Raw genomic sequence first — 230,686 nt, 5'->3', positions numbered from 1 at the left:
ATTTTGTTTCTATGGAAGAAGAAATCGCCTTTATTAAAAAATATATCGAATATTATACGTTTAGAAACGAAAGACTTGCTGTAAAACAAAACATTGAAGGTCTGCACGATCAAATCGAGATTCCGCCTTTGTTTTTTCTGCCTTTGGTTGAAAACGCTGTCAAGTTTTCTGCCGAAACAGTAGAACCGTTTATTAATCTGGATTTGAAAGTACAATGCCGAGGCGTTATTTTTACATTAAAAAACAATTATCTCGATTCGGGTTCGCGACTTTCGAGCACAGGAATCGGAATTGAAAATCTAAAAAGACGTTTGGAAGTTTATGGCTTAAAACACAATTTGAGCTGTAAAAAAGATAAAAATATATTTACCGTAAAATTGACCATATGGCACTTACCTACCGCTGTCTGATAATTGATGACGAATCGCCGGCACATAAGGCACTGATTTCGCACATCTCAAAATTTGACGAACTGGAACATTCTGGAAGCGCTTTTAATGGTATGGAAGCCATAAAACTGCTAAACGAAAACCAATACGATATTATTTTTCTCGACATTAATATGCCTGTAATTTCGGGTGTAGAATTAATGGAACTGCAGCCAAAGCGCCCAATTACGATTGTAACAACGGCTTATTCTGATTTTGCGCTTTCGGCTTACCAAAACGATGCGATAGATTATTTAATGAAACCCATTTCGTTCGATAAATTCTCAAAAGCAATAGAAAAAGCCAAAACGTATCATTCTGGAAATAACCTTAAAAAAGAAAACAGCACCGACGAAAAAGTGCTTTCTTACCGCTCGAACGGACAAGTAATTGAAACGCCTCTTTCTGATATTTTATACATAGAAAGTCTAGGCAATTACATGAAATTGTACAACTGCAAATTAAAATCTCCGATTGTCATTTACGGTTCGCTTGCGAGTATAAGTGCCGAAATTGATTGTGCGCACTTCGTACAAGTTCACAGATCTTATATTGTAAATACAACAAAAATTTCTGCTGTTACAACCAAAAATCTTACGATGTCTAACGGTGATATTATTCCTGTGGGAAGGAAGTATCAGATTCTGCTCAATAATTTGTCAATGAGATAATCTTTTTTTAATGAGCTAATTTGTCAATTTGGATAATGAGATAATTTTTGAAAAGCTCAACTTTTTTAGGTTGGGCTTTTTTGCTTTTTATGGGTTTACCAAAATGCGTAAAAGTACTTGGTGGTGAGTTTTATTTTTTTGATATAATTGTTTGAAAATAAATTTGTTTGATTATGGATTTCCGTAAAAAAGATAAATACTTATTAAAGAAATTTGTTTTAAACTATTTTCTGACTACTTAACAATAGACCTTTATGAAAAATAAATCTACATTAAAGCATATAAAATTAGACGATTTAGAACTTGATCTAAACAATCCAAGATTTGCAGAGCTATATAGCGGAAGTCAAAATGAAGATGACTTAATTGAATATCTATTGTATAGCGAAGCTGCTGACGACGTAGCTAAAGCTATTGTTTCTGCAGGAGAATTTTATCCTGATCGACCATTATGGGTAATAAAAAATAATGGCAAATTTCTAGTAAAAGATGGAAATAGAAGATGCTCTGCTGTCAAGGCTTTACAAATGCCAGGAAAATTTAAACTTAATTTACCTAAAACAAACTTAAATGAAATACCTGCACTCGTTTATGACAATGCACAAGATATAGATATTAGGATTGTACAAGAACATGCAGGAAACTTATTTAGAAGATGGGAAAGAATCGCAAAAGCTTTAGAAGTTTATAAACTTTTCAATCTAGGAACATCTGTTGACTCTATGAAAGAATTAGATTCTCAGCCTGCTGATCTAATAAAACTTGCAAGTTTCTATTTCCAAGCTGTTAAAATTGGCCATGATGATTTAAAACAACTACTCAGAAGAGGTAGAGGGAAAAATTCAGGAAGAACTATCATTTTTGAAAGACTATTTAAACAAGCTGAAGACTGTGGATATCGTTTTAAACGAAAACCACAATATATTATAGAAGTTTTTGACAAATTAAAATTTGAAGCATACATCAAAGCAGTCGTAAATTGCTTATTAGATGATGTTAAAGGAGAGATTACTACTGATACTATAGATAAAAAGTTAACCTCTTTTTTTGAAGAATTAAAAAGTTATGGTTTTGATAGAAAAAAAAATTATAATATAACACCAGCAACTAATAATACAGCTTCTAATACAAATAATAACAACTCTTCAAATACAAATAACACATCTACTGCTGACTCTAATGTATCTGGAGGCACATCAGCAACAAATACACCCTCACCAAATTCTCAATCAAGCTCAAGTCAAGCTTCAACTGTTCCAAACACAGGTAACACAGGTAACACTAGTAATAATTCAGGACGAGGAAGTGTAAAAAAAGCTCCACTAATTAAAAGAAAACAATTTCCACCGGGTTTAAAATCAAGAATTGATGAATATTTTCAAATTGATAGCTCTACCTTTCCTAATGCCAAAATAGCGATGGCTCGTGTAACATATGAGTGTGTTTTAAAATATGTTATTGAAAATACAAAATCAGGCAATGTAGTATTTAAAAACAGTGGGCATTTTGGTTCAGCGTATTCTAGAAAACCTTATACAAATTTTGAAGAATTGAATAAAAAATTTATAGAATTAATTACTGAAACTGGTATTGCTCAAGCTTTCCGTAATTTTGAATTTGAAAAAATGCACCAAATAATTCATAATTATCATGTAGTATCTAGAACTATTGATGCAGATCAAATTAAAAACAATTTAATTATACTAATAGAATTTATGCTTCAAGATGAGGCTGATTTGTTAACTTCGTTAGATATTTCAAAAATAAGATAATCATGTTCTACTCACCATTAAGATATCCTGGCGGAAAGAACAAACTTTCTGCTTTTTTAGCAAAAATTTGCATTGACAACAGCATTCATAATCACTATGTTGAACCATATGCTGGTGGAGCATCAGTCGCTTTATTTCTTTTATTAGAAGGTTATGTCAGTAAAATTACTATCAATGATAAAGATCGTTCTATTTTTGCTTTTTGGTATTCTGTCAAAAATAATTGTGAAGAACTATGCAATCTGATTGACAAAACAGAAACCACAATTGAAAACTGGCATAAGCAGAAAGAAATTCAAAGACAAAAAGAAGTTACTGATTTATTAACTCTTGGTTTTTCTACATTATTCCTAAATAGGACAAATAGGTCAGGAATTATAAAAGGCGGAGTTATTGGAGGCATCAATCAAGAAGGAAATTATAAAATTGATTGTCGATATAATAAAGAAGATATTAAACGAAGAATAAGATTAATATCTAAATATGGATCAGATATCGAAATATACAATGACGATGCAATTGACTTAATAGATAAAATTCAATTAACAGCTACAAACAAAGGAACTATTTTTTATTTTGATCCGCCATATTATCTGAAAGCGGATCAATTATACATGAATCACTATATGGATGAACATCATAAAGGTGTTAGTGATAAAATAAAATCCATTAACAATGTGCATTGGATTGTTTCTTATGATGACAACATAAATATCGAAAAACTTTACTCAGATCTTCCCACAAAAAAATATTCATTTAATCATTCAGCTGGAATATCAAAGTCTGGTAAGGAAATTATGTTTTTTAGTCATAATTTAAAACAACCAGATGTAGCAAATTATAATCCGGTAAATTTCAAAATTAATGTAATAAAAAACAGGAAAGAAATTATATATAAAGAGTAGCATAATAATCAAAATCTTTCCTATAGCACGTCTCTCTTACACTAACAATCTAATCAAAAACATAAAAAAAGAGACTTTCTCACAAAAGTCTCTTTTCCTATTTTTATATTATTCTATAAAATATTATTTCTCCTTCAACAACTTCTCCAAATACTCCACTTTCTCCTTCTCTGCCTGAACCAAACGCTCATAAAGTTTTTTATTTTCATCATAAGACTCAATCAACTTATCGATTGGATTAAAAGTTGGGTGAAATTGAAATAAAGCAGAATTATCATGATTAGTAACTGTGTTGCCAATAATATTAAAAACAGCTTCATCACTAAAATTCTTAATAGTTTCCGCAGAAACGCCCAAAACTTCTGCAATTGCATTTAGTTTTTCGTCGTCTATAGTTTCGCTTCCTTCAATATTAGAAACCGTTTGCTGGCTAAGACCAATGGCAATAGCAAGTGCTTCTTGTTTCATTCCTCTAAGCTCTCTAATTCGGCTAATATTTCTGCCAATATGTTTTGGTTTTGTTGCTGTGCTCATAATTCAAAGATATTTAAAATTCTTTAAAGTTTTTTAATTTCAAGAAATCTCTTACTTTAAAAAAACCTAAATATTTTTCTCCCTATCTCTTATTGCTAAACAACGCAGCAAGTGCCCCAGTTGACCATAAAGCCAGAAAAATTAAAACGGGTTGAAAAAACAATCGTATTAAACGCGCCTGATCTGTGTCGAGTCCAAAGGCAGAAGTTCCGTTTAGGTATTGTGCTATATTTCCTGGGAAAACTAACACGTAAAATATAGCCAGCGTTATTCCAACTTTCACTTTGTATTGGGTTAAAAATACCATTGCCAAGCCTAAAACAATTTCGACAATTCCAGAAAGTATAACTACCAAATCTTTGTCCAAAGGAACCCAATTGGGAACCTGTGCCTGAAAATCTGTTCTCTGAAAAGTAAAATGTCCGATAGCAGCTGTTATCATAAACAATCCCAAAAATATTCGAATAAAATTTTGAAGCTTTGAAGTTTTTATATGTTCCATAGGTAGTTATTATTTTTTTAATGAACTTTCTATCAAATTTACAAGAAATAAAGTGAGATTTTTTCTATATTTTTAATGTCTTTTTTGTTTAATATCCATATCCTCTTATTTTAATTGAAAATAAAAAATGATTTCTTTCGTTTTTGTCATCGCCTAATATTGTTACCGAAACTATTTTTTTTCTACTTCTAATCAGCTCTCAAAATATACAAATTTGCAATTTTGTTAATTTTTTTCTTAAAAAAAGTATAGATTAAAGTAACTTTTCCTACTTAATTCTTTAAATTCGCCGCAAACCAACCCCTAAGCTATTTAATAACCAATGTCCATTTTTAATCTTTTTAAAAGATCTACTGTAAAATGTCCAAGATGCCTTGGAAAAAGATTTGTTGATTGGGATGATATCCGCCGTTTAAACCGACAATTGAAATGGGTTCCTGCACCATGCGCCTATTGCGATGCTACAGGAAGAGTCCCAAAAGAAATGCTTTCAAAAGTTTCTGTCGATTGTATGTATCTCACAATCGATTTACCAGAATCTGTAATCGAAAAAATAAAAGAAGGCGATCCTGAAACAGTCGAAAAAGGAAAACTACGCGAACTTTTTGTAGATCATCTTATACAATATTCAGAACATCATTATCTTACAGAAAATCTCGATGCCGAAAGCATTGCCAATTTGTATTTAAAATTCGAGGCAGAAAAAGCTCCTTTTGCTGTAACCAAAGAAGAATTAATAAAATACATTCAAGGCGTAATCGAACTAAAGAAAACGGTGTTACAATAATATTTGCGGCTCAGCTACTCAAAATCTACAACCGTTTACAAAAACAGGTAAAAACACCTATAGCCACCATTTTATTTAGTGGTAATATTGCGGTAAATAATTTTTAGTTTCTAAAAAAGCTTCTAGAGAGCTTCTTAATTTTTTGTCACTTTTTTTTTGGAACAGAAAGTGGAATTTCAAATCGCTGGTACCGATTGGAAATTTCACTTTTTTTTTGTTTATGATCCTCTTAAACACACAAAACACACGCCCTACTTTGTCATCCTGAGGAACGAAGGATCACACTCGGGGATCAACAAAGTTTGTCGACTCTCTTTACGGAGCTACTTGTGTGATCCTTCCTTACGTCAGGATGACAAAACTATGAGGAAATTGCTATCTGATTATCTTTATGGAGTTACTTGTGTGATCCTTCGTTCCTCAGGATGACAAACTGAATGTTCTCGGTCTCTTTGCCACTTTGTACCTCTGCCCCTTTGCCTCTTTGCACCTAAAAAAAAAGCACTATTTTTGCGTTCTGTAAATGCCACGAAATTAAAGTCCAAATGACTAGAGAACATTATATTCCATTCAACAAAGAATTCTTACTGGAACAGCAAATCGCAGCTTTTGCCGAAAATCCAGAAAAGGTTAGCGATTTTAAGAAATTGTTCGAAATCATCGAACATTATTATCATTACGAATCTTTTAATCTTAATCGAAATCTAAAACAGCATTACGCCCTTTACGATCCCGATTTAAGCGAAAAAGAACGTGAGCAATTTATCAATAAAAGCAATTTTCCTGTTTTTAAAGAAACACTTCTTAAAGTTTTAGAGCGTGGCAATTACTACAGAATCAATCAGAATGCATTAGACGAAGCCTTTAATGAATCTGATTTGGTGGGTCTGAATCTTGCCATCGATTTTAATGCTTTTAAAGATTTTGAACTCTACGCGCGTGGGCATCATAAAGCAAAAGAAAAAGTCAAAAAATATTTTTTCTGGACCAAAGAAGTAGAGATCGAATATTACGATCGTGTTCTCATTTACCTCAATTACAGCGATGCAGATTACCTCAAAGAAAAGAAAGTCAAATTGGGCAAAATGCCAATCGATCCAGGTTCTATTGCATTAAAGATCTTTAAACGTGTTCCTAAGAATGATCTCGAAACGGTTTTTCCAAATGCCATTCCGAAAATGTCTCTGAAGGATAAATTATTGCTTTGGGTTCCGGGTGTTTTTGGTGGACTTTCTCTATTAAGTGCCAAAGTGATTCCTGCTTTGATTAATATGTACGAAGCTTATCAAACGGGCGAAGCAATTGATCTCTTAAACAGTAAAACGTCCTTAAATCAAGGCTTAATTGCGCTAGGAATTTTAGGAGCGTATTGTTTCCGTCAATACAATAACTTTATAAACAAAAAAATCCGATATTCTAAAACACTTTCAGACAGTTTGTATTTTAAGAATGTTGGTAACAATAGCGGCGCATTTTATTCTTTATTAAATTCTTCTGAAGAAGAAGCTTTGAAAGAAACGATTCTTGCTTATACTTTTCTGCACGAAAGCGAAAAATCTTTAACTGCCGAAGAGCTAGACGATCAAATAGAATCTTGGTTTAAAACCAAACTAAATACCGATTTGGATTTTGATGTAAACGATGCTTTAGCAAAACTAAAAAGCATTGGTTTAGGAATAGAAACTAACGGAAAATGGAATGTCATTCGACTCAATGAAGCACTTGTTGCCATTGACGAATTATGGGATAATGTTTTTCAGTATAACCAGAAAGTTGATTCTTTAAAAAATTAAAAATGTATACCTACACATGTTCTTGTTGCGGAGAGGTTTTCGATGAAATGCCTTTGTGTTTTGGAAATGAATTTCCTGCTTATTATTTTTCCATTCCGCCCGAAGAAAGAGAACAAAGAATTGAATTCGGAGGAAGCTGGTGTTATATCGATGAAGAACATTTTTTTCATCGTGGCAGATTAACCATTCCTATTCTAGATTATCATGAAGATTTGGTTTTTAATGTATGGACTACAATAAGTGAAGATAATTTTTGTTTGCGAATGGATTTATGGGAAGATCCCAATCGAGTAAATCAAGAACCTTATTTTGGCTGGATGCAGACCAATGTGCCTACTTATGGCAAAACTTTATCTTTAAAATCAATCGCCATTGAGCAAGGATTAGGACTAATTCCAGAAATAAAAATGATCGAAGAAAATCATCCTTTGACGCTAGACCAAGAGAACGGAATTACATTAGAAAAAGCCATTTCTATTGTCGATGAAATAATGAAAATAGAGCACGGTAAAACCTAAAAGAAATTTCATTAGATTTACGCATCTAACCTTAAAACCACAAAAAATGAGAACATTAGATCAATGGTTTGCAGAATATGCCGTAAGTCATCAGAACCCAAAAAACAAAGCGATACATTATATTTGTGTCCCAGCTATTTACTTTTCGATCGTTGGTTTACTTATGAGTATTCCGAGTACGATAATCTCCAATAACTTACAATTAAATGCTCCTATTATTGAAAATTGGGCATTTCTGGTTTTGCTTTTTGTTCTCGTTTTTTACGTGAGATTATCGATTGCAATGGCGGCTAAAATTGCCATTTTTTCTATGCTTTGCCTAGTTGTCAATTATTACATCTCGCAATTGGTTCCGTTATGGATCTTCTCGATTGGTGTCTTTGCTTTGGCATGGATTGGACAATTTTATGGGCATAATATCGAAGGTAAAAAACCTTCATTCCTTAAAGATCTTCAGTTTTTATTGATTGGTCCAGCTTGGGTGGTAGAGAATTTATTTTCGAAGAAATAAAAGCAGAATGAAAGCTGCAAAAACAAGTAGAACGGCACAATATATGGCCTTCTTTAGAGCGTTGGAAACTAAACGCAATGCGAACGAAAGATTGTTTTCTGATCCTTATGCCATACATTTTATAGACTTTAAACTGAGACTGGCTGTACGTCTGTCTCAATTTCCTTTTTTTAGAAAATATATTAATGGCATCATAAACAAAAAGATTCCAGGAGCTCTTTCTTCAGGAATTGCAAGAACAAAATATATTGATAGTTTACTGGAAAATTCGATCTCCGAAGGCGTAAAACAAGTCATTATTTTAGGTGCCGGATTTGACACCAGAGCAGTTCGTCTTGATTCTTTAAAATCGATTCCCGTAATAGAAATCGATCATCCGAATACTTCAAATTTTAAGGCTGAAATCTATAAGAAACGTATCGGTAAGATTCCAGAAAATGTGACTTTTCTTCAGATTGATTTTAATAAAGAAGATCTAAATCAGCTGGCATTAAAACACAATCTTGACTTTTCAAAACCTACCACGATAATCTGGGAAGGTGTTACCAATTATTTAACCGAAGAAGCGGTAAAAAGTACTTTTTCGTTTATTTCAAAATTTGCCAACAAGAGTCAAATTATTTTTACTTACGTACATAAAGACATCCTTCAAAATCCTGATGCTTTTTTAGGAGGGGAAAAATTGTTAGAAGATCTTAAAAGCATAGAAGAACACTGGACTTTTGGTTTACTTCCTGACGAAGTGCCTAGCTTTTTAAATCTGTTTGGAATTAAACTTTTGGAAGATTTCGGAGCCGATGAATACCGCAATAGATTTCTCCCCGATCGCTCTGAAAAAGGTTACGAATTTTATCGGGCTGCAATTGGAATAAAAGAAACCCATTTTTCTTCTACGATCTAACTTCTTTTTGATTGTTCTGAAATTATTATATGTTTTTTATGCTAATATTTTCTTAATAAAAATCGCACAAAGACAACATTGTATAATTTAGCATTCGTTAAAATTTAAGAAATCATCAATCAAAAAACCAAAAACAAATGAAAAAAAATATTCTTTTACTCCTCTTTGCAATCTTCAACACCGCTTTTTCTCAAAGTGGAAAAATCTATTTAAAAAACAATAAATTCAATGTAGGCAAACCCAATACCTATATTTACGAACCACCACAAGGTCTTGTTATAGAAGACAATGCTAAAGCAAATGTTTTGTACGCTATTTCAGATGATTTTTCTAATGATTTAGTTTCTTTAAAAAAGGATGGAAAACGTTATGAATTCACCACAAAAGTTTCCGATTCTGCTAGAGTGCTTATGGTAACTATAAATGATCTGCACAAAATCGCTGACAGCAACAAAGACCAAGGTTATTCGATATTGCTGAAAACACAAAATGATATTGAATTAGGAAAATCTCTGATGAATCAAATTTTCATGAGAAATTATGGGAATCATTTTTTAAACCTAAAATTAGATACCAAAAAAGAAAATGTTATTGCCGCTTATGACGCTTTATTTGCAAAATATCCAAAACTAAGAGAAGACAAAGATGCTGTAAATTATTTGTATTTAAAGAAGTCTCTTAATGCCGAACAAGGCCAAAAAGATCTGACTGCTTTCATATCAAAATGCATTGAAAAAAACACAGAAGAGTATTTAACTCTTGCTTACAATATTTCTCAAGGCAGCAGTAAACCTGAAGAAACTGAAAAACTCGGAAAAGAAATTTCGGCTAGGTATCCTACAGGTAAACTTGAAAAAATGTTTTTTATGCGAAGCTTCTACGATCAGCCTAATAAAACGGAGGCTTCAATTATGGAAAGCATGAAGACTTACAACGCCAAGTTTAAAGGTATTTCAGCAGAATATTCGAGAACTTTTTATCGCGCTTTACTAACGGTATATTTGGAGAATGGACAATATGAAAAAGCAATTGCATTAGAACCATATTTAAAAAACGCTAGTGATTTGTACAACGACTTTGCTTGGGGGAAATCGGGAGGAGACCTTACTACGCCAGTAAAAGATCTTGATTTTGTTGTAAAAGTATCTGAGAGAGCAATGTATTTGCTTGAACAGAGAAATAAAGAAAGCTTTTATCCTGCGTATAAAGAGTCGTTTAATATGTTTGCAGACACTTATGCGCTTTTGCTTTATAAACAAGGCAAATATGAAGAGGCGTTTAAATATCAAAGTGCCGTAAAAGAGAATAACGGTTTGGATTCTGGAGGAAAAGATCGCTATTTGACAATGATGGATAAGGTGAAAAGCAAAGACGAAGTAAAAGCTTATATTGACGACGAAATTAGTAAAGGCAATACATCATCAGTATTTCTAGCTAAACTAAAAGAGATTTATATCGAGAAGAAATTGCCTCTTGCAGAATTTAATGCAATTGAGCAAAAAACAGATGTATTAGCAAAAGAAAACAAAAGCAAAGATCTAATTGAAAGATTTGGAAGTACAAATGCAATTGATTTTACCTTAAAAAATCTAGACGGAAAAGAAACAAAACTTTCTGATTATAAAGGCAAAGTGGTCGTTCTTGATTTTTGGGCAACTTGGTGTGGACCATGCAAAGCTTCTTTTCCGAAGATGCAGAATTTAGTGACTAAATACAAAGGAAAAGATGTTGCCTTTTTGTTTGTAAACACTTGGGAAAATGGCAAAGAAGAAGATATATTTAAAAAAGTTTCTGCTTATATCACTGATAAAAAATTTGACTTCAACGTTGTTTTTGATTCAAAAACAGAAGTAGTTACCAGTTACAAAGTAAACGGCATCCCGACTCGCGTTGTAATTGACAAAAATGGAACTATTCTGGCTTACGATTATTCAAATACCGATATCGCAGCAATTATTGATGAACAATTAAAATAAATAATAGATTTTTAAAAGCCCTGATTTTTAGTAATTAGGGCTTTTGTAATTTTGTTAGAACAAAGAATATAAATAATGAATTTCAACCAATTAAAATTCGGAGTGCCAGGTATAGATGTTATTCTAAATTTATGTGCCACTATAATTTATTTTTTTTCTTTTTCAATTGTTATTTCAGTAATAATAATTTTCATAGCGAAAAAATGGAATTCAATTAGTTTTTCAAAAGTTCTAAAATTAAATTCATTCCTATACCTAACGCTTATTGCCGTTTATCTTTTAAGTTTTAAACTAGGACTTTACTGTTTAAGTTTTAGCAGAAAAAATGATTGGATCGAAAAAGTTCTATATGTATTCTTTTTCCTTATTTTATTTTTGTGTCAAGCTTTTTTTCTTTTCTACAAAAAAACTCCAACTCCATTTACAAAAAAATATAAGACACTAATTTTATTCATTTATCTGATATCTTTGGTTTATATCTTAAATCTTTTTTTTCCAATTGATTCCTATGATAAATATCTAACACATTCTAAAACATATATCTACCTTCCTACAAAAGAGACAATCAAGCTAAAAGATAATTCTACTCTAAAAATAGACTCGGCAATTTCTGTTATGAGATATTATAGTAACGAGAAAAATTTAGAAGAGGATTTAATGTTTAAAATTTATTTTAATTCCCCACATATGAATCTTCCTTTTTCATTTAAGGCCTTAGATTCTACAAACGAATTTGGTGGTTCAAGCAGCCAACCGAAATATAAAGAGCTGTTTCTAAAAAAACTAAATGATTCGATAAAAATTGTAATACATAATTACTCTGAAAAAAATATTGACACCATTTTATTTGTAAAAAGAAAGATTAGAAACACTCAGTATCATTAAATAACCATAAAAGCACAAATGATATTTTTTGTAATATTGTTATGATTAAAAATACATTCTAAATATTTTGCATTAGCAGAATAAACCTAACCTATAAAATGAAAAAATTCATTATCGCTATTACTTCTTTAATTTTACTTTCTTCTTGCAAACAAACAGCTAATAAAAGCGTTTCTGGCAAAGCAGAAATAAAAAAAGACAGTGCTAAAGTTGAAGATGGTGCAAAAACAGCACAATCAGATTCTAACTTATTAGAACAGTTTTCTAAAAACAAAAATGAAGTGGTTCTCCAATTAAAATCATTACCCAATAGAGAAGCTGCCAATGCATTGTATGAAAAATATTTTGAAGCAAATGGCACTTTATTGCAAGAGATCGCCGCAAAAGAATCTGGAGTATTGGATAAGTTTTATAATGAAGACGAAGCCGACAAAAAAGCGGTTAAACTTTTAGGTAAAAGACTTTCCAAACATGAATTAGAATTTTCTGAAATTGGAGAAGGATATGTTGAAATAGATCCGCTTCATGATTTCTATTATAAGATCTTTAAAGATTATGTAACGAATGACTATAAAGATTATTTGTACTTAAAGAGTGAAGAAAATAAGTCGCTTTATTCTGCAGATGCAGGACTTATAATCTCTTTTAAAGATTTGGGCGACCGAATCGTTTCGTGGGAAAATTTTATGGTCAAATACCCGAATTCAAAATTAATTCCATCTGTAAAAGAGCAATACAAAAATTATCAAATGGATTATCTGGTGGGTCAAGACAATACGCCAACAGCCGAAAGGTCTTCAGACGAAAAATATATTTATCCAGAAAACATTCAGGAGTTTAATCGTTTCTTGAAAAAATATCCAAAAAGCCCAACGGTTCCTCTAATCAATTTGTTTCTAGAAAACTTTAAGAGTGAGACTATTTTTGATATTTTAAGTGCTGAACAAAGTAAACTGTAAAGAAAAAAATTATAATGGGAGATTGGAATACCTTACATTTTTTTAGTGACAAACACTTTTATGAAAAAATAGTTCCTGATCTAACAGGCGAAGGAACTTTGCTTAAAAAATACTTTGATTCAAAATTAGGCAACTATCTTTTGTTTCATAATTCTGATAATGACAAAAGAATTAATGCTGTCTTGGAATATTGTCAATTTTTTGGCGAAGATTTCAAAACCCATAAACTTCTTTATGAGATCGAAACTCGGAAGAAAAAACCAGACGAGCAATATCAAACATTCATGCAGAAGATGCTACAAGATACAGACGAATTCTACAAACAAAATGGAACCGCAGCTGATGATCTTGCTACGGCACTAACATTAATAATGTTTTCTGAATGTGCTGCATTTAATCCGCATCTCATTTTAGGACGTAGAATTTTTTCTGGAAATGTTGGTGCAAAACCAAAATCTGTTGCTGAAGCAATTATTTCGCAAATAGACAATTCACCATCCGGATCTACGCACTCTTATGGTTCAGGAATCATGAACTGGATTACAAACGAAGACTTAAAATTATTGTGGCTAGACCGCGCTAATTTAGTTCCAACTAATTCCAAAGAATATTTCAATGACTTTTTGAAGTTTATAGAAATTGCCATTGAAAATGATTTTGGAGTCGTTTCTGGAACTAATATGCGAGAATCAATCTTAAAACTGGCAGAAAATCCCAATATAAATATCGAAGTAGATTTAGAAAAACTCGGACTTCAAAGTGTTATCATATACGATGGCAACTAATCGAATTAAAATTAACTTTAAACTTAGAACCATGGAAAATAAAAACCAACCTATTACATTTGTTTTTTGGATTATTGCGATCATTTTAGGCGTAACTTTATACAAGCAATTTGATTTTAAAAGTCTAAAATTTGAGAATCCTGCAATGGCAGTTATATATATTGTAGTTTTTGCGTTTTCGGTTTATTATATTATTAGAAATTCTAAGAAAAAATAATACAACAAACCTAAGTTGAAACATAGCCAAATCAAATTGAAGTAATTAATTTTAGCTATTATGAGAAAGATAATTGTTTTATCGATGATTTCATTAGACGGCGTAATGCAAGCTCCAGGCGGGCCAAAAGAAGATACATCTGAAGGTTTTAAATTTGGAGGTTGGACAGTTCCATACGGTGACGAAGCTTACAATAAAGCGGTTCAAAACGAACTGCAACCGGCAGATTATCTTTTGGGTAGGAAAACATTCGAAATTTGGGAAAATTATTGGCCCGACCATTCCGAATTTTGGCCAGGAATTAATAATGGAAATAAATATGTTTTGTCTAAAACCAGACAAAAATCGGATTGGAAAAATTCCATTTTTATTGAAAGTCTTGATGCTATCAAAAAACTCAAAAATTCTGAAGGAAAAGACATTCAAGTTTGGGGCAGCAGCGAACTGATTCATTTATTATTGCAAAATGATCTGGTTGATGAACTTCGATTAAAAATTCATCCCTTATTACTCGGAAAAGGAAAAAAGCTTTTTGATGATAATGCAAATCCATCGGGATTTTCCTTAATAGAAAGTACGGTAACTACAACAGGAGTAATTTTAGCCAATTATATCCGAAATGGGGAAGTAAAAACTGGGAATGCGATTGTTTAAATTTATCCAAAAACAATTTTAAATCTTTCAAAGCAATTAATTTAAAATCCCAACAACATCAATGAAAGAAAATTGGCTATTTATAAAAACTCCAGATCATTACGGAATACCCGAAATAATTCAGTTTGATAAATAATGAAATTAATTATTTTATTGTTGAAAAGGATAAAGAAAATTCTTCATTAAAAATAAAAGTTGAAAATCGAAGTAAAAATTTAACCGAAATAGAACATCAATTTATAAATCAAAATAGGATTCGTTTTTTTGAAAAAGGAAAAACATCTTACTTTTTAAGTGATGAAGAATTAATTACAGAAGATTCTATTTTCGAAAATAATTATCAAAAACTAAATCCCACAGAAACAAAACTAACAGAAATTGAAATTCAGAGTTTAAAATTCGAGGTAAATTGGAACGGCGAAAAAAACATTATACGCTTTAATGAAAATTTAGATCCTCCTTATATGCAAGAAATAAATAAACGTATGAATAGAGAAGGACGAAAAATTCTATTAGAAAGGCTAAATGAGACATTGTTTGTTTCACTTTATGAAAATGCCATTTTAGACAAACTAATTCCAATAAAATATGTAGACAATCAAAGAATTATTTTATACGGTTTTCCTAAAGAACCTTATGAAATAGATTGTCAAATAACAGAGTAAAGCTATTTTTTACTTTTACCGACCTTAACGGTACAGAATTAGAACCATTTGTTAGAAGATTTGAAGGTTTTAAATGATACATACTTTTATCGTTTGATCCTAATAACATGTTATAAATAAGCAGCAAAACCAACTAAATCTGTACTTGTATTAGCACGAAAGTACTCAATAAATAAAAGTCCCTTTGATGCTTTATGAAATAAAAATCCTATTTTTGAAAACAAAAAAATTGCTTTTTATTAAACATAACACCTAAGCTATAAGGAAAATAACAGAGCATCATAAAATTAAACCAGAGCCCATTAATATAGAAACAACTTTAAAACTAAAACATGAAACTTGATTTAATTGAAAATTTAAAATCAGAAACTCTAAATTTAGAAAATCTCTTACTTAACCCTAACAATCCAAGGCTAATGGGTAAAAGTCGCAAAACAGATTTAGCAGATGAAAGAATTTCAGAAGATATAATTCAAAGCGCTATTTTACGAGACATAAAATTAGAAGGAATCAATGATTTATATGAAAAAATTAAAAAACTTGGATTTTTATCAATTGATAGAATTGTTGTAAGAAAAATTTTAGATTCCGATAAGTATGTAGTTTTAGAAGGAAATAGAAGAATTTCCACAGCTAAAACACTTTTAAACCAACATCAAGAAGGCTTAATAACCTTAGATGACAGTGTTTTAAATTCACTTAATGCTATTGAAGTGTTGGTCTATTCTGGTACAGATAAAAATGTAATTTGGCTTTTGCAGGGTATGAGGCACATAAATGGAATAAAAGAGTGGGGAGCTTTACAGCAAGCTCGTTTTCTTTTTGAAATGCAAAAAGAAGAATCTCTTACTCCAACTGAATTGGATAAAATGACTGGTTTCGGAAGAAACACTATTGCAAAAAAAATTCGTTCATTTAAAGCTTTTGAATTTAGTCAAGATATATACCACGGAGAATTAGATGAAAGTAATTTCAGTTTATTTCAAGAAGCAATTTTTACAAAACCACAGATTAAAGATTGGTTAAACTGGAATGATGATGAAGGCATATTTGAGAATCTAGAGAATTTGGAAAATCTTTTAAATTGGTATATTGGAGATGAAGAAGGAAATAAGAGAATTGAAAGAGTATTAGACGTAAGGGATCATTTCAGTAAATTATTAATTCCAGAGAATAAAAGCATATTAATAAAGTTTGTAGAAGAAAGTGAGTATTCTATCAATGAAGCAATTCAAGATATTAGAAATAAGGATGCTGAAAAAAGTGCTCAAAGACATCAATTAGATTTAGAAGAAAGAATTACCAAACTTAATGATTTATATACTGAATTATCCACTTTACCAATGGTAAACATAATGAAATCAAATGAAAAAGAAAGATTTAGAGAAATCATTGAAAAAATAAACGAATCTGCTTCTTTCCAGTTAGCTTCTTTAATTTAAACAAATATGAAAATTAGAGAAATCGATCTATTTATTGATCATCTAAAATTTATATATAAAAATCGTTTCTATATTTCAGAAGAGTTTGTCAATTGGTATAGTAATTTCAGTAATAAATCGCCGAATGATACGGTAGAAGTTTTTTGTTCTTTTGAAAAAAGAATTCAAAAAAAGATTAAAGATTATATTAATTATTGTGAATCTAGATATATATTGCCTGAATTTGTTTGTGACGAATTTGATGATGATGCGTTAATTAACTCTAAATATTCGGTTAATAAAAAAGATCAGGTTGATATAGAATATAAATTAAGGTGGAGAAATAGATTTAGTGAATTGCTAAAAGAAATTGATTGGAGAGAATTTGAGCTTTTAGGAAAACTAATTTTAGACGAAAATCATATTGAAAATATAAAAATTACAAAATCGCAAAAAGATCAAGGTATTGATTTTTATGGGTATTTCGAATTAAAGTCAGAACATCGATTGCCTAGAATCTACAACTATTTCAAGTTTAGAGTTATAGGACAGGTTAAACATAGTGAAAAAGTTAAAGGAGTGGATCATCAAAAAGTTGCTTCTTTTGGAACTGAAATAAACAAATTAAGAAAAGCTAAAGACAATTCCTATTTTAAGAATATGGAAGATGATTTTATAAGCTCAAATTGGCCAATTTTAGGGATTTTCATAACAAATAGCTATTATCCAACTAAAGCTATTGATTTCGCAAATGAATATGGTATAATTTATTGGGACGGAGAGCAAATCTCCCAAGATTTAGCATCGAAAAAAAATGTTGAAAAACTGATAAATGAAGTTACGCAAGAGCTCACGCTTGAAAAATTAAAAGAATTAATAAAAGAAATATCAAAATAACTCAGCCCATAACTACTAAATGAAATTATCTAGTTAGCTTAATCAAAAAAATGTTGAATGATTTGCAAATCCAGAGAATGGATCTGGTCTAGTTCATAAACTCTCTCAAACACGTGCAAAAATGGAAAAGTTAAAAACTAGCTGTACTAATTTAAAGTTCAAATTGAAAGCCAAGACTTAAAAAAAACATGATTAGGGATTGAAGCTCAAAAAAGCCTGATAATCAACACCCTCAGCCTTTCATGTTTTTTTTTGTGACCTTGACGGTACAGAATTCGAACCAGTTAATGGAAGATTTAAAGATTTTAAACGAGGTATAACCGTTTGAATTTATGTTAGTCAAATAGTGGTCAGCTATCGCGTTACTATTCATCCTGTACGAGAAGTATGCAACAAATTTTTAAAAAAAACTTCAATCATTTTTAAGCTTATTATTATATATTTGATAATAAATAAGCGCTGACGTTCATCAGACATATCTACCTAATTTTGGGCTGAAAATATGTCTAATGTTTTAAGTAGTATATGATAGTTAGCAGTCATTCTTAAGACCTAACTATTTAAAGACAACTTATGAAAAGCTTAATATTGTTTATTTTGTGTTTTAAAAGTGTGCTTCTATTTAGCCAAAACTATATGTCAACAACTTTGCGAAAAATTACGCTTGACAGTATTGATATAAAATTCAATTACAATGAAAAATTTGGTGGAATTGAAGCAGAAAGCTACTTTAAAAATAGCAAAAGTAAATTACGTACAATATATTATCTAGAAGAGGACAGGAAAACTTTTCATCTCATTGTAGTTCAAGAGAAAAGTAAAAATTCTGAAGATACTTGGCGTACAAATGTATTCCAATTTAATGATGAGAAAATATTTTATCAAAAGGAAAGTTATCATTCAAAAATTAATGGAATTGCTATAGAACACCAAAAAGATAATAATGAAATATATCACAAAGCTTTTAATACCGAATTTTTAAAGAAATATATTTTTGAATTATTTGAAAAGATAAAAAACTACCGCTAACAGCTACTACAACGGATTTGGGCAATTTAATACCGTTATCGTAATGAAAGAAAATTCGATTTTAAAAAAAATATTTCAGCTAGCTATTATGCTGATGATTTCTTTTACCTATTCTCAAAACAATATAAAAGATACATTGATTACCAAGCGAATTAAAATAAAGTTTGGAGAGCTTATCGTAACCAAAAGTGTTAGTCAAGATTGGAAGTCTTCACAAATCAGAAGTTCTATTTGGTTAGCGGACGAATGTTTTGTAGAAAATGAAACGGTATATGTCAATTTCACCATTGATTCAAATTGCTTAATTTCAAATTACAAGATCGATGCGAAAGGAAAAAGTAAATGTGCCGTCGTGGGAGTTGAAGATTTCTGTAAAGAATTAATGGCAGTCATAAGGCAAAAGAACGAAGTAAACATTTTTGATAAATGCAATACGCAATATAGGCTTCCATTTCACATCAAAACATTAGAATAAAAACTGTCCATAACAAGATTTAGCGAGAAGGGTCTAAGTGGAATTATGGTTATTAATGATAAGCATGTGAGATAATATCGAAACTTAAGAGATCGATGATGGGGTTCGAACCAAAATTTGCCGTAAATACTGATATTGCAAAAAAATAAAATTTTAGATAATAATTTTCGAAACAAAAAAAGCCTGCAAAATTACACTTTGCAGGCTTTTATTTTCTGTAGTGACCGCGGAGGGGTTCGAACCCCCAACCCTCAGAGCCGAAATCTGATATTCTATCCAGTTGAACTACGCGGTCAGTTTATTTATGATTTTAGATTTTAGATTGCTGATTGGAATCTAAAATCTACAGTCTAAAATCTAAAATTATTATTTACGAAAGTAATTTCTTTACAATTGTAGAGATGGTTTTTCCTTCAGCAGTTCCTCCTAATTGAGCAGATGCTAATCCCATTACTTTACCCATTGAAGCGATTCCAGAAGCTCCTGTTTCAGCAATAATTTTTGCTATTACAGCTTCTACTTCTTCTTCGCTTAATTGAGCTGGTAAAAACTTCTCGATTACAGCAACTTGAGCCAATTCTGGTTCTGCTAAATCTGGACGGTTTTGCTCTGTAAAGATTCTTGCGCTTTCTTTACGAGTTTTAACCAATCTCTGAAGTAATTTAATTTCTTCATCTTCTGATAAATCTTCTTTAGATCCAGAAGCTGTCGAAGCTAATAACAATTCCGATTTAATTGCTCTTAAAGATTCTAATGCTACTGTATCTTTTGCTTTCATGGCCGTTTTGATTTCGTCCATGATTTGTGTTTGTAAACTCATGTTTATGTTTTATTTAAAATAAGCCGAAGCTTATTAATTGATATATTAATTTGGCCCTTCGACTTCGCTCAGGGTAACCATAAGATTCACTTTAAAAACCTATTTAGGAAGTCAAATTTTGAAATTCTGTGCGAAGATAAAAAAAATAACCCGAAAATTAAATCCAATTTTCGGGTTACCCAATATTATGATTCTAAAATTAATCTACGTTATCGTGCAAAAATGAATTGTTTGAACGTAATTGCAAATCGTTGTTACTATCTGTTCCAACAGAAATTCTAGAATTTGTATTGTTAGATTGTGAGTTAGACAAATCTATTCCTAATCTTTTATAAGCTGGCTCTTTTTCCAACTCATCAATTCTAGAAACATTGTTATGGAATTTATAGTTAAATTCTTTTAGTTTCTTTCTTCTTTCTTCAGCTCTTAAACGCAATGTTTCTTCAATAGTTAATTCTAAAGGAGAAACTTCAGAAGTTGTAGCCAAATCAGGTTGGCTAGCAAAATCTGGTCTTGGTTTCAACGTGATGTTTAATTCCTCTGGAATGGTTTCTTCAACTACTTTTTCAACTGGTTTAGAAGCCAACAAATCGTTTTCAACTTCCATATATTCTTCTAGAGAATACTTAATGATTCCATTGTCTGAAACTTCAGTTACTGGAACAAATTGTACTGGATCGTTTACTTTAATATCACGAGTTTCATTTGTCAATTCAAACAAAACTCTATTATCTTCAACAACTGGTTCTCTTTTTATAGGCTCTTGCTTGAACAAAGGAAGATCAAAAGAAAAAGTAGTTTGCTCTTCTCTTTCAAATACTCTTTGCTGTTGCACTGGCTGCTGCTGTACTGGTGGCTGTTGCACTTCTCTTGCTGCTGGCGTTTCAGGAGCAGAGATTGTAAAGTCGATATCGGTAATTGGCGAAACAATTTCGAAAGTTACATCAAGATTTTTGATAAACTCAGACATAACCACTAACTCTTCCTGATTAATAGCTGGAGCAACAGCTTGAACTGGAGTCGGAGTAAAAGTTTCGTCATCATCAATTAAATCAAAAACTACTTTATCCTCAACTTTTGCTGTTGGTGTATCCACAGTTAAATCAAAAGATGCAAGCGGCTTATTCGTTAGATTATGAACACTTCTTTGCTCATCTTCTAACGTATGAATGATTTTCTTTGGTTCTGTATTTACAATTTCATTTTGTTGTTCTACATCAAAACCTGTCGCAATAATAGTTACTGCAATAGCTTCGCCAAGACTTTCGTCTTCACCAACTCCCATGATAATGTTTGCGTTGTAACCAGCTTCATCTTGGATATGATCGTTGATTTCTCCAATTTCGTCCAGAGTAATCTCATTAGTTCCAGAAACGATAAGCAACAATACGTTTTTGGCACCTGTAATTTTATTATCATTCAACAATGGAGAATCCAAAGCCGAAACGATAGCATCTTTAGCTCTGTTTTCGCCTTCAGCTACAGAAGACCCCATTATAGCAGTCCCACTGTTGGCCAAAACAGTTTTCGCGTCACGTAAATCGATATTCTGAGTATAGTGGTGCGTAATTACTTCGGCAATACCTCTAGAGGCTGTTGCCAAAACTTCATCCGCTTTCGAGAATCCAGCTTTAAAACCTAGATTTCCGTATACTTCTCTTAATTTATTATTGTTGATTACAATTAAAGAATCGACTTGCTTACGCAATTTCTCAATTCCAATAATAGCTTGCTCCTGACGCACTTTCCCTTCAAACTGAAACGGAATGGTCACGATACCAACTGTCAATATTTCTCTTTCTTTTGCTAATTGCGCAATTACCGGAGCTGCACCAGTTCCAGTTCCTCCACCCATACCAGCAGTAATAAATACCATCTTAGTACCGCGATCCAACATCTTTTCAATATCAGAAATACTTTCAATTGCAGACTGCTGTCCAACATCTGGATTTGCTCCAGCTCCTAGCCCTTCAGTTAAATTAACTCCTAACTGAATTTTATTGGGTACTGAACTATTTTGAAGCGCTTGCGAATCGGTATTACAAACGATAAAATCTACGCCTTTAATACCTTGTTTGAACATGTGGTTAATTGCGTTACTTCCGCCTCCACCTACACCTATTACTTTGATTACATTTGATTGATTTTTTGGTAAATCAAATGAAATACTTCCAAATTCTGAGTTGCTCATCATCTTTTTGGTTTTTTGAAATTCTTATTAAGTACATTTTTTACTTCTTGACTTGGGGCAAGAAATAATCCTTCTCTTTTATTATTCTGCGTTGTCTAAAAATTCTTTGATTTTGTCGACATATCGATCAAAAAATGATCTTCTTATTTTGGTTTCAGTAGATTCATTTTTAGGCACCTTCTGACTTACAACTTCTTCAGGATCATCAATGGTTTCTACTCTTTCAACGTAGTTTTCTTCTACTTCGTATCGCTGTACTGGCGGAGCGGTTCTATAAACAATTTTTGGTTGCTCTTTTACCATTTCCATTCTAACAGCGCTTTGCGAACTGTTTTCGATACTGTTCATTACTAATCCTACTGCAGTTGCATATAACGGGCTAGAGATTTCTTCTCCAGAGTTTCCTGCCAAATGCTCGTTCGGATAACCAATTCTCGTATCCATTCCTGTAATGTATTCTACCAGCTGCTTAATGTGCTTTAATTGTGCACCACCACCTGTTAATACAATTCCAGCGATTAGCTTTTTACGAGGATCTTCGTGTCCGTACGCTTTAATTTCTGCAAAAACTTGCTCTACAATTTCCACCACTCTTGCGTGGATAATTTTAGATAAATTTTTAAGCGAAATCTCTTTTGGTTCTCTTCCTCTCAAACCTGGAATAGAAACAATCTCGTTATCTTTATTTTCGCCTGGCCAAGCAGATCCGAATTTTATTTTTAAAAGTTCAGCTTGTTTTTCGATGATCGAACAGCCTTCTTTGATATCGTCTGTAATTACATTTCCTCCAAAAGGAATTACAGCCGTATGACGAATGATACCGTCTTTGAAAATAGCTAAATCTGTTGTTCCTCCACCAATATCGATAAGTGCAACGCCAGCTTCTTTTTCTTCCTGACTCAAAACAGCATCTGCCGAAGCTAATGGCTCTAATGTCAATCCAGACAATTCTATTCCTGAACTCTGAATACATCTACCAACATTTCTGATTGAAGATGCCTGACCAACAACAACGTGAAAACTAGATTCTAATCTTCCGCCATACATTCCGATTGGCTCTTTAATTTCAGACTGTCCGTCAATTTTGAACTCTTGTGGCAAAACGTGAATAATTTCTTCTCCCGGTAACATCGCCAGTTTGTTTACCTGATCGATTAGAAGCTGAATATCTTTTTCGCCAATTACTTCTTCTGGATTATTTCTGCTGATGTAATCTGTATGCTGAATACTTCTGATGTGCTGTCCGGCAATACCCACAACCACATCTTTAATTTTGTATCCTGAATTATTTTCTGCTTCGACTATCGCCTGCTGTATCGATTGAATCGTCTGCGTAATGTTGTTTACTACTCCTCTGGCAACACCCAAACTTTTGGATTTACCAATGCCCAAAATCTCCAACTTACCATATTCATTTTTTTTGCCAATCATGGCAACGATTTTGGTTGTTCCAATATCTAGACCTACTGCAATATTATCTTTTTCCATTTTCTATTATTTAGTGCAAACTACTTGTTCCGTAAACCTAAGGTCAATTTTTTTGTATTTGTATAACGAACTATCTAAAACTGCTTTTTGAAAAAAGGCTTTATAGTTTCTAAATTTCTTATCAACATTCATCGTTCTTCCAAAATCTATGAAGTAATCATAGTTACGATTAAACATTTTTAAGCTTCCATTCGGCATAATCTCTACAGCAATGATGTTTTTTTTCAAAAACGCATCGTCATAAATTGTGCGAAATAAAGCTGCTAAATCTTCGTTATTTTTTTCATTTATTGCCCCTGAAACAAGAGGAACTCGCGCAGTGAAATTGTCCGATAAGGGCATTTTATTTCCCTCATAGTCAATATAAAAAGAAGCAGCGCCGTCATAAACTCTTGCTATGGGCGTCTTCTGTTTTACTACTGCTTTTAGAACTCCATCAATACTTACAAAAACGTTTGACTTCTCAATCATCTCTTGCGTATCGAGGGTTTTCTCTATCTTATTCAAATCTAGTTCATCTTTTCTAATACTGGAAGCGTCTCTTCTATTTTCTATCAACAATTTATTAACCGTCTCTGGCTTCACAAAAAGCGTATTTTCTCCTACAAAAACGACTACTGATTTTTTCAATTTTCGATCGCCATTTCGGTGCTTAGCGAAAGAATATAGAAACAAAACCAGTCCGAAAATAAGTACTAATCTAATATTTGCCCAATTAAATATTTTCATTTAAAACCTTTTTAATTGACGGAACCATCTCTCCCAGATCACCAGCTCCAATTGTTACAATAATAGGTGCATCACTGGCTTTAATTTCACCTAATAAATCTTCTTTTGTAACAATCTTTTTGTTCGAATTTGTCATTTTACCCAAAAGCCACTCAGAAGTTACTCCTTCCATCGGAAGCTCTCTAGCAGGGTAAATATCCATCAAAAACACTTCATCAAACTGCGATAAACTTGCTGCAAATCCGTCGACAAAGTCTCTTGTTCTGCTAAACAAATGCGGCTGGAAAATTGCCAAAACTTTACGTCCTGGATACAACTCTCTAACTGCTTGATGAACAGCATTTATTTCTGTTGGATGATGTGCATAATCATCAATATATACTAAATTTTCACTCTTAATTTGATATGAAAAACGTCTTCTAATTCCGTTGAATGAAGCAATGGCTTTTGCAATAGAATCGGTCGGGGTGCCGAAAGTCTTAGCCATCGCAATAGCCATCAATCCATTCATTAAATTGTGTCTTCCAGGCAATCCAAAACGCAAATCTTTCATAATTTCTGATGGCGTCTGCACATCAAAAACATAAGCCCCATCTTCAATGCGAACATTAAAAGCCTTATAAACAGCATCTTCATTTACAGCACATTGAACTCCCTCTAAAGGCAACTCTTTTGTAATGAAGAGATTATTTTTATCTTCTACTTTTGAAGCAAACTCTCTAAAAGAAGCCTCAATTGCATCACTAGTTCCATAAATATCCAAGTGATCCGCATCCATAGAAGTCACACAAGCGATGTCTGGACGCAAATGCAAAAATGATCTGTCAAATTCATCTGCTTCTACCACCGTTACCGTTTTTCCGCTTCCGATTAAATTTGAATTATAATTCTCTACAATTCCACCAATGAAAGCAGTTACATCAGCACCGCTTTGAAACAAAATATGCCCCAAAATACTAGAAGTCGTTGTTTTTCCATGCGTTCCTGCAACTGCAAAACAAAAAGTATCTTTACTTATGATTCCAAGAACTTCAGCTCTTTTTTTAACCTGGTAATGTCTTTCAATAAAATAATTCCATTCTGAATGTGTTTTTGGAACCGCTGGCGTATATATCACCAACGTATTCTCCAAATAATAATCTTTTGGAATTAAGCTTATATCATCTTCAAAATGAATATCAATACCACTCTCAATCAATTCATTAGTTAGCATAGAAGGCGTTTTGTCGTAACCTGAAACTTGTTTTCCAATAAACTTGAAATAACGAGCCAGAGCACTCATTCCGATTCCTCCGATACCAATAAAATAAACGTTTTGTATTTGATTTAAATTCATTTTTTTTTTGCTTTATGCCGTAAGCTTTAGGCTGTAAGCCTATAACTTTTGTCTTTATTTTCTAATCCTCTTTTATCCTTTTAATCTATATTACGTTTTAGATAGCATTCTCAAGCTTAAAGCTGATTGCCTATAGCTTACAGCTTATCTAATTAACTTGACAATTTCAGCCACAATATCTTGTGTAGCTCTTGGTTTTGCCAATTTTTTAATGTTATCACTTAATTGTTTTTGTTTTCCAGAATCTTTCAGCAGCGCTTCAAAAACAATGCTAAACTGACTGTCAAGCTCAGATTCTTTCAACAAAATCGCACCTTTAGCATCAACAATCGCTTGTGCATTTTTAGTCTGATGATCCTCAGCTACATTAGGTGACGGAATAAAAATCACTGGTTTCCCTACAATGCACAATTCTGACACTGATGAAGCACCTGCACGTGAAATTATGACATCCGATGCTGCGTAAACAAAATCCATTCTTTCAATAAAATCGACCACTTTTACATTTGGCTGATTGTATTTTTTATAATCTTCAAAATATAATTTTCCACATTGCCAGATTACCTGAACATCTTGCGAAAGGAAATTTTGCAATTCTTTTTCAATTAACTGATTGATTCTTCTTGCTCCTAAACTTCCTCCTAAAACCAGTAATGTTTTCTTATTCGGATCTAAGCCATAAAAAGCAATTGCTTCTTCACGTTTGCTTTCAATGTCAATTAAATCCTGACGAACTGGATTCCCTGTTAAAACAATTTTTTCTTTTGGAAAAAAGCGCTCTAAATTTTCATAAGCCACACAAATTGCATTGGCTTTCTTGCTCAACAATTTGTTTGTAATTCCTGGATAAGAATTCTGCTCCTGAACCACTGTTGGAATTCCTGCCGAACCTGCCGCTTGCAATAAAGGTCCGCTGGCAAAACCACCCGTACCGATTACCACATTGGGCTTAAACTTTTTAATTATTCTTTTTGATTCCAATAAACTGCTTGCCAGTTTAAGAGGAAACATTAAATTTTGTAATGTCAATTTTCGCTGTAAACCAGCAATCCAAAGACCTTTTATTTCATAACCTGCCTGAGGCACTTTCTGCATTTCCATTTTATCTCTAGCACCTACAAAAAGAAATTCTGCATCAGGAAATTGTAATTTTAATTCATTTGCAATTGCAATCGCAGGATAGATATGTCCTCCTGTTCCTCCTCCGCTAAGTATGAATTTATACTTTGTCATCTGTCTAAAAATTACAACTTTTTAAAAAATTTTTATATTTTAATCTTATTTGTTTAAAACCGCATTCATCGGATTTCTTGAATTGTCTTCTATCGAATACATTGCCTCTTCTTCATATATTTCATCTGCTGGCAAATCCTCTTCTGCCATTTCTTTATCTATCAATCGCTGTAAGGCTTCTTTTCGTTTTTCTCTCTCCAATTTATCCTCAGCAATTTCTTCTTCTTTTCTCGTTACGCTAATGATAATTCCGAGTCCAAGACAGGTCATCCAAATCGAACTTCCCCCGCTACTTATCAACGGAAGCGTCTGCCCTGTAACTGGCAATAATTCTACCGCAACCGCCATATTGATCATTGCTTGAAATATCATCGGAAACCCAACACCAACGACAACTAATTTTCCAAACACCGTAGGCGCTTTATGCGAAGCAATTACAAATCGGAACAATAATAACAAATACAGAATAACAATTGAAACTCCTCCAACCAAACCGTATTCTTCTACAATAATGGCATAAATAAAATCGGAAGAAGATTGTGGCAAAAAGTTCTTCTGAACACTTTTTCCTGGACCTAATCCTCCTAATTTTCCAGATGCAATTGCAATTTTCGCTTTCTCAATCTGATAGTCATCTTCGTCTGGTTTGTCTGTTGTAAAATTTGTAATACGACTTTCCCAAGTTGAAACCCTGCTAAAGAATCTTGAATCTGGAAAAGCTTTTGCCACTAAAAGGAAAAATGCTAACATCGCAACTCCTGAACCAATGATAAAAGCAATATATTTTAATGGATATTTACCAATAAATGTTAGCATCAAAACCATTGCAAAAATTAACGCCGTAGTCGAAAAGTTTGCTGGAAGAATTAATACTAATGTAATAAATACTGGAACCCAAAGCTGAATCAATGAGGTCTGAAATGGCTCATTTTCTTCTTTAGTCTTCGACAAATAGCGCGCTACATAAATAAACAATACAATAGATGCCAATGTTGATGTCTGAAACGTAATTCCGATAAAGGGAACCTGAATCCAACGGCTAGCGTTTGCACCAGCAATAACAGTTCCTTTTAAAAGCGTATAAAGCAGTAAAATCCAAACCACTGGGAGCGCAATCTTCGAAATTGCTCTAAAATAGTGATACGGCACTCTATGCACCCAGTAAATAATCAAGAATCCAATACAGATATGCGCCAGATGTTTTACTAAATAGCCTAATGTATTTCCTGTTCCGTGCCCAATATAAGCCAAATTACTACTTGCACTAAAAACAGGCATAAACGAAAACAACGCCAATAAGGCCACAAATGACCATATTACCCTATCTCCTTTTAGTTTGTTTACTAGCTCCTTCATAATCTTTTTGTTTCAGGTTTTGTTTTGTTTCATGTTTCAAGTTTCGTTCAACTTGAAACATGAAACTCTTTCTTTTCTACAAGTTGTGTACTGCTTGCTTAAATTGCTTTCCTCTGTCTTCGTAGTTTTCGAATAAATCGAAACTTGCGCAGGCTGGAGATAATAAAACAACGTCTCCTTTTTCTGTTAATCTTTGAGCAGTTTTTACTGCATCATTCATGTTATTTACTTCAACCATAATATCAACAACGTTTCCAAAAGCATCAATAATTTTACGGTTATCGATTCCAAGACAGATAATTGCTTTTACTTTTTCGCGTACTAACGACATTAATTCGTTATAATCGTTCCCTTTATCAACACCTCCAACAATCCATACTGTTGGCGAATTCATACTATCCAAAGCAAAGAAAGTAGCGTTTACATTTGTTGCTTTTGAATCGTTGATATATTGAACGTTCTGTATTTTTAATACTTTTTCTAAACGGTGTTCAACACCTTGGAAATTAGATAGACTTTCACGAATCGTTGCATTTCTAATTTGCATCAATTTAGCTACAGAGCTTGCTGCCATGGCGTTTTTCATATTATGTTTTCCTTCTAACGCAATGTGTTCTGTATCCATTGTAAACTCTTCTTGGTTGATCTTTATTTCCATTTTGTTGTTATTTATAGAAGCCCCTTCATCAAATTTTTTCGTCAATGAAAAAGGAATTAGTTTTGCTTTTGTTTTGTTCTTTTTTAACCATTCTGTACTTGCTTCATCATCTGCATCGTAAATCAGATAATCATTTTCAGTCTGGTTCATCGTTATTCGGAACTTCGAATTGATATAATTTTCATATTTATATTCGTATCGATCTAAATGGTCTGGACTTATATTGGTTATTATTGCAATATCGGGTCTGTAATTTATTATTCCGTCTAACTGAAAACTGCTTAATTCAAGAACGTAGGCATCAAATTTATTCTCAGCCACCTGCCAGGCGAAGCTCTTTCCAATATTCCCTCCTAATCCGACATTTAATCCTGCATATTTCAACAGATGATGAGTCAGCATTGTTGTGGTTGTTTTACCATTACTTCCTGTAATCCCGATGGTCATTGCTTCTGTGTAAGGAATCGCAAATTCAATTTCCGAAATCACCTTTACTCCTGCCGCAACAAGCTTTTTTACTATCGGAGACTTGTCAGGAATTCCTGGGCTTTTCATTACCACATCTGCATTTAGAATTAAATCCTCTGTATGCTGCTCTTCTTCCCAGGCAATTTTATTAATGATAAGAACTTCTTTGTAACTCTCTTTTATTTTTCCAAAATCGGATACAAAAACATCATATCCCTGTTTCTTACCGAGGATTGCGGTTCCTACACCGCTTTCTCCTCCTCCTAAAACTACTAGCCTCATTTATCTCAGTTTTAAAGTGATGATTGATAAAATGGCTAACATTACAGCAACAATCCAGAAACGGGTTACGATTTTACTTTCGTGATATCCTTTTTTCTGATAATGATGATGCAAAGGTGACATCAGGAAAATTCTTCGTCCTTCTCCGAAACGCTTCTTCGTATATTTAAAATAAGTTACCTGAATAATTACTGAAGCACTTTCTGCTAAGAAAATTCCACAGAATAAAACAATCAATATTTCTTTACGAACTGCAATGGCTAAAACTGCGATAATCCCTCCAATGGTCAAACTTCCCGTATCTCCCATAAATACAGAAGCTGGATAAGAATTGTACCAAAGAAAACCAATAAGCGCACCCACAAAAGCTGAAATAAAGACCGTCATTTCTCCCGAATTGGGGATGTACATAATATTCAGATAATTTGAAAAAATGATATTACCAGAAACGAACGTAAAAATCCCGAGTGCGAGGACGGATATTGCAGAGGTTCCTGCGGCCAGTCCGTCGATCCCATCTGTTAAATTAGCCCCATTTGAAACCGCTGTAATAATAAAAATCACTACTGGAATAAAAATCAACCAAGCCCATTTCTCATATCCATCTCCCATAAAAGACAATACTTCAGCATAATCAAATTCATTATTTTTTACAAAAGGAATTGTCGTTGCTGTAGATTTTTCTTCAATAGGCGCTGGCAATACAACTGTTGTGTTTCCCGCTGTTTTAAAAATATCTGTACGTCCAGTATCTGTTCTTACCGTAACAGCAGGATTAAAATAAAGAACCGCTCCTACTATAATTCCAAGACCAACTTGACCAATTACTTTAAAAATACCTTTTAAGCCTTGTTTGTCTTTTTTGAATATCTTGATATAATCATCAACAAAACCAATTGTTCCCATCCACAATGTTGTTACAATCAGCAAAACGATATAAATGTTATGCAATCTTGCAAATAACAAAACCGGAACTAAGGTTGCAAAAATGATAATTAAACCACCCATTGTTGGCGTACCAGCTTTTTCATTCTGACCTGCAAGACCAAGCTCACGTACGGTTTCTCCAACTTGCTGACGGCGTAAAAAGTTAATTACTCTTTTACCATAAATAGTCGACAGAAGCAACGAAAGCATAAATGCCAAAGCTGATCTAAATGTGATGTACTGGAAAACCCCTGTTCCAGGAACGTCCAATGTTTTATCAAAATATTCAAATAAATAGTACAGCATATTTTCTTATTTTTTTAAATTCCAATCTCGAATTAAATTCCAATTTTTTAAAACCCAAAATCCAAATTTTATTGGGATTTGGAATTTGAAATTTCCTTTTTGTTATTTATTTAGTTGTTCTAAAATCTCTTTTACCGTTTCCATATCATCAAAATGATGGCGAACACCATTTATTTCTTGATAAGTTTCATGCCCTTTTCCTGCAATTAAAATGATATCTTTAGGCTGAGCCAATTGACAAGCCGTTTTAATTGCCTGTTTTCTATCTGTAATTCGCAGCATTTTTTTATAGTTGTGAGGCTCAACTCCCTGCTCCATTTCATCCAAAATAACTTCTGGATCTTCATTTCTTGGATTATCTGAAGTCAAAACTGCTTTATCACTCATATCTGAAGCAATCTTTGCCATTATTGGACGTTTTGTTTTATCACGATTTCCTCCACAGCCTACTACAGTAATTAGCTGTTCGTTTTTAGTGCGAATATCATTTATCGTTTTCAAAACATTCTCCAAGGCATCTGGCGTATGTGCGTAATCTACAACAGCAGTAATTCCGCCATCTGATACGATATACTGAAAACGTCCTGAAACACTTTCTAAATCTGACAGTAAACGCAACGCTTCAAGACTATCAATTCCTAGTTCTACAGCAGTTCCATAAATCGCTAAAACATTGTATGCGTTGAAAGTACCAATCAGTTTTACCCAAACTTCATTATCGTTAACTTTCAACAATAATCCAGACAATTGGCTTTCTAAAATCTGCGCTCTATAATCTGCATAAGATTTTAAAGCGTAAGTCAATTTTTTAGCCACTGTATTTTGCAGCATCACCGATCCATTTTTGTCATCAATATTCGATATAACAAAAGCTGATTTTGGAAGAGAGTCAAAAAATGACTTTTTAACATCTCTATATTCAGCAAATGTTGGGTGATAATCTAAGTGATCGTGAGAAAGATTCGTGAAAATTCCGCCCACAAAATGCAAAGCTTCTGTACGTTTCTGGTGAATTCCATGCGAACTTACCTCCATAAAACAGTGCGTAACTCCCGCTTCAACCATTTCATTCAAATAATGATTAATAGTTAAAGAATCTGGTGTTGTATGCGTTGCTGGATATTCTGTTTGATCTACTACAATTTTTACCGTTGACAATAAACCAACCTTAAACCCTGCTTTTTGAAACAACTGAAATAATAAGGACGCAATAGTTGTTTTTCCATTTGTTCCTGTTACACCCACTAATTTTAACTTTGCAGATGGATCTTCAAAATAATTAGCGGCCATAAAAGCTAAAGCCGTATTGGTATCTTTTACTTGAATATAAGTTACTTCATTAGCTGTATTTTCAGGAAGCGTATCACAAATAATCGCTTTAGCTCCAAGCTGAATTGCTTTTTCGATATAATCGTGTCCATCTGAAAGTGAACCGCGAATTGCCACGAAAATATCATTTGCTTCTACTTTACGAGAATCAAATTCGATTTTCTGAATAGCAATATCTGTTGAACCTTTTACAGATTCAATAGCTACTTTATATAATATGTCTTTTAATACTTTCACGATAATTCTAATACAATTGTTGTGTTTTTACTTATACTGGTTCCCGCTTGAATCGATTGATTTTTTACTTTCCCCATTCCATTTACTTTTACTTTCAAACCTAAATTTTCTAGTAAAGCAATCGCGTCCATTCCTGGCATTCCTTTTAAATTCGGAATCTGGTTAAGCTTTTTATTAGCTTCAGCCGTATATTTATCATAACTAGCATCCTGCTTCGGAATTCTAGAATCTAATTTTTTGATTTTATTTGTCGAAGGCGCATCGGTAAAAATCTTTTGCGCAATTCTCTTAAAAACCGGTCCGGCAACATCTGCTCCATAGTAATTATTTCTAGACGTATTAGGTTTATGAACTACTACAATACAAGAATACTTTGGATGATCAGCTGGAAAATAGCCCGCAAAAGAAGATGCATAATACATTCCTTCTCTTCCTGCGTTGCCATAATTCACCATAGCTGTTCCCGTTTTTCCTGCCATTGAAAAATCTTTCGAATACAACTTAGAACCTGTTCCTTTTTTCACCACATTCGCCAAAACTGCTTTTACTTTTTTAAGTGTCTCTGGTGAACAAACCTTTGGATTCATTACTTCTGTATCAAACTTTTTAATGGTTTTGTTCCATTCTTTAATTTCTGATACAAATTGCGGTTTTACCATTACCCCATTGTTTGCAACCGCATTATACAAAGTTAAAGTCTGCATTGGCGTAACCGAAACGTTATATCCAAAAGCCATCCAAGGAAGCGTAGTTCCCGACCAATGTTTGTCTCCAGGCTGCGGAATATAAGGCCTTCCTTCTCCTTTAAAATGCAATCCCAATGGTTTATTTAAGCCTAAATTATTGATATGATTTACAAATTTAGAAGGGTTGCTTTTGTAATTTTCGTAGACTGCCTGAACCATTACGGTATTGGACGAAAGCTCAAATCCGCGTGCCAAAGTAACTTTCCCGTAACCACCTCTATGCGAATCACGAACAGCTCTTCCATAATATCTAATTTCTCCGCCATGACTATCGTAAACTGTACTTGTATCAGCCACCTTATCTTCTAAAATCGCCATTAAATCAACTAATTTAAAAGTCGATCCAGGTTCGTGAGATTCAGCAACTGCATAATTGGTTGTTTCGTAATAAGAACCATCTTCTGCTCTTCCTAAATTTGAAATCGCTTTTATGTATCCTGTTTCCGTCTCCATTACTACCACACAACCGTGATCTGCTTCGTAATCTTCCAATTGTTTCAACAAAGCGTGGTGTGCGATATCTTGAATGAAAACATCTATAGTCGAAATCACATCGTAACCGTCAATTGGATCCACTTCGTTTACATCACGAATTGGTTTCCATTGTCCTTTTGCAATTTTTTGCTTTAGAATTTTACCATCTTTTCCGTTCAAATAGCTTTTAAAAGCCCATTCAATTCCTTTTCCTACTTCTATTCCAGTTGCTGGATCAATACGGTCGTAGCCAATTGTTCTTTCTGCAATTTTACCTATTGGATGTTTTCTAACAGTTTCTTGCTCAACAATAATTCCACCTTTGAAAGCACCTAAATTGAATAATGGAAACCCTTTAATTTTTACATATTCCGTATAACTCAAATTGCGGGCAATCAAATAATAACGGTTTTTATTCTCTCGTGCTTTTCTTAATTCTTTTTGAAAATAGCCACTTGGCTTATCTAAAACAGTTGCTAGAGAATCTGACAATTGTTTTACATACTTTTCGAATGTTTCTTTTTTTGGCGCTTTTGCATCAAAACGAATTTCATAATTCGGGATAGATGTTGCCAATAAACTTCCATCAGCAGAATAAATATTTCCTTTATTGGCAGGAATTACAAAATTTCTAACGGTACGCTGTTTCGCCAGTTTTCTGTAATAATCTCCATCAACCCACTGAATATTGGTTAATTTAACGACAATAGCAATTGCCATCAAAAAGATGAAAACTGCTACGAGATAAATTCTGTAGGATATATGTTTATCGTCTACTGCCATATTCTTTTAAAGAAACTTTTTTCTTCTTCTTTTTTAACTTCTATTTTCACTGGAGGAACCGTCGACGGAAAAATTTGTTTTTCTAACATTTTATCCGAGATAGTTGACTCCATTTTTAACTTCATCAATTCTGAACGGCGATCTACAAATTCAGATCTTAGTTCTTTTACTTCATTATTTAATTTCGCGATTTCAAAAACCTTTTGTTCGTATCGCTGTGTATTGGCAATCATCAAAATGGCCAGCAGAATTATAAAAACGATAAATCGCCAATTTTTTACTGCATCTTCATGAATCAGGAATCTTGCTTTTAATATGCTAAATACACCACTTTTCATTATTTCCTACCTTAATATATATTATAGCTTTTCTGCGACTCTTAATTTGGCACTTCTTGCTCTATTATTAATTTTGATTTCTTCGTTGTCTGGAACAATCAGTTTTCCGATAGTTTTGAATGGAACTGAAAAATTTCCGTAAAAATCTCTTTCTGGCTCTCCTTCAAACATTCCGTTTTTAATAAACCTCTTTACCAAACGATCTTCTAAAGAATGATACGAGATTACCGAAAATCTTCCTCCTGGTTTTAAAACTTCCAACGACTGCTCAATAAATTCTTTTAGAACATCCATTTCCTGATTTACCTCGATTCGAATTGCCTGGTATATCTGAGCCAAAACTTTGTTTCGAACTTTCTCTGGCAAAAACTTTTTCAGAACATCTTTCAATTCTTCAGTCGTTTTGATTGGGTAATCTTTTCTTGCCTCAACAATTGTTCTAGCCAAAACCGGTGCATTTTTCAACTCCCCATAATCAAAAAAAACACGACGTAAATCCTGTTCTTCATATTCGTTAACCACTCGATAAGCATTCAAATCATTCTTTTGACTCATCCGCATATCTAGTTCGGCATCAAATCGGGTAGAAAAACCTCTTTCTGGAACATCAAACTGATGTGATGAAACTCCCAAATCTGCCAAGATTCCATCTACTGCTTTTACTCCGTGAAAACGTAAAAACCTTTTTATGAACCTAAAATTTTCGTTTATCAAAGTGAACCTTTCGTCTGGCAGTGCATTGGCAAGCGCATCTTCGTCTTGGTCAAATGCAAACAGCCTTCCGTTTGGCCCTAATCTTTTTAAAATCTCTTTTGAATGACCACCGCCTCCAAACGTAACATCTACATACACACCATCAGGTTTAATATTTAAACCATCTACTGTTGGATGAAGCAAAACCGGATTATGATATTCCATCTTCGTCGTCATTAATATTTCCCATTACTTCTTCGGCTAGATCTGCAAAATCCATATCTTCGCCACTAATTGATTTCTCGTATAAATCTTTGTCCCAAATCTCAACAATATTAACCGCAGATGAAAAAACCACATCTTTAGAAATACTTGCAAACGTTACCAAATCTTTTGGAACAAGCAATCTTCCTAATGCATCAACCTCAACCACTTTAACACCAGCAGTAAACCTTCTAATGAAATCGTTGTTCTTTTTTACAAAGCGATTAAGCTTGTTGATTTTTTTCATCATCGCATCCCATTCTACCATAGGATACAATTCTAAACACGGCTGAAAAACAGAACGCTTCAAAACGAATCCGTCTTGAAGAGAAGCCGTCAACTGCTTTTTTAAAGGTGCAGGCATCATTAGCCTCCCTTTAGCATCGACTTTACATTCATATGTTCCAACAATTGTATTCAAAAAAAACTAGTTAACATGTTATACAGCAAAAATATAAAAAATATTACCACATATTACCACTTTATACCACTTTGTTAATAAGTTTAACCACTTTGCTACCACTTTCCATAACCTGCATTTAATCAATACTTTAACTATTAATTAACAGATTCTTAAATACGTTATTCATTCAAAAAAATAATGCGCTAATTTTCTTAAAAAATTGATTATAATGCACATTTCTTAACATTTACGTATTTTAACAAATATCATCTTAATTACTGATTTTTAACATTTTACATATTCTACTGAAATTATCTAGTTAAAAAATGGCATCAAAAATTCATTTTTGTTGAATTAACCCTATATTTGTCGAAATTGAAATTGGCATTAGATTAGATGGACAAACACTATAAAAAAGAAGGCAAATACAGCTATTTCGAAGCTGGAGAAGGAACTCCGATCGTTATTCTGCATGGTTTAATGGGAGGTCTAAGTAACTTTGATGGTGTAGCACAATATTTCCCAACGAAAGGATATAAAGTTGTTATCCCAGATTTGCCAATATACACCCAAAGCATTTTAAAAACGAACGTAAAAAGTTTTGCGAAATACGTAAAAGACTTTATCACTTACAAAGGGTTTGACAAAGTTATTCTTCTAGGAAATTCTCTTGGAGGGCATATTGCTTTGTACCATACAAAACTTTATCCTGAGAAAGTTGCCGGACTTGTAATTACTGGAAGTTCTGGACTTTACGAAAGCGCAATGGGAGATAGCTATCCAAGAAGAGGCGATTACGAATACATCAAAACAAAAGCTGAAGCTGTATTTTATGACCCAAAAATTGCAACTCCCGATTTGATTGATGAAGTTTACGCTACAGCTAATGACCGCATCAAATTAATCAAAACTTTAACCATTGCAAAGAGTGCCATTCGCCATAATATGGCTAAAGATTTGCCAAAAATGGACGTTGAAACTTGTATTATTTGGGGTCGAAATGACTCTGTAACTCCTCCAAATGTAGCTGAAGAATTTGATAAATTGTTACCAAATTCAACTTTATACTGGATTGACAAATGCGGACACGCAGCGATGATGGAACACCCTCAGGAATTTAATGAAATTCTTGAAAAATGGCTTACTGAAAAGAATTTTTAGCCGTCAAAATTTATTTTTTTTAGGAGGTTTTAAAACGAAAGAACATGAAAATTAACACCGCCGAATTTATTGTCAGCAATTCTGATGCATCAAAATGTCCAAAGGATTTTTTGCCAGAATATGCTTTTATAGGAAGATCAAACGTAGGTAAGTCATCTTTGATTAATATGCTTACCAACAATAAAAACTTAGCCAAAACATCTGGAAAACCAGGAAAAACACAATTAATAAATCATTTCAAAATCAATAACAATTGGTTTTTGGTCGATTTGCCGGGTTATGGTTACGCTAAAGTTTCTAAGAAAACAAAATCAGTTTTTCAGCAATTTATTACTGATTATTTTGAAAACAGAGAACAACTGGTTTGTGCTTTTGTTTTAATTGACATTCGCCACGAAGCTCAAAAAATAGATATCGAATTTATGTCTTATATGGGCGAAAGCGAAATTCCGTTCTGCATTATTTTTACTAAAGCAGATAAAATTAGCAAAACAAAAATAGATTCGCATATTGCAGCTTACAAAAAACAGATGTTTGCCAACAACTGGGCCGAAATGCCTCAATATTTTGTAACCTCATCTACAGAATCTACCGGAAAAGAAGAACTATTATCTTATATAGATGAAGTGAATCAGGAAGTTTTTAAAAACAACTCGGAGTTTTAAAATTTAAACTCCAATTTTTTGAAATTCCAAATTCCAAACTTTACAAACTCACAATATTAAAATCCCAAATTCCAATTGTAATCCTGGAATTTGGGATTTTTATTTTTGAAAGTAAAACCTTAAAAATAAATCGTTTTTTATAGTCTAAAAACTATCTTTTAAACTACATTTGACACAACCAAAAATAGTTTATGAAGAACCCAAAACCATTCTTTTTTATTTTCTTGACCCTGATCCTGGCATCTTGCAAAACACCAACTTATATGTTTACATCTGGACCAAGATCCGGTGTTAATTTTACCTCAGGAAGATGGTTGATGAATGAATTAGATTGCCCTAAAAAATCCAAAGACAAATTAACTGAAGAATCTTTAGCGTTTTTTAAAAAGAATTTGGGAGACCGTTTGTTTTATATAAATGATGTTAACGGACTACTAATTAGTCGAAAGATTCATTTAAATCCTAATAAAACAAAATTAAAAGAATTAAAAGACGGAACCGGTTTTGATTTTTTTATCAATATCTCAACTACAAAACGCAAAAGTGATTTCTCATATATTGAACTCTATCAATCCGATGACGAAGTAGGAAAAAACGAAGCCGCCGTACTTGTTGAAATTTACGATCTAAACTCTCAAGAAATCATCTATTCTCAAAATGTGGTCGGCATTTCTCAAAAAACAAAAACCGAACCGATGTGGTCTACCGAAAAATCAAACAAGTTTATTGATAATGTAGAGTTCTATAAAACATCAGATAAATTAATGAAAGGAGCTTTAAAAAAGATATTCAAAGATTTAGACAAAAGATCTGTCAAATAAAAAGAAACAACAATCCCGAATCTCAATTGCAAACTTGGAATTTGGGATTTTTTTATTGGAATTTTTTCTTTGCTGTTCTTCTAAAGTTTAAAGCTTTCCATTCTTTATAAATCAAAAATTGATAGAGGATATAAAAGAGCGAATTGAAAAACCAGAAATCAAGCACAAACGGTTCTGTAAAAATTATCGATTCAGTATTTCCTGATAGAAAAATACCCGCACTACTTGTTAGGTAGATAATTAATCCATTACAGAAATAGAAATAATTATGCTTGTGGTTTTTTAAATTTGAAACAATAAAATAAACCGCATAACACAACAGCGGAATAGACGTTAGGGCTATTTCTACTAAATTAAACTCCCAATAAAGCGAAGGCTTGCTATAATATTGATATCCTAAAAAAAGCAGCACCGAAACGAATACCATTATCATAACCTGCTTTAATTTCTGGTTTGAAAAACTTTTATAGAAAAAGAGATTAAGTGTGATAAACTGGAAATTAAAATAATAGTGCGAAAGGAAGAAATTAGAATTCGGATAAAGGAATCCGATGATATTGCAAAGCAATTCTACACAAAACAGCAGAATCAAATAAGTGGTTATAATACGATACAATACATCTCTGTTTTTGCATGTCATGTAAAACCGTATCGCATTGGCAAGTAAAAAAAACAATCCGACAAGACTTACAAGAAAAGGAAATAGCATAGAATTTGTTTTACTCAGACAATTTACAATAAAAAGCAAAAAATCCCAAACCCAATCTTTGAAATTGGAATTTGGGATTTTTTATATTGGAATTTCTATTACTTTGTAAGCTCCAGTTTTTCTGCAAAGTAGTCACAGAAATCTTTCATAGTGTCAGACATTTTTTCATCATCTGTTGCACGTTTAAAAGTATCAGCCATTGCAACTAAAGTCTGGTGGAAGAAAATCTTCATTTCATCTACCGGCATATCTTTTGTCCACAAATCAATACGCATTGTTTCTTTTACCTTACTATCCCAAATAGACAGCATGATTGCTTTTGCTTCTTCAGCTTGAACTCCACCATCTTGTGCACTCCATGTTAATTTTTCAGGAACACGGTTTTCGTCCAATTCTATATTAAATTTAATCTCTGAGTTTATATTTGCCATTATTTCTTAGGTTTATATTTTGATTTTTCGAAGATTTCTTTTGGCTCAAGCTTGAATAATTCAGCCAAAGTTACATCACTATTGTTTTTCATGTAAGAACGTACCATCTGCCAGCCAATCCAAGCTCCCACTCGTCCTGGAGAATCGTTATCTATTTCTAAAAAGAATTTAGAAAAAGGCGCTGGAGCTATAAATCGTGCTCTCAGCTTTGGATCTTCGTTGTAAAGCATTTCATTTTCTATGAAATAACGCCACATATAGGCTTCGTTTTCTTCACACCATTTTATCTGCTCTGGAGTATATCCCATTTTTTCTGCATCTGTATATTCAGGAATCAGCAAATCTTTTGCGTAAAGCTGTTTCCCTTCAAAAACCATTTGAGCAACCAAACTCTTATCTATAGAATTTGGAATATTTCGATACGAAAAACTAGAGACCACGTCTGGCATAATTTGTCTTTCTTCAAAGTTCTCTTTTAAGTAATTTGGAAACTCATAAAACTTATGGTTTTTACCTAAATACAATTCTAAAGCTACCACTACAAGACTGTCTGCGTAAATAGATTTTGCATTATAATCCATTTCTCCAATTACCGTAATTACCTTCGGAATTTTAGTTTTAGGAAAATAGTATTTTACATGCTGAAAAAGTGCATTAAACTCTTTGCGAACCGGCTCAAAATTACTGTACTTTTTCTGAACTTCTTTATAAACTTCTCTCCAGATTGGATCGTTCATTTTCTGAACCCAAACGTTATCATCATTACCAGGAAAGAAAAACGGATATTGTTTTTTTACTTTCGCAAGATCTTGCGGTTTAGTTTCAAAAAACACCTTATCAAATCGTTCTACTTTAATATCAACAGGAATTTCTTCTACTTCTTTTTCAACCTTACTTTTTTGATTGCAAGACAAAAAAAACAGGCATAGAACCACTGCAAAGCGATATATTTTCATTTTATTTTAATTAGATTTGTGTTATCAGAATTTTAAGTAGTTGCATACTCAAAATAATTCTGCAAATATACATCCCTGCATCTTAAAACTTAAACTATTATGGCTAAAAAAAGCACAATTCAGACAGAAAAAGTAAATACGCACATTGTAGAGTGGTTAAAAAATTACGCTGCTAATGCAAAAGTAAATGGTTTTGTAATTGGAATCTCAGGAGGTGTAGATTCTGCAGTAACTTCTACTTTATGCGCACAGACAGGACTGAATGTTTTATGTGTAGAAATGCCTATTCATCAGGCAGAAAGTCAAGTTTCAAGAGGAAGAGAGCATATTGAACAGCTCAAAAAACGCTTCCCGAATGTTTCTGACGTTAAGACCGATTTGACCCAAACTTTTGAATCTTTTAAAAGCGCAGTGCCTTCAACTGAAGATACAGCAAAAGTTAATTTAGCTTTAGCAAACACACGTGCACGCATTAGAATGACTTCTTTGTATTATTTAGCAGGAATTCATGGTTTACTTGTAGCCGGAACAGGAAACAAAGTAGAAGATTTTGGGGTAGGCTTTTACACCAAATACGGAGATGGCGGCGTAGATTTAAGTCCGATTGCCGATTTAATGAAATCTGATGTATATGCTTTAGGAGAATTTTTGCAAATTCCACAATCTATTTTAACAGCCGCACCTACAGATGGATTATTTGGAGACAATCGTACAGATGAAGATCAATTAGGTGCAAGTTATGACGAATTAGAATGGGCGATGTTAGCCGCGGAGTCAGGAAAAACGGCATCTGACTTCGAAGGGAGAGAAAAATCTGTCTTTGAAATCTATAAACGATTAAACACCAGCAACAAGCATAAAATGGATCCAATTCCTGTTTGTTTAATCCCAAAAACGTTAAAATAATACATTTTAACATTCTCTGCGAGTTATTACAGAATTTATTTATTAATTTTACCATTCCAAAAACATGAACAATTCTAAAAAAGGTAAAAATTATGATTAAAGTATGTCTAGCAGACAATCATCCTGTGACGCACTTTGGCGTTAAGTCTTATTTTAAAGACCACGATCAAATTTCAATTGTTGCCAACGTAGGCAATTTTTCAATGGTTAGAGATATTCTTCAAACGAAGGAGATCGACATTTTAATTCTAGATTTAGAGTTAGAAGGTCTTTCAAGCATCTTTGAAATTAAATCTATCTTAAAAAATTTCCCAAAAACAAAAATTGTTATTTTCAGTGATCTTGCTGAGCAAATGTACGCTCCAAACGCAATTAAAGCAGGAGTTTCTGGGTATGTACACAAAACAGAAAAACTTGAAACATTAGGTCATTCTATTATTAAAGTACACGAAGGAAAAATTATCATCAACGAAACAGTACGTAAAAACATGGCACTTATTGCTAAACAAAGCAAAAGTGAGCGTCTGTACAGAAAACTTTCTAACCGCGAAATCGAGGTTTTACGTTACTTAAGTGATGGTAAGAAAAACAATGAAATCTCTAAAATCTTAAATCTGAACGAAAAAACAATCAGTACTTACAAACTGAGATTATTAACAAAATTAAATGTTACTAATCTTGTTGACTTAGTGAACAAAGCTAAGACTTTAGAAATTATTTAATCAAGTCGAAAATCTTAGCCTTTTAAGAGAATCGAAAAATTATAAAACTCTATCTATTTTGAATTATCAAATTAGATAGAGTTTTTTCTTTTAGTGATAAGGCACTACTACTCGACCTAATTTTTTCGAAAAGTTATTCAGCAATTTAGAATAATCGATCACCATACTCAAAACTTCTGAATTATCTTCCTGCGGATCGGTTAAAAGAGAATTCTTTAATTCTGCTATAATTCCAGACACCAAATACCATCTCATAGAAAATATCGTATCTGAAACATTCTGCTCAATGGTTTCACTTTTATGTTTTGGGTAAATATTCTGCCCTTCCCAATTATGAATGGTTAATCTTTCATCTTCCATCAAAATATTGGTTACTTCCTGAGCAAAATCAGGCTCTAAATGCATCAAATATTTATCTAGACTAAATGTTTCATTCTGATTATAAAAATCAATGATGTTCGTGTAAATATTCTGAAACAAAATATTAGACAACTGCACCTCATCTTCTTGAAGACTTAGATATATTTTTTCGAATACCTTATATTGTCTTTTTTCTGAAACTTCTTTTACATTTCCTTCTTCATCTGCCCTTAAAAAAACATCTTCAAAATTTTCTACTACACTTCCGTACAATAGCAAAATCTCAATGACTTTTCTTTCGAAACCATATAAAATATCTACTTTTTGATTTTGTTCTTGCGGAAAATATCCTGGATCTCCCGGATAATCGTAACCTTCGGGAGGGCCAGTTCTTGGATCTTCTGGATCTCCTCCTGAAAATGAACCTGCCTGCGGAGGCTGATTTCTAACTACCTCAAAAGGTTTTTGTTCTTGTTTCTGCTTTTTATTAGCGTCAGCTATATCTTTCTGAATCAGCTGTGCCAAAGTACTCGTCAAGACCTGCTCCGAAATATCCATGATTCGAGCACATTCCTGAATATAAACTTCACGCTGAATACGGTCTGGAATTTTAGAAATACTCGTAACCATATCGCGAATCAGATCTGCCTTTTTTATTGGGTCATTCTTAGCTTCGCCCATTAAAATCGAAGCCTTAAATTGTATAAAATCTTTACTGTTGTTTTCTAGATAAGCGACTAAATCGTCATGAGAATTTTTACGCGCAAAACTGTCCGGATCTTCTCCCTGAGGAAAAGAACAAACACGAACATTCATACCTTCTTCCAAAATCAAATCAATCCCTCGAATGGCCGCTCGTAAACCAGCCGCATCTCCATCAAAAAGAACGGTGATATTTCGCGTCAGACGATTTATCAAACGAATCTGATCTGGTGTTAAAGCTGTTCCAGATGAAGCCACAACATTTTCTATACCTGCTTGGCTAAACTGAATCACATCGGTATAACCTTCAACCAAGTAACAGTTATTTTGTTTGGCGATAGATTGTTTTGCATGATAAATTCCATAAAGGACTTTACTTTTATGGTAAATATCACTTTCAGGCGAATTGAGGTATTTTGCAGCTTTTTTATCATTCGTTAAAATACGTCCTCCAAAACCTAAGACACGACCCGACATACTTTGAATCGGGAACATTACACGCCCTTTAAATCGGTCAAATGGTCGATCTTCTCTCGGAATTGTCAAACCTGTACTTTCTAGAAATTCTAATTTATATCCTTTCCCTAAGGCTTCTTTCGTCAAAGCATCCCAAGTTTCTGGAGAATATCCTAAATTGAATTTTTTAATGGTTTCATTCGTAAATCCTCTTTCTTTAAAATACGATAAACCAATTGCTTTTCCTTCTTCAGAATTAACCAAAACATCCTGAAAATACTTAGCAGCAAATTCAGAAACCAAATACATACTTTCACGAAGATCTGTATTGGCTTTTTCTGCTTCAGTCTGCTCCGTTTCTTCAATTTCGATATTGTATTTTTTAGCTAAATAGCGAATGGCTTCTGGATAGGTAAATTGTGAATGTTCCATTAAGAATTTAACAGAGTTTCCGCCTTTTCCGGTACTAAAATCTTTCCAGATTCCTTTTGCCGGAGAAACCATGAACGAAGGAGAGCGCTCGTCTGAGAACGGACTCAGCCCTTTAAAATTACTTCCTGCACGCTTCAAATTCACAAAATCGCCAATAACCTCCTCTACTCGAGCAGTTTCAAAAACAGAATCAATGGTGGTTTGTGAAATCAAAGTGTATTAAATTTTAGAAGTTGAGAGCTTGCAAAAATACGTAAATCTTGTTGGAATTTTAATCATTTTTAAAGCAAAAAAAGCATCCCTCACGAGATGCCCTTTTACTAACTAAACTTAATTTTCTTCTTAGTTGAAATCGAATCGAATACCTAACGAAATATTATTCTCATCGACAGCATTATTTTTAAATATTGGATTTAAATCATATTTCAAATACAAGCTTATTTCTTTGTAACCTATATAAGAACTCAATCCGTAAATGAAATTATTTACATTGTAATCGCCTTTTGTTTTTTGCGTTGTTTTATAGTCGTTATCTTCAAATTTTAATATCTGTTTCGATTTTACATTGATTCCTGCATAACCTCCAAATCCCATTCGGAATCCTTTATGTGTTCTAAAATAGGATTTCCCGTCGTGGTTTCCGTCTTTCGAAAAATCAAATTCTAAATGAACTGGCGCCACTAAATACACATTTCTAAAACGAGATTCTTTTAAATGTATCGGATTTGTCACTAAATCTGTCTGGTCGCCATTTACAACAAAACTGCGATTGTCTGTTGGTCTAAGATTATTATACATTAATGAAAGTCCGTATTTGGCGTGCAGCAAATTGTTGTCATTCAAAATTCTGGAATTAAGAGTTAAACCCCATTCGTAAAAATGGGATCCGATAAAATCATAATTGGAATCCTGCAGTTTACCGTCAGCCATTGTACTGTTTAAACCCATTGCAAACACAAATTGAGAAGTTGTTCTTTTAGATTCTCTCTTCACTTTATCATCTTGACCGTTGTACACCTTCATTGCAGGAATCTTTATTTCGGTTTCATGCTGTCTAATCGAATCGCTGCCTGTACCAATTAACAAAACCGTTCCTCCTTTTTCTTTATTATAACTCACTTTGCCATCGACTTTTTCCTGAACCAAATCTTGCAATTTCTCCTGTTCTACAGCTACTCTATTCTCTATATTGCGCGCTCTTTTTTCTGCAAACTCTTTTTTCTTTTTTTCTGCTTCTTCTTTAGAAATTGTTCCTTCTACCAATTGATTGTTAACCTCATCGACTTCTTTCTTTAATGCCGCTTTTTCTTCATTGGTTATATTTTCGATATTAACTGCAATTGTTTTTGCTTTGTTTTCAAAAGTTTCTTGCCCTACCATTTTAGTAACAAACAGGAATACTAAGAGAAATAGATAAATTGTAAAATTTTTCATGATTACTTTTTTTGATTGATTGATTTGATTGATGATTTAATTTTTAACGTTTCGATTTTCAACAGCAACTTTAACGGTCTGGTAGCTTTTATTGATTTTTGCAATCATTTTTTCTCTAAAAGAAAGCTCCAGTTCGCCGTCAACTTGATCTAATAAATCGTTAGAATTAATTTTGATTTTTGATTTTGATTTAACTGCATTTTCTGCTAAAATTTTAGTTTCAGCTTTTTCCAATAATTGATCGACATTATCTTGTTTAGACGTTTCGGCAATTAAAGTTGGATTGTTTGTTGATTGTTTTTCTTGATTGTTTTTGATGATTGAAGACTCCGTTATTTGATTGGATTCATTTTGAGTGTTTTTATTTGAAATTGGCTCCGAAGTTTCGGAATTGCTTTTTTTGTTTTTGTTTCCTGTTTCTCCCGAAGTTTTTTCGGCAATTGCAGTTTCCGTTTTTACTGAATCAACAGTGTTTAAAACAGGTTCTGTTACCGATTCTTTTTCGGCTTCGGTTTGTTTTTCTTTTTCAACAACTATCGTTTCTGGCGTTTTAACTGCATTTTTATTTTGATTGAAAAACAGCGTTCCAACCAATAGAAACCCGACGAAACTTGCTGCGATATACAGCCATTTCCTTTTCGATTTTTTTGAATTAAGCTTAACTGGTTCTTTTTCTTCTGCTACAGCCAGCATCGCATCCAATCGATCCCAGGCTTTGTTGCTTGGCTCAATTTCGCGTTGATTTAGTTTTTCACGGAAATCCTTTTCAAAATTATTCGGTTCCATTATCTTGTTTTTTTAAAATAGTAATTTGTGTTTGCAGCATTTTTCTAGCGTGCGATAATTGCGATTTCGATGTTCCTTCATTAATTCCTAACATCTTGGCAATTTCATTGTGTTTGTAACCTTCAATCGCATATAAATTGAAAACCATTTTATAGCCGTCGGGCAAAGCATCAATTAAATACTGAATCTGTTCTACGGTAAATTGGCTGTCGATTTCATTGAAGCTTTCTTCTACAAAAAATTCATCTTCGGCAAATTTTACCTTTTTCTGAACTCTTAAATACGAAATGCATTCGTTAACCATAATTCGGCGGATCCAGCCTTCAAAACTTCCTTTGTGTTCAAACTTGCTTAAATTGGTAAACACTTTCATAAAAGCTGTTATCATTACATCTTCTGCCAATTGCATGTCTTTTATATATTGACGACACACACTTAACATTTTAGAAGAAAACTTAGTGTAAATCTGCTGCTGTGCCTGACGATTGTTCTCGGCAGCCAGCTTTATGATTTTGGTTTCTTCTTGATGTAACTGGATAATTTTCATTAATAAGCTTTTCGGTTTTGGTTTTAGAAACAGACTTCTATTAGCATAGACGATTGTCGATTTGAAATGGTTGCATGGGCTTAAAAAAAAATCAAATTTTTAAATTCCAAATTCCAACATACAGCAATACACAACTGATTTACAACAAAGTAAATCAATTATCTAATTGACACATTTTCTGATTATCTAATTTAAAAAGATTATTTTTTTCTCTCAATAACGTAGTTGACCATCAAAGTCAAAGCGTCTTTATACTCAGAATCTTCGAAGTTTTGAAGTAATGCAAGTGCTTCTTGCTGGAATTCGACCATTTTGTTTTCGGCGTAAGCCAAACCATTATTATTTTTTACAAAGGCAATAACTTCTTTTACTCGTTTTTTGTCTTTGTTGTGGTTTTTGATGGAGTTTATCAGCCACTTTTTTTCTTGCGGAGTACAAGTATTTAAAACGTGAATTAAAGGCAAAGTCATTTTTTGCTCTTTAATATCTATTCCGGTTGGTTTTCCGATGGCTTCTTCGCTATAATCAAATAAATCATCTTTAATCTGGAAAGCCATTCCGATCAATTCACCGAATTTGCGCATGTTTTCTACCTGAGCATCATCTTCTATTACAGCTTTCGCGCCAAGCGCACAACATGCTGCAATAAGCGTTGCTGTTTTTTTTCTGATGATTTCGTAATAAACATCTTCAGTAATATCAAGTCTTCTTGCTTTTTCAATTTGAAGCAATTCTCCTTCGCTCATTTCGCGAACAGCTACAGAAATAATTCTCAATAAATCGAAATCGCCATTATCTATTGAAAGCAATAAACCTTTAGATAATAAATAATCTCCAACTAAAACGGCAATTTTATTTTTCCAAAGCGCATTGATTGAGAAAAACCCACGACGGCGGTTACTGTCGTCTACCACATCATCGTGTACCAAAGTTGCAGTATGAATAAGCTCAATTACCGAAGCTCCGCGATAGGTTCTTTCGTTTACAGTACCTCCAGAAACCATTTTTGCAGTAAGAAAAACAAACATCGGACGCATTTGTTTTCCTTTGCGGTTTACGATATAATAAGTGATTCGGTTAAGCAACGCAACCTTCGAAGTCATCGATTCATGGAACTTTTTCTCGAAAAGTTCCATCTCGGTAAAAATAGGCTGCTTTATTTGAGACGTAATATTCATTTAGATTCCAAATATACTATTTTAAATAAAAATACGTTGTTTATTTTAGGTTAGGATTTAAATATTTTATGTTTTAACCTGAAAAAAAACGCCAAAAATAGCTCTAACTAATACTGATTTGAATTCATTAAGTTAAAAGAAGAACCTAAAACCATTTTTTTTATGAAAACAAAACTTTTATTAATTAGTACTTTTATTACTATGTCTTTTTTCATCAGCTGTAATTCTGATGAAAAAACAAATGACGGATCGGGAGCTGCGATTAGCAACGAGGAGATTGTAACCAACGCTAAAATCGATGCTTCTGTTGAGGATGTTACGGATATTGCTGAAGATCAATTTAGCTCTCAATTGAATGTAAATGCCAAACCAAACGGACCTATAAAAAAATATCTTCCTAGCTGTGCTACAATCACTACAGTTTTAACCAATAACACTTGGACAAAAACAGTAGATTTTGGTGTGGAAGGCTGCACTCTTAATAACGGAAATACAGTAAAAGGTAAAATGGTTGTTTCTTTTTCAAACGATTTTACTTCTTCTACACAAACCATTAGCTACACTTTTGAGGGATTTTATCATAATGGTAAAAAAATTCAAGGAAGTAAAAGTATTGTGAGAACTATTAAAGAGACCAATTTATTGGTGACAGCACATCCTGTTTCTACAGCTTCTATAGATTTAACCATTACGTTTGATGATGGAAAAGTGTATACTAGAAAAGGAACGCTAACAAAAGAAATGACTTCTGGCTATGACACATGGTTTGATTGGGATGATAATGTGTTTGTGGTTACCGGAAGCGGTTCTACAACTTTCCCAAACGGAGATACTTTTTCGGCAGAAATTACAACTCCTCTAGAGTTTAATGCATCTTGCAGAAAATCTATTGCAGTAAAAGGAATTGTTTCTATAACTAAAAATGGCGCTACAGCAACTCTTGATTATGGTAGCGGAGAATGCGATACGCTTGTAAAAGTAACAAAAGACGGCGTTACTGAAGAAGTAGATTTGAAAAAATAAGCATCCTTTTTGTCCAGAAAAAAAGCATTAAAAACGAGAAATAATTCTTGTTTTTAATGCTTTTTAATTAACCAATCAAATGTCCCGATGGGACATATTCATCATTGTCAATATTTTTTTCTACCGACCAGATACTCTTACGGAGTATTTTTTTATGCTTCTTTATTGGCTAGTTGTCCGCAGGCTGCGTCGATATCTTTACCTCGGCTTCTTCTCACTTTTACCACTACTCCAATATTTTCTAACGCTTTTATGTAAGCCATAATCGATTCTTCTGAAGCTTGCTGGAATTCGCCATCATCAATTGGATTGTATTCAATCAAATTGACTTTACAAGGCACATATTTACAGAATTTAACCAATGCATCAACCGAAGCTTTATCATCGTTAATTCCTTTCCAAACTACATATTCGTACGAAATTTTACTTTTGGTTTTTCTATACCAATATTCTAAAGCTTCTCGTAAATCTTTTAAAGGGAAGTTTTTACTGAAAGGCATAATGCGAGCACGAGTTTCATCTATAGCAGAGTGCAGAGAAACTGCCAGCTTAAACTTCACATCATCATCGGCCATTTTTTTGATCATCTTCGGAATTCCTGAAGTCGAAACCATAATTCGTTTTGGAGACATTCCTAAACCTTCCTCTGAAGTAATCATGTCTATTGCTTTAATGACATTATTGTAATTCATTAAAGGTTCTCCCATTCCCATGAAAACAATATTAGAAAGCGGATGATTGTAATACAAACGGCTCTCTCTATCAATAGCTAGAACTTGATCATAAATTTCGCCAGGTTCTAGATTTCGCATTCTTTTTAATCGTGCTGTTGCACAGAAATTACAGTCTAAACTACAGCCCACTTGACTAGAAACACAAGCAGTAGTTCTAGTTTCTGTAGGAATTAAAACAGACTCTACTACAAGTCCGTCATGAAGCCTAACAGCATTTTTTACTGTTCCGTCACTACTTCTTTGCATTGTATCAACCTTAATATGATTAATAACAAAGCTATTTTCAAGCATAGACCTTGTAGCTTTTGCCACATTTGTCATGTCTTCAAAACTGTGAGCCCCTTTGCTCCATAACCATTCGTAAACCTGATTTCCGCGGAAAGCTTTATCTCCATTTTCAACAAAAAAATCGCGAAGCTGTTCTTTTGATAAGGCTCGTATGTCTTTTTTCTCCATTTGCATGCTGCAAAGTTAGTTTATTTCCAGTATTTTCTAAAACTTAAAGCACTTTCCCGCTTTTTTTATTGATTTCTTTCCAAAAAAATTGGGCTGAAAAAACAGTACGAGATGTTTTCGATCCAAACACACAATAAACTAATAGGCAATTACTTACATCTTGTTTTATTTCCTTTAAAGATAAAATCTTAGTGTTAATAGGCCATTCCTTCCTTTACTATAACAATTTAATAAAACTTTAGCCATGATTTTTATCATTTCGTTTTCTTCGCGCGCGCGATAATTTTGGTCTAAGAAATAAGGATAATTTTTTGATTCTGCATCCACTAACTGAATTTTAAAATTTCCTCATTTAAATGATTAACCTATACTTTATCAACATGAAAACAATTCAATCATTTTTACTGACCGTAATTTTTACAACAATAGCATTACAGGCAAATGCTCAAAAAAATTATAGTGTAGCTGCAAACTCAACCTTTGAAGTAGCAGGAACCTCTACAGTACACGACTGGGTAATGAAATCTACAGAAGGAACTGGAATGGCCAACTTAATAGTTAAGGATTCTAAACTTGCTACGATAAATAGTTTAAGAATTTCAATATTGGCCGAAAGCTTAAAAAGCTACAAAACAAGTATGGACAAAGTAGCTTACGAAGCTTTGGATACCGAAACACACAAGAATATTGAATACGTTTTAAAATCTGCTGAAAAGATAGATGATAACACTTGGAACTTAACAGGAGTTTACACGATTGCAGGAGTAAGCAAAGAATACAAAACCCAAGTAAAAGTAACCACTAGTAAAGGAAATATTATTCTGCAGGGTTCTAACCAAATTACTTTTGGAGATTTTGAAATGACACCTCCTAAAGCAGCTCTTGGAGTTGTTAAAGCAGGAAAAGATTTAACTGTAATCTTCAATATTATTTTAAGCTAAATCAAATCGACTTAATGTTAAAAATTGTCTCTCTTTTAAGATTTTTAATTTTTAGGAAAATGTTAAAAAATGACAATTTAATAAAAATCAATACTCTTTTTTGCTTTAGTAATCGATTATGCAGAAAATGAAAACGTTTTAGTTATTAAATACCAATTTAATAAAATTTTAACAATGATTTTTATCATGTACCAAGCTGGTTTATAAGTAGATCTTTGATACAAGTTAAAAACAAACAATAAACACTTAGAGATAGAATTGGCCGAGTTTATCTATTTTTTTAATCAAAATCCATAATTAAAATGAAAACCCATAAAATGAAATTATTCGCCCTTGTTATTGCAATTTTCGGAATTACCTCATTTGCGACAGCACAAAAATCATATGCCTTAGATAGTAAATCAACTTTTTCTGTAGCTGGTACATCTACACTTCACGACTGGGAAATGAAATCGGCGTCTGGAACTGGAACAGCAACTCTAAACATTGCTAACGGAAAGCTAACTGACATAGACGCTCTAACCGTTACTCTATTGGCAGAAAGCGTAAAAAGTGAGAAAAAAAGCATGGATAAAGTGGCATACGAAACGCTAAAAACAGATAAAAACAAGCAAATAAAATATGTTTTGAAGTCTGCTGAAAAAGTAAACGAAACTACTTGGGAACTAACTGGTACTTACACCATTGCCGGCGTTAGCAAAGTTTACAAAACTTCTGTAAAAACGACTGTTACTGCAAATGGATTAAATCTTCAGGGAAGCAACAAAATCACTTTCGCAGACTTCGGAATGAAATCGCCAACAGCAATGCTTGGAACAATCAAAACAGGACAAGACCTGACTATCAAATTTAATTTAAACTTTAATTTATAACCGCCATGAAGAAGATTTATATCCTATTTATTACAGTAATAAGTACGTTCGCTGTAAATGCACAAGTAAGCTTTGGAAACATGCAAAACCAAATTTCTAGAGGGAAAGACGGCATCAACGTTTTTGACGTACAAAAAGACAATAGAGAATTTAAAGGCCTTAGCATTGACTTTGGTGGTGCCTTCAACATGGATTTTCAAGCAACAAATTCATTCAACAACCAACCTGCTAGTTCTACGACTACGACCACTACAGCTACCGGGACTATTACTAGAACAATTACTGGATATCGTTTAATGAATACTGAAAACAATTTTACTCTTCCTGCAGCTGATATGTATATTGGTGCACAATTGTTTGACGGAGTACGAGTAAATTTAGATGTTTATTTAGCTTCAAGACACCACAATGATTCTTATGTAAAAGGTGGATACTTACAAATTGACAAGTTAGACTTCATCAAAAAAGACTTCTTGGCTGATGTAATGAAATATGCTACCATTAAAATTGGACAAATGGAGAACAATTTTGGTGATGCTCACTTTAGAGGTTCTGATAATGGTAATACCATCAGAAATGCATTTGTTGGAAACAACATCATGTATTCTTTCACTACAGAAATGGGTATGGAGGTTTACTACAACAGAAATGGATTGGTAAGCATGTTAGGTGTTACAAATGGTAATTTAAATCAAAGTAATGAGGAAGTTTTTTATACTAATGGTCCAAACACCAATACAACACATAGCCCTTCAATCTTAGCTAAATTGGGTTATGACAAACAGCTTAATGAAGATTTAAGAGTAAGATTAACTGGTTCTTATTACCATAATGCAAATCTTGGTAACGCAAACATATATTCTGCTAATAGATCAGGATTTGGTTATTGGGGTATATTGAATAATAACGCTTATAAAAATACGATTACTAAGACCGATGCTAATGGTACTGTTATTTCTACAACTACTACTGATGTTCCTACTAGTTTCAGTAAAACATCTACTCCAGAGGCAACGTTCAATCCTAATTTCAAAAACTGGGCTACTACATATATGATTAACCCTTTTGTGAAATATAAAGGACTTGAATTCTTCGGAACAATCGAATTAGCTTCAGGAGGAGATAAAGCGGGTACTGACGAAAAACGTACTGCTAATCAATATGCTTCAGAACTTATTTACAGATTTGGAGGAACTGAACAATTCTATATCGGAGGAAAATACAATACCGTATCTGGAAAATTATCTAATGCTGATGCTAAAAAGGTTACCGTAGATAAATTTGAAGCAAGTGCTGGTTGGTTTATGACGAAAAACATTTTGGCTAAATTAAACTACGTGAATCAAAAATATAAAGATTATTCACAGTTTGTAGGAGATCCTGCTACTGGAAATGTAAACAACTTTTATGGCGGTAAGTTTGAAGGTATAGTATTCGAAGCAACCATTGCGTTCTAATATAAAAAAAAATGAAAACGAGATTTCAAATATTAATAATGGGTTTAGCAATGTTCTTTTTACTAGGAAGTGCTAAACCCACTTTTTTCGCAGAAGATAGCGCTGTGGCAATTAATAAAATTAAAATAGAAATCACAGGACTATCTACAGTTGGTAAATATAATTGCTCCAATACCTTTGCTATAAAGGATACTGTTTATGTAAACTCAGTTAAAAAAAACACCTTTAATACTGATATCAAAATGTCAAAATTTGATTGTGGCAATAAGGTAATGACCAAAGATTTGCAAGGAACGGTAAAAGTCAAACAATTCCCAAACAGCACTGTTTCTATAAGCGACATAAAGCCAATGGGAAAGAATTACAAATGCAGACTCAACTTTTTCATAACCGACAAGACGCTCAAATACAAAGATTTTATACTATATAATACTGATGATAAGATTCAAGGAACGCTTAGTTTAAAATTTTCTGATATTGAGTTGGAACCACCAGTAAAAATGGCTGGCTTGATTAAAGTAAAAGACGACATTGTAATTAATTTCAGTTTATATAAAAACTAAATTTTCTTGTAGAAAAAAATGAACACCAAGCTAAAAAAGTCAAAATTTGGCACAAGAATTGTTTTGCTCTTAAAAGAAAAATAATCTTACAAAGAGCTCAATCATTTTAAAATTTGTAATTTTATTTTCAGCCATTTAACCTTTAAGTTTTATCAACCTAAAAAAATGTAATTATGAAAAAACAAATTTTAAGTTTAGCTGTTATTGCCTTATTAGCATTTGCTGTTCAGTCATGTGAAAAAAAAGAAAATAAACCAGCCGAAGATGAATTAACGCTAGGCAATAAAGTTGATTCTCTTACAACAGATATCGAAGAAGTAAAAGACAGTGCTGTAAGCAAAGCAGAAGGCGCTGCTGCTAAAGCAAAAGATGCTACAGAAACTGCTGCTCAAGATGTAAAAGACGCTACTAAAAAAGCGGCAAACGATGTTGAAAATGCAGCTAAAAAAACGGCAACTGATGTAAAAGATGCTACTAAAAAAGGAGCTGAAAAAGTTGAAAATGCGGCTAAAGCAGCCAAAGACGGAACTGTAAAAACAGCCAAAGACGTAAACGAAGCTTTGAAAAAATAAAGCCTTTTTAAATCTTAAAATAAACCATTCGCAAAACGAATGGTTTTTTTATGCCCAATCGCAAGCAGATATTTTTGTATTTTTGCCTTCCAATTACAAGATACTACAACATGCATTTTATATCACAAGAATTAGAAGATTATATCGAACAGCATTCTGAAAATGAACCAGAATTGCTAGCCAAACTTAATAAAGAAACGTATCAGAAAATACTTTTGCCTAGAATGCTCAGCGGTCATTTTCAAGGACGTGTTTTAAGTATGTTGTCAAAATTGATTCGTCCGGTTAATATTCTTGAAATAGGAACTTATACTGGTTATGCTGCTTTGTGCTTATGCGAAGGAATGCAGGAAAATGGTCAACTACACACCATTGACATCAAAGAAGAATTAATCGATTTTCAGCGAAAATATTTTGATATGTCTCCTTGGGGAGAACAGATTTTTCAGCATTTAGGAGAAGCATTAAACATTATTCCAGATTTAGACTTAAAATTTGATTTGGTTTTTATTGATGCTGATAAAGAAAACTACTTGAACTACTGGGAAATGATTGTTCCAAAAATGAATAAGGGAGGTATCATTTTATCTGATAATGTTTTGTGGAGCGGAAAAATCCTAGAGCCAGTCCACCCAAATGATGTTAGCACAAAAGTACTTTTAGAATACAATCAGCTTTTAAAAGACGATCCAAGAGTAGAAACCGTTCTATTGCCAATTCGTGATGGGTTGACGGTTTCTAGAGTATTGTGATTTTTTAAGATGCTAAGGTTCTGAGATGCTGAGATTCTAAGTTTTTTAAAAAGATGATAAGGTTCTAAGATCCTGAGCCTCTAAGTTTTTATACTGAATGAATATATTATTGAGTTTCCTCTAGAAATGCAGGAACATAATTTAAGATGAAGGGCTTCCTCTAGCTAAGGCTGGAGGCAATTCAACAACTATTAAAGATGAATTATAACACAGAAATAAGCGCTGAAGGTTTTTCAATCATAAATAATGTTTTTACAGAAAATGAAATTCAGAATCTAATTTTGCTGATTGAAAACAAAACTGCAGATAATCAAGAAAATACGACTTTTAGAAAGTCTCAGGATTTATTTGCGATTAGACAATTTCATAAAGAAATACCTGAAACACTTCCTTTCATTTTTAATGAAAAACTGCAGGATATTATCGAATCTACTTTTGGCGAAGGCTTTTTTATAACAAAATCTATCTACTTTGATAAACCGGAAAAATCGAATTGGTTTGTGGCTTATCATCAGGATTTAACGATTTCTGTTGACCAAAAAATTGAAGCGGAAAATTTTGAAAACTGGACTGTAAAACAAAATCAATTTGCGGTTCAGCCACCTACAGAAATATTAGAAAATAATTTCACTATAAGAATTCATATCGATAAAACGACTAAAGATAATGGCGCTTTAAAAGTGATTAATAATTCTCATGCAAAAGGGATTTTACGAATTGAAAATCTAGATTTTGAAAATCAAAAAGAAACAATTTGTGAAGTCGAAAAAGGCGGTATTATGATCATGAAACCCTTATTATTTCATGCATCGAACAAAACCACAAACAACGAACGCAGAAGAGTCATTCATATTGAATTTAGCAAACAGCAACTTCCAAATGGTTTGGAATGGAGCGAAAAAACAATCATTAACTAAGGTTCTGAGATACTAAGATTCTGAGAAGCTAAGATTCTGAGAAGCTAAGATTCTGAGAAGCTAAGATTCTAAGATACTAAGTTTTACACTAATTACCCATAAAAAAACCTCCAGCTAAAGCTGGAGGCAATTTATAATATATATATCTTTAAAACTTAGTATCTCAGAATCTTAGCACTTAAAAAAAACTTAGTGTCTCAGAATCTCAAAACCTTAGCACCTTTAAAAAGAACTATCCTGGAAAATACTGCGGCTTTAGTTTTCTATAAACTAAATAAAGTAAAAATCCGAAGAGTGCTCCGAAGAAATATCCCGTAAGGATATCGCCTGGAAAATGCAGTCCTAAATAAATTCGGCTGTAAGCAAATATTAAAGGCCAAAGAAATATGAATCCGAAATATTTGAAATAGCGTTTTAAAATCAAAAACAAGAAAGTTGCAACCGCCATAGTGTTAGCAGCATGTCCAGAGAAAAAGCTATACGATTTTCTAACCTGAACAACTCTAATAATTGTATTTACTTCTGGATCATTGCATGGTCTCAAACGCTGAAAAGTGTGTTTGAATAAATTGCAGGTCTGATCTGTAAAAGCAATTAGAACAGCTATAAAAAGCAACAAATACAGGGTTTGTTTTCCTCCTATTTTTTTATAAATAAGATAGAATAGTAATAGAAAAAATGGCGTCCAATACAATTGATTGGTAATAATAAGCCATAATTTGTCGTATGTTTCAGAACCTAATCCGTTAAGAAAGATTAAAAGATCTTTATCTAATTCCTGTATTTTTTCAAGCATTACATTTGGCGTTTAATAGGTCCAGAAAGAGTATCAATATCTTCTTTTACTTTTTCGATTTCAGCTGTAGTGTCTCCTAAAAGGTTTCCAGTATCTCCAAGCAAATTAGATTTTGCATTATCAATTTCTGCGTTGATATTTCCAGTAATATCATTCAAAGATTTCGCGTCAAGACCATTAGCCTCTGCTCCTTTTTGAATTTCACTTTTAATATCATTAGTTGCATTTTTTAACTGAGCCATAGCCTTTCCCATTGTACGTGCAATTTCTGGCACTTTATCAGAACCAAAAAGCATTAGCACTATAAACAGTATGAAAACTAATTCTCCTCCTCCTATACCAAACATAACTTTTATTTTTGTTGTCGCAAAGATATTAAACTTTTCAGGTTAGAGTTTTAAAATTAACTTAAAAAGTCCTTGAAAATACATTTAGTTAAAATAAAAAAGCTCATCAAGCTTTTATAAACCTGATGAGCATTTTATTAATTTCTATTTTATTTAGTCAAATTTTGACTTTGTCTCTACTTTTGGCCAAGAGTTATTGGTCACATCAATATCTGCTGTTAGCAATTGTGGATCAATTTGAATGCTCTTAATTGCTTTTGTAGTAGCGTAAACTTTTCTAGCCGTATCATTACTTTTTCTCCAGATTTGTGCTGGATATTTGTAATTATCTTTAGAACCATCTTCATAAGTAATCTCAACTAAGATAGGCATAATCATTCCGCCTGGCTTGTTAAATTCTACTTCATAGAAGTATTTAGGAGATTTAATAGAAGCTTTTTCTTCAGCAGTAAAAGTCTGATCTACGTAATCTGCCAAAGACTTGAAATCTTGCACTTTTAAAGCTTTTTTCTTAGAATCGTTTACTTCTGCATTATCTCCAGAAACTAAATAAACAAAAGGTCCTTTTTCAAAACCAAAACGTCCTTTTCTAACTTTTACATCTTTAATATCTGTAGTTGGCGTATCTGAAACGTAATATTGTTTTACATCTTTAATTCCGATATCTACAAAATCTGTTGAGTAGAACCATCCTCTCCAGAACCAATCCAAATCTACTGCAGAAGCATCTTCCATTGTTCTAAAGAAATCTTCTGGTGTTGGGTGCTTAAACTTCCATCTGTTTGCATACGTTCTGAATGCGTGATCAAACAATTCTCTTCCCATAACTACTTCTCTCAAAATATTAAGACCTGTAGCTGGTTTTCCGTAAGCGTTATTTCCAAATTGGTGAATGGTCTCAGAGTTTGACATAATTGGCTCTAAGAACTTTTGGTCACCGCTCATGTAAGGAACGATATTTTTTGCTGGACCTCTTCTTGAAGGGAAATTTGGATCTAATTCCTGCTCTGCCAGATACTCTAAAAATGAATTCAAACCTTCATCCATCCAAGTCCATTGGCGCTCATCTGAGTTTACAATCATTGGGAAGAAAGTATGTCCAACTTCGTGAATAATAACTCCAATCATTCCGTTTTTAACTTCTCTACTTGTCACTCCATTTTCATCTGGACGACCATAATTCCAGCAAATCATTGGATATTCCATTCCTTGATCTTCTGCCGAAACAGAAACTGCTTTTGGATAAGGATAATCAAAAGTATGAGAAGAATAGCTTTTTAAAGTATGCGCTACAACCATTGTAGAAGTTTCTCCCCACAGTGGGTTTGCTTCTTTTGGATAAACAGATTCTGCCATAACTATTCTGTTTCCAATTTTCACAGCCATTGCATCGTAAATGAATTTTCTAGAAGAAGCAATTCCGAAATCACGAACATTTTTTGCACTGAATTTCCATGTTTTTTTCTTTTCAGAAAAACCTTTTTCAGCAGCTTCTGCTTCTGCCTGCGTTACAATAACAACAGGTTTGTCGAATGATTTTTGAGCTTGCTCGTATCGCTTAACTTGTTCAGCAGTAAAGACTTCGCTTCTATTCATTAATTCACCAGTTGCATCGATCACGTGATCTGCAGGAACTGTAATATTTACATCAAAGTTTCCGAAAGGAAGAGCAAACTCTCCGCTTCCCCAGAACTGCATGTTCTGCCACCCTTCAACATCGTTGTAAACTGCCATTCTTGGATAGAATTGTGCGATTACATATAATTTATTTCCGTCTTTCTCGAATAATTCGTATCCTGAACGACCGCCTTCTTTTCTATAGTTATTGATATTGTACCACCATTTTATTGAGAAAGAAATTTTTTCTCCTGGTTTTAATGGTGAAGTCAAATTAATACGCATCATGGTTTCGTTGATCGTATAAGACAATGCACTTCCTTTAGCATCTTTAACTTGTTCAATATTAAAACCACGCTCTAAATCTTTTTTCAAATATTTAGAAGAAAACCCATCCAATGGAAGAACCTGACTTATTTTGTCACTTTCTGCCAATGTACTTTGCGTATTAGCCTTTGCTTGATTTTGATCTAACTGCACCCATAAATACTCCAGACTATCTGGTGAATTATTAGTGTAGGTAATAGTTTCAGATCCGCTTAATTTTGAATTTTTATCATCCAATTCAACATCAATTTTGTAATCTGCTTGCTGTTGGTAATAAGCAGGTCCTGGAGCTCCAGAAGCCGTACGAAACATATTTGGTGTTGCCAGCAAATCGTACATTTGGCTAAACTTGTTCGTATCGTACTTTCCCTGTTGTTTGGTTGGTGTGGTTGTTGCTTTATCCTGCGCCACTAACATTGCAGGAAAAAGTAATAATAATGAAAGTTTTTTCATAAATTTTTAATGGTAATTTCTTTAGGCTGTGAAAATAGTAATTAAAACATTAATTTTACCAATACATTAATATTTTAACAATTCTTTCCTTGAAGATTCTGTAAAAAGAACACTTCTTTTCGTATCAAATGCTGAAATATGTGTAATGTTTTGCTGTTCTGAATTCCAATCTACCAAAATCGTATTTGAAATTTCAAGTGTTTTAAACTTATCTACATCCTTAATTCTGGAATAACAGACCAAAACATCATCAGCTTCGACTTCTTTGGATAAAAAAGTTATTGCTTTTGATTGTCCATTTACTTTTATCAGAAAGTGTTCTGATAAATATTTTTTTAATAATTCAACATCTGCCGGAGTTTCTTTGCTTGTACCAACAAATGTCTTTTTGTGATACTTTTTCTCCATTGCATTATTCAAATCATCAATAAAAATGCGGGAAGTAATTTGCAGCATTTTCTTTTCTGCCGCATAATTTACCTGAAAAACACCAACATAAAATTTATGAAAAGCAAATGCCGAAGACAATACAAACAAAACTCCCAGCAAAGGGAAAACTAACTTTTTTTTCATTTTTGAGTAGCCTCAGCTTTCTTAAATTCTTTATTCTTATTAATCATAAAATCCATTAACTGAAACTTCTGATCCGGATTTACCAAGTCTTTAGAATGCGGATCGTTTGAGCAATACATTAAGAAAAGCTCTACTTCGTCATCTTTCAGATTAAGCGTTTTAGAATAAAAATCTTTTGTAAAATTATCTTTAGCGTATTCTACAAAAGCAATATCTGTAACTTCTTCCTCTCTTACTTCGTCTTTTTTACTCAAAAGTTTTTTGACATCTTTAAATATTCGAACAAAATCAGTTCCGTACTTTATAGTCTGATCAGAAAGCATTGCATTGTTTTTTGCAGTAGACTGTTGATCGTCTTCAAACTGCATATCTACATATTTCTGCGAACCGCCTTGTAACGCTTTTACTTTTAATTCTTTATGAACAACAACTTCTTTAAGCTGATTATTAACTAAATCTAATTTTACTTTTAAAAGGATCTCAGCACAATCTTTTTCGGTTAAAACTATTTTTTTTGATTGAAATGTAAGGCCTGAGAATAATAAAGTATCTTTTGGCTGTGCAACAATATCAAATAAACCGCCAGAACCAATAAATGTCCTAACATTAGCATTAATATTCATTACATAACCACTTTCTATGGCTAAAAAATCATTTATAACCTGACCGTGTAATGGTTTCCTGAAACCGTTTTGTCCTAATACAATTTGACAAAATAAGCATACAACGAGTACTCCTAATTTATTTTTCATTTTCGAGAATTGTTAGATATTTTCTTGCTAGATCTGTGATTAAAAACATACTCATTGTTTTGTTTTTGATATTCAAAGATACAGCAAAATCAGCATCATCCACACAAAATAATTGAAATCCTTTAATATCATCAACTGGAATTTTCAATCTATCTGTATAATAATTCTCCTCAAAAAGGTATTCCAATTTTCTAAAAAGCGCTTCTTTTTTCTCTACATTAACCTCTTTTTTCAGCATCGAAGTTCGTCCCGAAATCGCATTTAACAACTTATCTACAGAAGTCGAATTTGCAGTATAAAGTTTTCGTTCTGCAGGCGTATATTTTTTTTGCCCGTACGGAATAATTCCTAAATTCTCAGCCGTTATATTCGCATTTTCATTGACAATCACTTCTTTTAACTCCACTTCCTTAGCCGTCATTTTTATAACCAAAGAACTAACAGTCAAATCTTCTGCCGATATTCTTCGCTTAACAGGCTCTAAGTTTACAGCAGAAAAAACCAAAACGTCTCCTTCATGCACTGCAATCGAAAAATTACCATCAGAATCTGAAACCGTAGCAGCTTGTGTAGCATTATTTATAATATTAACACCTTCAATCGAGGTCGACTGTTCTTGCACTCTTCCCACTAATAACTTCAAATCTGTTTTTTGCCCAAAACCAACCTGAACAAAAAAAAGAAAAACAATAATCGATATAATCTTATTTACCCTCACCAGCAATCATTTCTTTATATTTTACAGCCAATTCTCCTAAAAGAAATTCTGTAGAAGTTTTATTTTTAGAGTTCAATATCACCGTAAACTTATCATTTTCTATCGCATAATATTCAAATCCCTTTACATAATCTGCCGGAATTTTTAATCGGTCAATAAAATGATCCAGACTAAACATGTTTTCTAGAAGCCTTATGAAAAATTCCTTTTTCTCAACCGCAACTTCTTTCTTAAGCATAGCTGTTCTTCCTGAAAAGAAATTCAGCAACGGATCTGCAGAAATAGAACCGCCGGCCATTGATCCCGCATTTGCAGTAGCATTTAACGCAGTCGCCGTCTGCAATTTACGTTCTGCTGCAGTATATTTCTTTTGCCCCATAGGAATTATCCCCAAACTTTCGGCATTAATATTATCATACCGTTTTACCACAACCTCTTGCAATTGATACATAATCATAGTAAGATTAACGGCAAAATTAAGATTTGAAAAATCTTCTTGTTTCAGCATCACTCTTTTTTCTTTAAAACTTATTGAAGAAAAAACCAGAACATCAGTTGGTTTTGCTAAGATTGAAAAAGATCCAGACGCATTTGTTGTTACTGTTTCTTCTGTTTGCGCATTGATCACATAAATACCTTCCAAATCTAAAGTGCTCGAAACCACTTTTCCATTCAAAACGGAACGATCTTCACTTTGAGACCAACAAACCTGGCCCGCGACCACAATTAAAAAACAAGTAATTTTCTGAAACAAAATAAAATAAATTAGAAATATTCTTAAAACGGTAAAAATATCTCAAGTCCTTCCAAATTTAATACTAATGACTTCGTAAAAATATGTTAATTAAACCATTAAAAACTTAGACAAAAACAGAGTTTTTAATATCTTTAACAAACAAAATTTGAGTCTAAAAAATCATGAAAAGCGTTATTATTGCAAGCACCTCTACTTTACACGGAGGCAACTACTTAGAATATATTTTACCTACTTTAAAAACACATTTTAAAAACTGTAAAACCATCTTATTTATTCCGTATGCGCGTCCTGGCGGAATTTCGCATGATGAGTATACCCAAAAAGCTGCGGAAGCTTTTGCGAGCATCAACATTGATGTTAAAGGAATTCATGAATTTGAAAATCCGCAAGATGCTGTAAAAAATGCGGAAGGAATTTTCACAGGTGGAGGCAACACGTTTTTACTGGTTACCCAGCTTTATAAAAATAATATTATGCAGTTACTTTCTGAAACTGTAAAAAATGGAACGCCTTATTTAGGATCAAGCGCAGGAAGCAATATTTGCGGTTTGTCAATGCAAACTACGAATGACATGCCTATTATTTATCCTCCAAGCTTTCAGACTTTAGGATTAATTCCATTCAACTTAAACCCGCATTATCTGGATGCCGATTTGCAATCTAAACACATGGGAGAAACTCGCGAAACAAGAATTAAAGAATTTCATGCATTCAATTCGATTCCGGTTTTGGGCTTAAGAGAAGGAAGCTGGCTTGAAGTAAAAGGCGAAAAAATTACTTTGAAAGGTTCTTTATCTGCGAGATTGTTTAGACAAAATCAAGAAGCGCAAGAATTAGAACCAGAAAGCGACTTAAGCGATTTAAAGTAAAATCCAATTTTAAAATTCCAAATTCCAAAATTAAGTCAACATAAGGAATACAGAATTGGAATTTGGACCCGAGCGATAGTGAACAGGCGAAGCAATTTTAAAAATATTTGGAATTTAGGCTTAGTCTAAAAACAAAAAAGCCTCAAACAATGTTTGAGGCTTTTGAAGAGCGAAAGACGAGGCTCGAACTCGCGACAACCAGCTTGGAAGGCTGGAGCTCTACCAACTGAGCTACTTTCGCATTAACCGGGTGCAAATTTAAAAATTTTAATTTTAAAAACAAATAAAAATCAAAAATTTTATTTTCACAAAAACAAAACTAATAAGTTTGTTTTCTAGAGCGAAAGACGAGGCTCGAACTCGCGACAACCAGCTTGGAAGGCTGGAGCTCTACCAACTGAGCTACTTTCGCATTGGTTGTGCAAATATAGAAAGAAAGTTCAGTTAAAAACAAGCTTTTCGGCAAAAAAAATTAATAAAAAACAACAATTATTTATAACTGATTTAAAATTAAAAAGTTATAAATGCAATATTTTTAAAAAAAATCATGATCACAATTAAAGAAATTACGTCAAAAGAAACTTTCGCTGTTCGCCAACCTGTATTAAGAAAAGGAAAACCTATCGAAAGTTGCGTGTTTGAAGGCGATGATTTAGAGTCTACTCATCATTTTGGTTTATTTGAGGATAAAGATTTAATAGGAATTATTTCATTATTTGACAAAATCAACACTATATTTGCCGCACAAAATCAGGCGCAAATTCGTGGGATGGCGGTTTTAGACACCCATCAGAAAAAGGGATTTGGAGAAGCTTTGGTAAAACATTGTGAAACCTATTGCAATGAAAATCAAGTGGATCTGATTTGGTTCAATGCAAGAACAGCCGCCGTAGGCTTTTATCAAAAAATGAACTACCAAACAGTAGGAGAATCGTTTGATATTAAAGATGTTGGCGAACATTATTTGATGTTTAAAAAATTATAATATGAAAAAAATCTACTTTTTAGTAGTAATATGTATTCTTGTGGGCTGCAAAAAAGAGCGCCCCGAAATCACACCCATTGTCAAAAAAAAGGTGCCAGCAATTATACTTACTGATGAGAGAAAAGTTGAAATAGATACTGCAACGATAAATGTTTTTAAAAGCGAAACGTTGAAACAATTCTATATTGCATCTGAAAACCAAACGGTTTGGGGAAATCTTAAAAAGAGAGCTTTTGTTTTATTACAATTAGAAAAATCTGAAGAACTAGGCTTAGAGCCAGAAGATTACAAAATATCTCAGCTTAAAAAATTTGAAAGCAAAGTGACTACACTTAGCGATAAAGATTTGGCCGCTTATGACATTTTACTGACTTATAATTTTGAGAAATATCTAAATCATATATATAAAGGAAAGCTAGACCCTAAAAAATTATATACCAATTGGGATTTGGACGCGAAGGAATTTGATGTAAATTCTGTTTTAATTAAAGGATTCAACAAAAACAAATTGGACAGCGTTGTTGAAAACATTCAGCCTAAAACACAAATTTACAAAGAGTTGCTAAAAGCACTTGAAATCATAAACACTTTTCCAGATGACCATGTAAAAACGATTGAAGCTGCTGATAAAATCGTTTTAAACGATACTAATCCTGCTTTAATAAACATCAAAAAAAGGCTTTTGTATTGGAACGATATGTCAGGAAAAGACAGCCTTACAACAATTTACAATCAAAAAACTTTTGAAGCCGTTAAAAGATTTCAAGAAAGACATGGCTTAGCTTCTGACGGCGTTATCGGAGTAGGAACTATCCGCGCTTTAAACTATTCTAAAGAAAGCAGAAAAAAACAGATAATTGCCAATTTGGAGCGCTGGAGATGGTATCCGTCAGAATTGGCTGAAAATTATTTCATTATTAATATTCCCGATTACAGCTTAAACGTTGTTGAAAGTCAGGACACGACTTTGGTTCGAAATGTTGTGGTAGGAACTAGTAAAAGAAGAACACCTATTATTACTTCGTTTTTAAAAACGGTTGTTTTTAATCCAACTTGGACTGTTCCTCCAACGATCTTAAAAGAAGATGTCGTTCCAGCAATGAAAAGAAACCGAAATTATCTAGCCAATAAAAATATTACGATTTATGATACTTCTGGAAAGGTAGTTTCTCCAATGGCATGGAATGAAAACAAACCTAATAATTATCGTTACGTACAAAGCCCTGGTTCTGATAATTCGTTGGGATTAATGAAAATTTTGTTCCCAAACCATCACAGTGTTTACCTGCATGATACCAATCACCGTGGTATTTTTGGACGTAATAATCGTTCTATGAGTTCTGGATGTGTGCGTGTTGAAAATCCATTAGAACTAGCACAACACATATTAGATGTTGATGGAAACTGGCCTCAAGACAGAATCGACACAATTATTGCAAGCAAAACAACGATGAGCTTTAAGATTACCAAAAAATATGCTTTATATCAATGGTATTGGACGGCATGGAGCAAAAAAAATCAGCTCATTTTCAGAGCTGATATTTATGATTTAGATTCGGATTTATATGATCAATTAAGAAATTAACCTCTCCTCCATCGAAAAGCTTCTAGATGGATGATAGATATATAAACACGATTTGTCTTTTATTAATTGAATAATTTCATTTGTCAATTCAACCGGAACTGCAGGACAGCCTTGACTTCTGCCTAATCTTTTATGATCTCTGATGAAAGATTCAGATACATAGTCTGCACCGTGCATTACAACACCTCTTTCGCGAGCATTGTCGTTTACGCCATTTTCTAGGCCATCTAAACGAAGTGAAGCACCATGTTTTCCTTGATAGATTTCGCCAGTTGCATAAAATCCTAAACTACTTTTAAATGAAGAATTAAGATTTGAAAATGCTGAAGCAAATTCTTCACCCGTATTTCTTCCGTGAGCTACAAGCGAATTAAACAAAATGGTATTGCTAGTCAAATCAATCACCCACAAACGTTTGGAGTTTGATGACAAACTAAAATCAATCAGTGTTAAGATATTTTTCTTAATCACTCCTTTTTCTTTCAACAAATAAAATCCTTTTAAAGCTTCCGAGAAAGTTTTAAGTTCGGGCATTTTAAAGTTGTTTGAATTTAATGAATTATAAACGCTCTCGATTTTAGAATCTACTGTAACTTTTTCGACTTTAGCAATCGCTTTTACAGTGGCATTTTTTTTAAGGTCGGGTGTGCTTTTTGAATCTTTTCCAAAAGACAACAGCAAAAACACAAATAGCGGATAAATTTTGTAAATCATTGAATTTCTTTAGGTTAAACAAAAAATTTGGGTATCGCAAAAATATAAAAAAATCACGCCTTGCAAAATATAAGCCTGATTTTCAGGCCTTTTTTACTTAAACTTTAACATTATTAACATAAAAATGCTTTTTCTGTAAGATTTTGCCTTACAGAAAAAATCACAACATTTTGGCCTATTTCTTAAAAAAAATGAAACAAAAATGGAAATCTTGAAACAAAAACTGTAACAAGTAGAAGAAAAGAGAGTCTATTTGTACTATAAAAAAATACATTTGCATTTTATTTCGCATCAAAAAACCAATGAAAAAAATCCTATTCTTCTGTTTTCTAATATGCTCTGTATGGAGTTATGGCCAGAAAAAATCAATTCAGGCACAAGTAACTTCGCACACTATTTCTATTGATGGAAAACTAGATGAACCTGCTTGGGAAAATGTACCAGTTGCTACAGACTTTATCATGCTGGAGCCAGACAATGGAAAAGCTATTCCGCATGAAAAACGTACAGAAGTAAAAGTCCTATATAATAATGACGCCATTTATATTGCCGCAATGATGTACGATGATGAGCCTTCTAAAATTTTAAAGGAAATCTCTCAGCGTGATAATTTTGGAACGGCAGATCTATTTGGTGTTTTTATAAACGGCTTCAATGACGGACAACAGGACTTTATGTTTTACGTTTCTGCGGCCGATGTTCAAGGCGATTGTATCATGACCGATGCAAATGGTGAAGATTATTCTTGGGATGCGGTTTGGATCAGTAAAGCCGCTATGGCAGAAAATGGATGGGTGGTTGAGATGAAGATTCCGTACTCGGCGTTGCGTTTTTCAGGAGAAAACAAACAAATCTGGGGAATCAATTTCTTTAGAGAAATTAAACGTGACCGTTATAAATATACTTGGAATTTTGTCGACAGAAAGATTGGCACTTTTACACAACAGGCTGGAACATTGGAAGGAATTGAAAACATCAAACCTCCTACTCGATTGTTCTTTATGCCTTATGCATCGTATTATTTAAATGCTGCTGAGGGGCAAAAAACATACGGAACAATTAAAGGCGGAATGGATATCAAATACGGTATAACAGATGCTTTTACAGTTGATGCTATTTTAATTCCAGATTTTGGACAGACAAAATATGACGATCAGATCTTAAATCTTGGCCCTTTTGAACAACAGTTTAACGAAAATAGAGCATTCTTTACAGAAGGAACAGATCTATTTAGTAAAGGAAATATTTTCTATTCTAGAAGAATTGGTGGCACTCCATCGATCGACCCGACATTAAATGAAAATGAAGAAATTACCGAATTGCCGGCCGCAGTAAATTTAGTTAACGCTTTAAAATTATCAGGAAGAACAAAAAACGGACTTGGAATTGGGGTTTTAAATGCTGTTACAGAAAAAACTTTTGCCACCATAAAAAATACCGAAAATGGCGAAACAAGACAAGTAATTGTAGAACCACTTACCAATTATAATGTATTGGTTTTGGATCAGCGTTTTAGAAAAAACTCATCGGTTACTTTTATTAATACCAATGTAACTCGAAATGGCCATACTAGAGATGCAAATGTTACTGGTCTGGCTTGGGATTTAAATACAAAAGCAAATACTTATAGCTTATTTGGAAACGTAAAATACAGTCACATTAATGATCTTCAAGATAAAAATGGCTTTTATTCTACTGTAAGTTTAGCCGAAACCAGTGGAAATTACAGATACAGCATTGGTTCTGATTTTGTTACTAAAGATTATGATCCGAATGATTTGGGTATTAATTTCTATACCAATTATTACAACTTTTACGGAAATGCCAATTATAGAATTCTAAATCCAACTAAACGTTTTAATACATTTAGAATCAATTATAATATGTATACCGAATTTAACAAAGAATCTGGAAAACTGCAGGACAATAGTGTTAATGCGAACTTAAATTTAACTACCGTAAAAAATAATTACTACGGAACCGGAATCACTTTTTATCCTATAGAAATTAATGATTATTACGAACCGCGTGCGGACAACAGGTATGTAACAATTCCTCGAAAAATAGAAACTTGGGGAAGCATTTCAACCAATTACAACCATAAATTTGCGATTGATCTAAACGGAACACTGAATGTGTTTGATGACTCTGAACGCATTACATACGGCTTTGATATTGGCCCGAGATATCGTTTCAGTGATAAACTTTTACTGACTTATTTCTTTAGTTATTTAAGAAAAAACAACAATAAAGGCTACATCGATCAGATTGATGCCGACGATAATGATGCCACTCCAAATGATATCATTTTTGCCAACCGAAACGTCATTACGTATTCTAATACTTTAGGAGGAAAATATGCCATAAACAGCGCCATGACTATAAATCTGGCCGTTCGTCAATATTGGTCTTATGCAGACAATAAAGATATTCTGACTTTAGAATCAAACGGAAATCTTAGTCCGTATCCACAATATACTGATAACAAAAATTCAAGTTTCTATTCTTGGAATGCCGATTTATCTTATTCTTGGTGGTTTGCACCTGGAAGTCAGCTTTCGGCCCTATATCGAAATAATGCAGCTAATTTTGAACGAGTTATTGATAAAGATTACAGACACAATGTGGCAGGATTATTAAATAATGATGCCCTAAAACATATCTTTTCTATAAGTGTCAAATACTTTATTGACTACAATGCCGTCAAAAATAAAGTCAGAAAAAGAGCTTAGCGTGAATTAATTTTAAAAAATAAAGGCTTCTTTAATTAAATCAATATTTTTTTTTATAGTTCATTTTATTAAATATAAATGTAACATTCCTCAGGTTTCAAACTTTAGAAATGCCTTATATTTGTAGAAAACAAAAATGTAATGAACAAGAAAGTTATCCTTATGATTTTAGATGGTTGGGGAAAATCTCCTGACCCTAAAGTATCTGCAATAGACAATGCAAATGTTCCTTTTATAAACAGTCTATACAAAAATTACCCAAGCGCTCAACTTAGAACTGACGGATTAAATGTTGGTCTTCCAGAAGGACAAATGGGAAATAGCGAAGTTGGACACATGAATCTTGGTGCTGGAAGAATTGTATACCAAGATTTAGCCAAAATAAATTTAGCTGTAGAACACAAAACTTTAGCAAAAGAGCAAGTTTTAATTGATGCTTTTACTTACGCTAAAGACAACAATAAAAAAGTACACTTTTTAGGATTAGTTTCAGATGGTGGTGTTCACTCACATACTTCACACCTTCGCGGATTAATCGATGCTTCTCAAGAATACGGTTTAGATCAGGTTTACATTCACGCTTTTACAGACGGACGTGACGTTGACCCTAAATCGGGAGGAAAATACATTCATGATTTAGAAGAATATATTAAAGATACCCCAGTAAAAATTGCTTCTATTATTGGGCGTTATTATGCAATGGACCGTGATAAACGTTGGGAACGTGTAAAATTAGCTTACGATTTAGTGGTAAATGGCGTTGGAACTCCATCAACGAACGCTGTTGCAAGTGTTTTGGACAGCTATTCAAAAGACGTAACAGACGAATTTATCGAACCAGTTGTTATTGTTGATGAAAATGCAAAACCTCTTGCTACAATTGTTGAAGGCGATGTTGTGATCTTCTTTAACTTTAGAACAGATAGAGGACGTGAACTTACTGAAGCACTTTCTCAGCAAGATTTCCACGAGCAAAACATGCACAAACTAAACCTATATTATGTAACATTGACCAACTACGACGAAACGTACCAAAACGTAAAAGTAGTTTACAATAAAGATAATATCACTGAAACACTTGGTGAGGTTTTAGAAAAAGCAGGCAAAAAACAAATCAGAATTGCGGAGACTGAGAAATATCCTCACGTAACATTCTTCTTTTCTGGTGGTAGAGAAATTCCTTTTGAAGGTGAATCAAGAATCTTAAGAAACTCTCCAAAAGTAGCAACTTATGATTTGAAACCAGAAATGAGCGCTTACGAATTGGCTGATGCTCTTGTTCCGGAATTGAACAAAGGCGAAGTTGATTTCGTTTGTTTAAACTTCGCAAATGGCGATATGGTTGGGCACACAGGAATTATGGAAGCTGCAATTAAAGCTTGTGAAGCTGTTGACGCTTGCGCGAAAAAAGTTATCGATGCTGCTCTTGCAAATGATTACACAACAATCGTAATTGCCGATCACGGAAACTGCGAAACCATGATTAATCCTGATGGTTCTCCAAATACTGCTCACACAACAAATCCAGTGCCGATTATTTTAGTTGACAAACAATTAAAAAGCATTCAAGACGGTGTGTTAGGCGATATCGCTCCAACAATTTTAGAATTAATGGGAGTTCAGCAGCCAAATGCAATGACTTGTCATTCATTATTGTAGAAAATTTAAAACCATATAAGTTATATAAGTTCATTAAATAGAACTTAAAAAAATCTCGCAAAGACGCTAAGTCGCAAAGAATATTAAACTTTGCGTCTCTGCGACTTTGCGAGAACTATTTTATACATACTCTTATTGTCATCCTGAGCGAAGTCGAAGACTTATGGAAACTTAAATGGGCTTCGACTTCGCTTAGCCTGACAACCCAATATTTGGAAATGTTTTTTATCAAACAATAAAATAATGATAAATCTGCTCCACTCCATAAATAATAAGCCCAATAACACCACCAACCAAAGTTCCGTTGATTCTGATATATTGAAGATCTTTTCCTATTTCCAATTCTAATTTTTCAGAAACCTCTTTTCCGTCCCAGCTTTTTACGGTTGACGAAATCAAATCTCCAATTACTTTTTTGTTATTTAAAAGAACCGATAACAAATCATTTTTTATAAAACTGTTGATTTTATCAATCATAACAGGATCTTCCTTAATTCCGTTTCCAAAAGTTTGAATTAAATTTGAAATGCTATTTTTTATGGAAGAATCATCGCCTTTGTTCAAATCGTTTGTAATAGACAATTTTATTTCATCCCAAATTCCGTTGATGTAATCTTGAACCTCTTTTTTTCCAACAAAACCCAAAATCATATCATTGATTTTAATTCTCATTTCTTCGGAGTTTTTTACTTTCTCCAAAAAATTAAAAATATATTCGTCAATTTTTAAACGAACGGCACTTTCAGGCTTTTTAGCTTCATTTAAAAAATCCTGCAAACCATTAAAAACACCTTCTGTGATGCTTTTATCTGCCAATCCGAAACTTAAAAGCGGAGTCGAAGCTTTTACTTTTTGCCTAATTAAATCTTTATTATTTGTCAACTCGGCACTCATAACTCCGAGAAGGTTCGTTAGCATTTGATTTTTTAATTCTCCTTTTTGCAAAGGTTCCAAAGCAACAGCAACCCAATTTCCGAAATTAATTCCTTCTATTTTTTCTTTAAATTGAACCTGAATAAATCTTTTGACATCTTCGTCTTTTATTGTTCGTAAAATTCCGGGAATAATATTTACGGCAACAACATTTGCTATTTTATGGGCATTTTCTTCGTTTGAAATCCAATCTGATGCTTTAACAGCAAAATTAAATTCGTCCAATTTAACCTCCATTTTTTCGCGATTCAGAAATTCTTCAGAAACAAAATTTCCAAGGTTTTCTCCTATTTCATTTTTCTTGGTCGGAATAATCGCCGTGTGCCAAATCGGGATTCCCATAGGATGCCGAAAAAGTGCCACAACCGCAAACCAATCGGCAATTCCGCCAACCATTGCCGCCTCACTAAAAGCCTGAAGTATTGGAATTTTAAAATAAATGGCAATTATAAAAAGAAGCACCGCAAAACCCAAAAGCGACAAAGCTGTTGCTTTCATTTTCTTTAATGCTTTTACTTTAGCTATATCTTGATCAGTTGAAATTTCCATAATTATAAACATTTGCACTACTAATTTATGGCTTTTTTCTGAAAGCCTCACGAGTTATTAGCCACGAATTCACGAATTATATCAAAACTTCACCTTTAAATTCTTTATTAATGAAGTTTGTGAAATTCGATTTCAAAGATTTTTATTTGAGATAATTTGTGAATTCGTGGCGAAAAAAAATTACATAAAAAATGAGATAAAAATTGTACTTTTGCGAACTGAAAAATGGAAAAAATATGATTATCCAAAAAACTAGAGAGGAAATCGAATTGATGCGCGAAAGTGCTTTAATCGTATCAAAAACATTAGGAATGATTGCTTCTGAAATTAAAGAAGGAGTAACTACATTATATCTTGACAAATTAGCCGAAGAATTTATTCGCGATCATGGCGCAGTTCCAAGTTTCCTTGGATTGTATGATTTCCCGAATTCGCTTTGCATGAGTCCAAACGCTCAAGTTGTTCACGGTATTCCTAATAATACACCTCTTAAAAATGGTGACGTTATTTCGGTTGACTGTGGCGCATTCAAAAATGGTTTCCACGGAGACCACGCTTACAGTTTCGAAATTGGAGAAGTTGCACCGGAAGTTAAAAAACTTTTGCGCGTAACTAAAGAATCTCTTTACGTTGGAATTAGAGAATTTAAAGCCGGAAATCGTGTAGAAGATGTTGGAAATGCGATTCAAAAATATACTGAAGCTCACGGTTACGGAGTAGTTCGTGAATTGGTTGGACATGGTGTTGGGCAAAAAATGCACGAAGAACCAGAAATGCCAAATTACGGAAAACGCGGACGCGGAAAGCTTTTTGTAGAAGGAATGGTTGTAGCAATCGAACCTATGATCAACATGGGAACTAGAAACATCAAACAACTTAAAGATGGCTGGACAATCTTGACTGCAGACGGAAAACCTAGTGCACATTTTGAGCACGATGTAGCTTTAATTGATGGAAAACCTGAGTTACTGTCAACTTTCAAATACATCTACAAAGCCCTTGGAATTGAGAGCAACGAAGAAGATGAATTTAGACAAGTTCCTTTGGTATTATAACACAAATTTCACAAATTAACACGAAATAATATTTTGTCGAGATTTCACTGAAATGAAAGAATGAAGAATGAGTGAATTATATTTAAAAGAGGAATCCTATAAAATTATTGGGATTTGTATGGAAGTCCATAAAATTCTAGGAAAAGGACATAATGAAAAGGTTTATGGTGATGCTTTAGAATATGAATTTAAACGAAATGAAATTCCTTATAATCGAGAATTAAGATATAATATCGCTTATAAAGACATTATATTGCCGAGTTACTATTTTGCAGATTTTGTGATTTTCGATGAAATTATTTTAGAACTTAAAGCAATTACATCATTAACAACAAGCGAGATAAAACAAACATTAAATTATTTGGCTGCATCAAAAAACAAACTTGGTTTATTAGTCAATTTTGGAGAAGACAGCCTTAAATACAAAAGAATAATATTATAACCCAAATCAAAGTTCGTGAAATTTCACCACAACGATAATTAGTGTCAATTTGTGAAATTCGTGTTCAAATTTATTTAACTGTGAAAAAACTTTTCAAATTAGTTTTAAATACAATCCCGCGTCCTTTATTAATTCGTTTGAGTTATGTGGCGCGTCCAATTTTAGCTTTCTCTTTAAAAGGAGATAAATTTACAGATCCGATTGACGGAAAAAGCTTTAAATCGTTTTTGCCTTACGGATACGGAAAACAGCGTAATAATGTGCTTTCGCCAAGTACGCTTTCTTTAGAAAGACACCGTTTACTTTGGCTGTATTTAAACGATCAGACTGATTTTTTTACAGCACCAAAAAAAGTATTGCATTTTGCTCCAGAACAAGCTTTTTACAAAAGATTTCGCAAGCAGAAAAACTTAGATTACACGACAACTGACTTACTTTCGCCATTGGCCGATGTAAAAGCAGATATCTGTAATTTGCCTTTTAAGGATAACGAATATGACGTTATTTTATGCAATCACGTTTTAGAGCACATTCCAGACGACACAAAAGCAATGCAGGAACTATACCGTGTTTTAAAACCTGGCGGAATGGCAATTTTACAGATTCCTCAGGATTTATCTCGCGAAGTTACATTTGCTGATGATTCGATTACAGACCAGAAAGAACGCGCAAAAATCTTCGGACAATACGATCACGTACGTGTTTACGGACGCGATTATTTCGATAAATTAAGAAGCATTGGATTTATTGTTATCGAAGAAGATTATACAAATAAAATTGCACCAGAATTGGTTGAGAAATACTGTTTAGCCAAAGGCGAAATTATTCCGCTTTGCTTTAAACAGGAAAACTAATTTTTCACCATATAAGTTCATTTAATAAAGAGTTTTCAAAATATTTAGATTTGAAAACTCTTTATTTTTTTGCCCAAATCCCAAATACAAGCCTAACCAAATCCCTAAATCTTGGAACCTACAAAATCATTTCAGTTCTGTTTTGACATCAGTTTGGAAAAAAATCTGAATGTCTATATACCAACCGCGTACATTGTTGAGAATACTAGCGAAATCAAATACTTAGATAAAAAAGCAAGTCCAGATGTGCTTGAAAGTTTCGGAATCATTTTTGACAATTTAGATTCCAATTCAAAAAGAATATTAACCGCTTGCGACTCTCTTAAACCTGAATTTATTTTTAAAAAATTCGGCGCAAAAATCAAATCGGCTAAAACAATTGCTGATTTACAGAAAGATTCGAAAATTGAATTTGCCATTCGCCAGCATTTAAAATTCAATTTAAGTTCGTTTTACGATTTAATTGTAAAAGAACAATTTCCTTTATCTTTAAACCTTGGCCCAGAAAAAGATTTTTATCGTTCTCGAATCAGCATTGAGCCTCTTGATTTTGAACCTCAGATTCAATTTGACAAACATGCCGAAGGAATCACTTATACGCTATCTTTAAAAGAAAATGAAACTATTTTTCCTCCAATGGACAGCAAAGTTGATATTCTTTTAGATGAACCAGGCTGGCTGATTATCAATAAAAAATTAGGACAGTTAAAAGAGCTTAATTCAAAAAAAATAATGCCTTTTTTAAAGAAAAAATCTATTGAAATTCCATCCAAATTAGTTGATGATTATTTCAAGAGTTTTATTCCGCAGATTGCAAAGAAAATAGATATTGAAGCAACTGGTTTTGAGATCGAGCTTCGTGATAAAATCATTTCGTGCACAATCCAGCCTATTCATGATTTCTTCAAAAACTGTTATTATCTCAATCTTTATTTTGATTATAACGGCTATTCATTTGACGGAAGTAAAGCTAAAAAATCACATTCTTTTGTAGATTTCAGCGTTGCTAACGAACCTAAAATAATTCAGTTTAAAAGAAATCCTGACGAAAATTTATATATCGATAAATTAAATGAAATTGGTTTAACCAAAATCAAAAATGAATTATTTGGATTAAATTCAGAAACTGAAAATACAGATCCATACACCAACATTCAACTAATTATCAATCATAAAGAAGAACTGAAACGTTTAGGTTTTACCATTGAAAATCTAAAGCTGGAAAGCAAAGAAATCATTACAGAAAACCATACCATTTCTGCTTCAAAAGAAACAACTGGTGATTGGTTTGACATTAGAATAATAATTACCGTTGGAAATTATAAAATCAATTTCAGCGAAATTATTCCGAATATAAAAAGCAAAGAAAGACTTTTTGCATTGCCTGACGGAAACTACTTTTTAATTCCGCTAGAATGGTTTAGCAAATACGGTTCTTTGGCAAAATTAGCTAAAACAGAAAATGGTATTTTACTTTTACGAAAAAGCAATTTTACTGCTTTGGACGGAATTTCAGAAATTGATAATGATTTAGATCAAATTCATCAAGCCGAATTTACAGCTTCAGACTTGATAAAAGCAACTTTAAGACCGTATCAAGTTGATGGAGTAAAATGGCTTTTAGGACATTTCAATTCCAATATGGGCGCGTGTTTGGCTGATGATATGGGACTTGGAAAGACGTTGCAAACTTTATCTGTTTTAGTTTCTGTACAAGAACAATTAGGTTTTACAACCAAAACCACCAATTTTGATTTGTTTGCCAACGAAACTACGATCGAAAGAGAACCGCTTAAAGCTTTGATCGTTCTACCTTCTTCGCTGGTTTTTAACTGGTTTAATGAAGCAGGAAAGTTTACGCCTCACTTTTCGAAAATGCAATATGTGGGGAATGATCGAAAATCTTTAGCAAGTAGAATCAATTCAACCGATTTGATTTTTACAAGTTACAGCATCATTCACCGAGATATTTCTATTTTAGAAAAATACGATTTCCGTTATTTGATTTTGGACGAAAGCCAGTACATCAAAAACAAAAATTCTAAAATTTTTAAAGCCATAAATAAAATCAGTACGGGGCATAAAATTGCTTTGAGCGGAACGCCGATCGAAAATTCGCTTGACGATTTATGGTCACAAATGCAATTTATCAATCCGGAGATTTTAGGAAGCTACGCTTTCTTTATGGAGAATTTTAAAAATCCGATTGAGAAAAAACAGAATGAAGAAGTTTTAGCAGAATTAAAAAACTTGATTCAGCCTTATATTTTGCGACGAACTAAAGAACAGGTTTTAAAAGATTTACCAGAATTAACAGAACAGATCTATTACTGTGATATGGATCCTGAACAGGAAAAATTATACGAAAAAGAAAAATCTAAAGCTCGTAATTTCCTTCTTAAAACCGACGGATCTCCAGACAAAATTAGCATTATCAATACTTTGATGAAATTACGCCAGTTGAGTAATCACCCAAAAATGGTCGATGCAGATTCTGAAATTGATTCTGGGAAATATATTGCGGTAACCAATTATTTGGAAAGTTTAGTAAAAGGAAAACAGAAAGCCATTATTTTTAGTTCGTTTGTTACCAATTTAAGTTTTTATACCGATTGGTGTAAAGAAAACAAAATTGATTTTTGCGAAATTACAGGTGAAACGCCTGCCGATAAAAGAGAACAGCAAGTAAAATTATTTCAGGAAAAAGAAAACCCGTTGTTATTCTTTATTTCGCTAAAAGCGGGAGGGGTAGGCTTGAATATCACCAAAGCTTCTTATGTATTGTTCTTGGATCCTTGGTGGAATCCTTTCGCAGAAAAACAAGGCGTTGGACGTGCGCATAGAATTGGACAAATGAATAAAGTAAACGTGATTCGTTTTATTTCTAAAAACACCGTTGAGGAAAAAATCATCAAACTCCAAGAAAACAAAAAACTATTATCTGATTCCCTTTTAGAAGAAAGCTATATTAATGATGAGATTGAAGGTAACTTAGAATATATTTTGGGTTCATAATCGTTAAATCCAATAGAATGGCATCTTTTTCGTTATATAAAATTGTTATATTTACAATCTTACAATGTTTTAAGATGCCAAAATTTTTATATACAAGCTTTATTTTTCTTTTTATTTTCACTTTAGCGAAAGCTCAAGAAAAAGAAACCGACCCACCGTATAATATTAAAACGGTTTCGTTTATCCAGAATGGCAGCAATGTCCCTCCTATTTTCGAATTAGGCTCTGCATTTACCTTTCAATTTGATGATTTATTTGGTAACGAAGCCAATTATTACTTTGAAGTTATTCATTGCGATTACAATTGGTTTCCAACAAATATTCCGAAAACAGACTATGTTCTTGGCATGGATAATCAGAGAATAACCGATTTTTCGAATTCGTTTAATACACTACAGGTTTATACACATTACAGACTTTCTTTTCCGAATCAGTTTACACAGCTTCTGAAACTTTCGGGTAATTATATGCTACGAATTCTGAATGAAGACAAAGAAGTTATTTTCTCTAGAAAATTCATTTTGTATGAAAACCATTGTACAGTGGGAGTTCAAGTAAAAAGAAGCCGCAACCTCAGCAATATTGATTACAAACAGAATCTTGATTTTGCCATTTTATCTAATGATATTGTTTTTCAAACTCCACTACAAAATGTAAAAGTGCTTTTACTTCAAAATGGCAATTTTCATACCGAGATAAAAAACATTGTTCCTCAATATACAATTGGTAATCAGCTGGTTTATAAATATGATAAAGAAACCCAATTTTGGGGCGGAAATGAGTTTTTGTATTTTGAAAACAAAGACATTAGAGCAGCCAATAATAATGTTGCCAAAATAGGTTCTAACAACGATATTTACAATGCGTTTTTGTACACCAATGCTGCAAGAGGAAATCAGATTTATACGAATTATGAAGATGTAAACGGAAATTTTGTAGTTAAGAACATCAATGGTTCTAACAACGACATTGAAGCCGATTATGCTTGGGTTTATTTCACTCTTTCTGCTCCCGCTTTTAGAATGAACAAAGACATTTATATTACTGGAATGTTCAACAATTACAGCCTTTCACCAGAATATAAAATGGACTATAATACTGATAAAGGAGTTTTTGAAAAAGCTATTATGATCAAACAAGGTTTTACTAATTTTCAGTATACCGTTGCAGATAAAAAAGGGGTTATTGACTTTGAAAATGCTATTGACGGAAACTTTTATCAGACTGAAAACGAGTACACCGTGCTAGTTTATTACAAAGAGGCAACAGACCGTTATCAGCGTGTAATCGGAAAGGGAAATGCAAACTCTATCAATATAGTCAATTAAAACAATGTTAAGGTTTTAGTTTAAACGATTTTTTTTCGTAGCTTTGCCTCTATAACACTCACATATATACGGCGTTAGTATGGTTTCTCAAATTACACGAGGCATAAAAATATCTGTTTTGACTAGTTTTGAAGGTACGTACTTCAAAAACTACAAGATTCATTTTGCTTTTAGCTACGTAGTTACCATCGAAAATCACAGTAAAGATTCTGTACAATTAACTTCTCGTCATTGGGAAATTTTTGACTCTTTAAATGATTTAGAAGTTGTAGATGGTGAAGGTGTAATTGGTAAAAAACCAGTTCTAAAACCTGGCGAAAACCACACTTACAGCTCTGGCTGCCTATTATCGTCTCCTTATGGCGCAATGAAAGGTCATTTCAATATGATCAATTTTACTACTACAAAAACATTCAAAGTAATTGTTCCTACTTTTAGAATGTGCGCTCCTTTTGCATTAAATTAAGATATAGTTTACATCTATAGCTTTTATCGTTATCTTAATCATAAAATTGTCAATTTATTAATTTATCCTTTGTACTTTTGTGCAGCGTTAGATTATTCGTAACAAAACAAATCGTCTAACTTTAAATTGTCTAATTCACAAATTTTAAATAACATGCTTAAAGGATTTTTTCATGTACCAAAAGCGGTAAACGAGCCTGTAAAGAGCTACGCACCAAACTCACCAGAAAAAGCTGCTGTTCAGGCTGCTTATACCACAATGTGGAATTCTCAAATTGACGTTCCTTTATATATTGGAAACGAAGAAATTAGAACTGGAAATACAAGAAACATTACAGCTCCACACAACCACAAACACGTTGTTGGGAAATACCATTTAGCTGAAAAACAACATATTGAAAAAGCAATTGCTAATGCACTTGAAGCAAGAAAAGCATGGGCTAACATGGCATGGGAACAACGTGCTGCTATTTTCTTAAAAGCTGCAGAACTTATCGCAGGACCATACAGAGCTCGTATTAACGCTGCTACAATGATTGGTCAATCTAAAAATATTCACCAAGCAGAAATTGATGCATCTTGCGAATTAATCGACTTTTTACGTTATAATGTTGAGTTTATGACTCAAATCTACAACGATCAGCCAAAATCAGACTCTACTGTTTGGAACCGTGTAGAATACAGACCATTAGAAGGTTTTGTTTACGCTATTACTCCTTTTAACTTTACTGCTATCGCTGCAAATCTTCCTGCAAGTGCTGCTATGATGGGGAACGTTGTGGTTTGGAAACCAAGTGATAGCCAAGTATTCTCTGCAAAAGTTATCATCGATGTTTTCAAAGAAGCTGGAGTTCCAGACGGAGTTATCAATGTAGTTTTCGGAGATGCTTTAATGATTACAGATACTGTTTTAGCTAGCCGTGATTTTGCTGGAGTACACTTTACAGGATCAACTCATGTATTTAAAGATATTTGGGCTAAAATTGGTGCAAACATCAACAATTACAAAACGTATCCAAGAATCGTTGGTGAAACTGGAGGTAAAGATTTTATCATTGCTCACCCAAGTGCAAACGTAAAACAAGTAGCTACAGGAATTACTCGTGGAGCTTTCGAATTCCAAGGACAAAAATGTTCTGCAGCTTCTAGAGCTTATGTTCCGCAAAGTTTATGGCCAGCCGTAAAAGAGCAATTAATTACTGATGTGAAATCTATGAAAATGGGTTCTCCAGAAGATTTTGGAAACTTCATTACAGCAGTTATTCACGAAGGTTCTTTTGACAAATTAGCTAGCTATATTGACCAAGCAAAAAAAGATGCTGACGCTGAAATTATCGTTGGAGGAAATTACGATAAATCTGTAGGATACTTTATTGAGCCAACAGTTATTGTAACTACAAATCCTAAATATACTACAATGGAAACTGAGTTGTTTGGACCAGTTATCACGATTTATGTTTACGAAGATGCTAAATGGGAAGAAACTCTTGAATTAGTAGATACTACTTCTGAGTATGCTTTAACTGGAGCTGTTTTCAGCCAAGATCGTTATGCAATTGAAGTAGCAACTACTAAATTACAAAACTCAGCTGGTAACTTCTATATTAATGACAAACCAACTGGAGCTGTTGTAGGTATGCAGCCATTTGGTGGAGCAAGAGCTTCTGGAACTAACGATAAAGCAGGTTCTGCATTGAACTTATTGCGTTGGGCTTCTCCAAGAACTATCAAAGAAACTTTTGTAACTCCAGAAGATTACAGATATCCATTCTTAGGTTAATCTGATTATAGAATTCAAATTATAGAATTATATAAAGGCTTAAACTTCATTTTGAAGTTTAAGCCTTTATTTTTTAATTAAAGAATCTAAGCATTTACTTTTCCCGCAAATAAATCGCCAATTCCTTTATCATAAATATATCATTTCCTACATTAAAATAATTTGACAAATATTTTTTTGTAATACTTTTCTTATTTATTTGTAAATCAACACTTTAAAGAATTTAAATGCCTTATTTTAATACTTTAAAAGCTTTTTGTTCCAGTCAAAAAAAAATCATCCTTATAAATTTGCCTCAATCTTAAATGATATTAAAAGATTTAATACAATAAACAATATAAGAATGAGAAATCTAAACAATGTTCCTAAGATTATTATGGAATCAAAAAGTATTGGACATCCAATAGATTACAAATGGACAAAAAGGAAAATAAACGAACTTTTAGATCCTTCAGAAGAAAATATTAACCTTGAAGACACTCTAATGCAAATTAATCACAAGGGATCAATTGGTTTAACTGCTGCATTGCTAGAATGGATTTATTGGCGTTTTACAGGGTACACTCAAGCAACAACCGATACACAGAAACGTATTGAAGCACTTTGGTGTTCCATTAATAATCGCGAACAAACAAACCCTTTATTATTTGATACAGATTTTGAAATATCTGCTTCAGGTTCAGTAAATGGCGCATTATGGATTGCTTTAATGAATGTTAGAATGATTGATGTGAGATACAGAAAAGGTTCTTACTTTTTACAAAGCGAACTTATTGGCCTGATTCTTCTTGCACGTCATATTACTCCTAAAAAGAAAAAATTTGACAAGTGGTTTAGTCAGTCCATTATAAATTTAATTCACTCTCATCCTAATCCATACAAAAACGATGAATTAGATCAAAGCGATGAAGCTGTTTACGATTCTTCAAACGAACCTATAATTTCTAGAGAGTTTTTCTTTGATTCAGAATTCCAATACACCATTGAAGCTTCTGAAAACTCAATTCATAATTTCATTGATAATTTAAATATAAAAGCAAATCCTTTCTTAGATTTTTCTAAAAAAGCATCTTAGTTAGGCCTATTAATTCAAAAACCGGAAAGAAATTCTTTCCGGTTTTTTATATCAAATTAAGGCTTAAATTTTAAAGGAAGATGAACCACTTTTTTTGTTTCAAAAAATTCATCCTCGAATATTTCGGCTAAGTCATACAAAGTCGTGTTCGGAAAATCTTTTAATTCTTCGGCTAAATCTCCACCCTTTAAATATAAAATTCCATTTTTTAATTTGTGCTTGTGTTGCTTTTTGATTTTATCTTTTATCCAAGAAACAAAATCTGGCATATTGGTTACCGCACGGCTAACAATAAAATCGAAATCACCTTTTACCAATTCGGCACGCTTTTGTTCCGCTTTCACGTTCTTTAATTCTAACGCATCTACAACTCCCTGCACTACTTTTATTTTTTTTGCAATCACATCAATCAAATAAAAACGAGTTTCAGGAAAAAGAATCGCTAACGGAATCCCCGGAAAACCACCTCCAGTACCAACATCTAAAACTGTCGCTCCAGGTTCAAATTTCATAATCTTAGCAATTCCTAACGAATGCAAAATATGTTTTGTGTATAAAGAATCAATGTCTTTGCGCGAAATAACATTGATTTTTTCATTCCAATCGTGATATAATAAGTCTAATTTTTGAAACTGTTCGATTTGAAGATCGGTCAAATTGGGAAAATATTTCAATATCTCATCCATTGCTGTAAATTTTTAACAAAAGTACTACTTTACGATTGAAATATTTAACTCAATTTTGCAAATTGAGAATTTATAATAATTACCTTTGAAACCTATTTAAAACAATTATGAATAACACGGCTCCAACTTTTGCAAGGCAAGACAATTTGAAGTTCTTTAGAACGCTTAACTCGCGGGTAAACAATTACTTCAAAGAAAATAATATCAAAAAAACCGGAAACTGGAAATTACACTTAAAAGCCGTTATTCTATTTGCAGTTTTTTTAACTCCATACTTTTTAATTCTTACACTTGACATGCCGTTTTGGGTAATGCTACTTTTATCTATCGTAATTGGTATTGGAATGGCTGGTGTTGGAATGAACGTAATGCACGATGGTAATCACGGTTCTTATTCAACTAAAAGCTGGATTAATAAATTTATGGGAGGAACAATTTATGTTCTTGCCGGAAATGTTTACAACTGGCAGGTGCAGCACAATGTATTGCATCATACTTACACCAATATTCCTGGTCACGACGAAGATCTGGATGCAGGAAGAATTATCCGTTTTACAGAACATGCAGAATGGCATAGTTTTCACCGTTTCCAGCATTATTACTCTGTTTTCTTATATGGTTTACTAACTTTTAATTGGGCCATCACTACCGATTTTAAACAGATGAGAAATTATCTTAAAAGAAAATTATCGTACGGTGAACCAAAAAGCCCAAAAATTCTTTGGACAACCCTTATTATTACTAAAGTTATTTATATCTCTATTTGGATTGTTTTACCAATGGTAATTGGAATTACGTGGTGGAAAGTACTTCTTGGATTTTTCGTAATGCATTATACTGCGGGATTAATTTTAAGTATTGTATTTCAGTTAGCACACGTTGTAGATCATACTACAAATCCTTCTCCAAATGAATTGGGAGAAATGGACAACACATGGGCTGTTCACCAATTATACACCACTACTAATTTTGCACCAAAAAATGCAATCGTAAACTGGTATACAGGCGGATTAAATCATCAAATCGAACATCATATTTTCCCAAATATCAGTCACATTCACTATGGTAAAATTGCAAAAATCGTGAAGGAAACTGCAAAAGAATGTAATTTACCCTATTACGAATACAAAACAATGGGAAGCGCTATTGTAGCCCACTTCAAACATTTACGTGACTTAGGAATGAAACCTGAATTATCTGTTTAAACTAAAAAAAATCTATTAATAATTAACCTTCCTTAATAGGCGCAGCAAATTAAGGACATTCAAAATTTTTATAATGAATCATATTCTTTCGGACAGAATCAACAATCTTGCAACTTCGCAGACATTAGCAATGGCCGCTTTGGCAAGAGAATTAAAAGCACAAGGAAAAGACATTATCAGCTTAAGTTTAGGTGAGCCAGATTTCAATACGCCAGACTTTATTAAAGAAGCAGTAATAAAAGCAGTAAACGAAAATTATAGCACTTATTCTCCAGTAGAAGGTTACCTTGAATTGAGAGAGGCAATTTGCAGAAAATTCAAAAGAGACAACAATTTAGATTATAAACCATCACAAATCGTAGTTTCTACAGGAGCAAAACAATCTTTATACAACATTGCACAAGTAATGTTAAACGATGGAGACGAAGTTATTTTACCAGCTCCATACTGGGTTTCTTATTTCGAAATCGTAAAACTTTCTGGAGGAGTTCCTGTTGAAGTTCCAACATCAGTAGACACTGATTTCAAAATTACACCAGAGCAATTAGAAGCTGCAATCACACCAAAAACAAAAATGATGTGGTTTTCTTCTCCATGTAATCCTTCTGGATCTGTTTACAGCAGAGAAGAATTAACAGCATTGGCAAAAGTTTTAGAAAAACACCCAAATATTTACGTAGTTGCAGATGAAATCTATGAGCATATCAATTTCTCAGGAACTTTCTGCAGTATCGGTTCAATTCCGGGAATGTTCGAAAAAACAATTACTGTAAACGGAGTTGCAAAAGCATTTGCAATGACAGGATACAGAATTGGGTACATCGGAGCTCCTGAATTTATCGCAAAAGCTTGTACAAAAATTCAAGGACAAGTAACTTCTGGTGCAAATTCTGTAGCGCAAAGAGCTACTATTACAGCTGTAGATGCTGACCCAAGCGTATTAAACGAAATGGTTCAAGCTTTCCACGGACGTAGAGATTTAGTAGTTGGATTATTAAAAGAAATTCCAGGAGTAAAAATCAACGTTCCAGAAGGAGCATTTTATGTATTCCCAGACGTTTCTTCTTTCTTCGGAAAAACATTAAAAGGAACTGAAATCAAAGATGCAAACGACGTTTCGATGTATCTTTTAGCTGAGGCAAACGTAGCAACAGTAACGGGAGACGCTTTCGGAAATCCAAACTGTATTCGTTTCTCTTATGCAACAAGCAACGACATTTTAAAAGAAGCATTACGCAGAATCAAAGAAGCTTTGACTGCATAACCATATTCTAAGTTTTATTAAAAACGGCTTAAGGTTCAAAAGTTTCATCACTTTTATACTTTAAGCTGTTTTTTTTATGTGCTTATTCGACAAAGATTGTTCAAAATCAACTTTCTCTAATCAATCAAAAGAGTGGCAATATCTTTTGTAATAGTCGTTGGAGAATTACATTCGCAATTACTCAAACCTACCACATAAATTTGTTCAATTGGCTCATAAACTCCCATAGATTTAAAACCAAAAATACTTCCTCCGTGCTCGCGGATTGTTTTGTTTTTCACCTTTTCTAAATGCCAGCCATATCCATAATCTATATGTGTTCCGTTATTTAATTTATAATTCGTAAAAGCTTTTTCCGTGTAAACAGGACTTAATACTATATTAGCGTTTATCGCATTTTGCCATTTCAGCAAATCATCTACGGTTGACATGATCGAACCCGAAGCATACGGAATAGAAAAACTAATATAATTTGTATTTACATATCCATTCCTGTCACGATAACCAGAAACCCTGTTTTTTATAATCTTATCATGGCTTGCATAATAACTGTTTTGCATTCCGATTTTCTTAAAAATATTTTGAGTTATAAATTCCTCATAAGTCTGCCCAGACACCATTTCAATAATATAGCCTAAAAGCACATATCCTGAATTGCAGTATTTATATTGCTCGCCAGGTTTAAAATCTATCGGTTCATTCTTAAAAAAATCTACTAATTCTTTAGGTGTCAAATCTCGTCTGGCAATATCTTTAATCGATTTCATACTCGTAAAATCCTTAATTCCCGAAGTATGAGTCAGCAAATGATGCAATGTGATCCTATTTCCATTTGTTGGATAATCTGAAATAAACTTCGTAATTTCATCATCAAGCTTCAGTTTTCCCTGTTCAGCAAGCATCAAAATAGAAACAGCCGTAAATTGTTTGGTCATCGAACCAATTTCAAAAACAAATTCAGGCTTCATTTTAACATTCATTTCCAAATCAGCCATTCCAAAAGCTTTTCTATAAATCACTTTTCCATTTTTAACTGCAAGAAAAACAGCTCCAGGATTTTCGGGTTTAAACTTTGAAGTAATTAAGCTATCTATTTTAGTTTCCAGATTTTGAGCCGATAAACCTGAAAAAGCCATTATAAATAAAACTATAAACGATTTTAAGAATGTTTTCATTTTGCGATAATTTGAGTTTGATTGATAAAGCTTTGACGGCATCAATTGATTATAGGTTACAGAAAGTAAATTTCTATAATTTTTGGGCGTGTTTCGCCGCGGCGAATCGGGCTATCCGTTACAAGTCCTCGCACTTCCTTCGTCAGGCTGTGGGCTTTCCACTGCTATCCCTCACGCAAAACGGAAAACGAGAAAATTCATTTTCAAAATAAAAAATCTGCTGAATCTGCGAGAGAAACAAATTAGCACTTTCAAAATTCCCATTCCACAATATTATAAAACCCCAAATGTAATCCTGTAAAACATTCCATTCTAGAAGTCCCCATCTTTGTAATGTATTAATTTAAAAACTATTAGTCATGATACATACAGATGAAACCACACAAGAAGCAGTTAAAACTTTAGAAGGATTGATTTCAATTCTTGAAGACGGAAAACTAGGATATACAGATGCTGCAGAACATGTAGAAAATACAGCAATAAAAACCGATTTTCTTGAATACGCCCGCGAAAGAGCATTGTTTATTGTAGAATTACAAGACCAAATCAACAAATTAGGAAAATCTACAGACAACTCTGGCGGAGGACCACTTGGCGCACTTCACCGAGCTTGGATTGATATTAAATCGGCATTTACTGGCGGCGACACAGAATCCATTATAAACGCTTGTATTATAGGTGAAGAAGCTGCTGTTGAAAAATACAAAAAAGCACTAGAAGAAAATCATTTAGAACACGATCAGATCTATATTGTTTCTAAACAATTAAATAGTATCCAAAATACTTTATCGCAAATTAAAATGAGAGCAAGCTAAACGATTCATGCTTTTTTTTTGAAAACTGCTCAGTCTTCGGATTGGGCGGTTTTTTTGTTTTATATACATAACATTGAATAAACAGATTAATTCAGTATTAAAAAATTAAACCGATTCATTCCATATTGCGTTAACAATTTCAAAAAAATCGCTTCATCACTAGCAAACTCGAATAATTTATTAGACCTTTGCACACTTTTTTTCGGGAATACCACAAAAGTCTAAAGTTTTAGAAATGAAGAAGAAAATCGAAATATTAGCTCCTGCTAGAGATTTAATTGGAGGAATCGCTGCCATTAATAGTGGTGCAGATGCTGTATATATTGGCGCGCCACAATTTGGAGCACGCTCTAATGCCAACAACTCAATTGAAGATGTTGCCGAATTGGTAAAATACGCGCACTTATTTAACGCACAGGTTTTTGTGGTTATGAATACCATTTTGTACGATAACGAATTAGAAACTTGTCGTGCCATGATCTGGGAATTGTACGATATTGGTGTCGACGCCCTGATCATTCAAGATATGGCGATTATGGAAATGGACTTACCTCCTATTGTGCTTCACGCCAGTACACAAGCCAATAATCGTGATGCAGATAAAATTAAATTCCTTAAAGATGCTGGAATCAAACGTGTCGTTTTAGCACGTGAATTAAACTTGCATCAAATTAAAACAATATACGACGAAGCTGATGTTGAACTAGAGTTTTTCGTAACCGGAGCTTTATGTGTTTCTTTTAGCGGAAACTGTTATATGAGTGTGGCCAACGGAGAACGAAGCGCTAACCGTGGTTCATGCGCGCAAAACTGCCGTTTACCTTATAACCTAATCGACGGAAACGGAGATACTTTAATCCGAAACAGTCACTTGCTTTCTATAAAAGATTTAGATGTTTCAGATCAGATTCCGAATTTGATTGAAGCTGGAATCGTTTCTTTCAAAATCGAAGGAAGATTAAAAGACGTTGCTTATGTTAAAAATAACGTATCTTATTTACGTCAAAAACTAGACAGCTATTTAGAAGGAAGTGATAAATACATTAAAGCCTCTTCAGGAAAATGCACGTATACTTTTGATTCTACTTTAAGCAGAACCTTCAATCGTGGTTATACCGATTATTTCGTAAACGAAAGACACAGTTCTATTGGTTCTTGGGAAAGCCCAAAATCAAAAGGACAATATATTGGTAAATTAATTCGAACTGTTGGAAACGCATACGAAATCGAAAACGGCGAATTATTAAATAACGGTGACGGACTTTGTTTCATCAACGAAAATAATGAAGCTGACGGAATCTACGTAAACAAAGCCGAAAACGGAAAAGTATATCCAAACGTTTTAAAAGAAATCAAAGACGGGACTTTCATCTACAGAAACAACGACGCTGCTTTCATCAAAATTGTTGAAAGAGAAGACAGTGCAATCCGTAAAATCGGAACTACTTTATTGCTTACAGAAAACGAAAACGGTTTTGAATTAATCGCTACCGACGAAGATGGAAACATAAGTACAGTAAAATTAGAGCATCCTAAAGAACAAACTAAAACTGGTGAATCGATCGAAGAAAACATTAAAGTTCAATTGGCAAAAACAGGTTTTACACCTTACAGCGCCGATGAAATCAATGTAATGTTCTCTCAAAACTGGTTCCTTCCTATTTCAAAAATCAACGAAATGAGAAGAAATGTTTTCGATCAATTATCAGAAATTCGTTTGGCAAATTACGTGCGCGAAGAGCACCAATTGGTAAAAACGTCACATCCGTATCCAGAAACCAAATTGGATTTCATGTACAATGTTTCGAACAAAACCGCTCGTAAATTCTACGAACGCCACGGTGTTACCGAAATCGAAAAAGCATTCGAATTACAATGGGATCCAGGAAAATCTCGTGTAATGACAACCAAATATTGCATCAAATACGAGTTAAAAAAATGCCCAATACACCAGAAAGACATCGTTGGTGTTAAAGTAAAAGAACCTTTGGTTTTAAAACAAGGTGAGTTGGAATACAAACTAAAATTCAACTGCAAGCCCTGCGAAATGGAAATCTGGGAAAAAGATGCCGAATTTGAAATTGAAGAAGATCATTTTCATTAATATAAAAAAAGCGATACCTAATTAAGTATCGCTTTTTTGTTTATTTATTTTTCGTTGTTTTCGTTTTAGAATCAGGTGGCGTAATCTTTATTTTGGTTGCCTTTAATGCTGATTTTGATTCTGCCTTTTTCTCTCTTTTTGCATTATACAAATCTACAACCTTCTCTATATCATCATATTTATACTCCTTGTCTTCAATTTTTTTAGCGATTTCTGCATTGTCGCTAAAATAATAAACCCCATACTCTTTAAAAAAAGCGTTGTAGCCGGAAGAAAGGGCGTTTGAACTCACAGATACCAATACAGGATAATCTTCATTACCTCTTTTTAAATAATGATTTATTTCTTTAGAAACCACCTGCATTTTCTTTACTTTAACCTTTTCTTTCGTTTTTTCATCCTCAACCTTCACTTCTTTTATTCCGTATTCTTCACCACCTAAATACAGAGAAGCTTTACCTGTAATAATTTTACAGATCCAGTTTTCATCAATAACCTTAAATTCTGTCCCTTTCTTTTTATAAATCTTTGTTTTTGTTCTTACAAAAGTATAAGACAATTTTTTATTGTCGTCAAAAATCTGAATTGAATCAAGATCACTGCTAGCATATTTTTCATTTTCCTCGCCAACTTTAATTTTTACTTTTTTATCGGCAAACCCAGGAAAATTAACTATTCCACTAACTTTTTGTTTGTCTTTTTTAAAAATAACAGCATTAGCTTTTTGTTCCCCCATTCCGAAATTAAATGTAAGTCCTGCCGATTGTGAATGAACAAACGATGTAATGCATAATGCACTCATTATTAAAATAAATTTTATTCTCATCTTATGATTATTATTTGTTTTGCGAGCAAATATAGAAATATACTAATGCCTACATCAAAATTCCTGAATTAATTTAACCTGAATTTTCCACAGATATCTGTAGGCATTATTCATAAATAAAAATATATAAATTTGGGCGTGCCCCTCCGGGTCGGGCTATCCGTTACAAGTCCTCGCACTTCCTTCGTCAGGCTGTGGGCTTTCCACTTCTATCCCTCACGCAAACGGCTCCAAAAGAACCTTTACGCTTGTAATTCTCCGAATCTTGTCTTTTCGACGTAAGGAGACCCGAGCGATAGCGAACGGGCGAAGCAAATCTTCGCAAGAAACTCGACAAAGATTGGCTTATTGGAACGGAGCGACTCGCGAAGATTTCTCCTTACGTCGAAATGACAAACTACATGGTTACTTTGTCTTAAAATTAAAATCTCATACAAAAAATAAATCTGCAAAATCTGCGTAAAACCTTTACGAACTCATCTCAACTTATGAAAACAAAAACTTAGCGAGCTTTGCGTAAATCCTTTGCGAACTTTGCGGTTAAACCTAGATTACGTAGACGCACTGCAGTGCGTCTCTACACCAATCCATGCGAATAGGCTTTGTGGTTAAAAACATTTTTCCCTACTTTTACTACTCAAACAATACACTACTCCAAAATGAAAATATTACTCCTAGGTTCAGGCGAATTAGGCAAAGAATTTGTCATTGCCGCACAACGAATCGGACAAACCATAATTGCAGTTGATAGTTACGAAAATGCACCGGCAATGCAGGTTGCTCACGGCTTTGAAGTCATCAACATGCTCGACGGCGAAGCGCTGGACCGAATCGTAGCCAAACACCAACCCGATTTTATCGTTCCAGAAATAGAAGCTATTCGTACCGAGCGTTTTTACGATTACGAAAAACAAGGAATCACTGTTGTTCCTTCAGCAAAAGCGGCAAACTTTACCATGAATCGTAAAGCCATTCGCGATTTAGCAGCAAAAGAATTGGGGTTACAAACAGCAAAATATCAATACGCAACATCTGCAGAAGAACTGCAAAAAGCCGTTCAAAAAGTTGGAATTCCTTGCGTGGTAAAACCTTTAATGTCATCTTCAGGAAAAGGACAATCTACAATCAAAACAGAAAGCGATATCGAAAAAGCATGGCAATATGCTGTTGCAGGTTCTCGTGGTGATGTTATCGAAGTTATTGTAGAAGCTTTTGTAGATTTCCATTCAGAAATTACACTTTTAACGATTACTCAAAATAACAACCCAACTTTGTTTTGCGCTCCAATTGGTCACAGACAAGAAAGAGGCGATTATCAAGAAAGTTGGCAACCAGCTTTGGTATCAGAAAAGGATTTATATGAAGCTCAGGATATGGCAGAAAAAATTACGGAAGCACTTGGCGGTGCCGGACTTTTTGGCGTTGAGTTTTTCCTGACCAGTGAAGGCGTTTATTTCTCTGAGCTTTCTCCCCGCCCGCATGATACCGGAATGGTAACTTTAGCAGGAACGCAGAATTTTAACGAATTTGAATTGCATTTGAGAGCGATTTTAAGTCTTCCGATTTTCGAAATTACTTTAGAAAAAACTGGAGCAAGCGCCGTAATTTTAGCATCTGAAGATTCAGCCAATCCAACTTTTAGTGGAATCGAAAAAGTAGCCGCTTTACCCAAAACCGATTTCAGGATTTTCGGAAAACCAACTTCAAGACCTTACCGCAGAATGGGTGTGGTTTTAAGCCACGATACACTTTCAACTCCAATTAACGAAGTAATAGAGCGTGCCAAAGAAACGGCAAAATTAATAACTGTAAACTCTTAGAAAATGAAAAAACTTATATTTATGATTTTCCTATTTATTGGAATTTCGGCGCAGGCGCAAGACAAAAAGAAATTTGACAAACCAACAATCGTTGAAGCTTCTTGCGGAGAATGCCAATTTGGTATGAAAGGCAAAAGCTGTGATTTAGCCGTTCGCATTGACGGAAAAAGCTATTTCGTGGACGGAACTACGATTCACGATCACGGAGATGCTCACGCTGAAAAAGGTTTTTGCAATGCAATCAGTAAAGCATTAGTTACAGGAGAAATCAAAGGAGATAGATTTAAAGCAACTTCATTTACTTTAATCGACGATAAAAAATAATGGCATTAATTCTCGAAAACATTGCCAAACACGTTTCTCTGACACCAGAAGAACAGGCGCTTTTTTTATCTAAACTAGAAACGAACACTTACAAAGCCAAAACGCTTTTATTAAACGCCGGCGAAGTCTGCAAACATTCGTATTTTGTAAACTCTGGAATTTTAAGAAGTTTCAATATCAACGACAATATTGTTGAACATGTTTTATCGTTTGCCTGCGAAGGCTGGTGGATGAGCGATATGTACAGCTTTTTTTCACAGAAACCAGGTCAGCTTTTTATTGAAGTTTTGGAAGAAGCAGAAGTTGTTTCTTTGTCTAAAGAAAATCAGGAACAATTGTATCTTGAAATTCCGAAACTGGAACGTTTTTTCAGAATTTTAATTGAAAATTCATTGGTTGCGAATCAGCAGAGATTAATGGACAATTTGAGTTTACCTGCGGAAGAACGTTTTGAAAAATTCACAAAAAAATACGGAACATTGGTACACAAAGTTCCTCAAAAACAAATCGCTTCTTTCATTGGTGTAACACCGGAATTCTTTAGTAAAATGAAAGCTCGACTTTTGAAGAAATAAAAATTTCCGCCACGAATTCACGAATTATTTTTTTTATAATCTTTGAAAATAAAAATTCGTGAATTCGTGGCGGAAAAAAAAATTAAAACTGCTCAACCTCTGTAGAATGTTCCATTGCGGTTATTGCTGATTTTCCTAACATTACTGTGTTCTGAACGGCGTCGAAATAAGAAGTTCCCACAAAAGCTTGATGTTTTACTGCTCTGAATCCGTTTTTTTGTAAAGCGAATTCTCTTTCCTGCAATTCAGAATATCCTGCCATTCCGCGCTCTTTGTACGCTTTAGACAATTCAAACATACTCGTATTTAAAGCATGGAATCCTGCCAAAGTAATGAACTGAAAACTATATCCCATTGCAGCCAAATCTTCTCTGAATGTTTCCATTTCGGCTACTGATAATTTTGCTGCCCAATTGAAAGACGGTGAACAATTGTAAGCCAGCATTTTATCTGGGAATTCTTTTTTCATTGCTTTTGCAAATTTTCTAGCATAATCTAAATCTGGATTACTAGTTTCCATCCAGATCAAATCGGCGTAAGGTGCGTAACTCAAACCTCTTGCAATTCCTTGATCGATTCCGTTATTTACATAAAAGAAACCTTCAGGCGTTTTCTCGCCCGTTAAAAACTTTCTGTCTCTTGGATCTGCGTCGCTCGTTAATAAATTAGCGGCATCAGCATCTGTTCTTGCCAAAATTAAAGTTGAAACACCCATAACATCTGATGCCAGACGCGCTGCAATTAATTTGTTGATCGCTTCCTGAGTTGGCACCAAAACCTTTCCGCCCAAGTGTCCGCACTTTTTAGCAGAACTGAGCTGATCTTCAAAATGAACTCCAGAAGCTCCCGCTTCAATCATCGATTTCATTAATTCGAAAGCGTTCAGGTTTCCCCCAAAACCTGCTTCGGCATCAGCTACAATCGGAACCAAATAATCTTTTTTATCTTCAATATTGTTTACAATCTGAATCTGATCGGCACGCAACAACGCATTGTTGATTTTTTTAACCACCATCGGAACGCTGTTTACTGGGTAAAGTGATTGGTCAGGATACATTTCGCCTGCCAGATTTGCATCAGCAGCAACCTGCCATCCGCTTAAATAAATCGCTTCTAAACCCGCATCGACTTCCTGAATTGCCTGATTTCCAGTCAACGCCCCCAACCCCGCAACATAATCCTGACTTTTTAACTTTCTCCATAATTTTTCTGCACCCATTTTCGCAATAGAATGCTCAATTTTATAAGACCCTTGAAGCGTTACTACTTCGCTTGCGGTGTAAGGACGCTCAACACCTTTCCATCTCGGGTTTGTAATCCAATCGTTAATCAATTCCTGAATTCTGTCTTCTGTTGTTTTCATAATATAGTTTAGTTAAAGTGGTTCGTAAGTTTAGTATTCAGTCGCAGTTTTTAGTTTTCAGTTTAACTGGACTAACTTTTCTCATTTTATCTGCCTGATCTGCAAAATCTGCGGGGAAAAAATTATTCGCTCGCAGATCTGGCAGATTGAGCAGATTTTAAAAGTTTATAAGTATTTGTAACACGGAATCGTCAAGAAATCAACGAAATCTGGATTTACAACTAATCTTTCCAATACTTTTTCAGCCAATGGAAATTGTTGTTTTTCATGATTTTCTTCGCCTAATTCTTCTTTGATTTTTCTGAATTCATCTAAAGCCAATTCATGATAATAAGCCAAATCTAATTTTCGTCCATTATCCAAAAGCACTTTATTCTGAAGCCATTGCCACAATTGCGATCTCGAAATTTCGGCCGTTGCTGCGTCTTCCATCAAATTATGCAATGCTGCAGCGCCTTGTCCGTTCAGCCAGGAAGCCAAATACAAAACTCCAACATTGATATTTTTTCGAACACCATTTTCAGTGATGATTCCAATTGGTGGTTCAATCAAATCGGCTTCTGTAATTTTTCGATGTTCTCTTTTTATATGAATCTGATTTGGAGTTGGCATTCCTTTATCAAAAATATCTTTTGCAACCGCAACCAAATCTGGATGCGCTACCCAAGTTCCGTCATGACCGTTTCGAACTTCACGCTCTTTGTCGGTTTTTACTTTTGCGAAAGCAACTGCATTGGCTTCTTCATTGTTTCGAATCGGAATCTGTGCTGCCATTCCGCCAATCGCATGAATTCCTCTTTTATGACATCTCTGAATTACCAAATTCGAATAGGCATTCATAAAAGGCGAAGTCATATTTACCTGATCGCGATCTGGAACAATGAATTTTGGATTTTTTCTAAACTTCTTGATGTATGAGAAAATGTAATCCCAACGTCCGCAATTCAAGCCAACAATATGTTCTTTCAATTCGTGAATAATTTCATCCAGCTGAAAACTTGCTGTTATGGTTTCAATTAAAACCGTCACTTTTATAGTTCCTCTTTTCAGTTTCAAATAATCCTCGGTAAAATCAATTACGTTATTCCACCAGCGTGCTTCCAGATAATGTTCTAATTTCGGAATGTAGAAATAGGGGCCAGAATTATTTTCCAAAAGTCGTTTATGATTATGAAAAACATACAGTCCGAAATCTATCAAAGAACCCGAAACTTCTTTTCCTTCAATAAAAACATGCTTTTCTGGCAAATGCAAACCTCTTGGGCGAACAATCAGCGTTGCTGTTTTTTCATTTAAATGATAGGATTTCTGTTTAACCAAATCTGTAAACGTAATTGTCTTTTTTACGGCATCAATCAAATTCACTTGCCCATCCATCAGGTTTTGCCAAGTTGGCGAAGTGCTGTCTTCAAAATCGGCCATAAATGTTTTGGCTCCCGAATTCAGAGCATTGATAATCATTTTGCGGTCAACTGGGCCAGTAATTTCTACTCTTCGATCCAGTAAGTCCTTAGGAATTTCTCCAGCTGTCCAATTACTTTCTCTGATGCTTTTAGTTTCAGGAGTAAAAACCGGCATAATTCCCTGATCAAAAGTGACTTGTTTCTGCTCACGCTGTAAAAGCAATAGTTTTCGCTGTGATTCGAATTTTCTATGCAATTCAGTTATAAAAACAATGGCTTCTTCTGTCCAGATCTTTGGATAACGAAGCTTCTTTTCGGCTAAAAATTCCATTGCCGTTTCGGTAATTTCTAATTGGTTTTTCATAGCTGTGGTTTTTAATTTCATTAGCAGTAATTGAATCGATTCTATATTTTTCAAAAACACAAATCCATAACAAACTGATAATTAACATTTTCTACACCACAATATTAGAAAAAAGTTTTTTAGAAAACAAGCGAACGTTCGCTAAAAATGAAAAATAATTTTTTGGCGATTATTTTTAGAATACTTATATTTGGTTCATGGATATCGAAAAAGACTATATAAAGCTGATCTTCGGATTAAAATTGAAGCAAGTCAGAACGCAAAAAAATCTGTCTCTTTTTGGCTTGGCCAAATTGACCAATCTTTCAAAATCGTACTTAAACGAGATTGAAAAGGGAAAAAAATATCCAAAAACAGATAAAATTTTACTTCTCTGCGAACATTTGGACGTGAATTACGACCAAATGGTGTCGTTAAAACTCGACAACAATCTCGCTCCGATTGGCGAAATCTTGAAATCTGGAATTTTAAAAGAGATTCCACTAGAGCTTTTTGGAATCCAAGAAGCCGATTTAATTGATATTATTGCCAACGCTCCGGCCAAAGTCAATGCATTTATTAGTACGATAATAGAAATTGCACAGCATTATAATTTAAGCCGAGAAAGTTTCTTTTTGGCTGCTTTACGTTCGTATCAGGAAGCGCATAGTAATTATTTTGAAGATTTAGAAGAAAGAGTAATTGCTTTTTCAAAGTCTTTTCAGATTAATCTGGATTCTAAAATCAGCGTTGAAGAACTGGAAGCGATTTTAAAAGAAGAATACGAATACAACATTAAAGAAATCGTTTTTACAGATCAGGAAGCTTTGGGCGATTTGCGTTCTATTTATGTTCCAACAAGCAAAACTTTATTGCTTTCTACCGAATTGGACGCTCCACAGAAAGCTTTTATTTTGGCTAAAGAAATTGCTTATAATTATCTAAAAATATCCGATCGATTACTGACTTTCAGCTGGATTAAGTTTGAAAATTTCGATCAGGTTTTGCATAACTTTTATGCTTCTTACTTTGCTGGCGCTTTATTATTGCCGAGAAAATTAGTCGTAGATAAAATCAATTCTTTTTTAGAAAATGAAAATCCAAAACCCGAAGAATTTGTTCAGTTAATTGAAAGTTTTGAAGTTTCGCCTGAATCTTTTTATCAGCGATTAACCAATTTGTTACCGAAAGATTTTCAGTTGAAAAACTTATTCTTTTTAAGATTATCACATAAAATCGATTCTGATTTTTACCAGATCAATAAAGAGTTGCATATTACACATCAGCAGGAACCGCATGCCAACGAAACCAATGAGCATTATTGCAGAAGATGGGTTTCGGTAAAAACAATTGACGAAGCGATCAAACAAAATAAATCTCATTTTTTTGATGCTCAAATATCGAGTTATGCCAATAGCGGCAACGAATATTTAGTATTTTCATCGGCGACAAAAGATCCTTTCTTGCATGATACCATTCGAAGTATTTCTGTTGGAATTTTGATTAATCCAACCATGAAAAAGAAATTCAAATTCATAGACGGAAAACCTTTGGTGAAACGAATTGTTGGTGTAACTTGTGAGACTTGTGCCGTTAAAGATTGCTTAGAAAGAGCTGCCCCACCAATTGTTTTAGAAAGAAAAAAACGCCACGAGAATACAGATGCTGTTGTACAGCAATTTATGAATCAATATAGTTAGAATGCCATGAAATATTTTGCTTTACTAATCACGCTGTTTTTCATTAACTTCAACCAGAAAACAGATAAACTTAATGGCCGCTACAATTATTTGATTGAAGATGATAATGCCTATATCCTAAAAGATAAAATTACTTTTAAGGACAGCATTTTTGCTTTTGATAACAAATATTTGCCGAAAGGAAAAGTTTCTTATGGCAATGTAATACTACTGGATAATTTCATTAATACCGATTTGATTATCAGTATTCCAAAAGACCAAATCGAAAAAGATACGATTCCTTTTTTCATGCATGATAAGAAAAGTTCTTCTGCGAATTATCTTGATGAAGTGGTTGGGAAAGGGAAATTGGTTAGAATTAAGTAATTCTCTTTTTAATAATCTCGCAAAGACGCGAAGGTGCAAAGTATTATTTTCTTTGAACGCAATCGCTCAACGCAATCTTGTCATCCTGAGGAACGAAAGGTCACACTCGAGACTTCACAAAGATTGACGATTATGCAAGCGGAATTTCTTTTGTGATCCTTCGTTCCTCAGGATGACAAACCGTGTGGTTAATTTGAAGATAAAAAAGACTTTATAATTTCCAATCTTTGTAGAATTACTTGCGAAGATTTCTCCTTCGTCGAAATGACAGACTTTGTGGTAAATAACTTCTTCTGAAAACTAAAACTTCTAATTTAGCCCCGATAGAAGTGGAAATCCTTTTGTGACGGGGTTCGGCACAAAAGATTGCAACGGATAGCGGGACTGAACGTCTTTTGAAAACGATACTTCTGCTCCCTAAAAAACTTAGTATCTCAGCATCTTAGAACCTCAGAATCTTTCTTAATCTACATTAAGTGCTTTTCGTTTACATCGACCGTATCTTTGTACTATCAAAATCAATAAAAGACAAAATCATGGAAAATATAGTATTGCACAAAGCAGACACAAGAGGAAACGCAAATCACGGATGGTTGAACGCTTATCATAGCTTTAGTTTTGCGAGCTGGTACAATCCGGATAGAATTCAGTTTGGAGCACTTCGCGTTTTGAACGATGATACAATTGCTGCGGGAATGGGATTTGGGACTCACCCTCACGATAATATGGAAATTATTACTATTCCGTTGGAAGGAGATTTGGCTCATAAAGACAGTATGGGAAATACGGAAGTGATCAAAAACGGTGATATTCAGGTAATGAGTGCAGGAACTGGAATTCAGCATAGTGAGTTTAATCCGAATGAAGATCAGCAGACTAAATTGTTGCAGATTTGGTTGTTTCCAAACAAAAGAAATGTTACGCCACGTTATCAGCAAATTACTTTGGATGTTGCCGATAGACATAATAAATTGTCTCAGGTTTTATCTCCAAATGCAGATGATGAAGGGGTTTGGATTCACCAAGATGCTTGGTTCAATATGGGCAATTTCGATTCTGGAGTTACTACCGAATATAAAATCAAAAAAGAAGGAAACGGAGTTTATGCTTTCGTTTTAAAAGGAAATGTAACCATCAACGGTCATGAATTAAATTCTCGTGATGCGGTTGGAATTTCAGGAACTGATACTTTAAATATTAAAGCGAATACAGATGCTGAATTTTTATTAATGGACGTTCCGATGAATTATTAATTCAAACAAAAACAATTAATACCTGTACTTTGAAACGATAATAAATCTGAAAATCAGATTATTATCGTTTCTTTTTTTGTTCCATTTCAAAAAAAGAAAGACTAACTTTATGAATAAGAAATTGGTCTGACTTTAAAATTAAATTCATCCTTAAAATTTTAAAACCATGAATCCAAATAACCTAACTAAAGAATACACAAACGGAGAAGTTACGATTGTATGGCAATCTGGAAAATGCATTCATTCGGCAAATTGTGTCAAAAACAATCCGGATGTCTTTCGTCCAAAAGAAAAACCATGGATTACTCCAGAAAAATCTACAACTGAGAAAATAATTTCGACAGTTAATAAATGTCCGTCGGGAGCGCTGACTTATTATCTTAATAATTCCAAATAACAAAAGACCTAACAGCTTTTAAAAACCTGTTAGGTCTGTACTTCATAAACAAAATCTAATAATCAAAAAATTATCACATTTTTCATTTCTTAATCTAGGTTAAGTGCTCCAGGACAACTGTCACCGTAACTTTGTCCTATCAAAATGAAATTAATTATTTAAAAAAATAAAATTATGGCAACTACAAAATGGTCAATTGACCCAACTCACTCAGAAATTGGTTTTAAAGTTAAACACATGATGTTTACTAATGTTTCAGGAAAATTTGGAACTTATGATGCTTCTGCAATCACAGAAGGAGAAAGTTTTGATAATGCAGATTTCAGTTTTTCTGCTGATATTGCTTCAGTAGACACTGCAAACGCGGATCGTGACGGACATTTAAGAAGCGGTGATTTCTTTGACGCTGAAAATCACCCGAAATTAACTTTCAAATCTTCTGCTTTCAAAAAAATCAATGATGGTGAATATGAATTAACTGGAGATTTAGACATTAAAGGTGTTTCTAAAACAGTAAAATTCCCAGTTGAATTTAGCGGAATCATGACTGATCCTTGGGGAAATACAAAAGTAGGTTTAAGCATAGAAGGAAAAATTAATCGTAAAGATTGGGGTTTAAACTGGAACTCAGCTCTTGAAACAGGTGGTGTTTTGGTAGGTGAAGAAGTTCGTTTGAACATTGAATTACAATTTGTAAAACAAGCCTAATTAAGCATTCTCGGATTTAATTGGTTGGTTAAGAAATCCTGTACTTTTTAGTATGGGATTTTTGCTTTTAGGAACGGGGCTTCGACTTCGCTCAGCCTGAAAATCGTATTCTTAAAGATATCATATGTCAGGCTGAGCGAAGTCGAAGCTCTTTTTTACTTTATATTTCTAAATTCAGTCGGCGACATTCCCGTTTGTTTTTTGAAGAATCTGGAGAAATACGAATAGTCCTCGTAACCTACTTTAAAGGCAACTTCGCTTACTGCTAATTGCTTATCGATCAGCATTCTTTTTATTTCGAGAATAACACGATCTGTGATTACTTCTGTGGCTGTTTTTTGGAGAATTTCATTGCAAATTCTGTTTAAATGCTTCAGCGTAATATTTAGTCTTTCTGCATAAAACGAAGGCAGTTTTTCGGTTCTGAAATATTCTTCTAAAAGCGATTCAAACGTATTGATTTTAATATTGTAAGAATGGGTTTGATGCGAATACGTTTCGCCATATTTTCTAGCGACTTCAATATGAATGCAATCCAATAGATTCAATAATTTGTCTAATTGGTATTTATTAGCTTGACTATTTTCCTGAATCAACAAATCGAAATAAGGTAGGATTTTCGGGATTTCCTTTTCTTCAAAAACCATCTCGGGACGGTTTTGAATGGAATGGTAAAAATTGTAATCGTTGATCTTTTTTTGTCCGAAATACAAATTGTACAATTCTTGAGAAAAAATAATAACGAAACCTTGAATATCTTCCGATAAATTCCAATGGTGCATTTGTCCTGGCTGTAACACAAAAAGACTTCCTCTTTTTATATCAAATTGATCAAAATCAACTTCATGCAATCCCGAACCTTTTGTAAAAAAGACCATTAAGTACGAATCATGTCGGTGCGGTTCTTCTACAAAACTGTGATTTTTTAAATGCTCCGTAAAAGTATTGACATAGAAATCGCGGTGAATATCGTTACAGCTAAAATTCTGAACACTATAAATGGGATATTTTTTCATAAATAAGTATTATTTATTTTTTTGATTATAAAAATCACCGTTTTCCATTTTATAATTTGGAATTTGTTTTTTGAAAATTTAATCAAAAATGTCTTTATTGTGCTATAATAAGCGAAGATACTAAAAAGACTTTTATAATGCTCTTAATTACCTTTGTATAAACAAAAATCAACAATATCATGTCAAGCGCATTAACTCATATTTTAAAAAACGAATGTCCTGTTTGTCATAAAGGAAAAGTTTTTACAGACAAAAATATTTTTCTGAATTTCAGTTTTCCAAAAATGAATGAATACTGCAGCCATTGCAATTATAAATTCCAAAAAGAGCCTGGTTATTTCTTTGGCGCTATGTATGTAAACTACGGATTAACAGTTGCTCAAGGAATTGCAACCTATTGTATTGCTCAATTTTTCTTTGAGAAAAATTTCGATTTAAGAATCATTCCAATTATTGCTGTGGTTATTACTTTACTGACTCCTTTTAATCTTAGATTTTCAAGATTAGCATGGATTTATATGTTTAAGGGATATACGAGCTAAAAAAAATAGTACTTTTGCCTTTCAATTGAAACTAATTTTCAATCAAAAAAATAAAAAACAAATTAGACAAATGAAAGCATACGTATTTCCGGGTCAAGGAGCGCAATTCACAGGAATGGGTAAAGACCTTTATGAAAATTCGGCTTTAGCCAAAGAATTATTCGAAAAAGCCAATGAAATTTTAGGTTTTAGAATTACAGATATTATGTTTGAAGGTACTGCCGAAGAACTAAAAGAAACTAAAGTTACGCAGCCAGCAGTGTTTTTGCACTCTGTTATTTTAGCTAAAACTTTAGGCGAAGATTTTAAACCAGAAATGGTTGCAGGACATTCATTAGGAGAATTTTCAGCTTTGGTTGCTAATGGAACTTTATCTTTTGAAGATGGTCTTAAATTAGTTTCTCAGCGTGCTTTGGCAATGCAAAAAGCTTGCGAAATCACTCCATCAACAATGGCTGCTGTTTTAGGTTTGGCTGATAATGTTGTAGAAGAAGTTTGCGCTTCTATCGATGGTGTTGTGGTTGCTGCTAACTATAACTGCCCTGGTCAATTAGTTATTTCTGGTGAAACTACTGCTGTTGAAAAAGCTTGTGAAGCAATGAAAGCTGCTGGAGCAAAACGTGCTTTGATTTTACCTGTTGGAGGAGCTTTTCACTCTCCAATGATGGAACCAGCAAGAGAAGAATTGGCTGCCGCAATTGAAGCAACTACTTTCTCTGCCCCTATTTGCCCAGTGTATCAAAATGTAACTGCAAGTGCAGTTTCTGATGCTAATGAAATTAAAAAGAACTTAATCATTCAGTTAACTGCTCCTGTAAAATGGACTCAGTCTGTACAGCAAATGATCGCCGACGGTGCTACTTTGTTTACTGAAGTTGGTCCTGGAAAAGTATTAACTGGTTTGATTAATAAAATTGATAAAGAAGCGGTTACTGCGAATGCTTAATTTTTAGTATTCAGTCGCAGTGATAGTTTTCAGTCATTAACTGCATAAAAAAATCCTCATGAACAGATTGTTTATGAGGATTTTTGTTTTTATATCTCTTTTGCTTCTTCGCTGTAATTATTTAGAATTCCGGTAATCAAATAATTTTGATTGCTTTTTTCAAAAAAAAATATACCAAGTTGTTCTTGCATTAGATTTATAAAAGATATAATTTAAACCTAAATATTGAAGAGCTTTTGGAGTTTTCTTGTGAGGAAAACTTGAAACACTTGAAATAATAAAACCAACTATTTTATCTATATAATTCTGAGCAGATTCAGAAAAACCAAAGTACTCTTCCTTAAAAAGTGTATAGACTAAATTATCAAAATATTCCAGAACGTTATTTTCAAAAATTATTTTTTCCAAGGATAAGCTTTTATTCTTTTAGACATTTCAGCTTTAAACTCCTCCGGCGTTAACCCTTTTGCAAATTCCGCATCAAAATCAAAAGTTTCACGATCTATACCTTTAAATTTTGGTTTTTGAACTTCATATTCAACTGCAGGTTCTTCAACCTTGTTCTTTTTATTTTCTTTATCCAAACTCATTATTCCTACATTTTAATCTTACAAATTTACAAAATAAAATGAATCAAATTTTATAAAACTTTCTTTTCCTTCTTTTTGTAATTAATAATAAAAACTCCCAAAATGATCAGGATTGTTGCAATTATAAAATCAATGGTAATTTTTTCATCCAAAATCAGCCAGCCAAAAAATACTGCAATTATGGTGTTGATATATGCTAAAATAGAAACCTGAACTGGCGTGACGTGTTTCAGAGCATAATTATAGCTAAAAAAAGCAATTACAGATCCAAAAATCGACAAATACAATGCTGCTAAAATACTTTTAGAACTCCATAAATTCACATCAATAGTAGGCGAAAAAATAAATGCTAAAACAATCTGAATGCACGAAGCCATCGTAAACTGGTAAAATAAATTAAGAACGATATTTTTAGATTTATTCCCATGAAGTTTGGTATAAATTGTTCCACCGGCCCAAGCAGTAATCGCAAATCCCATAAACATCATTCCGATTCTGTAATCGGCATCTAAAAAAGATCCTAGTCCGTCTTTAAATATAAAAACGACTCCTGAAAATCCTATTATAACTCCAATAAATCCTCTCAAACTTGGTTTTTGTAGTTTAAATAAAATACTGCCCAGAAAAATAAGTATAGGAGACATAGCACTGATTACCGAAGCCAGTCCGCTTGGCACAGTCTGCTCAGCAACAGTTGTAAAACCATTTGCAATTACAATCATCAAAATAGAAGGAACAAGCTGATGTTTTAAATTTTCCCACCCAATCCATTTCAATTCTTTTTTAAACAATAAAATAATCATCATGATGATTCCCGCCAATCCCTGACGAATTGAAGTTACAAACCAAGGCGGAATAGTCTCAACCGCAACACGAATTCCTAAAAAGGTAGTTCCCCAAATAATTCCAACAGCCGCTAAGGCAAATATTAATTTATAATCTAAACTTTGTTTCATGATAGTTGATACGCTAAAAAAAAATCCCAAACTATAGTACTATAATTTGGGATCTTAAAATTTATAATTTTATTTAAAAAACTATTTATTCCTCACTTTTTGTTCCCATTTCCAAGCACTTGCCATAGCTTCGTCTAAACTTAGTTCAGCCTTCCATCCTAAGACATTATTTGCCTTATCAGTATTCGCGTAAGCTTCAGTAATATCACCTTCACGACGAGGCATCATCTTATAAGGCAATTTTTTATCGCTGACTTTTTCAAAACTATGAATGACCTCCAAAACAGAACTTCCTTTTCCTGTTCCTAAATTGAAGGTTTCTACTTTTGCTAAATTCTTTTTGTTTAACAAACGCTGCAAAGCAATTACGTGGGCTTTTGCTAAATCGACAACGTGAATGTAATCGCGAACAGCAGTTCCGTCTGGAGTTGGGTAATCATTACCAAAAACAGATAATTCCTGGCGCAACCCTACACCTGTTTGTGTAATAAAAGGCACTAAATTTTGAGGAACACCCAAAGGCAATTCTCCAATTTCTACCGATTCGTGTGCTCCAACTGGGTTAAAATAACGCAATAAAATTGCACTGATATTAGTAACTTTAGCTGTGTCTGTAATGATTTCTTCGCCAATCTGTTTGGTGTTTCCATAAGGAGACATTGCCGCCTGAACCGGAGCATCTTCTGTAATTGGCATTTTTTCGGCTTGACCGTAAACTGTACAAGACGAGCTGAAAATGAAACTTGCTTCTGGTTTTTGCTGTAATTCCTGTAAAAGATAAATTAAACTGCTAATATTGTTTTCATAATACAATAAAGGCTGCTCAACACTTTCGCCCACTGCTTTTGAAGCCGCAAAATGAATTACCCCAGTAACATCATTATGTTTTTTAAAAAAATCCTGCACAGCAGTTTTTTCTCTTAAATCTAATTTTTCGAATAAAGGTGTTTTTCCTGTAATTGCTGTAATTCCATTTAAAACATCTTCTGAAGAATTGGAAAGGTTATCAATAATCACTACTTCGAAGCCTTCATTCTGCAATTCGACTACGGTGTGAGATCCAATAAATCCTAATCCTCCTGTTACTAATACTTTCATTTCGTGGTTGTTTGTGGTTATATTTTGGCTAATACTTAAAATTGTCTTATTTTAAAAATTCGATTACGCTATCTGTAATATATTTAATCTGCTCATCATCAAGTTCTGTATGCATTGGTAAAGCAATTACTTCTTGAACTAATTGATTTGTTACAGGAAATTGTTCTTCTTTATAACGAGGATCTAAATATGCTTTTTGAGAGTGAAGCGGAATTGGATAATAAATTGCACAAGGAATTCCTTTATCCAATAAATGCTGCATCAAAGCATTACGATCTGCATCAACGATTCTTAATACATATTGATGAAAAACGTGATCATTTTCGTTTGCATCAAAATCTGGAGTTATGATATGTGCATTTCCAGCGAAAGCGGCATTGTATTTAGTTGCAGCCAAACGACGTGCTTGATTGTATTCATCTAAAAGTGGCAATTTTGCATTTAAAACTCCAGCCTGAATACTATCTAAACGTGAATTTACACCTACAACATCGTGGTGGTAGCGCTCATACATTCCGTGATTTACGATTCCGCGGATAATGTGAGCCAATTTATCATCATTTGTAAAAATCGCTCCTCCGTCACCATAACATCCTAAGTTTTTAGATGGGAAGAATGAAGTTGCTGCCACGTGACTAATTGTTCCAACTTTAACTTTTGATCCAGATTTAGAAATATAATCTGCACCAATTGCCTGAGCATTATCTTCGATTACATATAAATTGTATTGAGCTGCAATTTCCATAATCGCATCCATATTTGCAGCGCGTCCAAATAAATGAACAGGAACAATCGCTTTTGTTTTTGGCGTAATTGCTTTTTTCACCGCATCAATATCGATGTTCATATTATGCAAATCAACATCAACCAAAACGGGTGTTAATTGCAATAAAGCAATCACCTCAACAGTAGCAGCAAAAGTAAAATCGGCAGTGATAACTTCGTCTCCAGGCTGAAGACCAAGTCCCATCATTGCAATCTGCAACGCATCAGTACCATTTGCACAAGGAATAACGTGTTTCGCGCCTAAATAATCTTCAAGATTTTTTTGAAACTGATGAACTAAAGGTCCGTTGATATAAGTATTTGTATCTAAAACTTCTTGAATTGAAGCGTCTACAGTCGATTTTATTTTTTCGTATTGACTCTTTAAGTCAACCATTTGTATTTTTTTCATTTTGAATCTATTTAAAAAAAATTAAAGACACCGTTTTCAGGCAGAAATCTCTAAAAGGAGGAACAAAAATAGTTATTAATAGCTTCAAACCAATGAAAATAGTCGAAAGAAATGTAATTTAGCTGCAAAAAAAATTACATGCTTTTTTTATACAATCTAACCATTTACATCGCAGGATTTTTCTTAAAAATCATAGCGCTATTTAGTCCGAAAATTAAGCTTTTTATTGAAGGCCGAAAAAATGTATTTTCAGTATTAGAAGAAAAAATTAAAGCAGACGACAAAACAATCTGGTTTCATTCTGCCTCACTTGGCGAATATGAACAAGGACTTCCTGTTATAGAAAAAATCAAAGAAAAATATCCATCTCACAAAATTATTGTAACCTTTTTTTCACCATCTGGATACGAAGTGCGTAAAAATAACACAGTTGCCGATGTGACCATTTATTTACCGCTTGACACAAAAAGCAATGCGAAAAGATTTTTAAAGCTCGTTCATCCCGAATTTGCTTTTTTTATCAAATACGAATTCTGGCTTAACTATTTAAAGGAATTAGAAAAAAGCAAAACACCAACTTATCTGATTTCGGGAATTTTCAGAGACAATCAGATGTTTTTTAAATGGTATGGCGGTTTTTACAGAAAAGCCCTGAATACTTTCACTTATTTTTTTGTTCAAAATGAAAGCTCCAAACAAAAAATTGAATCAATTGGATTTCATAACGTAATTGTTTCTGGTGACACTCGTTTTGATCGCGTAAATGCTATTTTAGAAAGAGACAATCGCTTGGATTTTGTTGAGAATTTTAAAAACAATCAGCCGACAATTGTCGTTGGAAGCTCATGGCCAAAAGACGAGATTTTAATTGCCGAATACATCAATCAAGCACCCGAAAATATAAAATTCATAATTGCTCCACACAATATTAAAACGGATCAGATTTCAGATCTTCTGTCAAAAATCACGAAACCAACGGTTCTATTTTCAGAAAAAGAAAACAAAGATTTATCTGATTACAGCGTTTTTATAATAGACACTATTGGGATTCTTACTAAGATCTATAGTTACAGCACCATTGCTTATGTAGGCGGCGGATTTGGAAACCCAGGAATACATAATATACTAGAACCTGCTACTTTTGGAATTCCAATTGTAATTGGCCCTAATTATTCGAATTTCGCAGAAGCAGTTGATTTAGTGAAAATTGGCGGCTGCATGCCCATATCAACAAGCGAAGAACTTAAAGTGATTTTTGATCAATTATTGAATGATAAAAACTTTCTAGAAGAAAAAAGCGCAATCTGCAAATCGTTTATTCAAGACCATAAAGGAGCTACTGAAACGATCATGAAACTCATCTCATAGCCTTTTGACTTGATAAAACTGTTAAAATTGAAGAAAAAAGCAAAAACCATTCTGCTGAAATACTCTTAAAAAACAAAACAAACCCTTAATCAAAGAAAATAAATAACTGATTTTCATAAAGATTATTCAACAAAAAATTATTTAGACGAGAAATTAGATAATTTAAGAAAAATTTATAATTTTGGCATATTCTTTGATAAATAAGATAAACGTGAGTAAGGAAAATATTTTAAAAAAAAAGTGAAAAAATATTTTACATATTAAAAAATTTATATCTTTGCCACGAATTAATAATTAACCTTTTATAATAAAGTAAGATGAAAAAAGTATTTTTAAGTTTAGCTGTTGTTGCTGTATTAACTGTTGTATCTTGTAAAAAAGCTGACGCTGCTGCTGAAGCTCCTGCTGTAGATTCTACTGCTGTTGCTGTTGATTCAGCTGCTGCTGTTGTTGATTCTGCTGCTGCAACTGTTGATTCTGCTGCTGCTAAAGTTGATTCTGCTGCTGCTAAAGTAGAAGAAGTAAAAAAATAATTAGAACCTAAGTTCTAACGATTTTAAAACCATCTTTTTAGATGGTTTTTTTTTTGCGATTAACTTTTTTTTCGCAAATTTCACAAATAAAAAAAGCGTCCGCAATTGCGAACGCTTTTTTTTATTCAGCCACTTCTTCCAATTCTTCATCTTCAGATTCTTCGTTACCAAAAATCGATTCACTTGAAGAAAAATCCAAAATCTCCGACCTAGAAGAATAAGTTACAATTTCTTTCACCCCTTTCTGCAAAAGCAATTCTGTACTGTATTTTCGACTTGTAGCAAAATGAACATCACCAAGCATCAATTTGAAAAAATATTTCCCACCAGAGCCTTTAAACTTCAAAAACTTAGCAAGATCAATATTCGCTTTAAACTTTTCAATATCCTCTTCACACTCAAACCTCAACTCATAACTCAAACTCGTAAAAATTACTTTCCCTCTCCGAGAAGTAAACGTAAACTTATATTCATCATTAAACCGCTTGCTAATTACAAAAGCACCCATTTATAAATTTTAGATTTTAGATTGTTGATTTTTTTTTGAGATTCTGAGATTCTGAGATTCTGAGATTCTGAGATTCTGAGATTCTGAGATTCTGAGATTCTGAGATTCTGAGATTCTGAGATTCTGAGATTCTGAGATTCTGAGATTCTGAGATTCTGAGATTCTGAGATTCTGAGATTCTGAGATTCTGAGATTCTGAGATTCTGAGATTCTGAGATTCTGAGATTCTGAGATTCTGAGATTCTGAGATTCTGAGATTCTGAGATTCTAATAAATTTACTTCGTAAATTTATTATCTGCAAGTCTGCAAATAAAAAAAGCCTCTTCAAAAGAAGAGGCTTTAGTACTCAGAGCGGGACTTGAACCCGCACGAACATTGCTGTTCACTGGATTTTAAGTCCAGCGTGTCTACCAATTTCACCATCCGAGCATTGTATGGTTTTTTGAGCGAAAAACGGGGCTCGAACCCGCGACCTCGACCTTGGCAAGGTCGCGCTCTACCAACTGAGCTATTTTCGCATTTTCAAATTCTATTTAAGAACTGCAACACTTGATTTGTTTCGTATTGCGAGTGCAAATTTAGGACATTTATTCAATTACACAAGCGTTTTTTCAAAAAAAAATCCACTTATTTTATAACATTCTGATAACCTAAACTTTAAAATTGAAAATTTTTAGATTTTATTTTTTAACCAGCATTCTTTTAATCTCATTCAGCTTCATCAATGCTTCTACTGGTGTAATGGCATTAATGTCGAGACTCAAAATTTCTTCTTTTATCTCTTCCAACAAAGGATCATCTAGATTAAAGAAACTCATCTGCATTTCATCATTAGCAGATTTTATTCCGTTTAAAGCATCACTTGAATGGTTCTTTTCTAATTTCTTTAAAAGCTTTTGTGCTTTCGAAATAACCAGCTGAGGCATTCCAGCCATTTTAGCAACATGAATTCCGAAACTATGTGCGCTTCCTCCTTTCACCAGTTTTCTAACAAAAAGAACGGTATCTTTTAATTCTTTCACCGCCACATTAAAATTCTGGATTCTCGACATCGATTCTGTCATTTCATTCAACTCATGATAATGCGTTGCAAAAAGCGTTTTTGCTCTTCCTGGATGCTCGTGCAAGAATTCAGCAATTGCCCATGCAATCGAGATTCCGTCATAAGTACTAGTTCCTCTTCCAATCTCGTCTAGCAATACCAAACTTCTATCTGATAAGTTATTCAAGATCGAAGCCGTTTCGTTCATTTCGACCATAAAAGTAGATTCTCCCATAGAAATATTATCAGAAGCTCCAACTCTGGTAAAGATCTTATCGACAATTCCCATTCTAACACTATCAGCAGGAACAAAACTTCCCATTTGAGCCAAAAGCACAATTAGAGCCGTTTGTCTTAAAATCGCCGACTTACCAGACATGTTTGGCCCGGTAATCATAATAATCTGTTGTGTCCCCCTATCCAAGAAAACATCATTGGCAATATATGGCGTTCCAACTGGCAATTGCTTTTCAATTACGGGATGTCTTCCGTTTTTGATATCCAATTCGAATGTATCATCGATTTCAGGCTGCACGTATTGATTTTCGACAGCCATTTGCGTAAACGAACATAAACAATCCAGCTGCGCAACCAAATACGCGTTCATTTGAACTGGTTTGATGTAAGTCGAAATCCAAGCTACTAATTGCTCAAAAAGCTCACTTTCTATTTTATAGATCTTTTCTTCTGCTCCTAAAATTTTGGTTTCGTATTCTTTTAATTCTTCCGTAATATAACGCTCTGCATTAACCAAAGTCTGTTTACGAATCCATTCTTCTGGAACTTTATCTTTATGCGTATTTCTAACTTCAATGTAGTATCCGAAAACATTGTTAAAAGAAATTTTCAATGAAGAAATTCCGGTTCTTTCCGATTCTCTTTTTTCAATTCCTTCTAAAAATTCTTTTCCTGAAGTCGAAATCGCACGCAGTTCATCCAATTCTTCATTTATTCCTGCTGCGATCGCATTTCCTTTTGAGATTGCGACTGGCGCATCTTGATTTAAGGTCGTTTTAATTTTTTCGCGAAGCAAATCACAAGCATGTAAACTATCTCCGATAACCTTCACCGCTTCCTGTGGACTTTCCAGTGCAAGCGTTTTAATCGGAATAATGGCATCTAAAGATTCCTTTAAATACACAATTTCTCTTGGCGAAACTTTTCCTGCAGCAATTTTTGAAATCAAACGCTCTAAATCTGAAATCTGTTTAATCTGATATTGGATATTATGCAGAATTTCTGGATTTGATTTTAAATACGCTACCACTTCATGACGGCCTTTTACCTTATTAGCATCTTTTAAAGGCAATGCCAACCAACGTTTCAGCAAACGTCCTCCCATTGGAGAAAGCGTTTTATCGATAACATCCAAAAGCGTAACTGCATTTGGATTATAGCTATGATACAATTCTAAGTTTCGAATCGTAAAACGATCCATCCACACGTAAGCATCTTCTGCAATACGCTGAATTGCCGTAATATGCTGCACACGATTATGCTGGGTCTCTGACAAATAATATAAAATTGCTCCAGACGCAATAATTCCTTCTTTTAATTCTTCAACCCCAAATCCTTTTAACGAATTCGTCTGAAAATGCTTTGTTAATGTTTCTAAAGCATAATCTTCTTTATAAATCCAATCTTCTAGGTAGAAACTATGAAAATCTTCTCCAAAAGCCGTTTTGAAATCATTCTTATTATTCTTTGGAACCAAAACCTCGCTTGGATTAAAGTTCTGCAACAATTTATCAATATATTCTGCATTTCCTTGAGCCGTTAAAAACTCTCCTGTGGAAACATCTAAAAATGAAATTCCGATATTTTTATTAGCAAAATAAACAGATGCTAAAAAGTTGTTAGATTTCGACTGCAAAACCTCATCATTCAAAGAAACCCCAGGAGTTACCAATTCTGTTACCCCTCTTTTTACAATTGTTTTGGTCATTTTTGGGTCTTCAAGCTGATCGCAGATCGCAACACGAAGTCCAGCTTTAACCAATTTTGGCAAATAAGTATTAACAGAATGATGCGGAAAACCAGCAAGCGCCGTTTCTGTATCAGATCCCGCACCTCTTTTTGTTAATGTTATTCCTAAAATCTTAGAAGCTCTAATGGCGTCTTCTCCAAAGGTTTCATAAAAATCTCCTACTCTGAAAAGCAGACATGCATCAGGATATTTAGCCTTGATTTCGTTGTACTGTTTCATTAAAGGTGTTTCCTTCACCACTTTCTCTTTAGCTGCCAAATTGTAATGTTTTTAAATGAAAAATTAAGACAGCGAATTTATGCTTTTTTAGCCGCATATGAAAAGCTTCAAAAATTAAAATATTTTAAGATTTTTTTAGGTCGTAGTACAAGAATTTTATATAGCTTTGTTTATCATTAAAAAAGACCCTTAAAGATGAAAAAAATAATCTTATTCGCAATGTTAGCTGTTGCTGGTATTACAGCTACTAATGCACAAACAACTAAAAAAGCTAAAGTGGCTAAAGTTGCTAAAGTTGAAGGAGCTGGAATGGCTTTCGAAACTGAAACTATCGATTACGGAACTATCGCTCACAATGCTGATGGAAAACGTGAATTCGTTTTTGTTAACAACGGAACTAAGCCATTAATCATTACTAACACTACAGGATCTTGTGGATGTACTGTTCCAACTACTCCAAAAGAACCAATCGCTCCAGGAGCTAAAGGTGTTATTGGTGTAAAATATGCTACTGATAGAGTTGGTGCTTTTACAAAAACTGTAACTGTAACTTCTAACGCAGAAGGACAACCTACAAAAATCCTTACTATTAAAGGTACTGTTTTACCAGATCCAGTAAAAAGCTAATCTGAAAAACATTTAAAATAATCAAAAAGCTTCCTTATCTTTGGAAGCTTTTTTTATGACTACAATTCAAAAACAATGAGAAAACTCGAAAACAGCGAACTAGACCGTAAATCTATTGAAGATTTCAAAAAATCGGAGAAAACACCTTTAATATTAGTTTTGGACGATATTAGAAGTTTACACAATATTGGTTCTGTTTTTAGAACTGCTGATGCGTTTTTGATTGAAAAAATAATCTTATGCGGAATCACTGCAACTCCTCCAAATAAGGAAATCCATAAAACTGCTCTTGGCGCAACCGAAACTGTTGCTTGGGAACATCATGAAAATGTTTTGGAAGTTATCGAAAACTTAAAGAAAGAAAATGTTCTTACAATGGCAATTGAGCAGGTTGAAAGTTCGATATTTCTTCAAGATTTTAAAATCGAAAAAGACCAGAAATATGCTTTAGTTTTTGGAAATGAAGTTTATGGCGTTTCGCAAGAAGCCGTAGCAATCTGCGACGGATGTATTGAAATTCCACAACTTGGAACCAAACACTCTCTTAATATTTCTGTAAGTGCCGGAATTGTAGTTTGGGATTTATTTCAAAAAATCAACTGGCCAGAATAAAATCGATCGTGTTTTTATTAAAAAAATGTGATTTTATAATATTTTTAAATATTAAAATGTTAGAAATGTAAATATATTTTTTTGTTGTTATAAAATTGATACTTTTATAAAATGAAAAATAATTATTTCTTAAAAGCATCTTTTTTATTCATTTTACTGCTGTCCAGTTTTATTGGATCTGCACAACAATATACTTCAATTCCCGATTCTAACTTCGAACAAGCTTTAATCGATTTAAATATTGATAGTGGCACTATTGATGGTCAAGTTCTGACTGCAAATATTATTAATCTAAAGACATTAGTCCTACAAGGAAAAAACATTTCAGATTTAACCGGAATAGAAAACTTTACAAATCTGGAATATTTAGACTTAGGTGCAATTAATAATGATCCTGATAGAAATAACAAAATCAGCTATTTAAATATCACCAAAAACACAAAGCTAAAGCTTCTAAGCTGCAACTTCAACAATCTAACCGGTCTTGATTTATCAAAAAACATCAATCTGACTGAACTACATTTAAATGGAAACAAATTAAATAGCATCAACATATCTAACAATAACCTTTTAGCCATTTTTAATTGCGGCGGCAACAATCTTACAAATCTAGATGTAACCCAAAACATAGCATTAAAACATTTATCTTTCGACAGAAATAAATTAACAGATATAGATTTATCAAACAATACAGCATTAATCGGTTTAGCATGCAATTACAACCAATTAACGAATCTTAATATCAGCAAAAACATAAATCTTGATAATTTAAATTGCATTTTCAATAAATTAACCACTCTAGATGTTAGTCAAAATACTATTATTCAAGGCATATCCTGCGATGGCAATCAGCTAACAAGTTTAGATGTCAATAATAATCCGATTTTAAAAACTTTAACTTTAAATAGCAATAAAATAAGTGCGTTGGACATTTCTAAAAATCTTCAATTATATATTATAGATGCTGGCAATAATCAACTAACTAGCATCGATGTAACAAAGCATTTAAGATTAATCCATTTATACATTGGTAGTAATCCAATATCCAATCTAGATGTTGCAAATAATAGCGATTTAGCAACATTATCTTTTAGTTCGACAAAGATTCCCAATATTGATACTTCTAAAAACCCCAAACTAACACAGTTATATTGTTCTAACACATTATTAACTTCTTTAGATGTTTCTAAAAATCCTGAGTTAACCAGCTTAGTCTGCAATAGTAATTCATTAACTTCTTTAAATTTAAAAAACGGGAACAATACTCTCCTTAATAACTTAAGTTTTGTCTCCAACCCAAACCTTAACTGCATTCAAGTAGACAACGCAAATTATTCTAATGCCAATTGGGCTGCTTACAAAGACAATTCGGCTATTTATTCTAACGATTGCAGTAAATTTTCGGCTGTGGCTCCGCCAGTAATTAAAGCTACTGGCGATCAATTATATTGTCCTCAAGAAACTATAAAAATTGTAACAGACGTAACCATAACAAACGATCCTTCTGAAACTGGAACCGAAGCCATTTACATTCAAATTTCTTCTGGATATTCTAGCGGTTTTGATAAACTTGTACTTTTAAATCCTACAGCTCATTCTAACATTACCACAAGTTGGGATGCTGTGGCAGGAAAACTAACATTATCAAGTACTACTGCCGGAACGGATGTTTTATATTCCGATTTTGTTGCTGCTATTAAAGATGTTGCCTTTACAAATTCTTCTGCAACAGCTTCCGGAATCAAGACATTTTCTATTACAATGGGTAAAGCAAATTATTTACCCTCTACACAACATTATTATGAATATGTTCCAAGCATCGGGATAACTTGGACAGCTGCGAAAGAGGCAGCGGCAGCTCGTACTTATTACGGTCTTCAAGGTTATTTAGCAACCATATTATCTGCTGATGAAGCAAAACTAATTGGCGAACAAGCTTCTGGAACCGGATGGATTGGAGGAAGCGATGCTGAAACAGAAGGGGTCTGGAAATGGGTTACTGGTCCTGAAGCAGGAACTATTTTTTGGAATGGAAACGCAAATGGTTCAACGCCAAATTATGCTTTTTGGAACACGAATGAACCCAACCAACAAGGCGATGAAGATTATGCACACATTACACAGCCCGGTATAGGAATACGAGGCTCTTGGAACGACTTATCAAATGCAGGAGATACCTCTGGAGATTATCAGCCAAAAGGATATGTAGTAGAATATGGCGGAATGCCAGGAGAAACTCCTTTACAGATTGCAACCAGTACCAAAATCACTATTCCTGTGGCAACACCAGCCAGTAATCTGAGTCCAGTTTGCGACTCAGGAAGCTTTACTTTAACTGCAACAGCAAATGCCGGTACGATTAACTGGTACGATGCCGCTACAGGAGGAAATTTATTAGGAACTGGATCTACCTACACTACTCCACCAATACATACAACTACCACTTATTATGTTGATGCAGGCTGCGAATTAAACCGAAAATCGATAACTGCAACTGTAAATACAACTCCCGCAACTCCTATTGCAGAACAAGACACCTATACCAATTGTGGCCCAGGGGTTTTAACTATTAAAGCAACTTCAAATATTGGTTCTATAAATTGGTATACTTCAGCAACTGGAGGAACAAGTCTTTATGTGGGAACAAGTTTTACCACTCCAACAATTTCATCCAATACCACTTATTATGCCGAAGCATCAAATAGTGGATGCATAAACCCAACTAGAACTCCTATAAATATAGAGATTTACACACCTCCAGCTGTTACTGATGAGACTTTGCCATTGTGCGAATTTAAAACCATAACATTAGATGCTGGAATTTCTGGAATGGGTTATTTATGGTCAAATGGAGCTACAACTCAAACTACTACTGTTAGTGCTGGCGGAACATACACGGTAGCCGTTACAAGTCCGTCTCCTGAAAATTGCACGAGCACAAAAACAATTATAGTCGAAGAGCATAAAATTCCGCAAATTGCGCGAGTTGACGTTGAAGGAACTAGAGCTATAATCTATCCTGTAAAATCAGAAGATTATTATGAATATTCTGTAGATGGTGTCAATTTTCAAGATTCTACTATTTTCTACGATGTTCCTGGCGGATTACAAACTGCATATGCACGAGAAAAAAGTGGCTGCGGGCAAAATACCAAACAATTTGTAGTACTTGTTTTTCCTCCATTTTTTACACCAAACAACGATACTTACAACGATGTTTGGGAAGTAACGGGAATGGAAAATTATCCTCAGGCAGTCGTTACGATTTTTGACCGCTACGGAAAATTAATAGCACAATTAAGTCGCTTCAAAATGACTTGGGACGGTACTTTAAATCAAGTCCCGCTTCCTGCTTCAGATTATTGGTATGCTTTAAAAGTAGATGATTCAATGCCTATTTTAAGAGGACATTTTACTTTGAAGAGATAGTTTTTAACGAGAGAATATGTCAATTTGATAATTAGATAATTTAAAAAAAACATCTCTACAAAATTATCTAATTGACACATTATCTCATTATCTCAATTAATTAAGCTTCTTCTTAATTTCATTCAATATATAAAGATAATCTTCGTGTTTTTTTACAAAATCTCGGTCTGAAACATCAATGATTAAAACATTCAAATCGGTTTGAGATTTTATGTATTCCAAATACCCGTTGTTGATTTTATCTAAATACGAAGCTTCAATATTCTGCTCATAAATACGTCCGCGTTTTTTTATGTTTTGAAGAAGTCGCTCTGTATTCTGATATAGATAAACATACAAATCTGGTTTTGGCATTTCTTTATAAATGATATCAAACAGATTTCTATACAAACGATATTCATCTTCGGCAAGCGTTATTTTCGCAAAAATCAAAGATTTAAAAATATGATAATCGGCAACTATAAAATCTTTAAACAAATCAAATTGCGCCAAATCATCGGCCAATTGCTGATAACGATCTGCTAAAAAAGACATTTCTAAAGGAAACGCATATCTATTTTGATCTTTATAAAATTTGGGCAAAAACGGATTATCTGCAAATCGTTCTAAAACAGTTTTTCCGTTAAAATCTTCGGCTATTTTATGCACCAAAGTAGTTTTTCCTGCCCCAATATTCCCTTCAAAAGCAACATAATTAAATTGATTTAGGGGAATTTGTGCAATCGGACTTTCCAGATTCTGTACAACTGTACAAACACTATCATCTGGAGTTACGGCAATCAATTCGGGAATTGTTTTTTGCAAAATCGGATGTTTCCAACTTAACCTTAAATCCTGCATCGGAAGTAAAACAAAATTCCTGTTCTGCATTAGCGGATGCGGGACTTGAAGTTTTTCGGTATCGATTATTTCGTTATCAAAAGCAATCAAATCAACATCAATAATTCTAGACTGATACCCTTCTTGATTCAAACGGATTCTCCCTAGTTCTTTTTCGACTTTTAAAATTTGATTTAATACTTTTTGCGCAGAGGAATTGGTGTGCAAAAGAAGTGCGCAATTATAAAAAGCATCACTTTCAAACCCCCACGCAGGAGTTTCGTAAAGTTTTGAAACCTCGATAACAGTCCCCACATTTTGATGTATTAAATCAATACAATTTTGAATGTTTTCTAGTCTGCTGCCTTGGTTGCTGCCTATCGATAAAACGACTTGATGCTGTAATTTCATAATTAATGCAAATTAACTAAAACTATTTTAGAATTAACCAATATATTTGTGAAACGACGTCTCAAATACAATCCTAAATTTAGATGTCTAGTTTGTAACATTTTGCCCTTTTTTGCTACTTATTAAAAAAATATACATATGAAGTTTTTAGGAAATGTAATTGCCACAGTTATTGGTATTTTTGTTTTTATTATGCTCTTCTTTTTTGGAGTAATCTTTATCGGAGTTGTTTTTGGCGGTGACGACAGTGTCTCTGTTAAATCTAATTCGGTTATTGAATTAAATTTAAAAGAAATTAAAAATGATTACGCAGGAAAATATAAAGATCCATGGGTAACTCGTTTTTCTGAACAAAAAGGCATTGGTTTAACCGATGTAATTAACGCTATTGAAGCGGCAAAAAAAGACGATAATATTAAAGGAATCTCGATCTTAAATGATGAATCGTCTCTTGGTCTTGCACAATATAAAGATTTAAGAAATGCTTTAGAAAGCTTCAAAAAATCTGGAAAATTTGTCTGGGCTTATGCCAATACGTATTCTCAAAAAGAATATTACTTAAACTCTGTTGCCAATACCATTTATCTAAATCCAGCTGGAGATTTAGATTTTAAAGGACTTTCTTCTGAAGTTATGTTTTTCAAGGATTTTCAAGATAAATCTGGAATTCATATGGAGGTAATTCGTCACGGAAAATACAAAAGTGCTGTTGAACCTTTCTTAGACAATAAAATGAGCGATGCCAACAGAGAGCAGATTACTGCACTTTTAAACTCCATTTGGGGTATCGTTTCGGCAGATATTTCAAAAAGCAGAAATATTCCGTTACCAAAATTAAACGAAATTGCAAATGGTCTTTTGGCTAGAACTCCAGAAATGGCAAAACAGCATCATTTAGTAGATATTATTGCTTACGAAGATGTTTATCACGATGCCATTAGAAAAGTTCTAAAAGTAGATAAAGATGAAGATTACAACAAAATTTCAATCTCAGATTACACTCAAAATCATGTAACAACAGCTTTAGCCGATAGTTCAAGCGATCAGATTGCTATTATTTATGCTCAAGGCGAAATTGGAAGCGGTGAAGGAGATGTAAATACAATTGGAGAAGGTTCTATGCGCCGCTCTTTACAAGAAGCTAGAAAAAATGATGATGTTAAAGCAATTGTCCTTAGAATTGACAGTCCAGGCGGAAGTGCGCTAACTTCTGATTTAATCTGGAGGGAAATTGAAATTACTAAAAAAGTTAAACCAGTTGTGGTTTCTATGGGTAATTATGCAGCTTCTGGCGGTTATTATATTGCTTGTAACGCCAATAAAATTTTTGCTGAAAACAATACCATAACAGGATCTATTGGAGTTTTCGGAATGTTGCCAAACTTTAGTCCATTGGCAAACAAATTAGGAATCAATTCTGAACAAGTTAAAACGCATGAAAACTCAGCAAACTACAGTCCGTTTGTTCCTGTAGATGAAAAATTCAAAGCTTTCACGTTAGAAGGAGTCGAAAAAGTATATAACACTTTTGTAACTCATGTTGCCGAAGGCCGAAAAATGACTTTTGCACAAGTGGATTCTATTGCGCAAGGTCGAGTTTGGTCAGGAACTGAAGCTTTAAAAATTGGTTTGGTGGATAAAATTGGCGGATTGAATGATGCGATTGCTGAAGCAGCTAAAATTGCTAAAGTAAAAAAATACAGTACTCAGAATTATCCTGAATACGAAAAAACGTTAAACGATTTGTTAGCTAATCTTCCTTTTGCAAGATCGAAAGAAGCTTTCATAAAAGAAGAAATCGGCGAAGAAAACTATCTCCTTATCGAACAGGTTAAGAAATTTCAAAAACAAAAAGGAGTGCAAGCGATATTGCCCTACGGAATCAATATTTATTAATTCAATTAAAAGATGAATAAAGTAATTCTTTTTTTAACGGTTTTGTTTTGGAGTTTCATAAATGCTCAAGACAAAAAAGAAATCACGTTTAAGGAAACTCCGGCTATATTAAAAATTAACAACGACCAGATTTTCGGTACGCTGACAACGCCAGATTTGACTAAAAAATTTCCGGTTGCTTTAATCATTGCTGGCTCTGGCCCAACAGACAGAAACGGGAATAATCCGATGATGAAAAACAATTCGTTAAAAATGCTGGCAGAAGCTTTGGCTAAAAACGGGATTGCATCTTTGCGATATGACAAAAGAGCTATAGGAGAAAGTAAGGCAGCAGGCGGATCTGAAGGCAGTCTAGTTTTCGAAAATTATATTCAAGATGCCAAAAGCTGGATTAATTACCTGAAACAAGACAAGCGTTTTTCTAAAATAATCATAATTGGTCATAGTGAAGGCTCTTTAATTGGCATGGTTGCCAGTGCAAAAGCAGACAAATTTGTATCTATTGCGGGCGCGGGCGAACCGGCAGATCAAATTCTGAAAACACAGATTGGTGCCAAATCAATGAAACAGTTAAACGATATGACTTTTCCGATTATCGATAGTTTAAAAAACGGATTTCAGGTTAAAAAAATTGATCCAATGTTGAATTCTCTTTTCAGACCAAGCATTCAACCCTATTTGATTTCGTGGTTTAAATACAATCCGCAGACCGAAATACAAAAACTGACTATTCCTGTTTTACTAGTACAAGGAAATAATGATATTCAAATTGCAGTAAAAGATGCAGAGAATTTAAAACAAGCCAACAAAAATGCAGATTTGCAGATTATTGATAAAATGAATCATATCATGAAAATTGTTGATGGCAATCAGGAAGCTAATTTGGCTACCTACAACAATGAAACACTTCCTATTTCGGAAGTCTTGGTCGAAAAGATAGTTTCATTTATTCAGAAATAATAAAATAAATTCACTTAAAAATCCGTTTTGAAAATAGTTCTTAACGGATTTTTTTTATTTAACAATTTTAATAAAATTCTTACTTTTTAAGAAAACTTTATCTGCAAACTGTAGTAAAAAAAACTATTTTTGCAGGAGTCGATTTTAAAATGTTAACCCTCAAATCTATTAATATATGCTAAAAAAAGTTTTAAAAATAAGTGCCATAGTTATTGTGGTATTTGTTGCTGCCTTATTTGCCATTCCGTTTTTGTTTAAAGACCAAATCAAATCTAAAATCGTCGAAGCAATTAACGAAAGTGTTGACGCCAAAGTAAGTTTTACAGATGCCGATTTAAGTTTATTTAAAAATTTTCCAAATGCAACGGTTGGAATCGAGAAATTAGTTATCATCAACAAAGCTCCTTTTGAAGGAGACACATTGGTTTCTTTAGGAGAATTAAATTTAAAAATGAGCGTTAAAGAACTTTTCAAAGGAAAAGATGAACCTTTAAGCATTCAGGGAATCAGTTCTACAAACGGATTAATAAACATTATTTTCAATAAAGATGGTGTCGGAAACTTCGATATTGCCTTAAAAGACAAAAAAGAAGATAAAAAAGATGAAGCAAGCAAACCACTTGCGCTTAAAATTCAAAACTATAAGATTGAGAATTTTACTTTTAGATACATCGATCAAGGTTCTAAAATTAAAATGGTAATTGACAGTTTAAACCACGAAGGAACTGGAGATTTTACCAATTCAAAATTAGATTTGACAACAAAATCTACTGCAAAAGTTTCATTGGACATGGATAAAATGAATTACATGAAAAATGTGAAACTGACTTTAGATGCCGTTCTTGGAATTGATTTAGAGAAGAGCAAATATACTTTCAAAGAAAATAAAGCTTTAATCAATCAATTGCCTTTAGAGTTTGACGGATTTATCCAAATGACTGAAAAAGCTCAGATTTACGATTTGAAATTCAAAACGCCTACTTCATCGTTTACAAACTTCTTAGGTTTAATTCCTTCGGCGTACGCCTCTAGTTTAGAAGGTGTAAAAACGACTGGAGATTTTACTGTAAATGGTTTTGCAAAAGGTGAATTGACAGATACAACAGTTCCTAAATTTAATATCAAAATTGCATCAAACAACTCTTCTTTTCAATATCCAAACCTTCCAAAATCGGTTCAGAATATTGTAATTGATACGAAAATCATTAACGAAACTGGAATCTTAAATGATACTTACGTTAATTTAGATCAGTTATCTTTCAGAATTGACCAAGATGTTTTTAATGCTAAAGCAAATATCAAAAACATAACGGTAAATCCAATTGTTGATGCCGCTTTAAAAGGAACTATCAACTTAGCTAATCTTTCGAAAGCCTATCCAATTAAAATGGATAAGCCTTTGGCAGGTATTTTAAAAGCTGATGTAACCACAAATTTTGATATGGCTTCTGTAGAGAAAAGCCAATATCAAAACATAAAAAATGCGGGTACAATGAGTTTGTCAGGATTTAAATATACTGATGAAAACAATAAAGCAATGAACATCAGTACAGCGTTGGTCGAATTTAATCCGAGCAAAATCAACTTAAAACAATTTGATGCTACAACTGGAAAAAGTGATATTAGCATTAACGGGGTTTTAGAAAATTTCTATGGTTTTATGTTTAAAAAACAAGAACTAAGAGGAAATTTCAACATGAGCTCAAAACAATTGGCTGTTGATGATTTTATGACTTCTGGCGAACCTGCAACTGCAAAAACAGAAGCGAAACCAGCTGAAGCGATCAAGATTCCGGCTTTCTTAAACTGTACTTTAAATGCTAAAGCGACAACCGTTTTATACGATAATTTAAAACTTCAGGATGTTGCTGGAACATTAATTATTAAAGACGAGAAAGCAACTCTTCAAAACTTTAAAACAAATATCTTCGGCGGATCAATTGGTCTTAACGGAGCCGTTTCTACAAAAGAAAAAGTACCTACGTTTGATATGAACTTAGGATTCAATCAAGTTGATATTGCACAGACTTTTACACAGTTGGACATGATGAAAAAAATCGCTCCAATTGCGGGAATCATCAACGGAAAATTAAATTCGACTATCAAATTGAATGGTAATTTGGATGCAAAAGAATTGACTCCAGATCTTAAATCAATTTCAGGAGATTTATTAGGCCAATTATTATCGACTACGGTAAATGCCCAAAATTCAACTGTTTTAAATTCACTTACTTCAAATGTTAAGTTTTTAGATTTGAACAAACTAAATCTAAATGATTTGAAAATGGCATTAACTTTTGACAACGGAAAAGTAAATGTAAAACCATTCGACATTAAATATCAAGACATTAAAGCGACAGTTGGCGGAACTCACGGTTTTGACCAAACCATGAATTATACAATTAAATTTGATGTTCCTGCTAAATATTTAGGAACTGAAGCCAATAATTTAATTGCAAAATTATCTCCTGCTGATGCTGCAAAATTGGAAAACATTCCAATTAATGCCGCTTTGACGGGTAACTTTTCAAATCCTAAGATCAGTACAGATATGAAAGCTGCTGTAAGCAATTTGACTACACAATTGGTTAATCAGCAAAAAGAAAAACTGACTCAAAAAGGAACTACCGCACTTACAGATTTAATCAATAAAAATACTAAAGCGAAAGATACAACTCAAGCTGCTAAAACTGAGAAAGAGCAAAAAACTCAGGAAGTAACTAAAAAAGCCAATGATTTGCTGAATGGATTGTTTAAGAAGAAGAATCCATAAAAAAGTTGCTAAGATGCAAAGGTTCTAAGATACTAAGTTTTTCTAAAGCTTAAAAAACTTAGAACCTCAGTATCTTAGAAACTTAGCATCTTTAAAAAAAAATCCTGTTCGAATTGAACAGGATTTTTTTTTATTATATCGCTCTTGAATAAAAATTTAATCTACCGTTATTCAAAATTGAATTTATTGTTTTTATGTATTGTTTTTTCGTGTAGAGATTAACATCTATTCCGATACTACAATTGTCATACGGTTCATATTTTTTCAAATTAGATACAGAAAACAATCCAATAGTTGGTGTATGTACTGAACTTGATAAATGCATAATTCCGCTGTCGGCACCAATAAACAAATCTGCGTTTGCAATAACAGATCCTATTTCTCGAATATCTTTACTGTAAAATGTTGGTGCTTTAAATCCAATTTGCGATACGTTTTCTACAGGCAAAATCTCGACAATATTATAGTCTTTATACTCTGAAGTAAGTTGAGAATAGAATTTTTCCCACCATTCCTCCGACAGACATTTTGATCCCGTTGCATAGGTAAAAATACAAATTGTCTTTTTATCGTTATTCGTTAGTTCGCTTAATATCTTTCTGCCTTCTGCAATTTCAGAAGCCGATAATTTAAGTTCTAAAGGAGCAATTATTTTATTGCTGTTTGTTGGTAGTCTCAGTTTTGAAAGATAATTGCGGAAATTATAAACAGGGTATTTTGCAATATGTTCAAAATCACTTTTATGCTCGGTTTCTTCTTCATTAGAATCTCCAAAAAACTTGTATTTGGCATTTGAAAATTGAACTGCCAATCGACCCGAAGAGGAGTTTTGATCTACATTAATCGCTAAATCATATGGTGTCCTCTTTAATGAAATCCAGACTTTTGAATAGGCCAGCAAACTTTTAAATGGTTTTTTAGGCAGATGAATTATTTTGTCAACAGTATCGTATTTTTCAAAAATAATTGGAGCCAAAGTTCCTTTTACAAATAAATCAATTTTACAATTTGGAAACATTTCAGACACTTCCTGAACAAGTGGCGTAATTAACAAAAGGTTTCCTAATCTTCCATTTGGTCTACAGATCAGAACTTTTTTGATCTCGCTCTTATCGACCAAAATAAAATCGTCCTGCATATTTGTCTTTCCAACATTCTTAGTCAGATTCCGCATTATGCTACGTCTGTGTACGTTTATTTTGCTTAAAACACTCATTTATGGAATAATTTATTAATTATAAAATCTTAATTAAATTTTAGAAATAGTGGCAGTCTCAAATCTACCTTCTTTTATTATCTAAAAATAAATTCTTCCAATAAGCATTTGTTACAAAATTGTAACCAAATGTATCATCATTTACACCTTTTTGTGTTTTGGAATTGAGCTAAAATTACAATAAATTATCACAGAATTAACAAATTAATAGACGATTATGCAATAAACATCGACAACTCCTTAGAAAACCTAGACATTTATTGAAACCACATACCCTTCAGAACCGCGAATATTAAAAACGGTACCATCCTCAAATAACAAATACTGACCTTTAATTCCAGTTAATTTTCCGCTGAAAGAAGGTGTTTTATCAAGATTTAAACTGTTCACTTTAGCCGGATAACTCAAAACGGGATACTGAAGTTCATAAACATCATTTTTTTCAGCATAAAAATAATCCCTAACTTCTGTTGGAATTAAACTTTCGATTTTTGCTTTCTCTGCAATTAAATCAAAACTTTCAACAGCGTTTTGCAACATTTTTCTCCAATTGGTTTTGTCTGTATAATGGTCTTTTAATGCTACCTCTGTTATTCCTGCCAAATATCGGTTCGGAACCTCAACAATGGCAATGGCCTGAGAAGCACCTTGATCGATCCAACGAGTTGGAACTTGCGATTTGCGAGTCACTCCAACTTTTATTTCACAAGCCGAAGCCAAATACACCACGTGTGGCTGCAATTGCGCTTTTGATTCATATTCTAAATCTCTATCTGCAATTCCTAAGTGCGCTGTACTCAATTCTGGTCTCATAATCCAATCTCCTACTGCAGGGCTTGAATAAAAACACTCGTAACAGAAACCTTGTCGGTATATTTTTTTCTTTTTACCGCAATTTAAGCATTGACAGCCCACAAAATTGATTTCAATTTCTTTATCTAATAATTGATTAACATTTAAGAAACTATCTTCGAAAACCAAATAATATTGAATTGGACTTCCAAGTTCGGTTTGCATTTTTGTGAGTACGCCTTGATATTGCATTCGTATTTTTTATTTATAATTGCTGATTTAGATTTATCAAAAGATTTAAATTTTTTGTGTTAAAATTCGACTTATTAGGTAGAATCTTTACCTTAAATCGAATTGTTTATTACAAAAAAATATTATTTTTGATATGAAGACAAAGTTACTATTTGTCTATCGATATTCAAATTTTAAGTTTTTTGTTTTATATAGATTGTAAGATTTAAAACCTAAAATTAGCTAACTAAAAAACAGATTCATGCCTTTATCTATTATCAATTCGTTTGCATCTTGGGTTCTTAAACAAAGGATTCATCAAATAGAGCTTTTTTTAAAATACCCAAATGAAGTTCAGGAAGAATTATTGCACAACTTATTGACGGCATCTGAAAATACGGTTATTGGAAAACAATATGATTTCTCGAGTATTAACTCTTATCAAACCTTTGCAGAAAGAGTTCCAATTGCAACTTATGAAGAATTACAACCGCTAATCGAACGTACGCGTTTAGGCGAGCAAAATGTGTTTTGGGAAACGCCAATTAAATGGTTTGCCAAATCTAGCGGAACTACAAATGCAAAAAGTAAATTTATTCCAGTAAGTAACGAAGCTTTGGAAGATTGTCATTATAAAGGAAGTAAAGACCTTTTGTGTCTGTATTTGAATAATAATGAAGATTCTGAATTGTTTTTGGGTAAAAGCCTTCGTTTGGGAGGAAGTTCTCAGATTTATGAAAACAACAATACTTTCTTTGGCGATTTATCGGCAATTTTGATTGAAAACATGCCTATTTGGGCTGAATTTAGCAGTACGCCTAGCAGTAAAACTTCGTTAATGAGCGAATGGGAAACTAAAATGGCTGCAATTATCAACGAAACTAAAAATGAAAACGTAACCAGTTTTGCTGGAGTTCCTTCTTGGATGCTGGTTTTAATGAATAAAGTTTTAGAAAATACTGGCAAACAGAGTTTATTGGAAATTTGGCCGAATCTTGAAGTCTATTTTCATGGCGGAGTAAGTTTTTCTCCGTACAAAGAACAATACAAGAAAATTTTACCAAGTAAAGATTTTAAATATTATGAAATCTACAACGCTTCTGAAGGGTTCTTTGCTATTCAGGATTTAAATAACTCAAGCGATTTATTATTGATGTTGGATTATGGAATTTTCTACGAATTTATTCCGATGGATACTTTTGGAACTCCAAACCAAAAAGTAGTTCGTCTGGCCGATGTAGAATTGAATAAAAACTACGCAATTGTTATTACTACTAATTCTGGTTTGTGGCGTTATTTAATTGGCGACACGATTCGTTTTACTTCTTTAAATCCGTACAGAATTAGAGTTACGGGAAGAACCAAACATCATATTAATGTTTTTGGCGAAGAATTAATGGTCGAAAACACTGACCAAGCTATTGCAAAAGCGTGCCAGGTTACACAAACAGAAGTTATCGATTATACGGTTGCTCCTATTTTTATGCATGATAAAGAAAAAGGCGCTCATGAATGGATGATTGAATTTAAGAAAAACCCTGCTGATGTAGGTCTTTTTCAAAAAGTTCTAGACGAGACTTTACAAACTCTAAATTCTGATTACGAAGCGAAACGCTACAACAATATGACATTAAATCCTTTGGTGGTGAATGTTGCCCGCGAAAATCTTTTTTACGATTGGCTGAAAGAAAGAGATAAACTTGGCGGTCAGCATAAGATTCCGAGACTTTCGAATCAGAGGGATTATTTGGAACAATTGAAAGAAATGTGCTAAAACAACTATAAAATGAAAGACACAAAATTCAGCGAAATGAGCAATGAAGAACTGATTAAAAATCAGAAGACATTAAAAACCGTGAATACGATTTTTTGCGTTGTACTTTTTATGCTGTTCATTCTTAATATATTCATTGTTTTTATGAAAGGTTTTAGCGCTATGAATGTTATTCCTGTCGCCTTATTGCCTATTCTTTTCTTGAATCTTAAGAATTTAAAGGAAATGAAAAGGGAGTTGGAATCGAGAAAGTAAAATCTGAAATTTTCAAATCATAGAAATTATTTAATCGATTAATATCAAAAATTCTAAAATATGCCAATCCCAAGACATGATGAGATAAGAGTCCCCGCGCTAAATTTGTTACTAGATGGATCAACAATGAAATTAAAAGATTTTATTGAACCTCTCTCTAAAGAATTTTCATTAACGGAACAAGAAAAAAATGAAATGTATACTTCCGGAAATGGGCATATCTTTTATGATCGAATATCTTGGGCATTAAGCTATCTGAATATGGCAGGTCTTTTAGACAAGCCTGCAAGGGGTAATTACAGAATAAACTCTAAGGGCGTAGAAATGCTAAAGAGTCCAGAAAAAATTAATACATATGTTGATGTAGAAGTTGCAAAACGCGACAGAACAAAAAAAATAAACAAAAATCCTGAAATCACAATAATTGACACAAATGATGGGTCAACTCCTCAAGAAAAATTATATACATCTTTTAGTAATATTAGAAATTCTATTTATGATGAAATCCTAACAACAATTCTAAGTAAAACACCAACTGCTTTTGAAAAGTTAGTTGTGCTATTATTGCAAAAAATGGGATATGGTGGTGAAATAAAAAATTCAGGATTAGTGACGCAAAGATCTAATGATGGAGGGATTGATGGAATTGTAAAAGAAGATATCTTGGGTTTTGGAAGAATAAATATTCAAGCTAAAAGATATCGTCTTGATATTGCTATTGGACGTGAAGAAATTCAAAAATTTGTAGGAGCACTAGCGGTTGCACAATCCAATAAAGGTGTTTTTATAACGACATCCTATTTTTCTAAAGGTGCTATTGAGTATGTCGAAAATTTATTTGGAAATACGACTGTTGTATTAATTGACGGAAAAAATTTAGCAAGTTATATTTATGATTATGGACTAGGAATGCAAGTGGAGCAAACTATTGAAATTAAGAAAATGGATTCAGATTTTTGGGATTCAATGACTGACGAGTCATAATACCTCAAATCGAAACTACTTATAAAAAACCTCAGTTCTTTTTTGATGAACTGAGGTTCTGTTTTATTCTGATTATAGTAGATAAATTACATGAAAACTTACATCATATCAATATATCGATCGTGATATCCTAAAAGATATAAAACACCATCAAGACCTAAACTTGAAATTGAAGTTGAGGCGCTTTCTTTTACTTTTGGTTTTGCGTGAAAAGCGATTCCAAGACCTGCTAAATTTAGCATTGGCAGATCGTTGGCTCCATCGCCAACCGCGATAGTCTGATTGATGTGGATTCCTTCTTTTTCGGCAATTGCTTTTAGATATTCTGCTTTTTTCTGACCGTCAACAATATCACCTAAATATTTACCTGTTAGTTTACCATCTTTTATTTCTAATTGATTGGCGTGAACGTAATCTATTCCTAATTCTTTTTGAAGGTATTCTCCAAAATAGGTAAATCCTCCCGAAAGAATGGCAGTTTTATAGCCATAATATTTTAACGCTTTCATTAAACGATGCGCCCCTTGTGTTATTGGTAAATTAACTGCAACATTTTGCAAGACTTCTTCGCTCAAACCTTCTAGAAGAGCCATACGTTTCTTGAAACTTTCGTTGAAATCAATTTCACCATTCATAGCCGATTCTGTAATGGCACGAACTTGATCTCCTACTCCATTCAATTCAGCAAGCTCGTCGATTACTTCGGTTTGAATTAAAGTCGAATCCATATCGAAACAAACCAAACGGCGGTTTCTTCTGTAAATATTATCTTCTTGGAATGAAATATCAACGTTCAAAGTTCTGGAAATTTCCATAAAACTTGCTGTCATGATAATCTTGTTTACAATCTCGCCCGTTACAGACAATTGAATACAAGAGCGTGGATATTCTTCTTTTTCGACGATAGAAGTTCTGCCTGTTAATCGGATAATAGAATCGATATTCAGATTCTGGTCTGACAATATTTGGGTTACTGCAGACAATTGCGATGCTGCAAGTTTTTCGCCCAAAATATTGATGATATAGCGCTGTTTAGATTGTGATTTTACCCATGTTTCATAATCTTCTATTGAAATTGGAATAAATTTTACTTTGATTTCTAATTCGTACGCTTTAAACAAAAGATCCTTTAAAACTGGCGCTGATGAAGAACCCGCAGCAATTTCGAACAAAATTCCTAAAGAAAGGGTATCATGAATATCGGCTTGTCCGATATCTAAAATATTGGCATCGTATGTTGCCAATACAGCCGTTAATCCTGCTGTAACTCCAATTTTATCGTGTCCAGAAACTTTTAATAAAATTATTTCTTTGTCTTCTGCTGCCATTTTTCTTTCTTGATTATGAAGCGACAAAAATCGGCAATCTCTCGTTGATAAAAAAGAATAATCATTGTTTTTTTGAAATGAAAAAGCACATTTTCATGTGCTTTTTCGAGTAATTTAACATTTCTGTTTTATTATTAAAATAACATAACTTTTTGATTATTTCATTGGTTCATTTTTATCAAAACTTACCATCCAGTTTACGCCAAACTTATCTTTAAACATTCCAAAATAAGATCCCCAGAAAGTATTATCCATTGGCATTTCTACTTTTCCTCCAGCCGAAAGTCCGTTGAAAATTCTATCTGCTTCTTCTGTACTTTCTGTGTTGATCGAAATAGAGAAATTATCGCCAAAACCTACATCGCCATATCTTGGATGACTGTCACTCCCCATTAAAATGGTGCTTCCAATTGGAAGCGACACATGCATAATTCTATTCAGGACTTCTTCAGAAAGCACTTCGCCTTCTTCTGCCGGAGCATCTTTAAATTTTCCTATAAAAGTAAAATCTCCGCCAAAAACCGATTTATAAAACAGGAACGCTTCTTCGCATGTTCCGTTAAACATTAAGTATGGATTTATTGCTGCCATTTTTTCAATTATTAATTGTTAATTATAAATTGCTAATTCAGGATCAAGTCTTTATTCTTGCTCCTTTCTTCTACATTTTCTACTTCTCAGATAACTCTTTAATCACGTCCATTCCTTTTGGAAAAGCTTCTTTGAAATAGTCAATATGTTTTTCGATTACATCAACTTCTACACGAAGGTCAACTACATCACCTTTTTGATCTAAACGATAGGTTTCCATTGCTCCAATCCATTTTTCTGTTTCTTCATTTGGCGGAACTTCTTTATGATCTTTCAGTTCACCCATATGTTTAAAAGCCATGTATTCGTTTGGAATTTTGGTTTCAATTAAACTATTCATTCCTTCTCCGCCTGGTCCTAAAAAATAAATTTTATCACCTTCGTTCCAACTCGTTTCAACGTAACTTCCTTCACAAAAAGCACTTGTCCACTTTCTGTAAGTTTCGTCGTCCCATAAGACTTTCCAAATCTTTTCTTTGGGAGCCTTTATATCGATATTAAAAACTAATTTTTCCATATTAATCTGGTAATTTACTAAAATCCATAAATAAAACATTCCAACGATGACCATCCAAATCGGCAAAACCGCAGCCATACATCCATCCTTGGCTTTCTGCAGGAGGTGCAAAAATATTTCCGCCAGCTTCTTTGACTTTTTCAGCTAGTTCATCAACTTCTTCCCTGCTTTCTGCGTCTATCGAAATCAAGACTTCTGAACTCGATTTAGTATCAGTAAGACTATTTTGAGAAAAACTAGAAAAAAGCATTTCTTCAAAAAGCATTATTACAAAATGTCCTTCACCTACAACCATACACGTTGAGCTTGGCGTGTCATGCTGTTCATTAAACGAAAAACCTATTTTCCAGAAAAAGTCTTTCGCTTTTGCCACATCCTTTACAGGAAGATTCAACCATATTTGTTTTGTCATTTTTTGTTTTTTTTTGTTGGGTTAGATATTTATTTCTTTTAAACCATATAAGTATTATTTAGCATTCTATTTTCAACCTTTGAACCTTTGTCACTCTGCTTCTTTGCACCTTAATTAGCTTCAACGTAGCTTTTAAAATTGTCCAAAATTGCCTGCCAGCCAGCGCGCTGCATTTCTTCTGGATTTTGAGTTTCTGGATCAAAACTTTCTACAATTTCAACTCCATCTACAGTTTCTGTAAAAGTAATTTCAACTTTTCTTCCGTCTCCCATAACATACGAAAGCGCTTGGTTTGGTTTTACTAAAGTAAATTCACCTTCAAAATCAAAACTCATGCTTCCATCTTTGGCAGCCATAGTCGATTTGAATTTCCCTCCTACTCTTAAATCAGCTTCAGCATAAGGTGTGTGCCAGTCAGGAGAAGCAAAGCTCCATTTTGTAATATGTTCTGGAGTATTCCAAAAATTCCAAACTTTATCAAGAGATGCGTTGACAGTGTTTTTTATTGTTATCATTTTTATCGTTTTTGTGATTTATTAATTGATTATTACATGTTAGCTGGAATCTGACTTTCATCCATAAAGAAAACTTCCCAGTGATGTCCGTCTACATCTAGAAAAGTTCTTTGGTACATCCAGCCATAATCTTGAGATTGCTGGTAATCTGTTCCTCCGGCCTTAATGGCCTTTTCCATCATTTCATCTACCTGTTCTCGTGTTTCTACAGAAAGCGCTATAAGAGCTTCGCTGGTTGTTGTAGAATCACAAATTTGTTTCTTTGTAAAGGTTTGATAAAACTCTTTTACTAAAAGCATAATAAAGATGCTTTCGCTTATAACGATACACGCTCCTTTGTCATTAGTAAATTTCGGATTGGTCGAAAAGCCAAGTTCGTTAAAAAAAGATATTGCGCGATTTAAATCTTTTACAGCAAGATTTAAGAAGATTTTTGTTTTCATCTTTATAAAATTACGAATTAATTAAAACAAATTTAATTTTTTAAGATTACTTAAAAATGCCAATAAAAGTCATTTTTAGGGGCATTTGAGACAATTTGCTTATTTTTGTATGATATTGAAATTCCAAAAAACCAAAATATCATGAGCACGAAACTAGGTTTAATCATACCTCACGATTATAAATTACTGAGTATTGCAGCGATTTTGGAAGTATTTGAAACTGCCAATAAACTTACTGCTGGAACCAAAAAACCATTTGAGATTATGATTTTTCAGTCGCAAGAGCAAACGGATCAGGGAAATTTATTTGGATATAAAAGCAATGCTATTGAAACTTCAGAAAGTCTTTTAGACTTAATTTTAATTCCCGCTTTTACTACCGATAATATGAGCGAGATGATTAAAAAGAATAGAAACTTTATTCCGTGGTTGCAAAAACAGCATAAAGCCGGAGCCGAATTAGCCAGTTTTTGCACTGGAGCTTTTTTGTTTGCTGCTTCTGGTTTATTGAACGAAAAATTGGCCACAACACATGTTGACGCTTGCAGTGCCTTTACCAAAGCTTTTCCGATGGTAAAATTAAAACCTGAGGAAACTTTGACTGCAGACGGAAGTTTATACACCAGCGGCGGATCTACCTCAACTTTTCATTTATTGATTCTTTTGGTTCAGAAATTCTGCGGTAACGAAATGGCGGTTAAAATTGCTAAAATATTTTCAATCGATTTGAATCGATATAAACAAAGTTATTTCAGCACCTTTAGACCCAATCATTTGCACAATGATTCTTTAGTTGCACTATTGCAACAAAAAATTGAAAATCAGTATCATTCTATCGAAAAACTGGAAGAAATCACAAAAGATATCCCGACCAGTGCCCGAAACATGACTCGACGTTTCAAACAAGTAACAGGAATTCCTCCGATTGAATATTTACAGAATATCAGGGTCGAAAGCTCAAAGAAATACTTAGAACAAACTCAGCTTTCAATTTCGGAAATCATCGAGAAAACTGGATATAATGATCCAAAAGCTTTTAGAAAAGTATTTTATAAAATGGTCGGTATGAAACCTATTGAATATCGAGAAAAATTTAGAGTGCAATAATTTTAAGGAGCAGATCAATTCGTTTTCATAAGAACGTTTCGTCCTGCTCTACACTGTATCTTTTGTTGTGAACCCCACAACAAAAGGATGCCGTTTCGATCAGGGCTAAAATAGAACTTTTGTTTTTCAGAATTGCTTTAAGACTTAACAACCCAAAGGAGTACTTTTTTATTGGCTTTCAAAAGTTCATCGATCTCTCTCATGCTTTCGTTTGAAACTGCAGGACAGCCCCAGCCTTCTGGTGTTCCTTTTGGATAAACTTCATCATCTGACACCGCTTCCCAAGAATGCAAAACAATAGCACGTTTTCGTGCATTAAAATTGCTTTTTTCTTTTCCTTGCAAAACATAATTTACTTTTATTCCCCACTGACTTACACCACGATCTAAAACGACATATTTTCCAACCGAAGAACAATGCGAATCAAATTCGTTACTCATACTTGCGTTATTTTTAGAGGAAGTTCCTCCCCATCGATTATCTCCACAACCATGACTTACCATATACGATTTTGAGACTTCCTTCTTTTTAAAATCGTAAACAAAAAATCTTTTATAACCAGAATGCAATCCGAGGTCAATCAAAATAAATTTATCTTGATTTAAATTATTGACTTTACAATAGTATGCTGCTTCTTTATAATAATTACTGTAATTAACTTCAATATGAGGATTTTCTAATGAAACTGCTTCGCTTTTATGCTTATTTTCAGAAATAGTTATTCTTTTGCTTTCTTTATTACAAGAAAAAACAAATACCAGACAAATTATAAAAAGCATTCTTTTCATATCAAATATTTACACAAAAGCACAAACGAAAATAGAATTAAAAAAGTATATAAAAAAACCTGCTCAAATAAATGAACAGGTTCTATAAATTGAACTTTACCAAAGTTTAAATCTTTGAAAAAGCTATTTTTAAAGTTTACGAAGCAATCTCCATACGTTTCAATAAGTTTTTACTTAACGTATGTTCTGCATATTCTTTGTCGATTGTCAGACTAATATCATCAGATGTTGGCAGTTCGTACATGGCATCTGTTAAGATAGCTTCACATAAAGAACGTAATCCACGCGCACCTAGTTTATACTCTAAAGCTTTATCTACAATAAAATCTAAAGCTTCATCGGTAATTGTAAACTCAACATCATCCATTAAGAATAACTTCTGATATTGTTTGATCAACGCATTTTTAGGCTGTGTCAAAATTGCACGAAGCGTTGCTTTATCCAAAGGATCCATGTGCGTTAAAACTGGTAAACGTCCAATAATCTCAGGAATTAAACCAAAGTCTTTAATGTCTTTTGGGATAATATATTGCAACAAATTGTCTTTATCTATATTGTCAGCATTTTTAGAAGTTGAGTACCCAACTGCCTGACGATTTAAACGTTTTGAAATAATACGTTCTACCCCATCAAAAGCACCACCAGCAATAAATAAGATATTTTGAGTATTTACCTCAACAAATTTCTGGTCTGGATGTTTACGTCCTCCTTTTGGCGGTACGTTTACAACTGTCCCTTCTAATAATTTCAATAAAGCCTGCTGAACACCTTCTCCAGAAACATCACGAGTTATTGATGGATTATCGCTCTTACGGGCAATTTTATCAATTTCATCAATAAATACGATTCCTCTTTCTGCTTTAGCCACATCATAATCTGCAGCCTGAAGTAAACGTGTCAAAATACTTTCAACATCTTCTCCAACATAACCAGCTTCTGTCAATACAGTTGCATCAACAATTGCTAACGGAACATCTAACATTTTAGCAATAGTTTTTGCCACTAATGTTTTTCCAGTTCCTGTCTGACCCACCATAATGATGTTACTTTTTTCGATCTCTACTTCATCGTCTAATTGCTGTTGCATTAAACGTTTGTAGTGATTGTAAACCGCAACTGACATTACTTTTTTCGTCTGGTCTTGACCAATAACATATTGATCTAGAAAAGCTCTAATTTCTTTCGGTTTCTTTAAAATTAAGTCCCCAACTAGTTTCGCGCTTCCGCTAGATTTTAATTCTTCTAAAACAATTCCGTGAGCCTGTTCAATACACTTATCACAAATATGTGCATTGATACCTGCAATTAATAAATTAGTTTCTGGCTTCTTTCTTCCACAAAACGAACATTCTAATACTACTTTTGCCATTCTATATTTAAGTTACTAAGCTGCAAAGATACTAAGTTTCTAAGCTTTTTGACCTAAAACTTAAAAACTTAGCTCTTTACAGCTTAATATTTTTGTTTAAAGTTTAAAGTTTCAGGTTTCAGATTTGCCGAAGCAACTTGAAACATGAGACCTGAAACTAATTCTTAGCTTCTTCTTAATACTTCGTCAATCATTCCGTACTCTTTTGCTTCATCTGCTTTCATCCAGTAATCACGCTCACTGTCTTTGTGCACTTTATCAAAAGTTTGTCCAGAATGTTGAGAGATGATGTTGTATAATTCATCTTTTAATTTCAACATCTCACGTAAGTTGATTTCCATATCTGTTGCAACACCTTGCGCTCCTCCAGATGGCTGGTGAATCATTACTCTTGAGTGAGGTAATGCAGAACGTTTTCCAGCAGCTCCTGCACATAATAAAACTGCTCCCATAGAAGCTGCCATTCCGGTACAGATTGTTGCTACATCTGGTTTGATGTACTGCATAGTATCGTAAATTCCTAAACCTGCATAAACACTTCCTCCTGGAGAGTTTAAATAAATTTGAATATCTTTTGAAGCATCAGCGCTTTCTAAAAATAACAACTGAGCTTGAACAATATTAGCAATCTGATCGTCAATACCAGTTCCTAAAAAGATAATTCTGTCCATCATTAATCTTGAGAAAACGTCTAATTGAGAAATATTCAGCTGACGCTCTTCGATAATATATGGAGTCATGTTTGTTGGTGTCATCGCTGCTACGATTTTATCGTAATACATTGCGTTTACTCCTTGGTGCTTTGTAGCAAATTTTTTGAATTCTTTACCGTAGTTCATATTTTTAGTTTAAAGTTGAAAAGTCTAAAGTCAGCATGTGACTTAAACGAATTAAACAAAGTTCATACCTTTTTATAAGAGATGCCAATTTGTCTTCTTTTTATAATAGAAGTTTCGTTATTGAAATTTAAGAAATAATTATTTCAAAACAACGATCTTTTTAAAACAAAAAAAGAGCGTCAAAAATATCTTTTGACGCTCAAATATAACTTTTTTTATCTTTCAGTTTCTGTAATAAAATCTTAAAATTTGACTTTACAACTTTAGACTTTCAGACTTAAATTTATTCTCCGTAAGAAGCAGCAATAAATTCTTCGTAAGTAACCTCTTTAGTAGTTGGGTTAGCTTTTTCTTTGAAAATATCTAACATTTTAGCTGCTACAACTTGCTCAGAAAGTCTTTTTACTTCGTCTTGGTTAGATAAAACTCTAGCCACGATTCCTTGAACTTCTTCTTCAGTTGGGTTTGTTTGACCAAATTGAGCCATTTGCTGTCTAATTGCACCTGATGTAAACTCTTTCAAGTCATCAAATGTAATTTGGATATTGCTTTGAGCCAATGCTTTTCCTTCGATTAATTGGAAACGTAAACCTTTTTCAGATCTTGCGTATTCAACTTCAGCTTCTTCTGCAGAAAGTTTTTTCTCTCCTACAGTTTGCAACCATTTTTTAAGGAATTCAACTGGTAAATCAAATTTTGTGTTTTCGATCAAGAAATCCTGAACGTCTAATAATAATTTTTGGTCAGCTTGTTGAGCGAATTGCGCTTCAGCATCTTCTTTAATTTTAGCTTTTAAATCTTCTAAAGAAGCAACATTTCCTTCTCCAAAAAGTTTATCAAATAATTCTTGGTTTAATTCAGCTGGCTCAGAACCGTTGATGGCGCTGATAGTAAAGTTTACTTCAACATCTAAACCGTGAACACCTTCGTGACCTACTTTTAAGTAATCCATTAATTGGTGATCGTCTTCAAATAAACCTTTTGTGCTTACTGTAACAACATCTCCAACTTTTTTACCTGTGAATTGTTTTTGAGCTTTTTTGCTAAATGCATCAACAGAAATTGTAGTCGTATTATCGATTCCGTTTGCTTCGTTTGAGAAAGTTCCAGTTAAATCAGATTTAGCATCAGAAACTTCTTGAGGAACTGCTTTTCCAAATTGTTTTTGGATACGCTCCACTTGTCCGTCGATTAATTTATCGTCTGCAGTAACGATATATTTTACGATATTATTTTTAGCTTCAAGATCAATTTCGAAGTTTGGCACTAAACCAATTTCGTATTCGAAAGTTAACTCTTCAGCATCCCAGTTAAAGTTTTCGTCTACTTTAGCAAGAGGAGTTCCTAAAAGATTTAATCTTTCAGATTGAATATAACGCTCTAAAGCCAAATCAACTACTTTTTTGATCTCTTCTTGCTTAATAGCTTTTCCGTATTGTTTTTCAACAAGATCTTTAGGCACTGCCCCTTTTCTAAATCCTTTAACTTGTGCTAAAGGCATTTTTTCGTTAATTCTTTTTGCTACTTGACCTTTATAATCCATATGAACAACGTTCATAACGATTGTCTCGTTTACAGCGTCTATTGCTACTCTTTTAATATCCATCTTCTTCTTTAATTTACATAATAAAATTGGGTTGCAAAATTATAAAATTTTTGCAACCCAACCAAGTTTTTAATCTATTGTATTTGAAGCAGTTTTAATCTGCTCAATTGTTTTATTTATCGTCTCCCAATATTTTATAAGTAAGAGATTGAAGGATAGACAAAATAATGCTGAATATTAATGCTGTCCAGAATGTATCGACTACAAAACCGCCAACAATTTTTGTACAAAGCAAAATAATCAAAGCATTTATAACTAATAAAAATAAACCAAGCGTAACAAACGTTACTGGTAGGGTTAGCAAGACCAAAATTGGTTTTATAAAAATATTCAGTAATCCTAAAACTACTGCCACAATTACCGCCGTACCAAAACTCTTAACATCCACTCCGGTTAAAATATTAGACAGTAATAAAACTAAAGCAGCTGTAACAAGAAGTCTAAGTAATAATTTCATAGTTATTCAGGTTTAAAATTTATTTAAAAGTACTAATTTTTCATCAAAAAATAATTACTCTTTCAAAAACTCTGTTGTCAATTCAAAAAACATTTTCGGATTTTCAGCATGAAGCCAATGCCCAGCATTTGGGATGGTTTCTAATTTTAAATTTGGAAAATGCTTACGGATTCCGTCCAAATCTTCATCTTGAATGTATCCAGAGTTTCCTCCACGAATAAATAATGTTGGGTTATTAAAAACTAAATCGTCGGCCAAAGGTTTTCCAATAGCATCTAGATTATTATTAAACGCTTCAAGATTAAATCTAAATGCCAATTGCCCAGGTTCCTTCCAATATAAATTTTTCAGCAAAAACTGACGTGTTCCAAAATCCGGAACATATTGAGACACTATTTCCTCAACATCATTTCGGCTTGGCTTTACCGAAAAATCAACTGCATTTAATCCTGCCAAAATCTCCTGATGGTGCTGTTTGTAGAACCTCGGGCCAATATCTGCCACAATCAATTTATCTACAATCTCTGGGTGTGTTGTTGCGAAAAGCATTGCCACTTTTCCTCCCATAGAATGTCCAAGAATATCAATTCGTGTTAGATTATTTGCCTGACAGTATTCGTATACATCTTGAACCATTGCTTCGTAACTCCATTCGTTTGAATGAAAACTGCGCCCGTGGTTTCTTAAATCTAAAATATGAACCTGAAATCCGGCTTCTACATATTGCCCCGCAAGAGTTTTCCAGTTATCAGACATTCCTAGAAATCCGTGCATGATGACAAATGGTTTTCCTTCGCCTTCTATTTTTGAGTATAACATTTAATTTACTTATAAAAATTCTATTTACAAATGTAAAAAACTTATCCATTACGACGATAACAGATATATCTATAAAACATTTTCAGATCCTGATATTAATAAAAAAAACTTTACATACTTACGGTTTCCCGTAATGTTTAGAGAATTTAATCTGCTACCTTGCGCTCCAAAATAAAATCTAAAATTTCATTTTAATTTAAACACAAATCATGATCAAAAAACTACTTTTATTATCATTGATTGCTTCGCAACTTATGATTTCATGTTCTAGCGACAACAGCGACGAAGTAATTCCAGAAGTAAAACCAGACCCAAAACCAGAAGTAGAGCTAACCATAGAAGAGCAAATTGCTGCTTTATTAAAACAGCCGTATTCAAACCTTACTCCTGCACAGCAAAAAACAAAATTTGAAGCTGAAGCTAATGAAATGCTTGTTCAATTGGACAAAAGCAAAACCTCTGGAGCAATCGAAGCTATTAAAAACTTAGGCCGTTTGTTTAGCCTTAAACATATTGATCTTTTTGACGGAAAAAGTCAAAATGGTGTAGAAGAAGTTTTAAACATTTCGGGCGTATATGGTACATATACTTGGGATGATGCTAAAAAAACATGGACTAAAACGGCTTCAACTACAGAATTGAAATTTGTTTTCCCTGCAAAAGAAGGACAAACTACAAACAATGCTGTATTAACATCTAAAAGCACTTCTTCAAGCATTAAATTTTCAAATGTTGACACTTATGCTGACTGGGGCTACAATTCAGAAACGCAGCAATACGGACCTATTACTCCTTCTGTACAAGATTGGTTTTACTTACCATCAACTGTAGAGGCTCTTTTAACTATTAATGGTGCACAAGCTGCTACTTTTACTTCAAATGCAAAATACTCAAGCCAAAACAAATCGCCAGAAGATTACAGCTACAAACTAGCCTTAAATGACGGTTATACTTGGGAAATGAGCGGTAAGAAAGGTACAGAAACTACTTCTAAAGCATTGTTTACTTATAACGGAAAAAGCTTAATTAACTTTAATGTTGCAAGTACTGCTGATATCGACAAATTGATCGAAAATGTAGAACTAAGCCAATACAAAGGAAAAGCAAATACGCTGTTTTCAATAATGGATAACTTTATTGTTATTGGTAATACAGATTTAGCTGCTGACGCTGCCGATAAAGAAGCTTTATACAAAAACAATACTCGCCCTGCATCTCCTGACGGTGAAAATCCTAAAAGTGACTATAAAGCTTATTACACAGCTTTGAATGCCTATGAGAAAAAAATATCTGAAGGAAAAGCAGCTAGCTTTAACAAAAACACGAAATTGTCTTTAGTTTCTAAAAAAGACGGTACTAAAATCGCTGATATCGTTTTGCGTTCTGAAAAAGTTGGAGACGATTATCTTGTTAGTTTACCTGTTTGGAATGCTCAAGGAAAATATTGGACATGGAGCCCTAATGGCGAACTATTTGCACAACCTTATCTTGATGAAGTAGTTTATTTAAAGTTCAATGATACTACAGAAGCTGCGATGGATGTTTATTTCTCTGAAATATTTAATTCACTTCATACTAAATTTACAGATTTCACAAGCGCTTTTCAAACAAAAAGCAAATAAACCTTTTTAATAAAAATGAAGCCGATTTGAATTACTCAAATCGGCTTTGTTTTTTAGAAGAAGTTTGAAGAATAATATTACTTTGCCCATATCCTGCCCAAATACCTATTCCTCCTTTTATATTCGATTTTAAACTTGTATTCGACGGATAAATTGGATTTTTGGCATTCACAATTTCGTTTTGCCAACTATTCCAGAAGTCTAAAGATTCTTTAGTTTGAGTTCGTAACTTTACATGAATCAAATCTCCATCAGTAAAATTCGGTGTGAATTTAGTTTTAGGAAACAATAAAATTCCTCTGTTGATCTGCATTTCAATGGCAGAACTTTTGAAATTTTTATCATCTAAATTACCATAAAAAGAGGGAACAAAAATCGGTTCTTCTCCTTCCACTTTTGTTGCAATTTGGTAATAATTTTTTTCAGACACTGGATCATCAAATTTCACAAAAACATAGCCCGTTGTATCTGTTGCATTCTTTTTTATGTATTCTGCACTTTTAAGCTGTACCGATTTTGGAATTGTGGTAGTTGCTTCAATAACACGGTTTAAATATTCAATTTTCATCGTGTATTCTTTCCCTGCTTGCCCCATTAGAGTTGAACCAAAATATACGAATGGAGGAATACGGTTTTTATCGTTTTTTACTCTTAAAACTTCTGAATGCTCTCCGTCAGAAATTGTAATTTTTGCAGATCGAATCACATGATTTAAAACGTTTGTAGAATCAATGCCATCTGTTACCGGAATACTGCTAGACAACAAAACATTTGCATAATCTCCTTCTTCAATCCAGCCTTCTACCACTATTTTAGATTCTATGTTTTTCTGCTCACTAAAATTATCATTAGAACAGCTTACTGTTAATAAACCCAAAAGAAACAATAGATATTTTTTCATCTCATTTTAAAATTTAAATCTCCAACTTATCGAAGGAAGAATTCTATATAAAACTTTCTCATCTTGCTTTACCACAACTTTATCTTTGTTTTCGTTTACTTCGACATCCAAAACAACATATATAGGATTAGAAACATTAAGTGTATTGTAAATCGAAAAGTTTAAAGCACTTTCTTTCTTAGAGGTTTTTATAAAATAATAATTAACTGAAAGATCTGTTCTGATATAATTTGGCATTTGAGCATTATTATATCCCGAATATTCTTTTACAGGATTATTATTTATAAAATACCACGAGGTTGGCATTGTAAATCTATTTCCAGAACCAAATATTTGAGTTATTCCAAAATTCCATTTTGTATTTAAATCATACATTCCAACTACTGAAAGATTATGTCGTCTGTCATATTTTGCAAAATACGTGTTGCCATTATTCAATTCATCAAAGTTTCTTTCAGACCAACTCAAAGTATAGCTTAACCAGCCTGTAAATTTTCCATTGCTTTTTTTCAACATCATTTCAAATCCGTACGCCTTACCTTCTCCAACATACAAATCGTTCTTTAAAGTTGTAATTTCATTAAACTGAGTTATTCCATAAGGATATTCGAGTAGATTTTTCATCGAACGATAAAACCCTCCAAAAGAAGAAGAAAAATTTCTGCTTATATTTTGATTCGATCCAATAGAAAACTCATTAGAAGACTGCGGTTTAATTCCGTCAGAACTCGCAATCCAAAAATCAGTAGGAATACCAACACTCGAAGTTGTGATCAAACTTAAATATTGATATTGTTTATTGTAAGAAGCATAAAACGAATACTTTTCGTTTGCATAATAATTCAGTACCACTCGCGGTTGAAAATGCAGATACGAATCAGATCCCGAAATATAGTAGTTCATTCGAAGTCCTAATTCGGCTGTTAGATTCTCCAATAATTTAGGTTTGGCGCTCACAAAAATTGCGGCTTCGTTGGCATCAATTTTTCTTTGAGAATAATTGTCAATTGTTGCCAGATTTTCGACATTTATTTTTTGAGGTTGCAAGTCATGATAAACATATTGCAATCCAGATTCAAACGGAACATTATGGATTGAAAATCTTACTGAATTTGCAAATCCTAAGTCCTTTACATAAGAAGAAACTCCAAACTCAATTGTTGCCTGCTCCATATTTAAGTCATTCGAGTATTGGCTAAAATAAACCGTATTAGACATACTTACTTTAGACGAAAATGTGGTCGTTAAAGATGGTGATACTATAAAATTACTCCATTTTAAATCGGTGTCAAGCGCAAAATTTTTATCTTTTATTTTGAGTTTATCAGCGCTGTAAAAAGCATTTAAAGAAAATGAATTCTTTTCTGAGACTTGAGACAAAAAAGTAATATTGGCATCCGAAAAACCATATTTCATATCCTGAACATCATTCTTCGAATCAGATTTTAGCAACGGTCCAACGACTTCATCAATATAGGTTTTTCTTCCAGAAATGTAGAATCCGGTTTTGTCATTTACAGGAACTGCTAAAGTTACCTGCGATGCCAGAATTCCAGCATTCCCTTGAATCGAAAACTCAGAAGGAAGTTTTTTACTGGCATTTAAAAGTGTTGTAGAACTCAAACGTCCGCCATATTTTGCATTCGAACTCGATTTGTCAAATTCAACATCTTTAATATGATCTGTATTGTAAAAAGGAAATATCCCTAATAAATGCGACATTCCATAAATTGGAGTTTCATTATATAAAATCGCATTATGGCCCGGATCGCCACCACGAACATACAAATAACCATTTGCGTCTCCTGAGTTTTGTACTCCAGGCGTTAACTGCAAAAGTTTGATCACATCTGTTGTTCCCAAAAGTGTTGGAACACCGTTTAATTCTTTCAAGTTAAAAGATAACCTTCCGCCAGATAAATTTTTAATTTGATTTTTTTTATCACTTGAAACGATAACCTCTTTTAACTGAGAAATATCTTTTTCTAAGACTATAGCAATTACGGTATCTTTTAGAATATCGAACTCAATAGTTTTTAAGATAAAATCAGAGTGATCGACTTTTATAACAAGTCTGCCAGAAGAAATGTGTTCTGAAAAATTCCCTAAAACATCAGTAGCAACATTCCATTGTTTTTTATTTACTTCTAAAAAAAGATTTGCGCCAACAAGATTTTGGCTGTCAGAAGATTTTATATTTCCAGATATCTTTACGGTCTGTGCAAAGAGGCCAGAAAAGGAAAACAAGAGAAAGAAAATAATAGATTTTGGCACTTCGTTTTAATAAGAAAAGTGCGAAAATAAACAATTATAACCCAAATGTATCAGGTTATAATTGTTTTAAGTAGAAAGTTTACTTCAACTTATTCAGATACATATTTACGGTATTATCCAATCCAAGATAAAGTGCCTCTGAAATTAAAGCGTGGCCTATAGAAACTTCTAATAAACCTGGAATATTTTCTTTGAAAAATTTGATATTGTCTAAACTTAAATCATGTCCAGCATTGATTCCTAAACCTAATTCGTTTGCCAATACTGCCGCTTTTGTGTAAGGATCAATTCCTTTTTCGTTTCCTAAGCTATATTGATGTGCAAAAGATTCTGTGTATAATTCTATTCTATCCGTTCCTGTTTTTTTAGCGCCTTCAATCATTTCTAGAATTGGATCAACAAAAATCGAAGTTCTAATTCCGTTTCTTTGAAACTCGCCAATGACCTCTGTTAAATATTCTTGATTCTTGATGGTATCCCAGCCTGCAGATGATGTTATTGCTCCAATTGCATCTGGAACTAAGGTTACCTGATCTGGTTTGCATTCTAAAACCAAATCAATAAAATTATGCTGTGGATTTCCTTCAATATTATATTCTGTAATAACAACTGCTTTTAAATCGCGTGCATCCTGATAACGAATATGACGCTCATCTGGACGCGGATGAATGGTGATTCCTTGCCCTCCAAATCGCTGAATATCTGCAGCTACTTTTAATAAATCTGGAACATTTCCGCCTCGAGCATTTCGAAGCGTTGCTATTTTATTGATATTTACACTTAATTTTGTCATATAAATAGATATTAATTCTAGTAATCTTATATTTGTTACGACAAAAATACAAAGTAAAACAGAGCGGTTTTCGGTATTTTTTGATTATTTTGCATCAAATATCCTCAATTGATTTATGACAGAAATTACAAACTATATCACAAACGATTTCAGAGCGATTGACAGTCAGGAAACGATTGCTTCGATTCAGGACTTTTTTATCGATGTAAATTTTTCTCATTTTCCGATTTTAGAAGATGGTATTTTCATCGGAAGCATCTCTTCTGATGATGTTGAAACATTTGACATTGATAAAAAAGCAATTGATTACAAATATACTTTGGAACGTTTTTTTGCGCGAAAATCTATGATTTGGTTAGATGTTCTAGAAGTTTTCGCAAAAAATCATACCAATATTCTCCCTATTCTTGACGAAAACAATACTTACATAGGCTACTATGAAATGGAAGATATCATGAAGTTTTTTCAGGAAACTCCGTTTTTAAAAGAGCCAGGTGCAATTATTATTGTTCAGAAAGGACTTTTGGATTATTCTATGAGCGAAGTAACGCAAATTGTAGAAAGCAATAATGGTAAGATTTTAGGCTGTTTTGTTTCTGAAGCTGATACCGAAAATGTTCAGATTACGGTAAAAATAGGCTTAGGAGCAATCAATGAAATTATCCAGACGTATAGAAGATATGGATACGAAATTATTTCAGAACATCAAGAGGACAACTATATTAACAGCTTAAAAGAGCGATCAGATTATTTAGACAAATATCTCAACATATAAATTATGAATGTGCCAATGGGAGAATTAGTTAATTAGATAATTTTCGCATTTTTCCAAATTATCTAATTGACACATTGACAAATTATCTAATTTACAAAGAATGAAAATAGCCATTTACGGACAATACTATCAGAATAGCACTGAACCTATCATAAAAGACATTTTCTCATTCTTCAATACCAATAATGTCGAAATGGTAATTGAAGAAAACTTCCTGAATATGCTTTATGAAAAACAGCTTGTAAAAAAAGAATACAAAACTTTTTCGCCAAGTACTGCTTTAGACAATAGTTTCGAAATGCTTATTAGTATTGGAGGTGATGGAACGATTTTAAGGGCCGCTGCTTTTGTTCGTAATTCCGGTGTTCCTTTATTAGGTATAAATGCTGGACGTTTAGGATTTCTAGCTAAAGTTCAGAAAGAAAATATCGAGAGTTTATTGCAATATGTAATAGATCAAAACTACACCACTTCTGAAAGAACTTTATTAGGAATTACATGCGAACCTTTTAATGAAGCCTTTAAAGAACTTAATTTCGCTATGAACGAAGTTACAGTGAGTAGAAAAGATACAACCTCGATGATTACAGTAGAAACTTATTTGAACAACGAATATTTAAACTCTTATTGGGCCGACGGATTAATCATTTCTACACCAACTGGTTCTACTGGATATTCTCTAAGCTGCGGCGGACCCATTTTAACTCCAGATGTAAAAAGTTTAGTAATTACGCCAATTGCCCCTCACAATTTAACTGCCAGACCGCTTGTTATTCCAGACGATACCGAAATTACACTTCGAGTAACAGGAAGAGAAGACCAATATTTGGTTTCTTTAGACTCGAGAATTTCTTCTGTAAAAAACGAGTCTATTTTAAAGATTAAAAAAACAGATTACAAAATTAAAATGGTTGAAATACCAGGCGAGACTTTCTTAAAGACCTTAAGAAACAAACTGCTCTGGGGAGAAGATAAAAGAAATTAAACTCTTTTCTGATTCTTCACTATACGATAATACCACATTTTCTCGTTCTGCATGTAGTGAATCATCATTAAATGGCTCTAAATCATATCGTAAATTGAAAAAAAAGCACATTTAACCAAAGGAACTTTGATTCGTATTGATAATTATTATATTTGCACGCAATTTTGAATTAAATGAAGAAAATTTTTAATTTATTGTTATGTTTTTTCCCCTTTATTACACTTAATGCTCAAATCAATGAGCTTGGTGTTTTTCTTGGCGGAAGCAACTTTGTAGGTGATATTGGAAAAACAACTTACATAGCCCCAGAAAAGCTAGCTTTTGGAGTTCTTTACAAATGGAACAGAAGTCCGAGACATGCCTGGAGATTCTCTTATACACAATCAAACATTAGTGGAAATGATTATAAATCTGATGAAACTGGAAGAAATCAGAGAGGCTATCGTTTTGACAATGATATAAAAGAGCTTTCTGCTGGTTTAGAATTCAATTTTTTTGATTTTAATCTTCACGATTATCACACCAAAATAACACCTTATGTATTTACTGGTCTAAATTACTTTTTCTACAATAATTTATACCGATATACTTCAAGTCCAAACACCGTATACGAGCTAAAAAATCAAAGCTCGGTTGCTATACCTATTATATTAGGTATAAAATCAAATATATCACCACGTTTTGTTTTAGCCGCTGAAGTTGGTGCGCGCTACACCTTTACAGATAATCTTGACGGAAGTAATCCTAATACAAGCAGTCCAAATATCATGAAATTTGGAAATTTAAATAATAATGACTGGTATATTTTTTCAGGTATGACATTAACGTATACCTTTGGAAAGAAACCATGCTATTGCGCATACTAAAAAATGAATTTACTAGAATCAATAGATCACACAAACTTACCTAAGCATCTGGCCATTATTATGGACGGTAACGGACGATGGGCAAAACAACAAGGTTTTTTGCGCGCATTTGGCCACGAAAACGGTACAAAATCTGTAAAAGAAATAATCAAAACTTCAGCTAAGCTTGGTATTGAATATCTAACCTTATACGCTTTTTCTACAGAAAATTGGAATCGTCCTAAATTGGAAGTTCAGGCATTGATGAAAATATTGATCAATTCATTAAAGAAAGAGCTTGTTACGCTTCAAGAAAACAATATTCGCCTTAACGCAATCGGAAATCTTGACAAATTACCCAAAACAGCCCAAAAAGAACTTTTGGATGTTATGGAAAAAACGAAAAACAATACTCGCTTAACTCTTACTCTCGCTTTAAGCTACGGCTCTAGAGAAGAATTAGTAAATGCCATAAAGTCAATTAGTGATAAAGTTAAAAATAATATAATTTCAATAGACACTATTGACGATTCAATTATAAATGAGCATCTTTACACGCAAAATTTACCAGACGTAGATTTATTAATACGAACAAGTGGAGAACATAGAATAAGTAATTTTTTACTGTGGCAGATTGCCTATGCAGAATTATATTTTACTAATGTCTTGTGGCCAGACTTTAAAGACCAAGATTTATATGAGGCTATTATTAGTTATCAAAAAAGAGAACGTAGATTTGGAAAAACCAGTGAACAAATTAAATAATTTTTTAGTGTTACAAAAAAGAATACCACAAATAATCTGTGCCCTTTTATTACTGGGTAGTTTTTCACAAGTCAAAGCACAAGAAAGAGTTCCTTTTGATCAAGGAAAAAAATATATTCTAGCTAAAGTTTCTGTTGTTGGTAAAATAAGCTTCAATGAGCAAACTGTTGTAACCTTTTCAGGACTTCAAAAAGGTCAAGAAATTACTGTGCCTGGAGAAGAAATCAGTAGCGCAATTAAAAAATTAGGTAAACTAGGACTTTTTGACGAAATCGCTTTCTATGTTAACAAAGTAGAAAACGACAGTATCTATTTAGACCTAGATATTGTTGAGCTTCCTAAATTAAACGAAGTTAAAATCGTTGGTGTAAAGAAAAGCAAAATCGAAGGATTAATTAAAGATAATAACCTGACAAAGAATAAAATTGTCAACGAAAACTTAATTACTACGACCAAAAATTACATCGAAAACAAATACAAAAAAGAAGGTTTTTATAATACGAAAGTTACTATAACAAACACTCCTGACACTATTAATGGACATCAAGTTAATATGCTTGTTAGAATAGATAAAGGAGACAAAGTTAAAATTAGCAGCATTGATTTCATAGGCAATAAACAGCTTACTGACAATCAATTGCGCGCCGCAATGAAAGACACGAAACAGAAAAATTTCATTCGTGTATTTAAAGCATCTAAATTTATTCCAGAGAAATACAAAACTGACTTAGAAAAAGTAATTGCTGCTTACAAAGAAAAAGGATATCGTGACGCCCGTATTATTTACGATTCTGTTCAATACAGCAAGCAAAAAAATACTCTTGCAATTAAGATTAATGTAGAAGAAGGAAACAAATATTACTTCGGAAATATCAAATTCTTAGGAAATACTGTTTATTCAGATCAGCTCCTAAGCCGTTATTTAGGAATCAAAAAAGGAGAAACTTATAACGGAGTTTTATTAGAAAAAAGAATTGCAGATAAGACTAAACCAGACGCAGAAGACATTACGAATCTATACCAAAACAATGGTTATTTATTCTCTAACATCAATGCTGTAGAGGTAAAAACGGTTAATGACACTATTGATTTTGAGATTAGAGTTACAGAAGGTCCTATCGCTTATTTCAATAAAATTACTGTTGTTGGAAACGACAAAACAAACGACCACGTTATTTACCGTGAGTTAAGAACAAAACCAGGTGAAAAATATAGTAAAGAACAATTAGTTAGAACCATTCGTGAGATTGGACAATTAGGTTTCTTTGATCCTGAGGCAATTGACCCTAAGTTTAAAAACGTAGATGCTGGAGCAGGAACTGTAGATATTGAGTACAATGTAGTAGAAAAAGGATCGAGCCAGGTCGAACTTCAAGGAGGTTATGGCGGTGGAGGTTTCATTGGTACATTGGGGCTTTCGTTTAACAACTTCTCGGCGCGAAAGATCTTTGACAAAGAAGCTTATAAGCCTTTACCAATGGGAGACGGACAAAAAGTTGCGCTTCGTTTACAAGGAAGTACCTATTTCCAAACCTATAGTTTATCTTTCTCAGAGCCATGGTTTGGAGGAAAGAAACCCGTACAGTTTAGTTCATCTATTTCATACAGTAAGCAATTTCTTAACAATTACATCACTAGAACTGTTGATAAAAGCAAAAGTTTTAATATTTTTACAATCCAAGTTGGGTTAGCAAAAAGGTTAACTGTGCCAGATGACTACTTCGTATTATCACAATCTGTAAGTTATCAGCACTATGACTTGAATAATTATAATACAGGTTTGTTTACTTTTGGTAATGGTGCATCAAGAAACTTAGCTTATACAATTGGACTTTCAAGAAGCAATAAAGGGGTAAACCCAATATTTCCTACTTATGGTTCTGAATTTAGTATTAGTGCTAAAGTTACGCCTCCATATTCATTATTTAACGGTGTTGATTATGGTAATTTACAAAATGAAAAGGAATACAAAACACAATATACAGGAACATCAGGAAGCGGTATAGACGGAAAACCACTTAACACTGGCGACTATGTTAAAACAGAAACTATAAATGGAACATCTGGTTATGTAAGTGTTGGATCTGATTTTGCAAGTGCTGATACAGATGTAGCAAAAGTCGATCAGAAAAAATACAACTGGTTAGAATACTATAAAATTAAATTTAAAGGAGACTGGTATACTAAAGTCTATGGAAAATTAGTATTAAGAACACTTACTGAATTTGGTTTCTTAGGGGCTTATAACCAAGAAAGAGGTGTGATTCCGTTTGAGCGTTTTTACTTAGGAGGTGACGGTATGGCAAACTACTCAATGGATGGTAGAGAGACTATTCAGTTGAGAGGTTATCCAAATAACTCTTTAACTCCGGTAAATGCAAATGGTGATGCAATTGGAGCAACGATTTACAACAAATTCTCTATGGAATTACGTTACCCAATTACATTAAAAGCATCGGCTTCTATTTTTGCATTAACGTTCTTAGAAGCAGGTTCATCATACCCAACGTTTAAAGATTATAACCCATTCGACTTAAATCGTTCTGCTGGTGCTGGTTTACGTGTATTCATGCCTGCATTTGGATTATTGGGTATTGACTTTGGTTACGGGTTTGACGCTCTTCCAGGACAAACAAAAGCTAATGGTTGGGAAACACACTTTATCATTGGACAACAATTTTAAAGAAATAACGTTTGGTTAAAAATCATCAAATAAAGTTATGTTATGAGAAAACAATTTTTATTTATATTTTTAGCCTTGATTGTAGCAAATACAAGTCAGGCACAAGGTAAGACTACTCGAATTGGCTACATCGACATGGAATATATTTTAGAAAATGTTTCCGATTATAAAGAAGCTAAATCACAATTAGAGCAAAAAGCTCAAAAGTGGAAACAAGAGGTAGAGGCCAAAAAATTAAATATAAATAATTTGAAAGAAAGCTTAAAGACAGAAAAAGCTTTACTTACAAAAGAATTAATAGAAGAAAGAGAAACCGAAATTAAGTTTCTTGAACAAGAAATGATGGATTATCAGCAGAAACAATTTGGTTCTGATGGAAATCTAATGAGACAAAAAGCGGCTTTAGCAAAGCCTATACAGGATCAGGTTTTTACTGCTGTGCAAGATATCGCAGAAGCAAAAAATTACGATTTTGTTTTTGACAAATCATCAGATCTTACAATGCTTTTTAGTAATAAAAGATTTGATATTAGCGATCAGGTTTTAAGAATCTTAAACCGTACTGAAAAACGTGAGCAGCTAACAAAGAAACAATTGAAAGAGCAAGAAGTTAAAGAAAATCTTGAGAATGCAATTGACGAAAATCCAGCAATGGCTGATCGCCAAAAAGCACTTGACGAGAAAAGAGCTGCTAGAGAAAAGCTTATTCAAGATAGAAAACTAGAGCAAGAGGCTAAGAGAAAAGAATACGACGATAGAAGAAAAGCCCTGCAAGAAGAGAGAGATGCGAAAAAAAATGGCACGGTTTCTGGAACAGCTACAACAATAGCCACTCCTGCTGCAACGAGTGGTGCTGTTAATACAAACTCGACTGCAAAAACAGCAACGCCTGATGCCAATGGAGAGACACCTTCAGCTGAACAGTCTGGAATGACAAAAGCAGAAGAAAGACAATTACTTTACGAACAACGTAAAAAAGAATTGGAAGAAAGAAGAAAGAAAATTTTAGAAGAAAGAGAAGCGGCTAAAAAAGCAAAAGAAGCCGAATCGCAAAAAACAAATACGACCAATAATTAATTAATATTTTAAAAATGATGAAACAAATCAAAACTTTACTAATTGCTGCAATTCTTATTTTAGGAGCAAGTAACACAATGAACGCGCAAGCGAAGGTAGCTCATGTTGATGTAAGCGAGATCATGTCGAAAATGCCTGCTATGCTAGATGCTCAAAATCAACTGCAAAAATTAAGTGGTACATATGATGCTGAATACAAAAAAATGGTTGACGAATATCAAGTAAAAATCAAAAAGTACGAAGCTGAAGCTGCAACTGTAACTGATGCTGTAAACGGTGAGCGTTCTAAAGAGGTTCAAGATATGCAAAAGAGAATTGTTGATTACAGAGACAATGCTCAAAAAGAATTACAACAAAAAGAAACTGACATCGTAAAACCATTAATGGAAAAAGTTAGAACTTCTATTCAAAAAGTAGGAAAAGCTAAAGGTTTCCAATATGTTTTAGACGGTTCTACTTTATTATTAGCTGATGGTCCAAACATCACTGCTGACGTGAAAAAAGATTTAGGATTCTAAGAAATTAAATCTCTATAATTAAACTGCTCAATTTTGTAATTGAGCAGTTTTTTTTTGCAAAAATTTAAAAGTAATCTTTGAAATTATTTCAAGATTTGACTTAACTTAGAATAACGAATTATAGTAAAAAATATTAAATTTGCTTTATGATAAACAATAATCCTATAGGCGTTTTTGATTCTGGTATTGGCGGAACTTCCATTTGGAGCGCTATTCATGATCTTCTTCCAAACGAAAAAACCATTTATTTGGCTGACAATAAAAATGCTCCTTATGGGCAAAGAACCAAAGAAGAGATTGTTGCATTAAGCAAAAAAAACGTAGAATTTCTACTAGAGAATAATTGTAAACTAATTGTTGTAGCATGTAACACTGCAACTACAAATGCTATATTTGAACTTCGTGCAGATTATGATGTTCCGTTTGTTGGAATTGAGCCCGCTATTAAACCTGCTGCAAACAATTCTCAAACACAGGTAATTGGAATTCTAGCTACAAAAGGAACTCTCAACAGCGAATTGTTTAATAAAACTGCTGAGATGTTTCAGAACACTAAAATCATTGAGCAAGTAGGTCACGGACTTGTACAGCTTATTGAAGATGGCAATTTGTATTCGCCAGAAATGACTCAATTATTAGAATCTTATCTACGACCTATGATTGAAGCTAATATTGATTATTTGGTTTTAGGATGCAGCCATTACCCTTATCTAATTCCTCAGATAAAAAAAATTCTCCCAGATCATATTAAAATAATAGATTCAGGAGAAGCTGTTGCGCGTCAGACTAAAAATCTGCTACGTGATAAAGTCGGTTTTTCTGAAAGTGCAGATCATGATCCTATATTTTATGTCAACTCAAACCCAAAAGTTTTGGAGTCAATTTTAGAATATAAATATCCCGTAATCAAAAAAGACTTTTAAATCATTATTCAAACTTTCGCTTGACGAACCAAATTCCGTCCAGCGACAAATTGATTGATATTTTATGGTAATTTTCTTTTATTAAATCATTTGCAATTCGGCCTTTCTGCCCATAAGAATACGAAATGTTAAGTGACGAAAATGTATTTTCGATTGGCAAGTTTAATCCAATAGAAACAGATGCATTATTGACACGATGTTTATCAACTTCAAGATAACCATTGTCAAAATTTATACCTGCAGAATACCCTACTCTATCCCAATATTTCCTAATATTCTTTTTAGCATTATAGGAAATTCCTAGTGCAAAACGGTCTTGATTTACAAATTCTCCATAAAGTTCAGATTGCTTTGTGCTATCCCAGAAACTCTTCTCATAATCTAAAGTTAGATTCAAATTATTTTTAAATCGTTTACTAACTCCAAAACCTAACTCTAAAGGCATGTAATAATCGTCTGTATCTGTAGCTACATTGGTTTCTACAGCAGTCTCCACTTCATCTGCAATACTTGCTACCGACTGTACTTTGGACGCTTTTATTCTTGACGGAACTTTAACTGTCGTCCCGATTGTAAAAGTGGAATCTATTTTGAATTGCCCTCCTAATGTTGCGCGTACGCCATTATAATCTGTTTTTTTATGTATGGTCGTAATGGCATTCGAAATCAAAAAAGCACGATCGTCTACTGTGTTTCCAAAAAGAAACGTTCCTGTTGCTCCCAATGTTAATTTTTTTCCAAATCTATATCCGTATGAAAAATCCAAATTGTTCAAACCTCCAGATCCCTGCGCCGTCACATAATAATATTCCTGGCTATCGGCAATTGGGAGTTTTAAATTTGAAATCTTAAACACCGAACTAGAATAAGGACGAAGTGCTAAACTAAAACCAGAATTTTTAGTAACTGGAAAAGCAAAAGCCAAATGAGAAAATTGAAAATTATTTCGCTTTTCTGTACGAGTACTGCTCTGATAAGTTGTCGCAATGGCTTTCCCTCCAATATCAAAAAGAAAGTGATTCTGATACATAAATCCTAAAGATGCCGGATTTAGATTATTGATAAAAGTATCTGAAGGCAAAGCAATTCCAGAACCACCAATTGAAGGCAAATTACCAAAATCTGAATCATACAAGCTTCCAACACCATAAAGTGAGTATGGAGAACTTGAGATACTTTGAGAAAACGAAGTCAGCGACATTAAAAGGAAGCAACTCCATAAAACAATTTTATTTTTCATTTAATAAGAGATGTAATAAATTTTGAGCTGAATTTTGTTGTCGACATGTTTTTGATTTCCTAAAACAATTCGATTAACCGATTTAGAAATCGAAGGTAATGTCAGAATAAGCGATGATCTAGAATCGGCTTGCTTAAGCATTTCTTTTTGAAGAAAAGCACCAATCGGAATTGTATAGCCTAAATTTTCATTAAACTCGTCACTCTTTTTATTCAATATTCCATATACAGTGGTTCCAGCAGAATTCACCAATGTCCCGCTTATTCGATTCAGATTATCTCCAACATAAACCGCCAAAGAATCTGCCAACGGATATTTATCTGAATAAGAATTATTGATTGGCTTAACGAACAATTCGGCATTTACAATAGCTCCGCTGGTCGAGATATTTTTAAACTGCTTAATATTAGGAAATTCAACTCTGCAGGCAACTCCTGTTCCTGACTGAATAAATCCTTGATTATTGGTTAACTTACTGGAGAGATTACTGCTAGAAACGGGAAGATTTTGCAGTATGGTTCCCGTTTTATCCAGAGAAATAGAATTGAACTGTTTTGTATTGTCAATAATTGTAAAATCGAGATAATAAGAGGCTTGATCTGCATCTCCTTTATACTTTGAATAATACAATCGAATTTTACTGTTTCCCCCACTAAATCCGATTACACTAGAAGAATTCGATGTGTCTGGAACCAAAACAAGTCCTTTTAAATATTCGGTAAAACTATCTAAATCTGTAACTTCTTTCTTTTTTACTTTCTGAAAGAGAGCTTCTCCAAACTCATCATTCATTTTAATATTTATAGAGTCCTTTTGTGTTGGTCTTGGCATAAAGGATATCTTTCCCAAGCTTTCAGAACTATAATTAAATGCCGAATTGTTGTATAAATCACTCTCGCCAGTATTGGCCTTAATTTTTTGAAGCAAACGATGAATATCAAATGTTTGAACTTTTGTAGTATCTCCATAATAATACTTATCGTATTTAAGAATCATCGAAATAGAATCGAAAACATAATTTACAGCGTCAGTATCAGAGCCTGCACTATTTAACGTATAAATATTGCTTGAAATCTGAAAATAGCTGTTTGATTTGACTTTCCCAAAAATAGGATCATCATAATTTCCAACCAAGATTCTGTTTTTAGCCGAAGTTACCAGAGAGTCAAAATTGATTGTTGACATTTCTACTGTCACAGTATCTATCATAATTACTTTATTGCTTAAAGCAAGATAATCTGAACCAACAGTAAATTCTCCAGTATCTGTATCTGTACCACATGAAAATAGGGTAAATACAAAAAGCAGTATCAATATAAACTTGTGCATAATTTAATTTTTGGGCAAATATAAATTGTGCACTTTGGCAACACACTATAACATATACTATCGCGCTTTTTTAAGCTACAAATTGCGCAAAACGATCTATAATCTGAATTCTATTCTCAAATTCTAATTCGACCTTAAAAACAGCGATTTTGTCTATCAAAACACGTCATATATATATCTTCTTTTTTTTAAGGGCTCCATCCATCTAATTTTGAACCAATAAAATAAATAATGAAAGTAAGGTTTTTAGTTTGTTCTCTTTTTTTGATTTCGTTTTTAGGTTTAAAAGCTCAGGAAAACTTTAGCGCTACGGTAAATTTTAAAACTGAGCCAACAGAAAAGATAAATTTTAGCGAAACAGATGTTGCTGTTTTTTATCAGAAGAAACTAGGAACAAAAAGCAAAATAGCGAACACGTTAGAATATTCTAATTTGAAGGTGAATTACGAATTCAATCCCTATAATTTTTATGCGGATGAGGATAAATTCAATCAAGTTCAAAACAAATTCGAATATTCGTCTGAAATAGCCGAAAAAACTAAATGGCAACTTTCTGTAATTCCGACAGCAAATTTCCAAAGTAAACTGGATTTTTCAGACCTGACAGTTCTAGGAAGTTTGACAATAAGCCAGCAGTTGACTTCAAAAATAAATTTAATTGTCGGAGCTGGCAGAACATCGATTTTTGGAGCACCAAAAATAACGCCGATTGTGTTTTTTGATTATAAAATGAATGAGCAAACCGATTTTAAAATTGGATTCCCAGATTCGAGAATTTCTTATTCTAATAATGATCGAAACCAATTCAGTCTGACGAATAGTTTTAATGGAAATTTTTATCATTTGAACGAAACAAATACAGATAATAATGCCGAAAAAGCAGTTTTATCGCAAATGACATCTGCTCTAGAATATGAAAGAAATGTTACTGGCAATTGGTTTTTAAATTTTAAAGCTGGTTACGATTTCAATAAAAAATACAATTTACTAGATAACAGTGACCATAAAGTATATGACTACAATAGCGGAAATGGTTACGTTTTAGGAATAGGGATCAAATACAAACAATAAATATTAAATACACTATGATTAATCTAAAAAAAGGAATTTTATTCACCGCGCTTTTTTCAAGCCTCTTTTTGATAAGCTGCAGCAATGATAATGATGATGATGATTTGATGGGTAACTGGATTAAAAAATCAGCTTTTGACGGTCCTGCAAGATCTAGTGCTACAAGTTTCGTTATCGGAGATTATGCTTATGTAGTTGGTGGCTATACTGGCGATGTTTATTTAAAAGATTTATGGGTTTATAACTCAAACGGAGATTACTGGGAGCAAAAAGCAGATTTTGGAGGCGTAGGAAGAAGTTCTGCGTCTAGTTTTGCATTAAATGAGAAAGGTTATGTTGGTCTTGGTTATGATGGAACGAACAAACTGAAAGACTTTTACCAATATGATCCTTCTGCAAATAGCTGGACACAAAAAACAGATTTTGCAGGAACAGCGCGTTATGCCGCCGTAGGTTTTCAAGTTGGCGGTAAAGCCTATTTTGGAACAGGTTACGACGGAAACTATTTGAAAGATTTCTATCAATACGATGATCAGGCAAATACGTGGACTCTGGTAAATGGTTTTAGCGGCAACAAAAGACGAAATGCAACGGTCTTTACAATTGCAGACAAAGCATATTTAGTTACTGGTGTAAATAATGGAGTTTATCAGGAGGATTTCTGGGAATTTGATCCAGCGACAGATGTCTGGACCAGAAAAAGAGACGTTGACAAAGATACAGATGACGATTACAGCTACAATGATGATTATGCTATTGTACGTTCTAATGCTTCAAGCTTTTCTATGAATGGATTAGGATACATTATAGGTGGTGAAAACATAAAAACAGTTTGGGAGTACAATCCGTCAACTGATTTATGGACAGAAAGAACTCCAATGGAAGGCGCTACAAGAACAGATGCTGTTGGTTTTGCCATCAACAACCGTGGGTTCTATATGTTAGGAAGAGTTGGCTCTACTTATTTTGATGATGCATGGGAGTTTAGCCCATTAGACGAACAAAGCGACGATGATAATTAATATTAAACAATTCTTCTGGAGTAACATCCAGAAGAGTTTTGTAGTTTTTGCTATTCTATTTTTCATCGCTTGTGCGAAAAAAGAAACTTTAACAACGGCTTCTTTTAAAACAAACTCCGGTTGGGGATACACCATTGCCTACAAGGAAAAAGTTTTAATTAAACAGTCTGTTATTCCCGTAATAAGCGACACTAAAAGTTTTGAAACAGAAACAGATGCTCTAAAAGTTGCAGATCTTGTTAAGCAGAAACTCAAACAAAACTTATCTCCAACGGTAACCAAAAATGAATTAATTTTATTAAAAATAAAATTGTAAATGCAGATCGATACCATTAAAAATACAGGCTATAACAAAATATTGTTCCATTCTATGATATGGATTTTCTTTATTTTAACTTCTTTGATTCAATTTTACGAAAGTCCATTTAAACTCGACAGCGATTTTTACGCCCAATGGCTTTCTGGAATTTTATTGTTTTATCTGAACTATTTTTATTTGGTTCCCAATTATCTGTTGCAAAAAAAATATTGGCTGTATGGTATATTTGTTGTTGGCCTGATTGTACTATTTATGGTAATAAGATTTAATTATTTTGTTCCTGAATTTAGACATTTAAGACCTGAAAATGCAATGTATGCTAAGACCGTTATTCGTGACCCCCATTTTTTTCCGAGAGACGGTCGAATGCATCACAGAGTAGAAATGAGACAGCCGTTTTTTTTTAAGATTGCTCCTTCATTTTTCTACATCCTGATCATTACCATTTCAGCAATCATTAGAACATTAACTGAATTTTATAATAATCAGCAAAATAAACTGATTGCCGAAACACATAGAACAAATACAGAATTGATTTATCTGCGCAAACAAACCAATCCGCATTTTTTATTCAATTCTTTAAACAGTATTTATTCTTTGGCACACAAAAAATCTGATTTGGTCCCTGATGCCATCGTGACCTTGTCTGAACTGATGCGCTACATGCTGTATGAGACAGATAACAAAACGGTGGCTTTAGAAAAAGAAGTCAATTATATCCAGAATTACATAGAGTTACAAAAGCTACGATTAAATAATATCGAAGACATTGTTATCAACGTACATGGCGATACTAAAAATAAATTTATTGAGCCTTTGTTACTGATTTCTTTTGTTGAAAATGCCTTTAAGTATGGAACAGATTATAAAGGCGCAGCTCATGTAAAAATTAAGATTCTAATTACAGATCATAATCTGGATTTCTGGATTGAAAACACCATTGAGAATTACGTAAAAGATCCTGAAAACTCAGGAATCGGATTGGTAAATATTCAAAGCCGTCTTGATCTTTTATATCCTAACGCACACGAACTAACCATTACTCAGGATAATGAATATTACCGAGTTCATTTGAATTTAAAGTTGGACGAAATTAAAACCGCAATACATTAAACAAAACTGATTATGGACAGAAAGAAATTTATCCGAAATGGTATTTTGGGCATTGCATCATTGGCAACAGCTTCAAAATTTTTAGAGTCTTGTTCTAAAAGCGACAATGACGAAACTGACACGAGCAATTCTGGAGACGGAAGCTGTGCCGTTTCTCCTTCAGAAACAAAAGGTCCATTCCCTATCAAAACGCCAAGTCAGCTGGTTTTAGAAAACATCAAATCTGATCGTGTTGGAATTGCGCTATTGATTAATTTAAAAATCGAAAATAAAAGCAACAATTGCGAACCTCTTTCGGGAGCTTTAGTAGATGTTTGGCATTGCGACAAAGACGGAAATTATTCTGAATACGGCGGCACGCAAATGCAGCAGACAGATTATACTTCTGTCCATTTCCTTAGAGGTAGACAAACTTCTAATGCTAGCGGAGAAGTTTCTTTTATTTCAATTTATCCTGGTTGGTACCAAGGAAGAGCACCACATGTGCATGTAGAAGTTCTATCAAGCACAGGAACTTCTTTATTGGTAACACAAATTGCTTTTCCTGAAACCATTTCAAGTGAAGTATATTCAAGTACCAATTATATCGCACACGGGCAAGCAGATACTGCAAATACAAAAGACAATGTTTTTGCTGATAGCTTATCCGACGAGTTAGCTACTATAACGGGTAATTTGACAGATGGTTTCACATTGACTAAAACTATAACTGTTAACGCATAATTTTGATTTGTAAAAACCAGTATTTTATGAAAATTTTAAAACTTAATTTACTGGTTTCAAACTACTTTTGACTGCGAAATAAACTTTAAAAAATTAATCCCGAAAAAGATGAAATGTGTAATTATTGATGACGAACCTTTAGCTGTAGACTTATTGCAGGATTTTGTCAAAAAAGTAGATGCTCTAGAGCTGGTAAGCACTTTCAATAATGCTATTGATGCTGTTTCATTTATCAACCAGAATAATATTGATTTGGTTTTCCTAGACATTCAGATGCCTCATTTTTCTGGAATTGATTTTTTAAATACAATTGAAAAAAAACCTCTTGTTATTTTTACAACTGCTTATTCTGATTATGCTGTAGAAGGTTTTAATCTTGGCGCTGTTGATTATTTAGTGAAGCCAATTCCATTTCATCGATTTTTGAAAGCAGTCGTAAGAGCACAACAAGTCTTGCAACCTGTAACCAATACTGCAATTGCTGAAAACAATAATGCACCCGAAATTGAGCAGGACTTTATGTTTGTTAGGGCCGAATATGAAAATGTAAAATTGAATTTTGCTGACATTCTTTTTATTGAAGGCCTAAAAGATTATGTCAAAATTTATACAACAGATAATAAATTTACACTGACATTAATTAGTTTGATCAAACTTGAGAATCTACTTTCAAGCAAAGGTTTTTCAAGAATTCACAGATCGTATATTATCAATATCAAACACGTAAAATCGATTCAGAAAAACAAGGTTTTAATAAGTGATAAAAGAATTCCAATTAGCGAAAGCTATAAAAATAGTTTCTTCGAAAAAATCAACCTATAATTTTCTGAAATTCCAATAATAAAAATTCCAAATTCCAAAAGTCTGATCTTTTTGGAATTTGGACCCGAGCGATAGCGAACGGGCGAAGCAATTTCTATTTTGTTATTTTGTTATTTTTATTTTTCTTCTTTGAACCAACTAGAATACATCACATAATTGTTTGAAATACGCCCTATTTCGCCTGCAAAATCAGATTGATCGATGTCTTTTACTTTTTTGGCAGGAACTCCAGCATAAATACTTCCAGAAGTTACAACCGTATTTTGAGTTACAACGGCACCTGCAGCAACAATAGCATTGCTTTCTACCACACAGTTATCCATTACAATTGCTCCCATTCCGATTAAAACATTATCATGAATAGTACAGCCATGCACAATTGCATTATGCCCAATTGAAACGTTATTTCCTATAATTGTTGGGTGTTTTTGATACGTACAGTGAATTACGGCACCATCCTGAATGTTAACCTTGTTTCCGATTTTAATGAAATGAACATCTCCCCTCACAACAGCATTAAACCAAACACTGCAAGATTCTCCAAAAGTAACATCTCCTACAATAGTCGCGTTTTCGGCAACATAACAATCCTCTGGAATAAGAGGTGATTTTCCGTTTACAGATTTAATAAGCATAATAATAATTTTAGTTAACTGCAGGACAATTACAGTCGTAACGTGCTTTTCTGCAGAATAAATTAACTCCTAAAGTAATTTGATGAAAACCGCCTGTATCAAACTTAACATCTCCCATTAACTGAGTATAGGTGTAAGCAAACATAAAGTTCTTGAAATTAACTCCAACAATCGGTGTAAAGTATTGTAATTTTTGAGACGAAACTCCAGTTCCCGAAATATATTGCGCGCCATCAAAACCTCTTCTATAAGATAAAGCCGCCCATAGACTTCCAAAATCCATGTTTTTGTACGCTTTCATATTCAAATCAAGCGTTTTTGCTTTTGTCTGATCAAATAGCTGAAAAAGAAAAGAAGGCTCCCAAGTCCAACTACTATTTTTTCCAAATACATAACCAGCGCTCAATAAAAACTTTCTAAGATTATCCGATTCATAATCAGTATATAATTCTCTTCTAGTTTCTAACAATCCTTGAACTGTTGCGTGTGCATAGAAATCTAAATAATTATAAGACGCTCCAACGTCAAGATTGAAATAAGAATCTTTCTGAATTGACCCAAAAACAATTGGATCAAAAGTTCCGCCAAATTTTGTTTCGTCCAATTGGCTTTGTATTAAACCTCCGCTAATTCCAAAAGACAACTGATTCAAATCTAATTCATCTCTTGAAAACATAATATGGTGTGCGTAAGTCAATTTCACACCTTTTTGAGAATGATATCCGTTTTTATCATTAAAAAGAATTATACCAGCTCCAGAACGTTCTCCAACTCTTCCGTTAAAACTTAAAGTCTGTAAAGATGGAGCATCTTCTTCTCCAAACCATTGCTTTCTGGCCGTTAATCTTATTTTGGCACAGTTAGCCGCGCCGGCCATAGAAGGGTGAATTAAGTAATAATTATCAGACAAATAATCCGAATAAACAGGTAGTCCCTCTTGAGAGTAAGAATAAAAAGTAGTAATGAGAAAAATTAATAAAACCTTGATTTTAAATTCCATAAAGACAATTTTGTTTTCGGATAATTTTCACTCTTGCAATTTAACACGATTTATTTGAAAAGAGTCTTAATTATTTCATTAAAAAATCAAATATAGCCATTAGTAGAAAATAACTTTAGTAAATTTGCAAAAAATATATTACCATGACTAAAATCACTATAAAAGAAACCCAAAATCCAACTATTTTAAAGTTCGAATTTGATGATTTCATTACTCAAAATCAAAACTTTGAGTTCAAAAATATTGATGAAGCGCAAGCTTCTCCTCTAGCACAGCAATTATTCTATTTACCGTTTGTTAAAACAGTTTATATCTCAGGAAATTTTATCGCTATCGAAAGATATAGCATTGTAGATTGGGACGACGTAAAAGATGCGGTTGCTGAACAAATTAGTGCTTTTGTGGACAAAGGTGGCGTTATCATTAAAATTGACGAAACAAAAGCAAAAAAACAGCCTATTACAGTTTACGGAGAAACAACTCCAAACCCTTCTGCATTAAAATTTGTTGTAAGCAGAATGTTAACTCGCAATGCTGTAGAATATAAAAATATTGACCAGACTGCTTCTTCTCCATTAGCTCAGGAATTATTTAAATTTCCTTATGTGAAAGAAATTTTTATTGACGAAAATTATATTTCGGTAACCAAATATGAAATCAATAATTGGGATGAAATCACTTTAGAATTAAGAACTTTCATTAAACAATTTATTGAAAACGGAGGAACGGTTTTAGACGAAAGTTTAATCGAAACTAAAGTCAAAAATGAAGCAACAAAAGATGAAGCTTTTGATAAATTGGATGTTACTTCACAGCAAATCATCAATATCTTAGAAGAGTATGTAAAACCAGCTGTAGCTGCTGATGGTGGAAACATTGCTTTTGAATCTTATAATGAAGAAGACAAGACAGTAAAAGTATTATTGCAAGGTGCTTGCAGTGGTTGTCCTTCATCTACATTTACTTTAAAAAGCGGTATCGAAAATATGCTGAAAAGCATGCTGAATGATGACGCTATAAAAGTAGAGGCATCAAATGCATAGTTTGACTAAATTATTATTCAAAGCGTCTCATTGAGGCGCTTTTTTTATTATTAACCACTAGTTACCAATTATTTACCATTAAAAACACGAGTAATTCTATAAAATTAATTAATATTGTAATCTTAACCAACTAATTAACAACCATGGGATTATCTTCATTTTTTAAAAATCTATTTGGCTCAACCAAAGAGTCTGTAACTGAATTGGCAAATAATGCCGAAAGTACTTTTGAGCAAGCAAAAGAAGCTGCTGCGCCATACATCGAAAAAGCGGAAGCTTTTGCAGAAGAAGCAATTGAAAAAGTAAAAGAAGTTTCGGAACCTATTATTGACAACGCAGCAGAGTATGCTGAAAAAGCAAAAGATACTGTAAGCGAATATGCCGACAAAGCCGCTAAAGTGGTAAATGATGTAGTTGATTCTGTTAAAGAAAAAACAGCTTCTGCAGCTGTTAGCGATACGCCAGAAACTATTTCTGAAACCGTTGTTGATGTAAGCGAAAAATCGGCTGCAGAAGTAGAAGAAATCGCCGATGAAGCAGCCGACAAGGCATAAACACACTTTTCTGATAATGTAAATATTTTTATATTTGCACTACTAATATACCTTCTCTTTTGAGAAGGTTTTTTTATTTCAAAATCATGAACATTAGCCCAGAACAAGTCAGTAAATACGTTGCTCGATTTATTGATATTTTAGTCGATTATTCACCAAAACTGATTTCTGCATTTTTAATCTTATTTGTTGGTTTATACGCCATCAGATTGATTAATCGAATTATTAGAAAAATAATGATTCAGCGAAATCTCGATCCAACATTAACAAAATTCTTAGCTGACATTTTATTATGGGCTTTAAGAATTTTATTATTTGTAACCTTTATTTCTAAATTAGGAATTGAAACTTCTTCATTTGTTGCCATCTTAGGAGCAATGGGACTTGCGGTTGGCTTATCATTACAAGGATCACTTTCTAATTTTGCTGGCGGAATGCTTATTATTGTTTTTAAACCATTTAAAGTTGGAGATACGATAGAAGCACAAGGCATTGTTGCTACGGTTGAAGAAATTCAAATTTTTGTAACAAAAATGATTACTGGAAACAATCAGACTGTTTTTGTTCCCAATGGTGCTTTGTCTAACGGAAATATTATTAATTATTCCATGAAGGGAGAAAGAAAAGCCGACTTGACATTTTCAGTTTCCTACGACTCTGATATTAAAAAAGCAAAAGAAGTTCTCTTAGATGTCTTGCTTAAAAACCCAAAAGTTCTTAAAAATCCTGCTCCAGAAGTTTTTGTGAAAAATTTATCTGCAAGTTCGGTGGATTTTGCAGTTCGCCCTTGGGCTAAAAATGCCAATTATGGAGCTGTTTTTTCTGAAACATTAGAAAACTGTAAAATAGCATTAGATGAAGCCGGAATATCGGTTCAACCCTACACTATACAAAAATAAATATTACTGTTTCTTTGGAGGAGCAATCATAAAATCTTTTAAATAATAAGGTTCAAAATAAGCGACATCTACAGTGTCGCTTTTTTGATACTTATCAAAACTGATTTTACTCATTGCTTTCGCTGAAGGATATTTTATGTCTTCTAAAAACACAAAATTATCTTTAGTCAAAACAGATTTACATTTATCAGCACAATCACCAACAAAATAAACTTTCTCTGTATATTCTTGAAATGAATTTTCGTCAATAATTTCAGCTTGAATCGCCCTTTCGACTGTCAAATCTGAATTAAAAATAGCACTGTAAACTTCCATACGACGCGCATCTAACATGGGTATGATTTTTCCGTCTGCAACTCCAGCCTGAGAAGCTAGAGCCTGTAAAGTGTCGACTGCAATTAACGGAATATTTAAAGCATAACACAACCCTTTTGCTGCTGAAACCCCAATTCTTAAACCTGTGTAAGATCCTGGACCTTGACTAACCGCAACAGCATTTAAATCCTGCGCCGAAATTCCTGCTTTTGCTATTACCTCTTCAATAAAAACATGAAGTTTTTCGGCATGCGAATAGCCTTCATCTGCCAATTCATTGCAAACAATTGTTTGACCATCTTTTGCAATAGATACAGAACAATTTTTAGTAGCCGTTTCGATATTGAGAATAAAAGACAAAATATGTAGTTTTAAAAATTAATTATTGATGTCAGGCTGAGCGAAGTTGCAACTTCGAATTCGCTCAGGATGACAGTATGCTTATATTGTTATTTTTTTGGAGCCTCAGCTTTCTTAAGTTTAACCTTGTCTCCAGAATTAAGATCTTTAGAAACTGTTGTGTAAGGCCCTGTAATTACGACATCCCCAGGTTTAAGACCAGACATTACTTCAATATTAGTATCATCCTGAATTCCAGTTTTAATAACTCTAATCTTGGCCTTATCTCCAACTTTCACAAAAACACATTCGAATTTTTTATCGCTTTTTGGAGCTGCTTTTTTATCTTCATTAGGATCTTCAACCTTAAAATCTTTTACAGCAGTAGTATCCGACTTTACGACAACAGAACTAATTGGCACTGCCAAAACATTGTTTTTCGTTGTTGTAATAATATCTACAGTAGCAGTCATTCCTGGTCTAAAAGGAGAATATGTACTTGGTTTTCCTTCTAACAGATCTTGATAAGAATCTTTCAGAATACGAACTTTAACTTTAAAATTCGTTACCTGATCTGAAGTTAATGTTGTGCTTGCAGAATTAGAAATACTGGTTACAACGCCCTTAAATTTCTTTTTTAAATAAGCATCAACTTCAACATTTGCTTCATCTCCAATTTTAATCTTTACGATATCATTTTCATTCACATCTACTTCAACCTCCATATTGTTTAGGTTTGCCACGCGTAAAAGCTCCGTTCCGGCCATTTGCTGTGTTCCTAAAACTCTTTCTCCCAATTCTACATTTAGTACCGAAATGGTTCCATCTGCAGGAGAATAAATTGTGGTGCGGCCTAAATTGTCTTTGGCTTCGGTAACAGATGCCGAAGCACTTTGAACATTGTAATAAGCGCTTTGTTTTGTTGCTTTGGCCACTTCAAAAGAAGAAATGGCTTTATCCCAATCTGATTTCGAAATTACACCTTTATCATACAATATTTTATTACGCTCATAATTTGCTTTTGCTTCTTTAAAACTTGCGTCAGACTGAGTTAGACTTGCTTTTGTTCCAGCTAAATTTGCGACAGATCTTTCTAATCCTGAGGTATATAAATCGGGATTTATTTTTACTAATAAATCTCCTTTTTTAACCACTTGCCCTTCTTTTACGTTTAATGAAATAATCTCGCCCGAAACCATCGAAGCAATTTTAATTTCAATTTCAGGCTGAATTTTACCTGTTGCAGAAACAGTTTCAACAATTGTTGAAGCGGTTACTTTTGCAATTTCTACTTCTTTTCCTTCGTCCTTATTTCCTATTACTCCAGCCTTAGAAAGACCGACCAAAGCTGCAATAATAACTATTGCACCACCTAATAAGAAATAAACAGTTTTTTTTGACATAATGAATTATTTTGTAATAATTGGAACAATTGGAATTCCGAAATAAAACTCTAATATTTTAATTTTAAACATGTAATCGTATTTTGTTCTGATAACATCAGACTGCGCATTAGTCAATAATGTTTGGGCTTGAGTGAAATCAAATGAATTCATTAAACCAACATCATATTTTTCTTTTGCATAATTGTAAGCCTGCTGTCTTGCCTCTAAAGTTACAGTAGAAGATTCGTATGTATTTAAAGCTCCTCTTGCATCTGTAAAAGCGGTGTACACGTTACGTTGCAAATCTAAACTTTTTTGCTCTAAATCTATTTTAGATTTTTCTAAACTTACTTTATTACGCTCTACATTATTCTTAACTGAGAAACCATTGAAAATAGGAACATTTAACTGCAAACCAAAATTATGCCCTTTATTATCGCTAAACTGCTGGAATATAGGGTCTGGCCCTACTGTATATGGATTACCGCTTGCATCCAACCTAACTTGATCGCTATAACTTGCTCTGGTATTAAATCCATAGAAACCAGAAAGTGTTGGCTGATAAGCTCCTTTGGCTATAGAAACATTTTTTTCAGCAATCTCCAAATTGGTTTGTGCTAATTTTAACTCTGTTCTAGTTTCTTTCGCTTTGTTATAAATTTCAATTGGACTCTGAGCTAGGATATTATTTTCATCCGCTACATTAGTATCATCAACTACATCAAAATCTGCAAACTCTTTTAATTGTAAAAGCTGAGCCAAACTCAATTTAGAAATCAATAAATTATTTTCAGAAACCGCAATGTTTTGTTTGTCTGTTGCAACAGTAGCTTTCAAATCGAACAAATCTCCACGCGGAATAGTTCCTGCATTTACCATTTCTTCAGAACGAGCATATCGTTTTTCGTCGATTAACAATTGCTCTTTTTTAACCTTTAAATCTTCTTTATTAGATAAAATCTGCAAAAAGGCACTAGCGACATTCAACGAAATATCTTCCTGCATTTTTAACAGCTGATAATGTGAGGCAATAATACTTAATTTTGCCTTTCTCATCGTGTTTTGATTCTGCAGACCTTTGTAGATGTCAACTCCCGCGTTTATCCCAACTGAAGAATATTGTGTAGTTTGGTTACGTAAAATACCTGTTGTAACATCCTGGTTCAAACCGATATTCCAAGAGTGAGAAGCGGTTCCATTTACAGATGGAAGATAATTTCCTAAAGCTCCTCTTTTATCGATCTCAGCATTTTTTACATCTAATTCAGATAGTTTTACCGTGATATTATTTTCGAGTGCATATCTCACACACTCTTCCAAAGTCCATTGTTTTGATTGCGCCTGCCCAGTTAATCCGAATCCGAATAACACTGCAAAAATCAGACTATTATATTTATTTATTTTCATATACTTTTAATGAAGGCGCAGTAAACCGAACTACGCAAATTTAACATTTTTAAAACCAAAAAGATCCTTAACCTTTCAAATTAGCTTATTTTTTTTCTTTGTCTCCTTCGTTAATCAAGCCCTGATTCCAGATTTTAATTTTATCTGTATCACTTATACCGCTTTTAACTTGAACATAGATTCCGTCGCTTACCCCCAGAACCAAATCTCTTCTTTGAAATTTCTGTGGAGCATTTTCGACTTCTACATAAGGCTTTTGTGTTTTTTTGTCAAATTGAACCAAAGATTCTTTTATTGCTAAAACTTTCTCTGCTTTCTCCAAAATAATAGAAGCATTGGCACTTAAACCAGCTCTAATAAAAGTATCGTCTCTGTTGATCATTTGTGCTTTTATTTCAAATTGGATTGCACCATTTTCTGTAACTCCTTTTGGAGCGATATAGTTTAAAACTGCATCAAATTTTTTGTTTTCGATAGCACCAATTGTAATTTCGATTGGCATTTTTTCTTTAATTTTTCCAACTTCAGATTCATCAATTTTTCCAATAAAAATCATTCTTCCAACATCGGCAACACTAGCAATTGTAGTTCCTTCGTTAAAGTTATTACTTTCGATAACTTGGTTACCTACTTTTACTGGAACGTCTAATACCATTCCGTTAACTGTCGAACGAATTAATGTATTAGCATAATTTCCTAAAGATGAAGTTGTTCCTGTTTTAACAATATCCAAACCTTGTTTTGCAGCCAGATAATTTTGTTTTGCCTGATTGTAAGCCAGCTGTGCAGCATCATAATCATTTGCAGAAATTACATCTTTCTCAAATAATGTTTTCTGTCTTTTATAGATTTTTTCCTGATTATCTAATGCTATTTTAGCAGTCTGTACCTGATTCTGAGAGCTACTTACATTCGAAACGTTTGCTACAACTCTAATCTTAGCAATCATATCACCAGCTTTGATTTTTTCACCAGCTTTGATGTACACTTCTTCTATAATACCTGAAATATTTGGTTTGATTAAAACTTCTTCATCAGGCTGAATATTTCCTGTCGCAATAGTATTTTTTACGATAGTTTTTATTTCTGCTTTTTCCGTTTTAAATACAATCGGTGATTCTTGGTTTTTAGCATACAAATAGTAAAGCGCGCCAAAAAAAACAACTGCAATAAATATTAAAATGGTTACGGTTACTCCTTTTTTCATTTGTTCTTGGTTTAATCGATTTATTTTGATTGATAATTTATTCTGTCCTTAATGCATCTACGGGTTTCACATTGATGGCGGTCTGTGCCGGTATAAATCCAGCAAGCAAACCAGATCCGACCAATATAATTAATGCTACAAATACAACTCCTAAATCTACAGTTGGATTGGCAAACATAGTATTTTGATCAGGAGGCATCGAATCTAGTACCATATTTAAAAGTGCTATAATTCCTGTTGCAACAGCAATTCCGAGCATACCTGAAATAATGGTTAAAAATATAGACTCCGATAATATCTGCCCTCTAATTGCTCCAGGAGTTGCGCCCAAAGCTCTTCTAATTCCGATTTCTTTTGTACGTTCTTTTACCACAATCAGCATGATATTCGAAATTCCGATTACACCCGAAATCAAAACTAATGTTCCTACGAAATAGGCAATTACTTTTAGGATATTAAATAAGCTTTGTACTTTATTAAACTGCTCATACAAATCAAAATTTCCAACCGCTCTTTCATCTGTCGGATTTATAGAATGCAATGCTTTTATAATCTCTAAAATTTTAGGTTTTAAATCGGTTATAGAAGTTTCATCTTTTGCGGTAAGCGCCATCCATCCTACTTTATCTCCATAATTAAAGGCTTGCTGAAAAGTTGTAAAAGGAATAAAAATATTCTTCTGTTCCTGTTCTGCATTTCCTCCCTGCTGTTTCGATTTATAAACTCCAACAACCATAAAATTAATGCTATTAATTTTTATATAAGTTCCAACCGCTTCCTCTTCTTTACCATAAAGCTCACTGATAACTCCTTTACCAATTACACAAACTTTTCTTCTCTGCTCAATATCCTGCTGATTTACAAATCTTCCTTTAATAATATCCATCGGCTGTTGTTTAATCAGCTCTGGGTAATCTCCATAAATTGTAAATGCAGAAGTTTTTGTGCCTCTTACCACGTTATTTGTTCCGTTAAAATCACCTAATTGATTTCTCGGAGAAACATATAACAAATCTGGCAATGCCGCTTTTAAAGCGGTTACATCACTATTTCTAAAGTCATAACGTCTTGTTTTTGGTAAACCTTTATACGCCTTAGAAGTAGTCTGGCTCCACATAAACATGGTATTGGTCGCAATTCCATCAAAACCTTTTTTAATACCATTTTCCAAACCATTACCTGCAGCAAGTAAAATTACCAAGATAAAAATACCCCAAAAAACACCAAAAGCTGTCAGGATAGTCCTGAAAGGATTGGCGGTTAATGCCTGTAAAATCTCGTCCCAATTATCTTTTTTAAACATAATTATTCGTCTCTAAGTGCTACAATAGGTTTAATTTTGGCTGCTCTGTAGGCTGGGAAAAATCCTGCCATTGCTCCGGCAAAAACAAGTAATACCAAAGTAGTTAAAGCTACACTAAAATCTACTTCAGGATTTCTGAAATACTCACTCTGAACCATCGGACCAACGAACTCCAATAAAGCAAGACTAGCCAATAACCCCACAAAACCTGCAATGGTCGTAATGAAAATTGATTCATGAAGAATCATCGTGATAATAGAAAAAGGCGAAGCTCCCAGTGCTTTTCTAATTCCGATTTCTTTTGTACGTTCTTTTACAATAATAAGCATGATATTACTTACTCCAACAACTCCTGCTATAATGGTACATATACCAACCCACCAGAAAAAGAGTCTGATATATAAATTTAAATCGTAAAACTGTTTAGCGTCTTTAACTGAATTATAAACTCCTACCCCACCATCATCTTCGGGAGCTACTACGTTTTTACTTTTTAATAAGTTTTTTAAATCTTGGGTAAATTTTTCTGATTGAGCCAATGCTTCATCATAATCGCTTGTCTTTTTTAGGGTAAAAAACAAGTTGCTAATTTTATCGCCACCTCCAAATGTTTTCTGAACTGTAGTTAAAGGCAAATAAGCACGAGTCTCTTCTCTTTCTCCTCCTGGATCTGTAAAGACTCCGACTACTTTAAAGTTAATGTTGTTAATTAGAATTTCTTCTCCTATTGCCTCTTTATCTTTAAGCAAATCGGTTTTCAATTTCATTCCGATAACCGCCACTTTTGCATTACTTTCTAAATCCTTCGCGTTTACATAACGGCCTTGAACTATGGTTAAATTTTCGATTCCGCCATAATCTGGATTTACTCCTCTAAATTGATAATTACCAGATTCTTTGCCATAAGCAAAAGACTGCCCCCAATAATTATTTGTTGAAGCTCTCAAATCTAATTTATCTTCGAATTTCTGTACCGATTGATTATAATCGCTATTGCGAAATTGAATTTGTCTCCCTGGATTTAATCCCTTATATTCTTTAGTAGTAGTTCCAGACCAAACCTCTATAATTCCAGCCGCATCGCGTTCGAATTGTTTTTCAATTCCGTTCTGAAGACCTTTTCCTGCACCAAGCAAGATGACCAAAATAAAGATTCCCGAAGCCACAGAGACTCCCGTTAAGAATGTTCTTAAACGGTTTTTAGAAATGGCTTCAAATATTTCCTGCCAACGTTCAATATTAAACATAAGACGAAGCTCTAACTTGTTCTACTTTTTTATCATCGATAATTAATCCATCTTTTAGGACTACATTTCTTTTGCACATTGCTGCAATATCGGGTTCGTGTGTCACGATCAAAATTGTTTTTCCCTCGTCATTAATCCCTTGAATAAGCTCCATAACTTCATAAGATGTTTTGGTGTCAAGAGCTCCTGTTGGCTCATCGGCAAGTAATACTTTCGGATTCGAAGCTAATGCTCTTGCAATAGCAACACGCTGTTTTTGACCTCCAGAAAGTTCATTTGGCAAGTGGTTAACATGAGAACCCAAACCTACTTTCTCCAAATACTTCATCGCTATCTCGTAACGTTCCTTCCTTTTAACGCCTTGATAATACAAAGGCATCGCTACATTGTCTAATGCTGTTTTGTAATTTATTAAGTTAAAAGACTGAAAAACAAAACCTAAAAATTTGTTACGATATTTTGAAGCAATTGTTTCGTTTAATTTCTTAATTGGTGTTTTGTCTAAAATATAACTTCCTGAATCGGCTTCATCCAAAATTCCTAAAATGTTAAGAAGTGTTGATTTACCCGAACCAGACGATCCCATGATTGCAACCAATTCCCCTTCCTCTATATTAAAATTAATCCCTTTTAATACATGTAATTGCGAACTTCCCATTTTATAGGATTTGTGTAAATCTTTAATTTCAATCATGGTATTGTTAATTTTTTTAGACAATAATAACGTATTTATTAAGTAATTTATGATAATAAAAAGTTAATAATTATGTTACCTATTTTCTATTAGACTACCTTTTTTAGTTATTGTTACACTTTTTTCAGAAAATATGATTGTTTTTGTAATTTTACCTTGTCTAAAAATTCATACTAAAATGAAGCTTACTTCTATTATTACAATGTTTTCGGTGCTTGCCGTACTAACAAGCTGTTCTTCAACTTCAAAATTAGAAACATTAAAACCCGAACCCGATGACGCCAGCCCGCTAGTTTATGATAGCAGTCCGTCTTTTATCAATCTTCCTATTACGATTAAATTAAGTGATATCGAAAATCAGACAAACACGCTCCTTAACGGATTGATTTATGAGGATAATAACATCCAAGATGATGATATTGAAATAAAAATCTGGAAACAGGCTCCAATCAAAATTCAAAACGATCCCTCAAATCCGAATAAAAGAATTAGAACGATTTTACCGCTTAAAGCGAATATCAAATATCGAATCGGAACAAAAAAAATGGGGATAGAGCTCTACGACGTTAGAGAATTTAATCTAAACGGAGTTATAACTTTATCTAGCGAAACCACTCTTACCAATTGGAAACTAACAACAAAAACAGAGTTCAAGTCTCTAAATTGGAACGAAAGCCCAACAATGACTGTATTTGGCAAAAACATGCCGATTACTTATTTAATAAATCCCGCTATTTCTATTTTTAAAAACCAGCTAGAAAAGGAAATTGATGGAGCAATTGAAAAATCAATGGATTTTAAACCAAACGTTCTTCAGGCTGTTGAAAAAATCTCTACTCCTTTTCAAATGAGTGATACCTATGAAAGCTGGTTGCGAATTGTTCCGATCGAAATTTACTCTACCAATGCAAAACTGAAAAACGATTCTTTCTTGCTTGATATGGGAATGAAATGCAATATGGAAACCATCGTTGGAAAACAACCAGAATCAAAATATAATGCTAGCAAAATTGCGCTAAAACCTGTTGCTAAAATCCCAAATCAGATTTCTGCTAATATTGCTGCCATTTCGAGTTATGTAGATGCATCAAAAATTATGACCAAGAATTTTGCAGGTCAGGAGTTTGGTTCTGGAAGCAAAAAAGTAACCGTAAAAAATGTTTCAATTTGGCATAAAGACGGAAAAATGGTCATTGCTTTAGACATTTTAGGATCTATAAACGGAACTATTTATTTAAATGGATTCCCTTCATACAACGCACAAACAAAAGAGATTTATTTTGAAAAGCTAGATTACGTCTTAGACACCAAAAGCAAACTGATGCGCACAGCAAACTGGCTTGCACAAGGATATATTCTTAGAAAAATGGAAGAAAGCTGCCGATATTCCATTCAACCGAATTTGGAAGAAGGCAAAAAAAGTATGGCGGGTTACTTAAAAAACTATTCGCCGATGCCTGGAGTATTTGTTAACGGAAAAATGGAAGACATTCAGTTTGATAAAATACAGTTGACCAATCAAGCCATTATAGCCTTCATCAAAATAAACGGAACGGTTAATGTTTCGGTTAACGGATTGAAATAAAAACCAAAAAAAAAGCAGTGTAAACTACACTGCTTTTTTCTTTTTAGAATACATTCGATAAATCAAATATCCAATTATTAATACAAGTAAATACGGAATTACCATTAAGTAAACAATTCCATCATTTACAGCTTCAGCTTTTTTGGTATTAGAATCTCCTCCTAAAGCCGCACGGCACATTGCACATTGCGCATTAGCAGAAATTCCAATAAAGAAAAAACAAATTCCAAAAAACAGAGCTTGAAATTTGAATTTTAAGATTTGAATATTATTTTTTTTAGTGTACATAATATGGAGAAATCATTAAGTAAACCACTACTCCCGTTACCGCTACATATAACCAAAGCGGGAAAGTGATTTTAGCTATTTTTCTATGTCTGTCAAAACGTTTTGCAAGTGCTCTTACATAAGTAATCAAAACAAGTGGAATAATAGCAATTGACAATAAAATATGCGTTACAAGAATAAAGAAATACACATAACGCAATACTCCTTCTCCTCCGTATTTTGTAGAATCTGAAGTCATATGATACGCTACATACATAACCAAAAATGCAACCGACAATGCAATAGCAAAAGTCATTAATCTTTCGTGTAATTTTTGATTTCCTTTCTTAATTGCCATAACAGCCAAAATTAGCACAACAGCAGTAATACCATTTGTAGTTGCATAAATTGGAGGTAAAAATGATAAAGGTTCTACATTAAAACCAAAATCTTTTAATTTAACACCAAATAAAATTGCCACGACAACTGGAATTACAATTGAAACCGCAATAATGAACTTGTTATATTTTTTCTCTAAAGTATTATCTTCCATTTTTATTCTTCTAATAAAATTTTAATGTCTTGCTGAATATCTCTTACTCCTTTTTTATCTAAACCGTCGTAGTATATACTCGGATTTCCGAATTCATCTTTTCTGCATCGAATGTTTCCGTCTTTGTCAATTAAAGCAAACAAACCAGAATGCTCAAATCCGCCGCTTACTTTATCATTTTCTCCTGCATAAAGATTAAATCCTTTATTAGACAAATCCATAATTACGTTTCTGTCTCCAGTTAAGAAATTCCAGTTTGAAGATTTAACACCTAACAGTTTAGCATGATCTTTTAAAACTTGTGGAGTATCGTGTTTCGGATCGATTGTAATAGAAACAATTCCAAAATTAGGATTCCCAAAAAAAGTCTTTTCAATCTCCAGCATGCTCATGTTCATCTTTGGACAGATAGAAGGACAAGTTGTAAAGAAGAATTCCAAAACATAAACTTTTCCTTTATACGTTTCATTCGAAATTTTCACATTGTCTTGATTGGTCAATTCGAATTTTGGAGCCGGACCAATTGTCAAAAGCTTCGCATCTTTTGAAGTTTTAACCCCAACATTATCCAAACGGTTTCCTTTTACAACGTCACCGTTTTTAACTCGATCGACAATTTTAGGAATGGCATAAATCCCGAAGATTAGAATCACAAAAGAGATTCCGATATATGATTTGTTCTTAAACATTATAAATGATTTTTTAAAGTTGCTTTGTAGCGTTATGATTCTTCTTTAAAGCTGCGCGATATTCGTAAAGAATAATCTTGAAGTCATCAAGCATTTCATTACTCAACTCAGACGGATGAAAAGTATCATAACCTTCTTTGTATTCTTTCTGATCTTTTCTTCCTCTCAGATTGCGTTCTTTATCGACAATATACACATTAGAAGTTCCAAGGTTTTCATTCAGTTTTTCTTTTAAATGCAGTCCGTCATAAAATTTCTGGATCTCTTCTTTTGAAGCAAAAACAAAATTCCAATTCTTAACATCTGTGAAAGGAGATAAAGCATCAACAATTTTTTGAGCTTCTTTTTCAGTTCCTATCGGACACAACACTACAAACTGAAGGTCTTCAAAACCGTTATAACGTTTATAGATCTTTTCATTTAGATTAAAATAATTACCTCTATTTTCTAAAATATTTGTACCAGCAAAACCTAGCACAGTAATCTTTTTATCAAGGGAGATTTTTTTTCCGTTTAATGAATTCCAATTTCCAAAGTCGGCCACTTTTGGTGTTATTACAGGAAGTGTTGTAAAACTATTTACACCTGAAGCGAAAAACAAATACGCTACAATTGGCAATACAAAAAGTACAAAGAGAACTATATTTTTTTTCATTGTATTAACGGAGAATTATTGAGGTACAAAAATAAAAAAAGCTCCGTAAATCGGAGCTTCTTTTCGAATTAATATCATGTTAAAAATTCCATTTAATAGTAGAATCTTTAAAAACCCCATAAATATAATGTCCTTCTGTCAATAGAATAAACAATAAATATAAAACTAGGAAGATAACAGGAGAAACTACAGACCATCTAAGGCTGCTTTTTTCACCTTCCATGTGCATAAATGCCCATACAATATAGTATGCTTTGAAAATTGTAAGGATATAGAAAATCCAGTTTAACAAATTCAAACCAATAAAATGAGTAAATTCTAATGATGCAGGTTTGTAGATACCCAAAATAACTTCAACTGTAGTTACTACTGAAAGTAATGCGAAAACAAACCAGATTCTTTTTGTATTTGATACGTGCTCGTGTGACATAATAATTAAATGCTAAAAATTAAACTAGGTAGAAAACTGTAAATACAAATACCCAAACTAAATCTACGAAGTGCCAGTATAAACCAACTTTTTCTACCATTTCGTAGCTTCTTCTCTTCTCGTAAGTACCTAATAATACATTAAAGAAAATAATGATATTGATAATAACTCCAGAGAATACGTGGAATCCGTGGAAACCTGTAATAAAGAAGAAGAAATCAGCAAATAATTTATTACCGTACTCATTTCTGATCAAGTTAGCACCTTCTACTACATACTTAGCTGTTGCTAAATGTTTTTCAGATTCTTCTCTTGACAAGATTGTCTTTTTCTTTTTATCTGTAAGTTTTTCTGTTCTGATTAAAACTTCAGGGTGTGCTTTAAAACCAGCCTGAACTTCAGCAACCGTGTAAGTTGGAAGAGACTGAGCGTCTTCCATAAACCAAGTTGAGTGGCTTCTTGTTAAAGCTTCTCTTTGTTCTGGCAATTTAACAGCAAAATCAGCTAAAGCTACTCTTTTACCATCTTTATCCACAAACTGAAGTAAACTACCTCCAGCAGTTTCAACTGCACCATATTCCCCTTTAATGAAGTTTTTCCATTCCCAAGCTTGAGAACCAACGAAAATTAAACCTCCAATAATAGTTAAGAACATGTAAACAGCAACTTTTGTCTTTTTCAATTGGTGTCCTGCATCAACAGCTAATACCATTGTTACAGAAGAAAAGATCAAAATAAAAGTCATTAATGCTACATAATACATTGGAGCCGCAACACCATGCATAAATGGGAAGTGAGTGAACACTTCATCAGCCAAAGGCCAAGTTTCAATAAATTTGAATCTAGAAAAACCATAAGCTCCTAGAAATCCAGAGAATGTTAAGGCATCTGATACGATAAAAAACCACATCATCATTTTACCATAACTTGCTCCTAAAGGCTCATTGTGACCGCCTCCCCAAGTTTTTTCGTCGTTGTTTGCAGTAGTAACTGTCGCTCCCATAAAAGATATTCGTTAAAAAGTTCCCAAATTTACGTTTTTTTCTTATTTAAAGAAATATAAAAATAAAAATAAATATACCCATAATAAATCCAAAAAGTGCCAATACATCGCACCTAGCTCTATCCCAAGAGTTTGAGTCGAATTGTATTTTTGTTTAAAATGATTATAAATTATAATTAAAAGTGAAATTAATCCGCCAGCTAAGTGCAACAGGTGTGTAACTGTTACCACATATAGAAAAGTTGTAGTAATTGAACTACCTTCTCCTGTAAAGTAATACCCTTCTGAAACGATTTGTCCAAATCCTTTGAATTGTAATACCACAAATAAAATCCCTAAAGCTAAAGTTCCAAGAAGCAATCCAGTAACCGCACTTCTATTGTCTTTTTGAATGGCTTTTTTTGCCAAGTAAAAAGTAACACTGCATGCAATAATTACCGCTGTACTCCAATAGAAAGCTGAAGGAAGTTCAAAATTTTTCAACCAGTCTGCTCTTGATTTACTAACTACAAATGCACTAGTTAAACCAGCAAACATCATGGTCATACTAACCATCGCGAAAAGCAGAATCAGTTTTGCCGATTTTGATTTCCTTACTTGTTCTTCTGTTTTCAATGTCATTTCCATAAAAACTATCTTAAAAATTTATCTACTATAAATACAATTTGCAAAAGCGAGATATAAGAAACACTCACTAGCATTAATGTTCTCGCTGCCTTTGCAGTTCTTAACTTATACAAACGAACCGCATAAAAAAGCATCCAAATCCCTAATAGAAACACTAAAACTGCCGCAATTGGAGAAATAAATAACTGACCCGTAAAACCTAACACAGGTAATAACGATGCTATAATAAGCCAAATTGTATACAATATTATCTGCAATGCTGTTCCTTTATCTTTTTTACCTGTCGGAAGCATAAAAATTCCTGCTTTCTCATAGTCTTCATATAAAAACCATCCAATAGACCAAAAATGCGGGAACTGCCAAAAAAATTGAATTAAGAATAAAGTCCCTGCCTCGATGCCAAATTCGCCAGTTGCTGCTACCCAGCCCAACATAAACGGAATCGCTCCAGGAAAAGCTCCAACAAAAACAGACAACGAAGTTACTGTTTTTAATGGTGTATAAACACTTGTATAAAGAAATATCGAAATCGCAGCAAACATTGCCGACTTTGCGTTTATCGTATAAAGAAGTGCAATACCAATAATAGTAAGCAAACTTGCTACTAATAAAGCGACTTTAGGAGACATACGTCCTGAAGGAACTGGACGGTTTTTGGTACGATCCATTAAAGAATCGATATCTTTTTCTATTACTTGATTAAAAGCATTTGAAGCTCCTACCATACAATAGCCTCCAACTGCCAAAACAGCCAAAACACTCCATTTAAAAGGATGTTCAGAATCTACGCCTAATAAATATCCAGCAATAGAAGAGAACAATACACTAATAGCTAAACCAGCTTTAGTAATCTCTTTAAAATCTAGAAATATTGATTTGAGTGATAATGTATTTTTTGCAGCGTTCAATACCGTTGTATTTTGTGTATTTTTTTTGAGTGGTGCAAATGTACAAATTAGATTGTAGAATTTAAACCTATAATTTTAGATTTTTTTCAATAAACCCTATAGAAATTAAGATCTCAGCATTCTTTAACACTATTATTTCGAAAAATCTTATTAAAAAGACTAGTAATCAAAATACCAATTAAAAATATCTGAACGTAATCCGATACTAAACCAAGTCGTACTTTGTTTAAAAGTTGCTGCCGTTTCTTGAGTCGGATCAAAATTTCTGTAGATTAAACTTCCAAATAATTTCAAGTTTGTCATTGGATTAATTAAATATCCTCCTTGCACATCTGCAATAAAAACACTGGTTTTATTTCCTTGTCCGATTTTCACACCCGTATCATACGGACGTTTTACATCGTAACTTTTATAAATATTTCCTCCGTAGTTATATGAGTCTGCTGCGGTATCAAAATCCAAACCTCTAGTCCCAACAGTCAATTTTGCATCGGCAAGCCAACGCCCTTTGTGGTATCTCGCAATTGCAATAAGTTCTTTAAAATTCCCACCCCATTGATGTCCTACACTCTGATTGTTGTGTCCGTAGTTTGTAATAACAGCGCTGTGCGAGTACACGTAAGGACGAACACTGTTCAATTCAACCTGTACCAAAAGATCTTTTACATTAAATGCATTGAAGTATTTTGCTCCAAGCTGAAATCCGAATTTATTTTTCCAGCTTTGATTTCCCGCTCCAACATCTGAAACAGAAAATTCATCAATCAAGAACTGCGAATACAGATTTATGCTATTATTCCATTTGTATTTACCCGTAATCCCCAAAAGTGCATTTCCACTTTTAGATGAAGATCCAAATTCTACTGCACGGTAAAAAATAATCGGATTAACAAAATTAGCATCAAAACCTCTGTTGTTGGTGTCTGTCCAAACTACAGATTCAAAAAAACCTAAGTTTACCCTATTTGAAACGTTCCAGCTTAAATAATGGTTCGCCATGAATTTTGTTGCGTAAGTTCTCTCTGCTGTTACTTCTGGACGAACATCTTTCATCCACATATACGTATTGGTATATTTAATTTTCCAAAATTTAGTGTTGATTTTAAAGTACGGGTACGGACTTGCTCCATCGCTTTCCAACAAAGAACGATAACCATCACCTATGAAATTTCTTCCATAACCCAATTGAAAATCAAATATTTTTCCTGGCGCGAAAGTAATATTCGCTTCCGCTAAAGGAAAATCATAGGCATCGGTTTTGAATCTTTTTGCAATTCCAACTCCCGGAATTATTGCCGGATTTCCTCCAGATGGTTTAATAGATTCCGCATAATCGTTAAAATACCCTGCAAATCTTCCCTGACTTTCAAAAAATGTAGTTGTAAAGTTAATTTGTTTCCCTAAACCTCCTCTAAAGTTTAGCGCCCTAGTATTCACATAAGTGTAAGATGCATCAAGATCTGAAGCCTTACCCATTTGTAAATCTACAATCGGATTTAATGAAAACCAATAATCTTCTCCTTGAATCTGCACTAGATTTTCATTCCACCATTTTCTTCCCAGCCAAGTCGATGTTTTTTTCTGCAACGATTCATTCACCGCTTTCAAATTATAATATTTTGAAACCTCAGCGTACGTATAAGGTTTAGATGCTGTATGATTATTAATCCCAACTTGATTCATTTCTGCATCAAACTGCGCATAATAACTATGTGAAAAAGGAATATTTAAATGACTATCAAATTCTGGATTATTGTATTTTTTGTATACAATACTATCCAGCTCAGTCATTGGTTTTTGTGTTGGCTTTAATATTTCTGCCGCTGCCTGAGCTTCTGCTGCAAGCTGTGAAGCATTTTTTAGTGATATATCAATAGAAATCGTATATTTAGAATATGTCGGTTTTCCATTGTAAGTTGAGGGTTTTATTTTTTGAAATGTGCCAAAAACTCTTTTTGCTTCTTCAGACAATTCTTCCGTTTCTGCAGAAACATAAATTACTTTAAATTCACCTTCTGCATTTACCTCAAAAAGTACTTTTACTACTCCTTTATAATTGTTTTCTTTTAATTTTTGAGGGACTTGAAAATTGCTAAACACAAAATCTTGAACTTCTTTATAAAAACAATTTTCTAATTTTTTGCCTTCTAAATTTTCGCAGTTAGGAAAAACTGGAAACATTTCTGCTGCAAAACCTGGCTGAACAGAAGAATTACCATTTTGCTGAGCAGAAACAATAAAGAACGAAGAAATTAAAACAAGGGACAAAAAAAACTTATTCACTTAAAATTTGGGTATTTATTTAATATTGATTTGGGGAAATTTCTTCGTTTACAATTGCTTTTGCTGCCGAAGTTCCGATACGTTTTACTCCTAAACGAATCATTTCTGCAGCTTCTTCAAATGAACGGACTCCACCAGCTGCCTTTACTGAAAGCGGCGAAGCATTTTCGAGCATCATAATTATTGCTGGAACTGTTGCTCCATTTGGAAGATCATTCTCTGTTTTATAAAAACCTGTAGAGGATTTCACAAAAACAGAATCAAAATCTTCTTCTTTAAAATTAGATACTACAACATGTTTTATTAAAGAAGATAACTGGATAATTTCTTTATCTGTTAAGGCCGCAACTTCAATAATCCATTTTACTGTTTTATCATTTGCCAATCCAATCTGCGTTCCAATTAAGATTTCTTTTTTAACCAAATCGAGATCTCCATTCTTGAAGGCTTCATAATTACAAACAAAATCTAAATCGTCAGCTCCATTTGCAATTGCTTCGTTTGCTTCTTTAATTTTGGTTTCCAAACTTGACTTTCCTTCTGGAAAATCAATTACAGTTCCAACCAATAAAACAGAATTGGCTTCAACAATCATGTTTTTTGCCAAAGAAACATACTCTGGACGAATCATAATTAGCTTAAAACCTTCTAGAATTGCTTCCTTAATTGCATTTTTAACCACAACAGTATTTTCTGCTTCCGAAAGACCAGCTTGCGATGCAGTTTTCAAATACGTGGAGTCTAAATATTGCTTTACATTCATTTTGATTGAAGTTGCAGGAAACCAGCACAAAAGTACATTTTATATTGAAAAAACATAGCTTTTAACTGCTTGATTTTCTTGTAATAAAAAACCCACCGAAGTGGGTTTTGAAATTATATTTTATCGATTTGACTCTTAAAAGCTATTGCAGAAAAAACTGCCACAAACGCTCCTAGTGCATTTGCTAAAACATCTGTAACATCTGAAGCTCTTGTTACTGTAAGAGCACTTTGGAGAATTTCTATCGTAATTCCGAAAAAAACAGAGAATATAAAAGAAATCAAATACGCTTTATAAGCGTCTGCTTCTTTTCCTTTTAATTCTTTTTTGAAAAACAAAATCCATGAAATTGTAAATCCAAAATGAAAACAGAAATGTACAATTTTATCAATGCTTGGAAAACTAACCGCTGGTATATTACTAGAATCTGTAAGACAAAAATAAGTAATGATTCCAGAGCAGATAATTGCCCAAATTAATAATAGTTGTTTAGGCACCGATTAATTCTTTATAAGCTTGATCAGACAATAAAGTGTCAATTTCTGAAGCATCAGCAATTTTTATTTTAATCATCCATCCAGCCCCATAAGGATCTGAATTTACAGTTTCTGGAGCACTTTCTAAGTCTTCATTAAAAGCAATGATCTCACCTGTTAATGGTAAAAATAAATCAGAAACTGTTTTTACAGCCTCAACAGTTCCAAAAACTTCATCTTTTGAAAGTGTCTGATCTAAAGTTTCTACCTCAACATACACGATATCTCCTAACTCTTTTTGTGCAAAATGAGTAATTCCTACAGTTGCAACATCTCCTTCGATGCTAACCCATTCGTGATCTTTTGTGTACTTTAAATTTGCTGGTATGCTCATAATCGTTGTGTTTGAAAATTGATTGTTTAAAATTTAAGCCACAAATGTAATAATCTTCTAATAAAATCTAGTTTAGAAACTAAAATTTAATTTCCAAAATTATAACGAAGTGTGAAACCTGATCTGATATTCGTTAAAGGGAAAGAAGTCGAAATAACTGCTTTCGAGAACGAATGATCGTAATAAAATATTGCTGTTAAGTTTTTACTAAACGCATAATCGGCAGTTAATTTTAAAGTCCAGATGTTCTGTCCCGCTGCCAGCTGATTATTATCGTAATCTAAATATCGAACTAAAGTTTCATTATTTCTATATGAAAAATCAGCTTTTATATTGATATCACTCTTAATAATTCCAGTTGGATTATCTGCCAATCTTGATGAAATAATAACATCTTTAAAACGATATCCTACTCCAACAACATACTCTATTCCTTTAACCTCTGTCAATAAATTATTATCAAAACTCATAGACAATGCACGGTCCTTTTTAACTTCTGTCAATAAACGGAATGAATTTTTCAACTCAAAATCAATTCTCATCAGCGGGCTAAATTGCTCCACTAAGTTAACATTAGACATGATTGTTTTATTGAAGAAGTTCGTATTTACGTCTTGCCCTCCAGGGGTTTCCAAATAATCAAAATTTGACCTAAACTGACTTATTGTATATGATGCTCTATAATTATGTTGTAACGAAAAACGTCTAAAATGATCTTTGAAATACTTATAACGCATTAAACCATTATACTTCACATTCCAGTTCGGGATAGGGAAACTTCTAAAAATCCCTGTTGAACTCTTTGAAGCATCTGCTCCTGTATATGCCGCCATAAATGAAGGTAATAATACGGCTTGATTACTTTTTGAGAAACCAATAGGATAACCTTGATTGGCTACATAAATTTTATAATTCGGATCTGATTCATCTGGGATAGGATTATTTGCATCTCCATATCTAGGAATCTCCCCTCCTCCATAATGCTGTTCTGCCAAACGATTTGCAATAACTAAACGATTGCTTCTAAAATCATCAAACGCAGAAGACTCCGTTTCTGAACTTGTTGAGAAAGCAGTCTTAATCAATACTGTAGAAATTGAAAACATTCCATAACTGTATGGTGATAATGCGATATACTCGCCTGTATTTTGATCTACACTGTATTGCTCTGATGAGTTTTCAGAATAAGCACGATCCATAGCCAGATCGATTTTCAAATCAGGCAGTAAATCTACGTTTGCCATTACTTTCAAAAGCTTATTACTTACTTGCGTAAAGTTTTGATTAAAATTCTGGTAATTAGTCAGCCATCCATTTTTGGCAGCTTCAAAGCGTACATCATCCTGACTACCGAAAACAAACCCTAACGAAGGTTTAGATGTACCAAAGAAACCAACTCCAGGAATATATCCCGGCAAAACGGTTCCGCTATTTTTTGTATAGTTGATTTGAACATTTTTAATACTTGTTAAAACCCCGATCAAACCATCATAAAAAGGATTACTGCTGGTAACTGGTTTAGCCGTATTTACAATTTTCTCTCCCGGTTTTGGTGGTGCAACAGGTTTTGGTTTTGCTGGTTTACCCCCTGGTGTCAAACCTAAATATTTATACAGCGTATTCATATTTAATGTCGTAGAGAAAGTATTCGAATTGGCATTTTGAACCGTATTTCCTAAATCCCAAGACACTCCACTGTCATCAACGTATTGAGAAAGCGCCGTAGACGATCTTTGCCAATTGTAATCTGCCGTATAAGAATAGTTTGCTTTTATAAAACTAAATATTGGAATTTTATTAATTGGAATGTCATAGTTTAAAACCAATTGCTGTAAATGCTGATTTGGTATACCAATATCAAAATAATCATCCCAGATATTAAAATCTTCTTTTGGCGTATTATCGTCGTTCAAAAAGTTTCTTACAATATTGTTAGACGCTGCTGTGTAATTTAATTTTAACGATTTTGTCAAATTAAATCCGAAACCATACTGATAATTAAATGCAAAGTTTCTTCTGTAAAGAGGATCTAATCCAATGCCTTCTACATCAACTTGTCTGTATTGCTGGCGATTACTTTGCCTTAAAATATTGGTATTAAATGAAACGTTCGAAGGAAGATAATTGATATTAAAGTCGCTTAGCAATTTCCAATATTCACTTGTTTTCATGAATTTGGTTTGCTTAAACGGAACTACTTCTTTAGGCTGAAAAGTGTAAGCATAATTGACCGAAGTATTAGACTGCTCATCATTATAACTTTCAACTTCATAATCATGTCGCTCTACCTGATTATATGACTGCGAGAACGTAAAGTTTTCTACATCATAAACATGCGGCTTCTGTTCTGGCGCTCTATCTTTTCTTACCCCAATAAAATTGATGCTTTTACGCTTCGTGTAATCAACCGCACGGGTTCTAATATTTTCTTTTTCTGTCGGATCTGTAGTTTCTGCTATTAATTGATCTAACTTAATATCCTGATTAAACGGATCGTATTCTGGCGTAATAACTTCTTCTCCAATAGCATAATTGAATGGAAGATTAATACCCCATTTCGGTGGCAATAACTTTCCTAAATTTATATTGGTTACAATGTTGTACTGCTGAATATCTTCACGATCTCTCTCGTTGGCTCCTTGCTCAAGAGAACCAAAACCGATTGTGCTCTTTTTTCCAGAAGCAGATAATGTCATTAAATCGGCCATATTGGTATCTACATTCAGTAATGCAGCCATACCTCCTTTGTTTTCCAAATCGGACATACGAAGTTCGTTAAACCATACTTCTCCCATAATATCCTTATGGTTTGCCGCGCTTTTTACCCCGACCATTAAATTTCGAACTAAACCGAAATTCGGATTTCCTTTAATACCTAAAGTCAATTTACCATCCTGGTCACCACCGTCTACATCTGGATCTCGGTCTGGATAATAAATACCATTTATATCTCTTTTTGGCGAATTAATATCGATATTCATTCCCAAGATTTTCATTCTAGTAAGTAATGAAAGTGCTACATCAATATTATTTTCTTCAAGCCACACTTGATCTGGACTTATAGTACAACTCCCTCCAGTTCTCGTTACTTTTAATGGAATCTCAATTTGATAAAAGTTTTGTGTGAAGTCATTACCAAAACGAATAAATCCGATCATCTCATCGTCTAAAAGCTGAGTTTCATTTGGAAGAGATTCTGCATGAAGGAACATTTTCAGTTTTTTGTACTGACGCATATCAACACTTACATTTTTGAAAACTGCTCTAGAATCTTGATATTCTAATCCGGAACCTGCAATTCGCAATGCTAAAGACTGTTCGTTCTGATTGATAATTGTGTTATTGTTGTACAATTGCTCTCTTTGAACTCCTGGCGGAATAACATAATTTACAGGACATTTAGTTCCGTTTTCCTGAATATTTACAGCTGCAACATCAAATTGAGTTCCGTCATCATCAGGATTTGTATCATTTGCATCAAGTGTTCCTGTATACTTTCTCCATTCTCCTCTAACTAAATCTAATGCCCCAAAACGAACTGTCATTTGATCGTTAAACCCAGTCATAAACATACGCATGAAACGAATAGATCTAAAATCGGTAATATTTCCAATAGTATTTTGAGGTTTCGAAACCGGAATTTTAAACTGAATCCATCTTGCATTGGTTGTACTACCATTAGGAAGATCTACGTTTTGAACCTCTCTAATATCCGTAATATAATTTTCTCCAACTTGCATTCCTGGTCTTACATCAATACTATATTCATAATACGCATTGATTGTACTCATGGTATTATCACGATTGATGTCTTCAACGTCTGGAAGAGTTGTAGAACCACGATTTGGATCATCAACGCTTACGGCAGAGTTCCCCTCTGTTCCATTGTATCTTTTATAACGCTGTAAAATGCCTCCTTCTGTATTTAAGAAGTATTTATAGTTATCTGCTGCGGGATCTTCTTCTCCTGCATAGTTGGTATAGATTGATCCCTCTTTTGCGTCTGGCAAACCATCTAAACCAACATCCTGATTTTTACGATTGTCTGGATTAGTATCAAATGCATAAATCAATGATTGAGATGCTGGCACGTCTCCCCAAATCGGTTGTGGATTTACCATAATCTGATCTGGTCCTAAACCATTTTCATATTGTTTTCTTCCGTCTTTTAGAACATCTTCTGAAACTTCTCCTAAATTGAAGTAAATTTTCCCATTATTAGTTCCTTGAGCCTGCCCCGTTCCAACATAAGGATCAAGTACCCAGAACTGAATGTATTCAACATTTCCTTGCTCAAAGTTTGTAGAATTCAGCGCACGCATAATTCCACCAAAATTAGATGAAGGACTGCTTGAACTAAAATTAGGGTTATTATTGTAAGGCCCTCTATCTGATGGATAATATGTTAAGTCTAATGTATTAACAACCTGAATCTGCCCTTGTGCAATATCTGTATTTGGATAAAGCTCTCTGCTATAAATTCTTCTTGTTGAGTTTAATGATAAATCATCATTTGAGACTCCTGATGGTTTTGAGGTGTAGAAAATTGGATCGATAGTATACCAAGCCAATTTTGCACGTTTAAAACCATACTCAAGCGTATTGGAGTTGGCATTGAAAGTATTGTCTGTTGCAGAAGTAATAAATGGTGTAGAAGCCAAACTCCATGCATAAGCAGATCTCATATCGATTGTAGTCTGAGTACCTTCAAAATCATCAATATAAATGGTTGCTTCGCCTTCAAAATCACTTGCTTTTGGAGCATCTGGTTTCAAAAATGCGACTTCTCCACGAATCGAAAGATTAGACGGAACATCGGTATCTATATTAGGTAATTTATTAGCCAATCTTGTCAAAAACGGAACTTCTGTCGCATAATTTCCATTAAAACCAAAAATGGTATTATTTACAGATTCTTGTCCGTAGCTTGATTTTTGAGTGAAAGGACGTTCTGTCATTTTTAAGAATGTACCTCCAACCACAAACTTTTCAGAAATTTTATGTTCAACATTGAATCCCATAAATCTTCTTGTCTGCTGCCCAAAGATTGAATTGTTCTCCAACGAAACTTCAATCGGTGTATTAGAAGCTTGAAGCGAAGGATCTAATATCTGCACACGTCCTAATTGATAATCGACACTATAATCTATACCCTCTACTAAAACACGTCCTGCAGCAGTTACCACAACAGACCCTTGCGGAACGTTAAAGGCTCCGATAGGAATACCATTGCTTCCCGAAGATTTATATTTTCCTCTTAATAAGAATTTGTTTTTATCGCTATCCTGCAATGCCCCAGCCTGAGTATTTCTGTACATGTTTCTAAACACATACTTCTTCTGATTTGCATTATAGGTAGCTGGATCATTATAACTTTCTCCAGAGTTGGTGTTTAACTTTCTAAATAAAAGTTCTCCAAAAGGCTCTTTAGTGGTGAAAATAATTCGGGCATTCTGCACATCAACCGTAACTCCTGGAACATAATCGAAGAATCCGTCTCCTCCTGTTTGCGGATCGTTGTTGTAATTTAAACGGTCAAGATTAAAAACATTCAATAATGGCGTTTGGTCTACTTTATCGTCTGGTGCAGGATTTGCCGGAAAAGTACTTCCTGTTACTGGCGTAATATAATTTATTGGCGAAGGATCGGTATAAAGAATATTAAGTCTAAAATCTTCTTGTTTGATTTGGTAGGCTTGAGGAATTTGATAAACGTTTTTCATCATCAAGTTCCAAACCGGATTTTGAACGTTTGTCAAACTACTTTTCAGCATTTTTAAAACCAAACTCTGTGTTACAATTGCTTGATTGGCATTGTTGTTTCCTGTAACTACAGTTGCATCTACACCATCACTACCAAACTCCCCTACTTGGTATGTTTTTCCTCCAACTGTATATTCAAACGCAACCGCTAGAATTTCGTCATTGGCCAATCTCTGCTGTAACGAGATGTAACCCAACTGTGCGTTAAAAGTATATTCGTTTGTAGTTAATTTTCTAGCATTTTCCAGAACAGAATAATCAGTTCCCTCGTTTACGTTGGTATTATTAAATCCAGATTTTGCTGTTACAATTTCTCTAATATTAGAGTTTAAATAACTTCCTGCTTTTCCAATTGATGCCGGATCGTATTTGTTATTTGTATTATCTGTAGGTGAATCTATTGGATTATTAAAGAATCCCCCAGGATTTGTAATTACAACAACCTGATTATCTGGCACACCAGAAACTTGTCCTTCCCCTAAATCCTGAAGCGCAATAACGTTTCTTAAGTTGTTACTGGTTGTTGTTACCCTATTTTGTTTATTCGTTACCCACACTTCGATTCTGGTAACTTGAACACGGCTGTCAATTAACGGATAGTTTTTAAGAGAAGAATCGTATTTATTTCTAAAGTATTGTGATAAGAAGAAATGTCGGTCATTATCATAATCTAAGGCAAACAAATCGAAGTTTTGTACGGTACCACCACCCTCTGCGACTATACTTTTGGTTTGAGACTTTTGTTCTGAGAAAACTCCCGTAACAGTTGTCTTACCAAATTGCAGTTGTGCTTTAACCCCAAATAAACTTTGTGCGCCTCGAATTAAGGTACTATTTAAAGGCATGCTCACATTACCGACCTCAACTTTCTGAACAATATCGTCCTCTGAAGGCGTGTAAGCTAGTTTAAATAAGTTCTGAAAAGCAAATGTAGATTGTGTATCGTAGTTGGCATTTACCTCCAAACGAGTTCCAATTTTTCCCATTAAACTCATACTGATTCTTTGATCAAAATCAAAAGTTAGAGAAGATCTGTTTCTTGGCGAAAATGAAGGATTGTCTTGTTTAGTATAACGCATCCCCAAATCCATTTCTACTGACCCTGTGGGCTTTACATCTATGGTATTACTTCCAAAAATGCTTTCGAACAAGCTCGAATTGATATAATATCTTGGCAATAAATCTTTTTTGGCTGCCTCGGCTCCCGCTTTTTTACCATCAATAGCATCAGATTTTTTTCTAAAATAATCTCTTCTTGCTTCTTTCAGAACTAAATCTTCGTATTCTTTTGGAGTTAGAATTAAAGGGTAATTGATGGAGAAACCATCTACCGAATTGGTATAGATATAACGATCTGTAATAGGATCGTATCTATATGCCGAAAGTACGCTCGGAGGATCTTCGAGCTCTATCTTACCTACTGAAAACTGAGTTTTAGTTGTATCTTGTGCCGCCGGTGTAACCTGTGCCCGTAAAACATTACCGCAGAGCAATACCAGCAACAAAATACAAATTTTACGCATAGAATTCTTTTATATAAAATGAAATTTATAAGCTTTTTAAAGCCTTTTTGATAATTGTTTCAACGGTAGCTTCTGGATCTTCTTTTACGATTCTTTCTACCACTTTTTCTGAAGCTTTTCGGACAAAACCTAACACTTCTAGAGCAGATAACGCTTCATCTCGGTTTCTATTGTTTTGAACAGCAAAAACTTCGTCAATATCGTACAATTTAACAACTTTTTCCTTTAAATCAAGTATAACTCTTTGTGCCGTTTTGTTTCCAATCCCTTTGATAGATTGGATTACGCCAACATCTCCCGATGCAATAGCGTTTATAATTTGTTTTGGTTCTATAGACGAAAGCATCGTTCTCGCGATTCCAGCTCCGATTCCTGAAACAGAAAGCAGCATTCTAAAAATTTCGCGCTCCGATTTTTCGGCAAAACCATATAAAGTATGCGCATCTTCTTTAATTTGAAGATGCGTATACAATTTTATATTTTCAGAATTTGGAATTAAGGAGAAGGTATGTAGCGATATATTTACCTGATAACCAACCCCTCCACAATCAATTACAACCTCTGTAGGATTCTTTTCTACTAATCTTCCCTGCAAATGTGCTATCATAAATGTAATTTATTAGTATCAAATATAACAAAAATGCCATAAAACTACGACAAATTTGTTCAATCCTTGTTAGAACGTTTATTGTGTTATTTTATTCTTTTTACTTTCTTTTTCCTGTGCATCAATAACAGCAATAGCTGCCATATTTACCATTTCTTCAACGCTAGCACCCAATTGGAAAATGTGAACTGGTTTGCCCATACCCATCATAATTGGTCCTATTGAATTCACTTTATACAATTCTTTCAATAATTTGTAAGTGATATTTGCTGATTCTAAGTTAGGGAAAACCAATGTATTCACTTTTTTTCCTGCTAATTTAGAGAATGGGAATTTCTCTTGAAGCATTTCTGGATTTAATGCAAAATCTGCTTGAATTTCTCCATCCACAATTAATTCTGGATGATTTTTATGCAAGTAAGCTACAGCTTCTCTAACTTTTGAAGCGCTTTCGCTAGTTGAAGAACCAAAGTTTGAGAATGAAACCATTGCTATAACGGGCTCAATACCAAACATTTTTGCCGTTTTTGCAGTCATAATGGCAATATTAATCAAATCTTGTGCAGACGGATTAATGTTTATTGCAGTATCTGATAAAAACATTGGCCCACGAGAAGTAAGCATCATATTTGCAGTTGCCACCAAAGAAGCGTTAGGCGCTTTTTCGATTAACTGAAGCATTGGTTTAACTACTGAAGGATAGCTTCTAGAATGTCCTGTTACCACTGCATCTGCCTCTCCTTCGTTAACCATCATAGCGGCAAAGTAGTTTCTTTCGCGCATGAATTTTTCAGCATCTAATTTAGAAACACCTCTTCTTCCTCTAGTTTCCCAGAATGATTTTGCAAACTTGTTACGTCTTACGGCTTCCTCATCTGTTTTGGGATCGATAATTTCTAAATCGGCATCAAAACCTAATTCTGCTTTTAATTCCAAAATCTGTTCTTTATTCCCTAATAAGATTGGGAATCCGATTCCGTCCTCGTAAACAATTTGTGCTGCTTTTAAAACGTTTAATTGATCTGCTTCAGCAAAAACAATTTTCTTCGGGTTTAATTTTGCACGGTTTGTAATCAAACGCACCATTTTGTTATCGTTACCCATACGTTCGCGAAGAACATCTTCGTAAGCTGCCCAGTCTGTAATAGGATTTTTTGCCACTCCAGATTCCATTGCTGCTTTTGCAACCGCTGGAGCTACCACTGTAATCAATCTAGGATCGAATGGTTTAGGAATGATATATTCTTGACCAAAACCAAGTTTTGTTGCACCGTATGCTACGTTAACTTGTTCTGGAACTGGTTCTTTTGCCAAAATAGCTAAAGCTTTTACAGCCGCCATTTTCATTTCTTCATTAATTTTTGTCGCTCTTACGTCTAGCGCTCCTCTAAAAATATAAGGAAAACCTAAAACGTTATTTACCTGATTAGGAAAATCTGAACGTCCCGTAGCCATAATAACATCTTTACGAGTTTCTGTAGCTAAGTTATAATCGATTTCCGGATTCGGGTTTGCCATTGCAAAAACGATCGGATTTTTAGACATTGTCAATAACATTTCTGGCGAAAGAATATCTCCAGAAGATAATCCGATGAAAACGTCAGCGTCTTTTACCGCTTCTGCCAAAGGAATCTGAGGTCCGTCAATTGCATATTTTAATTGTAAATCTGAAAGTGCAGGATTATCTTTAGTTAAAAGTCCTTTACTATTGTACATTAAAACGTTTTCTACTTTTACTCCAAGTAAAACATATAAATCTGTACACGCAATCGCCGCAGATCCTGCTCCAGAAACTACTACTTTTACGTCTTCTGCTTTTTTACCTGCCAATTCAAGTGCATTGATTAAAGCTGCAGAAGAGATAATTGCTGTTCCGTGCTGGTCGTCGTGCATTACCGGAATATCCAATTCTTCGATCAATCTTCTTTCTATTTCGAAAGATTCTGGAGCTTTAATATCTTCCAAATTGATACCTCCAAAAGTTGGAGCAATATTTTTTACCGTTTGAATAAATTCTTCCACATTTTCAGTATCGATTTCGATATCAAAAACGTCTATATCAGAAAATATTTTAAATAATAAACCTTTTCCTTCCATTACAGGTTTTCCTGCTTCTGGACCAATATTTCCAAGACCTAAAACAGCTGTACCGTTTGAGATTACGGCTACTAAATTTCCTTTGGCTGTATATTTATAAACGTCTTCTTTGTTTGCTGCGATTTCTAAACATGGTTCTGCAACTCCTGGCGAATAAGCCAATGATAAGTCTCTCTGGGTTGCATATTTTTTTGTTGGAACTACCTGAATTTTTCCTGGAGTTGGTTCTGCATGGTACAGTAACGCCTCTCTTCTTTTACTCTCTTTGTTCATTTTTTTAGCATTTATTCTAGCTTACAAAGATATAAGTCTTGTTTTAAAATGGCGTCTTTTTAGCGTTTTCTTTTCTTAAAATCTATTCGAATAAATAAAAAAAGTCCAATAGAAATTGGACTCGTTTGAATTTTTATCGTTTTTAGTTACTGTTTATTGAGAAATATAAGAATTCAAATGGTTGATTGTGTCTTTTTGAATTTCCATAATTGCCTTCACCACATCGCTGATTGAAATTACTCCAACCACTGTTCCGTCTTCTAAAACAGGCAGGTGTCTTATTCTTTTTTCGCTCATAAGTTCCATACAATCTTCAAGATTATCTGAAAGTTTTACCGTAAAAACATTACTTTCCATAATCTCATGAACAAAAGTTTCTTTAGAAGATTTATCCTTCAGAACAATTTTTCTGGCATAATCCCTTTCCGACAATATTCCTTTTAAAATAGTATCATCCATAACTAAAATTGCTCCAATGTTTTTTTCTCCCATAACTTTTAACGCATCATAAACCGTTAAATTGGAGAAGATAGAATACACATTCCTTCCTTTTGCTTTAAGTATTTGATCTACAGTCATAATGAAAAATTTTTAGGTTTATAAAGTTAAAACAAAAACCAACACGATCTACAGCGAAATCGATTTTTTAAAAACATAAACAATTCATTTTAAACATAATACATCAAAATTTATATTTTCAAAATTATAGTGTAAAGAATGAAATTGTTTAGAATTGTTTTTTGAGGAAAATTAGATTTTTTAACTTTTACCGACCAGAAACCCCTAGCGGGGTTTTTTCATTTTTTTTGACCAATCAAATGTCCCTACGGGACATTATAAATACGGATAAACATTCACTTTCTACCGACCAGTCACTCTTACCGGAGTGTTTTTTTCACACATTATATATAATTCGAACCCCACTCCGGTAGGAGTGACTGATCGGTAGAAAAAAAAATTATCACACCACCTATCCATTATCCCGTAGGGATGATTTATAACCCAAAAAACCCTTTTCTAGAATTTAGAAAAGGGTTTTTAAATTTTATGTGAAGATTCTTTTACATCGCAACAATAATAAACTCGCTTCGTCTATTTTGCATATGCTGTTTTTCGGTACATTTTACTCCGTCTGCACATTTATTGACTAATTGCGTTTCTCCATAACCTTTTGCACTTAATCGATCTTCGCTGATTCCTTTTTGAACCAACCAGTTTTTGGTTGATTGTGCTCTTTTTTCTGAAAGAATCTGATTGCTTTCTGAAGAAGAACGGCTGTCGGTATGCGAACGAATATCAAGTCTCATATTTGGATAATCATTTAAAAGATTAACCACTTTCATTAATTGTGGCTCTGATGTCTTTTTAATAGTTGCTTTACCCAAATCAAAGAAATTCATAGGCAGGTTTAACAGTTTTGCAATGTCTACACCTACACGCATAGAACTCAATTTTACTGGACTAATTGCCACTTTTTTGATCGCTACCGTTTTTGCTGCAAGTGGTTTAAAGACTTTATTTAATGCAATCATTTCAGTAGTTTCTCCTTTTTCTTTAAGGATTGTTACTACAACTTCTTTGGCATTATAATCGTTTTTAGCAGTCCTAATGGTGTATTTTTTACCACATCTTAGATCAGGAAAAATGTAATTTCCTTTTTCATCTGTAGTGATTGTTCCAACTGGATCAAATTTTTCATTAAACAAAGTCAGAGAAGTATTAGACAATATTTCCTTTGTCTCTGCGTCTGTTACTGTTCCCGATAAATTTTGTTCGCAGATTAATCTTCTTGTTTCTGTAAATCTGTAAATATCATCCATCCCCAGTCCGTTTTCTCTGTTTGAAGAAAAATAACCGCTTCTGCTTTTACTGTCAATACTGAAGGCAAAATCGTCTTGTTTACTATTTACAGGTTCTCCAACATTTAAAACGTCATCATAAGTTCCGTTAGCTTTAATACGAGAAGCAAAAATGTCTAATCCACCTAAACCTGGACGTCCGTCTGTAGCAAAATACAATTCATTTTCTCCAGAAATAAAAGGAAAGGTTTCTCTTCCTTCTGTATTAATAGTTGGGCCTAAGTTTTCGGGTGTACCAAAAGTTCCATCATTATTAATTGCAACTTTATAAATATCAGATTGTCCTAAAGCTCCTGGCATATCTGATGCAAAATAAAGTGTTTTTTCGTCTACGCTTAAAGCGGGATGCGCCGTACTGTATTGATCGCTATTGAACGGAAGTTCTGCAACATTTTTCCATTCGTTATCGATCAATTCTGCTTTGTACAATTTTAATAGCGTTACATTTTTGTCGTTGCTTCTTCTTTTACCATCTGTAAAATTATTTCTAGTAAAATACATCGTTCGTCCATCTTTAGTAAAAATCGGACTCGACTCATTGAAATTATCTTTTTTCCTTTTTACTAAAAGTTCTGGTTTTCCAACGCTTCCGTCTGGAAGCAGATCTGCTGTGTATAATCTAGAGAAAGATCGGTTTGTCCATTGAAAATTAGCTTTAACAACTCCGCCTGTATCGCGTGCAGAAGTAAAAACGATTTTATTATTGTAAACAGCACTTCCGTAATCTGAATATCGAGAATTAACGCCAGCGTCGGCAATTTGGAATCGGCCTGAGTTTTCTTTTATATCTTCTAAATAATTCTTGTCACTTCTAATAAGATCTGCTCTCTTTTCTGCAGTTGCTTTTTGATTGAATTTCTGCAAAATCTCATCAGATCTACGATAATCTCCTCCCGATTTTAATGATTGTGCGTATCGATACAAATATTCAGCATCTTGGTTTTCGTTTATTATAAACAGTTGTTCATACCATTTTAAGGCTTTCTTTAATTCACCATTAAAATAGTATGAATTTGCCAAACGCTGAATTACACCTTCGTTGGTAGTTTCAGCATTTACTAAAGTCTCGTATACTTTTATGGCATCCGCGTAAGCGTACTCTTCGTATTTTTTATCTGCATATTTTATATTCATCGTAGTAAATGGATTTTGTGCATTTACATTTGAAAAAAAACAAAACAGTAAAATAATCAATATTAAATTTCTAGCTTTCATAGGTTGTATTAAAAGAATCTTGGGGATATCATTTTATTGTAATTATTAAAGAATTCGAATCTTAGGAAAACCTCATGAGATCCAGAATTGTATTTTCTTAATCGTGTCGTTTCATGATCGTAACCATAACCTATGTACATTCCTTTTGTAACTTGAAATCCTGCCATTGCACTAACAGATGCACTCCAACGATAAGCAAGTCCTAAAACGAATTTGTCATTAAACATAAAATTTCCTGAAACATCAACTTGCAAAGGAGCTCCTTCTACCATTTTGGTCATTAAAGCTGGCTTGAACTTTATGTACTCTAAATGATCTAGATTAAATACATAACCTGCAATTAAATAATAATTGATTTTTTCTTTGAAAATAGCTACATCGTCTGAGTCATAACGATTTGTTTCTATAAAATTAGGAACCGATAACCCGACATATGCTCTGTCTGAATGAAAATAAAGTCCCGCTCCAACATTGGGCGAAAATTTATTCTTAAGGTTCTGAAACTGGGGATCATCTTGATCTTCATAACTCAATTTATTGATATCGATGTTAAAAAGATTAGCTGTTCCTTTTATTCCGAAAGACAAATTCCATGTATCTGAAGTTGGAATTGTATACGACAAATCTGCCGATAAAGTATTCTCTACAGTTGGTCCGATTTTATCATTTACCAAAGAAACTCCAAGTCCTAAATCACTATTATTCAAAGGTGTATTAACAGAAAATGTACTCGTTTCTGGCGCTCCATCTAACCCAACCCATTGTGTACGATACAAACCAAAAACGCTTAATGCTCCACGTGAGCCTGCATAGGCTGGATTGACTTCGATTGTATTATACATGTATTGTGTATATTGCGCATCTTGTTGCGCATTTGACACAATCGAAAAAAACATAAAAACTAAAATTAATTTTTTCATTTATTAAGTTTTAGAACGGCCTAGGGTTAACTAAGCCGTAATCCATTTTATTTATTAAGGTATAAGTAACCAGATTCTTGATGAGATTTCTGAGCGCTATCTTTGTATTTTAAGATATAGAAATACGTTCCAACCGGAAGACCATCTGTTTGTTTGACTGTAGAACGTCCGTTAGAATATCCTTCAAAAACTCGGTCGTTATTATTGTACTGATCTATACTGAAAACCAAAACTCCCCAACGGTTATAAATTTCAACCGTATTATCTGGATAACATTCAATTCCTCTAATATAAAATCTTGCATTCTTGCTGTCTCCATTTGGAGAGAAAGCATTCATTACTTTAATTGAACATCCGTTTAGGTCTAAGACTGTTGGACTATCTCCGCTATTGCTTGCATCGTCTGACTGATCTTCAACTACAACTCCTCTTACACTACTTCCTTTAACTGTTGCTTGATTACTCACACTGCCACGGTTAATATCTTCTTGAGTGATTTTGTAAACCGCTGTAAAATTAGTTTCGTTAGATTCGTTGACACCCAAATTAATTGCTGGTCCAGAAACTACTACTCCTGGCAACGGATCGTTTATAGTGATTCCAACAAGTGGTACATTTCCTGTATTGGTTACAGTAAATTTGTACGTAATTGTTTCTCCTGCATTTGCAAAACCGCTCTTATTTTCGTCATTGAAAACTGCTGTTTTGATCACAGAAATAGCAGGCACTTCTACAAAAACATTTAATGTCGCAGTAGAACAATTTGACGAATTTGCTTTTTCGCAAACCTGATAAGTCAACGGATAATTTCCTCCTGGCGTGTTTGGCTTAACATTTACCGTTCCGTCAGCATTCCATTCAAAATACGGACTTTCTGTTAAAGGCTTAATTGTAACATCTGCAGGATTTATTGGTTTTCCGTTTATTAAATCATTTTCTAAAACATTTACAAATTCTAATGAACCATTAATTCCATCTGCACTAACATCATTATCATTGTTTAAAGTAATTTGATTTTCTGTTGGCGGAGCTGGGTCTGCAACATTATCAACTGTAATTTTAATTACTGCTTGACTGCAATTTGATGTATTTGCAGCTTCACAGATCTGATAAGTCAATTCGTAAATTCCATCTGGCGTATTTGCAGCAATATTGACTGAACCATTTTCATTTAATGAGAAGTTTGGATTTACTACAGGTATTGATAAAATAACATCTGAAGGCTTAATTTGCGCTCCATTCAATAAGTCATTTATAAAAATATTAACCGTAGCGTTTGCTCCTTTTTTCACATTTACAGGTCCCGTTTCATCATTATTTGCTTTTATTGAGAATGTTGGACGTGCATTACAATCTGGCGTAGCTGGCGGATAAGCAACAGAAACTGTAACCGTTGGATTTAATGAAAACTCAATTTTCACTCCATTTCTGGTAGCTTCAAATCCGTCGGCACCTTCTGACCATATTCCGTTATTTAAAATCCATCCTGGCCAATCTGTTCCATTTTTGTTGCTGTCAATCTCTGCTCCTGGCCATAAAATATCTCCGCTTAATGGCAGATTGGTTTGAGTTGCCACTACATTATTATTACTATCAATCCATTTTACTGTTAATAGATTATTTGTTGTGAAATTTTCTGGCGAAACAGAATAGTTAACATAAGGAACATTATTTGAACAATAACTATTTGCAGTTACTGCCATTTTTGGTTCTGTTACCGTAACTTTTACAACATTTGAATCACAGTTATTCGGATTTAATTTCTCGCATATTGTGTATGTCAATTCATATTCTCCTGCAGGTGCATTAGGAGCTAGTACAACATTTCCGTCTGCATCCACCGTTAAATATCCTTTTGGATCATCTTTAGTTACTTTAAGATCTACATCTGAAGGCACTAATTTATTTCCATCTTTAGTATCGTTCTCAAAAACATTGATTAGTTTCTGCGGAATGTTTACTCCAATTGCCGATGGCATAAGGTCTTCATTTGCTACAAGATTTCCCCCTGTAACTTTTACTACTGTAATTACCGAATCACAATTTAATGGATTTGTAATTTCACAGATTTTGTATTCGACTTTATAATCTGCTGCCGGCGTATTTGGCGCAACACTTATCGTGTAATCTGAATTCAGAGTCAATCCTGATGGAAGCGTTCCGATAATTTCAAATTTAACTTCTCCTGCTGCCGTTCCAACTGTGATTGGATTTCCGTTTAATTTATCGTTTGCAGTCAATGAAATTGTTTTTCCGCCAATGTTTCCGTTTATCGAAGCGATCACATCTTCAACTGCATCAATTACTGGCAATACTACTGTTACCTTCACAGTATTTGAACTGCAGTTGTCTAGATTTAATTTCTCGCAGATTTCATATGTCAGTTCATAATCTCCTGCTGGAGGATTTGCTCCCAAGATAATTTTTCCGTCTGCATCTACAGTCAGATATCCTTTCGGATCTGCCGCTGTAGTTTTCAGCGTAACATCTGAAGGATCTAATGGCTGCGCGTTTTTAGTGTCATTGTCATATATATTTTTCCCTAATGTCTGAGGAACATTCGATCCTAAAACTGATAGAATTTCATCAGCATTTGCCACAAGATTTCCTGCTGTTACCGGTACGGTAATAGTAACCGAGTCGCAGTTTAGTGGATTCGTGTTTTCGCAGATTTTATATTCTACTTTGTAATCTCCTTTTGGAGTATTCGGCGCAACAGTTATGGTGTAATCTGAATTCAGCGTCAATCCTGTTGGAAGCGTTCCGATAATTTCAAACTTAACTTCTCCTGCTGCCGTTCCAACTGTGATTGGATTTCCGTTTAATTTATCGTTTGCAGTCAATGAAATTGTTTTTCCGCCAATGTTTCCGTTTATCGAAGCGATCACATCTTCAACTGCATCAATTACTGGCAATACTACTGTTACCTTCACAGTATTTGAACTGCAGTTGTCTAGATTTAATTTCTCGCAGATTTCATATGTCAGTTCATAATCTCCTGCTGGAGGATTTGCTCCCAAGATAATTTTTCCGTCTGCATCTACAGTCAGATATCCTTTCGGATCTGCCGCTGTAGTTTTCAGCGTAACATCTGAAGGATCTAATGGCTGCGCGTTTTTAGTGTCATTGTCATATATATTTTTCCCTAATGTCTGAGGAACATTCGATCCTAAAACTGATAGAATTTCATCAGCATTTGCCACAAGATTTCCTGCTGTTACCGGTACGGTAATAGTAACCGAGTCGCAGTTTAGTGGATTCGTGTTTTCGCAGATTTTATATTCTACTTTGTAATCTCCTTTTGGAGTATTCGGCGCAACAGTTATGGTGTAATCTGAATTCAGCGTCAATCCTGTTGGAAGCGTTCCGATAATTTCAAACTTAACTTCTCCTGCTGCCGTTCCAACTGTGATTGGATTTCCGTTTAATTTATCGTTTGCAGTTAATGAAATCGTTTTTCCGCCGATATTTCCGTTTATCGAAGCGATCACGTCTTCAACTGCATCAATTACTGGCAATCCAACTGTTACCTTCACAGTATTTGAACTGCAGTTGTCCAGATTTAATTTCTCGCAGATTTCATACGTTAGCTCATAATCTCCTGCCGGAGGATTTGCGCCTAAAATAATTTTTCCGTCTGCATCTACAGTCAGATATCCTTTTGGATCTGCCGCTGTAGTTTTCAGCGTAACATCTGAAGGATCTAATGGCTGCGCGTTTTTAGTGTCATTGTCATATATATTTTCCCCTAATGTCTGAGGAACATTCGATCCTAAAACTGATAGAATTTCATCAGCATTTGCCACAAGATTTCCTGCTGTTACCGGTACGGTAATAGTAACCGAGTCGCAGTTTAGTGGATTCGTGTTTTCGCAGATTTTATATTCTACTTTGTAATCTCCTTTTGGAGTATTTGGCGCAACAGTTATGGTGTAATCTGAATTCAGCGTCAATCCTGTTGGAAGCGTTCCGATAATTTCAAACTTAACTTCTCCTGCTGCCGTTCCAACTGTGATTGGATTTCCGTTTAATTTATCGTTTGCAGTTAATGAAATCGTTTTTCCGCCGATATTTCCGTTTATCGAAGCGATCACGTCTTCAACTGCATCAATTACTGGCAATCCAACTGTTACCTTCACAGTATTTGAACTGCAGTTGTCCAGATTTAATTTCTCGCAGATTTCATACGTTAGCTCATAATCTCCTGCCGGAGGATTTGCGCCTAAAATAATTTTTCCGTCTGCATCTACAGTCAGATATCCTTTCGGATCTGCCGCTGTAGTTTTCAGCGTAACATCTGCTGGGTCTAATGGCTGTGCATTTTTAGTGTCATTGTCAAATACATTTTTCCCTAATGTCTGAGGAACATTCGATCCTAAAACTGACGGAATTTCATCTGCATTTGCCACAAGGTTTCCTGCTGTTACCGGTACGGTAATAGTTACCGAATCGCAGTTTGCAGGGACTGCACCTACTTCACATATTGTATATTCTACTTTATAATCTCCTTTTGGAGTTCCTGAAGCTACTGTAATAGTTCCATTTGTATTTAATGTCAATCCTGATGGTAAAGTGCCTACAATACTTATTGTAACTTCTCCTGAATTGATTCCAATTACTGCTTTTTCTCCATTTAGCGTATCGTTTCCTATTAGAGATACTGTTGTTCCGCCAATGTTTCCATTAATTGGAGTAATAATATCTAGTACTGCGTCAATTGTATTTTCAACTTTAACCTCTGCTGTAGCTGTCTTGCAGTTCGATGGATTAGCAGATTTCTCGCAGATTTCGTATGTAATGCTGTAGGTTCCGCTTGGCGTGTTGGCTGCCAGAGTAACGTCTCCGTTTGCATCAACGCTTAATGGTCCGTCGCTGTCAATTGTAACAACCGTGTTTGCAGACGTAACAGATGCTCCGTCTAAAGTGTCGTTTGATTTAACATTGCCAATAACTGCAGCTGTAGATCCAGAAGTGTTTGTTCCGAAGTCATCTTTAACCGCAATTAAACCATTTTCAACTTTAACTTCTGCAATCGCTGTCTTGCAGTTTGAAGGATTCGCATCTTTCTCGCAGATTTCGTATGTAATGCTGTACGTTCCGCTTGGCGTGTTTGCTGCCAGAGTAACGTCTCCGTTTGCATCAACGCTTAATGGTCCGTCGCTGTCAATTGCAATAACCGTGTTTGCAGATGTAACAGACGCTCCGTCTAAAGTGTCATTTGATTTAACATTTCCGACAATTGCAGCTGTAGATCCAGAAGTTTTTGTTCCAAAATCATCTTTAACTGCAATTAAACCATTTTCAACTTTAACCTCTGCTGTAGCTGTCTTGCAGTTTGATGGATTCGCACCCTTCTCGCAGATTTCGTATGTAATGCTGTAGCTTCCGCTTGGCGTGTTTGCCGCAAGAGTAACATCTCCATTTGCATCAACGCTCAATGCTACGTTGCTGTCAATTGTAACAACAGTATTTACAGACGTAACAGATGCTCCGTCCAAAGTGTCGTTTGATTTAACATTTCCGACAATTGCAGCTGTTGATCCAGAAGTTTTTGTTCCGAAATCATCTTTAACCGCAATTAAGCCATTTTCAACTTTAACCTCTGCTGTAGCTGTCTTGCAGTTTGATGGATTCGCACCCTTCTCGCAGATTTCGTATGTAATGCTGTAGCTTCCGCTTGGCGTGTTTGCTGCTAGAGTAACATCTCCATTTGCATCAACGCTTAATGGTCCGTCGCTGTCAATTGTAACAACCGCGTTTGCAGACGTAACAGATGCCCCGTCTAAAGTGTCGTTTGATTTAACATTGCCTATAACTGCAGCTGTAGATCCAGAAGTTTTTGTTCCGAAATCATCTTTAACTGCTACTAAATCATTTACAATTTCAACTTTAACTGTAGCTGTATTGCAATTTCCACTATTAGCAATTTCACAAATTGAATAATCAAAAGTATAAGTACCTGTTGGTGTATTCGGTTTTACTGAAAGAGCACCATTTGCAGTATTAAAAATTAACACTGAAGGTACAGTACCATTTACTGTAACATCAATATCTCCTCTATTTACTTTATTACAATTTAAAACATCGTTATCAAAAACATTAGTAATAACAACTCCTCCAGCTACTCCATTTGATGAAGAAACACTATCATCATTTGCTGTAATTTCACCAATTACGTTAACGATTTGCGTGCAAGTCTCTGTATTTCCTCCTGCATCTGTTGCTGTCCATGTCACCGTTGTGTTTCCGATTGGAAAACTTGAAGGTGCATCATTTGTCACTGTTACAGTTCCAGAGCAATTATCCGATACTGTCGGAGCACCTAAAGCAACTCCAGTTGCAGTGCATGAATTCGCATCTGCTGAAACTGAAACTCCCAACGGACAAGTGATTGACGGCTTCTGGGTATCTTTAATAATAACTTTTTGAGTCGCAGTTTCTACGTTTCCATTTTCGTCGCTAAAACTCCAGTTAATGGTATAAGTTCCCTGAGCATTATAAGTCAGCGGATCTGTCGTTGTTCCAGTCACTGTTCCTTTACAATTATCCGTCGTTGTCGGAGCAGTTGCTGTTGCAGAGCATTTTCCCGTAATGTCAGCCAATGTTGGTTTTACAGGTTTCTGAGTGTCTTTAATAATTACTTTTTGAGTCGCAGTTTCTACGTTTCCGTTTCCGTCGCTAAAACTCCAGTTAATCGTATAAGTTCCCTGAGCATTATAAGTCAGCGGATCTGTCGTTGTTCCAGTCACCGTTCCTTTACAATTATCCGTCGTTGTCGGAGCAGTTGCTGTTGCAGAACATTCGCCCGTAATATCTGCTAATGTTGGTTTTACAGGTTTCTGAGTGTCTTTAACAATTACTTTTTGAATCGCAGTTTCTACGTTTCCATTTCCATCGCTAAAACTCCAGTTAATGGTATAAGTTCCCTGAGCATTATATGTCAAAGGATCTGTTGTTGTTCCCGTAACTGTTCCTTTGCAATTATCAGTTGTTGTCGGAGCCGTTACTGTCACCGAACATTCTGCTGTAATATCTGCTAAAACAGGTTTTACAGGTTTCTGAGTGTCTTTAATAATTACTTTTTGAGTCGCAGTTTCTACGTTTCCGTTTCCATCGCTAAAACTCCAATTAATCGTATAAGTTCCCTGAGCATTATATGTCAATGGATCTGTTGTTGTTCCCGTAACTGTTCCTTTGCAATTATCAGTTGTTGTCGGAGCAGTTGCAGTTGCTGAACATTCTCCTGTAATATCCGCCAATGTTGGCTTTACAGGTTTCTGAGTGTCTTTAATGATTACTTTTTGAGTCGCCGTTTCTACGTTTCCGTTCCCGTCGCTAAAACTCCAGTTGATCGTATAAGTTCCCTGAGCATTATATGTCAATGGATCTGCTGTTGTTCCAGTCACTGTTCCTGCACAGTTGTCTGTGGTTGTCGGAACAGTTGCTGTTGCAGAACATTCTCCTGTAATATCTGCCAATGTTGGTTTTACAGGTTTTTCTGTATCACTAACTTTTACTGTAGAAGCAGCAGAAGTCTGTTCGCAACCTGTTACTGTATTTTTAACTTTCACTTTATAATCTCCATCTGAATTTACCACTAATGAAGATGATGTTTCATCAGAAATCACGACATTATTTTTATACCAAACATAATTAGGTGAACTCGCGTTTGTTGTTGTGGTCAAAGTAGTTGTTAAGCAAGCTGTTAACGTACCTCCAATTGAAATAGTTGGATTAGGATTAGTTGTTATGTTAACTACATTACTCTTTGAAGTACAGCTCGATGCATTGGTAGCAATCACATAATATCCATTTGCTGCAGACAGATTGGTCCATTCTAATGCAGACCCATTTCCAGCTTTTGCTGATTGAATCGCTGTATTACTAGAATCATATAATTGATAATTAACTCCGCTCACCGAAGTTGAGGAAGAAATTGTACCATTTCCTCCTGGCGAAACACAAATTGTACTTCCAGTTAACGATAAAGCAACTGGTAATGAATTTACCGTTACCGTTGTGCCTGCAGAAACTGCACTTGTGCAGTTTCCGTTATTGGTTGTAACTGTATATGAACCGCTCGCTGTTGCACTGTAGGTTTTACTCGTTGCACTTGGAATCGCAACTCCATCTTTATACCACTGGTTTCCAGATCCTGCAGATGATGTTAGTACAACACTGCCTCCTGAACAGAATGTTGTCCCTGTTGCAGCAACAGAAATTGTTGGCGTCGCAGGCACAGAATTTACTGTTACTGTAGCACTAACTGTTAATGCTCGACTACAGGTTCCATTACTTACATTAGTTAAATTTAAGGTGCCATTTGAAGTTACATTTGATACTGTAACTGTAGCTTTTCCATCAGATCCTATTGTAGCCGTTCCAGAAGCCGCTCCTGTATAAGTAACAACATTTCCCGATGTTCCTGATATTGTAAAAACAGCATTTGATCCAGAGCAGACTGGACTATTTGTACCGAGGGTAGCTGCAACTGGTAAAGCATTTGGTGTTATTGAAGCTGTAGCAGTATTATTGCCCGTAGGATCATCCACATTAGATGATGTAATAGTCGCAGTATTAGAATAAGTTCCTGTATCTTTAACCGTAGCAGTTATTGTCAATACAGCACTTGCGCCACTATCTAAACTAGAAATCGTCCATATCCCAGTAGAGTTATCATAAGAAGTTCCTGTTGGGGCTGTAGAAGAAACATATGTATATCCTGAAGGCAATTTGTCTGTTACCGAAACACCTTCCGCATTGGAAGGTCCTAAATTTTTAGCAGTTAATGTGAAAACAACATTTGATCCTACACATTGACTAGAAACATTAACTGTATTTTCTACAGCAACATCACTACAAAGTGTAACCGCAATAGGAGTTGATTGTGAACTAACACCACAAGATAATGTTGATGTTACTGTGTATGAGCCTGTCTTGGTAACTGTTATAGTATTTGAAGCTTCTCCTGGAATAACTGTTCCATTATAACGCCATACATATGGTGCAAAGTTGGCATCTGTGGTTAATGTTGCTGATTGTTTTAAACAACTACTTCCGCCAATATAAGTTTCTTTAGGAGCTGATGGCTGTTGTGCAAAATTTGAAAAAAATGCAGCCATCGAATAACCGTTACCTTGTTGCGCTATAGAAACCGTAAGTTTTGAATCACTACTAAGAGAAATTGTATTAGGATTTCCTATTTTATCTCTATTAAAATCAATTATATACCAACCTGTAGTCCCTAATTGACGTCTACTAGTCTTCATAGTTTCTTCTAGATTCGCAGAATTTAGCATCACCAAATCTGTAGCACTTCTTAATAATACATAACCAAAATAATCTAATGATTCTCTATTATATCCTTTAAAAGTCGAAGTTTCAATAAAATTAGATCCCCCACAAGCCGAAACTGGTGCAATTGTCGAAATATCAACCTCGCAACCATCAGCTGTACCAGAATAAACCGCAACATTATTAGTTGCAGAAATTCTTGATGATGTAAGTGCCGTGCCCGAAACACCATTTTTAAAAGTGTAAAACTGTCCCGCATTTAATGGCGAAGTAACTACTGGTGAACCTACCACACTCCCATTAGTTCCATAAGTGGTTATTGTCAGTACTGTATTATCTTTCGTCACTACAACTGTAGTTTGCTCCGCAGTGTCATTGCCTTTCCCTCTTTCAAGGAAATATTCTGTACCTAAAACAGATATTGGAGGTAATTGATCAAAAGTTCCATCCCCGCATGCAACTGGAGTGTCTATTCGCACTCCTGTATTCATTACAACGCGCCCTGATGTTTCCACTAAAGAGCCAATTGCAGCATTAAATAAATAACTTTGCCCTGCTCCTAATGTTGTTACTACACTTCCATTTACTTTTACTTGTGTGTTATTATTAATTGCCATAACACTATAGAAAGGTCGATCTTTATCACTTGATCCAACATTACGATAATATCCAACTCTAAATTCCACACCAATACCAGCATCCCCAAAACTAGTTAATGAAGCATTTCCTTTTATATAGTTATCTCCACCATCTCCTATGGCATCAGACGCAATATTTCTTAAATTTACAGAAACAGCCCCCCCTGTACTGGTAACTATTATTCCTCTATCATTATAGACTGTACCTGCTACATTATAACCTAAAGCAACACTATTTGGATTTCCCACAAATCTATAAACAGCAGGACTTCCCTTTACTGTCGTTAGAGTACCTGCAGCTGTACCATCAGGTTTTGTGAAAGCCACAGCACTGCCATCACTTTTTGTTATAGTAAAGGTTACAGGAGCAGCAGAATTAGTCGCAATTATAATTTCATTTGCATTACTAAAATACTGCCAAGGTGCTGGTGCTATGTAATGTTTAGTAAAAAACTGAGCAGAAGCATGATAACTTGTTAATAGAAAGAATAAAATCAAAAGAATTAGCCTGTAAAATCCAGACTTACAAAAAGTAGAGTTACGCATAGACAACTTGAGTTTGTGGAACAGAAATTTCGGATACTAAAAAACAGATGATTGTTTTTAGCATATTGATGAGATACGAGAAAAAATATAAAATGGATTTAAAAAAACTTAGAACAGCTTTTTCAAGATATACATATAAAAAAGACATTATGCAGACCATTGTCATATAGTAATTTAAGACTATAAAAGTCTCACTGGTTTTAAATTAAGTAGATTTGGAAAGTGCGAAAGTATATCGAGGAATGAAATCAATCAACATTATTCCGACAAAGTGCACATAAAGTCGTTAAACAACATTTTTTAACAATTGTTCATCTATTGAAAATCTAATTTCTGTAAATATTTGATAATAAAACAGCGGAATTTTCTTAAATAATTGAAGAGATATTCAATTCCCACAGAATTTATTGATAAATAGGTAAAAAAACGTAGGAAAAAAAAAATAGTACGAAGGAGAAAGAGCCTTTTAAAATAAAAAACTGATAATCAAAAAGATAAAATAACAATCCACATTTAGTTGTTACTGTAAAAATTTAATATTACGTTTTAAACCATCAAATTTGGTTCTTTTAATAGGAGAGTTTTTAAAAACTAGCTTAAAGGTTTCTTCTGTAATCTCTATCCAGTCTTTTTTAGCAAAGGAAAGCAACTCTGGATTAGGATTAAATAAAGGTTCTGAGTGGGGTTTGGAAAATCGGTTCCATGGACAAACATCTTGACAAGTGTCACAGCCAAACATCCATTCATCGAATTTTCCTTTCATTTCTTCAGGAAGATTTTCTTTTAATTCGATGGTGTAATAAGAAATGCATTTACTTCCATCAACAATATAAGGAGCTACAATAGCTTGTGTAGGACAGGCATCAATACAGGCGGTACAAGAACCACAGTGGTCTGTGACTGCATAATCATATTCTAATTCTAAATCAATAATAAGTTCGGCAATGAAGTAAAAAGAGCCAACCTTTTGAGTAATCAAGTTACTGTTTTTTCCAATCCAACCCAAACCGCTCTTTGCCGCCCAAGCCTTATCTAAAACAGGTGCCGAATCGACAAAAGCACGTCCTGATACTTCTCCAATATTTTCTTGGATTGAATGCAAAAACTCCTTTAACTTATCCTTAATTACAAAATGATAATCTTGTCCGTAGGCATATTTAGAAATCTTAAAACTTTCATCGTTTTGCTTAGAATCTGGGTAATAATTAAGTAAAAGCGATACGACACTTTTACCATCATCAACCAACAAAGTTGGATCGAGACGCTTATCAAAATGGTTTTCCATATAGGCCATTTGACCATTACGATTGTTCTTTAACCAATTTTCAAGTCGAGGAGCTTCTTGTTCTAAAAAACCAGCCTTAGAAATTCCGCAAGAAATAAATCCAAGTCTTTTGGCTTCTTCTTTTATAAATTTTGAATATGTTTCTTTTGAATTGATACTCATCGTTTAGAAAATGAAACTTCAACGTTAATAGGTTTTAAAGTAATTAATGGGTTAAACTGAACGATATCATTGTCGGCTTTAATAGTATATTTTTTAACAATCTGAGATATCGTTAAACACATTTCATAGATGGCAAATCCAGTTCCGATACACATTCTAGGACCAGCTCCAAAAGGATAAAAATATTGCATTGATTCCTTTTTTTGTTCTCCAAGAAATCGCTCTGGAATGAATTCATCAGGATTATTCCAATATTTTGGATTACGGTGCAATTCGTAAAAAGAAACTCCAATTAAAGTGTCTTTTTTAATTTTAAATTCAGCCAAAGCATCGTCCTCAAGATTTTGTCTGTCAGTAATCCAAGCTGGCGGATATAAACGCATAGACTCGTTCAAAACGGCATTCGTATAGGCCATTTTTTGAAGCTGTTCGATACTATTGCTTGTTTGCGATTCAACCTCAATGATTTCCTCAAAAACCTTTTGTTGGACTTCTGGATTTCTTCCTAAAAGATAAAGTGTAAAAGTTAATGCGTTTGCCGTAGTTTCATGACCTGCAATAAAGAGAACTTTAATTTCATCAATCAATTGTTCAATAGACATACTTTCGCCCGTATCTTCATATCTGGTTTCTAGAAGCATGTTCAATAAATCATTAATTTCCTCATTCGAAGCTTTTCTTTCCTCGATGATTTCCTTAATAATAGCATTATTTTCCTCCGCTAACTTAAGATGTTTCTTGACCTGACCACTGACTGAAAACCACCAAGCTTTGTGCGGAAGTCTAATTTCCTTAATCAAGAAGTTTTGCACTTCTTCTATAATAAATTTAATGCGATGAAATTTATCCTCAGCATTTGAAAGCTGGAATAAAGATTTTGCGACAACATTAAACGCAAGATTACTCATAACCGGAAAAAGATCTATTAGCCTTTCTTCAATTAAATTATTTACTTCTGAAGCAATAGTCGCATTCATATTATCAACCAGCTGATTCATTTTTTGTTTATGGAATGCCGGTTGAATAAGTCGTCTCTGTTTTAACCAAAAATCACCATCACTGGTTAAAAGTCCCTTTCCTAAATATTTTGAAAGATAAACCGATTGAAATTTAGATTTGTTATAATTCTTTTGGTTCTTAACTAAAATATGCTGTGCAATTTCATTATCTCGCGACAAGATTATATACTTAGAAAAGCCAATTCGTATAGAAAAAGAATCTCCGAATTTCTCAAAATATCTTTTATGAAAGGGAATCGGATTTCTACGAACACCTTCAGCATCCTTGAAAAATCTAAGTAAAGATAGTTTCTGAGGATAATTATATTTAAACTTGTCGGACATACAATTAAAACAAACCTCCTTGTATATTTGTGTTTATTTTCCCAAGATGCTTATATGCTTTATCTGTAACTTCTCTGCCTCGAGGCGTTCGCATGATAAATCCTTCCTGAATTAAGAAAGGCTCGTAAACTTCTTCTATAGTTTCACTGCTTTCACTAACAGCTGTAGCCAAAGTTGAAAGCCCTACTGGACCACCTTTAAATTTATTGATAATAGTTAATAATATTTTATTGTCCATTTCATCTAGACCATGAGCATCTACATTTAAGGCTTTTAAAGCATATCTTGAAATTTCGATATCAATTCTACCATTTCCTTTAATTTGAGCAAAATCACGAACACGTCTTAATAATGCATTTGCAATACGAGGAGTTCCGCGGCTTCTTCCAGCAATTTCAATTGCTGCTTCCAAATCAATAGGCATTTTTAGAATAGAGGCACTTCTTTCAACAATTGTTGTCAAAAGTTCTGTAGTATAATATTGCAAACGCGAAGATATTCCAAAACGCGCACGCATTGGAGCCGTTAATAATCCAGATCTCGTTGTTGCTCCGATTAAAGTAAAGGGATTCAGATTGATTTGCACTGTTCTAGCATTTGGTCCCGATTCAATCATAATATCAATCTTGAAATCTTCCATTGCAGAATACAGGTATTCTTCAACAACTGGACTTAATCGATGAATTTCATCAATAAATAAAACATCTCTTTCGTCTAAATTCGTTAGCAAACCAGCCAAGTCTCCAGGTTTATCCAAAACTGGTCCTGAAGTAATTTTGATACCAACTTGCAGTTCGTTAGCCAATATATTTGCCAAAGTAGTTTTTCCTAAACCAGGAGGTCCATGAAAAAGCGCATGATCAAGCGCTTCACCACGCTGATTAGCAGCGGCAACAAAGACTTTCAAATTTTCCAAAACTTGATCTTGTCCGGCAAAATCATCAAATGACAGCGGACGCAATCTTTTTTCAAGATCTAACTCTTCTGAGTTATATCCTTTAGTAGTAGGATCTAGATTTTCATTCATCCCACAAAGATATACAAAGTAATCAGTTTGTAAAATAGCAATACTGAACGATTAAAACTTTAACTAAACAAAAAAGGCTGTCATTTCTGACAGCCTTTGATTATTTTTAGTGGTGTAAAACTTCTTCACCTTCTTTCATTGGTACATTTTGAGGAACAAAATCTACATCATGATTAGGGTTACTGTAGTCATACGGCCAACGATATACGTGAGGAATTTCTCCTGGCCAGTTTCCGTGGATATGTTCAACTGGAGTAGTCCACTCTAAAGTTGTAGATTTCCATGGGTTCTGAACTGCTTTCTTACCGTAGAAAATACTGCTAAAGAAGTTGTATAAGAATACTAACTGGAATGCACCTCCTACAAGAGCAAATGTTGTAATTAAAACATTCACATTTTGTAAATCATCAAATAATGGGAAGTTAGTATTTGTATAGTAACGTCTTGGTAAACCAGCTAATCCGATAAAGTGCATTGGGAAGAAAACTCCATAAGCACAAACCGCTGTAATCCAGAAGTGAATATAACCTAAGTTTTTGTTTAACATTCTTCCGTACATTTTAGGGAACCAGTGGTAAATACCAGCAAACATTCCGTAAAGTGCAGAGATACCCATTACTAAGTGAAAGTGAGCAATTACGAAGTAAGTATCGTGAACGTTAATATCTAAAGTACTATCTCCTAAAATGATTCCTGTTAAACCTCCTGTGATGAAAGTAGAAACCATTCCGATAGAGAATAACATTGCAGGGTTAAATTGTAAGTTACCTTTCCATAAAGTTGTAATCCAGTTAAATGCTTTTACAGCAGAAGGAATTGCAATCAATAAAGTTGTAAAGGTAAACACAGATCCTAAGAAAGGATTCATACCTGAAATAAACATGTGGTGACCCCAAACAATTGTAGATAAGAATGCAATTGCAAGAACTGACATAATCATCGCTCTGTATCCAAAAATTGGTTTACGAGAGTTCGTAGCCATAATTTCAGAAACAAGACCCATTGCTGGTAAGATTACGATGTAAACCTCAGGGTGACCTAAGAACCAGAATAAGTGCTCAAACAATACTGGAGAACCTCCTTGGTAATGTAAAACCTCTCCTGCAATATAGATATCAGACAAGAAGAATGAAGTACCAAAACTTCTATCAAAAATCAATAATAAAGCGGCAGACAATAATACTGGGAATGAAATAACACCAATAATAGCTGTTACGAAAAATGTCCAGATTGTAAGAGGAAGTCTAGTCATAGACATTCCTTTAGTTCTTAAGTTAAGTACAGTAACAATGTAGTTTAAAGATCCCATCAAAGAAGATGCGATGAAAATAGCCATAGATACTAACCATAATGTCATACCTGTTCCTGATCCTGGAATTGCTTGTGGCAATGCACTCAAAGGAGGATAAATTGTCCATCCTGCAGATGCTGGTCCAGCTTCAACAAATAAAGAACATAACATTACAACAGCTGATAAGAAAAACAACCAGTATGAAATCATATTCATAAATCCAGATGCCATATCTCTTGCTCCAATTTGAAGCGGAATAAGTAAATTACTAAAAGTTCCACTTAAACCTGCCGTCAGTACAAAGAATACCATGATGGTACCGTGAATTGTTACTAAAGCTAAATAAATATCATTTGCCATTACACCATCAGGTGCAAATTTATCTCCTAATAAAACATTAAATATCTTAAAAGACTCTTCTGGCCACGCCAATTGCATTCTAAAAAGCAAGGACATTGCAATACCAATGATTCCCATAATAATACCAGTAATCAAGTATTGTTTAGCAATCATTTTGTGATCAATACTAAAAATATATTTAGTAATGAACGTGTCTTTATGATGATGTTCGTGCTCGTGATCGTGTCCGTGATCGTGATCGTGCGCTTCTGCTGACATATATGTGTACTTTAAATTTTCTAAATAATATTATTTCAATGCAACTTTAGCTACAGCTGCTTTAACAGTATCGACAACAGCTTTAACAGTGTCAATTACTTTTGCAGTAGAATCTGCAGTTGGAGCAGTTCCTTCAGCTGGTTTTTCAGCTGCTTTAGCAGCAGCAATATCCTGAGCTAAAGTAGTTTTCTCACTTAACCATTTTTTATAGTCTTCTGGAGAATCTACAACAACTTTCATTTGCATATTATAGTGAGATGCTCCACAGATTTTATTACATAATAATAGGTAATCAAAAGTATAAGGATCTAAAGCTGTACCACCTTTTGCAACTAACTCAATGCTCTTTTCAGCTCTAAGTTTGTTAATGTTAGCAACTTTTTCAACCATAAATGGTAACTCTCTATATTCCGAAGTAGTATATGTTGGAACGAAAGCAAATTCAGTAACCATACCTGGAACACAGTTCATTTGTGCTCTAAAGTGAGGAAAGTAAGCAGAGTGCAATACATCCTGAGAACGCATTTTAAAGTGAACTTTTTTACCTTTAGGAATGTGCAATTCTGAAACTACGATATCATCTTGAGCATTTGGATCTGACATATCAACTCCTAATGTATTGATTCCTTCGATTAAACGTACGTTAGCTTTACCTAAAACGTTATCTTGTCCAGCGTATCTTGCAGTCCATTTAAATTGCTGAGCATATAATTCGATTTCAATTACATCTTCATCTTTATCAACGAACATAATATTATTCCAAGCGTACAATCCGTAAAGAATTAAACAAGCTAAAACTACAGATGGAATAATACTCCAGATTGCTTCTAATTTATTACTATCAGCAAAAAATAATGCTTTTTTATCTTTATGTCCTCTATTTTTAAAAGAAAACCAGTATAGTAAACCTTGTGTAATAAATTGAACTAAAAAAATTAAAACCCAAGTAATATTCATTAAATTATCCACTAAAAGTCCATGCTCTGAAGCAGGCGTGTGAAGTGCTAAACCTCCCCATTTTAGTAAACCGTAAATCGTAAATATGTATATGAATGCCAAGAAGCCAAACATAACATACCCTTGAATATTATTATCATTATCTGATGCAACTTGAGAATCGTCCGAAGAAGCTCCTACCTGAGTAAGATCAAATATCTTCGTCAATTGCCATAATGCAACTGCTAATAAAACTAAAACTATAATTACCAACAAACTTGTCATCTGTTTACTTCTTTAAATATTAATAATGAAAATGTTTACTTTCTTCGATGAAAGGATTTCTTTTTGCAAGCAAAGGAGATTTAGTTAATGCAGTAAATACAACAAATATAAATAAACCTAAGAAGAAAAGAATCGATGCAATTTCAGGAACTCCAATAAACCATTTGTCTCCTACTGTACCAGGCATGATCATATTAAAGAAATCAACATAATGACCTAATAATATCACAACACCAGCCATAACAATAACCCAGTTAAGACGTTTAAAGTCAGTATTGATTAATATTAATAATGGGAAAACAAAGTTCATAACAACCGCTCCAAAGAAAGGAAGGTTATATAACTGAATTCTTGTTACAAAATAAGTTACCTCTTCTGGAATGTTAGCGTACCAAATCAACATGAATTGAGAGAACCATAAATAAGTCCAGAATACACTAATACCAAACATGAACTTAGCTAAATCATGGATATGACTTGTATTTACATACTCCAAATATCCTTTAGATTTTAAATAGATAGTTACTAATGCAATAGCTGTAATACCACTTACAAAGAAAGAAGCAAATACATACCATCCAAATAAAGTACTAAACCAGTGTGGATCAAAAGACATAATCCAATCCCAAGACATAATAGACTCAGAAACTATAAAGAATACTAAGAATCCAGCAGACGCTTTGAAATTCTTTTTGTAGTAAAGATCATCATTTGCTTCATCTTGTGCCAAACAGTTTTTTCTAGAAATATGACGGTAGATATTCCATCCTAATAAAAAGATAAATGCTCTTGCAATCCAGAAAGGAAAGTTTAAATATCCTGATTTTCCAGCAATGATAGCATCGTAATTTGGGCTTTTAGGATCAGTTACTCCTTCTCCTAACCATACGAAGATATGATTAAAATGTAATCCACATAATACTAAAAGTATAAAGAAGATTATAGAACCAGCTGGCAAATAAGCTGTTATACCTTGCATAACTCTAAACAAAACTGGAGACCAACCTGCTTGAGCAACTTGTTGAATTGCATAGAAAGCTAAAACCCCCATTGAAAGAAGTAAAAAGAAAATACAAGCCACATATACAGCAGACCAAGGCTTATTTTGCAATTGGTGCAATACGTGCTCTAAATGTTTTTCGTGCTCATTTGCACCAGAAACTTCTGCATGCTCAGCTCCTTTGTGAGAGTCATGTGCAACTTCAGCAGCCTCATGATGACCTGCTTCTTTGTGAGATGCCTCCGCTTTTTCTTCATGCGCAGCGCCATGAGAACCATGTTCATCTGCAGCAAGTATTTTTTCAACTTCTTGAATATCTTTTGGTGCGCTTAAAAAACCATACCCAATTCCTAATAAACCAACGGCCATTAAGATGATAGAAAAAGTTTTTAATTTACTTGAAAATGTATACATATCTATTACGATCAGTTTGTTCAACAATTATAATTGGCTTCTTAGTTTCAGAACATAGTCAGCAACTAACCAACGTTCGTGAGCACTTAATTGATTTGCATGTGAACCCATTGCATTTAAACCATAAGTCTCAACATGAAAGATACTTCCTTCAGTGATCTCTCTGTCTTTATAGCTAGGTACTCCAAGAAATTTCTCTCTTTCAACCAATTTACCTTTACCGTTACCAGTTGCACCATGGCAGCTGATACAATAAATATCAAAAAGCTCTTTACCTTTTCCAGAATTTTTCTCTTCTTCTGTCAAAGGTGATTTTAAATTAGCTTTTGCTAATTCATAACCAGCAGTTGAGTTTTCATATTCATAAGGTTCAAAACCTCTATTGATAGTTCCTGCAACAGGAAGCTGTCCTTCTTTTCCTCCCTTAAATATTTTTGCTTCTGAATATGGCTCGTAAGCAACAGATTCATACATATTAGGGAAATACTGATAGTTCGGTGCCGAATTATTGTGGCAAGATGAAACTAAAATAGTTATACCAACTAAAAGTGTTATTTTATATATCCTTTTCATAGCTACAATTAATTCTTTTCTATTACTTTAACTTCAACAGCTCCAGTTCCTTCGAAGAAAGAAACTAGTTCAGCTTCGTTATCATTTACAGCAACCTCCATTAAAAAGTGGTCATCAGTTGTTCTTACATCTGGGTTTTCAGCTTCTTTAAATGGCCATAATCTACTTCTCATGTAAAAAGTGATTACCATTAAGTGGGCTGCAAAAAACACAGTCATTTCAAACATAATTGGCACGAAAGAAGGCATGTTTTGGATGAAACTAAAACTTGGTTTACCTCCAATATCCTGTGGCCAGTCATGAATCATGATATAACTCATCATAGTTGTTGCAACAGAAATACCAACACAACCGTATAAAAAAGCACATATTGCTAATCTTGTTGGTGCTAAACCCATGGCCTTATCCAATCCGTGAACCGGGAATGGAGTAAAAACCTCTTCAATATGATGATGAGCAGCTCTAGTTTTCTTTACTGCATTCATCAAAACGTCATCGTCATTATAAATGGCGTATATAACTTTATTACTCATGATGTGAATCTTTACTGTTTGCTCTTTCTCTAATATAATTATCTCCTGTTCCTTTCAAAATTGTTTTAACCTCTGCCTGAGCAATTACAGGGAATGTTCTAGAGTATAATAAAAACAATACAAAGAAGAAACCAATTGTTCCAATGAAAATTCCAATATCAACAAATGTTGGTGAGAACATTGTCCAAGAAGATGGAAGGTAATCTCTATGTAAAGAAGTAACAATAATTACGAATCTTTCAAACCACATACCGATGTTTACTACAATCGAGATGATGAATGAGAACATGATACTTGTTCTTAATTTTTTGAACCACATAAACTGAGGAGAGAACACGTTACATGTCATCATCGACCAATATGCCCACCAGTAAGGTCCAGTAGCTCTGTTTAAAAATGCATATTGCTCATACTCTACACCTGAATACCAAGCTACGAATAACTCAGTGATGTAAGCAACACCTACGATAGATCCAGTAATCATGATAATGATGTTCATTAACTCGATATGTTGTAATGTGATGTATGCTTCCAGGTTAGATACTTTTCTCATAACGATCAACAATGTATTTACCATTGCAAATCCTGAGAAAACCGCTCCAGCAACGAAGTATGGAGGGAAAATTGTTGTATGCCATCCTGGAATTACAGAAGTAGCAAAGTCCATAGATACAATCGTGTGTACAGAAAGTACAAGTGGAGTAGCTAAACCAGCTAATACTAAAGATACTTCTTCAAAACGCTGCCAGTCTTTTGCTCTACCGCTCCAACCAAAACTTAAGATAGAATACACTCTCTTGTTAAATGGAGTAATAGCTCTATCACGAAGCATTGCAAAGTCAGGTAACAAACCAGTCCACCAGAAAACTAATGATACTGAAAGATACGTTGAAATCGCGAATACGTCCCAAAGTAAAGGTGAGTTAAAGTTTACCCATAAAGATCCAAATTGGTTTGGTATAGGTAATACCCAGTATGCTAACCATGGACGTCCCATGTGAATAATTGGAAATAAACCTGCTTGTACTACAGAGAAGATAGTCATAGCTTCAGCAGAACGGTTGATGGCCATTCTCCAACGTTGACGGAAAAGTAATAATACCGCAGAAATTAATGTTCCAGCGTGACCAATACCAACCCACCAAACGAAGTTAGTAATATCCCAAGCCCAGCCAACTGTTTTATTTAATCCCCATGTTCCGATACCGGTAGATACGGTGTAAATTATACAACCTAACCCCCAAAGGAAGGCTATTAATGCGATTGAAAATACAATCCACCATTGCTTGTTTGCAGGCCCCTCAACAGGTGCAGCTACATCTACAGTTACATCGTGATAAGATTTATCACCAATAACTAAAGGTTTTCTAATGGGTGCTTCGTAGTGAGACGACATAATCCTTTATATTGTTTCTTAATTAATAATTTTACTAAGTATTTCTAACTTTAACATGGTAAACCACATTAGGTTTTGTACCTACATGCTCTAATAAGTGGTATGATCTTTCGTCAGCAGCTAATTTAGCAACTTTACTTTCTTTATCATTTACATCACCAAATATCATCGCTCCTGAAGAACAAGCACTAGAACAAGCTGTTTGGAATTCACCATCTCTAACTGGACGGCCTTCGTTTTTAGCTTTTAATTTAGTAGCTTGTGTCATTTGGATACACATAGAACATTTCTCCATAACACCACGAGAACGTACGTTAACGTCAGGATTTAATACCATACGGCCTAAATCATCGTTCATATGATAATCGAACTCGCTGTTTTTGTTGTATAAGAACCAGTTAAAACGACGTACTTTATATGGACAGTTGTTAGCACAGTAACGAGTACCAACACATCTGTTGTAAGCCATATGGTTTTGACCCTCACGACCGTGAGAAGTTGCTGCAACTGGACAAACTGTTTCACAAGGTGCGTGGTTACAGTGTTGACACATTACAGGTTGGAATGCTACTTGAGGATTATCTCCTGCTTTTTCCATTTCATTAAATGTAGATAATGAACTAGATAAGCCAGCAATTCCTTCTTTTCTTTCGTTATCACCTTCAAAAGTGCTTTCAGAAGAATAATATCTATCGATACGTAACCAGTGCATATCACGGCTTCTTCTTACCTCTGCTTTACCAACAACTGGAACGTTGTTTTCTGCGTGACAAGCGATAACGCAAGCTCCACAACCAGTACAAGCATTTAAGTCAATTGAAAGGTTGAAGTGGTGCCCTGTTGTACGATCAAATGATTCCCAAAGATCTACAGTAGTAGCCTCAACTTCTTGGTGATCTAAAGATACCATTGGTTTTTCATTCCAATGTTCAGCATCTTTAGTATTGAATATTTCTAAAGTAGTTTCTTTAATAATATCTCCTCTACCCATTAAAGTTTTCTGACCTTGAACACAAGCAAACTCATGTACACCACCAGCTTTAGCAATAGATACTGATTGAACATTATTGAAACCTTTATATAAAGCGTAAGCATTTAAACCTACTTGCATTTCTTCTTTTAGAGCTGCTTTACGTCCGTATCCAAGAGCTAGACCTAAAGTACCAACTGCTTGACCTGGCTGAACGATAACTGGAACATTTTCCAATTTAACTCCATCAACCGTAATAGTAGCATAACTACCATTTAAACCTCCGTTTGCAACAATTTCGTTTGATAAACCAAGTTTCTTAGCATCAGCATTAGATACTGTAACATAGTTATCCCAAGAAACTCTTGTAATTGGATCTGGGAACTCTTGTAACCATGGGTTATTAGCGTGTTGCCCATCTCCTAATCCTGTTTTAGTATATAATACTAATTCAAAATCACCAGCAGATTTAGATCTTGCAACAGCATTTGCAGCAGTAGCAGCATCAATAGCACCTCCAGCCAAAGCTGAAGATCCAAGAACAGCTACACCATCATGTAATACTTTATTCCAAGAAGCTCCTGCAGTGTAAGCTCCAGAGTTTGTTTTTAAGTAGTCATAAAAAGTACCAGCTGTACCATTTACTGACAATAAAACATCTTGAAATTGTTTTGTATCAAAGATTGGACGAATTGTAGGCTGAGTTAAGCTATATGTTCCGCTTGTAAGCTCAAGATCTCCCCAAGATTCTAAGTAGTGAGGAGCTGGTGCAGCAATTGAAACAATTGATGCAGTTTCGTCTTCTTTTAATGAAAAAGCAACAGACGTTTTAACTTTTTTCAATCCAGATACAAAAGAAGCTGAATCAGCTAAAGTGTAAACAGGATTAACTCCACTCATAATTAAAGTATGAACACTTCCAGCATTCAAATCTTTAATCAACTGTGCAACTGCAACATTAGAACCTTTTCTAATTTGTCTCGCTCCAGCAGTACTAAAAGCTTCACTAGCCAATACTTGATTGATAGCTAAAACTAATAATTGAGCATTTTTATCTTCAATTCCAGATACTAAAACTCCTTTTGAACCAGCAGCTTTAAGCTGTTGTGCAGCTTTTACTACTTCAGTTTTAAAGTTTCCTTCTAAAGCCACAGGAATAGAAGCACCTACAACAATATTATAAATTTGAACTAAAGCTTGCTTTTGAGCAGCTACAGTCATTGGAACACGCTTATCAGCAGCAGCTCCAGATAATGTCATGTTTGATTCAAACTGAAAATGACGAGACATTTTTCCGTTTTGAGGAATACGTCCTTGTGCATATCCTGTATCATATCCTCCACCTTGCCAGTCTCCTAAGAAATCAGCACCAACAGAAACGATTAAAGAAGCTTTTGAAAAATCATAATCAACTAAAGCTCTTTGACCATAAGCAGATTCAAAAGCATCTAAAGCCTCAGATGAAGAAACTGCATCATACACAACGTGCTTAGCGTTTGGATTTTTTGCAATAAACTCAGCAATTAATTTTTCTGTAGATGGACTCGCTAAAGTGTTAGTTAATAATACTACTTGACCACCTTTAGCTTTTGCATCTGCCAAACTTGATTTAATTTTTAAATCAACAGCTGACCAAGAAGAATTTTTACCATCTACCTTTGGCTCTTTCAAACGAGTACTATCATAAAGCCCTAAGATAGATGCATGAACTCTAGCATTCGCAGAAAATTTAGCTCCTGCAATTGTATTGTTTTCAATTTTAATTGGACGACCCTCACGAGTTTTCACCAAAAGATTAGCAAAATCAAATCCGTCAAAAACCGTAGTTGCATAATAATCTGCAACACCAGGAATGATTTGTTCTGGTTGTAATACATAAGGGATAGACTTGTGAACAGGACCTTCGCAAGCAGCTAATGTTACAGCCGCTGTACTAAACCCTACGTACTTTAAAAAGTCACGACGTGAAGTCCCAGATGTAGATAAAGCCTCAGCGTTACCCAAAAACTCATCAGTAGGAATCTCTTCAACAAATTCGTTATTTCTAAGCGCCTCAACAATAGAGCTATTTTCTAGCTCTTCAACACTTTTCCAGTATTTTTTGTTTGATGACATTGTATATATATATTAAAATCTTAATAAATCGATTAATAGTGGCATTTACCACACTCTAAACCTCCCATTTGCGCTGCAGTTAATTTCTCTACACCGTATTTTTTAGAAAGTTCAGCATGAATTTTGTCATAGTAAGCGTTACCTTCCATCTTAACATCAGTTTTTCTATGGCAATCAACACACCATCCCATTGTTAATTTAGAGTACTGCTTCATGATTTCAAATTCTTGTACTGGACCGTGACAAGTTTGACATTCAATACCTGCAACAGAAACGTGTTGAGAGTGGTTGAAGTAAACAAAGTCAGGTAAGTTATGAATACGAACCCATTTTACAGGCTGTGTTTTTCCAGTATAAGCTTGTTTCGTCTTATCCCATCCAACAGCATCATATAATTTTTGAATTTGAGCATCGTAGAATGCTTTACTGTACTCAGGAGTCGCAGTTGTTTCAGCAACTTCAGAAATATTTTTATGACAGTTCATACAAACATTTAATGAAGGTATACCAGCTGTTTTACTTACACGAGCAGCAGAGTGGCAATATTTACAATTGATTTCGTTATCACCAGCGTGAATCTTGTGAGAGTAGTGAATTGGCTGAATTGGCTCATAATTCTGATCTACACCTACTTGCATTAAGTATCCGTAAACAAAATAACCACTAGCCAAAAGCAAGAAGATTGAAGTTACTAAAACCAAAAATTGGTTTTTAACGAAAGCTTTCCAAATTGGAAGTCTTGCTTCTTTTGGAGCAATTTCAATACCGTTTTTGTTTGCAACTTTAGTTAAAACCTTGTTTACCATAAACAACATCACAACTAAAATAGCCATTACAAGAGCAAGAGCTCCTAAAATAATGTTATTTGAAATAGCGCCATCCTGAACATTTGTTCCAGGAGGAGTCGCACCACCTCCCACAGCCGCAGCTGGTTCAGCTTTAGGCTGAGAAGTATAAGCTATAATATTATCAATATCACCTTCAGATAATTGAGGAAAAGAAGTCATTACCGCTTTATTATTTTCCTCAAAAAGTTTAACAGCAACAGGATCACCTGACTTAATCATGTCAGAACTGTTATGCACCCACTTATAAAGCCAAGCTTTATCATGTTTATCAGCAACTCCTCGTAAGGCCGGACCTGTTGATTTAGCATCTAATTTGTGACATGCAGCGCAATTTGCATTAAAAAGTTCTTTCCCTTTTGCTGGATCACCGCCTCCTGCAGCTGGAGCAGCCGCAGCAGCCTCAGGCGCCGCCGGAGCAGCAGCTTCTTGAGCAAATGAAGTTAGGGAGAAAATTAACGTTAGCGATAAGCCAAACAGCAATTTTCTTGAGATCGAATTATGGTTACCCACCTTTTTCATATAGTATAAATAATTGTCTACTAATTTTTGGTATGATTTTTTCTGTAGTAAATCCAGTAAAAACCTATACCCTCTTTTAAAACTTGCACAAAAATACGACTTATGAACTATTCTCAAAACCTTAAAATAGTCTTAATTATCAATTTATATCAATTCTAAATAATATTAAAATTTCACACTCAAACTTTAAATAGTATTTTTGCATAAAAACCATCACATTATGAGAATTTTAAGTCCTTCAAAAAACCTTTTCTTAACAATTACAACGATTGCTTTCGCACATAATATTAATGCTCAAGATCAAAATTTAACACTGAACCAAGACCCTAAATTTGAGCAGCTACTTAACGAAAAGCGCAAAATTAACACGTCAATAAATACAAACGATACTTATAGAATTCAAATCTTTAGCGGTAAAAGCGACGAGGCAAAAAAAACGTTATCGGATTTTAAAAGAGAAAATTCGAATATCGACGGAACCATTATTTTCAGCACTCCAAACTACAAAGTAATTGTTGGAAATTTTAAAACCAGAATAGAAGCAGAAAGAAACCTAGCAGAAATCAAAAAAAGATACAAAAGCGTTTTCTTACTTAAACCTGGAAAATAATCCATTAAAAAAACAAAAAAAGGCGAGATTTTTATCTCGCCTTTTTTTGATTCATTAACATATCTTAAACACTTATCCTCTAAAAAATAAAACCATTTCACTCATTAGAAACCGTCGCATTTTTAATTTTTAATTTACCACTTTTATTCCACTAGCCAAGAAACGAATTTCCTCTTTAGGCGCGTTAATAGCATCTATTTCTGCCTTTGTTTTTTTAGCATCTTTTGCATAATGCTTCAACTCCTCAACTGATGTTACTTTTCTCTCTACACTTCCTTCTAAAACAACATTCTTACCTTTTACTGCCGTAGGTACAAAAAAAGCATAATCTTTCATTTTAACGAAGAAAGATGCCCCGTCATCCGTTTTAACGCTTATCCAACAACCTCTTTTCGGACAAACATCTGTCACTTCTCCCCTAACCGCAACGCTTTCTATTTTATTTGTAGCTTTTAAATCTTTCTGCAATTCCCCTACAGAAATCGCTTTACTCATCAAAGCTTCTGAAACATTTTCACCATAATAATCTCCAACGAAAGCATTGCCTGCTGGCGGAGCTGGTTTTTCTACAGCTTCTTGAGCAAAAGACGAAGAAAAAAAACACATAAACAAAATCATCGAGTAAAATACTTTTTTCATATTTCATTATTTTTAATTCAATACATCAAACTTGAACAAACTAAAATACACATTTATCTCAAATTATTACAAATCAATTTTGGCTCAAAATTTCACAAATAAAAAAAGTCCCAATTCACATTGGGACTTTTTAATTATATAATTGAATATTATTTCAATTTCTTTTTGATTGCTACTTCATGGTAAGCCTCAATAACATCATTAATTTCGATATCATTAAATCCTTTTATCTGGATACCACAATCATAACCTTTACTTACTTCTTTCACGTCGTCTTTGAAACGTTTTAAAGCAACTAACTCACCTGTATGAACCACAACTCCATCTCTAATAACTCTAATTTTAGAGGTTCTTAAGATTTTACCATCTGTCACCATACATCCAGCAATCGAACCAACTTTAGAAATTTTGAAAATCTCACGAATTTCAGCATTTCCTAAAATTTCTTCTTTCATTTCTGGAGCAAGCATTCCTTCCATTGCATCTTTCAAGTCATCGATAGCAGCATAGATAATAGAATAGTAACGGATATCGATTTCTTCTTTATCTGCAAGCTGTCTTGCATTTCCTGCTGGACGAACGTTAAATCCGATGATGATTGCATCTGATGCAGAAGCCAAGTTAACATCAGTTTCTGTAATCGCACCAACTCCTTTATGAATAATATTGATCTGAACTTCTTCTGTAGAAAGCTTAGAGAACGAATCTGATAATGCCTCAACAGAACCATCCACGTCTCCTTTAAGAATCACGTTCAATTCCTTAAACTGACCAAGAGCGATACGACGTCCAATTTCATCAAGTGTAATATGTCTTTGTGTACGTACAGATTGTTCACGCATTAATTGAGAACGTTTAGATGCAATTTGTTTTGCTTCTTTTTCGTCTTCAAATACATTAAACTTATCACCCGCTGTTGGAGCTCCATCTAAACCTAAAACAGATACCGGAGTCGAAGGACCAGCACTTAAAATAGTATGCCCTCTTTCATCATGCATTGCTTTAACTTTACCGTGGTGTTTACCTGCCAACATATAATCTCCAATTTTCAAAGTACCTTGTTGCACTAAAATCGTAGACACATATCCTTTTCCTTTATCTAAGTAAGCCTCAACAACAGTTCCTTGAGCTCCTTTATTTGGATTTGCTTTTAGATCTAAAATCTCAGCTTCCAATAAAACTTTCTCTAATAATTCTTTAACACCTGTTCCAACTTTTGCAGAAATATCATGTGACTGAATTTTTCCACCCCAATCTTCAACAAGTAAATTCATACCAGCCAAACGCTCTTTAATTTTATCAACATTCGCGTTTGGTTTATCAATTTTATTGATTGCAAATATAATTGGCACTCCCGCAGCCTGTGCGTGAGAAATTGCTTCTTTAGTTTGTGGCATGATATCATCATCTGCCGCTACTACGATAATCGCAATATCTGTAACTTGAGCTCCACGTGCACGCATCGCGGTAAACGCCTCGTGACCCGGAGTATCTAAGAATGCTATTTTTTGTCCGTTATCTAAAGTAACCCCATATGCTCCAATGTGCTGAGTAATACCTCCTGACTCACCAGCAATTACATTTTCTTTACGAATATAATCCAGTAAAGATGTTTTACCGTGGTCAACGTGACCCATTACTGTCACAATTGGCGCTCGTGTTACTAAATCTTCTTCTCTATCTTCAACAACCTCGATTGCTTCTTCAATATCTACCGTAATGAATTCAACATCATAACCAAATTCATCTGCTACAATAGTTAATGTTTCAGCATCTAGACGCTGGTTCATGGTAACCATGATACCAAGAGACATACAAGTTCCAATTACTTTAGTAATCGGCACATCCATCATGATTGCAATTTCACCTACAGTAACGAACTCTGTAACTTTAATCGTTTTACTTCCTTCGTCAAGAGCTCTTTGCTCATCATCAGATTTCTGACGGTGCGTTTCTCTTTTATCTCTTCTATATTTTGCCGCTTTAGATTTCCCTCCTTTACCTTGAAGTTTTTCAAGAGTTTCTCTAATTTGGTTTTTTACTTCTTCTTCAGTAGGCTCAACTTTTGCTACAATTGCAGGACGGTTTCCTTTTACAAAACCTGGTCTCTGACTTCTGTTCGCATTAAATCCTCCTCCACTATTTTGAGCTGGTTTATTATTCGGATTTGGCGTTCCACCCGCATTACCTGTAGCAGGCTTTGGCGCACCAGGCGTACCCGGTTTTGGACCAATTCTTTTACGCTTATTTTTATTATTTGCGTTGTTGTTATTACCAACACCAGGAGCTCCAGGTTTATTCTGAGCCGCTTTAGGATCTTCTTTCTTCTTCTTAGGTTTATTAAATTGAGATAAATCAATTGTCTGACCTGTAAGAGTTGTTCCTGTAAGTTTTTGGTATTGAGTAGTAATAGTTTCCTCTGAAGTTGTTGGATCAGTAGACACGATTGGCTCCTGAGCAACTTTAGATTCTACTTTAACTTCTTTTTTCTCAGTAATAATAGGTTCTTCTTTTTTTGTTTCAGAAACAGGAGTTGAAACAACTGATTCAGATTTTACTGTTTCATTTTGAACAGGTTTTTCTGGTTGCACAGGTGCAACAACAGCTTTTGGCTCTTCAGCCTTAACCGTTTCCTCAGAAGGAGTAATCGCAGGTTTTTTTGGATTCAAGTCAATTTTACCCACTTGTACAGGTCCCGAAACAACCGCTCTCGCTTTAATTATTTCTTGCTGTTTTTGACGCTCTTCTTCTTGTCTGCGTTTGTCTTCAATTTCTTTCTCACGCTCTACACGTAATGCTTCTTTTTCCTTTCTTTTTTCTTCTCCAACCTCTTTAGAAGCCTCCTTGTTCCCCTTATCGCCCGCAAATTGGCTTTGAAGGATATTAAATTCGCTATCAGAAATTTTTGCATTTGGATTTGCATCAATAGCAATTCCTTTATCTTTTAGATAATCTACAGCTCTTTCTAACGAAATATTTAATTCCCTTAAAACCTTGTTTATTCTTATTACTCTCTCTTCAGACATATAACCTTTTTATTATTACCTTTTTCGTTGTGTTGTTAGAGCAGATCTAAGCCATTGCTTAATTATCAAACTCTTCTTTTAGTATCTTCATAACATCTAGAATCGTTTCCTCTTCTAAGTCTGTTCTTCTTACTAAATCTTCTACGTCGTGTTTCAAGATACTTTTTGCTGTATCCAAACCGATCTTTGCAAACTCTTCAATTACCCACTCTTCGATCTCATCTGAGAACTCTGTTAATTCAACATCGTCTTCATCTGCAACAGTACCGGCAACATCTCCTTCACGAATAACATCTAGCTCATAACCTGTCAATTGACCTGCTAATTTGATATTGTGACCACCTCTACCAATTGCTTTAGAAACCTCTTCTAATTTCAAGAACACTTCAGCTCTTTTGTTATCTTCATCAATTTTGATAGAAGAAACTTTAGCAGGACTTAAAGCTCTTGTTATAAATAATTGAATATTGTTTGTATAATTGATTACATCAATATTTTCATTTCCTAATTCGCGCACAATTCCGTGAATACGAGAACCTTTCATTCCCACACAAGCTCCAACTGGATCAATTCTATCATCATAAGAATCAACAGCTACTTTTGCTTTTTCACCAGGAATACGAACTACATTTTTAACCGTAATTAATCCGTCGAAAACTTCTGGAATTTCTTGTTCAAATAATTTTTCTAAAAACTTCTCTGAAGTTCTAGACATAATAATTTGAGGTTTATTTCCTTTTA

At 33.8% G+C, this 230,686-nt stretch carries 201 protein-coding genes and 5 tRNA genes (2 of these 206 cut by a window edge); 92 read left to right on the top strand and 114 right to left on the bottom strand.

Annotation, left to right across the window (positions count from 1 at the left end; translation table 11 throughout):
• The 4 genes from QLQ95_RS12705 to QLQ95_RS12690 all read left to right on the top strand — a co-directional run.
• Nucleotides 1-410: the end of a sensor histidine kinase gene (locus QLQ95_RS12705; RefSeq protein WP_482504045.1), read on the top strand. The gene continues 673 nt to the left of window position 1, outside the view; the window shows 410 of its 1,083 coding nt (coding positions 674-1,083); its start codon lies off the left edge, out of view; the stop codon is at nucleotides 408-410.
• Complete coding sequence (locus tag QLQ95_RS12700) at nucleotides 386-1,099, top strand: LytR/AlgR family response regulator transcription factor (protein WP_482504043.1); 714 nt, start codon at nucleotides 386-388, stop codon at nucleotides 1,097-1,099. The genes QLQ95_RS12705 and QLQ95_RS12700 overlap by 25 nt, the downstream gene beginning before the upstream one ends.
• Before the next feature lie 254 nt (nucleotides 1,100-1,353).
• Nucleotides 1,354-2,871 carry a hypothetical protein gene (locus QLQ95_RS12695; protein ID WP_482504041.1) on the top strand — a complete coding sequence of 506 codons (1,518 nt, stop codon included), beginning with the start codon at nucleotides 1,354-1,356 and terminating at the stop codon, nucleotides 2,869-2,871.
• Between the two features lie 2 nt (nucleotides 2,872-2,873).
• Entirely contained in the window at nucleotides 2,874-3,776 is a 903-nt protein-coding gene (locus tag QLQ95_RS12690; protein ID WP_482504039.1) for a DNA adenine methylase, read from the top strand.
• Between the two features lie 123 nt (nucleotides 3,777-3,899).
• On the opposite strand, the gene QLQ95_RS12685 is transcribed toward QLQ95_RS12690, so the two are convergent.
• A complete protein-coding gene (locus QLQ95_RS12685) occupies nucleotides 3,900-4,310 on the bottom strand; it encodes a helix-turn-helix domain-containing protein (protein ID WP_482504038.1) in 411 nt (136 codons plus the stop codon).
• A gap of 82 nt (nucleotides 4,311-4,392) precedes the next feature.
• Nucleotides 4,393-4,812 carry a DoxX family protein gene (locus QLQ95_RS12680; protein ID WP_482504036.1) on the bottom strand — a complete coding sequence of 140 codons (420 nt, stop codon included), beginning with the start codon at nucleotides 4,810-4,812 and terminating at the stop codon, nucleotides 4,393-4,395.
• 322 nt (nucleotides 4,813-5,134) lie between these two features.
• On the opposite strand from QLQ95_RS12680, the gene QLQ95_RS12675 reads away from it, so the two are divergent.
• From QLQ95_RS12675 to QLQ95_RS12600, 16 genes are all read left to right on the top strand, one after another.
• Complete coding sequence (locus QLQ95_RS12675) at nucleotides 5,135-5,599, top strand: hypothetical protein (protein WP_095928610.1); 465 nt, start codon at nucleotides 5,135-5,137, stop codon at nucleotides 5,597-5,599.
• A 545-nt stretch (nucleotides 5,600-6,144) separates the two neighbouring features.
• Nucleotides 6,145-7,392 carry a TMEM143 family protein gene (locus QLQ95_RS12670; protein WP_482504034.1) on the top strand — a complete coding sequence of 416 codons (1,248 nt, stop codon included), beginning with the start codon at nucleotides 6,145-6,147 and terminating at the stop codon, nucleotides 7,390-7,392.
• Between the two features lie 2 nt (nucleotides 7,393-7,394).
• Nucleotides 7,395-7,910 carry a DUF2199 domain-containing protein gene (locus QLQ95_RS12665; RefSeq protein WP_320492837.1) on the top strand — a complete coding sequence of 172 codons (516 nt, stop codon included), beginning with the start codon at nucleotides 7,395-7,397 and terminating at the stop codon, nucleotides 7,908-7,910.
• 46 nt (nucleotides 7,911-7,956) lie between these two features.
• Complete coding sequence (locus tag QLQ95_RS12660; RefSeq protein WP_482504032.1) at nucleotides 7,957-8,421, top strand: Mpo1 family 2-hydroxy fatty acid dioxygenase; 465 nt, start codon at nucleotides 7,957-7,959, stop codon at nucleotides 8,419-8,421.
• Nucleotides 8,422-8,428: 7 nt separating this feature from the next.
• On the top strand, nucleotides 8,429-9,322 hold the full coding sequence (locus tag QLQ95_RS12655; protein WP_482504031.1) for a class I SAM-dependent methyltransferase: 894 nt from the start codon (nucleotides 8,429-8,431) through the stop codon (nucleotides 9,320-9,322).
• A 137-nt stretch (nucleotides 9,323-9,459) separates the two neighbouring features.
• Nucleotides 9,460-11,298: a TlpA disulfide reductase family protein gene (locus QLQ95_RS12650; protein ID WP_482504029.1), complete on the top strand. Its 1,839-nt coding sequence runs from the start codon at nucleotides 9,460-9,462 to the stop codon at nucleotides 11,296-11,298.
• Nucleotides 11,299-11,373: 75 nt separating this feature from the next.
• Nucleotides 11,374-12,183 carry a hypothetical protein gene (locus QLQ95_RS12645; RefSeq protein ID WP_482504027.1) on the top strand — a complete coding sequence of 270 codons (810 nt, stop codon included), beginning with the start codon at nucleotides 11,374-11,376 and terminating at the stop codon, nucleotides 12,181-12,183.
• A 98-nt stretch (nucleotides 12,184-12,281) separates the two neighbouring features.
• On the top strand, nucleotides 12,282-13,142 hold the full coding sequence (locus tag QLQ95_RS12640) for a hypothetical protein (protein WP_482504025.1): 861 nt from the start codon (nucleotides 12,282-12,284) through the stop codon (nucleotides 13,140-13,142).
• A gap of 14 nt (nucleotides 13,143-13,156) precedes the next feature.
• Nucleotides 13,157-13,927: a hypothetical protein gene (locus QLQ95_RS12635; protein WP_482504023.1), complete on the top strand. Its 771-nt coding sequence runs from the start codon at nucleotides 13,157-13,159 to the stop codon at nucleotides 13,925-13,927.
• Nucleotides 13,928-13,958: 31 nt separating this feature from the next.
• Nucleotides 13,959-14,144, top strand: coding sequence for a hypothetical protein (locus QLQ95_RS12630; RefSeq protein ID WP_320492830.1), 186 nt, complete (start codon nucleotides 13,959-13,961; stop codon nucleotides 14,142-14,144).
• A 60-nt stretch (nucleotides 14,145-14,204) separates the two neighbouring features.
• The gene (locus QLQ95_RS12625) at nucleotides 14,205-14,798 is read left to right on the top strand and encodes a dihydrofolate reductase family protein (protein WP_482504021.1); all 594 of its coding nucleotides are present in this window, start codon (nucleotides 14,205-14,207) and stop codon (nucleotides 14,796-14,798) included.
• Nucleotides 14,799-14,923: 125 nt separating this feature from the next.
• Nucleotides 14,924-15,463: a hypothetical protein gene (locus QLQ95_RS12620; protein ID WP_482504019.1), complete on the top strand. Its 540-nt coding sequence runs from the start codon at nucleotides 14,924-14,926 to the stop codon at nucleotides 15,461-15,463.
• A 332-nt stretch (nucleotides 15,464-15,795) separates the two neighbouring features.
• On the top strand, nucleotides 15,796-16,905 hold the full coding sequence (locus tag QLQ95_RS12615) for a hypothetical protein (RefSeq protein WP_482504018.1): 1,110 nt from the start codon (nucleotides 15,796-15,798) through the stop codon (nucleotides 16,903-16,905).
• Nucleotides 16,906-16,911: 6 nt separating this feature from the next.
• Nucleotides 16,912-17,781 (top strand): hypothetical protein, encoded by an 870-nt coding sequence (locus tag QLQ95_RS12610; RefSeq protein WP_482504016.1) that lies wholly within the window; start codon nucleotides 16,912-16,914, stop codon nucleotides 17,779-17,781.
• A 636-nt stretch (nucleotides 17,782-18,417) separates the two neighbouring features.
• A complete protein-coding gene (locus QLQ95_RS12605) occupies nucleotides 18,418-18,810 on the top strand; it encodes a hypothetical protein (protein ID WP_482504015.1) in 393 nt (130 codons plus the stop codon).
• A 43-nt stretch (nucleotides 18,811-18,853) separates the two neighbouring features.
• Nucleotides 18,854-19,285 (top strand): hypothetical protein, encoded by a 432-nt coding sequence (locus tag QLQ95_RS12600; protein WP_482504013.1) that lies wholly within the window; start codon nucleotides 18,854-18,856, stop codon nucleotides 19,283-19,285.
• A gap of 221 nt (nucleotides 19,286-19,506) precedes the next feature.
• Here the strand turns inward: QLQ95_RS12600 and QLQ95_RS12595 are convergent.
• From QLQ95_RS12595 to QLQ95_RS12525, 15 genes are all read right to left on the bottom strand, one after another.
• Nucleotides 19,507-19,580 (bottom strand) — tRNA-Arg (locus tag QLQ95_RS12595).
• A 75-nt stretch (nucleotides 19,581-19,655) separates the two neighbouring features.
• On the bottom strand, nucleotides 19,656-20,105 hold the full coding sequence (locus QLQ95_RS12590; protein ID WP_320492819.1) for a GatB/YqeY domain-containing protein: 450 nt from the start codon (nucleotides 20,103-20,105) through the stop codon (nucleotides 19,656-19,658).
• 199 nt (nucleotides 20,106-20,304) lie between these two features.
• Nucleotides 20,305-22,299 (bottom strand): cell division protein FtsZ, encoded by a 1,995-nt coding sequence (gene ftsZ, locus QLQ95_RS12585; RefSeq protein WP_428238979.1) that lies wholly within the window; start codon nucleotides 22,297-22,299, stop codon nucleotides 20,305-20,307.
• Between the two features lie 78 nt (nucleotides 22,300-22,377).
• On the bottom strand, nucleotides 22,378-23,784 hold the full coding sequence (gene ftsA, locus QLQ95_RS12580) for a cell division protein FtsA (protein ID WP_095928591.1): 1,407 nt from the start codon (nucleotides 23,782-23,784) through the stop codon (nucleotides 22,378-22,380).
• Nucleotides 23,785-23,790: 6 nt separating this feature from the next.
• Complete coding sequence (locus QLQ95_RS12575; protein ID WP_248729504.1) at nucleotides 23,791-24,513, bottom strand: cell division protein FtsQ/DivIB; 723 nt, start codon at nucleotides 24,511-24,513, stop codon at nucleotides 23,791-23,793.
• Nucleotides 24,500-25,849, bottom strand: a complete 1,350-nt coding sequence (gene murC, locus QLQ95_RS12570) for a UDP-N-acetylmuramate--L-alanine ligase (protein ID WP_095928589.1) — start codon at nucleotides 25,847-25,849, stop codon at nucleotides 24,500-24,502. The genes QLQ95_RS12575 and murC overlap by 14 nt, the downstream gene beginning before the upstream one ends.
• A gap of 144 nt (nucleotides 25,850-25,993) precedes the next feature.
• Nucleotides 25,994-27,082 (bottom strand): undecaprenyldiphospho-muramoylpentapeptide beta-N-acetylglucosaminyltransferase, encoded by a 1,089-nt coding sequence (gene murG, locus QLQ95_RS12565; RefSeq protein ID WP_095928588.1) that lies wholly within the window; start codon nucleotides 27,080-27,082, stop codon nucleotides 25,994-25,996.
• A gap of 45 nt (nucleotides 27,083-27,127) precedes the next feature.
• The gene (locus tag QLQ95_RS12560; protein ID WP_095928587.1) at nucleotides 27,128-28,438 is read right to left on the bottom strand and encodes an FtsW/RodA/SpoVE family cell cycle protein; all 1,311 of its coding nucleotides are present in this window, start codon (nucleotides 28,436-28,438) and stop codon (nucleotides 27,128-27,130) included.
• 76 nt (nucleotides 28,439-28,514) lie between these two features.
• Nucleotides 28,515-29,846, bottom strand: a complete 1,332-nt coding sequence (gene murD, locus QLQ95_RS12555) for a UDP-N-acetylmuramoyl-L-alanine--D-glutamate ligase (RefSeq protein WP_428238975.1) — start codon at nucleotides 29,844-29,846, stop codon at nucleotides 28,515-28,517.
• Entirely contained in the window at nucleotides 29,847-31,079 is a 1,233-nt protein-coding gene (mraY, locus tag QLQ95_RS12550) for a phospho-N-acetylmuramoyl-pentapeptide-transferase (RefSeq protein WP_095928585.1), read from the bottom strand.
• Nucleotides 31,080-31,181: 102 nt separating this feature from the next.
• The gene (locus QLQ95_RS12545; RefSeq protein WP_482504009.1) at nucleotides 31,182-32,645 is read right to left on the bottom strand and encodes a UDP-N-acetylmuramoyl-L-alanyl-D-glutamate--2,6-diaminopimelate ligase; all 1,464 of its coding nucleotides are present in this window, start codon (nucleotides 32,643-32,645) and stop codon (nucleotides 31,182-31,184) included.
• Nucleotides 32,642-34,648, bottom strand: a complete 2,007-nt coding sequence (locus QLQ95_RS12540; RefSeq protein ID WP_320492812.1) for a penicillin-binding protein — start codon at nucleotides 34,646-34,648, stop codon at nucleotides 32,642-32,644. The genes QLQ95_RS12545 and QLQ95_RS12540 overlap by 4 nt, the downstream gene beginning before the upstream one ends.
• Nucleotides 34,639-34,986, bottom strand: a complete 348-nt coding sequence (locus QLQ95_RS12535) for an FtsL-like putative cell division protein (protein WP_008467159.1) — start codon at nucleotides 34,984-34,986, stop codon at nucleotides 34,639-34,641. Before QLQ95_RS12535 ends, QLQ95_RS12540 begins: the two co-directional genes overlap by 10 nt.
• Before the next feature lie 21 nt (nucleotides 34,987-35,007).
• A complete protein-coding gene (rsmH, locus tag QLQ95_RS12530) occupies nucleotides 35,008-35,916 on the bottom strand; it encodes a 16S rRNA (cytosine(1402)-N(4))-methyltransferase RsmH (RefSeq protein ID WP_172426853.1) in 909 nt (302 codons plus the stop codon).
• Nucleotides 35,891-36,364 carry a division/cell wall cluster transcriptional repressor MraZ gene (locus tag QLQ95_RS12525; RefSeq protein ID WP_035691746.1) on the bottom strand — a complete coding sequence of 158 codons (474 nt, stop codon included), beginning with the start codon at nucleotides 36,362-36,364 and terminating at the stop codon, nucleotides 35,891-35,893. The genes rsmH and QLQ95_RS12525 overlap by 26 nt, the downstream gene beginning before the upstream one ends.
• A 378-nt stretch (nucleotides 36,365-36,742) precedes the next feature.
• Between QLQ95_RS12525 and QLQ95_RS12520 the strand changes: the two genes are divergently transcribed.
• The 3 genes from QLQ95_RS12520 (at nucleotide 36,743) to QLQ95_RS12510 (ending at nucleotide 38,993) form a co-directional block, all read left to right on the top strand.
• A complete protein-coding gene (locus QLQ95_RS12520; RefSeq protein WP_095928582.1) occupies nucleotides 36,743-37,507 on the top strand; it encodes an alpha/beta fold hydrolase in 765 nt (254 codons plus the stop codon).
• Between the two features lie 44 nt (nucleotides 37,508-37,551).
• Nucleotides 37,552-38,172 (top strand): ribosome biogenesis GTP-binding protein YihA/YsxC, encoded by a 621-nt coding sequence (yihA, locus tag QLQ95_RS12515; protein ID WP_095928581.1) that lies wholly within the window; start codon nucleotides 37,552-37,554, stop codon nucleotides 38,170-38,172.
• A 191-nt stretch (nucleotides 38,173-38,363) separates the two neighbouring features.
• Nucleotides 38,364-38,993 carry a hypothetical protein gene (locus tag QLQ95_RS12510; RefSeq protein ID WP_428238973.1) on the top strand — a complete coding sequence of 210 codons (630 nt, stop codon included), beginning with the start codon at nucleotides 38,364-38,366 and terminating at the stop codon, nucleotides 38,991-38,993.
• Nucleotides 38,994-39,045: 52 nt separating this feature from the next.
• Here the strand turns inward: QLQ95_RS12510 and QLQ95_RS12505 are convergent, their stop codons facing one another.
• From QLQ95_RS12505 to gldB, 3 genes are all read right to left on the bottom strand, one after another.
• Nucleotides 39,046-39,702: a hypothetical protein gene (locus tag QLQ95_RS12505; RefSeq protein ID WP_482504006.1), complete on the bottom strand. Its 657-nt coding sequence runs from the start codon at nucleotides 39,700-39,702 to the stop codon at nucleotides 39,046-39,048.
• A gap of 98 nt (nucleotides 39,703-39,800) precedes the next feature.
• Complete coding sequence (gldC, locus tag QLQ95_RS12500; protein ID WP_172426852.1) at nucleotides 39,801-40,133, bottom strand: gliding motility protein GldC; 333 nt, start codon at nucleotides 40,131-40,133, stop codon at nucleotides 39,801-39,803.
• Complete coding sequence (gene gldB, locus QLQ95_RS12495) at nucleotides 40,133-41,089, bottom strand: gliding motility lipoprotein GldB (protein ID WP_482504004.1); 957 nt, start codon at nucleotides 41,087-41,089, stop codon at nucleotides 40,133-40,135. The genes gldC and gldB overlap by 1 nt, the downstream gene beginning before the upstream one ends.
• A gap of 99 nt (nucleotides 41,090-41,188) precedes the next feature.
• On the opposite strand from gldB, the gene nadE reads away from it, so the two are divergent.
• A complete protein-coding gene (gene nadE / locus QLQ95_RS12490; protein ID WP_482504002.1) occupies nucleotides 41,189-41,995 on the top strand; it encodes an NAD(+) synthase in 807 nt (268 codons plus the stop codon).
• Between the two features lie 92 nt (nucleotides 41,996-42,087).
• Nucleotides 42,088-42,717, top strand: a complete 630-nt coding sequence (locus QLQ95_RS12485) for a response regulator transcription factor (RefSeq protein WP_008467169.1) — start codon at nucleotides 42,088-42,090, stop codon at nucleotides 42,715-42,717.
• Between the two features lie 90 nt (nucleotides 42,718-42,807).
• Here QLQ95_RS12485 and dnaG read toward each other — a convergent pair whose 3' ends face one another.
• From dnaG to QLQ95_RS12460, 5 genes are all read right to left on the bottom strand, one after another.
• Complete coding sequence (gene dnaG / locus QLQ95_RS12480; protein WP_320492808.1) at nucleotides 42,808-44,880, bottom strand: DNA primase; 2,073 nt, start codon at nucleotides 44,878-44,880, stop codon at nucleotides 42,808-42,810.
• A gap of 129 nt (nucleotides 44,881-45,009) precedes the next feature.
• A complete protein-coding gene (locus tag QLQ95_RS12475) occupies nucleotides 45,010-46,101 on the bottom strand; it encodes a hypothetical protein (protein ID WP_320492807.1) in 1,092 nt (363 codons plus the stop codon).
• A 36-nt stretch (nucleotides 46,102-46,137) separates the two neighbouring features.
• Nucleotides 46,138-46,887 carry a hypothetical protein gene (locus tag QLQ95_RS12470; protein ID WP_482504001.1) on the bottom strand — a complete coding sequence of 250 codons (750 nt, stop codon included), beginning with the start codon at nucleotides 46,885-46,887 and terminating at the stop codon, nucleotides 46,138-46,140.
• Nucleotides 46,874-47,434, bottom strand: coding sequence for an RNA polymerase sigma factor (locus QLQ95_RS12465; protein WP_482503999.1), 561 nt, complete (start codon nucleotides 47,432-47,434; stop codon nucleotides 46,874-46,876). Before QLQ95_RS12465 ends, QLQ95_RS12470 begins: the two co-directional genes overlap by 14 nt.
• Before the next feature lie 200 nt (nucleotides 47,435-47,634).
• Entirely contained in the window at nucleotides 47,635-48,612 is a 978-nt protein-coding gene (locus QLQ95_RS12460; protein ID WP_250834019.1) for a polyprenyl synthetase family protein, read from the bottom strand.
• 162 nt (nucleotides 48,613-48,774) lie between these two features.
• Between QLQ95_RS12460 and QLQ95_RS12455 the strand changes: the two genes are divergently transcribed.
• Entirely contained in the window at nucleotides 48,775-49,635 is an 861-nt protein-coding gene (locus QLQ95_RS12455; RefSeq protein ID WP_482503997.1) for a hypothetical protein, read from the top strand.
• 152 nt (nucleotides 49,636-49,787) lie between these two features.
• Here the strand turns inward: QLQ95_RS12455 and rlmN are convergent, their stop codons facing one another.
• The gene (gene rlmN, locus QLQ95_RS12450; RefSeq protein WP_095928570.1) at nucleotides 49,788-50,831 is read right to left on the bottom strand and encodes a dual-specificity RNA methyltransferase RlmN; all 1,044 of its coding nucleotides are present in this window, start codon (nucleotides 50,829-50,831) and stop codon (nucleotides 49,788-49,790) included.
• Between the two features lie 374 nt (nucleotides 50,832-51,205).
• Between rlmN and QLQ95_RS12445 the strand changes: the two genes are divergently transcribed.
• The 7 genes from QLQ95_RS12445 to QLQ95_RS12415 all read left to right on the top strand — a co-directional run bounded on the left by QLQ95_RS12445 (nucleotide 51,206) and on the right by QLQ95_RS12415 (nucleotide 56,899).
• Nucleotides 51,206-51,766 (top strand): YceI family protein, encoded by a 561-nt coding sequence (locus QLQ95_RS12445; protein WP_428238968.1) that lies wholly within the window; start codon nucleotides 51,206-51,208, stop codon nucleotides 51,764-51,766.
• Between the two features lie 317 nt (nucleotides 51,767-52,083).
• Complete coding sequence (locus tag QLQ95_RS12440) at nucleotides 52,084-52,638, top strand: YceI family protein (protein ID WP_428238967.1); 555 nt, start codon at nucleotides 52,084-52,086, stop codon at nucleotides 52,636-52,638.
• Nucleotides 52,639-52,643: 5 nt separating this feature from the next.
• Nucleotides 52,644-54,095, top strand: a complete 1,452-nt coding sequence (locus tag QLQ95_RS12435; RefSeq protein ID WP_320492801.1) for a hypothetical protein — start codon at nucleotides 52,644-52,646, stop codon at nucleotides 54,093-54,095.
• Nucleotides 54,096-54,106: 11 nt separating this feature from the next.
• Complete coding sequence (locus tag QLQ95_RS12430; protein ID WP_095928806.1) at nucleotides 54,107-54,658, top strand: hypothetical protein; 552 nt, start codon at nucleotides 54,107-54,109, stop codon at nucleotides 54,656-54,658.
• Between the two features lie 173 nt (nucleotides 54,659-54,831).
• On the top strand, nucleotides 54,832-55,230 hold the full coding sequence (locus QLQ95_RS12425; protein ID WP_250834024.1) for a hypothetical protein: 399 nt from the start codon (nucleotides 54,832-54,834) through the stop codon (nucleotides 55,228-55,230).
• Between the two features lie 110 nt (nucleotides 55,231-55,340).
• On the top strand, nucleotides 55,341-55,982 hold the full coding sequence (locus tag QLQ95_RS12420; RefSeq protein WP_482503994.1) for an O-methyltransferase: 642 nt from the start codon (nucleotides 55,341-55,343) through the stop codon (nucleotides 55,980-55,982).
• A 197-nt stretch (nucleotides 55,983-56,179) separates the two neighbouring features.
• Complete coding sequence (locus QLQ95_RS12415; protein ID WP_482503992.1) at nucleotides 56,180-56,899, top strand: phytanoyl-CoA dioxygenase family protein; 720 nt, start codon at nucleotides 56,180-56,182, stop codon at nucleotides 56,897-56,899.
• A gap of 232 nt (nucleotides 56,900-57,131) precedes the next feature.
• Here the strand turns inward: QLQ95_RS12415 and QLQ95_RS12410 are convergent, their stop codons facing one another.
• The 7 genes from QLQ95_RS12410 to QLQ95_RS12380 form a co-directional block, all read right to left on the bottom strand.
• On the bottom strand, nucleotides 57,132-57,695 hold the full coding sequence (locus QLQ95_RS12410) for a phosphatase PAP2 family protein (protein ID WP_095928563.1): 564 nt from the start codon (nucleotides 57,693-57,695) through the stop codon (nucleotides 57,132-57,134).
• The gene (locus QLQ95_RS12405; protein ID WP_095928562.1) at nucleotides 57,695-58,042 is read right to left on the bottom strand and encodes a Sec-independent protein translocase subunit TatA/TatB; all 348 of its coding nucleotides are present in this window, start codon (nucleotides 58,040-58,042) and stop codon (nucleotides 57,695-57,697) included. Before QLQ95_RS12405 ends, QLQ95_RS12410 begins: the two co-directional genes overlap by 1 nt.
• Nucleotides 58,043-58,195: 153 nt before the next feature.
• Nucleotides 58,196-60,439 (bottom strand): M1 family metallopeptidase, encoded by a 2,244-nt coding sequence (locus tag QLQ95_RS12400; protein WP_482503990.1) that lies wholly within the window; start codon nucleotides 60,437-60,439, stop codon nucleotides 58,196-58,198.
• 66 nt (nucleotides 60,440-60,505) lie between these two features.
• On the bottom strand, nucleotides 60,506-61,012 hold the full coding sequence (locus QLQ95_RS12395) for a DUF6702 family protein (RefSeq protein ID WP_095928560.1): 507 nt from the start codon (nucleotides 61,010-61,012) through the stop codon (nucleotides 60,506-60,508).
• A complete protein-coding gene (gene bamP / locus QLQ95_RS12390) occupies nucleotides 61,009-61,764 on the bottom strand; it encodes a BamP family beta-barrel-assembly machinery protein (RefSeq protein WP_095928559.1) in 756 nt (251 codons plus the stop codon). Before bamP ends, QLQ95_RS12395 begins: the two co-directional genes overlap by 4 nt.
• Entirely contained in the window at nucleotides 61,754-62,407 is a 654-nt protein-coding gene (locus tag QLQ95_RS12385) for a carboxypeptidase-like regulatory domain-containing protein (protein WP_320492793.1), read from the bottom strand. Before QLQ95_RS12385 ends, bamP begins: the two co-directional genes overlap by 11 nt.
• Before the next feature lie 61 nt (nucleotides 62,408-62,468).
• Nucleotides 62,469-63,236: a carboxypeptidase-like regulatory domain-containing protein gene (locus QLQ95_RS12380; protein WP_482503988.1), complete on the bottom strand. Its 768-nt coding sequence runs from the start codon at nucleotides 63,234-63,236 to the stop codon at nucleotides 62,469-62,471.
• Nucleotides 63,237-63,400: 164 nt separating this feature from the next.
• Between QLQ95_RS12380 and pepE the strand changes: the two genes are divergently transcribed.
• Nucleotides 63,401-64,108 carry a dipeptidase PepE gene (gene pepE / locus QLQ95_RS12375; RefSeq protein WP_320492792.1) on the top strand — a complete coding sequence of 236 codons (708 nt, stop codon included), beginning with the start codon at nucleotides 63,401-63,403 and terminating at the stop codon, nucleotides 64,106-64,108.
• A gap of 168 nt (nucleotides 64,109-64,276) precedes the next feature.
• On the opposite strand, the gene QLQ95_RS12370 is transcribed toward pepE, so the two are convergent.
• Nucleotides 64,277-64,349, bottom strand: a tRNA-Gly gene (locus tag QLQ95_RS12370).
• Nucleotides 64,350-64,447: 98 nt separating this feature from the next.
• Nucleotides 64,448-64,520, bottom strand: a tRNA-Gly gene (locus QLQ95_RS12365).
• 135 nt (nucleotides 64,521-64,655) lie between these two features.
• Here QLQ95_RS12365 and QLQ95_RS12360 point away from each other — a divergent pair.
• Nucleotides 64,656-65,093: a GNAT family N-acetyltransferase gene (locus QLQ95_RS12360; RefSeq protein ID WP_320492791.1), complete on the top strand. Its 438-nt coding sequence runs from the start codon at nucleotides 64,656-64,658 to the stop codon at nucleotides 65,091-65,093.
• Between the two features lies 1 nt (nucleotide 65,094).
• Complete coding sequence (locus QLQ95_RS12355; RefSeq protein ID WP_482503986.1) at nucleotides 65,095-66,678, top strand: L,D-transpeptidase family protein; 1,584 nt, start codon at nucleotides 65,095-65,097, stop codon at nucleotides 66,676-66,678.
• On the opposite strand, the gene QLQ95_RS12350 is transcribed toward QLQ95_RS12355, so the two are convergent.
• Nucleotides 66,667-67,392, bottom strand: a complete 726-nt coding sequence (locus QLQ95_RS12350) for a murein L,D-transpeptidase catalytic domain family protein (protein ID WP_320492789.1) — start codon at nucleotides 67,390-67,392, stop codon at nucleotides 66,667-66,669. The two genes, QLQ95_RS12355 and QLQ95_RS12350, sit on opposite strands and share 12 nt — an antisense overlap.
• A 302-nt stretch (nucleotides 67,393-67,694) precedes the next feature.
• On the opposite strand from QLQ95_RS12350, the gene QLQ95_RS12345 reads away from it, so the two are divergent.
• Together QLQ95_RS12345 and gpmI are read left to right on the top strand one after the other, a co-directional pair.
• Complete coding sequence (locus QLQ95_RS12345; RefSeq protein WP_482503984.1) at nucleotides 67,695-70,124, top strand: DUF5916 domain-containing protein; 2,430 nt, start codon at nucleotides 67,695-67,697, stop codon at nucleotides 70,122-70,124.
• A gap of 141 nt (nucleotides 70,125-70,265) precedes the next feature.
• Complete coding sequence (gene gpmI / locus QLQ95_RS12340) at nucleotides 70,266-71,783, top strand: 2,3-bisphosphoglycerate-independent phosphoglycerate mutase (protein WP_428238960.1); 1,518 nt, start codon at nucleotides 70,266-70,268, stop codon at nucleotides 71,781-71,783.
• 228 nt (nucleotides 71,784-72,011) lie between these two features.
• Here gpmI and QLQ95_RS12335 read toward each other — a convergent pair whose 3' ends face one another.
• Nucleotides 72,012-73,265 (bottom strand): DUF445 domain-containing protein, encoded by a 1,254-nt coding sequence (locus QLQ95_RS12335; RefSeq protein ID WP_482503982.1) that lies wholly within the window; start codon nucleotides 73,263-73,265, stop codon nucleotides 72,012-72,014.
• Between the two features lie 236 nt (nucleotides 73,266-73,501).
• Here QLQ95_RS12335 and map point away from each other — a divergent pair, with 236 nt between their 5' ends.
• From map to QLQ95_RS12295, 8 genes are all read left to right on the top strand, one after another.
• A complete protein-coding gene (map, locus tag QLQ95_RS12330; RefSeq protein ID WP_095928550.1) occupies nucleotides 73,502-74,320 on the top strand; it encodes a type I methionyl aminopeptidase in 819 nt (272 codons plus the stop codon).
• 67 nt (nucleotides 74,321-74,387) lie between these two features.
• Entirely contained in the window at nucleotides 74,388-74,762 is a 375-nt protein-coding gene (locus QLQ95_RS12325; protein WP_095928549.1) for a GxxExxY protein, read from the top strand.
• 80 nt (nucleotides 74,763-74,842) lie between these two features.
• Nucleotides 74,843-75,616, top strand: a complete 774-nt coding sequence (locus tag QLQ95_RS12320) for a class I SAM-dependent methyltransferase (protein ID WP_008467221.1) — start codon at nucleotides 74,843-74,845, stop codon at nucleotides 75,614-75,616.
• 111 nt (nucleotides 75,617-75,727) lie between these two features.
• The gene (locus QLQ95_RS12315; protein ID WP_482503979.1) at nucleotides 75,728-78,631 is read left to right on the top strand and encodes a DEAD/DEAH box helicase; all 2,904 of its coding nucleotides are present in this window, start codon (nucleotides 75,728-75,730) and stop codon (nucleotides 78,629-78,631) included.
• A 74-nt stretch (nucleotides 78,632-78,705) separates the two neighbouring features.
• Nucleotides 78,706-79,959 carry a type IX secretion system plug protein gene (locus QLQ95_RS12310; protein ID WP_482503977.1) on the top strand — a complete coding sequence of 418 codons (1,254 nt, stop codon included), beginning with the start codon at nucleotides 78,706-78,708 and terminating at the stop codon, nucleotides 79,957-79,959.
• Nucleotides 79,960-80,038: 79 nt separating this feature from the next.
• Nucleotides 80,039-80,425 (top strand): Co2+/Mg2+ efflux protein ApaG, encoded by a 387-nt coding sequence (gene apaG / locus QLQ95_RS12305; RefSeq protein WP_008467225.1) that lies wholly within the window; start codon nucleotides 80,039-80,041, stop codon nucleotides 80,423-80,425.
• A 153-nt stretch (nucleotides 80,426-80,578) separates the two neighbouring features.
• Nucleotides 80,579-82,204, top strand: coding sequence for an L-glutamate gamma-semialdehyde dehydrogenase (gene pruA / locus QLQ95_RS12300; RefSeq protein ID WP_482503975.1), 1,626 nt, complete (start codon nucleotides 80,579-80,581; stop codon nucleotides 82,202-82,204).
• A gap of 343 nt (nucleotides 82,205-82,547) precedes the next feature.
• Entirely contained in the window at nucleotides 82,548-83,279 is a 732-nt protein-coding gene (locus QLQ95_RS12295) for a hypothetical protein (RefSeq protein WP_320492781.1), read from the top strand.
• A gap of 56 nt (nucleotides 83,280-83,335) precedes the next feature.
• Here QLQ95_RS12295 and rsmG read toward each other — a convergent pair whose 3' ends face one another.
• The gene (gene rsmG, locus QLQ95_RS12290) at nucleotides 83,336-83,965 is read right to left on the bottom strand and encodes a 16S rRNA (guanine(527)-N(7))-methyltransferase RsmG (RefSeq protein WP_482503973.1); all 630 of its coding nucleotides are present in this window, start codon (nucleotides 83,963-83,965) and stop codon (nucleotides 83,336-83,338) included.
• 107 nt (nucleotides 83,966-84,072) lie between these two features.
• On the opposite strand from rsmG, the gene QLQ95_RS12285 reads away from it, so the two are divergent.
• Together QLQ95_RS12285 and QLQ95_RS12280 are read left to right on the top strand one after the other, a co-directional pair.
• Nucleotides 84,073-85,170: a fatty acid desaturase family protein gene (locus QLQ95_RS12285; protein ID WP_095928544.1), complete on the top strand. Its 1,098-nt coding sequence runs from the start codon at nucleotides 84,073-84,075 to the stop codon at nucleotides 85,168-85,170.
• A gap of 73 nt (nucleotides 85,171-85,243) precedes the next feature.
• A complete protein-coding gene (locus tag QLQ95_RS12280) occupies nucleotides 85,244-86,434 on the top strand; it encodes a pyridoxal phosphate-dependent aminotransferase (RefSeq protein WP_095928543.1) in 1,191 nt (396 codons plus the stop codon).
• A 116-nt stretch (nucleotides 86,435-86,550) separates the two neighbouring features.
• Here the strand turns inward: QLQ95_RS12280 and QLQ95_RS12275 are convergent, their stop codons facing one another.
• Complete coding sequence (locus tag QLQ95_RS12275; protein WP_320492780.1) at nucleotides 86,551-87,609, bottom strand: serine hydrolase domain-containing protein; 1,059 nt, start codon at nucleotides 87,607-87,609, stop codon at nucleotides 86,551-86,553.
• Between the two features lie 359 nt (nucleotides 87,610-87,968).
• On the opposite strand from QLQ95_RS12275, the gene QLQ95_RS12270 reads away from it, so the two are divergent.
• Both QLQ95_RS12270 and QLQ95_RS12265 read left to right on the top strand, forming a co-directional pair.
• Complete coding sequence (locus tag QLQ95_RS12270) at nucleotides 87,969-88,424, top strand: ferritin-like domain-containing protein (protein WP_320492779.1); 456 nt, start codon at nucleotides 87,969-87,971, stop codon at nucleotides 88,422-88,424.
• Nucleotides 88,425-88,659: 235 nt separating this feature from the next.
• The gene (locus tag QLQ95_RS12265) at nucleotides 88,660-90,528 is read left to right on the top strand and encodes a peptidase U32 family protein (RefSeq protein ID WP_320492778.1); all 1,869 of its coding nucleotides are present in this window, start codon (nucleotides 88,660-88,662) and stop codon (nucleotides 90,526-90,528) included.
• Between the two features lie 40 nt (nucleotides 90,529-90,568).
• On the opposite strand, the gene QLQ95_RS12260 is transcribed toward QLQ95_RS12265, so the two are convergent.
• Nucleotides 90,569-91,330, bottom strand: a complete 762-nt coding sequence (locus tag QLQ95_RS12260) for a hypothetical protein (RefSeq protein ID WP_320492777.1) — start codon at nucleotides 91,328-91,330, stop codon at nucleotides 90,569-90,571.
• Between the two features lie 683 nt (nucleotides 91,331-92,013).
• On the opposite strand from QLQ95_RS12260, the gene purT reads away from it, so the two are divergent.
• From purT to QLQ95_RS12245, 3 genes are read left to right on the top strand one after another with little or no spacing between them, the layout of a single operon-like run.
• Nucleotides 92,014-93,174, top strand: a complete 1,161-nt coding sequence (purT, locus tag QLQ95_RS12255; RefSeq protein WP_482503970.1) for a formate-dependent phosphoribosylglycinamide formyltransferase — start codon at nucleotides 92,014-92,016, stop codon at nucleotides 93,172-93,174.
• Between the two features lie 3 nt (nucleotides 93,175-93,177).
• A complete protein-coding gene (locus QLQ95_RS12250; protein ID WP_095928538.1) occupies nucleotides 93,178-93,498 on the top strand; it encodes a DUF6370 family protein in 321 nt (106 codons plus the stop codon).
• Nucleotides 93,498-94,073 (top strand): Crp/Fnr family transcriptional regulator, encoded by a 576-nt coding sequence (locus QLQ95_RS12245; protein ID WP_073407828.1) that lies wholly within the window; start codon nucleotides 93,498-93,500, stop codon nucleotides 94,071-94,073. The genes QLQ95_RS12250 and QLQ95_RS12245 overlap by 1 nt, the downstream gene beginning before the upstream one ends.
• An 82-nt stretch (nucleotides 94,074-94,155) precedes the next feature.
• Here the strand turns inward: QLQ95_RS12245 and aceA are convergent, their stop codons facing one another.
• Together aceA and aceB are read right to left on the bottom strand one after the other, a co-directional pair.
• Complete coding sequence (gene aceA / locus QLQ95_RS12240; RefSeq protein ID WP_482503968.1) at nucleotides 94,156-95,436, bottom strand: isocitrate lyase; 1,281 nt, start codon at nucleotides 95,434-95,436, stop codon at nucleotides 94,156-94,158.
• Between the two features lie 165 nt (nucleotides 95,437-95,601).
• Nucleotides 95,602-97,203, bottom strand: a complete 1,602-nt coding sequence (gene aceB / locus QLQ95_RS12235; RefSeq protein ID WP_482503966.1) for a malate synthase A — start codon at nucleotides 97,201-97,203, stop codon at nucleotides 95,602-95,604.
• 197 nt (nucleotides 97,204-97,400) lie between these two features.
• Here aceB and QLQ95_RS12230 point away from each other — a divergent pair, with 197 nt between their 5' ends.
• From QLQ95_RS12230 to QLQ95_RS12210, 5 genes are all read left to right on the top strand, one after another.
• The gene (locus QLQ95_RS12230) at nucleotides 97,401-98,882 is read left to right on the top strand and encodes a helix-turn-helix domain-containing protein (protein WP_482503964.1); all 1,482 of its coding nucleotides are present in this window, start codon (nucleotides 97,401-97,403) and stop codon (nucleotides 98,880-98,882) included.
• Nucleotides 98,883-98,888: 6 nt separating this feature from the next.
• A complete protein-coding gene (locus QLQ95_RS12225) occupies nucleotides 98,889-99,248 on the top strand; it encodes a hypothetical protein (RefSeq protein ID WP_095928534.1) in 360 nt (119 codons plus the stop codon).
• A gap of 536 nt (nucleotides 99,249-99,784) precedes the next feature.
• The gene (locus tag QLQ95_RS12220) at nucleotides 99,785-100,501 is read left to right on the top strand and encodes a pirin family protein (protein ID WP_095928533.1); all 717 of its coding nucleotides are present in this window, start codon (nucleotides 99,785-99,787) and stop codon (nucleotides 100,499-100,501) included.
• Between the two features lie 166 nt (nucleotides 100,502-100,667).
• A complete protein-coding gene (locus QLQ95_RS12215) occupies nucleotides 100,668-100,898 on the top strand; it encodes a (4Fe-4S)-binding protein (RefSeq protein ID WP_095928532.1) in 231 nt (76 codons plus the stop codon).
• Nucleotides 100,899-101,072: 174 nt separating this feature from the next.
• Entirely contained in the window at nucleotides 101,073-101,606 is a 534-nt protein-coding gene (locus tag QLQ95_RS12210) for a YceI family protein (RefSeq protein ID WP_073407833.1), read from the top strand.
• 155 nt (nucleotides 101,607-101,761) lie between these two features.
• On the opposite strand, the gene QLQ95_RS12205 is transcribed toward QLQ95_RS12210, so the two are convergent.
• Entirely contained in the window at nucleotides 101,762-102,622 is an 861-nt protein-coding gene (locus tag QLQ95_RS12205; protein ID WP_482503961.1) for a helix-turn-helix domain-containing protein, read from the bottom strand.
• Between the two features lie 179 nt (nucleotides 102,623-102,801).
• Here QLQ95_RS12205 and QLQ95_RS12200 point away from each other — a divergent pair, with 179 nt between their 5' ends.
• The gene (locus QLQ95_RS12200) at nucleotides 102,802-103,164 is read left to right on the top strand and encodes a DUF983 domain-containing protein (protein ID WP_095928529.1); all 363 of its coding nucleotides are present in this window, start codon (nucleotides 102,802-102,804) and stop codon (nucleotides 103,162-103,164) included.
• 70 nt (nucleotides 103,165-103,234) lie between these two features.
• Nucleotides 103,235-104,110 carry an ACP S-malonyltransferase gene (fabD, locus tag QLQ95_RS12195; protein WP_095928528.1) on the top strand — a complete coding sequence of 292 codons (876 nt, stop codon included), beginning with the start codon at nucleotides 103,235-103,237 and terminating at the stop codon, nucleotides 104,108-104,110.
• 159 nt (nucleotides 104,111-104,269) lie between these two features.
• On the opposite strand, the gene QLQ95_RS12190 is transcribed toward fabD, so the two are convergent.
• The 5 genes from QLQ95_RS12190 to QLQ95_RS12170 all read right to left on the bottom strand — a co-directional run bounded on the left by QLQ95_RS12190 (nucleotide 104,270) and on the right by QLQ95_RS12170 (nucleotide 107,931).
• Nucleotides 104,270-104,518: a hypothetical protein gene (locus tag QLQ95_RS12190; RefSeq protein WP_095928527.1), complete on the bottom strand. Its 249-nt coding sequence runs from the start codon at nucleotides 104,516-104,518 to the stop codon at nucleotides 104,270-104,272.
• A complete protein-coding gene (locus QLQ95_RS12185) occupies nucleotides 104,506-104,700 on the bottom strand; it encodes a hypothetical protein (protein ID WP_095928526.1) in 195 nt (64 codons plus the stop codon). The genes QLQ95_RS12190 and QLQ95_RS12185 overlap by 13 nt, the downstream gene beginning before the upstream one ends.
• A gap of 50 nt (nucleotides 104,701-104,750) precedes the next feature.
• Nucleotides 104,751-105,656: a DMT family transporter gene (locus QLQ95_RS12180; RefSeq protein WP_095928525.1), complete on the bottom strand. Its 906-nt coding sequence runs from the start codon at nucleotides 105,654-105,656 to the stop codon at nucleotides 104,751-104,753.
• A gap of 81 nt (nucleotides 105,657-105,737) precedes the next feature.
• Nucleotides 105,738-106,754 (bottom strand): UDP-glucose 4-epimerase GalE, encoded by a 1,017-nt coding sequence (galE, locus tag QLQ95_RS12175; RefSeq protein WP_095928524.1) that lies wholly within the window; start codon nucleotides 106,752-106,754, stop codon nucleotides 105,738-105,740.
• 46 nt (nucleotides 106,755-106,800) lie between these two features.
• On the bottom strand, nucleotides 106,801-107,931 hold the full coding sequence (locus QLQ95_RS12170; RefSeq protein ID WP_095928523.1) for a DegT/DnrJ/EryC1/StrS family aminotransferase: 1,131 nt from the start codon (nucleotides 107,929-107,931) through the stop codon (nucleotides 106,801-106,803).
• Nucleotides 107,932-108,069: 138 nt separating this feature from the next.
• Here QLQ95_RS12170 and QLQ95_RS12165 point away from each other — a divergent pair, with 138 nt between their 5' ends.
• A complete protein-coding gene (locus QLQ95_RS12165) occupies nucleotides 108,070-109,299 on the top strand; it encodes a 3-deoxy-D-manno-octulosonic acid transferase (RefSeq protein WP_428238947.1) in 1,230 nt (409 codons plus the stop codon).
• A 317-nt stretch (nucleotides 109,300-109,616) separates the two neighbouring features.
• On the top strand, nucleotides 109,617-109,832 hold the full coding sequence (locus tag QLQ95_RS12160; protein WP_008467260.1) for a PG1828 family lipoprotein: 216 nt from the start codon (nucleotides 109,617-109,619) through the stop codon (nucleotides 109,830-109,832).
• A 121-nt stretch (nucleotides 109,833-109,953) separates the two neighbouring features.
• Here QLQ95_RS12160 and QLQ95_RS12155 read toward each other — a convergent pair whose 3' ends face one another.
• The 4 genes from QLQ95_RS12155 to mutS all read right to left on the bottom strand — a co-directional run bounded on the left by QLQ95_RS12155 (nucleotide 109,954) and on the right by mutS (nucleotide 113,628).
• Nucleotides 109,954-110,340, bottom strand: a complete 387-nt coding sequence (locus tag QLQ95_RS12155; protein ID WP_482503957.1) for a DUF1508 domain-containing protein — start codon at nucleotides 110,338-110,340, stop codon at nucleotides 109,954-109,956.
• A 344-nt stretch (nucleotides 110,341-110,684) separates the two neighbouring features.
• Nucleotides 110,685-110,770: transfer RNA gene (locus tag QLQ95_RS12150), tRNA-Leu, on the bottom strand.
• 16 nt (nucleotides 110,771-110,786) lie between these two features.
• Nucleotides 110,787-110,859: transfer RNA gene (locus QLQ95_RS12145), tRNA-Gly, on the bottom strand.
• Between the two features lie 162 nt (nucleotides 110,860-111,021).
• A complete protein-coding gene (gene mutS / locus QLQ95_RS12140; RefSeq protein ID WP_482503956.1) occupies nucleotides 111,022-113,628 on the bottom strand; it encodes a DNA mismatch repair protein MutS in 2,607 nt (868 codons plus the stop codon).
• A 156-nt stretch (nucleotides 113,629-113,784) separates the two neighbouring features.
• On the opposite strand from mutS, the gene QLQ95_RS12135 reads away from it, so the two are divergent.
• From QLQ95_RS12135 to QLQ95_RS12125, 3 genes are all read left to right on the top strand, one after another.
• Nucleotides 113,785-114,216 (top strand): DUF1573 domain-containing protein, encoded by a 432-nt coding sequence (locus QLQ95_RS12135; protein ID WP_428238945.1) that lies wholly within the window; start codon nucleotides 113,785-113,787, stop codon nucleotides 114,214-114,216.
• Between the two features lie 75 nt (nucleotides 114,217-114,291).
• On the top strand, nucleotides 114,292-114,828 hold the full coding sequence (locus QLQ95_RS12130; RefSeq protein ID WP_482503954.1) for an RNA methyltransferase: 537 nt from the start codon (nucleotides 114,292-114,294) through the stop codon (nucleotides 114,826-114,828).
• Between the two features lie 111 nt (nucleotides 114,829-114,939).
• Entirely contained in the window at nucleotides 114,940-118,257 is a 3,318-nt protein-coding gene (locus tag QLQ95_RS12125) for an Ig-like domain-containing protein (RefSeq protein WP_482503953.1), read from the top strand.
• Between the two features lie 96 nt (nucleotides 118,258-118,353).
• On the opposite strand, the gene folK is transcribed toward QLQ95_RS12125, so the two are convergent.
• Entirely contained in the window at nucleotides 118,354-119,487 is a 1,134-nt protein-coding gene (gene folK, locus QLQ95_RS12120) for a 2-amino-4-hydroxy-6-hydroxymethyldihydropteridine diphosphokinase (RefSeq protein WP_320492760.1), read from the bottom strand.
• 138 nt (nucleotides 119,488-119,625) lie between these two features.
• Here folK and sppA point away from each other — a divergent pair, with 138 nt between their 5' ends.
• The 3 genes from sppA to QLQ95_RS12105 all read left to right on the top strand — a co-directional run bounded on the left by sppA (nucleotide 119,626) and on the right by QLQ95_RS12105 (nucleotide 125,116).
• Nucleotides 119,626-121,383: a signal peptide peptidase SppA gene (sppA, locus tag QLQ95_RS12115; protein WP_320492759.1), complete on the top strand. Its 1,758-nt coding sequence runs from the start codon at nucleotides 119,626-119,628 to the stop codon at nucleotides 121,381-121,383.
• Between the two features lie 12 nt (nucleotides 121,384-121,395).
• Complete coding sequence (locus QLQ95_RS12110; protein ID WP_482503952.1) at nucleotides 121,396-122,343, top strand: alpha/beta hydrolase family protein; 948 nt, start codon at nucleotides 121,396-121,398, stop codon at nucleotides 122,341-122,343.
• Between the two features lie 175 nt (nucleotides 122,344-122,518).
• Entirely contained in the window at nucleotides 122,519-125,116 is a 2,598-nt protein-coding gene (locus QLQ95_RS12105) for an AsmA family protein (RefSeq protein ID WP_482503951.1), read from the top strand.
• 133 nt (nucleotides 125,117-125,249) lie between these two features.
• On the opposite strand, the gene QLQ95_RS12100 is transcribed toward QLQ95_RS12105, so the two are convergent.
• The gene (locus tag QLQ95_RS12100) at nucleotides 125,250-126,332 is read right to left on the bottom strand and encodes a glycosyltransferase family 9 protein (RefSeq protein WP_482503949.1); all 1,083 of its coding nucleotides are present in this window, start codon (nucleotides 126,330-126,332) and stop codon (nucleotides 125,250-125,252) included.
• Nucleotides 126,333-126,581: 249 nt separating this feature from the next.
• The gene (locus QLQ95_RS12095; protein WP_095927858.1) at nucleotides 126,582-127,376 is read right to left on the bottom strand and encodes a DUF2797 domain-containing protein; all 795 of its coding nucleotides are present in this window, start codon (nucleotides 127,374-127,376) and stop codon (nucleotides 126,582-126,584) included.
• Nucleotides 127,377-127,617: 241 nt separating this feature from the next.
• On the opposite strand from QLQ95_RS12095, the gene QLQ95_RS12090 reads away from it, so the two are divergent.
• The 3 genes from QLQ95_RS12090 to QLQ95_RS12080 are packed head-to-tail and all read left to right on the top strand — an operon-like array spanning nucleotide 127,618 to nucleotide 130,368.
• Nucleotides 127,618-129,129: a GH3 auxin-responsive promoter family protein gene (locus QLQ95_RS12090; RefSeq protein WP_320492754.1), complete on the top strand. Its 1,512-nt coding sequence runs from the start codon at nucleotides 127,618-127,620 to the stop codon at nucleotides 129,127-129,129.
• Between the two features lie 12 nt (nucleotides 129,130-129,141).
• Entirely contained in the window at nucleotides 129,142-129,384 is a 243-nt protein-coding gene (locus QLQ95_RS12085) for a redox-active disulfide protein 2 (protein ID WP_320492753.1), read from the top strand.
• 60 nt (nucleotides 129,385-129,444) lie between these two features.
• The gene (locus tag QLQ95_RS12080) at nucleotides 129,445-130,368 is read left to right on the top strand and encodes a restriction endonuclease (RefSeq protein ID WP_320492752.1); all 924 of its coding nucleotides are present in this window, start codon (nucleotides 129,445-129,447) and stop codon (nucleotides 130,366-130,368) included.
• A 98-nt stretch (nucleotides 130,369-130,466) separates the two neighbouring features.
• On the opposite strand, the gene serB is transcribed toward QLQ95_RS12080, so the two are convergent.
• From serB to QLQ95_RS12050, 6 genes are all read right to left on the bottom strand, one after another.
• Nucleotides 130,467-131,696, bottom strand: a complete 1,230-nt coding sequence (gene serB, locus QLQ95_RS12075; protein WP_482503946.1) for a phosphoserine phosphatase SerB — start codon at nucleotides 131,694-131,696, stop codon at nucleotides 130,467-130,469.
• 156 nt (nucleotides 131,697-131,852) lie between these two features.
• The gene (locus QLQ95_RS12070; RefSeq protein ID WP_482503945.1) at nucleotides 131,853-132,287 is read right to left on the bottom strand and encodes a VOC family protein; all 435 of its coding nucleotides are present in this window, start codon (nucleotides 132,285-132,287) and stop codon (nucleotides 131,853-131,855) included.
• 79 nt (nucleotides 132,288-132,366) lie between these two features.
• Complete coding sequence (locus QLQ95_RS12065; protein ID WP_482503944.1) at nucleotides 132,367-132,804, bottom strand: SRPBCC family protein; 438 nt, start codon at nucleotides 132,802-132,804, stop codon at nucleotides 132,367-132,369.
• 1 nt (nucleotide 132,805) lies between these two features.
• A complete protein-coding gene (locus QLQ95_RS12060; RefSeq protein ID WP_482503942.1) occupies nucleotides 132,806-133,216 on the bottom strand; it encodes a VOC family protein in 411 nt (136 codons plus the stop codon).
• Between the two features lie 110 nt (nucleotides 133,217-133,326).
• The gene (locus QLQ95_RS12055) at nucleotides 133,327-133,731 is read right to left on the bottom strand and encodes an SRPBCC family protein (RefSeq protein ID WP_482503940.1); all 405 of its coding nucleotides are present in this window, start codon (nucleotides 133,729-133,731) and stop codon (nucleotides 133,327-133,329) included.
• A gap of 32 nt (nucleotides 133,732-133,763) precedes the next feature.
• Nucleotides 133,764-134,174, bottom strand: coding sequence for a VOC family protein (locus QLQ95_RS12050; RefSeq protein WP_320492750.1), 411 nt, complete (start codon nucleotides 134,172-134,174; stop codon nucleotides 133,764-133,766).
• Between the two features lie 141 nt (nucleotides 134,175-134,315).
• Between QLQ95_RS12050 and QLQ95_RS12045 the strand changes: the two genes are divergently transcribed.
• Nucleotides 134,316-135,281, top strand: a complete 966-nt coding sequence (locus QLQ95_RS12045) for a GlxA family transcriptional regulator (protein ID WP_320492749.1) — start codon at nucleotides 134,316-134,318, stop codon at nucleotides 135,279-135,281.
• Nucleotides 135,282-135,418: 137 nt separating this feature from the next.
• Here QLQ95_RS12045 and QLQ95_RS12040 read toward each other — a convergent pair whose 3' ends face one another.
• From QLQ95_RS12040 to QLQ95_RS12015, 6 genes are all read right to left on the bottom strand, one after another.
• Nucleotides 135,419-136,060, bottom strand: coding sequence for a murein L,D-transpeptidase catalytic domain-containing protein (locus tag QLQ95_RS12040; protein WP_482503938.1), 642 nt, complete (start codon nucleotides 136,058-136,060; stop codon nucleotides 135,419-135,421).
• Between the two features lie 145 nt (nucleotides 136,061-136,205).
• Complete coding sequence (clpX, locus tag QLQ95_RS12035) at nucleotides 136,206-137,438, bottom strand: ATP-dependent Clp protease ATP-binding subunit ClpX (RefSeq protein ID WP_095927868.1); 1,233 nt, start codon at nucleotides 137,436-137,438, stop codon at nucleotides 136,206-136,208.
• Nucleotides 137,439-137,602: 164 nt separating this feature from the next.
• Nucleotides 137,603-138,277: an ATP-dependent Clp endopeptidase proteolytic subunit ClpP gene (gene clpP, locus QLQ95_RS12030; protein WP_095927869.1), complete on the bottom strand. Its 675-nt coding sequence runs from the start codon at nucleotides 138,275-138,277 to the stop codon at nucleotides 137,603-137,605.
• 283 nt (nucleotides 138,278-138,560) lie between these two features.
• Nucleotides 138,561-139,883, bottom strand: a complete 1,323-nt coding sequence (locus tag QLQ95_RS12025) for a trigger factor (RefSeq protein WP_482503936.1) — start codon at nucleotides 139,881-139,883, stop codon at nucleotides 138,561-138,563.
• 112 nt (nucleotides 139,884-139,995) lie between these two features.
• Nucleotides 139,996-140,340 carry a phage holin family protein gene (locus QLQ95_RS12020; protein WP_250834093.1) on the bottom strand — a complete coding sequence of 115 codons (345 nt, stop codon included), beginning with the start codon at nucleotides 140,338-140,340 and terminating at the stop codon, nucleotides 139,996-139,998.
• A gap of 54 nt (nucleotides 140,341-140,394) precedes the next feature.
• Nucleotides 140,395-141,159 carry an alpha/beta fold hydrolase gene (locus tag QLQ95_RS12015; protein ID WP_320492746.1) on the bottom strand — a complete coding sequence of 255 codons (765 nt, stop codon included), beginning with the start codon at nucleotides 141,157-141,159 and terminating at the stop codon, nucleotides 140,395-140,397.
• 209 nt (nucleotides 141,160-141,368) lie between these two features.
• Here QLQ95_RS12015 and QLQ95_RS12010 point away from each other — a divergent pair, with 209 nt between their 5' ends.
• Nucleotides 141,369-142,781, top strand: a complete 1,413-nt coding sequence (locus QLQ95_RS12010; RefSeq protein ID WP_482503933.1) for a hypothetical protein — start codon at nucleotides 141,369-141,371, stop codon at nucleotides 142,779-142,781.
• A gap of 31 nt (nucleotides 142,782-142,812) precedes the next feature.
• Here QLQ95_RS12010 and QLQ95_RS12005 read toward each other — a convergent pair whose 3' ends face one another.
• The 3 genes from QLQ95_RS12005 to QLQ95_RS11995 form a co-directional block, all read right to left on the bottom strand.
• A complete protein-coding gene (locus QLQ95_RS12005) occupies nucleotides 142,813-143,682 on the bottom strand; it encodes a DUF4249 domain-containing protein (protein ID WP_482503932.1) in 870 nt (289 codons plus the stop codon).
• Between the two features lie 6 nt (nucleotides 143,683-143,688).
• Entirely contained in the window at nucleotides 143,689-145,956 is a 2,268-nt protein-coding gene (locus tag QLQ95_RS12000) for a TonB-dependent receptor plug domain-containing protein (RefSeq protein ID WP_482503930.1), read from the bottom strand.
• Nucleotides 145,957-146,035: 79 nt separating this feature from the next.
• On the bottom strand, nucleotides 146,036-146,749 hold the full coding sequence (locus QLQ95_RS11995; protein ID WP_320492742.1) for a pyridoxine 5'-phosphate synthase: 714 nt from the start codon (nucleotides 146,747-146,749) through the stop codon (nucleotides 146,036-146,038).
• A 115-nt stretch (nucleotides 146,750-146,864) separates the two neighbouring features.
• Between QLQ95_RS11995 and QLQ95_RS11990 the strand changes: the two genes are divergently transcribed.
• The 8 genes from QLQ95_RS11990 (at nucleotide 146,865) to murI (ending at nucleotide 155,320) form a co-directional block, all read left to right on the top strand.
• On the top strand, nucleotides 146,865-147,524 hold the full coding sequence (locus tag QLQ95_RS11990; protein WP_250834099.1) for a CBS domain-containing protein: 660 nt from the start codon (nucleotides 146,865-146,867) through the stop codon (nucleotides 147,522-147,524).
• A gap of 100 nt (nucleotides 147,525-147,624) precedes the next feature.
• Entirely contained in the window at nucleotides 147,625-148,509 is an 885-nt protein-coding gene (locus QLQ95_RS11985) for an NAD kinase (RefSeq protein WP_379796157.1), read from the top strand.
• Nucleotides 148,510-148,682: 173 nt separating this feature from the next.
• Nucleotides 148,683-149,375 (top strand): type IX secretion system protein PorG, encoded by a 693-nt coding sequence (gene porG, locus QLQ95_RS11980; protein WP_320492740.1) that lies wholly within the window; start codon nucleotides 148,683-148,685, stop codon nucleotides 149,373-149,375.
• Between the two features lie 3 nt (nucleotides 149,376-149,378).
• Entirely contained in the window at nucleotides 149,379-150,119 is a 741-nt protein-coding gene (locus QLQ95_RS11975) for an isoprenyl transferase (RefSeq protein WP_095927880.1), read from the top strand.
• Nucleotides 150,052-152,802, top strand: a complete 2,751-nt coding sequence (locus QLQ95_RS11970) for a BamA/OMP85 family outer membrane protein (protein WP_095927881.1) — start codon at nucleotides 150,052-150,054, stop codon at nucleotides 152,800-152,802. Before QLQ95_RS11975 ends, QLQ95_RS11970 begins: the two co-directional genes overlap by 68 nt.
• 42 nt (nucleotides 152,803-152,844) lie before the next feature.
• A complete protein-coding gene (locus QLQ95_RS11965) occupies nucleotides 152,845-153,879 on the top strand; it encodes an OmpH/Skp family outer membrane protein (RefSeq protein ID WP_320492738.1) in 1,035 nt (344 codons plus the stop codon).
• A 14-nt stretch (nucleotides 153,880-153,893) separates the two neighbouring features.
• Nucleotides 153,894-154,397, top strand: coding sequence for an OmpH/Skp family outer membrane protein (locus QLQ95_RS11960; RefSeq protein WP_172426837.1), 504 nt, complete (start codon nucleotides 153,894-153,896; stop codon nucleotides 154,395-154,397).
• Between the two features lie 146 nt (nucleotides 154,398-154,543).
• Complete coding sequence (gene murI, locus QLQ95_RS11955) at nucleotides 154,544-155,320, top strand: glutamate racemase (RefSeq protein ID WP_320492737.1); 777 nt, start codon at nucleotides 154,544-154,546, stop codon at nucleotides 155,318-155,320.
• A 4-nt stretch (nucleotides 155,321-155,324) separates the two neighbouring features.
• On the opposite strand, the gene bamG is transcribed toward murI, so the two are convergent.
• Complete coding sequence (bamG, locus tag QLQ95_RS11950) at nucleotides 155,325-156,560, bottom strand: BamG family beta-barrel-assembly machinery protein (RefSeq protein WP_428237321.1); 1,236 nt, start codon at nucleotides 156,558-156,560, stop codon at nucleotides 155,325-155,327.
• Nucleotides 156,561-157,889, bottom strand: a complete 1,329-nt coding sequence (locus QLQ95_RS11945) for a DUF4270 family protein (protein ID WP_482503925.1) — start codon at nucleotides 157,887-157,889, stop codon at nucleotides 156,561-156,563.
• A 231-nt stretch (nucleotides 157,890-158,120) separates the two neighbouring features.
• Between QLQ95_RS11945 and QLQ95_RS11940 the strand changes: the two genes are divergently transcribed.
• From QLQ95_RS11940 to QLQ95_RS11915, 6 genes are all read left to right on the top strand, one after another.
• Nucleotides 158,121-158,960, top strand: coding sequence for a DUF6268 family outer membrane beta-barrel protein (locus QLQ95_RS11940; RefSeq protein ID WP_320492733.1), 840 nt, complete (start codon nucleotides 158,121-158,123; stop codon nucleotides 158,958-158,960).
• A 14-nt stretch (nucleotides 158,961-158,974) separates the two neighbouring features.
• Complete coding sequence (locus tag QLQ95_RS11935) at nucleotides 158,975-159,982, top strand: Kelch repeat-containing protein (protein WP_095927887.1); 1,008 nt, start codon at nucleotides 158,975-158,977, stop codon at nucleotides 159,980-159,982.
• The gene (locus QLQ95_RS11930; RefSeq protein WP_095927888.1) at nucleotides 159,972-160,298 is read left to right on the top strand and encodes a DUF4907 domain-containing protein; all 327 of its coding nucleotides are present in this window, start codon (nucleotides 159,972-159,974) and stop codon (nucleotides 160,296-160,298) included. Before QLQ95_RS11935 ends, QLQ95_RS11930 begins: the two co-directional genes overlap by 11 nt.
• Nucleotides 160,299-161,414 (top strand): sensor histidine kinase, encoded by a 1,116-nt coding sequence (locus QLQ95_RS11925; protein WP_095927889.1) that lies wholly within the window; start codon nucleotides 160,299-160,301, stop codon nucleotides 161,412-161,414.
• A 12-nt stretch (nucleotides 161,415-161,426) separates the two neighbouring features.
• A complete protein-coding gene (locus QLQ95_RS11920) occupies nucleotides 161,427-162,137 on the top strand; it encodes a dioxygenase family protein (RefSeq protein WP_095927890.1) in 711 nt (236 codons plus the stop codon).
• A gap of 108 nt (nucleotides 162,138-162,245) precedes the next feature.
• A complete protein-coding gene (locus QLQ95_RS11915; RefSeq protein ID WP_095927891.1) occupies nucleotides 162,246-162,959 on the top strand; it encodes a LytR/AlgR family response regulator transcription factor in 714 nt (237 codons plus the stop codon).
• A 116-nt stretch (nucleotides 162,960-163,075) separates the two neighbouring features.
• Here QLQ95_RS11915 and QLQ95_RS11910 read toward each other — a convergent pair whose 3' ends face one another.
• Both QLQ95_RS11910 and QLQ95_RS11905 read right to left on the bottom strand, forming a co-directional pair.
• The gene (locus QLQ95_RS11910) at nucleotides 163,076-163,594 is read right to left on the bottom strand and encodes a gamma carbonic anhydrase family protein (RefSeq protein ID WP_095927892.1); all 519 of its coding nucleotides are present in this window, start codon (nucleotides 163,592-163,594) and stop codon (nucleotides 163,076-163,078) included.
• Nucleotides 163,595-163,604: 10 nt separating this feature from the next.
• Complete coding sequence (locus tag QLQ95_RS11905; RefSeq protein ID WP_095927893.1) at nucleotides 163,605-164,594, bottom strand: PorP/SprF family type IX secretion system membrane protein; 990 nt, start codon at nucleotides 164,592-164,594, stop codon at nucleotides 163,605-163,607.
• A gap of 143 nt (nucleotides 164,595-164,737) precedes the next feature.
• Between QLQ95_RS11905 and QLQ95_RS11900 the strand changes: the two genes are divergently transcribed.
• From QLQ95_RS11900 to QLQ95_RS11890, 3 genes are all read left to right on the top strand, one after another.
• Entirely contained in the window at nucleotides 164,738-165,637 is a 900-nt protein-coding gene (locus QLQ95_RS11900; RefSeq protein ID WP_095927894.1) for a NifU family protein, read from the top strand.
• A 143-nt stretch (nucleotides 165,638-165,780) separates the two neighbouring features.
• Entirely contained in the window at nucleotides 165,781-166,191 is a 411-nt protein-coding gene (locus QLQ95_RS11895; protein WP_095927895.1) for a hypothetical protein, read from the top strand.
• An 86-nt stretch (nucleotides 166,192-166,277) separates the two neighbouring features.
• Nucleotides 166,278-167,090 carry a mechanosensitive ion channel family protein gene (locus tag QLQ95_RS11890; RefSeq protein WP_095927896.1) on the top strand — a complete coding sequence of 271 codons (813 nt, stop codon included), beginning with the start codon at nucleotides 166,278-166,280 and terminating at the stop codon, nucleotides 167,088-167,090.
• Between the two features lie 3 nt (nucleotides 167,091-167,093).
• Here the strand turns inward: QLQ95_RS11890 and tsaB are convergent, their stop codons facing one another.
• The 7 genes from tsaB to QLQ95_RS11855 form a co-directional block, all read right to left on the bottom strand.
• Entirely contained in the window at nucleotides 167,094-167,765 is a 672-nt protein-coding gene (gene tsaB, locus QLQ95_RS11885; RefSeq protein ID WP_482503920.1) for a tRNA (adenosine(37)-N6)-threonylcarbamoyltransferase complex dimerization subunit type 1 TsaB, read from the bottom strand.
• Between the two features lie 89 nt (nucleotides 167,766-167,854).
• Nucleotides 167,855-169,147 carry an efflux RND transporter periplasmic adaptor subunit gene (locus QLQ95_RS11880; RefSeq protein WP_095927898.1) on the bottom strand — a complete coding sequence of 431 codons (1,293 nt, stop codon included), beginning with the start codon at nucleotides 169,145-169,147 and terminating at the stop codon, nucleotides 167,855-167,857.
• A gap of 6 nt (nucleotides 169,148-169,153) precedes the next feature.
• A complete protein-coding gene (locus tag QLQ95_RS11875) occupies nucleotides 169,154-170,536 on the bottom strand; it encodes a TolC family protein (protein WP_320492731.1) in 1,383 nt (460 codons plus the stop codon).
• Between the two features lie 85 nt (nucleotides 170,537-170,621).
• Nucleotides 170,622-171,743, bottom strand: coding sequence for an efflux RND transporter periplasmic adaptor subunit (locus QLQ95_RS11870; RefSeq protein ID WP_095927900.1), 1,122 nt, complete (start codon nucleotides 171,741-171,743; stop codon nucleotides 170,622-170,624).
• A gap of 37 nt (nucleotides 171,744-171,780) precedes the next feature.
• Nucleotides 171,781-173,046, bottom strand: a complete 1,266-nt coding sequence (locus QLQ95_RS11865; protein WP_095927901.1) for an ABC transporter permease — start codon at nucleotides 173,044-173,046, stop codon at nucleotides 171,781-171,783.
• Between the two features lie 2 nt (nucleotides 173,047-173,048).
• Entirely contained in the window at nucleotides 173,049-174,293 is a 1,245-nt protein-coding gene (locus tag QLQ95_RS11860; protein WP_095927902.1) for an ABC transporter permease, read from the bottom strand.
• Nucleotides 174,286-174,987, bottom strand: a complete 702-nt coding sequence (locus tag QLQ95_RS11855) for an ABC transporter ATP-binding protein (protein WP_320492730.1) — start codon at nucleotides 174,985-174,987, stop codon at nucleotides 174,286-174,288. The genes QLQ95_RS11860 and QLQ95_RS11855 overlap by 8 nt, the downstream gene beginning before the upstream one ends.
• Nucleotides 174,988-175,165: 178 nt before the next feature.
• Here QLQ95_RS11855 and QLQ95_RS11850 point away from each other — a divergent pair, with 178 nt between their 5' ends.
• Nucleotides 175,166-176,572 carry a DUF4403 family protein gene (locus QLQ95_RS11850; RefSeq protein WP_428237029.1) on the top strand — a complete coding sequence of 469 codons (1,407 nt, stop codon included), beginning with the start codon at nucleotides 175,166-175,168 and terminating at the stop codon, nucleotides 176,570-176,572.
• A gap of 24 nt (nucleotides 176,573-176,596) precedes the next feature.
• On the opposite strand, the gene QLQ95_RS11845 is transcribed toward QLQ95_RS11850, so the two are convergent.
• The 30 genes from QLQ95_RS11845 to QLQ95_RS11700 form a co-directional block, all read right to left on the bottom strand.
• The gene (locus QLQ95_RS11845) at nucleotides 176,597-176,860 is read right to left on the bottom strand and encodes a hypothetical protein (RefSeq protein ID WP_428237028.1); all 264 of its coding nucleotides are present in this window, start codon (nucleotides 176,858-176,860) and stop codon (nucleotides 176,597-176,599) included.
• Nucleotides 176,850-177,392: a DUF420 domain-containing protein gene (locus QLQ95_RS11840; protein ID WP_095927904.1), complete on the bottom strand. Its 543-nt coding sequence runs from the start codon at nucleotides 177,390-177,392 to the stop codon at nucleotides 176,850-176,852. The genes QLQ95_RS11845 and QLQ95_RS11840 overlap by 11 nt, the downstream gene beginning before the upstream one ends.
• Nucleotides 177,393-177,394: 2 nt before the next feature.
• Complete coding sequence (locus QLQ95_RS11835; RefSeq protein WP_095927905.1) at nucleotides 177,395-178,081, bottom strand: SCO family protein; 687 nt, start codon at nucleotides 178,079-178,081, stop codon at nucleotides 177,395-177,397.
• 13 nt (nucleotides 178,082-178,094) lie between these two features.
• Entirely contained in the window at nucleotides 178,095-178,736 is a 642-nt protein-coding gene (locus tag QLQ95_RS11830; protein ID WP_320492727.1) for a hypothetical protein, read from the bottom strand.
• Between the two features lie 79 nt (nucleotides 178,737-178,815).
• Nucleotides 178,816-179,166 (bottom strand): cytochrome C oxidase subunit IV family protein, encoded by a 351-nt coding sequence (locus QLQ95_RS11825; RefSeq protein WP_095927907.1) that lies wholly within the window; start codon nucleotides 179,164-179,166, stop codon nucleotides 178,816-178,818.
• 19 nt (nucleotides 179,167-179,185) lie between these two features.
• A complete protein-coding gene (locus QLQ95_RS11820) occupies nucleotides 179,186-180,169 on the bottom strand; it encodes a cytochrome c oxidase subunit 3 (RefSeq protein WP_095927908.1) in 984 nt (327 codons plus the stop codon).
• A 42-nt stretch (nucleotides 180,170-180,211) separates the two neighbouring features.
• Entirely contained in the window at nucleotides 180,212-180,796 is a 585-nt protein-coding gene (locus QLQ95_RS11815) for a cytochrome c oxidase subunit 3 (RefSeq protein ID WP_482503916.1), read from the bottom strand.
• 5 nt (nucleotides 180,797-180,801) lie between these two features.
• Nucleotides 180,802-181,704, bottom strand: a complete 903-nt coding sequence (gene cyoE, locus QLQ95_RS11810) for a heme o synthase (RefSeq protein ID WP_482503914.1) — start codon at nucleotides 181,702-181,704, stop codon at nucleotides 180,802-180,804.
• Between the two features lie 159 nt (nucleotides 181,705-181,863).
• Nucleotides 181,864-183,987: an energy transducer TonB gene (locus QLQ95_RS11805; protein ID WP_482503913.1), complete on the bottom strand. Its 2,124-nt coding sequence runs from the start codon at nucleotides 183,985-183,987 to the stop codon at nucleotides 181,864-181,866.
• Between the two features lie 19 nt (nucleotides 183,988-184,006).
• Nucleotides 184,007-184,750 carry a deoxyribose-phosphate aldolase gene (gene deoC, locus QLQ95_RS11800; protein WP_482503911.1) on the bottom strand — a complete coding sequence of 248 codons (744 nt, stop codon included), beginning with the start codon at nucleotides 184,748-184,750 and terminating at the stop codon, nucleotides 184,007-184,009.
• Nucleotides 184,751-184,863: 113 nt separating this feature from the next.
• Nucleotides 184,864-185,247, bottom strand: a complete 384-nt coding sequence (locus QLQ95_RS11795) for a VanZ family protein (RefSeq protein ID WP_095927913.1) — start codon at nucleotides 185,245-185,247, stop codon at nucleotides 184,864-184,866.
• Nucleotides 185,240-185,620 (bottom strand): glycine cleavage system protein GcvH, encoded by a 381-nt coding sequence (gene gcvH, locus QLQ95_RS11790; protein WP_095927914.1) that lies wholly within the window; start codon nucleotides 185,618-185,620, stop codon nucleotides 185,240-185,242. The genes QLQ95_RS11795 and gcvH overlap by 8 nt, the downstream gene beginning before the upstream one ends.
• Nucleotides 185,621-185,706: 86 nt before the next feature.
• Nucleotides 185,707-192,906: a T9SS outer membrane translocon Sov/SprA gene (gene sov, locus QLQ95_RS11785; protein ID WP_482503909.1), complete on the bottom strand. Its 7,200-nt coding sequence runs from the start codon at nucleotides 192,904-192,906 to the stop codon at nucleotides 185,707-185,709.
• A gap of 25 nt (nucleotides 192,907-192,931) precedes the next feature.
• Nucleotides 192,932-193,513: a Holliday junction branch migration protein RuvA gene (gene ruvA, locus QLQ95_RS11780; RefSeq protein WP_095927916.1), complete on the bottom strand. Its 582-nt coding sequence runs from the start codon at nucleotides 193,511-193,513 to the stop codon at nucleotides 192,932-192,934.
• Between the two features lie 78 nt (nucleotides 193,514-193,591).
• Nucleotides 193,592-195,883 carry an NADP-dependent malic enzyme gene (locus tag QLQ95_RS11775; RefSeq protein ID WP_320492722.1) on the bottom strand — a complete coding sequence of 764 codons (2,292 nt, stop codon included), beginning with the start codon at nucleotides 195,881-195,883 and terminating at the stop codon, nucleotides 193,592-193,594.
• A 153-nt stretch (nucleotides 195,884-196,036) separates the two neighbouring features.
• Nucleotides 196,037-196,462: a CBS domain-containing protein gene (locus QLQ95_RS11770; RefSeq protein ID WP_482503907.1), complete on the bottom strand. Its 426-nt coding sequence runs from the start codon at nucleotides 196,460-196,462 to the stop codon at nucleotides 196,037-196,039.
• Nucleotides 196,463-196,944: 482 nt separating this feature from the next.
• Nucleotides 196,945-198,957 carry an OmpA family protein gene (locus QLQ95_RS11765; protein WP_482503905.1) on the bottom strand — a complete coding sequence of 671 codons (2,013 nt, stop codon included), beginning with the start codon at nucleotides 198,955-198,957 and terminating at the stop codon, nucleotides 196,945-196,947.
• An 8-nt stretch (nucleotides 198,958-198,965) separates the two neighbouring features.
• Nucleotides 198,966-199,877, bottom strand: a complete 912-nt coding sequence (locus QLQ95_RS11760; RefSeq protein ID WP_320492720.1) for a PorP/SprF family type IX secretion system membrane protein — start codon at nucleotides 199,875-199,877, stop codon at nucleotides 198,966-198,968.
• Between the two features lie 47 nt (nucleotides 199,878-199,924).
• Nucleotides 199,925-210,355, bottom strand: coding sequence for a T9SS type B sorting domain-containing protein (locus tag QLQ95_RS11755; protein WP_482503904.1), 10,431 nt, complete (start codon nucleotides 210,353-210,355; stop codon nucleotides 199,925-199,927).
• Between the two features lie 520 nt (nucleotides 210,356-210,875).
• Nucleotides 210,876-211,802, bottom strand: a complete 927-nt coding sequence (gene queG / locus QLQ95_RS11750; RefSeq protein ID WP_482503902.1) for a tRNA epoxyqueuosine(34) reductase QueG — start codon at nucleotides 211,800-211,802, stop codon at nucleotides 210,876-210,878.
• The gene (locus QLQ95_RS11745; protein WP_482503901.1) at nucleotides 211,799-213,145 is read right to left on the bottom strand and encodes a cytochrome P450; all 1,347 of its coding nucleotides are present in this window, start codon (nucleotides 213,143-213,145) and stop codon (nucleotides 211,799-211,801) included. Before QLQ95_RS11745 ends, queG begins: the two co-directional genes overlap by 4 nt.
• A 4-nt stretch (nucleotides 213,146-213,149) precedes the next feature.
• Nucleotides 213,150-214,172, bottom strand: a complete 1,023-nt coding sequence (gene ruvB, locus QLQ95_RS11740) for a Holliday junction branch migration DNA helicase RuvB (protein WP_095927926.1) — start codon at nucleotides 214,170-214,172, stop codon at nucleotides 213,150-213,152.
• 106 nt (nucleotides 214,173-214,278) lie between these two features.
• Nucleotides 214,279-216,081 carry a cytochrome c oxidase subunit I gene (locus QLQ95_RS11735; RefSeq protein WP_095927927.1) on the bottom strand — a complete coding sequence of 601 codons (1,803 nt, stop codon included), beginning with the start codon at nucleotides 216,079-216,081 and terminating at the stop codon, nucleotides 214,279-214,281.
• A gap of 30 nt (nucleotides 216,082-216,111) precedes the next feature.
• Complete coding sequence (locus QLQ95_RS11730) at nucleotides 216,112-217,302, bottom strand: cytochrome c oxidase subunit II (RefSeq protein ID WP_095927928.1); 1,191 nt, start codon at nucleotides 217,300-217,302, stop codon at nucleotides 216,112-216,114.
• Nucleotides 217,303-217,321: 19 nt separating this feature from the next.
• Nucleotides 217,322-218,716 (bottom strand): quinol:cytochrome C oxidoreductase, encoded by a 1,395-nt coding sequence (locus QLQ95_RS11725; RefSeq protein WP_095928198.1) that lies wholly within the window; start codon nucleotides 218,714-218,716, stop codon nucleotides 217,322-217,324.
• A 27-nt stretch (nucleotides 218,717-218,743) separates the two neighbouring features.
• Nucleotides 218,744-219,289 carry a c-type cytochrome gene (locus tag QLQ95_RS11720; protein WP_320493319.1) on the bottom strand — a complete coding sequence of 182 codons (546 nt, stop codon included), beginning with the start codon at nucleotides 219,287-219,289 and terminating at the stop codon, nucleotides 218,744-218,746.
• A gap of 8 nt (nucleotides 219,290-219,297) precedes the next feature.
• A complete protein-coding gene (locus QLQ95_RS11715; RefSeq protein WP_095927930.1) occupies nucleotides 219,298-219,822 on the bottom strand; it encodes a DUF3341 domain-containing protein in 525 nt (174 codons plus the stop codon).
• Entirely contained in the window at nucleotides 219,815-221,218 is a 1,404-nt protein-coding gene (gene nrfD, locus QLQ95_RS11710) for an NrfD/PsrC family molybdoenzyme membrane anchor subunit (protein ID WP_008466839.1), read from the bottom strand. The genes QLQ95_RS11715 and nrfD overlap by 8 nt, the downstream gene beginning before the upstream one ends.
• A gap of 34 nt (nucleotides 221,219-221,252) precedes the next feature.
• Nucleotides 221,253-224,303, bottom strand: a complete 3,051-nt coding sequence (locus QLQ95_RS11705; RefSeq protein ID WP_320493320.1) for a TAT-variant-translocated molybdopterin oxidoreductase — start codon at nucleotides 224,301-224,303, stop codon at nucleotides 221,253-221,255.
• A 32-nt stretch (nucleotides 224,304-224,335) separates the two neighbouring features.
• The gene (locus QLQ95_RS11700) at nucleotides 224,336-225,670 is read right to left on the bottom strand and encodes a c-type cytochrome (RefSeq protein WP_320493321.1); all 1,335 of its coding nucleotides are present in this window, start codon (nucleotides 225,668-225,670) and stop codon (nucleotides 224,336-224,338) included.
• A gap of 220 nt (nucleotides 225,671-225,890) precedes the next feature.
• On the opposite strand from QLQ95_RS11700, the gene QLQ95_RS11695 reads away from it, so the two are divergent.
• A complete protein-coding gene (locus tag QLQ95_RS11695; protein ID WP_095927933.1) occupies nucleotides 225,891-226,280 on the top strand; it encodes an SPOR domain-containing protein in 390 nt (129 codons plus the stop codon).
• Between the two features lie 129 nt (nucleotides 226,281-226,409).
• Here QLQ95_RS11695 and QLQ95_RS11690 read toward each other — a convergent pair whose 3' ends face one another.
• The 3 genes from QLQ95_RS11690 to nusA all read right to left on the bottom strand — a co-directional run.
• Nucleotides 226,410-226,919, bottom strand: a complete 510-nt coding sequence (locus QLQ95_RS11690; protein ID WP_428238855.1) for a DUF4920 domain-containing protein — start codon at nucleotides 226,917-226,919, stop codon at nucleotides 226,410-226,412.
• Nucleotides 226,920-227,068: 149 nt separating this feature from the next.
• Nucleotides 227,069-229,945, bottom strand: coding sequence for a translation initiation factor IF-2 (gene infB, locus QLQ95_RS11685; protein WP_095927935.1), 2,877 nt, complete (start codon nucleotides 229,943-229,945; stop codon nucleotides 227,069-227,071).
• A 58-nt stretch (nucleotides 229,946-230,003) separates the two neighbouring features.
• A protein-coding gene (nusA, locus tag QLQ95_RS11680) for a transcription termination factor NusA (RefSeq protein ID WP_095927936.1) crosses the window boundary here: on the bottom strand, nucleotides 230,004-230,686 show its 3' portion. Its footprint extends 571 nt past the window's final position; 683 of the gene's 1,254 nt are visible here — the last part of the coding sequence; the start codon falls outside the window, past its right edge; its stop codon occupies nucleotides 230,004-230,006.

This window comes from Flavobacterium sp. B330r (assembly GCF_056824325.1).
Note: the sequence above shows the minus strand (reverse complement) of the source record. Positions and strands in the feature narration are given on the sequence as shown.

What these genes read in the sequence shown, in the direction of transcription:
- QLQ95_RS12700 (WP_482504043.1), top strand. Translation starts at nt 386, where the DNA reads ATGGCACTTACCTACCGCTGTCTGATAATTGATGACGAATCGCCGGCA.
- QLQ95_RS12695 (WP_482504041.1), top strand. Translation starts at nt 1,354, where the DNA reads ATGAAAAATAAATCTACATTAAAGCATATAAAATTAGACGATTTAGAA.
- QLQ95_RS12690 (WP_482504039.1), top strand. Translation starts at nt 2,874, where the DNA reads ATGTTCTACTCACCATTAAGATATCCTGGCGGAAAGAACAAACTTTCT.
- QLQ95_RS12685 (WP_482504038.1), bottom strand. Translation starts at nt 4,310, where the DNA reads ATGAGCACAGCAACAAAACCAAAACATATTGGCAGAAATATTAGCCGA.
- QLQ95_RS12680 (WP_482504036.1), bottom strand. Translation starts at nt 4,812, where the DNA reads ATGGAACATATAAAAACTTCAAAGCTTCAAAATTTTATTCGAATATTT.
- QLQ95_RS12675 (WP_095928610.1), top strand. Translation starts at nt 5,135, where the DNA reads ATGTCCATTTTTAATCTTTTTAAAAGATCTACTGTAAAATGTCCAAGA.
- QLQ95_RS12670 (WP_482504034.1), top strand. Translation starts at nt 6,145, where the DNA reads ATGACTAGAGAACATTATATTCCATTCAACAAAGAATTCTTACTGGAA.
- QLQ95_RS12665 (WP_320492837.1), top strand. Translation starts at nt 7,395, where the DNA reads ATGTATACCTACACATGTTCTTGTTGCGGAGAGGTTTTCGATGAAATG.
- QLQ95_RS12660 (WP_482504032.1), top strand. Translation starts at nt 7,957, where the DNA reads ATGAGAACATTAGATCAATGGTTTGCAGAATATGCCGTAAGTCATCAG.
- QLQ95_RS12655 (WP_482504031.1), top strand. Translation starts at nt 8,429, where the DNA reads ATGAAAGCTGCAAAAACAAGTAGAACGGCACAATATATGGCCTTCTTT.
- QLQ95_RS12650 (WP_482504029.1), top strand. Translation starts at nt 9,460, where the DNA reads ATGAAAAAAAATATTCTTTTACTCCTCTTTGCAATCTTCAACACCGCT.
- QLQ95_RS12645 (WP_482504027.1), top strand. Translation starts at nt 11,374, where the DNA reads ATGAATTTCAACCAATTAAAATTCGGAGTGCCAGGTATAGATGTTATT.
- QLQ95_RS12640 (WP_482504025.1), top strand. Translation starts at nt 12,282, where the DNA reads ATGAAAAAATTCATTATCGCTATTACTTCTTTAATTTTACTTTCTTCT.
- QLQ95_RS12635 (WP_482504023.1), top strand. Translation starts at nt 13,157, where the DNA reads ATGGGAGATTGGAATACCTTACATTTTTTTAGTGACAAACACTTTTAT.
- QLQ95_RS12630 (WP_320492830.1), top strand. Translation starts at nt 13,959, where the DNA reads ATGGAAAATAAAAACCAACCTATTACATTTGTTTTTTGGATTATTGCG.
- QLQ95_RS12625 (WP_482504021.1), top strand. Translation starts at nt 14,205, where the DNA reads ATGAGAAAGATAATTGTTTTATCGATGATTTCATTAGACGGCGTAATG.
- QLQ95_RS12615 (WP_482504018.1), top strand. Translation starts at nt 15,796, where the DNA reads ATGAAACTTGATTTAATTGAAAATTTAAAATCAGAAACTCTAAATTTA.
- QLQ95_RS12610 (WP_482504016.1), top strand. Translation starts at nt 16,912, where the DNA reads ATGAAAATTAGAGAAATCGATCTATTTATTGATCATCTAAAATTTATA.
- QLQ95_RS12605 (WP_482504015.1), top strand. Translation starts at nt 18,418, where the DNA reads ATGTCAACAACTTTGCGAAAAATTACGCTTGACAGTATTGATATAAAA.
- QLQ95_RS12600 (WP_482504013.1), top strand. Translation starts at nt 18,854, where the DNA reads ATGAAAGAAAATTCGATTTTAAAAAAAATATTTCAGCTAGCTATTATG.
- QLQ95_RS12590 (WP_320492819.1), bottom strand. Translation starts at nt 20,105, where the DNA reads ATGAGTTTACAAACACAAATCATGGACGAAATCAAAACGGCCATGAAA.
- ftsZ (WP_428238979.1), bottom strand. Translation starts at nt 22,299, where the DNA reads ATGATGAGCAACTCAGAATTTGGAAGTATTTCATTTGATTTACCAAAA.
- ftsA (WP_095928591.1), bottom strand. Translation starts at nt 23,784, where the DNA reads ATGGAAAAAGATAATATTGCAGTAGGTCTAGATATTGGAACAACCAAA.
- QLQ95_RS12575 (WP_248729504.1), bottom strand. Translation starts at nt 24,513, where the DNA reads ATGAAAATATTTAATTGGGCAAATATTAGATTAGTACTTATTTTCGGA.
- murC (WP_095928589.1), bottom strand. Translation starts at nt 25,849, where the DNA reads ATGAATTTAAATCAAATACAAAACGTTTATTTTATTGGTATCGGAGGA.
- murG (WP_095928588.1), bottom strand. Translation starts at nt 27,082, where the DNA reads ATGACAAAGTATAAATTCATACTTAGCGGAGGAGGAACAGGAGGACAT.
- QLQ95_RS12560 (WP_095928587.1), bottom strand. Translation starts at nt 28,438, where the DNA reads ATGAAGGAGCTAGTAAACAAACTAAAAGGAGATAGGGTAATATGGTCA.
- murD (WP_428238975.1), bottom strand. Translation starts at nt 29,846, where the DNA reads ATGAGGCTAGTAGTTTTAGGAGGAGGAGAAAGCGGTGTAGGAACCGCA.
- mraY (WP_095928585.1), bottom strand. Translation starts at nt 31,079, where the DNA reads ATGCTGTACTATTTATTTGAATATTTTGATAAAACATTGGACGTTCCT.
- QLQ95_RS12540 (WP_320492812.1), bottom strand. Translation starts at nt 34,648, where the DNA reads ATGGCAGTAGACGATAAACATATATCCTACAGAATTTATCTCGTAGCA.
- QLQ95_RS12535 (WP_008467159.1), bottom strand. Translation starts at nt 34,986, where the DNA reads ATGAAAAGTGGTGTATTTAGCATATTAAAAGCAAGATTCCTGATTCAT.
- rsmH (WP_172426853.1), bottom strand. Translation starts at nt 35,916, where the DNA reads ATGACGACGAAGATGGAATATCATAATCCGGTTTTGCTTCATCCAACA.
- QLQ95_RS12520 (WP_095928582.1), top strand. Translation starts at nt 36,743, where the DNA reads ATGGACAAACACTATAAAAAAGAAGGCAAATACAGCTATTTCGAAGCT.
- yihA (WP_095928581.1), top strand. Translation starts at nt 37,552, where the DNA reads ATGAAAATTAACACCGCCGAATTTATTGTCAGCAATTCTGATGCATCA.
- QLQ95_RS12510 (WP_428238973.1), top strand. Translation starts at nt 38,364, where the DNA reads ATGAAGAACCCAAAACCATTCTTTTTTATTTTCTTGACCCTGATCCTG.
- QLQ95_RS12505 (WP_482504006.1), bottom strand. Translation starts at nt 39,702, where the DNA reads ATGCTATTTCCTTTTCTTGTAAGTCTTGTCGGATTGTTTTTTTTACTT.
- gldC (WP_172426852.1), bottom strand. Translation starts at nt 40,133, where the DNA reads ATGGCAAATATAAACTCAGAGATTAAATTTAATATAGAATTGGACGAA.
- gldB (WP_482504004.1), bottom strand. Translation starts at nt 41,089, where the DNA reads ATGAAAATATATCGCTTTGCAGTGGTTCTATGCCTGTTTTTTTTGTCT.
- nadE (WP_482504002.1), top strand. Translation starts at nt 41,189, where the DNA reads ATGGCTAAAAAAAGCACAATTCAGACAGAAAAAGTAAATACGCACATT.
- QLQ95_RS12485 (WP_008467169.1), top strand. Translation starts at nt 42,088, where the DNA reads ATGATTAAAGTATGTCTAGCAGACAATCATCCTGTGACGCACTTTGGC.
- QLQ95_RS12475 (WP_320492807.1), bottom strand. Translation starts at nt 46,101, where the DNA reads ATGAAAAATTTTACAATTTATCTATTTCTCTTAGTATTCCTGTTTGTT.
- QLQ95_RS12470 (WP_482504001.1), bottom strand. Translation starts at nt 46,887, where the DNA reads ATGGAACCGAATAATTTTGAAAAGGATTTCCGTGAAAAACTAAATCAA.
- QLQ95_RS12465 (WP_482503999.1), bottom strand. Translation starts at nt 47,434, where the DNA reads ATGAAAATTATCCAGTTACATCAAGAAGAAACCAAAATCATAAAGCTG.
- QLQ95_RS12460 (WP_250834019.1), bottom strand. Translation starts at nt 48,612, where the DNA reads ATGAATATTACGTCTCAAATAAAGCAGCCTATTTTTACCGAGATGGAA.
- QLQ95_RS12455 (WP_482503997.1), top strand. Translation starts at nt 48,775, where the DNA reads ATGAAAACAAAACTTTTATTAATTAGTACTTTTATTACTATGTCTTTT.
- rlmN (WP_095928570.1), bottom strand. Translation starts at nt 50,831, where the DNA reads ATGCAAATGGAGAAAAAAGACATACGAGCCTTATCAAAAGAACAGCTT.
- QLQ95_RS12445 (WP_428238968.1), top strand. Translation starts at nt 51,206, where the DNA reads ATGAAAACAATTCAATCATTTTTACTGACCGTAATTTTTACAACAATA.
- QLQ95_RS12440 (WP_428238967.1), top strand. Translation starts at nt 52,084, where the DNA reads ATGAAATTATTCGCCCTTGTTATTGCAATTTTCGGAATTACCTCATTT.
- QLQ95_RS12435 (WP_320492801.1), top strand. Translation starts at nt 52,644, where the DNA reads ATGAAGAAGATTTATATCCTATTTATTACAGTAATAAGTACGTTCGCT.
- QLQ95_RS12430 (WP_095928806.1), top strand. Translation starts at nt 54,107, where the DNA reads ATGAAAACGAGATTTCAAATATTAATAATGGGTTTAGCAATGTTCTTT.
- QLQ95_RS12425 (WP_250834024.1), top strand. Translation starts at nt 54,832, where the DNA reads ATGAAAAAACAAATTTTAAGTTTAGCTGTTATTGCCTTATTAGCATTT.
- QLQ95_RS12420 (WP_482503994.1), top strand. Translation starts at nt 55,341, where the DNA reads ATGCATTTTATATCACAAGAATTAGAAGATTATATCGAACAGCATTCT.
- QLQ95_RS12415 (WP_482503992.1), top strand. Translation starts at nt 56,180, where the DNA reads ATGAATTATAACACAGAAATAAGCGCTGAAGGTTTTTCAATCATAAAT.
- QLQ95_RS12410 (WP_095928563.1), bottom strand. Translation starts at nt 57,695, where the DNA reads ATGCTTGAAAAAATACAGGAATTAGATAAAGATCTTTTAATCTTTCTT.
- QLQ95_RS12405 (WP_095928562.1), bottom strand. Translation starts at nt 58,042, where the DNA reads ATGTTTGGTATAGGAGGAGGAGAATTAGTTTTCATACTGTTTATAGTG.
- QLQ95_RS12400 (WP_482503990.1), bottom strand. Translation starts at nt 60,439, where the DNA reads ATGAAAAAACTTTCATTATTATTACTTTTTCCTGCAATGTTAGTGGCG.
- QLQ95_RS12395 (WP_095928560.1), bottom strand. Translation starts at nt 61,012, where the DNA reads ATGAAAAAAAAGTTAGTTTTCCCTTTGCTGGGAGTTTTGTTTGTATTG.
- bamP (WP_095928559.1), bottom strand. Translation starts at nt 61,764, where the DNA reads ATGAAAAATAAATTAGGAGTACTCGTTGTATGCTTATTTTGTCAAATT.
- pepE (WP_320492792.1), top strand. Translation starts at nt 63,401, where the DNA reads ATGAAAAGCGTTATTATTGCAAGCACCTCTACTTTACACGGAGGCAAC.
- QLQ95_RS12360 (WP_320492791.1), top strand. Translation starts at nt 64,656, where the DNA reads ATGATCACAATTAAAGAAATTACGTCAAAAGAAACTTTCGCTGTTCGC.
- QLQ95_RS12355 (WP_482503986.1), top strand. Translation starts at nt 65,095, where the DNA reads ATGAAAAAAATCTACTTTTTAGTAGTAATATGTATTCTTGTGGGCTGC.
- QLQ95_RS12350 (WP_320492789.1), bottom strand. Translation starts at nt 67,392, where the DNA reads ATGATTTACAAAATTTATCCGCTATTTGTGTTTTTGCTGTTGTCTTTT.
- QLQ95_RS12345 (WP_482503984.1), top strand. Translation starts at nt 67,695, where the DNA reads ATGAAAAAAATCCTATTCTTCTGTTTTCTAATATGCTCTGTATGGAGT.
- gpmI (WP_428238960.1), top strand. Translation starts at nt 70,266, where the DNA reads ATGAACAAGAAAGTTATCCTTATGATTTTAGATGGTTGGGGAAAATCT.
- QLQ95_RS12335 (WP_482503982.1), bottom strand. Translation starts at nt 73,265, where the DNA reads ATGGAAATTTCAACTGATCAAGATATAGCTAAAGTAAAAGCATTAAAG.
- map (WP_095928550.1), top strand. Translation starts at nt 73,502, where the DNA reads ATGATTATCCAAAAAACTAGAGAGGAAATCGAATTGATGCGCGAAAGT.
- QLQ95_RS12325 (WP_095928549.1), top strand. Translation starts at nt 74,388, where the DNA reads ATGAGTGAATTATATTTAAAAGAGGAATCCTATAAAATTATTGGGATT.
- QLQ95_RS12310 (WP_482503977.1), top strand. Translation starts at nt 78,706, where the DNA reads ATGCCAAAATTTTTATATACAAGCTTTATTTTTCTTTTTATTTTCACT.
- apaG (WP_008467225.1), top strand. Translation starts at nt 80,039, where the DNA reads ATGGTTTCTCAAATTACACGAGGCATAAAAATATCTGTTTTGACTAGT.
- pruA (WP_482503975.1), top strand. Translation starts at nt 80,579, where the DNA reads ATGCTTAAAGGATTTTTTCATGTACCAAAAGCGGTAAACGAGCCTGTA.
- QLQ95_RS12295 (WP_320492781.1), top strand. Translation starts at nt 82,548, where the DNA reads ATGAGAAATCTAAACAATGTTCCTAAGATTATTATGGAATCAAAAAGT.
- rsmG (WP_482503973.1), bottom strand. Translation starts at nt 83,965, where the DNA reads ATGGATGAGATATTGAAATATTTTCCCAATTTGACCGATCTTCAAATC.
- QLQ95_RS12285 (WP_095928544.1), top strand. Translation starts at nt 84,073, where the DNA reads ATGAATAACACGGCTCCAACTTTTGCAAGGCAAGACAATTTGAAGTTC.
- QLQ95_RS12280 (WP_095928543.1), top strand. Translation starts at nt 85,244, where the DNA reads ATGAATCATATTCTTTCGGACAGAATCAACAATCTTGCAACTTCGCAG.
- QLQ95_RS12275 (WP_320492780.1), bottom strand. Translation starts at nt 87,609, where the DNA reads ATGAAAACATTCTTAAAATCGTTTATAGTTTTATTTATAATGGCTTTT.
- QLQ95_RS12270 (WP_320492779.1), top strand. Translation starts at nt 87,969, where the DNA reads ATGATACATACAGATGAAACCACACAAGAAGCAGTTAAAACTTTAGAA.
- QLQ95_RS12265 (WP_320492778.1), top strand. Translation starts at nt 88,660, where the DNA reads ATGAAGAAGAAAATCGAAATATTAGCTCCTGCTAGAGATTTAATTGGA.
- QLQ95_RS12260 (WP_320492777.1), bottom strand. Translation starts at nt 91,330, where the DNA reads ATGAGTGCATTATGCATTACATCGTTTGTTCATTCACAATCGGCAGGA.
- purT (WP_482503970.1), top strand. Translation starts at nt 92,014, where the DNA reads ATGAAAATATTACTCCTAGGTTCAGGCGAATTAGGCAAAGAATTTGTC.
- QLQ95_RS12250 (WP_095928538.1), top strand. Translation starts at nt 93,178, where the DNA reads ATGAAAAAACTTATATTTATGATTTTCCTATTTATTGGAATTTCGGCG.
- QLQ95_RS12245 (WP_073407828.1), top strand. Translation starts at nt 93,498, where the DNA reads ATGGCATTAATTCTCGAAAACATTGCCAAACACGTTTCTCTGACACCA.
- aceA (WP_482503968.1), bottom strand. Translation starts at nt 95,436, where the DNA reads ATGAAAACAACAGAAGACAGAATTCAGGAATTGATTAACGATTGGATT.
- aceB (WP_482503966.1), bottom strand. Translation starts at nt 97,203, where the DNA reads ATGAAAAACCAATTAGAAATTACCGAAACGGCAATGGAATTTTTAGCC.
- QLQ95_RS12230 (WP_482503964.1), top strand. Translation starts at nt 97,401, where the DNA reads ATGGATATCGAAAAAGACTATATAAAGCTGATCTTCGGATTAAAATTG.
- QLQ95_RS12225 (WP_095928534.1), top strand. Translation starts at nt 98,889, where the DNA reads ATGAAATATTTTGCTTTACTAATCACGCTGTTTTTCATTAACTTCAAC.
- QLQ95_RS12220 (WP_095928533.1), top strand. Translation starts at nt 99,785, where the DNA reads ATGGAAAATATAGTATTGCACAAAGCAGACACAAGAGGAAACGCAAAT.
- QLQ95_RS12215 (WP_095928532.1), top strand. Translation starts at nt 100,668, where the DNA reads ATGAATCCAAATAACCTAACTAAAGAATACACAAACGGAGAAGTTACG.
- QLQ95_RS12210 (WP_073407833.1), top strand. Translation starts at nt 101,073, where the DNA reads ATGGCAACTACAAAATGGTCAATTGACCCAACTCACTCAGAAATTGGT.
- QLQ95_RS12205 (WP_482503961.1), bottom strand. Translation starts at nt 102,622, where the DNA reads ATGAAAAAATATCCCATTTATAGTGTTCAGAATTTTAGCTGTAACGAT.
- QLQ95_RS12200 (WP_095928529.1), top strand. Translation starts at nt 102,802, where the DNA reads ATGTCAAGCGCATTAACTCATATTTTAAAAAACGAATGTCCTGTTTGT.
- fabD (WP_095928528.1), top strand. Translation starts at nt 103,235, where the DNA reads ATGAAAGCATACGTATTTCCGGGTCAAGGAGCGCAATTCACAGGAATG.
- QLQ95_RS12185 (WP_095928526.1), bottom strand. Translation starts at nt 104,700, where the DNA reads ATGAGTTTGGATAAAGAAAATAAAAAGAACAAGGTTGAAGAACCTGCA.
- QLQ95_RS12180 (WP_095928525.1), bottom strand. Translation starts at nt 105,656, where the DNA reads ATGAAACAAAGTTTAGATTATAAATTAATATTTGCCTTAGCGGCTGTT.
- galE (WP_095928524.1), bottom strand. Translation starts at nt 106,754, where the DNA reads ATGAAAGTATTAGTAACAGGAGGATTAGGATTTATTGGATCTCACACC.
- QLQ95_RS12170 (WP_095928523.1), bottom strand. Translation starts at nt 107,931, where the DNA reads ATGAAAAAAATACAAATGGTTGACTTAAAGAGTCAATACGAAAAAATA.
- QLQ95_RS12165 (WP_428238947.1), top strand. Translation starts at nt 108,070, where the DNA reads ATGCTTTTTTTATACAATCTAACCATTTACATCGCAGGATTTTTCTTA.
- QLQ95_RS12160 (WP_008467260.1), top strand. Translation starts at nt 109,617, where the DNA reads ATGAAAAAAGTATTTTTAAGTTTAGCTGTTGTTGCTGTATTAACTGTT.
- QLQ95_RS12155 (WP_482503957.1), bottom strand. Translation starts at nt 110,340, where the DNA reads ATGGGTGCTTTTGTAATTAGCAAGCGGTTTAATGATGAATATAAGTTT.
- QLQ95_RS12135 (WP_428238945.1), top strand. Translation starts at nt 113,785, where the DNA reads ATGAAAAAAATAATCTTATTCGCAATGTTAGCTGTTGCTGGTATTACA.
- QLQ95_RS12130 (WP_482503954.1), top strand. Translation starts at nt 114,292, where the DNA reads ATGAGAAAACTCGAAAACAGCGAACTAGACCGTAAATCTATTGAAGAT.
- QLQ95_RS12125 (WP_482503953.1), top strand. Translation starts at nt 114,940, where the DNA reads ATGAAAAATAATTATTTCTTAAAAGCATCTTTTTTATTCATTTTACTG.
- folK (WP_320492760.1), bottom strand. Translation starts at nt 119,487, where the DNA reads ATGAAATTACAGCATCAAGTCGTTTTATCGATAGGCAGCAACCAAGGC.
- sppA (WP_320492759.1), top strand. Translation starts at nt 119,626, where the DNA reads ATGAAGTTTTTAGGAAATGTAATTGCCACAGTTATTGGTATTTTTGTT.
- QLQ95_RS12110 (WP_482503952.1), top strand. Translation starts at nt 121,396, where the DNA reads ATGAATAAAGTAATTCTTTTTTTAACGGTTTTGTTTTGGAGTTTCATA.
- QLQ95_RS12105 (WP_482503951.1), top strand. Translation starts at nt 122,519, where the DNA reads ATGCTAAAAAAAGTTTTAAAAATAAGTGCCATAGTTATTGTGGTATTT.
- QLQ95_RS12100 (WP_482503949.1), bottom strand. Translation starts at nt 126,332, where the DNA reads ATGAGTGTTTTAAGCAAAATAAACGTACACAGACGTAGCATAATGCGG.
- QLQ95_RS12095 (WP_095927858.1), bottom strand. Translation starts at nt 127,376, where the DNA reads ATGCAATATCAAGGCGTACTCACAAAAATGCAAACCGAACTTGGAAGT.
- QLQ95_RS12090 (WP_320492754.1), top strand. Translation starts at nt 127,618, where the DNA reads ATGCCTTTATCTATTATCAATTCGTTTGCATCTTGGGTTCTTAAACAA.
- QLQ95_RS12085 (WP_320492753.1), top strand. Translation starts at nt 129,142, where the DNA reads ATGAAAGACACAAAATTCAGCGAAATGAGCAATGAAGAACTGATTAAA.
- QLQ95_RS12080 (WP_320492752.1), top strand. Translation starts at nt 129,445, where the DNA reads ATGCCAATCCCAAGACATGATGAGATAAGAGTCCCCGCGCTAAATTTG.
- serB (WP_482503946.1), bottom strand. Translation starts at nt 131,696, where the DNA reads ATGGCAGCAGAAGACAAAGAAATAATTTTATTAAAAGTTTCTGGACAC.
- QLQ95_RS12070 (WP_482503945.1), bottom strand. Translation starts at nt 132,287, where the DNA reads ATGGCAGCAATAAATCCATACTTAATGTTTAACGGAACATGCGAAGAA.
- QLQ95_RS12065 (WP_482503944.1), bottom strand. Translation starts at nt 132,804, where the DNA reads ATGGAAAAATTAGTTTTTAATATCGATATAAAGGCTCCCAAAGAAAAG.
- QLQ95_RS12060 (WP_482503942.1), bottom strand. Translation starts at nt 133,216, where the DNA reads ATGACAAAACAAATATGGTTGAATCTTCCTGTAAAGGATGTGGCAAAA.
- QLQ95_RS12055 (WP_482503940.1), bottom strand. Translation starts at nt 133,731, where the DNA reads ATGATAACAATAAAAAACACTGTCAACGCATCTCTTGATAAAGTTTGG.
- QLQ95_RS12050 (WP_320492750.1), bottom strand. Translation starts at nt 134,174, where the DNA reads ATGAAAACAAAAATCTTCTTAAATCTTGCTGTAAAAGATTTAAATCGC.
- QLQ95_RS12045 (WP_320492749.1), top strand. Translation starts at nt 134,316, where the DNA reads ATGAGCACGAAACTAGGTTTAATCATACCTCACGATTATAAATTACTG.
- QLQ95_RS12040 (WP_482503938.1), bottom strand. Translation starts at nt 136,060, where the DNA reads ATGCTTTTTATAATTTGTCTGGTATTTGTTTTTTCTTGTAATAAAGAA.
- clpX (WP_095927868.1), bottom strand. Translation starts at nt 137,438, where the DNA reads ATGGCAAAAGTAGTATTAGAATGTTCGTTTTGTGGAAGAAAGAAGCCA.
- clpP (WP_095927869.1), bottom strand. Translation starts at nt 138,277, where the DNA reads ATGAACTACGGTAAAGAATTCAAAAAATTTGCTACAAAGCACCAAGGA.
- QLQ95_RS12025 (WP_482503936.1), bottom strand. Translation starts at nt 139,883, where the DNA reads ATGGATATTAAAAGAGTAGCAATAGACGCTGTAAACGAGACAATCGTT.
- QLQ95_RS12020 (WP_250834093.1), bottom strand. Translation starts at nt 140,340, where the DNA reads ATGAAATTATTACTTAGACTTCTTGTTACAGCTGCTTTAGTTTTATTA.
- QLQ95_RS12015 (WP_320492746.1), bottom strand. Translation starts at nt 141,159, where the DNA reads ATGTTATACTCAAAAATAGAAGGCGAAGGAAAACCATTTGTCATCATG.
- QLQ95_RS12010 (WP_482503933.1), top strand. Translation starts at nt 141,369, where the DNA reads ATGATCAAAAAACTACTTTTATTATCATTGATTGCTTCGCAACTTATG.
- QLQ95_RS12005 (WP_482503932.1), bottom strand. Translation starts at nt 143,682, where the DNA reads ATGAAAAAATATCTATTGTTTCTTTTGGGTTTATTAACAGTAAGCTGT.
- QLQ95_RS11995 (WP_320492742.1), bottom strand. Translation starts at nt 146,749, where the DNA reads ATGACAAAATTAAGTGTAAATATCAATAAAATAGCAACGCTTCGAAAT.
- QLQ95_RS11990 (WP_250834099.1), top strand. Translation starts at nt 146,865, where the DNA reads ATGACAGAAATTACAAACTATATCACAAACGATTTCAGAGCGATTGAC.
- QLQ95_RS11985 (WP_379796157.1), top strand. Translation starts at nt 147,625, where the DNA reads ATGAAAATAGCCATTTACGGACAATACTATCAGAATAGCACTGAACCT.
- porG (WP_320492740.1), top strand. Translation starts at nt 148,683, where the DNA reads ATGAAGAAAATTTTTAATTTATTGTTATGTTTTTTCCCCTTTATTACA.
- QLQ95_RS11975 (WP_095927880.1), top strand. Translation starts at nt 149,379, where the DNA reads ATGAATTTACTAGAATCAATAGATCACACAAACTTACCTAAGCATCTG.
- QLQ95_RS11970 (WP_095927881.1), top strand. Translation starts at nt 150,052, where the DNA reads ATGAGGCTATTATTAGTTATCAAAAAAGAGAACGTAGATTTGGAAAAA.
- QLQ95_RS11965 (WP_320492738.1), top strand. Translation starts at nt 152,845, where the DNA reads ATGAGAAAACAATTTTTATTTATATTTTTAGCCTTGATTGTAGCAAAT.
- QLQ95_RS11960 (WP_172426837.1), top strand. Translation starts at nt 153,894, where the DNA reads ATGATGAAACAAATCAAAACTTTACTAATTGCTGCAATTCTTATTTTA.
- murI (WP_320492737.1), top strand. Translation starts at nt 154,544, where the DNA reads ATGATAAACAATAATCCTATAGGCGTTTTTGATTCTGGTATTGGCGGA.
- bamG (WP_428237321.1), bottom strand. Translation starts at nt 156,560, where the DNA reads ATGAAAAATAAAATTGTTTTATGGAGTTGCTTCCTTTTAATGTCGCTG.
- QLQ95_RS11945 (WP_482503925.1), bottom strand. Translation starts at nt 157,889, where the DNA reads ATGCACAAGTTTATATTGATACTGCTTTTTGTATTTACCCTATTTTCA.
- QLQ95_RS11940 (WP_320492733.1), top strand. Translation starts at nt 158,121, where the DNA reads ATGAAAGTAAGGTTTTTAGTTTGTTCTCTTTTTTTGATTTCGTTTTTA.
- QLQ95_RS11935 (WP_095927887.1), top strand. Translation starts at nt 158,975, where the DNA reads ATGATTAATCTAAAAAAAGGAATTTTATTCACCGCGCTTTTTTCAAGC.
- QLQ95_RS11930 (WP_095927888.1), top strand. Translation starts at nt 159,972, where the DNA reads ATGATAATTAATATTAAACAATTCTTCTGGAGTAACATCCAGAAGAGT.
- QLQ95_RS11925 (WP_095927889.1), top strand. Translation starts at nt 160,299, where the DNA reads ATGCAGATCGATACCATTAAAAATACAGGCTATAACAAAATATTGTTC.
- QLQ95_RS11920 (WP_095927890.1), top strand. Translation starts at nt 161,427, where the DNA reads ATGGACAGAAAGAAATTTATCCGAAATGGTATTTTGGGCATTGCATCA.
- QLQ95_RS11915 (WP_095927891.1), top strand. Translation starts at nt 162,246, where the DNA reads ATGAAATGTGTAATTATTGATGACGAACCTTTAGCTGTAGACTTATTG.
- QLQ95_RS11910 (WP_095927892.1), bottom strand. Translation starts at nt 163,594, where the DNA reads ATGCTTATTAAATCTGTAAACGGAAAATCACCTCTTATTCCAGAGGAT.
- QLQ95_RS11905 (WP_095927893.1), bottom strand. Translation starts at nt 164,594, where the DNA reads ATGGAATTTAAAATCAAGGTTTTATTAATTTTTCTCATTACTACTTTT.
- QLQ95_RS11900 (WP_095927894.1), top strand. Translation starts at nt 164,738, where the DNA reads ATGACTAAAATCACTATAAAAGAAACCCAAAATCCAACTATTTTAAAG.
- QLQ95_RS11895 (WP_095927895.1), top strand. Translation starts at nt 165,781, where the DNA reads ATGGGATTATCTTCATTTTTTAAAAATCTATTTGGCTCAACCAAAGAG.
- QLQ95_RS11890 (WP_095927896.1), top strand. Translation starts at nt 166,278, where the DNA reads ATGAACATTAGCCCAGAACAAGTCAGTAAATACGTTGCTCGATTTATT.
- QLQ95_RS11880 (WP_095927898.1), bottom strand. Translation starts at nt 169,147, where the DNA reads ATGTCAAAAAAAACTGTTTATTTCTTATTAGGTGGTGCAATAGTTATT.
- QLQ95_RS11875 (WP_320492731.1), bottom strand. Translation starts at nt 170,536, where the DNA reads ATGAAAATAAATAAATATAATAGTCTGATTTTTGCAGTGTTATTCGGA.
- QLQ95_RS11870 (WP_095927900.1), bottom strand. Translation starts at nt 171,743, where the DNA reads ATGAAAAAAGGAGTAACCGTAACCATTTTAATATTTATTGCAGTTGTT.
- QLQ95_RS11865 (WP_095927901.1), bottom strand. Translation starts at nt 173,046, where the DNA reads ATGTTTAAAAAAGATAATTGGGACGAGATTTTACAGGCATTAACCGCC.
- QLQ95_RS11860 (WP_095927902.1), bottom strand. Translation starts at nt 174,293, where the DNA reads ATGTTTAATATTGAACGTTGGCAGGAAATATTTGAAGCCATTTCTAAA.
- QLQ95_RS11855 (WP_320492730.1), bottom strand. Translation starts at nt 174,987, where the DNA reads ATGATTGAAATTAAAGATTTACACAAATCCTATAAAATGGGAAGTTCG.
- QLQ95_RS11850 (WP_428237029.1), top strand. Translation starts at nt 175,166, where the DNA reads ATGAAGCTTACTTCTATTATTACAATGTTTTCGGTGCTTGCCGTACTA.
- QLQ95_RS11845 (WP_428237028.1), bottom strand. Translation starts at nt 176,860, where the DNA reads ATGTACACTAAAAAAAATAATATTCAAATCTTAAAATTCAAATTTCAA.
- QLQ95_RS11840 (WP_095927904.1), bottom strand. Translation starts at nt 177,392, where the DNA reads ATGGAAGATAATACTTTAGAGAAAAAATATAACAAGTTCATTATTGCG.
- QLQ95_RS11835 (WP_095927905.1), bottom strand. Translation starts at nt 178,081, where the DNA reads ATGTTTAAGAACAAATCATATATCGGAATCTCTTTTGTGATTCTAATC.
- QLQ95_RS11830 (WP_320492727.1), bottom strand. Translation starts at nt 178,736, where the DNA reads ATGAAAAAAAATATAGTTCTCTTTGTACTTTTTGTATTGCCAATTGTA.
- QLQ95_RS11825 (WP_095927907.1), bottom strand. Translation starts at nt 179,166, where the DNA reads ATGTCACACGAGCACGTATCAAATACAAAAAGAATCTGGTTTGTTTTC.
- QLQ95_RS11820 (WP_095927908.1), bottom strand. Translation starts at nt 180,169, where the DNA reads ATGGGAGCGACAGTTACTACTGCAAACAACGACGAAAAAACTTGGGGA.
- QLQ95_RS11815 (WP_482503916.1), bottom strand. Translation starts at nt 180,796, where the DNA reads ATGGAAATGACATTGAAAACAGAAGAACAAGTAAGGAAATCAAAATCG.
- deoC (WP_482503911.1), bottom strand. Translation starts at nt 184,750, where the DNA reads ATGAATGTAAAGCAATATTTAGACTCCACGTATTTGAAAACTGCATCG.
- gcvH (WP_095927914.1), bottom strand. Translation starts at nt 185,620, where the DNA reads ATGAGCATACCAGCAAATTTAAAGTACACAAAAGATCACGAATGGGTT.
- sov (WP_482503909.1), bottom strand. Translation starts at nt 192,906, where the DNA reads ATGCGTAAAATTTGTATTTTGTTGCTGGTATTGCTCTGCGGTAATGTT.
- ruvA (WP_095927916.1), bottom strand. Translation starts at nt 193,513, where the DNA reads ATGATAGCACATTTGCAGGGAAGATTAGTAGAAAAGAATCCTACAGAG.
- QLQ95_RS11775 (WP_320492722.1), bottom strand. Translation starts at nt 195,883, where the DNA reads ATGAACAAAGAGAGTAAAAGAAGAGAGGCGTTACTGTACCATGCAGAA.
- QLQ95_RS11770 (WP_482503907.1), bottom strand. Translation starts at nt 196,462, where the DNA reads ATGACTGTAGATCAAATACTTAAAGCAAAAGGAAGGAATGTGTATTCT.
- QLQ95_RS11765 (WP_482503905.1), bottom strand. Translation starts at nt 198,957, where the DNA reads ATGAAAGCTAGAAATTTAATATTGATTATTTTACTGTTTTGTTTTTTT.
- QLQ95_RS11760 (WP_320492720.1), bottom strand. Translation starts at nt 199,877, where the DNA reads ATGAAAAAATTAATTTTAGTTTTTATGTTTTTTTCGATTGTGTCAAAT.
- QLQ95_RS11755 (WP_482503904.1), bottom strand. Translation starts at nt 210,355, where the DNA reads ATGCGTAACTCTACTTTTTGTAAGTCTGGATTTTACAGGCTAATTCTT.
- queG (WP_482503902.1), bottom strand. Translation starts at nt 211,802, where the DNA reads ATGAGTATCAATTCAAAAGAAACATATTCAAAATTTATAAAAGAAGAA.
- QLQ95_RS11745 (WP_482503901.1), bottom strand. Translation starts at nt 213,145, where the DNA reads ATGTCCGACAAGTTTAAATATAATTATCCTCAGAAACTATCTTTACTT.
- ruvB (WP_095927926.1), bottom strand. Translation starts at nt 214,172, where the DNA reads ATGAATGAAAATCTAGATCCTACTACTAAAGGATATAACTCAGAAGAG.
- QLQ95_RS11735 (WP_095927927.1), bottom strand. Translation starts at nt 216,081, where the DNA reads ATGTCAGCAGAAGCGCACGATCACGATCACGGACACGATCACGAGCAC.
- QLQ95_RS11730 (WP_095927928.1), bottom strand. Translation starts at nt 217,302, where the DNA reads ATGACAAGTTTGTTGGTAATTATAGTTTTAGTTTTATTAGCAGTTGCA.
- QLQ95_RS11725 (WP_095928198.1), bottom strand. Translation starts at nt 218,716, where the DNA reads ATGTATACATTTTCAAGTAAATTAAAAACTTTTTCTATCATCTTAATG.
- QLQ95_RS11720 (WP_320493319.1), bottom strand. Translation starts at nt 219,289, where the DNA reads ATGAAAAGGATATATAAAATAACACTTTTAGTTGGTATAACTATTTTA.
- QLQ95_RS11715 (WP_095927930.1), bottom strand. Translation starts at nt 219,822, where the DNA reads ATGAGTAATAAAGTTATATACGCCATTTATAATGACGATGACGTTTTG.
- nrfD (WP_008466839.1), bottom strand. Translation starts at nt 221,218, where the DNA reads ATGTCGTCTCACTACGAAGCACCCATTAGAAAACCTTTAGTTATTGGT.
- QLQ95_RS11705 (WP_320493320.1), bottom strand. Translation starts at nt 224,303, where the DNA reads ATGTCATCAAACAAAAAATACTGGAAAAGTGTTGAAGAGCTAGAAAAT.
- QLQ95_RS11700 (WP_320493321.1), bottom strand. Translation starts at nt 225,670, where the DNA reads ATGAAAAAGGTGGGTAACCATAATTCGATCTCAAGAAAATTGCTGTTT.
- QLQ95_RS11695 (WP_095927933.1), top strand. Translation starts at nt 225,891, where the DNA reads ATGAGAATTTTAAGTCCTTCAAAAAACCTTTTCTTAACAATTACAACG.
- QLQ95_RS11690 (WP_428238855.1), bottom strand. Translation starts at nt 226,919, where the DNA reads ATGAAAAAAGTATTTTACTCGATGATTTTGTTTATGTGTTTTTTTTCT.
- infB (WP_095927935.1), bottom strand. Translation starts at nt 229,945, where the DNA reads ATGTCTGAAGAGAGAGTAATAAGAATAAACAAGGTTTTAAGGGAATTA.